Consider the following 224,612-nt stretch of genomic DNA (forward strand, 5'->3'; position numbering starts at 1 on the left):
GCTAGCCGAGGGCGGGATCGCCCCGCAGCTCTTGCCAGATAACATTACGGTCATTATCGTAATCGATATGGGGTGCGACCATCGCTCCCACTCGCACCGCATTGCTGTGGAGGCCGCATGACCGCGACACGACGCTCACCCGGGCGCCCGCCGAACCCCGAGCTGGACGCCGCCCTCATCGAAGCAGCCGCAAACCTGCTCGCGGAGGTGGGCTACGACGCGCTCTCGCTCGCCGAGGTCGCGCGCCGCGCCGGCACCACGATGCCCGCGCTCTACCGCCGGTACAAGAACAAGAACTCGCTCGTCCTCGCCGCGATCGAGCGCGATGTCGAGGCGAACTCCGTGCGCTTCGCACCGCACGGCAGCCTGCGAGACGACCTCATCGGGCTACTCGAGGCGGCTTCAGGCCACATGACGGAGGACAGGCTCAGGGTGCTGGCCGCACTGGTGCTCGCACGCGACACAGAGCCCGAGCTCGTTCAGCGGCTCGTCGGAGGAGTGCTGGTCGACAACCTCCCCGCTCTCACCGAGATCGTCCTGAGCGCGCGTGTGCGCGGTGACGGCACCACCGCTTCGGACGGTCTCGACATGATCGCGATGCTCGTCCCCGCGATCGTCGTCACGCACGGGCTCGTCAACGGGTCGGGACCGGACCGCGCGCTCGTGATCCGCGCCGTCGACGAGATCCTCATGCCGCTGCTCGCTGCCCACGCCCGCGGCTCCGACCACGCGGCGCCCGCCGATCGCCCGGCCCCCTGATTCCCGAACCCCGCTGCACGCAGCCCCGACCCTATTCATCACCCGAGAAGGACAACCATGACCCGCACCACCCTCCTTGCGAACGCCCACACCACGCCTGCGGGGGCAAGTCCCGCGATCGACATCGTCGCGGACCTGCCGATGAAGCGCGGCTACTCCGTGAACTCGTGGTTCGCGATCGGCCACTTCGCGTCGGATGGCCACGTGCTGAACTACCTCGCTCACGTCATCGTGATGTCGGTCAAGGGCATCCCCGTCGCTCTGAACAGCTCATTCAGCGTGACCGATCAGACCACCGGCTGGTACGGATCCGAGGACAAGCTGTTCGCACCGTGGAAGGGCACGTTCGCCGGCGACAGATTCGTGGTCCGCGCACCGAACTGCAGCCTTGAAGGCGACCTGGAGACCATGCGGGTCCGCGCCGAGATGAAGGGCGCCAGCATCGACCTCACCCTTCACGGCACCGGACACCCGCTGTACAACAAGGGCACCGGGCGCTTCGAGATCCTCGGGCTCGATGTGCGCCAGTACTCGCTCCCGACGATGGAGACATCGGGCCGCATCACGGTCGAGGGGCGCACCCACGAAGTCACTGGCACCTCCTGGTTCGATCGGCAGTGGCAGAACCAGAACATCCTCAAGCTCAACGGCCGCTGGACCTGGATGGACCTCAACCTGAGCAACGGCCTGCGACTGAGCCTGTGGGAGGCCGTCGACACGGAGGGACGGACCGATTCCTGGGTGACCTGCATCGACGAGCACGGCGCCCACCGCGTCGCTGCCCTCACCCCGCTGACCGAGGGCGCCAGCGACTACTGGCTCCCGGCGAGCGGAAACCGCTACCCCACGCGGTGGCATCTGACCGCCCCAGAGCTCAGCCTCGACCTGGTGGTGACGCCGTCTCCGCGCGAGCAGGAGCTGCAGGGATTCCTCCCCCACTATGAGGCCGCGAGCGACGTGGCAGGCACCATCGACGGAGAGCAGGTCACCGGGTATTGCTACGTGGAGATGGTCGGCGACTGGAAGGCATCGCGCTGACGGTGTCCGGCACGGCTCGCTCGCGCGGCACACGTCGCCGCGCGAGCGGGCTCCAGCTGCGGATCACGCGCCGACGAGCCTGCTCACGGCCGACGCGACGACGTCGAGCTCGAGCGGTGCCACATCGAGGGCACCATGCAGCGCGAACCCCTCGATCAGGGCGTCCAGCTGACGCGCGACGTCTGGGGCGAACCAGCGTTCAAGCTCGGACCGGCTGCCGGCCATCCAACGACCCGTGATCTCTCGGTAGGCAGGATCTCGGGCGGCGAGCATGTAGAGCTCGTACGCGATGATGTTGTCGCGCATCCCAGCGTCGGCAGAGAGATCTCGGACCAGGGCGACGACGGCAGCGATGGCCTCGTCTCGTGTGCGCGCCTCGGCAAAGTGCGCGGCGTAGGACGCGGCGAAGCGCTCCGCGAAACGAGCGAACGCCGTGCGGAGCAGGTCGTCCATGCCGTCGAAGTGGTAGGTCATGGACCCCAGAGGCACGTCAGCACGGTGAGCGATCCCTCGGTGCGACACCCCGGCCACGCCGACCTCCGCGATCAGGTCGAGCGTGACCTTGACGATGCGGTCGCGCCTTCCGGGATCATGGCGCCGCACTCTCGCCGCCCTCCTCAAGCGTGCGGATCACCTTCGCAGGAACGCCGGCCACGACGACGTTCGCCGGCACGTCCTTGGTCACGACCGCACCGGCGGCGACGACCGAGTTCTCGCCCACGCTCACTCCTGGGCAGATGATGGCGCCGCCGCCGAGCCACACGTTGTCGCCGATGACGATGGGTCGCGCTGCCTCCCACTTGTCGCGCCGGGGCTGCGGTTCCAGGGGATGCGTCGGCGTGAGAAGTTGGACATGAGGACCGATCTGGCAGTCGGCGCCGATCGTGATAGTCGCGACGTCCAGCGCCGTGAGGCCCATGTTGACTAAGGTGCGGGCACCGATGCGGATGTTCGTGCCGTAGTCAACATAGACCGGCGCGCGCACGAATGCGGTGGGGTCCGCTCCAGGCATCAGCTCTCGCGCTGCCTCTTGACCACGCTCGGGATCGCGGTGGTACTCGTCTGCGAAACGCGCCATGCGATGCACGGCGGCACGTTGCGCCTCTGCGATCGCCGGGTCGTCTGCGATGTAGAGATCTCCCGCCATCATCCGTTCGTGGTGGGACCGCGTGTCGCCTGCGCCATCGCCAAGAGAGGCTTGATAGTCATTCATGCGTACGATCGTACATAACCGCGTCGGACACCACCGCGCGGACCCCTCGGGGCCCACAGACCGACCAGAGCCGGTCGCGACGACTGCCGCGGCCGCCTTCGAGAGCCCGGAGCGGAACGCGACCTACGGGCCGCGCCGCAACCAGATGGAGGGCTACAACCGGGCCCGCAAGGACAGCACTGCGGCCGCCATCGCCGCAGCCGACCACCGCCGGCATCGCGGCCCGGGCAAGCAAGACGTCCCGCCGATCTTCAAGGCCGTCGGCGCCAACATCCACGCGATCCTCGAGATCCTGCGCGACATCGCCGACCGCGAGGAGCCCACGCCGAACCCGGGCGGCCGTCCGGTGATCGCCCCGCTCGCCAACCACCGCCGCGAGCCCAACAACCTGCCCATTCGCATCACGGGACGCCCCCCCGGAGGACAAGTCGGGCAGACCCCAGAAGCCCGCGCCGCCGGGCAGACCGGCCAAGGCCGCGTAGCAGCTCTCCCCACCAGAAGCACAACTTCACGCAGGTACGTTCGGAGGCGCGGACCCGCCAACCTTGCCGGGAAACGACTCAGGGCGGTCCGATCACTTGTGAAGAGTGACCGAACCGCCCTGATCTAGGCTCTGCCTTCCGAATCGCGAATTCTTTCGAACCCAACTGAGAAGATGCCTGTGGTACGCCCCCAGGGACTCGAACCCTGAACCCGCTGATTAAGAGTCAGCTGCTCTGCCAGTTGAGCTAGAGGCGCATCGCTCCGCTACCGCGGCGCGAGAGAAAACACTACCTGACTTCTGCGCGAAAGTGAAATCGGCACGGGGACGCCTCCGGCGTCCCGGCTCACCTGAGCTGGCGAAGCCGATCGTAGGCGACGGCGAGCCCGAGCAGCACCGCACCCACCGCCGCGAAGGCGATCCAGCGGGGCAGCTCGGGGTCGGGCACCGCGACCTGGACGAGCGCGAGCGCGACGGCGGTCGCCGCTGCGGCGACCGCGGGCGCGAGCCAGCGGGTGCGCACGCTCACCACGGCTAGCGCCGCCACCGCGAGCGTGAGACCGACGGTGCGCACGAGCGCGCCCGGCTGCACCGCGATGGCGACGAGGCTCGGCACGATCGCCAGCGCGAGCCCGCCGCCCAGCGCGGTGGTGCTCGCCAGCTCAGGATCGCGCCGCATCCATGCGACGCCCTCGGCCAGCGCCCACGCCGCCGGCACGATCGTGTACGCCTCCAGCGCCTCCACCCCGGCGCCGCCGAGGACGAGCCCGACACCGAGCGTCGCGGCGATCGCCGCGCCCACCCGCGCGGGCAACGGCGCCGGCTCGCGCAGCGCGAGCCAGCCCGCGGACACGACCAGCATCGCGAGGCCGGTCGCCGTCGCATCGTCCGCGACGATGCCCGCGGCCAGGACCAGGATCGATGCGGCGCCCCCTGCCCGTGCCACCGCGTCGGACGGGAGCCACCCGAGGCGCGCGAGCGCCACGATGCCCGCGAAAGCGACGCCGGCCAGCGCCGCCGTGGCGACCACCTCCGCGCCGAGCTCGCCGACCGCGAGGCGCGCCGCGATCGCACCTGCCGCTACCGCCACCAGCCCGCCCACCTCGCGCCACGCGACCATGCGTCGCGCGATCAACACGAGCACCGAGGCGACCACCGCGTGCGCCGCGACCTGCGCCCACGGGTGCACGCCCGCCATCAGCACCGCCGCGAGGGCGAGCAGCACGGGATGCCACGGACCGACCGTCCAGCGACCCAGGACCGCGACCCCTGCGACGGCGACAGCCGCGACCACGATCGCCGACCACGGCGTCGGGACGGCCGCCGCGGCGAGGACGCATGCGCCGGCGACGATGGTCGCGGCGTCAGCCCGCAGCCTCCGTGCGGCAAGGAGCCCGACCGCCGCGACCGCGGCGGCCGGCGCGGCGAGCGGGTCGACGGGTGTCCCCGCGCCGGACCCCTCCCACGCATCGGACACGGCCCCCAGCCAGGCGAGCACTGCCGACGCGAAGCCCGGCAGCGCCCACAGCGCGACCGGCACGAGCCCCCACCGGCCCGCGACGGCACGGTGCTCGCCGAGCGCACGCAGCAGCCACGCGGCACCTGCGGCGGATGCCGCCGCAGCGAGCGCGACCGCCACGGGACCACCATCCGCACCGCTCACCCAGGCCGGCGCCACCAGGGTGGCGATCGCGACCGCGGGCGAGGTCGCGAAGCGCGGGACCAGGAGCGCGGCGAGCGCGAGCAGCCCGGCGATCCCCAGCACCACTGTCGCGCCCGTCACGGGCGGGACCAGGCCGACCGCGATGCCCGCGACCCCGCGCAGGGCGAGCGCCGTCACCCACGCGATCGCGCCGATCTGCGCGACCGCCCGGGCCTTCGCATCACGCCACCACCATCCGGTGGCTCCCGCGGCCGCGGACAGCACGAGCGCCGCGCCCATCGTCGCCACCTCGCCCACCCCCGCCGACGCGACCGCCGCCGTCCCGACGCCCGCCGTCGCGACGGCGAGCACGGCCCCGGCAGCCTCGCCGAGCCGTGCAGGGTCTCCGTCGCCGATCGCGCGCCCACGGATCGCCGCCGAGGCCACCACGCCCGCGAGCAGCGTGAGCCCGCACGCCAGCAGCCAACCGCGCGACCCCGCAGCTCCCTCGATGCGGAGCACGTCGATCGCCGCCGCACCACCCCACGCGAGCGCGACCACCAGCAGGACCACCGCAGGCGCGAGGCCCGCAAGCGCCCAGCGCGCACGCTCGGGGGCGACTCCCGCGAGCAACCATGCGAGCGCGGCCGCAGAGGCCACCAGAGCGGCACCCGCCCACGCCTCCCCGCCGCCGAGGCGGAGCACGGTGGCGGCGGGAGCGAGCGTCACCAGCAGCGCGGTGAGAGAGCCGAGCGCCCGGGGCGCACCACGGACCGCCGCCAGGGCTAGGGCGACCGGGACCGCGGCGCCGGCGAGCGCGAGCCACGGCCACCGCTCTCCGGGCGATGCCCACGCGGCCACGCCCACGAGCGCACCGCCGGCACCCGTCGCCACCCCCGCGAGCGCGACGGTGAGGCGCGCCGGCCCCGCGGGCCACGTGCGCGCAGCGCCCGCGAGCACCACCGCCACCAACGTCGCGGCCAGGGCGATGGCGGCTCCGCCTCCCGACGGAGGCGCGACCGCGAGCACGACGGGCACGGTCGCGGCGGCGACCGACGCCGCGCCGGCCATCAGGACTGCGCGCGCGTGCTCCGCATCGTCCCAGCGCCTCGCGACGATGCTCGCGGCGCCGATGCCGACCAGGCCCAGAGGCCACGCCCACGGGGCCGTGGCCGCCGCCCCGCGCGCATCGATCGCGATGCCCAGGCCCGCGATCGCGGCGACGACGGCGGCGATGCCTGCGGGGACGAGCCCCCACGCGACGGCCCGCTGCAGCGCGGGCTCGCTGGCGCCGGCCGCGAGCGCCAGCGCGCCGATCGCCGCGATCACGAGCAGCGCGAGCGCCGGCTCGTCGAGCAGCGGCGCCATGGCCGCGCCCGCCCCCGTCGCCGCGGCCACCGCGGAGGCGACGCCGATGCCGCGCCAACGGACCGCCGCGCCGACCGCCGCGATCGCCGGAGCCCACACCCACCCGATCTCGCCCGGGTCGAGGTCGGCCAGGGCGTAGGTCGCCACCACGGCGAGCGGCCCGAGCGCCGCGACCGCATAGCGCTGGATGCGGGCACCCATGCCGTCGAACCACCGCTCGCCCGCCGCCATGAGCAGGCCCACGGCCACCGCGGCGGACAGCGCGAGGCCCGCGGCCCCCGACTCGGCGCCGGCGCCCGCCACCGCGATGAGGGCCGCGACAGGGACGGTCGCGGCCGCGGCGAGCGACAGCCACGGCACGTCGCGCCGGGCGAGCAGCGATGCGGTCGCGGCTGCGACCAGGAGCGCGACCGGCGTGGTGAAGACCCCGAGCACGTCCGCGGTGCGCTCGAGCGCGACCACGGCGGTCCCCGCGAAGGCCGCCGAGACCACGCCGATGGCACCGGCAGGCTCGGACATGCCGCGGCGGAGGACCCAGCGCGCGAGCACGCCCACCGCCGCCGCGATCGCCAGCAGGATGACGGCCTGCAGCGCCGGAAGGATGGTCTCCCACGTCACCGCGACGAACACGATCGCGGAGGCGATGAGCAGCGCGGCGCCCGCCATCCCCAGCAGCACCGGGGCCGTGAGCGCGGTCCGCAGGCGTGCCGTGCGAGCCCGAGGGGCGCGTGGCGCCCGGGGCCGGTACGGTCCCGGGACCGCGAAGACGTCGCGCGGCGCGGAGACGGCGGGCGGCGCGACGGGCGCATCCTCGCGGGGCGCATCGTCCTCCGGACCCAGGCGCAGCATCCTGAACCTGGTCGCGCCGAGTTCGACCCGGGCGCGCTCGCGCGCCGCGAGGTCGCGATCCAGCCGGACCCGCGCGGCGTCGTACGCCGCTTGCGAGAGCGCCACCTCGGCCACGGCCTCGCGCAGCTGTTGCGCCGCCGGGTCGCCCAGATCGGCACCGCAGCCCGGGCACGCACCTCCGGGCTGGTCAGACGCGGGATCCCCGCACAACGGACACGCCGAATCCCCTGCTACGACCATGATCGCCCCCTTGGGCGCGAGTGTAGCGACGCCATACGCGCTTCGGCAGGCACCGGCGCACGGCGGTGGAATCGTGTCCCCCGCGCTAGCGTTGGACGCATCATGAACGACACCCGACTCGCCGTGGGCGACATCGCGCCCGACTTCACCGCATCGACCGACTCCGGCACCTTCCGCCTCGCGGACCTGCGCGGCCGCAAGGTCATCCTGTACTTCTACCCCGCCGCCATGACGCCGGGCTGCACCACGCAGGCGTGCGACTTCCGCGACTCGCTCGACCGCCTCCACGCCGAGGGCTACGAGGTGGTCGGCATCTCGAAGGACTCGCCGGAGAAGCTGGCGAAGTTCCGCGAGGCCGAGGGCCTGACGTTCACGCTCGTGTCCGACGAGGACCTCGCGGTCCAGAACCTCTACGGCGCGTGGGGCCTCAAGAAGCTCTACGGCAAGGAGGTCGAGGGCGCGATCCGCTCGACCGTGGTGATCGGCGAGGACGGCGCCGTCGCGCTCGCGCAGTACAACGTCAAGGCCACGGGCCACGTCGCCAAGCTGCGTCGCGACCTCAAGATCGACTGACACCTCCGCACGCGTGGTCCAGGCGCGGTCGAGCGCCCGTATCCTGGACCCCGCGCGCGAGTGGCGGAATTGGCAGACGCGCTGGATTTAGGTTCCAGTGCCCTCGGGCGTGGGGGTTCAAGTCCCCCCTCGCGCACCCCGTGATCCCGCACCGGCCCACCGGTGCGGGATCTGTCGTCTCACGCCACGTACATGCCACGATGGCGCCGTGACCCACGACCTCCTCACGCTCGCCGCGGCGGGGTTCGTCGCGGGCCTCGCGGTCGCGATGCCGCTCGGGGCGATCGGCGTGCTGATCCTGCGCGAGTCCATGGTCGGCGGGCTGCGTACGGGCCTGGCCGCCGCCGCCGGCGTCGCGACGGTCGACCTCGCCTACTGCGCGGTGGCTGTCGGGTTCGGCGCCGCGGCTGCGGAGGTGCTCGCCCCGTGGAGCCGGACCATCGCGGTGGCCTCCGGGGTGGTGATCATCGGGATCGGCCTCCTGCTGCTGCGCGGCGCCCTCGGGCCGCCGGCGCCCGCCGGGGAGGTTGTCCCGGGTCGCCCGCTGCGCGTCTACGGGCGGTTCGTGGCGCTCACCTCGCTCAACCCGGCGACGGTCGTGTACTTCCTCGCGCTCGCGGGCGTGGTGACGTCCGTCACCACGGCGTCGGCGGGCCCGGTCGTCTTCGTCGTGGCGGCCGGGATCGGCTCGTTGCTGTGGCAGGCGGGGCTCGCGATCGTCGGCACGGCGATCGGTGCGCGCGTGCCCCCTCGCGCGGTCCGGGTCCTCGGCGTCGTCGCGGCGGCGGCCGTCATCGCGCTGGGCATCGTCGCCCTCGCGGCGGCACGCAGCCTCTGATCGCTGCCGACCCCCGTCGCCGGGCATGCAGAAGGCCCGGCCCTCCCTGCGGGAGGACCGGGCCCCGTGAAGCCGTCTCAGCCCTGCGCGGACTCGTGCTCGGCGATCTTGGTGCGGACCTCGTCCATGTCGAGACCCTCGACAGCGCCGATCAGCTGCTCGAGCGCCGGGCCCGGCAGCGCGCCGGCCTGGTTGAAGACCATGATGCCGTCGCGGAACGCCATGAGCGTGGGGATCGCGGTGATCCCGTACTTCACGCTGAGCTCCTGGTGCGCCTCGGTGTCGACCTTGGCGTGCACGATCTCGGGCTTGACGTCCGAGGACTGCTCGAAGATGGGCGCGAAGCGCTTGCACGGGCCGCACCATTCGGCCCAGAAGTCCACGAGGACGATGCCGTCCTTGCTCACGGTCTCATCGAAGGTGTCGGTGGTCAGCTCGACAGTTGCCATTGCTTCCTCTCTTCGGCAGTAATACCCCGGGGGGTATCCTACCACTTCCCTGCGTGCGGGCTTTCGGTATCCAGGTTGTCACGTCACGGCGCGGTTGACGGGCCACGCGCAGACTCAAGGTAGAAAAGACTCATGACCGATATGGCCGAGCTCCCTGACGAACCCACCGGCTGGCTGTCCGACCGCGAGCTGCAGCACGTCCGTTCCGAGCTCCCGTTGGTATACGTCAACGTGATCCCCGTGCGGATTAATCCCATGGGCGAGATCACCGAGGTGGGACTGCTCCTCAGGGCCATCGACGGCGCGATGTCCCGCGCGATCGTCGCCGGGCGCGTGCTGCTGCACGAGCGGATTCGCGACGCCATCGTGCGCAACCTCGAGAAGGACCTGGGGCTCGCGGCGATGCCGCAGGTGCCGCTGTCGCCCGTGCCGCTCGCGGTCGCCGAGTACTTCCCCACCAAGGGCGTCACGCCCTTCCACGACTCCCGCCAGCACGCCGTCGCCCTGGTCTACGTGGTGCCCGTCGAGGGGCACTGCGAGCCGCAGCAGGGAGCGCTCGACCTCACGTGGCTCACGCCCGAGGAGGCGGCGAGCGAGGACGTGGCCGCAGAGATGGCCGGCGGCCAGCACGTGCTGGTCCGTCAGGCGCTCGCGCACTGCGGCGCCGCGACCTAGGGCTCGCGCTCGAGGGCGCTCGCCAGCTCCTCCCACCAGGCGAGGCGGCCGGGGCGCCCGTCGTAGTGCGCCCGCCCCTGGTTGCGCCCGCTCGGGCTCGGCAGCACGAACACGCGCGCCCCGGCGAACAGCCACTCCTGGATCCCGAGCCCGGGTCGGGGGTGCCCGAGCCAGCGGGAGGCCTGCGCGCCTGCCTCCTTGGAGGTGAAGGCGATCCACCGGGGACGATGCGCGGCGACCTTCGCGGCGAGCGCCGGGACGTCGTAGGGCAGGCCGCGGTCGTGGCTCTGCGCCATGGTCTTGACCAGGTCGGTGAGGCCTACGCCGAATCCCGTGACGCGCGCATCGTCCTCCGGGCCCAGCGGCTCGGGGACGATGCGCGCCGCACCCAGGTACTCCCAGAACCGGTTGCCTGGGCCCGCGTAGTAGTGCCCGCGTGCCGCCGAGGCGAGCCCCGGCGAGGTGCCGCAGAAGACGACGCGCAGGCCGGGCGCCAGTCGATCCGGGAGCACGGGCGGACCGAGCGTCGCGGGAGGTCCCTCCGCGTCCGATCCCGAGGACCGAGCGTCCCGGACCGGGCGGGGGCGGGGCACCTCAGGCCCGGAGAGCCTCGGCCACGTGGGGCGCGAGCGCACGGAACGCCTTGCCGCGGTGGCTGATCTGGTTCTTGCGCTCCGCGGTGAGCTCGGCGTTGGAGACCGCCTCTCCCTGCGCGCGGAAGATCGGGTCGTAGCCGAAGCCGCCCTCCCCTGCGGGCGCTCGGAGGAGCTCGCCGCGCAGGATCGAGCGGCACACGTGCTCCCGCCCGTCCGGCATCACCAGCACGGCGGCGCACACGAACTCCGCGCCGCGGTGCTGGTCCGGGATGTCCGCCATCTGCGCGAGGAGCAGGTCGAGGTTCTCCTGGTCCTGCCCGTGCGCGCCGGACCACAGCGCGGAGAAGATGCCGGGCGCGCCACCCATGATGTCGACCGCGATGCCCGAGTCGTCGGCGATGGCCGGCAGCCCGGTCGCGGCGGCGAGCGCGTGGGCCTTGATGAGCGCGTTCTCCGCGAAGGTGGTGCCGTCCTCGACGGGGCTCGGGGCACCGAGCTCCTTGGCCGACGCCACGTCCTCGCGAGCGAGCCCCGGCACCAGCGGCGCGAGGATCGCCCAGATCTCGCCCACCTTGTGGGCGTTGTGCGTCGCGATCGCGAGGCGGGGCATGGTCAGCCCTCCAGCGCGGCTGCCTGGAGCACGGCGAGCTCGGCGTTGCCGGCGGTCGCGAGCGCGAGGAGCGCGTCGAGCTCGGCCCGGTCGAACGGAGCGCCTTCGGCGGTCCCCTGCACCTCGACGAAGCCGCCGGTGCCGGTCATCACCACGTTCATGTCCGTCTCGGCGCGGACGTCCTCGACGTACGGCAGGTCGAGCATCGGGACACCGTCGATGATGCCCACGCTCACGGCGGAGACCGAACCGCTGAGGGGCTGGGCGCCGGGCTTGATGGCGCCGTGCTTGCGTCCCCACTCGATCGCGTCCGCGAGCGCGACGTACGCGCCGGTGATCGCCGCGGTGCGGGTGCCGCCGTCCGCGTCGAGCACGTCGCAGTCGAGCACGATGGTGTTCTCGCCGAGCGCCTTGACGTCGATGATCGCGCGCAGCGAGCGGCCGATGAGACGGCTGATCTCCATGGTCCGGCCGCCGATCTTGCCGCGCACCGACTCGCGGTCGTTGCGCGTGTTGGTGGCGCGCGGGAGCATCGCGTACTCGGCGGTGACCCAGCCCTCGCCGGAGCCCTTCTTCCAGCGCGGCACGCCCTCGGTGAAGGACGCGGAGCACAGCACGCGCGTCCCGCCGAACGTCACCAGGCACGAGCCCTCGGCGTTGCGCTGGAATCCCCGCTCGAAGGAGATGGGGCGGAGCTGGTCGGGGGTACGGCCGTCGGCACGGGTGATCGTCATGGTGACGAGCCTATCCGTCCCGTGACAGCGGCAACGGAGCTGGTCCCGACCCGCCGTCGGTGGGATCGGTCACGGGCCGCGACACGCCGCACCACCGGGACTCGCTCCGTTGCGGCTGTCGGACAGGCGCGGGTCAGAGCACGTGCGTCTCGCCCGGGACCGCGTGGGTGACGGGCGCGCCGTAGGCCACGGTCGCAAGCTCGAGCGTGCCGGCGGGGTCCACCCACGACGCGATGTGGGTGACGATGAGCTCGCCCACCCCCGCGTCGCGCGCGAGCGTGCCCGCCTGCGTGCCGTTCATGTGGATGCCTTCGGGGTTGACGCGCGAATGCGCCCACCCGGCCTCCGCGAGCAGCGCGTCGGCGCCGCGCGCGAGGCCCAGGACCTCGTCGCAGCGGTCCGTGTCACCCGTGAAGACCAGCGAGGTCGGGCCGTCCGCGAGCGCCGAGGGCCCGGCGACGCGCACCGCGACCGCGGGGACGGGGTGCCACGCGCGCGCGAACGTGAACGAGAAGGGCCCGACGGTCGCGGTGTCGCCGTCGCCCACGGCCGTGAAGTCGAAGGTCGCGAGCGCGGTGAGGTCCTCGGAGCCGGCGATCTGGACGATGCGCTGGTCGAGCCCCTCGGGGCCGAGCAGCGTCAGCGGTGCCAGGTCGTCGTCCGCCGCAGGTCCGTAGCGGCGCAGGACGGACAGCGCGGCGAGGTCCGCGCAGTGGTCGGGATGCCCGTGCGAGACCACGACCGCGTCGACGCGGGCGGGATCGCAGTAGCGCTGGAGCGGTCCGATCGCGCCCGACCCGAGGTCGAGGACGATGCGCCACGTGCGGCCGTCCGCATCGTCCGCCTCCACGAGGTAGCAGGAGGCGGGCGCATCCGGGCCCGCGGTCGAGCCGGCGGAGCCGACGATGGTGAGCCTCACTGGGCTGCCTCCACTTCGGGGAGAGGTTCCACCTGCGTCACCACGGGACCGAGGAAGCGCTGCGCGAGCGCCTCGAAGCGGTCGCGCGGACCTGTCGCGTAGAAGCGGTGGCTGGGTGCGCTGTGCGCCTCGCGCTCGAGCCCGTTGGCCGCGAGCACACGGTAGACGTCGCGCGCGGTCTCCGACGCGGAGTCGACCAGGGTGACATCCGGCCCCATCACGTACGCGATCGCGCCCGCGAGGAGCGGATAGTGAGTGCAGCCGAGGATCAGCGTGTCCACCCCGGCCTCCTGCAGCGGCGCGAGGTACTCGCGCGCCACGCGGATCACCTCGGGACCCGTGGTCTCCCCCGCCTCGACCAGGTCGACGAAGCGCGGGCACGCCTGGCTGGTGATGGTGAGGTCGGGTGCGCCGGCAAGAGCGTCCTCGTACGCCCCCGACGTCACGGTCGCGACCGTGCCGATCACGCCCACGTGCCGCGAGCGCGACAGCGACGCGGCGCGGCGCGCGGCCGGCAGGATGACCTCGACCACCGGGATGCCGCGCTCGCGCGAGAACCTCTCGCGCGCATCGCGAAGCACCGCGGCGGAGGCCGTGTTGCACGCGATCACCAGGGTCTTGACCCCGTCGGCGACCAGCGCGTCCATGATGTCGAGCGCGTGCTGGCGCACCTCGGCGATGCCGAGCGGGCCGTAGGGACCGTGCGCGGTGTCGCCGACGTAGTGCACCGACTCGTGCGGCATCGTGTCCATGATCGCGCGGGCGACGGTGAGACCGCCCACGCCCGAGTCGAACACGCCGATGGGCGCGTCGTTCATGCCTGTCCTCCTAGAGACACGGACACCAGCGATTCCTGGAGCCACGTGAGGGCGTCGTAGAGCATCCCGAGCCATACCCGCTCGGGGTCGATGGTCGGCTCGTGCGGGGCGTCCGACTCCATGGCCTCGCCCGCGCGTGCGATGTCCGCGTGCAGCGCCTCGGCGTCCGCATCGCTCTCCAGCCCGAGCCGGGACGCGAGGACCAGCCGCACGTCGGTCAGCGCCGCCGCGGTGGGCATGACGTGCTCGGCGGGGACCACCCACTCGTCCACGTCCTGGCTCAGCTCCTCCCACATGCGGCGCAGCCGTGCGAGCTTGGTCGCGCGAAGGTCGTCCTCGGTGAGGCGGCGGAACTCGTCCGCGACCTCGCGCTCGCGTGGCGCGGCGTTGGGAAGGAGCCTCAGGAGCGCCGGGTCGTCCGGCTCCGCCGGAGCGTCGGCGAGCTCGTCGAGGAAGCGCAGGCTCTCCGCGAGATCCTCGCGGTGCGGGAGCGTCGAGTGAGGCGCGCTGCCGAACGACTCGCCGCCCAGGAGGAGGCCCACGTCGGCGACGATGCGCGCGATGACCAGGCGCTCGTCCTCGTCGAGCGCCGCGACGGCCGCGCCGTCACGGGCGGCGAAGGCCCTCACGCGTCCGCCCGCTCGAGCGTGGCCCACAGCCCGTACGAGTGCATCGCCTGGACGTGCACCTCCATCTGCTCGCGGCTTCCGCTGCTCAGCACCGACCGGCCCTTCTCATGCACCTCGCGCATGCGTGCCTCGGCCTCCTGGCGCGGCAGCCCGAAGTACTCCTGGAACACGCGCGTGACGTAGCTCATGAGGTTGACCGGGTCGTTCCAGACCACCGTGACCCAGGGCTCGCGCACGCGCGTGCGGACGCCCGCGTCCGGCTCGAGTCGCTCCTGGGTACCCACGCGCTCAGCGTAAGGCCGCGGGGCGCGCTTGCGCCGCTACTCGTCGCCGTCGGAACCGAATGCCGCGTCGATGATCTCCTTGCACGCAGGGCACACGGGGAAGCGGTTCGGGTCGCGCCCGGGGACCCACACCTTGCCGCAGAGGGCGATCACGGGCTCGCCGCTCATGGCGGACTCGAGGATCTTCTCCTTCTTGACGTAGTGCGCGAACCGCTCGGCATCGCCGGGCTCGACCAGCTCCTGGGTGCCGGTGCGCTCGATGGTGGCGGTGCCGCCCTGCGGCTGGGTCATCGGCTCAAGGGTCTCGCTCATGCGCACCATGGTACGCGCGGGCCACCCCTACGCCACGGCCGCCAGCAGCCGTCCGGAACGCGCGTTGTACACCGCGCCTGCGGCGCGCACCCCGCCGGCGTACGCGCCGATCCCAGTGATGATCCCGAGCACGCACGCGGCGGCGCCCCACCCCGGCGCCTCGGCCACGAGCGCGACCACGAACGGCACCACCACGAACGGCACGAGCAGCACGAGGACGAGCGTCGAGACCAGCTGCGCGACCAGGCCGGCGCCGACCGCCCCGACCTCCGAGCCGAACGGGCTCGCACCCGGCGCGGGCGCGCGGTAAGGCACCAGCACCGCGCTCAGCGCCGCGACGCCCAGGCTCACCCCGAGCACTCCGACGCAGGTTCCCAGCAGCCCGGGCGCGTCGGCCCAGCGTCCGCCCCACGCGACCGTCGCGAGCGCGACGACCACGATGAGCGGCAGCGCCCATGATGCGGTCGCCGCGAGCCTCCCGCGCAGCACCGCCTGGCCCAGCCGGCCCGAGACCACGTCGAGCCACAGCGCGGTCGAGTCGAAGGCGACGTCGTTGTGGCGGCCCCACCCGATGGTGACCGCGAGCACGATCGGCACCAGGTACGCCCATCGCGGGTCGAGGTCGAACACGGGCATCACGAGCGCGAAGAACGTGACGGGCAGGAGCATCACGCCGACCAGGGACGACAGGTAGCGGGGATCGCTCACCCACGCGCGCACCAGGCGGGCGTGCACCGCCGCCGTCGCGCCGTCGCGCGGGCGCACAAGCCCCCTGACCGGATCGAGGATGCGGTCGTGGCGGCGGCGCGCCCCGCCTCCGCGGCCCAGCGGCGCCACGAGCTGGTGGGCGACGTTGACCCGCCACACCGCGTGCACCAGCAGCAGCCACGCGGCCTGCATCGCGATCCGCCACCCGGCGCCGAGCCAGTCGCCCTCCGCCGCGAGCGCGGGTGCCGCGACGCCCGCGCCGAGCGGCGTGGTCCCGAGCCGGTCGAGCAGGACCTCGACGTCCGCGCCGATCACCGCGGTGAGACCGTCGCGGAACAGCACCAGCGCCACAGGCGCCGCGGCGGCGAGCGCGAGCCCCAGCACGGCGAACGTCGCGAGCTTGGCCCGCCTGGAGGACAGCACGCGCGCGGCCCACGCGGCGCTCACCCGCGCGCCGAGCACCATGGAGCCGTAGGCGAGCGCGAGGCCCAGCGCGGCCACCGCCAGCGCCTCCGGGCCGCTCACGCGCCAGGACAGCCCGAGCAGCCCGAGCGCGAGCGCGAAGAACAGCGCGGGCAGGGTGAGGAACGCCGCGACGGTGAGGCCGGGCATGATGGTGCGCGCGGACACGCCGAGGGTGCGGAAGCGCGCGGGCTCCAGCGTGTCGTCGAGCCCCGCCACCATGAGCGGCACCACGGCCCAGCCGATCGACAGCACGGCGACCAGACCCACGAGGAGGTCGGCACGGACCTCGTCGCTCTGGCGCGCGAGCGCAGCGCCGCCCCAGACGAGCCACGGGAGCATCGTCAGCATCCACGTCACGCCCAGGCCGGCGATCAGCAGGCGCCACCACTCCCGCCGCGCGAGGTGCCACGCGGCGCGCAGGCGGATCGCTACGACTGTCGCAACCACGTGAGGTCCCGCCGCTCGCGCTCGTCGCCCACGAGCGCCACGAACCGCTCCTCGAGGTCGAGGGCGCCGTCGCGGACCTCCGCGAGGCTGCCGGAGGCGAGGACCCTCCCGCGCCCGACGACCGCGACGTGGTCGCAGAGCCGCTCGACCAACGCCATCACATGCGAGGACAGCACCACCGTGCCACCCGTCGCCACGTACTCCTCGAGGATGCGGCGGATCGCGCCCGCGGACACCGGGTCCACGGCCTCGAAGGGCTCGTCGAGCACCAGCAGCCGCGGCGCGTGCACGAGCGCGCAGGCGAGGCCGATCTTCTTGGCCATGCCCGCCGAGTAGTCCATCACCAACGTGCGGCCGGCGTCCTCGAGATCGAGCGCCGCGAGCAGGTCGTCGCGCCGGGCGCGCACCACGTCCCTGTCGAGACCGCGGAGGCGTCCCGCGTAGGAGATCAGCTCCGCACCCGTGAGGCGGTCGAAGGTGTGCAGGCCGTCCGGGAGCACCCCGATGAGGGGCTTGGCGGCCTCCGGCGCGCCCCAGAGATCGATCCCCAGCACGGACACCGTGCCCGCGTCGGGCTGCAGCAGCCCGGTCGCCATCGACAGCGTGGTGGTCTTGCCGGCGCCGTTGGGACCGACCACCCCGTAGAACGAGCCCGCGGGGATGTCGAGGTCGACGCGGTCCACCGCGAGCGTGTGGCCGAAGCGCTTCACAAGCCCACGCAGGGACAGCGCCGGGGCGGGGACCGTGGTCATGGCGCCAGGGTATCGCCGGACTTCCAGGCGCGTTGCGCGACGGGATGGACTCCGTGCCGCAGGTGCGCATATAGTTGCCACGACAACCTAACTGAGGACGAGGGACGCACATGGACGCTTCGCGCACGGACCGCATCGCGGCAGGCACGACGATGGGACCGGTCGAGCTGCACGTCGAGGACCTCGACATGATGCTCGCCTACTACCGCGACGTGCTCGCGCTCGAGCAGATCCGCGTCGAGGGCGACCGCCACGTGCTCGGGCGCGGCGGCGTCGACACCGTGGTGCTCACCCCCACGCGCGGGCTTCCTCGCTTCGACCGCCACGGCGCGGGCCTGTTCCACACCGCGGTGCTGTTCGACTCGCGCGAAGGTCTCGCCGCCGCGGTGCTGCGGGTCGCGCAGGCCGCGCCGGGCTCCTACACCGGCGCCGCCGACCACCTGGTGAGCGAGGCCTTCTACTTCGACGACCCGGAGGGCAACGGCGTCGAGCTGTACTTCGACCGCCCGCGCGAGAGCTGGCGGCGCGACGCCACCGGCCGGCCCCTCATGGGCACGGAGCACATCGACGTCAACGGGTTCCTTACCAGCCACCTCACGGAGGCGGAGGTCGCCGCGCCCTCGGTCGCCGCGAGCGTGGGCCACGTGCACCTCCAGGTGGGAGACATCCCCACCGCGAAGGATTTCTACGTGCGCACGCTCGGCTTCGACGAGGTGCTCGACATGGGCAGCGCGCTGTTCGTGTCCGCCGGCGGCTACCACCACCACATCGGGCTCAACACCTGGAACTCGCGCGGCGCCGGCCCGCGCGCGGCCTCGCTCGGCCTGGGCACCATGGACATCGTGCTGCCGTCGGCGGACGACCTGGGCGCGCTGCGCGAACGGCTCGCCCACCGCGCCGCGGCGGTCGCGGACGACGGGCGCACGGTGACGGTCGCGGACCCGTGGGGCTCGCAGATCCGGGTCACCGTCGCCGGGCGCTGACCGCCCAGGACACGGCGTCATCCCAGGTGGGGGGTGGTTCTGCGCGTGAACCGTGACACCGAACCTACGGCACCGTAGGGTAGGCGCCATCCGTATGACGAGCACTGCCGCTCAGCCCGACTGGGAAGTCACCCGCCACGACCCCGGAGAGGCATGATCCCCGCGCAGCCCCCCGCATCGTCCCTGCCCGTCAACCACGTCACCCGCCGCTTCGCGGCGCTGTCGGCGACCATCCGCGAGACCGGCCTCCTCGAGCGCGCCTACGGCTTCTACGCCGTCTACGGCGCGGTGCTCGCGCTGGCGCTCGGCGGCGTCGTCACGGGCGTGATCCTCCTCGGGGACTCGTGGTTCCAGCTGCTCATGGCGGCCGCGCTCGCCATCGTGCTCACGCAGCTCGCCTTCCTGGGGCATGAGGCGTCGCACCGGACCGTCCTCGCGTCGGGACCCGCGAACGACCGTCTGGGTCGCTTCCTCAGCACGTTGATGGTCGGCATCAGCCACCAGTGGTGGATGCACAAGCACACGCGCCACCACGGCAACCCCAACCGCGTGGGCAAGGACCCCGACATCGACATGGACACCATCGCGTTCCAGGAGGAGGACGCCGCGAACGCCCGCGGGTTCCTGCGGTGGATCAATGCGCGGCAGGGCTGGCTGTTCTTCCCGCTCCTCACGCTCGAGGGCATCAACCTCCACTACCAGTCGATCCGCTCGCTGGTGACCTCTGGGACGCGACGCCAGCGCTGGCAGGAGATCCCCGCGATCGTGGCGCACTTCGCGCTCTACCTGATCCCGCTGTTCTGGTTCCTGCCGCTCGGCATGGCGTTCGCGTTCCTCGGCGTGCAGATGGCCGTGTTCGGCGTCTACATGGGCGCCTCGTTCGCGCCGAACCACAAGGGCATGATGATCGTCCCTGCGGACATGAAGATGGACTTCCTGTCCAAGCAGGTGCTCACCAGCCGCAACATCCGGGGCGGCTGGGCGATGTCCATCCTCATGGGCGGGCTCAACTTCCAGATCGAGCACCACCTGTTCCCCTCGATGGCGCGTCCGCACCTGGGACGCGCCCGGGAGATCGTCCGCGAGCACTGCGCGAACGTCGGTGTGCCCTACACGGAGACCACGCTGCTGCAGTCCTACGCGATCGTGGTGCAGTACCTCAACCGCGTCGGGCTGGCCGCGCGCGACCCGTTCGACTGCCCCGAGCGCGTCGCGATGGGGCGCTAGCTCAGCGGGCCGTCGCGTCCTCGAGGACGGCCTGGGCCTCTTCGACCGGATCCTGCGCCACCGCATCGTCCGCGTCCGGACGCGCCTTTCCTGCGACGAAGGCGTAGGCGAGACCGATCACCACGGCGCCGCCGACGAGGTTGCCCAGGCCCACGCACACCATGTTGGTGCCGAAGTCCGCCCAGGTGACGTCGCCGCCGCTGATGAGGCCGATGCCGAACGTGGTCATGTTCGCGACCACGTGCTCGAAGCCCGACGCGATGAAGGCGAGCACGGCCCAGAAGATGATGACGGCCTTGGCGACCTCGTTCTTGAGACGGGCCGCGGCCCAGATGGCGACGCACACGAGGACGTTGCACATGACGCCGCGCCAGAACAGCTCCGCGGGGGTGTGCGAGATCTTGCCCGCGAGGGTGTCGGCGGCGAACTCGCCTGCCGCGCCGTGACCCAGCACGCCGGTCTGGATCATCACCCACGCGAAGGCGAAGGCGCCGATCATGTTGGAGAAGAAGATCGCGAGGAGCACACCCGCGGCCTGGAACCAGGAGATGGTGCGGCGGATCGCACCGAGCGGGAGGATCATCATCGCGCTGGTCGCGAGCTCCGAGCCGGCGAAGACCACGATGGTGAGCGCGGCGGCGAACACGCTGCCCGCGACGAGCTTCTCCATCGGGTCGCCCGCGACGTGGAACGGCCCCGCGGCCGACCACATGAGGACGTCGCCGACGCCGATCCACATGCCGGCGAGCATCGCCGAGACGAGGAGGCGCAGCGGGGTGCGCGAGAGCTTCACCTTGGCCACGGCGGCCTTGGCATGGACGTCGACTGTTTCGGGGAGGGTCAGCACGTATCGAAGGTAAGGGGCGATACGGCGTGCGAGCAGGTACGGAGGTCCCGAGGCTCAGCCGCTCGCGGTGCCGATGAGGACCGCGGTGTACGCGATCCACGCCGCCAGGAGCGCGCCACCCTCGAGGCGGTTGATGCGTCCGTCCGCTCGGGGCCGGAAGCCCATGACGAGCAGCGCGAGCGTGAAGGCGAGGAGCACCGGGAGGTCCCGCGTCAGCGCCTGGGGCTCGACCGCCGAGGGTGCGATGAGCCCCGCGAGCCCCACCACCGCGAGCGTGTTGAACAGGTTCGAGCCGATGACGTTGCCCAGCACCAGGTCCGTCTCACGCCGGCGCGCGGAGACGACGGCCGCCGCCAGCTCCGGCGCCGAGGTGCCGATGGCGACCACGGTGAGGCCGATCACGAGGTCCGACCATCCGAGCCGCTCCGCGATGCCCACCGCTCCCCACACGAGGACGCGGGAGGCCGCGACCAGCAGCACGATGCCGCCGATGGTCCACGCCCACGCGGCGCGATAGGACATCCCGACCGCGATCTCGCGGGTCTCGACCGCGACGGCGAGCTCGTCCTCCTGCTGGCCCTGCGCGGGACGTCGGGTGCCCGTGCGGACCGCCCAGACCAGCTGCGCCCCGAGGGCGGCGACCAGGATCCCGGCGTCGGCACGGGAGATGCTCCCGTCGAGCAGGACGAGTCCGAGCAGCAGCGTCGCCGCCAGCAGCAGGGGCAGCTCGCGGCGGAGCACGCCGCGGTGGACCAGGACGGGCACGATGATCGCGGTGATGCCGAGGATGAGCCCGATGTTGGCGATGTTCGAGCCGAGGGCGTTGCCGAGCGCGATCTCGGGATCGCCGCCCGCGGCCGCGAAGGCGGACACCACGAGCTCGGGGGCGGACGTCCCGAAGCCGACCACCACCATGCCGATGAGCAGCGGCGCCATGCCCAGGTGCGCCGCGACGGACGAGGCGCCGGAGACGAAGCGGTCGGCGCTCCACGCGAGCGCGGCGAGGCCTGCCAGGGTCGCGAGGATCGCCAGCGTCATGGCCCGAGCCTAGTGACGCCTCTCGCGAGCCCGCTGGCGGGACATGAGGGTCGTATCCGGGCCGGATCCGGCACCCATGTCCCGCGGGGAAGCACGGACGCGGCGGGCGGGCGCGGCGGGCGGGCGCCCGGCGCCGGGCATGCGAAGGCCCCCGCACGCCGGTGGGCGTCGGGGGCCTCGCGAGAGGTGGAGATGCCGGGAATCGAACCCGGGTCCGCATGTCCAAACCGAAGTCTTCTCCGGGCGCAGCCTGAAGAAGGTTTTCTCAGCCCCTCACCCACCATCAGGCAGGTGGTGAGCGGGCTCAGTCATCTAAGAGTCCCGCAGCCCCCGATGACGCAGGGCTGAAGCAAGTTCCCTAGTCGACGCCAGGATCCAGGTCGGGAACACCCCTGGGCTGACGGACTTCATGGCGCTCGCTTAGGCAGCGAGGGCGAAGTCGGTGCGCTTGGAATCGGCACCTATAGGTTGCAGAGGTCGTTTACGAGATAACTCTGCGTTCTCGGCCCGCTTCCCTCCGGAAGTAAACACACGTCGAAACCGATCATCCCCTGTGCAGTTATGACACCAGTCTACCGGGACGACCGACAGCGCCCAAGCACGCCTCCATGGCCCGCCCGGGAGGCGCTCAGGCGCCCTCGCCGAGCACCGGCAGGCCGAGCACGATGCTCCAGATCCAGCCCGCGGCCTCGGCGGCCGGAGGCCGGTCCTCGGTGACCAGCCACTCCCCCACGACCCCGAGCACGAGCCCCGTGAGCCCCGCCGCCACCACGTCGACCGGCAGCTGCTTGCGCGACACCTCCTCGACGTCGGGCGCGAGGTCGACGATCGCCTCGCGGCTGCGGCTGCGGAGCCGCGTCAGCACCGCGCCGTAGCCGGGCTCGGTGAACACCCGCCGGTACAGGTCCGCATGCGCCTCGACATGCTCGAGGAACCGCACGAGCGGCTCGGGCGGCGCGGCGCCGAGGACCAGCCCGGTCATCCCGGCCCCGGCCTCCTCGGCGACGGCGTCGAGCGCATCGGCGAGCAGCGTCTCCTTGTCGGAGTAGTGCTGGTAGAAGGTCGACCGGTTGACGCCGGCGGCGGCCACGATGTCGCTCACCGAGACGTCGTCGAGCCCCCGCTCGCTCGCGAGCGCGACGAGAGCCTCCTGCAGGCGTCTCCGGGTCCTCACGATGCGCGCATCCACGGGGAGATTGTGGCACCGCCTCCGACGGTTCACCAACCGATAACCAACACTTGTCGTGAAACTCGTCGGAGTTGTCCTAGACTTCCCTGAGACGTGCCACCCGGCCCGGGCTCCGCCCGCGCGGCCGGGCATCACGCCAGGGCATCGTCGCCACCCTCCCCGGATCACCCCTGAGAAAGGTTCCCCTGTGGCCCACCTCCTGTACCGCATCGGCCGCGCGTCGGCGATGCGGCCGCTCATCGCGATCGTCGCGTGGCTGCTGGCGCTCGGCGTCGCCGGCGGCAGCTTCGTCGCCTTCGGCGGCACCCTCACCGACAGCTTCTCCATCCCCGGGCTCGAGACCGAGAAGGTCACGGACCAGCTGGTGGAGGAGATCCCCGAGCTCGCGGGCGGATCCTCGCGCGCGGTCTTCCAGACCGAGAGCGGCGAGCCGTTCACCGACGAGCAGAAGCAGCAGGTCAGCGACGCGCTCGCCGCAGCGCAGGACGTCGACGCCGTCACCGGCGTGATCGATCCGTTCGCCACGCAGGCGCAGATCGAGGAGCAGCAGGCGCAGCTCGCGGACGCGCCGCAGCAGATCGAGGACGCGCGCGCCCAGCTCGACGCCGGCCAGGAGCAGCTCGACGCGGGCCAGGCCCAGCTCGACGACGCCCTCGCGCAGCTCGAGGAGGGCCAGGCACAGCTCGACGCGGGCCAGGCCCAGCTCGACGAGGCGATCCAGCAGGCGAAGGACGCCGGCACCTACGAGTTCGCGGTCGCCGAGTTCGAGGCGCAGCAGGCGCAGATCGACGCGCAGCAGGAGCAGCTCGACGCGGGCCTCGCGCAGATCGAGGAGCAGCAGACGCAGCTCGACGACAGCCAGGCGCAGATCGACGACGGCCGCGCGGAGCTCGAGGCCCAGGAGGCGCAGCTCGCCCTCGGCGCCCAGCTCGCGGACGCCGCGTCGGGCATCCGCTCGGTGTCGGAGGACGGCACCACCGCGCTCGGCATCATCCAGTTCGACACCAACGTGTACGAGGTGGTCCAGGAGGACAAGGACGCGGTCATCGCCGACGTCCGCGCCGCCACCCCCGACGGCATCACCGTGAACTTCTCCGCGGACATCGCGACCTCGGTCGAGGGCGTCATGGGCGCCGGCGAGATCATCGGCGTGGCGCTCGCCTTCGTGGTCCTCATGGTGATGATGCGAGCGATCTGGCCCGCGCTCATGCCCATCCTCACGTCGGTGCTCGGCGTCGGCGTGGGCGTCGCCACCACGCTCGCCTTCTCCGGCGTGGTCGAGATGTCCTCCGTGACCCCCGTGCTCGGCGTCATGCTCGCTCTCGCCGTGGGCATCGACTACTCGCTGTTCATCGCCAACCGCCACCGCGAGCAGTACAAGCGCGGCATGGACCTGCACGAGTCCGTCGGCCTCGCGAACGGCACGTCCGGCAACGCGGTGGTGTTCGCGGGCTCGACGGTCATCGTCGCGCTGCTCGCCCTCAACATCACCGGGATCCCCTTCCTCGGCATCATGGGCACCGTCGGCGCGTTCGGCGTCGGCATCGCGGTGCTGGTGTCCGTGACGCTCACGCCCGCCGTGCTGGGCCTCATCGGCCACCGCGTGCTCAGCAAGAAGGCCCGCGCGTCCCGCGGTGCCGCCGAGCACGCCGAGGCACCCGTCGCGCCGATGCGCACCGGTGCTGCGCTGCTGCGCTTCGCGGCGGCCGTGGTCGGCCTGCTCATCCTCGCGATCCCCGCGATGTCGATGCGCCTGGGCCTGCCCGACGGCACGCAGGAGCCCGAGGACTCGACCCAGTACATCGCCTACAAGACCGTCGACCAGAAGTTCGGCGAGGGCGTCAACGGCACCCTGCTGGTGACCGCCGACCTGCCCGAGGCGGTCTCCGACGACGAGCTCCTGGCGGCCCAGGTCGACATCGCGAACGTCCTCATGGACAACCCCGACGTCGCAGCCGTCGCGCCGGCCGGCGCCTCCGAGGACAACGGCTTCCTCGCCTTCCAGGTCATCCCCCAGGAGGGCCCGGGCAGCGAGTCGACCGTGCAGCTGGTCGAGGACCTCCGCGAGCTCTCGCCGCTCGAGGACGGCACCGTCATCGGCGTCGCCGGCGAGGCCTCCGGCAACATCGACGTCTCGCAGAAGCTGGACGACGCGCTGCCGCTCTACCTCGCGATCGTGGTCGGGCTGTCGATCGTCATCCTCATCATCGTGTTCCGCTCGCTGATCGTGCCGCTCATCGCGACGCTCGGCTTCGTGCTGTCGCTTTTCGCGGCCTTCGGCATGGTGACCGCGGTGTTCCAGTGGGGCTGGCTCAGCTCGATCTTCGGCGTCCACGACCCGGGCCCGATCCTGAGCTTCCTGCCGATCATCCTCACCGGCATCCTGTTCGGCCTGGCGATGGACTACCAGCTGTTCCTCACCACGGGCATGCGTGAGGCGTACGTCCACGGCCTCGACGCGCGCCGCTCGGTGGTCGCGGGTCTGCGCCACGGGCGCGCCGTGGTGACCGCCGCCGCGATCATCATGATCTCCGTGTTCGGCGGCTTCGTGTTCTCGCACATCGCGATGATCCGGCCCATGGGCTTCGGGCTCGCGATGGGCGTCCTGTTCGACGCCTTCGTGGTCCGCATGGTCATCGTGCCGTCGCTCATGCACCTCGTGGGCGAGAAGGCGTGGTGGCTGCCGCGCTGGCTCGACAAGATCCTCCCCAACGTGGACGTGGAGGGCGCGGCGCTCGAGCGCGAGCACCCCGTGCCCCACACCGAGGAGCCCGACGAGGAGCAGCCGGCCACGGCCTGACCTCCATCACGCGGAGAGGCCCGCATCCCCGTACGGGGGTGCGGGCCTCTTCGCGTTGGGCCTCCCGGCGGCGCGCCAGGAGGTGCTGGGTGCCCGATCCGGCCCGAGATGGGCACCGAGCACCTCACAGCGTGCGCCGGCGGGTCACCAGCCTCCGCCGCCGCCTCCACCCCCGCCGCCGCCGGAGAAGCCGCCGCCACCCGAGAACCCCGATCCGCCCGATGAGCCCGGCGTGGGCGCGCTGATGGCCGCATCGGCGAGCGCGGTGAACTCGTTCATGCGGTGGCCGAAGCCCGCGGCGTGGGCCCAGAACAGCCCGTAGCCGAAGCCGTAGCCGCGGTACCAGGTCGGCTCGGCCAGACGCGCCCCCTGCGCCGCGAGCTGCTCGAACTTCTTGGTCCACACCTCGGCGTCGCCGAACGCGATCGCGTAGGGCAGGTACCTGCTGAACAGGTCGTGGCCCTCCTCGACGCGCAGCTGCGCCGCCTCGGCGGTGCGCAGGTAGAGCTCGAAGCCCTTGGTCTGCGCGAGGATCCGGCTGCCCTCGGGCGTCCGCGCGGGCGCGATCGCGAAGGTCGCGACCATGACGATGCCCACCACCACGAGCGCGAGCGGGATCAACGCGAGCGAGGACACGTTCGCCAGCCCCACGGTCGCGAGCACGCCGGCGATGAGCACCGCTGCGCCCGTCCCTGCCCACGCGCCGCGCGCATGCGTGGGGTTCGACCGGAACCAGCCGTTGTTGGTGACGTTGCGGTAGAGCTGGGCCTGGACCTTCGCCATGTCCGCGTGGAACGTGGTCTTGAGGTCGTCGAGCGTGACCCGGTCGCGGCCGGTGAAGATCGCGTCGAAGAGCATCTGCTCGTACGGATGCAGCGCGTCGTCGGCATCGCGCTGCTTGACCAGCGTGTACTCGTCCTCAGCCGAGGCCTCGATCACCAGGTAGCCGCGGACAGCGAGATCCACCATCGTCGCGGTGACGTCCCGCACATCGGCCTTCTCGTCGATGAGGGTGCCCAGCTGTCCCGGGCGGAGGCCGTCCGGCGGCGCGAACGCGACCGCGACGGGAGCGCGCGTATCGCGCTTGCGCACCGCGGCGACCTCTCCCCCGGCGGGGCCGACGCCGGGCGTGAAGTCGGCGTACTCGAGGTCCGCGCCCGTGGTGCGGATCCTGCGCACCACCAGCGCGAGGCCGCCGAGCAGCAGCACCAGGAAGCCACCGACGGTCCAGGGCGTGATGCGGAAGGCATGCGCGAGGTCGCTGCTCTCCCGCAGCACCGGCTCCGTCGCGTACGTGCCCGCCGGGTAGGCCATGACGACCGACATCGGCTCCCCGGGCTCGAGCGATGTCTGCGTGAAGGTCGCGCCGACACCGCCGAAGTCCACGCCGTCGCATGCGGTGGTGCCGCCGGCGGGTCCTGCGAAGCAGATCGCGTCGGTGACGTCGGCCTCGCCCGTCACGGTCACCTGGATGTCGGCGATGGGCGTCTCCCACCCGTCGCCGATCACGTTCCAGTAGAACTCGTCGCCCGCATCGGTGGAGTTCATGACGTCATGGACCGTGTAGGTGAGCACGTAGGTCTGCACGCCGGAGACGTCGCCCACGTTCTCGTCGCCCACGCGGACCACCAGCCAGTCGTCGCCCTCCTCGAGGTAGACCTTCGCGGGCGCGCCCGACGGCGACGCAGCGTCCACATCCGTGATGGCGTAGACGCGGTCGTAGTCCGGATCGTCGGTGGCCTGGCGGATCGGCAGGGTCCAGTACGGACCGTGACCGGGGTCGTTGCCGAAGTCGAAGTCGATCTCGACCGTGACGTCCGCGGACCCGTCGCCCTGAAGCGTGTAGGCCGCCTCCCACCTCTCGACGCTCCGGCCGCCGTCGGGCGCGTCGGCGTGCGCGGCGGCCGGCACCAACGCGGCTACCAGGGCTGACAGAACAGACAGGACGATGCGGACCATGGGTCCATCATGCCCACCCCGGCGCGCCCCGATGGACGCGACCCGCGCATCGTCCCGCCGCCGGCAGGTCGGTCAGCGGTTGATGCCGCGCTGCGTGCCGAAGGTGCGCTCGGCCTCGCGCTTGTCCTGCTTCTCGCGAAGCGCCTGGCGCTTGTCGTGCATCTTCTTGCCGCGCGCGACGCCGATCTCGAGCTTCGCGCGCCCGTCGAGGAAGTACAGCCGCAGCGGGACGATCGTGAAGCCCTTCTCACGCGTGCGCTGCTGGAGGTCCTCGATCTCGTGCCCGTGGAGCAGCAGCTTGCGCTTGCGCTTGGGCGCGTGGTTGGTCCACGTGCCCTGCGAGTACTCGGGGATGTGGACGTTCTCCACCCACGCCTCGCCGCCGTCGACGTAGACGTAGCCATCGCCGATCACAGCGCGGCCCTGACGGAGCGACTTCACCTCGGTGCCGGTGAGGACGATGCCGGCCTCGAGGACGTCGTCGATGAAGAAGTCGTGGCGCGCAGCACGGTTGGTCGCGACCACCTTGATGCCGCTCTCAGCCATGTGCCACCTCCTCGGCTCCGTCCTGGGCCGCCTACCGCCGGGTAGGCGCGACGCACCAGTCTAGCGGTGCGCGTGCGGACGCTCAGCCGATGTACTGCATCGGATCGGTGGTGTCGCCGTTGACGTACACCTCGAAGTGGAGGTGGCATGCCGCGGACGTGCCGGTGTTGCCCGAGTAGCCCACCAGCTGCCCCTTGGTCACGTACTGACCCGCGCTCACCACGGAGCGCGTGAGGTGGTTGTAGCTGGTCATGAGCGACTTGCCCTCGATGTAGCCGTGGTCGAGCAGGACCGTGTTGCCGAGCCCTGCGCGCCACATCGCCCACTGCACCTTGCCCGCGCGCGCCGCGTAGATCGGGGTGCCGCAGTACGCGCGGATGTCGGTGCCGGCGTGAAGGCGCCAGTAGTGGAGGATCGGGTGGAAGCGCATGCCGTAGCTCGAGGTCACCACGTGGTACGGCGAGGGCCAGCCCAGCAGGCCCTTGCTCCACGTGCTGGTCGAGCCGCCCGAGCTGGACGAGCCGCCGGAGCTGGACGAGCCGCCGGAGCTCGACGAGCCGCCGTTGCCCTTGGCGGCCTCCTCGGCGGCCTTGCGGGCGGCTTCCTCGGCGGCCTTGCGCGCGGCCTCCTCCTCGGCGAGCTTCTTCTTGACCAGGTCCTTGATGGTGTTGCGGACGGCCTGCTGCTTAGCCTCGAGCGCCTCCTGGCGCGCGAGCTCCTCGGCCTTCTTCGCCTCGAGGTCCGCCTTGAGCTTCTGCTGCTCCGCGACCAGCTCGTCGAGAGAGGCCTTCTTCTCGGCCGCCTTCTTCTGGAGCCGCTCGGTCTCGACCACGAGCGCATCGGCCTCGGCCTTGAGCTCGACGATGTAGTCGCGCACGGCCTCCTGACGCGCACCGCGGTTGCGGTTGACCGCGGCGATCTCCTCGACATCGGCGAGCGCGTTCGACTGCACGCGCGAGGCGTTGTGCTCCGCCGCGAACTTGTCGATGAACTCCTGGGACGTGCTCGCGCCGAACACGAGGCTCAGCGCCTCGTCGTCGCCTACCCCCTGGTACTGCGCGCGGGCGAGCGCGGCGACGATCTCCTCGAGCTCGACGATCCGCGCCTCGTCCTCCGCGATCTGGTCCGCGATCGCCTTGTCCTGCGCCTCGGCCGCCGCGAGCTTGTCCGCGGTGAGCTTCTGCTGGAGCAGCGCCTCGTCGACCTTGTCGTTCGCCTTGTCCAGCGCCTCCTGCGCCGCGGGCAGCTTCGCCTCGGTCGCCTTGAGCTTCTTGGAGGCTGCGATGATCTCCGCGCTCGTGTCCTCGAGGGCACCCTCGAGGTCCTCGAGCTGCTCGTCGTACGAGTCCGACCTGTCCTGCGCCCGCTCGATGTCGTCGTCGTAGCTCGAGTCGTAGCGGATGCCGCCCTCGGCGCCCGCACCCGTCACCAGGGTGCCGGTCAGCACGGCGACGAGCAGCGTCGCCGTCGCGGCGAGCAGGGGCGTGCGGAGGTGGCGGATCATGCGCGCGTGTACCTCCCGAGGGTGACGATGGATGCGACGGCCGCGAGGCCCACCGCGATCACCAGCAGCCACGGCGCGACGTTCCACACATCCGACGTGCCGATGTACTGGACCCACGTCACCGAGCTCTTGAGCCAGTCCTCGATGAGGTAGCGGACCCCGAAGAACAGGCCGCCGATCGCGAGCACCGCTCCGGCGGTCGCGGCGACCGCGCCCTCGAGCATGAACGGCATCTGGATGAGCGACCGCGAGGATCCCACCATGCGCATGATCTGCGTCTCACGCCTGCGGCTGAGCGCGCTGAGCCTGATGGTGGTGGTGATGAGCAGCATCGCGGCGATGAGCATGACGCCGGCCAGCGCCGCGGCGATCACCGTGGCGGCGTTGAGGAAGCGGAACAGCTCGGAGAAGATCTCGCGCTGGTCGCGGACCACGTCGACGCCGGGCAGACCCTCGGTCGCGTCCGCGACCACCTGGTACTGCTCCGGATCGGAGAGCTTGACGCGGAAGCTGGGCTGCATCTGCTCGGGCGTGAGGTACGACCAGATGCCCTCGTCGTCGTTCGCGACGAACTTCCCGTAGGCCTCCTCGCGCGACTCGTAGTAGACCTTCTGGACCAGGTCGCTCAGAGCGCCGTCCTCGAGGACCGCGCGGATGTCGTCCTCCTGCGCCGCCGTGACGGCGCCCTCGGCGCATCGTTCGTTGCGCGAGCTCTCGGGGCACAGGAAGATCGCGATCTCGACCTTGCCGTACCAGTCGTCCTTGAGCTGGTCGATCTGCATCTGCGTGAGCGCGGCGGCACCCACGAACATGAGCGACACGAACGTCACGAGCACCACGGACAGCGCCATGGTCGTGTTGCGGCGGAGGCCGTTGAAGACCTCGCCGAAGATGAACCGGAGCCTCACACGCGCTCCAACCCGTAGACACCGCGGTCCTGGTCGCGGACCAGCTCGCCGCCGCGCAGCTCGATGACGCGCTTGCGCATCTGGTCGACGATCTCGTCGTCGTGCGTGGCCATGAGCACGGTGGTGCCCGTGCGGTTGATGCGGTCGAGCAGGCGCATGATGCCCACCGAGGTGCCGGGGTCGAGGTTTCCCGTCGGCTCGTCGCACAGCAGGATCGGGGGGTGGTTGACGAACGCGCGCGCGATCGCGACGCGCTGCTGCTCACCGCCCGACAGCTCGTGCGGGAAGCGCTTCTCCTTGCCCGACAGGCCCACGAGGTCGAGCATCTCGGGCACGGTCGACTGGATGTGGTGGCGGCTCTTGCCGATCACCTGGAGCGCGAAGGCGACGTTCTGGTACACGGTCTTGTTGGGAAGCAGGCGGAAGTCCTGGAACACCGCGCCGATCTCGCGGCGCAGGTGCGGGACGCGCCAGGCGGAGAGCTTGTTGAGGTGGCGGCCCGCGACGTAGACGTCGCCGCCGGTGGGCCTCTCCTCGCGCAGGATCAGCTTGAGGAACGTCGACTTGCCCGATCCGGACGAGCCCACGAGGAACACGAAGTCGCCGCGCTCGATCTCCACGGAGACGGAGTCGAGCGCGGGACGGGCGCCCCGCTTGTAGACCTTGGTGGCGTTGTCGAGTCGAATCATGAGTGCTGCGCGCGCGAGGGGTAGGACCCGCGCCACCTCAGCATGGTAGGAACGCCCTCACCAGGGTGCGGGGAGGCGCGCCGCACCCGGCGTGTCCTGTTCGTCACATCCCGACAGTTGGCGATGCATCGACCTTCTGACAGCCCCAACGGAATCCACGGCGACACGCCGGGCCGTCCCGGCGCATCGTCCTTCCTCACCGGCGTGTCGCGGCGAGATCCGTTGCTGCTGTCAGGACTGCTGGGCGGCCTTCTGCTCCGCGCGGCGCCAGCGGATGCCCGCGTCGATGAAGCCGTCGAGGTCGCCGTCGAACACGATCTGCGGGTTGCCGACCTCGTAGCCGGTGCGCAGGTCCTTGACCAGCTGCTGGCCGTAGAGGAAGTACGAGCGCATCTGGTCGCCCCACGACGCCTTGATGTCGCCCGCGAGCTCCTTCTTCTGCGCGGCCTCCTGCTCCTTCTTCAACAGCAGCAGGCGCGACTGCAGGACGCGCATGGCGGCGGCGCGGTTCTGGATCTGCGACTTCTCGTCCTGCATCGACACGACGATGCCGGTGGGGAGGTGCGTGAGGCGCACGGCGGAGTCGGTGGTGTTGACCGACTGGCCGCCCGGACCGGAAGAGCGGAAGACGTCGACCTTGATCTCGGACTCGGGGACCTCGATGTGGTCGGTCTGCTCGATCTCGGGGATCACCTCGACCGCGGCGAACGACGTCTGGCGCTTGTCAGCGGACCCGAAGGGGCTGATGCGCGCGAGACGATGCGTGCCGGCCTCGACCGACATGGTCCCGTAGGCGTACGGCGCGTTGAGCTCGAAGGTCGCGGACTTGATGCCGGCGCCCTCCGCGTAGCTGGTGTCGAGCACCTTGGTGCCGTAGCCGTGGCGCTCGGCCCAGCGCAGGTACATGCGCAGCAGCATCTCGGCGAAGTCCGTCGCATCGTCGCCGCCGGCGCCGGAACGGATGGTCACCACGGCGTTGCGCTCGTCCCACTCCCCCGTCATCAGGGTGCGGACCTCCATGGCGGACAGGTCGGACTTGAGCTTCGCGAGGTCGGCGTCGGCCTCGGCGAGCGTGTCCTCGTCCTCGCCCTCGATGCCGAGCTCCACCAGGACCTCGAGGTCGTCGATGCGCGCGCCCATGCGCGTCACGCGGTCGAGCTCGGCGTTCGCCTGGCTCAGCTGGCTGGTGACCTTCTGGGCGTTGTCCTGGTCGTCCCAGAGGTCGGGCGCGGCGGCCGCCTCCTCGAGCTCGGCGATGCGCGCCTTGAGCCGGGTCGGGTCCGTCACCGCCTCGATCTGGGAGAAGGTCGAGCGGAGCTCTTGGATCTCGGTCGCGAAGTCGGTGGCCACGAGCGTCAAGTCTAGTGGCGCGGGTGCGGGACCTCGCGCGCGATGCGCGGGATCAGCCGCCGGTGACCGCGTCGACGGCGTCCTTGACGTCCTCGACCTTCTTCTTGGTCTCGTCGATCGTCGTCTTCGCGTCGTCGACCTTCTGCTGGACCTCGTCCGCCTTCTGCTCGACCTGGTCCTTCACCTCGTTCGCCTTCTCGATCGCGTCCTTCGCGCCGGACGTGGCCTCGGTGAGGGCGTCCTTCGCGTCGCCGCACCCGGCGAGCGAGAGGGCGAGCGCGCCCACGGCGGCGCTGAGGACGATGCGGTGGCGGAGCGAGGCGGTCATGGCGGCCATCGTAGGGGGTTCCTCCCGAAACACGGCGTTCACCTATCGGGCGTTAGGCTCGTGGCGAGAACCGCTTCGGAAGGGAACCATGTCACCCACGCGCCTCCCCGTCACCCCTGTCCGGCAGGGGTCCATCCGCATCGTCGGCGCCACCGTGATCGACGGCACAGGGGCGGAACCCCGTACCGCGGACGTCGAGGTCGTCGACGGCAGGATCGTCGCGATCGGGGTCGGCCCCGCCGCCACGCGCGCGGAGGCCACGGTCGACGCCTCGGGGCTCTTCCTCACCGCGGGCCTCGTCGACACGCACGTCCACCTCACCATGCCGAACGAGTCCAACCCGGAGGCGGACCGGCTCAAGTTCATGGAGGAGCACGCGTTCGCGACCGCTGAGTCGATGCGGCTCACTGTGGAGGCCGGGGTCACCGCGGTACGCGACCTCGCCGGTCTCACGCCGGGATACCGCCGCGCCGTCGAGGCCGGGCTCATCGCGGGCCCGCGCATGCACCTCGCGATCACGATGCTCTCCCCCACCGGCGGCCACGCCGACCCGGTGCGCGCCAACCGCAGCCTTCCGGCCTACAGCGACTTCGAGCCCATCCCCTCGGTGGGCGTCGTCGACTCGGACGACGAGGTCGTCAAGGCGATCCGGACGCTCGTGCGCACCGGCGCCGACGTGGTGAAGATCTGCACCACCGGCGGCATCAGCACCCCCGAGGACAGCCCGGACGACCTGGGGATCCCCGAACGCCAGGTGCGGCTCATGGTGGCCGAGCTCGCGCGCCGCGGCGGGCGTCCCATCGCCGCGCACGCGCAGGGGAACGAGGGCGCGCTCGCCGCGGTGCGCGGCGGCGTCACGAGCCTCGAGCACGGCTACGAGATGTCCGACGAGCTCATCGAGGAGATGCTCGCGCGCGGCACCGTGCTCGTCCCCACGCTCTCCACGCTGTCCCTGTCGCCGGACCCCGCGAAGAAGCCGCCGCAGGTGGTGGCGAAGAAGCTCGAGTGGCAGGTCCGTGGCCGCGACGCTGCGCGCCGCGCGATCGAGGCGGGCGTGCCCGTCGCCATGGGCACCGACGCGGGGATCCACCCGCACGGACGCAACGGCGCGGAGATGGGCCACTTGGTCGATGCCGGGATGACGCCTCTCCAGGCGCTTCACGCCTGCACGATTCAGGGCGCTCGGCTGCTGGGACTCGCCGACCATCTGGGCTCCGTGGAGGTCGGCAAGCTCGCCGACCTGGTGCTGTGGGACGTGGATCCGTTGTCGGCCCCGCACGTGCTGTCCGATGCGTCGCGCGCGAGGACCGTGCTTCAGGCCGGCCGCGCCGCGAAGGACCTCGACGGGCGGATCGGCTGACCGCTCCGCCGTGCGCCGGGGTCGGGTCTCAGGCGCCGGGCGGTGGGACGGACGGCTCGACGTCGGCCGTATGCGCGTCCACCGCGAGGCTCGCGGCGGCCTTGCGGGACGCCAGCCAGGCCACGGCCGCACCCACCGCTGACAGGGCGAACAGCGCCGCGGCCGTGAGCGGCAGGGACGCAAGCCCGCCCCCGTCCACCTGAGCCGCCGCAACGGCGGCACCGAGCGACGACCCGGTGAAGATCACGGACGAGTTCACAGCGACGAGCAGCTTGAGGTGCCTGCCGGCGTGACCGATGATGAGCGCCTGGAGCGGCGGGTTGATCGCCCACGAGCAGAAGCCCCACGCCAGCAGGAACACGGCCGCCTGCCACGCGGCGTCCACGATCATGAGGCCCGCGACCGAGGCCGCCGCGGCCGCCGCGACGAGCACGAGCGCGCGGCCCGGGCCCACACGGTCGGCGATCGCGCCCAGCAGCGCGTTGCCCGCCAGCCCGGCGATCCCGTAGCACAGCAGCAGGAGCGACAGCGGGGTGCCCGTGGCGCCCACCGCGTCCGTGAGGAACGGCGAGACGAAGGTGTTGAGGCCGCTCGTCGCGGCGCCCTCCATGGCCGCCGTGGCGAAGACGGCGCCGAGCGTGATCCACGCCCACATGCCGAGCGCGCCCGACGTGGTCCCTGCCGCGTGGCTCGCCTCCGCGTCGGCGACGAGCCCCGCCTGCCAGCGCGACGCGCGCAGCGCGACGAGCGCGACGACGACGAGCAGCACCGCCACCGCGATGAACGAGGCCCGCGCGCCGATGAGGCCCGCGAGCGTGTTGCCCAGCGGCGCGCCGACGAGCGACGACACGACCATGCCGCCGAAGGAGATCGACAGCGCGCGCGAACGTAGCGAGGGCGCGACGATCGAGCCGGCGTGGACGGTGCACATCGGCACCACCCCTGCGGCCGCGACCGCGTGGGCGATGCGGGCCGCCGCGAGCTGCTCGGTCGACCCTGCCGCCGCGACCCCGACCAGCGTCACCGCCTCGAGCGCGAGCGCGATGATGAGCACGGTGTACGGGCTGACCCTACGCACCAGGATCGCGAGGGTCGGCGCAGCAGCGGCGTACGCGAGGCCGAACACCGCGTTGGAGCGTCCGACGTCCGCGATCGAGATCCCGGTCTCCTCGGAGAAGGTCGGGAGCACGCCCGGCACGAGCATGTTGCCGAGCGTCGCCGCGAACACGGCCGACGCGAGGATCCACAGCGTCGTGTGCACGCGACGGTCGATGCCGCTCACACGCGCTCGACGGACTCGAGCCACTCCATCGTCTCGGCCGAGGTGACGAGCGACCGGCGCTGCATGTACTCGATCATGTCGAGCGCATCGTCGTGGGCCTGCTGCGAGGAGCCGTGCACCACATCGGTCACCACGTTGAGGAACAGGTCGCGCTGGTGGGCGTCGACCGCGGTGTAGAGGATGCAGATGTCAGTGAAGCCCCCGATGAGGATCACGGAGTCCGCCTTGTACGCGCGCAGGACGATGTCGAGCTGCGTGCCGAAGAACCCGGAGTAGCGGCGCTTGCGGATGTGGAACTCGTCGGGGGTCGGCTTGAGCCCGGACGCGAGCTCCGTGTACGGGCTGCCCTCGATGCAGTGCGGGCCCTCGGACCCGTCCATCTCGCGGCCCATGTCGATGAGGTGGGGCTTGTGGACCTCCTGGATCCACACGACGGGGACGCCCTTCTCGCGGGCGAGGTCGACCATCGCGACCGCGCGGTCGCGCTGCGCGCGCACGTCGAAGCCGTCCTGCTGGCCGGGGCTGCCGTCGAGCGGTCCTCCCTGGAAGTCGACGACGACGAGGACGGGGTTGCCGTGGATGTTCATGTGGTGCTCCTGTCCTGTCAGCGCTCGAGGTCCATGGCGTCCGCCCCCGGCATGGGGGCGTCCGTCAGCGAGTCGAGCCACGCGTGCGCGGCGTCGGCGGTCACGAGCGAGTCGCGCTGGAGGTACCTCATGGCGCGCAGCGCCGCATCGTGCGCCTTGTCGGATGACCCGCCCACCAGGTCGCTGATGGTGCGGAACCGGTAGTCGAGCTGATGGGCGTCGACGGCGGTGTAGTGGATGCAGACGTCCGTGAGGCCGCCGATCATGACGATCGTGTCCGTCCCGTAGCCCTTGAGCACGATGTCGAGCTCGGTGCCGTAGAAGCCGGAGTAGCGGCGCTTCTGGACCAGGTACTCGTGGGGAAGCGGCTCGAGCCCCGGGTAGAGCTCGGTGGTCTCCCAACCCTCGACGCAGTGGGCGCCCTCGGCACCATCGAGCTCGCGTCCGATGTCGATGAGCGACGGCTTGTGGACCTCCTGGAGGAAGACCACCGGCCGCCCCTTGGCGCGGAACGCATTCACGAGGTCGATCGCGCGCTGGCGTCGCGCCTGCTGCCCGGTCATGCCGCCGAGCGTCGACACGTGCGGAGCCGCGCCTCCGCCCTGGATGTCGACGACGAGAAGGGTGACGTTGCCGACGGGGTTCAGCTCGTCGTGGGGGGACCAGTCGGTCACCTGGAGCGGCATGGGGGGTCCTTTCGGTTCAGGAGAGACGGACGCGGGGGTCGACCGCGGCGAGCGCGACGTCGACGAGGGTGTTGAGGACCACGTAGACCGCGCCGAGGATGAGGCACACGGCCGCGATCGCGGGGAAGTCGCCGACGCCGATCGCGGAGGACAGGTACGAGCCGAGCCCGTTCCACGAGAACACCTGCTCCACCACCACCAGGCTCGACACCATGAACCCCGCCTGCACCGCGAGGAGCGACAGCGCGGGCGACGAGGCGTTGCGCAGCGCATGCCGCCGGACGATGGTGCCCTCGCGCTCGCCGAGCGCGCGCGCGGTCCTCGCCCACGGCGACGACAGGGACGAGGAGATGCCGTCGGCGAGCACGCGGGCGAGCGCCACCCCCGCACCGACCGAGGCCGCGAGCGCCGGGAGGAGCAGGTGCTGGATCGCGTCCCACGTGTAGGTGGGGCTCGCGTGCAGGATGCCGTCGATCACGTAGAAGCCGGTCCCGTCGTCGTAGGGGCCGTACGAGGAGCGGCCCGCTGCCGGCAGCATGCCGCCGAGCCACTTGTAGAACACGAGCACCGAGAGCATCGCGATGAGGAACGACGGCGCGGAGGCGGCGGAGAAGAACACGAACCTCAGCACCGCGCCGATGCGGCCGGGCCGCGAGTAGAGGGATGCGAGCGACACCCCGATGAGCACCGTGAGGGTGAGCGCCCAGCCCGCGAGCTCGAGGGTGGCCGGCAGCCGGGTCGACAGCTCGTCGGAGATGGGGCGCTTGGATGCGAGCGAGACGCCGAAGTCCCCCTGCACGGCTCCGCCCACGAAGCTCGCGAACTGGACTGGGATCGGATCGTCGAGGCCGAGCTCCTCACGCGCGGCCTCGACCGCCTCGACGCTGGCGTTGACGCCCACGTACGTGCGCACCGGATCGGAGTCGGCGACCTTGCCGAGCGTGAAGACCAGCAGCGTGAGGAAGAACAGCACCACCACGAGCGAGCCGAGGCGCTTGCCGACGAAGCTCAGCATGGTCACACACCCGTCCGCCGGAGCACCACGCGCAGGGCGTCGCCGGCATAGTTGAAGACGAAGGCCAGCAGGCCGATCGTGACGCTGGGCAGCACCGCGATCCACCATGCGTTGAGGAAGTACTTCATGCCGTCCGAGGCCATGCGGCCCAGCTCCGGGGCGGGGGCGGGGGTGCCGAGCCCGATGAACGACAGCGCGGCGAGCGTCATGACGACCGCACCGATGTCGAGGCTCGCGGTCACCACCACGGTCGGCATGACCGCCGGCACCACGTGGCGCCACAGCAGCCTCCACCCACGGACCCCCGACACCCGGGCGGCCTGGACGTGCGGAAGGGCGACGACGCGGCGCACCTCGCCGCGCACCAGGCGTGCGTAGAGCGGCCACCACACCACGATGATGCCGATCATCGCGGACCCGAGCGACTGGCCGATCGCGGCCGCGACCGCCATTGCGATGATCATCGCGGGAAACGCCAGGAACAGGTCGGTGAAGCGCATGAGCGCGCTGTCGAGCCAGCCTCCCCGGAAGCCGGCGAGCACCCCGATGAGCGTGCCGAGCGCCGCGGACACGGCGGTGACGACCACGGCGGCGAGGAGGCTTCGCTGCATCCCGGCGACGAGCCGGGTCGCCATGTCCATCCCGAGCACGTCGGTGCCGAGCACATGACCGGACGAGAGCGGCGGCGCGAGCTGGGGCCCCGACGGGATGATCGGGCTGTACGGCATGAGCGTGGGGCCGATGAGCGCGAGGAGGACGATGGCGGCCATCGCGATGAGCGAGGCCTTCTCCCCCGTGCCGAGGGCGGACCATGCACTGTCGCGACGCGACGCCTGCGCCGCCTCGACACGCTCGAGCGTGCCTCTACGCGAGAACAGCATCGACGAGCCTCCGTCCGTAATCCGTGGTGATGTCCTGAGCGAGCCGCTCGGCGGGCACCGTCTCGACGATCTCGCCGCCGGTCATCACCAGCACGCGGTCTGCGATGAGCCGCGCCGCGGCGAGGTCGTGGGTGACGAACATGATCGAGATGCCCAGCGAGTGACGCAGCAGGTTGATGAGGTTGAGGACCGAGCAGGCGACGGACACGTCGAGCGCGCTCGTCGGCTCGTCGCACAGGAGCACCGACGGCGGCACCACCACGGCGCGGGCGATCGCGACGCGCTGCTGCTGACCGCCGGAGAGCTGGGTGGGCCGCGCGGCCAGCACCGACGCGTCGAGACCGACGAGCTCGAGCGTGCTCAGCGCCATCGCGCGCATCTGCGCGCGGGACAGCCCGCGACCGGTGATCGTGTGCTCGATGCGCTCGCGCAGGAGCTCCTCGACGGTGCGCCACGGGGTCAGCGAGGCTCCCGCATCCTGGAAGACCACCTGGGTGCCCTCGCCCGCCACGCCCTGGGCGTCGACCGTGCCGGTGTCGGCGGTCTCGATGCCGCCTGCGATCCTCAGGAGCGTGGACTTGCCCGAGCCGGACTCCCCGACGAGCGCGACCGCCTCGCGGTAGCCGATCTCGAATGAGACATCCTTGAGGACGTGGTTGTCGACCCTGCGGCCGCGGGCGCGGGTCGAGTACGTCTTGTTCACCTCGTTGACCGCGAGCGACGCGCGCGTGACATGCTCCACCAGCCGCACCTCGGGGTGCCCGCTCGCGGCACCGACCGCGGCGGTGGGCCCGGTGAACGCCTCCCAGGTGAGCGCGCCATCCGACCAGGCGCCGGTGACGTCGAGCGCGGGACGGTCGAGACCGCGCAGCACGTCCTCCATCGAGGCCACGACCGCGCGCTCGGGCGCTCCCACCGGACGCGACCGATCCGTCTCGAGGGTGATCCGGGAGGCCATGAGGCGCTGCGTGTAGGGGTCGCTGGGCCGTCCGATGACATCCTCGGCGGGACCCGCCTCGACCACGACGCCGTCCTTCATCACCGCGATGTCGTCGCACATGTGGCGCGCGACGCCGAGGTCGTGGGTCACGAAGAGCACGGCGCAGCCCGCGTCCTCGATGGACTCGCGCAGGACGCCGAGGACCTCGGCCTGCACCGAGACGTCGAGCGCGGTGGTGGGCTCGTCCGCGATGAGCAGGCGGGGCCCAGGAGCGAGGGCGAGCGCGATCATCACGCGCTGGCGCATCCCGCCCGACAGCTGATGGGGGTACTTCTTGAGGACCTCGCCCGCGCGACGGATCTGCACGCGCTCGAGCGCGGCGACGGACGCCTCGGCGGATCCGGTGTACCGGTTGAGCATCCGCCCGATGGTCATGGTCGGGTCGAGCGAGCGCATGGGGTCCTGGAACACGGACGTCACGTCGCTGCCCCGGACCTGGGTCCACGCCGGGTCGGTGATGGGCGCGAGCTCGCGCCCGGCGATCACGATGCTCCCGGTCGCCTCCGCGACGCCGTCCGCGGGGATGATGCCCTGGACGGCGGCGCCGATGGTCGACTTCCCCGATCCCGACTCGCCGACCAGGCCCAGGCATCGGCCGGCGTCGATCGTGAGGCTGACGTCGGACACCGCCGTGACCACGCGTCCGCGACCGCGGTACGTGACGGTGAGATCGGAGACCGTGAGGACGGTCGTGTCGGCCATGAGGCCTCTCCTTCTCCGGGGCGGGCCTCGTGGCGGCGGCGGGGGGAGAGCCGCCGCCACGAGGGACCGCGTAGGGGGATGGGCCTTACTGGCCCGGGGACAGCTGCGTGAAGTCGAACGTGATGCCCAGCAGCGGGTAGCTGGCCGACTCCGCGCCCGTGATCGAGGCCTGGAAAGCGGCCGAGACCTTGAGATCGGCGACCGTGTAGTAGTCGCCGGAGCCCGCGACCAGCGAGGTCACATCGCCGTACAGGTCGTGGTCGCCCGTCTCGACCGCCTCGTCGAGCACCGCGTCGAGGCCGTCGATCTCGGGGTAGAACAGGTTGAGCCCGCCCTCCGACGAGTACAGGAGGCGCGCCCAGGTGTCGGGGTGGGCGGCATCCGGGAAGATGCTCATGAGCGTGATGTCGGGAGCCTTCTCAGGGTCGAACACCGAGGACCAGTACGCGCTCGACTCGAGCCCGACCGACTCCGCCTTGATGCCCACCGTGTTGAGCTGGGCTGCGAGGTTGTCCGCGATGTCCTGGCCGCCGGGGACGTACGACGGGTAGCTGATGGTGATCGACTCGCCGGCGAGACCGCCCTCGGCGAGCGCGGCGAGAGCGTCGGCGTCGTACGTGATGCCGGCCTGGTTGAGGGACGAGTCGACCATGGTCGACGGGAACACGCCTGCCGACGTGGTGCCCAGGTCGCCGTAGACCGACTGGACGATGCCGTCCCAGTCGACGCCGCTCAGCAGCGCCAGCCGCGTCTCCGCGTCGGCAAGGATGTCGTGGCTCGGGTTGAGGTAGACCACGGGCGCCATCATCGACGGGTAGGTGTAGGCGTTGAGCGCCTCGTTCGCGCTGAGCGCGTCGAACAGCGGCTTGTTCGCGGAGCCGATGTAGCCGTCGAGCTCCCCGCTCTCGAGCTGCAGCTGGATGGTGTTGGTCGAGTCGAGGATGTGGAACTCGATCGACTCGTAGCCCCCGGTGTCGCCCCAGTACGACTCGTTGGCGGTCAGCTCGTAGCTCACGCCCTCGTCGAACTTGGCGTACTGGAACGGTCCGGTGCCGGCCGAGTTGGCGGCGAACCACTCCGCATCGTCGCCGTGAGCGGCGAGCGCGTCGGGCGAGATCATCTTGAGCCCGAACGGCGAGGCGAGGTAGTCGAGGAACGCGTCGTTCGGCGCCTCGAGCGTGAAGACCACCTCGGTGTCGGACGGGGTGTCGATGGACGCGATGCCGCCCACCATGTAGCCCGGCCCCGAGGCACCCTCCGCGAGCATGCGGTCGACGGACGGCTGGACGGCCGCCGAGGTGAACGGGGTACCGTCCGCGAAGGTCACGCCGTCGCGCAGCGTGAACGTATAGGTGAGGCCGTCCTCCGAGACGGTCCAGTCGGTGGCGAGCGACGGCACGATCTCCGCGTCCTCGGTCCCGTTCGCGTACTTGAGGAGCCCCTCGTAGGCGGCGAGCACGAGGTTCATCTCGGAGCCCGAGTAGGCCGAGCTCGGGTCGGGCGCGGAGATGTCGGAGGACAGGCCCATGTCGAGCGTCGTGTCGAGGTCGGCGGCATCCGAGGAGCCGGCGGACTGCCCGGGAAGGGTCTCCTCGGCGCTCGAGCACGCGGACAGGCCGAGCGCGAGAGCGGCGGCTCCGGCGAGGGCGAAGGTGGTGCGGCGGTTCACTGCTGGCTCCTTCGAAGAGGGTTCGGGGGGCCGTTCCGTGGAACGGTACCGCGAACCTATCGGTCAATAGTTACATTGGATCGCGGGCAGTGTTACGGGTGCGTTTCGCCCGACTGGGAACGCAGCCAGGCGAGCCAGTCGCCCGAGGCCGTGATGTCGACCGCGCCGTCGGTCGCGTGCGCCTCGCACACGAATCCGTTGACGACGCGTCCGTCCTCGAGGGCGACGTTGCCGATGGCCATCGGGGCGGGGATCTCGTCCACGAAGGCACCGAACCCCGCGGCGGGGAGCCGCCATACCTCGCCGAGGATCGCACCTCCATCGGAGGCGCTCCTCAGCAGTCCTGGCTTGGGGGGAACCGTGGCCAAAGCGTACATCTGGTACACGGGCGCCGTGCGTACCCGCCCGACAAGACGTGCGCCCCGGCCCGCGAGCTGATGATGGAGGGGCTGCCCCTCACGGTGGGCACCCACCACGAACACGTCGAGCTCATCCGCCTCCGCGGGATCCTCGTGCGGCGCCGCAGCGGACACCGCCCGCTCCCCCGGCTCGACCGCGTTCGCGATGCGGCGCGCGAGCGCGAGCAGGCGACCGTCGCTGAACGCGTGCCCGGTGAGCATCGCGCCGAAAGCGTCCTCGCCCGCACGGCCCGCCGGCAGGGCGACCGCCGCCATGTCGAGAAGGTTGGCGAAGTTGGTGAAGCGACCCATGCGCGAGTTCGCGCCGACCGGATCGGCCGCCACCTGGGCGAGCGTCGGATGCCAGGTGGTGGTCGGCGTGAGGACCGCGGCGGCGTCCGCAAGGAGCTCGGCGGCGGCGGCGCGGTACGCCTCGAGCGCGCGCTGATCCGCGAAGAGCTCGGGGGCCGTGCGGCCGCCGCCCGCGAGGATGATCCCCGCGACCGTGGGATCGAGGGACTCCCCGATCTCGTCACGATGCACCTCGATATGGGCCCCGACCGCGGCGTACCGCTCAGCCACGAAGGACGACTCGTAGAGCATGCGGGCGGCGTCGAGCAGCGGCGCGATCGAGCGCTCGACCACGTCGATGCCCGCAGCACCCGCCGCCACGACCACACGGTCGAACGCCTCGGCCCAGCCCGGTGCGAGGTCGCCCAGGTCCACGGCGGTCGGCACGATGAGGCGACGTCGCGCGGAAGACGCGAGCGGCACGCCCGCGCGCGGGCGGCGCGAGAGCGGGTCGCCGAGGTCCGGACCGGACATCACGGCGATGGCCGTCGCCGCGAGCTCGGGGTCGGCGGAGAACACCGTGACGCAGTCGAGCGACGCGCACGCGGGGACCACGCCGGTGGTCGGCACGAGGCCGCGCGTGGGCTTGAGGCCCCAGAGCCCGTGGAGCGCCGCCGGCACCCGCCCCGAGCCAGCGGTGTCGGTCCCGAGCGAGAGGTCCACGAGGCCGAGCGCCACGGCGACCGCGGAGCCCGAGCTCGAGCCGCCGCTGATGCGCGTCGCGTCGGTCGCGTGGCGCACGGCTCCGTGCGGGGAGCGCGTGCCCACGAGCCCGGTGGCGAACTGGTCGAGGTTGGTCTTGCCGACGACGATCGCACCGGCGGCGCGCAGGCGCGCGACCGCGGGGGCATCGCCGACGGGGACGAAGGAGTACGTGGGCGCGGCTGCGGTGGTCGAACAGCCGGCGACATCGATGTTGTCCTTCACCGCGACCAGCCGGCCCGCGAGCGGCAGGTCCGCCCCCGCGGCGACGGCCGCGTCGACCTCCGCCGCCTCGGCGACGAGCTCCGCGGCGGGGACCACATGGATCCACGCCTCGGGACGCTCGGTCACCTCGACGGTGGAGAGGAACCTCGCGACCGCATCGGCCGCGCTCACGCCCGACCCTCCGGGTCCGTCACGATCGCACGCAGCGGGGTGGGGTTGAAGTCGTTGCACGGATTGTTGACCTGCGGGCAGTTCGAGATGATCACCAGGACGTCACGCTCGGCGCGCAGCGCGACACGCTTGCCGGGCGCCGACATGCCGTCGACGATGCCCAGGGTGCCGTCGGCCTCCACGGGCACGTTCATGAACCAGTTGATGTTCGACACCAGGTCCCGCGGCCCGAGCCCGTGCCGCGCTCCCTCGAGCAGGAAGTTCTCCCGGCATGCGTGGTGGAACATCGTGTGATGCCCGTAGCGGAGCGTGTTCGACTCCTTCGAGCACGCGCCGCCGATGGTGTCCTGGCGTTCGACCTCGTTGCCGACGACGGTCATGAGCGCCCGACCCTCGTCCGACAGCAGCACCGAGCCCTCGACCAGGTAGGCGTTGCGCTGCGCCGCGATCGTGGCCTGCGCGCTGTAGCGCTCCTCGTGGTCGACCGCGTCGTAGATGAGGCAGTCGCCCGACTGGTTGCCGCCCACGTCGACCAGCGTCAGCACATGCCCGGCCCGCACCACGGCGGACCAGCCCGCGCGCGGCGCGATCTCGTGGTCGAGCACCGCGGCGCCGGCGACGTACGCCTCGCTGCGGTCGAAGTAGCCGGCCTCGTAGGTGGCCCACGTGACGGTCATCGGATCCCCCTCGCGAGAAGGTGCTGCTGGGTGTTGAGGTAGGCGCGGGCGCGCTCGGGCGTCGCGGTCCACCACGGGTCCGCGGGTGACGATGCGGCGGCAGCCCACGCGTGGACGCGCAGCGGGCCCGTCCGGTAGCGGTCGTCGGGATCGAGCGGATGCGCCGCGTTGGCGATCAGGACCGTGAGGGGCACCTCGGCGACGAGCTCGACGGCGGCCCCGGCACCGGCGCCGCCGGTCCACTCGAGCGCGCCGTCGGCCCCCACGCGGACGCCCTTGAAGAAGGAGACGCTCGGCGGGATGTCGCGCGGCGCGAGACCCTCCTTCGCCGCGGCGAGCCGCAGGAGCTCGCGACCCGCCGGCGTGGCCGAGTGCGCCTCGCCTGCGCCGTAGCGCGCGTGGTTGCTCGCGAGCGTGGTGACGCCGCAGAACGCGTCGTGCCGGCCGTCGGCGGCGTCCGCCACGACCGTCGCCAGGACACGCCCGTCGCCGGACAGGAGCGGGTGCCCGGCGCCCAGGTAGGCCTGCCACGGGATCTTCTGGGTATCCGCGACGTTAAGGCGCTCGGACCGCTGGAGGGCGCTCACGAGCACCACATGCGCGCACGCATCGCCGGTGACGTCCTCGAGTCGGATGCGGGAGCCCCGCGCCAGGGTCGCGTGGGCGTAGCCCGGCCCCGCGACGGTCTCGGCCCAGACCAGATCCCCCGGGTCGACCCCGTCGGGCACATGCGGCGAGGACGACGGCGGGAGGTAGGGCATCGCCTCGACAGCGGTGCCTGCGCGCCCGCGCGCATCGTCACGCGCCTGTGCGGGCGTCGCGGTGCTCGCGCGCCGTCCGGCCCCCAGATCGTTGCTCATCTCGCCACCTTTCGGTCGATAGGTACAGCGCGAGTGTAGAACGCCTTTGTTTCGGCTCGATTTCGCGTGCGAGGCGCCGCTGGCGCCGCGTGCGGCAGGCGCTACTGTGGGGGTCGATCAGCCATGAACCGCACCGATTCCGCACCAGCGAGCACCGACGCGCCGCGTCGGTCGCGCCCGCACGGCAAGGACCCGGTGGGGCGCGACCGGATCCTCGAGGCGGCCGCCCGGCTCTTCGTCGAGCAGGGCTACGCCGCGACCACCACGCGGCAGATCTCCGCGGCGGTCGACATCAAGCAGCCGTCGCTGTATTACCACTTCCCCAACAAGGCCGCGATGCTCAACGAGCTGCTCATCGACACCGCGCGGCCCTCGACGGAGAAGGCGCGCGAGCTGCTCGCCGACACGGACTCGGATCCGCTCGCGCAGCTGCTCACGCTCATCCGGTTCGACGTGCACCTGCTCGCCTCCGGGCCGTCGAACATCGGAGCGCTCTACCTGCTTCCAGAGACCAGCGAGCCGCTGTTCGGCTCCTTCCAGGCGATGCGCCAGGAGCTGGTCGGCGCGTACGGCGCGCTGCTGCGGCGCGCGCTCGCAGCCGGCCAGGCCGCCGTGGACGACCCCGCCGAGACGGCCGCGCTGCTGTTCTCGCTCGTCGAGGGCGTGATCCTCAGGCGAGCCGACGATCCCCGGCTCGACGCGGACGCCGTCGCGACCGGCATCGAGAAGGCCACGCTGCGCATCCTCGCCGCCGATCGCTGAGCGGGTCTCAGTCGACCCGCACCGCCTCACCCCGCATCGCCGCGGCCCACGGCCACCAGTGCGGGTCGTGCCCGGGCCACACCTCGAGACCCTCGCGGCGCCACCGCGCGAGCGTCTCGACCGCCTCCTGCGCCGCCCGCTCCGCGCCGGGGACAGGCACCACGGAGCAGCGGCGCTGGGTCTCGAGGTTCTCGATGAGGTCGGCGGCGTCGCACGCGAGCACGATCGACCGGCCCGAGACCAGGTCCACCCGGAACGACTGGTGACCGGGCGTGTGGCCATGGGTGTCGAGCGCCGTGAGCCCGGGGGCGAGGACGGTCTCGCCATCGATCGCACGGAGGTCCTCCCCCGCGTCGAGCACGTCTGAGGGGAGCACCACATCGCGGATCCCCGCGCCGGAGGCGAGCCACTCGAGCTCACGCCTCTGCAGGATCACCGGCACCCCGTCCGGGACGTGCGCGATGCCTCCCGTGTGGTCGAGGTGCGCATGGCTGATCGCGCAGGCCGCCAGGTCCGACCACTCGAAGCCCGCTCCGGCGACCGCGTCGAGGAGCGGGTCCCCCAGGGGCACCACAGCCGTGTAGCTGTCGTAGTTGAACACCTCGCGACGACGCTCGGGATCGCGCACGACGGCGACGTTGAAGCCCGTGTCGAGCAGCACCCACCCGTCCGTGTACTCGACGGCCACCGCCGTCACCGGCTCGAGCAGATGCCTCAGGGGGTCGCCGCCGTCGATCGACATCGACTCGCGCATCGGCTCGTAGCCCACGACGAACGCGTGGAGGGCGAGCGGCTTCCCGCCCAGGGCGAGCGGCCCTTCGAATGTCGCCGCCATGTCAGACCCCAGTCCTGAGCGACACGATCGCGTCGCCCGGGGCGACGGTCGCGCCCGCCGGCGCGAGCACCGCGTCGACGGTTCCGGAATGCGCCGCGATCACCTTGGTCTCCATCTTCATCGCCTCCACCACCGCGACCGTATGACCGGCCTCGATCCTCTGCCCCTCCTCGACCAGGACCTTCCAGACGTTGGCGGCGAAAGGAGCCTCGACGCCCACGCAGCCGTCGGCGAGCGCCGCGGGGGCCACGGGGTCCGCGGGCTCGATCGCGCGATCGAACTCGCCGCTCGCCTCCCATCGGTCGCGCTCCGCGGCGAACGCGGCACGCTGGCGCCCCCGGAACTCCGCGATGGACGCGGCGTTGTCGTCGAGGAAGCGCACGTGGTCGGCCAGGGAGAGCGTGCCGTCCTCGATCTCGGGGCGCCAGAGCCCGGCCGCGAAGTCGGCACGCAGCCGCAGGAGCTCCTCCGCGGAGACCTCGTACCAGGAGATCCGGTCGAACCAGTCGAGCAGCCACGGCCGTGAGCCGTCGACGGCGCGGTCCTCGCCGGCGAAGGACGCCCAGCGGTCCCAGACCTGCGTCGTGCGTCCCACGAACTGGTAGCCGCCCGGGCCCTCCATCCCGTAGATGCACAGGTAGGCGCCCCCGATGCCCACGGAATTCTCCGCCGTCCACGTGCGCGCCGGGTTGTACTTGGTGGTGACCAGCCGGTGGCGGGGATCGAGCGGCGTCGCGACGGGCGCGCCCAGATAGACGTCGCCGAGCCCGAGCACAAGGTACTCGGCGTCGAACAGGGTCGCGTAGACGTCCTCGACGCCGTCGAGCCCGTTGACCCGGCGGATGAACTCGATGTTCCACGGGTTCCACGGGGCGTCGTCGCGCACGCCCGCCTCGTAGCGCGCGATCGCCTCGCGCGTGGCCGGGTCGTCCCACGACAACGGAAGGCGCACACGCCGGCTCGGGACCACCAGGTCGGACGCCTCCGCGGTGTCCGCCGCCAGGGCGACGATGCGCTCGAGCACCTCGGGCGTGATGCGCGACGGGTCGTCGAAGGTCACCTGGAGGGAGCGGATCCCCGGCGTGAGATCGCGGATCCCGGCCGGCGCATCGTCCCGCAGCCGGCCCTGCAGGACGTGCACGCGCGCACGGAGCAGCAGGTCGAGCTCCTGCGGGCCGAGCTCGACCAGCAGGCTGTCGTCGCTCTGGCGGCGGACCACCACGCCGTCGCGGTCGGCCAGCACCCCACGCGGGGCACCCGCCGGCTCGGGGATCGCGGGGGCGAGCCGCACGAAGCGGACCTGGTCGCCGGGCGCGAGCTGGCCGAGCTTCCAGCGCTCGGCCTTCGCCACGGTGACCGGGGTGACGAAGCCGCCGAGGCTCGGGCCGTCCGGGCCGAGCAGGACCGGGGTGTCGCCCGTGAAGTCCATCCCGCCCACGGAGTAGGGCGTGTCGTGGATATTCGACGGGTGCAGCCCCGCCTCGCCGCCGTCGGTGCGCGCCCACTCCGGCTTGGGCCCCACGAGCCGCACGCCGGTCCGGTCCGAGTTGAAGTGCACCGTGTAGCTCGCCTCGAGGATGTCCGCGACGTCCTCCTCGGTGAAGAAGTCGGGCGCGCTGTGCGGGCCGTCGAGGACGCCGATCTCCCACGCGGAGCCGATCACGGGTCGGGCGGGAGGCTCCGCGTCGTCTGCCTGGGCCGCGGACGCCGTGCCGATGGGGAGCTCGTCACCCGCGAGGAGCGCGCGACCCGCGTGACCTCCGAAGCGTCCCAGCGTGAAGGTGGCACGCGAGCCGAGGTGCTCGGGCACATCCACCCCGCCCGCGACGAGGACGTAGACGCGCAGCCCCGACGCGACGCGGCCGATCTCCAGCGTCGACCCGGCGGGCACCTCGACGCGCCGCCACTGCTCGACGGCGGCACCGTCGAGCGTGACCTGCGCGGGCGCCCCGGTCACGCACACCTGGGTCGCGGCGCCGAAGGTGAGCGCGGGCCCGGTGACCGTGCACTCGAGCCCGGCCGTCCCCGGAGCGTTGCCCAGCACGCGGTTGCCCAGCGCGAAGCTGCGGTCGTCCATCGGACCCGACGGCGGGACGCCGATGTGCCACAGACCCGTCCGGCCCGGCCCCTCCTGGACGGTGGTGAGGAAGCCGGGATGCTCGACTCGGATCCCGCCGGGCTCGGGGACGATCTGCGAGCCGAGGCTTGCGGTCGTGTGCGCACCGCCTGCCACGACGTCGGAGGCCGCGATCGCGCGCAGCAGCGGAAGGTTGGTGTGGACGCCGTCGATTCGCGTGTGCGAGAGCGCGTCGGCGTGGCGGGCCCACGCCTCCTCGCGAGTCGCGCCGTCGGTGACGACCTTGGCGAGCATCGGATCGAAGCGCATCCCCACCTCGGTGCCGGCCTGGATCCAGTGGTCGACGCGGACGTCGGCCGGCAGATGGACGGCGGTCACCGTGCCAGGGCTCGGGCGGAAGCCCGCGGCCGCGTCCTCGGCGTAGATGCGGCTCTCCACCGCCGCGCCCGTGACGGGGACCGCGCCGGACGCCGCGTAGGGAGCGAGGAACGCCGGGTCGCCGGCGGCAAGGCGCAGCATCCATCCCACCAGGTCGACGCCCGTGACCGCCTCCGTGACAGGGTGCTCGACCTGCAGCCGCGTGTTGATCTCCAAGAAGGACGCATCTCCCGTGACGGCGTCCACGACGAACTCGACCGTGCCGGCGCTGCGGTAGGCCGCGCTCGCGCCGAGCGCGCGCGCCGTCGTGTGCAGGCGGGCACGCAGCTCGGGTGCGAGGTCGAACGCGGGCGCCTCCTCCACCACCTTCTGATTGCGGCGCTGCAGCGTGCAGTCGCGATCACCGAGCGTCACCACGAGCCCGTCGCCGTCGCCGAAGATCTGGACCTCGACGTGCCGCGCGTGCTCGATATAGCGCTCGGCGAAGACGCCGCCGCCCACGGTGGACGCGACACGCGCCACGGAGGCGTAGGCCGCCTCGACCTCGTCGAGGGCACGCACCACGAGCATGCCCTTGCCGCCGCCGCCGGCCGCCGCCTTGACGATGACGGGCAGGCCGATGCGCGCGATCTCCTCGCGGGCGTGGTCCGCATCGCGCAGCTCCGCGGTCGCCTCCGAGGTCGGCACACCCGCGGCGATGGCCCTCTCGCGGGCCGCCTGCTTGTCGCCGAACAGCGCGATCTGGTCCGGGCGCGGCCCGACGAACACGAGCCCGGCCTCCTCGACCGCGCGGGCGAAGCCGGCATTCTCCGACAGGTAGCCGTAGCCGGGGTGGATCGCCCATGCGCCGCGGTCGCGCGCGATCGCGATCAGCTGCTCGATGTCGAGGTAGGGGTCGAGCTCGCCGCGGCGCTCGAGGCGGACCACCTCGTCGGCGGCCTCGATGTGGAGGCTGCCGCGGTCGTCGTCGGTGTACACGCCGATGGTGCGGCCACCCCACGCCTTGACTGAGCGGAAGATCCGGGTCGCGATCTCCGCACGGTTGGCCACCAGCACCGCGGGCGGGGTGTTCTGCGTCGTCATGGCGCGACTCTATCGAACGATAGGTAAACGCGGTGTTACATCTTCCCGGCAGCGTGCCCGCGCCCGGAGCAAGCACAGGGCCCCGACACCGGAGGGGTGTCGGGGCCCTGAGGGAGGGTCTCACGGGGTCACGGGGACCCCGGGAGCCAGCTTGGTCAGGCCTTCTTCGCAGCGGCCTTCTTGGCGGGGGCCTTCTTCGCGTCGGCGACGATGGCCTCGGCCTTGCGGTTCGCCTTCACCTCGTCCCAGGTGATGCCGTAGTACGCGGCCTCCATCATCACCTTCATGTCCTCGAGGATGGGCAGACGCGGGTTGGCCGGCGCGCACTGGTCGGCGTACGCGTTCATCGCCAGCGTGTCGAGCGAGGCCATGAACTCCGCCTCGTCCACACCGAGCTCCTTGAAGGAACGCTCGACGCCGCACGCGGTGCGCAGGTCCTCGACGGCCTTCGCGTAGGACTCGACGCCCTCCTCGGGGGTCGAGGCCGGGAGACCGAGGTGCTTCGCGATCTCCTGGTAGCGCTCCGGCGCGACGTAGGACTCCGCCTTGGGCCACGAGGCCGGCTTGGTCGGGACCTTGCCGTTGTAGCGGATCACGTGGGGCAGGTACACCGAGTTGGTGCGGCCGTGCGCGATGTGGAAGGTCGAGCCGGTCACGTGCGACATGGCGTGCACCAGGCCGAGGAACGCGTTGGCGAAGGCCATACCGGCGATCGTCGCGGCGTTGTGCATCTTCTCGCGGGCCTTGACCGCCTGGCCGCCCTCCTGCACCGACTGGGGCAGGTACTCGAAGACCATCTTGATGGCCTGGAGGCACAGGCCGTCGGTGTAGTCGTTCGCGTAGACCGAGACGAAGGCCTCGGTGGCGTGGGTCAGGGCGTCGAGACCGGAGTCCGCGGCGACGCGCGACGGGAGGTTCGCGGTGAGGACCGGGTCCACGATCGCGACGGTCGGCGTGAGCGCGTAGTCGGCGAGCGGGTACTTGCGGCCGCTCTCCGGGTCGGAGATCACGGCGAACGGGGTCACCTCGGAGCCGGTGCCCGACGTGGTCGGGATGCAGACCAGCTTGGCGAGCTCGCCCAGCTTCGGGAACTGGAAGGCGCGCTTGCGGACGTCGAAGAACTTCTCCTTCAGGTCGGCGAAGTCGATGTCCGGGTGCTCGTACAGCAGCCACATGACCTTCGCCGCGTCCATCGGCGAGCCGCCGCCGACCGCGATGATCGTGTCGGGCTTGAAGGCGCGGAGGGTCTCGGCGCCCTTGCGGACGGTCGCGACGCTCGGCTCGGGCTCGACGTTGTCGATGATCTGCACGGAGACGGGGTTCTCGCGACGGTTGAGGACGTCGAGGACCTTGTCGACGATGCCGATGCGGGTCATGGTGGCGTCGGTCACGATGGTGACGCGGTTCACGCCGTTCATGTCGTGCAGGTACTGGATCGCGTTGGGCTCGAAGTAGGTCTTGGCCGGAACCTTGAACCACTGCATGTTGTTGTTCCTCCGGCCGATGCGCTTCACGTTGATGAGGTTGACCGCGGTGACGTTGTTCGAGACCGAGTTGTGGCCGTAGGAGCCGCAGCCCAGGGTCAGCGACGGCATGAACGCGTTGTAGATGTCGCCGATGCCGCCGTGGCTCGAGGGCGAGTTCACGATGATGCGGATGGCCTTGCAGCGCTTGCCGAAGTCCTTGATCAGCGCGTCGTCGGTCGCGTGGATCGCGGCCGAGTGGCCCAGGCCGTGGAACTCGACCATGCGCTCGGCGTAGTCGAGGCCCTGCTCGGTGGACTCCGCCTTGAGGACGGCGAGGACCGGGCACAGCTTCTCGCGGGTCAGGGGCTCGCTCTCGCCGACGGTCGAGACCTCGGCGAGGATGATCGAGGTCTCCTCCGGGACGGAGAAGCCGGCCTGCTCGGCGATCCACTGCGGCGACTTGCCCACCACGTTCGGGTTGAGCTTCGCGCCGGCGCAGTTCTGGCCGTCGGCGGTGACGCCGAAGATGAACTCCTCGAGCATCTTCTTCTCAGCCGGGGTGACCTTGTAGGCGTGGAGGCGGTCGAACAGCTCGAGAGCCTTGTCGTAGATCTCGGCGTCGAGGATGACGGCCTGCTCCGAGGCGCACACCATGCCGTTGTCGAAGGCCTTGGAGATCACGAGGTCGTTGATCGAGCGCTCGAGCACGGCCGACTTGTGCACGTAGGCGGGGACGTTGCCCGCGCCGACGCCGAGGGCCGGCTTGCCGCACGAGTACGCGGCCTTGACCATCGCGTTGCCGCCGGTCGCGAGGATCAGCGCGACGCCGTCGTGGTTCATGAGGAGGTTGGTCGCCTCGAGCGACGGGGTCTCGACCCACTGGATGCAGTGCTCGGGGGCGCCGGCCTTGATCGCGGCGTCGCGCACGATCTTGGCGGCGGCGACGGACGACTGCTGCGCGCTCGGGTGGAACGCGAAGATGATCGGGTTGCGGGTCTTGAGCGCGATGAGCGACTTGAAGATCGCGGTCGAGGTGGGGTTGGTGACCGGGGTCACGCCGGCGACGACGCCGACGGGCTCCGCGATCTCGGTGATGCCCTTGATCGGGTCCTCGTTGATGATGCCGACGGTCTTCATCGGGCCCATCGAGTGGGTCACGTGCTCGCACGCGAAGATGTTCTTGACGGCCTTGTCCTCGAACACGCCGCGGCCGGTCTCCTGGACCGCGAGGACGGCGAGCTCGCCGTGCTGGTTGAGGGCGGCCACAGAGGCCTTCTTGACGAGGAGGTTGACGTCGTCCTGCGTGAACACGCTGTACGCGTCGAGCGCCTCCTGGGCGTTGGCGACGAGCTTGTCGATGGCGGTCGCGACGTCGGTGGTCGCGCTCTCCGGGACAGTGGTAGTCATCTTTGTCTGGCTCCTAGTGACGGGTGCCGGCCCCCTCCGGGCCTCGATCCCCATGACCCTCACGGTAGGCGCGGACCGGCGGCATCTCGCGGGGCAGAGGTCCCGGGGACCATAGGCCCAATACCAGGCGTTTTATACCCTGCGGGGTATAGTTGCCAGGGGTTTTCGGGCGCATTCGCGGGGACGATGCGGCGCGGCGGGGCGCTTGGAACGGCCCCATCCCCCGCCTTGACGAGCGTCCCGAGGCATGCGCGCGGCGCGGGCCCGGGACCATGGGCCCCGTCCGCGACCCCCGCGGTCGATGCCAGACTGAGGACATACGCCATGGGGTATCCCCGACCGCCGAGGAGGCAGCCATGTCCACCGACCCCGCCGCCGCATCGTCCACCGTGCCGCCGCCCAGCCTCGCCCACCTGCCCGTGGGCGTCTTCGCGGTCGCGATGGGGGTGGGCGGCACCGCGGTCGCGTGGTACCGCCTCGAGGAGGCCTTCGGGCTCGCGCTGCCGGTGAACGACATCCTCGCGGGCGTGGGCCTCGCGGTGGCCGCCGTCGCCGTCGTCGCGTACGCCGCGAAGGTGGTCCGGCACCCCGGCGCGGCTCGCGCCGAGTGGCAGCACCCCGTCAAGTCGGCGTTCGTGGGCACGCTCCCCGTGTCCCTCATGGTCCTCGCCGCCGCGTTCGCGCCGATCGCGGAGGGCGTCTCCGCGGCGCTCTGGTGGCCCGGGGCGGTGCTCCAGCTCCTCGCGACGGTGCTCATCATGCGCACCTGGATCGCCGATGCGCGCGTCCAGGCGGTGCACGTGCATCCCGCGTGGTTCATCCCGATCGTCGGCAACCTGGTGGCACCGCTCGCCGGCGTCGCGCACGCGCCCGCGGAGATCAGCTGGTACTTCTTCGGGGTTGGCGCGCTGTTCTGGCTCGGGCTGCTGCCGATCGTGCTGGGACGGCTGTTCCTCGAGGGCACCATGCCGTGGCGCCTCGCCCCCACGCTCGCGATCCTCGCCGCGCCTCCGGCCGTCGCATCGCTCGCCTGGGTGAGGCTGGGAGGGTCGTGGACGGACCCGGTCGCGATGATGCTGCTCGGCGTGGTGATCTTCCAGCTCGCGCTGCTCGCGTCGCAGGCCACCTACCTGCGCAAGGTGCCGTTCGCGGTGAGCGCATGGGCGTACACGTTCCCCCTCGCCGCGGCCGCGTCGGCGCTCCTCGCGGCCTACGAGAGCGGGGCGACCGCGTTCGCGGCCTGGGTCGGGGTGGCCGCGGTCGCAGTTGCGAGCCTGCTGGTCCTCGGGCTCGGATGGCGGACCGCCGTGGCGGTCGTCCGCGGCGAGCTGCTCACCGCGGAGGGCTGAACCGCCCCACCCCCGTGCAAGCGCCGATCCCGACGGAAGGTGCCCGCCATGAGCCCATGGCGGGCACCTTCGGTCGGCCTTGAGCCGGGGGCGTCGGTCAGCCGGCGACGACCTCGCCGCTCCAGGCGCCGATGCCGCCGTCGAGGCCCACGGTGTGCTCGACGCCGCCCGCGGCCATCTGGTCGATCGCGACGGCCGAGCGGTTGCCGGAGCGGCAGTAGACGGCGTACTCGCCCTCGGGGTCGAGCGCGGCGACCTCCGAGTCGAACGTCGCGGCCGAGACGTCGATGTTGACCGCGTCGGGCAGGTGGCCCTCGGCGTACTCCTCGGGCGTGCGGACGTCGACCACCACGACGCCGTCGGTGGCGACGGCCTCGGCGAAGCGGTCGGCGGAGACGTGCTCGCCGTCGAACGCGACGGGGCCGGACTCCGTGGGCGCGCAGGCGGCGAGCGTCGCCGCGAGGACAAGGGCGGTGGCGGCGAGGGCGCCGCGGCGGATGCTGATCATGACGGACAGCATACCCCAGGGGGTATGCGAGCGCGCCGAGCCCTCACCCCGGTGACACATGGGTGCCCGCACAGCACCGTGTGCGTGCACCCATGTGTCAGCAGCGCGCGCCTGCCGGGCGCAGGGGTCACGCGATGCGGATGAGCTTCTTGTTGACGAACTCGTCAGCCGCCAGGAGGCCCATCTCGCGCGAGGTGCCGGAGCGCTTCACGCCGCCGAACGGCAGCTCGGGGCTGTCCGCCAGCACACAGTTGACGTAGACCATGCCGGCCTCGATCGCGTCCGCGATGCGCTCGGCCTGCTCCGGGTCCGTCGTGTAGACGTACGAGCCGAGACCGAAGGCCGTGTCGTTCGCGAGCGCGACCGCCTCCTCCTCCGAGGCCACCTTGTACACGGCCGCCGCGGGTCCGAAGAGCTCCTCGCGGTACACGTCCATGTCCTGGGTGACGCCCGTGAGCACCGTCGGCTCGTAGAACGCGCCGTCGCGCGTGCCCCCGGCCACCAGGGTCGCGCCCTGCTCGACGGCCTTCGAGACCTGGGCATCGAGGCGCTCCGCCGCGGCGAGCGAGGACAGCGGCCCGATGACGCTCTCCTCCGCGAACGGGTCGCCCGCGGTGCACGCCACCATCGCGGCGGTGAACTTCTCGAGGAACTCGTCGTAGAGCGAGTCGATGATGATGAAGCGCTTGGGCGCGTTGCACGACTGGCCCGAGTTGTCCATGCGCGCCTCGACGGCGCCGGCGACCACGGAGTCCATGTCATCCGTGGAGAGCACGATGAACGGGTCCGAGCCGCCGAGCTCGAGCGCGACCTTCTTGAGGTGCTGGCCGGCGAGGGACGCGACGGCGGAACCCGCGCGCTCCGAGCCCGTCACCGAGACGCCCGCGATGCGAGGGTCGGCGATCATGGTCGCGGCCTGCTCGTTCGAGGCGTACACGTTGACGTAGACGCCCTCGGGGAAGCCCGCGTCGCGGTACATCTGCTCGATCGCCGCGGCGGACTCGGGGCACTGCGGCGCGTGCTTGAGCACGATCGCGTTGCCCACCACGATGTTCGGTGCCGCGAAGCGTGCGACCTGGTAGTAGGGGAAGTTCCACGGCATGATGCCGAGCAGCGCGCCGAGCGGGCTGCGACGGATCACGGCGGTGCCCTCGCCGAGGATGTCGATCGGGGTGTCGCCCGTGACCTTCTCCGCATTGTCCGCGTAGTACTCGGTGATGTCCGCGGCGAAGTCCACCTCGCCCAGCGCATGCGAGAGCGGCTTGCCCATCTCGCGCACGATGATCGCGGCGAGCTCCTCGCGGCGCTCACGGTGCAGCTCGGCGACGCGACGCACCAGCGCGGCACGCTCCGCAACCGTGGACGAGCGCAACCACCCCCGGTACGCGCCGTCGGCGGCCGCGAGAGCGGTCTCGACGTCGCCTTCGGACATCGTCGGGTAGTCGGCCAGGCGCTCGCCGGTGGCCGGGTTCACTACTGCGTAGCCGGACATGTGTCTCCTTGCGTTGCTGGTGGTGGGTGGACGATGCGGCGGGTCAGTCCGCCGGGATCAGGGTGTACTTGGTCGAGAGGTACTCGTGGATGCCCTCGAGCCCGCCCTCGCGGCCGATGCCGGACTGCTTGACCCCGCCGAACGGGGCGGCGGCGTTGGACACCACGCCCGCGTTGAGGCCCATCATCCCGGTGTCGAGCCGGTCGATGAGCCGGTGGCCCCGGGCGAGGTCCTGCGTGAAGGCGTAGGAGACCAGGCCGTACTCGGTGGCGTTCGCGAGCGCGATCGCCTCCTCCTCCGTCTCGAACGTCGCGATCGCGAGCACCGGGCCGAAGATCTCGGTGGTGAGGATCTCGGAGCCCGGCTGGACGCCCGTGAGCACGGTCGGCTCGACGAACGAGCCCGCACCCTCGAGGGCCTTGCCGCCGGTCGCGAGCGTGGCGCCCTTCGCCACCGCATCGTCCACGAGCGCGAGCGAGGTCGCGACGGCCCGGTCGTCGATCAGCGGGCCGATGGTGACGCCGTCCTCGGTGCCGCGGCCCACCCGCATCGCGGTGACGCGCTCCGTCACCCGCCGCGCGAACTCGTCGGCGACCGACGCATGCACGATGAACCTGTTGGCCGCGGTGCACGCCTGACCGATGTTGCGGAACTTCGCCATCAGCGCACCCTCGACCGCCTTGTCCAGGTCCGCGTCCTCGAACACCAGGAACGGTGCGTTGCCTCCCAGCTCCATCGAGACCCGCAGCACGCCGTCGGCGGCCTGCTTGATGAGCGCGCGACCCACCTCGGTCGAGCCGGTGAAGGACAGCTTGCGCAGGCGCGGGTCCGAGATGATGGGCTCCGAGACGGCTCCCGAGCGCGACGTGGTGATGACGTTCACCACCCCCGCGGGCACGCCAGCCTCCTCGAGCACCGAGGCGAGCAGCAGCGTGGTGAGCGGCGTCAGCGCGGCGGGCTTGACCACCACGGTGCAGCCGGCCGCGAGCGCGGGCGCGATCTTCCGCGTCGCCATCGCGAGCGGGAAGTTCCAGGGCGTGATCAGGTACGACGGCCCCACCGGGCGCTGCGAGACGACCATGCGGCCGGTGCCCTCGGGGTTGGTGCCGTAGCGACCCGTGATCCGCACGGCCTCCTCGGAGAACCAGCGCAGGAACTCGTTGCCGTACGCGACCTCGCCGCGCGCCTCCGCGAGCGGCTTGCCCATCTCGAGGGTCATGAGCAGCGCGAAGTCCTCGGCGCGCTCGCGCACCAGCTCGAAGGCCTTGCGGAGGATCTCGCCGCGCACGCGCGGCGCCGTGGCGGCCCATGCCTCCTGGGCGTCGACGGCCGCGTCCAGGGCGCGTCGTGCATCGTCCGGCGTCGCATCGGCGATGCGGGCGAGCGCCTCGCCCGTCGACGGGTCCGTCACCTCGAGGGTCGCGCCGGACGAGGAGCCGGTCCACTCCCCCGCGATGTAGAGGCCGGTGGGGACGGAGTCGAGGAGCACGCGCTCCGCCGCCGCGGTCACGCCGCGACCTCCGCCGCGAGCGCGGCCGCGACCACGTCGAGGCCCTCGGACAGCAGCGCGTCGCCGATGGTGAGCGGTGGCAGGAAGCGCAGCACGTTGCCGTACGTGCCGCACGTGAGGACGATCACGCCCTCCGCGATGCAGCGCTTGGCGACGGCGCCGGCGAGCGCGGCGGCGGGCGCCTTGGTCGCGGGATCCACGAGCTCGATCGCGATCATCGCGCCGAGCCCGCGGATGTCCCCGATCCGCGGGTCCGCGGCCTGCATCGTCTCGAGACGGGACAGCATCAGCGCCTCGATCTCGCGAGCGCGGTCGGACAGGTCCTCGGTCTCGAAGACCTCGATGGTCGCGAGCGCGGCGGCGCATGCGATCGGGTTGCCGCCGTAGGTGCCGCCCAGGCCGCCGACGTGGGCGGCGTCCATGATCTCGGCGCGGCCGGTGACCGCGGCGAGCGGCAGCCCGCCCGCGATGCCCTTGGCGGTGGTGACCATGTCGGGCACGATGCCGAAGTGCTCGGAGGCGAACATCGCTCCCGTGCGCGCGAAGCCGCTCTGCACCTCGTCCGCGATGAGGACCACGCCGTTGGCGGTGCACCACTGCGAGATCGCCGGCAGGAAGCCCTCGGCGGGCACGATGAACCCGCCCTCGCCCTGGATCGGCTCGATGATGACGGCCGCGAGGTTGTCGGCGCCCACCTGCTTCTCGATCACCGAGATCGCCTTGGCCGCGGCCTCGGGACCGCTCAGGCCGTCGCGGTACGGGTAGGACATAGGCGCGCGGTAGACCTCGGAGGCGAAGGGTCCGAAGCCGCTCTTGTACGGCATCGCCTTCGCGGTGAGGGCCATGGTGAGGTTGGTGCGGCCGTGGTACGCGTGGTCGAAGGCCACGACGGCCTGCCGGCCGGTGGCCTTGCGGGCGATCTTGACGGCGTTCTCGACCGCCTCCGCACCGGAGTTGAACAGCGCGGACTTCTTGGGGAAGTCGCCCGGCGTGAGGCGGTTCAGCGCCTCGGCGACCGCCACGTAGCCCTCGTACGGCGAGACCATGAAGCACGTGTGGGTGAACTGGGCGGCCTGACGCTGGACGGCCTCGACCACCTTCGGGTGGGCGTTGCCCACCGAGGTCACGGCGATGCCGGAGCCGAGGTCGATGAGCGAGTTGCCGTCCGCGTCCACGACCACGCCTCCGCCGGCGGCGACGGCTGCGATCGGGGCGGTGTGGCCCACGCCGGCGGCGACAGCAGCGGACTTGCGGGCGAGCAGCTCCTGCGAGCGCGGGCCGGGGATCGCGGTGACGAGCCGGCGCTCCTGCGTGAGGGCCGGTCCGCCGGTGGTCGCGGCGGAGGTGTCGATGAGGGTCATGAGGGCGACGCTAGGCCCGCCGCCCCGGCCGCCGCACTCGCCGCCGCGTACAGCCTCTTGCCCCGAACTGTCCACGGTGGCAGGCTCGGCTCATGGCTTCGCCCACCATCCGCGCGCTGCTCGCGCGACCCGAGCTGCATCTCCGGCTCGCGACCCCGGAGACCGCGATCCCGGAGGGCGCGCTCGACGCGACCGTGCGTTGGATCCACAGCTCGGACCTCGCCGACCCCACGCCCTTCCTCGCGGGAGGCATGGTGCTGCTCACCACGGGCACCCAGTTCCGCGATGCGGGCGACGATCCCAAGCCGTACGCCGCCTATGTGCGTCGCCTCGCGCGCTCGGGGATGATCGGGCTGGGCTTCGGCACCGAGGTCGAGCGGGAGGGCATCCCCGAGCCCCTGGTGAAGGCCTGCCGCGAGGCGCGCCTGCCGCTGTGGGAGGTCCCGTACGACACCCCGTTCATCGCGCTCGCACGCGCCAACGCCGAGGCGCTCGCCGCCGTCGCGTACGAGCGCCGGACGTGGGCGCTCGAGGCGCAGCGCGCCGTCGCGCTCGCGGCGCTGCGTCCGGACGGGCTTCGCTCGATGCTCGCGGAGCTCGCTCGCCGCCTCGGCGCGTGGGTGGGGCTCGTCGACGGCGACGCGCTCATGCACGAGCATCCGGGCGGCGGGGTGGACGCCGCAAGCGTGGCGGAGCTGCGTCGGCACGCGGCGGCGATGCTGGTGCGCGGCGTCCAGGCGACCTCGGGCGTCACCGTGGCGGGGCAGGGCTTCCAGCTCCAGACGCTCGGCCAGCGGGGCCGCCTGCGCGCCGTGCTCGCGATCGCAGCGGAGGACCTCGACGAGCAGCACCGTGCGGTGGTGACCACCGTGGTCGCGATGGCCGCGCTCGCGCTCGAGCAGCGTCAGGACCTCGAGCAGGCGCGCGAGGCGCTCGCCGAGGGGGTGCTCGCGGCGCTCCTGCGCGGAGACGTCGCGCTCGCGGCCGGCGTCGCACGCGCGTCGGGATCGCCGTTGCCCGACCCTCCCGTGGTGGTCGCGGTCGCCGACCAGCGGCTCGCCGAGGCCGGCGGGACCGGCCGCTGGCTCGACACCCGCGGCGTCGCGATGCTCCACGCGGTGGACCATGGCGACCTGGTCATGGTGCTCGCGGACGAGGACGCGTCGCTTGTCGACGAGCTGGTGCTGCGGCACGGCGGCACGGTGGGCGTCTCTGCGCCGGTGCGCCTGGATGCGGTGCCGGAGGCGCTCGGGCAGGCACGCACCGCGCGCGACCGGCGGCTCGCCCCCGTCACCCGCTTCGCGGACCTGCCCGGCGCCGGGGTGCTGGCGCTGCTCGAGACCGGCGAGGCGCGCATCGTCGCGCAGGCCGCGCTCGAGCCTCTGACCGCGCACGACGAGCGGCAGGGCTCGGCGCTGGTCGCCACGCTCGCGGCGTGGTTCGCCGCGGATTGCGCGCACGATGCGGCGGCACGCGCGCTGGGCGTGCACCGGCATACGGTGCGGGCACGGCTCGCGGCGGCCCAGGAGCTGCTCGGGCAGGACCTGGGGTCCGTCGCGGGCCGCTCGCAGGTGTGGGCCGCGATGCGCGCGGCGGGGCTGCTCGACTGACGCGACCTGCGGGAAGCGCGCTGCGAGGTGCTCGGTGCTCGGTGCTCGGTGCTCGATATCGAGCGGATCGGGCACCGAGCACCTCGCAGCGCGGAGGATCACGCGATGAGCGCGTCGACCTCGCTCAGCGCAGCGTCGATCACGCGCAGCCCCCTCCGGAGCTCGTCCTCCGTGATGACGAGCGGCGGCGCGAGGTGCGTGCGGTTGAAGTGCACGAAGGGCCACAGCCCTGCGTCCTTGCACGCCTTGGCGAACACCCCCATGGGCGCGGCGTCCGCGCCTGCGGCGTTGAACGGCACCAGCGGCTCGCGCGTCTCCTTGTCCCGCACCAGCTCGATCGCCCAGAACAGGCCCGTGCCGCGGACCTCGCCCACGCACGGGTGCGACTCCACCCAGGACTCGAGCACCGGTCGGATCACGCGCTCCCCCAGGTCGCGCACGCGCTCGAGGATGCCGTCGCGGCGGAAGACCTCGAACGTCGCGACGCCCGGCGCGCAAGCGAGCGGGTGGCCCGAGTACGTCAGACCTCCCGGGAAGGCCTTCTGCTCGAAGGCCGCCGCGATCTCGCGCGAGATCACCACGCCGCCCAGCGGGACGTAGCCGGAGTTGACGCCCTTGGCGAACGTGATGAGGTCGGGCTCGACGCCGTGGCCCTGGAACGCGAACCACTCGCCCGTGCGCCCGAAGCCGACCATGACCTCGTCGGCGATGTAGACGATGCCGTACTTGTCGCACAGCTCGCGCACACCCGCGAGGTAGCCCGGCGGCGGGACCAGCACGCCGTTGGTGCCCACGATGGTCTCGAGCACGATCGCGCCGATGGTCGAGGCGCCCTCGAGCACGATGGTCTGCTCGAGGTGCTCGAGCGCGCGCTGCGTCTCCTGCTCCTCGGTGTCCGAGTGGAACGCCGAGCGGTAGAGGTACGGCCCGAAGAAGTGCACCACCGAGCCGTCGGCGGGCTCGTTGGGCCAGCGGCGCGGGTCGCCCGTGAGCGAGATCGCGGTGGTCGTGTTGCCGTGGTAGCTGCGGTACATCGCGAGCACCTTGCGCTTGCCCGTGAACAGGCGCGCCATGCGCACGGCGTTCTCGTTCGCGTCGGCGCCGCCGTTGGTGAAGAACACGCTCGAGAAGCGCTCGCCCGCGACCTCGGTGATGAGGCGCGCGAGCTCGCCCCGCACATCGTTCGCGAAGGACGGCTGGATGGTCGCGAGCGTGCGGGCCTGCTTCTCGATCGCCTCGATGAGGTCCGGGTGCTGGTGACCCAGGTTGAGGTTCACCAGCTGCGCGCCGAAGTCGAGGTAGCGGTTGCCCGCGTAGTCCCAGAACTCGGAGCCCTCGCCGCCCGCGACGGGCAGCGGGTCGATGAGCGCCTGCGCGCTCCACGAGTGGAAGACGTGGTTGCGGTCGTCGGCGCGCACGCGCGCCTCGGCGCCGGTCATGGCGTCCTGCTCGGTGGTCATCTCTCCCCCTTAGTGGTTGCTCGGGAAGCCCAGGTCGATCTGCGACTCGCTGGGCTCGGGCCACCGCGTGGTGACCACCTTGGACCGCGTGTAGAAGTGGACCGACTCGGGGCCGTAGATGTGCGAGTCGCCGAACAGCGAGTTCTTCCAGCCACCGAACGAGTACGCGCCGATCGGCACCGGGAGCGGGACGTTGACGCCCACCATGCCCACCTCGATGTCGATCTCGAAGGCGCGGGCCGTGCCGCCGTCGCGAGTGAAGATCGCGGTGCCGTTCGCGAACGCGTTGGCGTTGACCAGCGCGACGGCCTCGTCGTAGGACGCTGCGCGCACCACCGAGAGCACGGGGCCGAAGATCTCGTCGTCGTAGACCTTGGTGCCGGGCGTGACGTGGTCCACGAGCGACGTGCCGATGAAGAAGCCGTCGCCCTCGAACTCCTGCGCCGTGCCGTCGACCACCACGGTGGCACCCTCCGCCGCGGCGCCGGTCACGTAGGAGGCGACGCGGTCGCGGTGCTCGCGCGTGATGAGCGGGCCCATCTCCGAGGCCGGGTCCGTACCGTCGCCGATGGTGAGGCCGGCCATGCGCTCGGCCACCTTGGCGACCAGCGCATCGGCCGTCTCCTCGCCCACGGGCACCAGGACGGAGATGGCCATGCAGCGCTCGCCCGCGGAGCCGTAGGCCGCCGAGACGGCGGCGTCGGCAGCGGCATCGAGGTCCGCGTCGGGCATGACGATCATGTGGTTCTTCGCGCCGCCGAGCGCCTGGACGCGCTTGCCGGCGGCGGTGCCGCGCTCGTAGATCGCGCGGGCGACGGGCGTCGACCCCACGAAGCTCACCGCCTTCACCTCAGGCGACTCGAGCAGCGTGTCGACGGCCACCTTGTCGCCGTGGACCACGTTGAGCACGCCGGCGGGCAGCCCCGCCTCCTCGAACAGGCGCGCGAGGAAGATCGACGCCGAGGGGTCCTTCTCGCTCGGCTTGAGCACCACGGTGTTCCCGCACGCGATCGCCGAGGCGGCCATCCACAGCGGCACCATCACCGGGAAGTTGAAGGGGGTGATCGCGGCCACGACACCCACGGGCTGCTTGACCGAGTGGACGTCGACGCCGCGCGCGACCTGCTGCGAGTGCTCGCCCTTGAGGTGGTGCACCAGCCCCGCCGCGAACTCGACGTTCTCGATCCCGCGGCTGATCTCGCCCTTCGCGTCGCCGAGCACCTTGCCGTGCTCGCGCGTGATGATCGCGGCGAGCTCGTCCTGGCGCTCGACCAGCAGGTGGCGCAGGCGGAAGAACACGTCCGCGCGCTTGATGAGCCCGCTCGCGCGCCAGGCCGGCAGCGCTGCCGCGGCCGCCGCGATGGCGTCCTCGACCTCGGCGACCGTCGCGAACGCGACCTCGCCGGCGATCTCCCCGGTAGCGGGGTTGAAGACGCTTCCGGTGCGCTCGCCGGCGCCCGCCTCGGCGCCCGCGATGTGATGACGGATCAGGCTCACAGCTCTCCCTTCGCGCACGCGCCGGACACTCTGCCCGGAGCGCACGTGTGCGCTAGGCGGCCAGATTCACACATACGATGGCCGGATGGAGGCCTCCGACCGTCGCGAATTGCCTGGAACCCTGACACATCGTCCGAGCCGGGCGGCGCTCGCCGCGCTTCCCTCCGTGATCGAGCTGCTCGAGGACCCCGCGTTCCGTGCCGGGCGACCCGAGGTGCTCGTGGGCGGGGACCTGCTCGACGCGCCGGTGCGGTGGATCCACACCTCCGAGCGTGCCGACATCGCCCGCATGCTCGACGGTCGCGAGCTGCTGCTGTCGATGGGAACGGCTTGGCCCGAGGACGATGCCGGTCTCACCGCGCTCGTCGAGAGCCTCGCGGAGGCGGGCATCGCCGCGCTCGTGCTCGAGCTGGGCACGCGTTATCCCACGCCCCCGGCCGTGGTGGTCGAGACGGCGCGACGCCACGGGATCGCGTTCATCGTCCTGCACCGCGAGGTGCGGTTCGTGACCCTCACGGAGGCGGGCCACTCCCGGATCATCGCGGGGCAGATGACGGCGCTGCGCGCACGCGACGAGGTCCGCGAGGTGTTCACGTCGCTCGCGCTGCGAGGCGCGCCTGCCGACCACGTGGTGCGCGAGCTCGCACGTGCACTCGGCGCGCCGGTGGTCCTCGAGAGCCTCGCGCATGAGGCGCTCATCGCGGAGGTGCCCGTCGGCAACGAGGCGAACGTGCTCACGGATTGGGAACGGCGCTCGCGTTCCGCGCATCGCGACGGCGACCGCTGGCTCGTGGTGCCCGTCGACGCCCGCGGCAAGCGCTGGGGCTTCCTGGTCGCGCTGCCCGGGCCCGACCACCCCGCCGGGCGCCGCAACGTGCTGCTGCAGGGCGCGATCGCGCTCGCGCTCGGTAGGCTCGCGGACGGAGGGCGCGACGAGTGGGCCACGCTCGCGCGTCGGCATGTGCTCGACCCCCTGCTCGCGGGCCGCTTCGCGACGTCCGAGGCCATGGCCGCACGCCTCGAGGCAGCGGGCGTGCCCGTGACGGATCGGCTGCTGTACGGGATCGCGCTGCGCGGCGGCGAGCCGACCGCGGCGCAGATCGAGTCCTGGGCGCTCGGCGTCGGGGCACGCGCGCGAGCCCTCGCCGTGCCCGGCCGCTCGGGTACCCCGGTCATCGTGGTGCTGCTGTCCGTGCCCGCGCATCGTCCCCTCGACGACCTCGCGATCGCCTCGCTCCCCCGAGCGCTGAGCGACGGCGCGCGCGTCGCGATCACCGTGGGCCGCGAGGCACGCGAGGTGGACGCCGCGACGCTGTCGCTTCACGAGGCCCTGGACAACGCGCGCGAGCCCGCCCCGGGCGAGGTGCTGTGGGTCGAGCGCCGGCCGCTGTCACGACTGCTGAGCAGCCTGCGCGACGACCACCGCCTGCTCGACCACGGGGAGCGGGTGCTCGCGCCGATCGTCGAGCACGACCAGCGCACGGACGGCGACCTCCAGCGTGTGCTCAAGGCCGCGCTCTCGCACCCGGGCAACCGCACCGCAGCGGCGCGCGCCGCGCACCTGTCGCGTTCCGTGTTCTACCAGCGCCTCGAGCTCATCCAGTCCCTGCTGGGCGTGGACCTCGAGGACGGCGAGACCCAGACCGCGCTGCACATCGCGCTGCTGTCGCGCCACCAGTAGGGGCAGGCTCAGCCCGCGACGTAGACCTTCCGCAGCGTCTCCGTGACGGTCCAGCGCGTGCTCATGCCAGCCTGGAGCCATACGAGCGAGCCGGGGCCTACCTCGGCCGTCGGCAGCGCCGGGTCCAGGTACTCGATGCGCGCGCGCCCCGAGAGCACCACGAACACCTCGTCGGCCTCGATGTCGGTCGCGACGCCGGGCGTCATCTCCCACACGCCCACCTCGATCTCCCCGACCTCGGCAAGCGCCACGGCGCCCGCGACGGGCGCACCCGCCTCGACGGCCGCGGCCTCGATCGGCTCGGTCTCGAGGGAGAGGGCGTGGAGGTCGACGGGGATGCCAGGCTCGAGGTTCATGCCTCGAACCCTAGCCCGAGCGGCTCGGTGCGCTCGCGGCGGGCATCCCGGGCGCGCTGCGCGATCGCGCGCCAGCAGCGCGGGACGTTCGAGGCGATCGCGAGCGCGCCGAACGCCAGGTAGCTCGGGACCACCACGGTGCCCGTCCACCCCATGCCGACCACCACGTAGATGACGCCCTCGACCGCGCTCACCGCGGTGGCGGTGATCGAGATGCCGCTCACATCCGCGGCGCGCAGGCCCGACCACAGCGCGGGGATCGAGTACGCCGCGGTCACGGCGACGAGCGCGAGGCCCACCGACATCCGCAGCGCCCCGATCGACTCGCCCACCACGCCGATGAGCGCGAGGCCGGCAAGGGTCGCGCCCGCGGCGCGCGGCATGACGGAGCGGAAGGTCGCGTCCAGCAGCGAGGCCTCGCGGCATAGGCGCGCGTGGAAGACCGCCCACACCAGGGTCGCGACCAACACGCCCCACGCCTGCGCGAGCACCGCGACCGCGAGCCACGCGGGCACGGAACCGAGCAGGACCCCGAGAGAGACGGCGGAGAGCCCGTCGACCCGGTGCGAGCGCCGCACCCTCAGCCAGGCCGGGACGGAGCGCGCGACCTCGACGGCGATGAGGCCCGCACCGGAGGCGAGGACCAGGCCCGTGTCAGCGGACAGCACGGGCAGAGCCGCTGCTCACGAGTCGAACCCCAGTCCCACCGCGTCGAGCCCGCGCAGCAGCAGGTTGCGGCGCCCCTCGCGGTGATCGGCGCGGTCGAGGCTCCAGCGCGTCGCGTTGATCCCGAGGCTCGCGAGCGGCTCGGGCGGGAACGGCAGGGGCCGCTCGCGCACCATGGTGAGGCGGGTCCGCTCCGTCTCCTCGCCCGCGAGCAGGTCGAGCATGACGTTCGCGCCGAAGCGCGTGGCCCCGACCCCCAGCCCGGTGAAGCCCAGAGAGTAGGCGACGTCGCCGTCGCGCGCCGTGCCCCAGAAGGCGCAGAAGCGCGTGCTCGTGTCGATCGCACCGGCCCAGCGGTGGGTCGCCCGGATCCCGTCGAGCTGCGGGAACGTGGTCAGGAGGTGGCTCGCGAGCTTCTCGTAGGACTCGCGTCGGTCCTGGTACCTGGCCCGCACGCGGCCGCCCGCATGGTAGATCGCGTCATAGCCGCCGAACAGCAGCCGGTTGTCCGCCGTGAGCCGGTAGTAGTGGAACTGGTTCGCCATGTCCGCGACGCCCTGGCGGCCCTCCCAGCCGATCTCCGCCAGCTGGGCGTCCGTGAGCGGCTCCGTCATGAGCGAGTAGTCGTAGACCGGCACCGTCATGAGCCGGTTGCGCTTGAGCAGCGACGGGAAGACGTTGGTCGCGAGCGCGACCTTGCCCGCGCGCACCACGCCGTCCCGCGTCCGCACCAGCGGGCCGTCCTCGAGCGCCGTGACCGGCGAGGCCTCGAAGATCTGCACGCCCAGCTCCTCCGCGACCCGCGCGAGCTCGCGCGCGAGCTTCGCGGGGTGCACCAGCGCGGTGTCGTCCGCGCTCAGGGCGCCGCCCAGGTAGGTGGGCGAGTTCACCAGGGCACGCGTCGCCTCCGCGTCGAGGGCGCCCTCCCCCAGCCACGCGACCTGGTGCGGCTCGACCGCGACGGCGAGCGCACCCGTGCGCTGCCAGTCGACGTCCATGCCGTAGCGCGCGACCGTCTCACCGATCTGGTCGAGGTTCTCCATCCCCAGGCGGTCGAGCTCGTCGATCTCCTCGGGCCACCGGCTCTCGCCGTTCTCGCGGCCGTGCGTGAGGCTCGCCTCGCAGAAGCCGCCGTTGCGTCCCGAGGCCGCCCAGCCCACGCGACGCCCCTCGAGCACGGTGACCGACAGCCCCGGATCGCGCTCCTTCGCCATGATCGCGGTCCACAGGCCGCTGTAGCCGCCGCCCACGATCACCAGGTCGGCGCGATGGCTGCCCGCGAGCGCGGGGCGCTCGGGGCCGGGCGCATCGTCCGTCCAGAAGGGGCTGAGGGCCGAGCCCTCGAGCATGGTGGCGATGGACGATGCGGCGGCCGGGTGGCGCTCGAAGACCGTGGTCCCCACGGATATCACTCCTGACGGTGGCGGGTGCGATCCGCATGCAACCGCATCGTCCCCTCCCGCGGCAAGGGCCGAGGTCCCGGGACCCGCCCTTCCGGACACGGCGGCCGGGCCGCGCCCGGCCCCCGACGCATCGTCCGACGCCGCGTCATGGACCCGAAACACGGCATCGGCTAGCGTCGGAGATGCACTCCCCGGGTGTGCGACCCCAGCGCCAGGCCGGCGGTGGTCGCGAACCGAACCTCACAGTTGCCCGTCGCCAGGCCGGTCGGGTGGAGGAGTCATGCCCGTCACGCTCGACCGCGCTCGTATCGCCCAGCTCATCGAGGAGCAGACCGCGCTGCTCAACGAGCGCACCCCCAAGTCCAAGGCCATGTACGGCCACGCCTCGGAGCACCTCTCCGGCGGCGTCGCGTCCAGCTACCAGGGCCGCGACCCGTGGCCCATCTACATCGAGTCGGGTGCGGGCGACCGCATCACCGACGTCGACGGCAACGAGTACTACGACTTCCACAACGGCTTCGGCTCGATGGTCCAGGGACACGCGCACCCCGCGATCGGCGAGGCGCTCGCGAAGCGCTACCCGCTCGGCACCCACTTCGCGGCCGCCACCGAGGACGTCATCGACGTCGCCGACGAGCTCGCGCGCCGCTGGGGCCTTCCCAAGTGGCGCTTCACCAACTCGGGCTCCGAGTCCACGATGGACGCGATCCGCATCGCCCGTGCCTACACCGGCCGCGACACCGTGATGAAGATCTTCGGCTCCTACCACGGCCACCACGACACGGTCATGGTGTCGATCGGCGTCGAGTACGACAAGATCGGCGACCGCGAGAACTATGCGTCGCTCGCCTACGGCGCCGGCATCCCGCAGGCGACGGTCGACATGACCGTCGCGGTGCCGTTCAACGATGCGGGTGCTATGGAGCGCCGCATCGAGCGCCTCGCGGAGGAGGGCCGCCTCCCCGCGTGCGTGATCATGGAGGCCGCCATGATGAACCTCGGCGTGGTCCTGCCCGAGCCCGGCTACCTCGAGGCCGTGCGCGAGATCACGTCCAAGCACGGCATCGTGCTGATCTTCGACGAGGTCAAGACCGGCCTCGCGATCGCGCCCGGCGGCGCGACCGAGAAGTTCGGCGTGAAGCCGGACCTGGTGACGCTCGCCAAGGTACTGGGCGGAGGCCTGCCGTCGGGCGCGATCGGCGGCTCGGAGGAGGTCATGTCGGTGGTCGAGAGCGGCAAGGTCTACCAGGTGGGCACGTACAACGGGAACCCGCTGTCGATGGCCGCCGCGAAGGCCTCGCTGCTCGAGGTGCTCACGCCGGCCGCGTACGAGCGGCTCGGCGAGCTCAACGACCGCATCGTCGCCGGCTGCCAGGGCGTCATCGAGAAGTACGACCTCCCCGGCTACGCCGTGGGCATCGGCTCCAAGGGCTGCGTGACGTTCTCCACCGAGAAGATCACGGACTACGAGGGCTTCAAGAACGCCCAGGACGCCGAGCTGTGCGACCTCGCATGGCTGTGGAACATGAACCACGGCATCTTCATGACGCCCGGCCGCGAGGAGGAGTGGACGCTGTCGGTGGTCCACTCGGACGCGTCGGTCGACGCCTACGTCGCGGCCTTCGACGCTCTCGCGGCAGCGCTCACCGCCTGATCCTGCTGCTGTCCGGAAGGCCGGGGCCCTCAGGGGTCCCGGCCTTCCGTGTGCGCGCTCCAGCGCACCCGCGCGCGCCGCGCGTCACGAGCCGATCCGGAGCAGCTTGAGGTTGACGAACTCGTGCGCGCCGACCGCGCCCCCGATCCGCCCCGACCCCGAGTCCTTGACTCCGCCGAACGGGACGCCCGGACCGCCGCCCATATCCGCGTTGATCGCGACCATGCCAGCCTCGAGCAGGTCCGCGACCCGCTCGCCCTGCGCGGCGTCCGTGGTGAAGACCCGTGCCCCGAGCCCGTACGGGGTGTCGTTGGCCAGCGCGACCGCGGCCGCTTCATCGGCAACGCGATGCACCACCGCGACCGGCCCGAAGAGCTCCTCCTCGTAGGCATCCGTGCCGGGCGCGACGTCGACCAGCACCGTCGGCTCGAAGAAGGACCCGTCGCGGGTGCCGCCGCACAGCACCCGCGCGCCTTGTTCGACGGCGCGGTCGACCTGCGCCTCCAACCGCTCCGCCGCGACCAGGGAGGACAGCCCGCACACCTCGACGCCCTCCGCGTCGGGTGGCCCGGTGACGCAGCCGCTCATCCTGCTCACGAACGCCTCGATGAACTCGTCGTACAGGTCGTCCATCACGATGAACCTCTTGGCCGCGCAGCACACCTGGCCGGAGTTGAACGACCGCATCCAGAATGCCGACTCAGCGACGGCGTCCATGTTGTCCGTCGACAGCAGGACGAACGGGTCCGAGCCACCCAGCTCGAGGGACACGCGGGTGAGATGTCGGCCGGCGGTCTCCGCGACGGACCTGCCCGCGCGCGGCGAGCCGGTGATCGACACCCCGACCACCCGCCTGTCCGCGATCACGGCCGGGATCTGGTCGACCTCCGCGTACAGCGTGGTGCAGGCACCATCGGGCAGACCGGCACTGCGCAGGAGCCTCTCCACGGCGGCGGCCGACTCGGGACATTGGGGCGCGGGCTTGACCATGACCGTGTTCCCGACGGCGATGTTGGGGGCGACGATCCGGGCGATGTTCATGATCGGGAAGTTCCACGGGACGATCACGAGCACCGCGCCGAGCGGCGCGGGGCGGAGCACCTCGCGCAGGCCCGGCTCCGAGTACAGCGGGATGTCGGCCGTGAGCATCTCGACGTTCTCGGCAGCCCACGCGAAGAAGTCGGCGGATGCGTCGATCTCCCAGCCTGCCTCGTTGCGGCTCTTCCCCATCTCCCGGACGATGATGTCGGCGAGCTCCGCGCGTCGCTCGCGCAGCAGCTCCGCCGCACGCGCGAGAGGAACCGCCCGTTCACCGGGCGATGCGCCACGCGACCAGTCCCGGAACGCGCGATCCGCGCCGTCGACCACTGCGGCGACCTGGTCCGCCGTCATCGTCGGATACTCCGCCAGCCGGGTCCCCGCGACCGGGTCCACCACTGTGAAGGCCATCGTCGGCTCCCCCCGTCGGGCGCCGCCCCGTCACGGCCGCGCGCGATCGTCCCACCCTAGGCACACCCTCCCCGCGTCGCGCAAGGGCGTGCAGACCGCACGGGCGCCCGCTACATCACGTTGATGCCGCGCAGCGCGAACTGCTCCTTGACCCGCTCGATGAGCTCCTTGTCCGGCGGCTGCGTGTCCGCGAGCAGGTAGGGCTCGCCGGAGAGCTCCCACTTGTCGCGCCCCAGCTGGTGGAACGGCAGCACCTCGAGGCGCTCGACGCCGTCGAGCGTGGTGACGAAGTCCGCGATCGCGTCGACGTTCTCGGGAGCGTCGGTCAGCCCGGGGACCAGCACGAACCTGATCCACATCTTCTTGCCCAGGCGCGACAGGCGCTCCGCGAAGTCGAGCGTGGGCTGGAGCGGACGTCCGGTGACGCGCTTGTAGGTCTCGGGCAGACCCGACTTGATGTCGAGCAGCACCAGGTCGACGTAGTTGAGGTCGTCGTCGGTGAGGCGAGCGCCCAGCAGGCCCGCCGTGTCGAGCGCCGTGTCGATGTCGAGGTCCTTGCAGCGGCGGAAGATGTTCATCACGAACTTCGACTGCAGCAGCGGCTCGCCGCCGGAGATGGTGAGCCCTCCCCCGGTGACCTTCATGATCCGGGCGTAGCGGGTGACGCGCTCCATCACCTCGTCCACGGTGTGGCGCTTGCCGTCGCGCATGCGCCACGTGTCCGGGTTCTGGCAGAACTGGCAGCGCATGCCGCAGCCGGCCAGGAAGAGCGTCATGCGGGTGCCGGGGCCGTCGGCGCCGGTGACCAGGTCCCACGAGTGGACCGAGCCCTCCTGGTGGTCGCGGATCAGCTCGGCCGCGGCCATCTCCTCGTCCGCGACCTCCATCGGGGGCTCGGCGAGCAGCGGCACGGGTACGGCGTTGTCGGACATGGGGACCTCCTGGTACCGAGCATAGGAGCGCGGGAGAAAGGAGCGGCGCCCCGCCCCGGGAGGGGCGAGGCGCCGCTGGGTGTCCAGTCTGTGGAGAGGGGCTACAGCCCGGCGTGGAAGGTGCGGGAGAGCACGTCGAGCTGCTGCTCACGGGTCAGACGGACAAAGTTCACGGCGTATCCGGAGACGCGGATCGTGAGCTGGGGGTAGTTCTCGGGGTGCTCCATGGCGTCCTCGAGGACCTCGCGGTTGAGGACGTTCACGTTGACGTGGAAGCCCTGCGACACGTTGTACGCGTCGAGGATGCCCACCAGGTTCTTGACCTGGTCGTCGCGGTTGCGGCCCAGGCCCGAGGGCACGATGGACGTGGTCAGCGAGATGCCGTCCTGCGCGTCCGAGTAGGGCAGCTTCGCCACGGAGAGGGCCGAGGCCATCACGCCGTGCACGTCGCGGCCGTTCATCGGGTTGGCGCCGGGCGCGAAGGGCTCGCCGGTACGGCGGCCGTCCGGGGTGTTGCCCGTGTGCTTGCCGTAGACCACGTTCGAGGTGATCGTCAGGACCGACTGCGTGTGCTGCGCGTTGCGGTAGGTCGGCTGCTTGCGGATCTTCTCCATGAAGCGGCCCACCAGGTCCACCGCGATGTCGTCGGCACGGTCGTCGTCGTTGCCGTAGGTCGGGTACTCGCCCTCGACCTCGTAGTCGACCGCGAGGCCGGACTCGTCACGGACGGGACGGACCTTGCCGTACTTGATCGCGGAGAGCGAGTCGGTCGCGACCGACAGGCCGGCGATGCCGCACGCCATGGTGCGCAGGATGGTGCGGTCGTGCAGCGCCATCTCGATGCGCTCGTACGCGTACTTGTCGTGCATGTAGTGGATGCAGTTGAGCGCGTCCACGTAGGTCTCGGCGAGCCAGTCGAGCAGCTTGTCGTAGGCCTCCATCACCTGGTCGAAGTCGAGGACCTCGTCCGTGAGCGGGGCGGAGACGGGAGCGATCTGCTTGCCCGAGATCTCGTCACGGCCGCCGTTGATCGCGTACAGGAGCGACTTGGCGAGGTTGACGCGGGCACCGAAGAACTGCATCTGCTTGCCCACGGCCATGGCGGACACGCAGCACGCGATCGCGGTGTCGTCGCCGTAGCAGGGGCGGATGAGCTCGTCGGACTCGTACTGGATGGCCGACGTGTCGATCGACACCTTGGCGCAGTAGTCCTTGAAGCCCTGCGGGAGCTTGTCCGACCAGAACACCGTCAGGTTCGGCTCGGGGGCCGGGCCGAGGTTGTACAGCGTCTGCAGGTAGCGGAACGACGTACGGGTCACCAGCGGGCGGCCGTCCTCACCCATGCCGCCGATGGTCTCGGTGACCCACGTCGGGTCGCCGGAGAACAGGGCGTCGTACTCGGGGGTGCGCAGGAAGCGGACGATGCGCAGCTTGATGACGAAGTCGTCGATGATCTCCTGCGCGGACTCCTCGGTGAGGACGCCGGCGGCGATGTCGCGCTCGATGAACACGTCGATGAAGGTCGAGGTGCGGCCCAGCGACATGGCGGCGCCGTTCTGCTCCTTCACCGCGGCGAGGTACGCGAAGTACAGCCACTGGACGGCCTCGCGGGCGTTCTGGGCCGGGCCCGAGATGTCGTAGCCGTACTTGGCCGCCATCTGCTTGAGCTCGTTGAGCGCCTTGATCTGCTCGGAGTTCTCCTCGCGGTCACGGATGACGTCCTCGGTCGAGCGCTCCATGTCGAGCTCGATGCGCTCGAGCTTCTTGCCCTGGATGAGGGCGTCGACGCCGTAGAGGGCCACGCGGCGGTAGTCGCCGATGATGCGGCCGCGGCCGTAGGCGTCGGGCAGGCCGGTGACGATGTGCGAGGAACGGGCCGCGCGGACGTTCGGGGGGTACGCGTCGAAGACGCCGTCGTTGTGGGTCTTGCGGTACTTGGTGAAGGTCTCCTCGAGCTCCGGCTTCACGGGGTAGCCGTAGGTTTCGAGCTCCTTCACCACCATGCGCCAGCCGCCGAACGGCATGATCGCGCGCTTGAGGGGGGCATCGGTCTGGAGGCCGACGATGACCTCGTTGTCCTTGTCGATGTAGCCCGCGTCGTGCGCGGTGATCGAGGCCGGGGTCTCCCAGTCGACGTCGTAGACGCCCTTCTCGCGCTCCTCCGGGAACATCGCGGAGAGCTTGTCCCACACGCCGGTGGTGCGGGCCGTCGGGCCGGCGAGGAAGCTGTCGTCGCCCTCGTAGGGGGTGTAGTTCAGCTGGATGAAGTCACGGACGTCGATGCCATCGCACCAGGCGCCGGAGGTGAAGCCACGCCACGCGTGGGCGCGGGGGTCGCCCGCGTCGTCCTGGATCGTGTCGTTGTTGACGGCTTCAGTGGTCATAGCGGGGTACTCCCTCTCCCTGAGGTGAACGCCCTTGTGGGGCCTATGGATGAGCTCCGCTGCCGTCTCCCGGCGGCCGGCGGGCCATGTGTTTCACGGTATGCCCGGATGGCTGCGGGTGCTTGGGACCAAGTGCCCCGGGCCGTTCGGCCTGATCAGGGCAGGGCGCGTGCGGAGGCCGTCGCGGTGAGGTCCGCGCGCCCCGGAAGCCAGCTCGCACCGAACAGCACCGGCACCCTCAGCGCGAGCGTCACCTCTGCCGTGAACCCATCGGGGGACGATGCGTCCACCAGCACCGCGGCTTCGAGCCCGTCGCGCCCAGCGGAGTCCGCGAGCTGCGCCGCGGCGGCTCCACGCAGCAGATCCGGGTCGAGCACCACCTCGCCGGTGCGGAGATAGCGGTCGAGGTCGACGCTGTCGGCGGCGGCGAGCGCGACCTCGTCGGCGGCGTGCGCGAGGCGCGAACGCTGCAGCTGCACCTGGGTCACCGCCATCACCGTGACGAGCGCCGCCAGCAGCACGGCGAGGAGCCCGATCGTGAGGACGCTCACCGAGCCCGCATCGTCCCGCGCCCTCACGGCGCGTACCCGTCGACGGGGCTCGACGCGACCGCGTCGACGGTGAGGGTCGCGGGCACCATCGACCGCACGAACGACGGCACGCCCGGCAGCGGCACCTCGACTGCGGCGCGCGCGGAGACGCGCGTGCCCGGCGCAAGGCACGCGCCGTCGCACGTGAGCACCACGTCGAGGCTCGGGCCCCACCCGAAGTCCTCGGCCACCAAGGCGGCGGCCAGGCGTCCGTCCTCGCGAGCGCGGGCGAGCGCATCGGCGTCGCTCGACCCGTCCGCGAGCGCCTCGAGACCCGAGACCACGGCCGCACGGGACGCGGCCGATGCTGCGGCCTCTGCGGCATAGGCCGCGGACTGGACCCGCGTCACCATGACCACCAGCGCGAGGAGCGGCACCAGCAGCACGAGCGTAAGCGCCACGAACTCGATGCTCGCGGAGCCGCCGTCCGCTCGGGGCTCACGGCGCATCGTCACCCTCCACGAGCGCCCGGCCGTCCGCCTCGATCAGGCCCCCGGCCCAGAAGGACAGCGCGGGAGCCTGCCCCGTCAGCGTGACGCGCACCGTGTCGCGACCGCCGACCGCGACGTGCGCGACATCGACCTCGACGTCCCTTCCGAGCGACGATGCGGCGCACCCGAGGGCGCGATCTGCACCAGCATCGTCCCCGAGGCGTGCCACGGCGGCCGTGCGCGCGCCCTCCGCGGCGCACGCCGTGAAGGTGCTGCGGACGTGCGCCGCGAGCACGATCTGCAGCACCACCAATCCGACCGCGACCACGAGCGCGGCCACGAGCACGAACTCGACCACCGCGCTGCCGTGGTCAGGGCCCGGTGACCGACTCAAGAGCCGAGTTGAACAGGTCGCCGAGCGCGGGCCCCGCGAGCGCCCAGATGGTGGCCACCAAACCTGCCGTCATGAGCGTCACCAGCACCCAGCCCGGCACGTCCCCGCGGTCGTCGCGGAGCGCCTCCGTGATCCTCGTCATGAGTTCCCCCTCGTTCCTCTTCGTGTCATCCACCCAGCCGCAGCGCCACCAGCCCCGGGTACAGCGCGAACAGCACCGTGACCGGCAGGATCAGCAACACCACCGGCACGAGCATCGCGATCTCGCGCCGCCCTCCCTCGGCGAGCAGGGCCTGCCGCTCGCGATCGCGGACATCCGCCGCCTGCGCGTGCAGCACCTCGGCGAGCGGGCTGCCGCGCTCCATCGCCGTCACCAGCGCATCGCAGAACGATGCGAGCGCCGGCTCCCCCGCACGCGCACCCATGCGGTCGAGCGCATCCGTCGCGGTGCGGCCGGATCGCACCTCCGCGAGCGCCGCCGCAAGCTCCTCCGCGAGCGGGCCCGACGAGGTGCGCGACACACGATCGAGCGCCCCGGGCACCGACTCCCCCGCGACGACCGCGAGCGCGAGCATGTCGGCTGTCGGTGGCAGGTCCGCGCGGATCCGGGCGGCGCGCGCACGCGCGCGGTGGGTGAGCAGCAGGTCGGGCGCCACGGCGCCCGCAGCCGCACAGGCCCCGGCAAGGAGGAGCGCCGGCACCGGCCCCGTACCGCGGGCACTCGCGAGACCCAGCCCGAGCAGGAGCCCTGCGGCGAGCCCCGCCACGGCCGTTGCGGCGACGCGGACACGATGCCCGGTGGGGGTGGTCGCGGCACCCGCGCGGGCGAGCCGCTGCTCGAGCTCCGCGGTGGGCGCACCCCAGCGCTCGACCACGCGAAGCGCATCGCCGAGGAGGGGCGCCGCGAACCGGCCCGCTCCTCCGCGGGCGCGCGCGGCGCGGCCTCCCACCAGGCGCGGCGCGATCCGCCGCTCGAGCGAGAAGCGACGGGCGTGCGCCCACGACCACACGAGCGCGAGGCCCGCCGCGAGCGCGAGCGCCGTCGCCGCGATCACCGCAGCACCCGCCTGTCGCTGGGCAGGCGCCCGAGCACCCGCATGAGCCGGTACGCACCGGCACACGCGGCCGCGCCTGCGACCAGGACCATGGCGCCCTGCGCGGAGTCGAAGGCGGCGAGACCGTCGGGCCGCGTCGCGAGAAGCGCAAGCAGGAGCCACGGCGCGGCGACGGCGAGCCTCGCGGCGCTCACCGTCCACCCCTGCCGAGCCTCGAGCTCGCCACGGATCCGCGCATCGTCCCGGAGGAACTGGCCGAGCGAGCGCAGCACGGCACCCACCTCGGTACCACCGACATCGCGTGCAAGGCGCACCGCCTCGACGATGCGATCGGCGACGGGGTCGGCGAGCGAGGCCTTGAGGCTGTCGAGGCTCGCGGAGAAGGCGCCGGTCGCGCGGTGCTCCTCGGCGAAGGCGGAGAAGGCGGGGCGGAGCGGCTCGGGACCGCGATCAGCGAGCGACGCGAGCGCCTCGGGCAACGCGAGGCCCGCCCGGATGCCGGAGAGGAGGATGTCGACCGCCTCGGGCCATGACCGGCGAAGGCGCGCTCGCCGGGCGCGGGCGCGGCTCGAGACGAAGGCGACGGGTGCGTAGGCGGCCGCGAACCCGCCGATCACGCCGACGACCGCGGACCCCGTTCCCGTCCACGCGATCAGCGACGCAGCCAGCCCGATCCCGAGCGAGGACGCCGCGAAGGCGCCCAGCCTCACCCCCGGCAGCCCCGCCTGGACCAGCAGGTCCTCGAACGCCTCGCGACGTGGCCGGGCCCGCGGCGCACGTGGCGGCTCCTCCCACCACGACCACCACACGAGCAACAGCCCCAGACCGAGCAGCAGCCCCAGGACGGCATCCATGTCAGGCCGCCAGAAGCTCGTGCAGCGGGGCACCGACGCGCGCGAAGCGGTCCGCATGCGGCGGGAAGCCGGTGCCGCGGGCGAGTCCGCCGCCACGCGAGGCGAAGATCTCGGACGTCTCGATCACGCCCGACTCGACGCGGCCCGTCACGGCGACGATCTCGCGTACGCGGCGGCGGCCGTCCGCGTCGAGACCCAGATGGACCACCAGGTCGATCGCGGCGGCCACCGCGGGCACCACGAAGCGGTCGGACACGTTGTCGCCGGCAAGCAGAGGAAGGGTGCACATCTTCGCGAGGGCATCGCGTGCGGAGTTGGCATGCACGGTCGACAGGCCTGGCAATCCGGCGTTGAGAGCGATGAGCAGGTCGAGCGCCTCGGACTCCCGCACCTCCCCGACCACGATGCGGTCGGGCCGCATCCGCAGCGCCTCCTTCACCAGCCGGCGGAGCGTGATCTCGCCGGTGCCCTCGAGCGACGGCTGACGGCACTGCAGGGCCACCACGTCACGCAGCGGCAACGAGAGCTCGAAGACCTCCTCGCACGTGATGACGCGCTCGCGCGCGGGAATCGCTCCTGCGAGCGCTCCAAGCGTGGTGGTCTTGCCGGCCTGGGTGCCGCCCGAGACCAGCACGGTGAGACCCGCCCGCACGGCAGCCGCGAGGAACCGTGCGGCGGGCGGGGTCAGGGTCCCAAGCGCGACCAGGTCGTCGACGTCCGAGGCGCGCGCGATGTACTTGCGGATGTTGACGGCCCAGTGGCGCCGGGTGACGTCGGGGATCGCGACATGGAGCCGCTCCCCTCCTGGAAGCGCCGCGTCCACGAACGGCGAGCTGAGGTCGAGGCGCCTGCCCGCGAGCGCGAGCATGCGTTCGACGAGCGCACGGACCTCCTCCGCTGAGAGGAGCACGCTGGTGAGCTCGCTCACCCCGCCGCGGGCGACGTAGACCTCGTGGGGCGAGTTGATCCAGACCTCCTCGACCGTGGGGTCATCGAGGAGCGGCTGCAGCGGACCGAGGCCCGCGACGGCATCGGTCACGGCGCGCGCGAGCGTCGAGCGGTCGGGCACGGGCGCGCGTCCGCCGAGCAGCGCGCGCTCGTCCCACGCGTCGATCGCCTGGGCGACGAGCGCCTCCACCGCGCGCGGGTCACGGGCCGGGTCGACCCCGGTGGCTCGGATGCGCGCGCGGACCTCGTCCTCGATGTGCGCGTGCGCCTCGCCCCCCATGGCGGCGACGCTATCCCTATCCGGACATTTGGGACAAGGGGTGTGGAGAACAAAGGTGCTGGCAGGATGCCCTGCGACCGATCGCCGCGGGCCGTTCTCCCCTCAGGCGCCGTCGTCGACCGGCACGAGCCAGTAGCCGCCGTGCCGCCGGAGCTCCCAGTGGAAGCGATCGGAGCGTGCGCCACGTTCGCTGTTGACGCCTTCGTCGATGTACATCGCCACCATGGACAGGGGATCCTCGGTGGGCCCGGCCCCGCTGACGACCCATTCGATGATGGCGCGCAGCTGCCCCGGCGAGAACTGCACCGTCGCCCACGGCTCGACGCCGGGGTCGACCAGATCGCGCTCGCGCGCCACCGCCAGCCCGTCGTCGACGCGCTCGATCGGCTGAGTGCGGTGGCGCCTCCAGAACTCGACCAGGTCCTCGAGCCCGAGCCGATGCTCGCCGTCACCCGCTGCCATCAGCACGCGCTCCTGCTCGGGAAGGCCGTGAGGATCTTGCGCTGCACCAGGTCGACCACCACGCGGAAGGTCTGCCTGCGGATCACGTTGCCGGTGCGCGCATCGCGCAGCGCAAGCTGGTGTGAGCAGCAATACTTGTTGGCACCCTGGTAGACGCTCGCCGACGGGCTGATCGGCACGTTCCGGATCGCATAGTCGGCCATGTACCGCCAGTTGCCGGCGAGATTCGTCCCCGCGGCGACCGTCGCGAACTGGGACGCATGGCCCGCCTGGATATGCCGGAAGCCCCACCTCTCGGTTCCGCGCCAGAGGTACGCCTTGGCGACCCCGTAGCGGACGAAGGTCGCCACCGTCTTGGAGGACGAGCTTGAGATCCCGCAGGCACCCCAGGTCTGCCGTGTCTGCTCCGAGGCGATCCTGACCTCTCCGAGGCTCGGCGTCGCGCTCGCGGGTGCAGCAGCACCCGACGCGACCGTCAGCCCCAGCACCAGCGCGACATGCGTCCTGAACCCGGACACCCGGTCCCCCGTTTCCGCGAGCGTTCGCACGCGCCCGCGAATTGCCTGCTAGATATACCTCTCAAAGCAGGCGGCATGCAAGCGCTCAACCTCCCGAAGGTCGCGCCTGCAACGGGCTCCAGCTCGCGCCGCAGCGCTCATGCCTAGGCTGGAGGCATGTGCGGCCGCTACGCCAACTTCCTCACCGAGCAGGAGCTCGTCGACGCGTTCGAGATCGCGGTGATCGCGGACGATGCGCGCCTCGCCCCGCGCTACAACATCGGGCCGATGCAGGACACCAGCATCATCGTCGCGCGCAAGGAGGCCGGCCGCTCGCTCGAGCTCGCCAGGTGGGGCCTGGTGCCCTCGTGGGCCAAGGACCCGTCCATCGGCTCCAAGATGTTCAACGCGCGCTCCGAGACCGTTGCGGAGAAGCCGTCCTTCCGCTCGGCCTTCGCCAAGCGACGCTGCATCGTCCCGGCGTCCGGGTACTACGAGTGGAGGACCGTCGACGGGGTCAAGCATCCCTACTTCATCCACACCGAGGACGGCGCTCCCCTGGCGCTCGCCGGGCTGTTCGAGTTCTGGCGCGACAAGGCGCTCGGCGACGAGGCGCCGTGGCTCGCGACCTGCTCGATCGTCACCACCGCGGCGCGCGACGAGATGCAAGAGATCCACGACCGCCAGCCGGTGATGCTCCTGCACGACGAGGCGGCCGCCTGGCTCGACGCGGGTACCGGCAAGGACGACCTCTTCGCCGTGATCGCCGCGCCCGCGCCCGCGCTGACCTGGCATGAGGTCGGGCGCGACGTGGGCAACATCAGGAACCAGGGCGAGCAGCTCGTGCTGCCCCTCTGAAGCGACACTCACCCACCACTGCCGCGCGGAGATCCGCGAGAAGCGACAGTGATCTACCACTTCCGGAGGGGGAGTGATCTACCACTTCCGGAGGGGGAGAGGGCGGGGTGGCTACGGCGCGAGCGTGTTGTCCACCAGCGACAGCGCCGAGGCGATCGCCATGTGCATGTCCAGGTACTGGTACGTGCCCAACCGTCCACCGAAGTGGACGCCCGCCTCGCGCGCCGCGAGCGCGCGGTATGCCTCGACCTTGGTGCGGTCGGCGGGGGTGTTGATCGGGTAGTACGGCTCGTCGCCGTGCTCCGCGAAGCGCGAGAACTCGCGGGCGACGATGCTGCGGTCCGCCGGGTACCGGTCCGCGCGCTCGGGATGGAAGTGGCGGAACTCGATGGTGCGCGTGTGCGGCACGTCTGCGTCCGCATAGTTCATCACCGGGCAGCCCTGGAAGTCTCCGGTGGGCATGACCTCCCACTCGAAGTCGATGGTGCGCCACCCGAGCGCGCCCTCGATGTCCGCGAAGTAGCGGTCGAGCGGACCCGTGTAGACCACCGGAACGCGCCCCACGGTCGTATCCTTCGACACCTCCGAGGCCGGGTCCAGGAAGTCGACCCCGAGCTGCACCCGGATGCGAGGGTGGTCGAGCATGCGCTCGAACCACGCGGTGTAGCCGTCGACGGGCAGGCCCTCGTAGCGGTCGTTGAAGTAGCGGTTGTCGTACGAGTACCGCACCGGCAGGCGCGAGATGATCGACGCGGGCAGCTCCCGCGGATCGGTCTGCCACTGCTTGGCCGTGTACTCGCGGATGAAGGCCTCGTAGAGGGGCCGCCCGATGAGCCGGACGCCCTGCTCGTCCAGGTTGGCGGGCTCCCGCTCCCCCAGCTCCGCGGCCTGCTCGCGGATGACCGCGCGCGCCTGCTCGGGGCCGTAGGCGGAACGGAAGAACTGGTTGATGGTGCCCAGGTTGATGGGCATGGGGAACACCTCGCCGCGATGCGTCGTGTAGACGCGGTGCACGTACGGCGTGAAGCCCGTGAAGCGGTTGACGTACTCCCACACGCGCTCGTTGGAGGTGTGGAACAGGTGGGCGCCGTAGCGGTGGACCTCGATCCCGGTCTCGGGGTCCGCGTAGGAGTACGCGTTGCCGCCGATGTGGTCGCGCCGGTCGATCACCAGGACCTGGCGCCCGAGCTCCGCCATGCGCTCGGCGACGGTCAGCCCGAACAGGCCGGCGCCGACCACGATGAGATCGGTCATGCCATGAATCCTAGAGCGCGGCGGCAGGACGCAAGGGCGGGCCGGACAGGTGTGACGTCGTTTTACACTGGGACGGCCGAGGGGCAGCTGAAGGAGTGATGTGTTCAGGATCGGGATCGTCGAGGACGACGCCACGTACCGAGACACGCTCATGCAGCACCTCGCGCGCTACGCCGAGGAGAACACGCTCGAGTTCGACATCCGCGCGTACCCCGACGGGCGCGAGGCGGTGGCGAACTACCGTCCGCAGTTCGACATCCTGTTCCTCGACGTCGAGATGCCCCACATGGACGGCTTCGACGCCGCGCACCGCATCCGCGAGGTCGACACGGACGTCCTCATCATCTTCGTCACCAACATGGGCCAGTACGCGATCCGCGGCTACGAGGTCGACGCGATGACGTACCTCCTCAAGCCCGTGCCGTACTTCGCGTTCGCCCAGGAGCTCACGCGCTCGCTCGCCCGCCTGCGCAAGCGCGAGACGCGAGCCGTGACCCTCACCATCAACAACTCGGTGGTGCGGCTCGACCCGGCAGAGATCGTCTACGTCGAGTCCGTCAAGCACCGCATCACGGTGCACGGGCTGGACCGCAGCTACTCGTTCTCGGGCACCCTCAAGGCGCTCGACGAGGAGCTCGCGGACATGGGCTTCTTCCGCTCCAACAACTGCTACCTGGTCAACCTGCGTCACGTGAAGCGCGTCGACCAGAACGTGAGCGTCATGGTGGGCGGGGCCGAGCTCCAGGTGAGCCGGCCGCGCAAGAAGGCGTTCATGGACGCGCTCGCGGAGTACGTCGACGGGCAGCGCGCGTGATCGAGGACGCCCTCCAGGACATCCCGCGCGCGCTCACGGCCCTGGCCGAGTGGGGCGCGTGCCTGCTCTACATCACGCTCGTGCCCAAGCGGCTGTCGAGGCTCCCGCTCATCGGCGCGCTGCTCGTGGGCCTGGGCGTGCTGTGGGGCGTCCAGAAGTTCGCGGGCACCCTGCCGCTGGGCCTGTGGTCGCTCGGCATGGTGCTCGCCGTGGGCGCGATGTACGCGCTCATCCGTGTGTGCGTCGACACGGATTCCAAGGGAGCGGGCGACCTGCTCGCGCGCGCCTTCGTGCTCGGCGAGCTGGTCGCGTCGCTCGAGTGGCAGCTGGATCAGCACTTCTTCGGCGGCGACACGTGGGGCTGGGGGCGCTTCGCGCTGATCGTCATCCTCTACGGCACGGGGTTCACGGCCGCGTGGTTCGCCGAGCGGCGCAACTTCCCGCCCAACGAGATGATCCCGATCGACGGCCGCATCCTGGCCTCGACCCTGTCGATCGCGCTCGTCACGTTCCTCATGTCGAACCTCAGCTTCGTCACGGGCGACACCCCGTTCAGCGGCCGCGACGGACCCGAGATCTACTACATCCGCACGCTCGTGGACTTCGCGGGCTTCATCGCGCTCTACGCGATGCGCAGCCAGCGCCTCCAGCTCCAGCGCGCCGTCGAGGTGCAGTCGATGAACTCGCTGCTGCGCCACCAGCATCAGCAGTACCTGCGCTCCCGTCAGGAGCGCGAGGCGGTGAACGCGCGCTACCACGACATGAAGCACTACATCACGGCCATCCGCAACGAGACGGACGCGGCGCTGCGCTCGGAGATGGTCGACCAGCTCGAGCGCTCGGTCCGCGGCTACTCCGCGATGGCGGTCGACACCGGCAACGCCGTGGTCGACACGATGCTCTCGAGCAAGACCGAGCAGGCGGAGCTCGAGGGCATCACCGTGACCAGCGTGGTCGACGGCGCCGTGGTCGACTTCATGGAGGTCATGGACGTCGTCACGGTCTTCGGCAACGCGCTCGACAACGCGATCGAGGCGACGTCCCGCGTCAAGGACCCCGAGCAGCGCCTCATCCGCGTCGCGGTCTACCGCCAGGGGCACTTCGCGCTCGCGCGCTTCGAGAACTGGTTCGGCGGCTCGCTCACGCTGGTCGACGGCCTCCCCGCGACCACCAAGGACGATGCGCACCACCACGGCTACGGCCTCAAGAACATCCGCCAGGTCGCCGAGCGCTACGACGGCAGCCTCACGGTGAGCACCGAGGACGGCTGGTTCATCCTTCGCCTCATGGTCCCCATCCCCGACTGATGCGCAGGCTCACCCTCCTCGCGGCCGGCACCGCCGCGACGCTCGCCCTCACGGCCTGCGGCGCGTCCCCACCCTCCCCGACCGCGCCCCTCACGAGCCCGGAGGTGGTGGCGAGCGCATCGTCCCCCACGGGCTACGAGGTGACGTTCCGCTTCGACGCGCCCGAGGCGGAGGCCGTATGGCTCGCGGGCGACCTGTACTTCACGGAGCCCGACGCCGTGGGCCTCGCCGGCGCGAGCTGGTCCTGGCTGGGCGACGAGTGGTCCGAGGGTGACGTCAGCGCGCCCCCGCTCGCCGAGGACCTCGCGGAGATGACGCGCGGCGAGGACGGGGTGTGGGAGCTCACCACGGCGGTCCCGGCGGGGCTGTGGAACTACGGCTTCGTCACGCGCGAGTGCTCGGTCATCCTGCTGTGCACGGTCGCGGCGGACCCGGCCAACCCGCCGCCCCTCGAGGCCCAGCCCGGGGCGACGCAGGCCTGGTCACAGCTGTTCGTGCCCGTGGACCAGGCGCACCCCACGTACGATGCGGCCGGCCAGCTGCCCACCGCCGCGGCCGAGCAGGGCACCGTCGAGGTCCGGACGTACCCCTCGGACCTCTCGATCGATCCCGCGGGCGAGCACCGGATGGGCGTGTACCTGCCGGCGGGCTACGACCCCGACCGCACAGAGCCCTATCCCCTGCTGGTGCTGTCGCACGGCGCGGGCGGCGACGAGGCCTCGTGGTGGGTCGAGGGAGGCGCGGCCCAGCTGCTCGACCACGCGATCGCGGACGGCGTGATCCCGCCCGTGGTCGCCGTCACCACGGCCTTCGAGGGCCTGTCCGAGGACGGCATGGCGGACCCGGACTTCTGGGACCTCTACACCGCGGAGCTGATCGACAGCGTGCTGCCCTACGCCGAGGCAGAGCTCGACGCGACCGCGGATCCCGCGCTGCGCGCCTTCGGGGGCCTGTCGATGGGCGCGCGGCTCAGCGAGCACCTGCTGCTCACGCAGCCCGACCTGTTCGGCGCTTACGGCATCTGGTCGATGCCGGAGGCGGTCGCGAGCCCGGCCGCCGCCGAGCTGGGCGACGCGGACCTGGCGGTCGCTGCGACCGCACGCGCCGTGCACCTGGGCACCGGCGCCGAGGACGCGCTCGCGCCCGCGCCGGAGGACTTCGAGGAGCTCGCGGCGCGCTACCGCGAGGCCGGCCTCGACGCCGCGACGTACGCGACGCACGGCGGCCACACGTGGTGGGTGTGGCGGCAGATGCTCGGCGACTTCCTCGCCACCACGGCCTTCGCCGGGTGACGCATCGTCCCTCGCGAGATCAGTTGAGCTGCAGGGCCCAGGACGCGCCGCGGTAGGCCGCGACCGTCGCCTTGCGGCCAGGCTTGCCCGGCAGGTGCACGATGCGTCCGAGAGCGCCGCGCTTGAGCTGCCGGTAGACCTCCGGGTCGTCGAAGTGGAGGTCCTGCCACAGCGCCACCTTGCGCGCGAAGTCCTCGTCACGCCCCGAGCGCAGCAGCATCGTCGACGAGATCACGCACACCACCTGAAGGTGGTGGAGCAGGTACTTGTACAGCGCCGGGGCGACCTCGTACGGGCTGACCTCGACGTCCATGAGCAGACGGTTCACCTTGAGCTGCTGGTCGATCCGGCGGATCATCACGGCCTCGTTGACCGACTGGTCGGGGCGCCCGATGAAGTACCGGTAGAGGTCCACGTCGAGGTAGTACATCGACGTCACGTGCAGCAGCGGCTGGTAGACGTACAGGTTGTCCACGTAGAAGGTGTGCTCCGGCAGGCGGAGCCCCGACTCGCGCAGCAGGCCCGTGCGGTACACGAGCGAGTGCATCATCAGGAACTGACCGGTGCGGAAGCGCCCCACCTCGTCCCAGCCGAACACCCTGCCCTGCGGCAGCACGTTGCGGTAGCGGACGGCGCGCTTGCGGCGCCGGCCCACCTTCTCGTACACGAAGTTGCTCAGCACCAGGTCGAGCTCCTGGTCCCCGGAGAAGCCTCGCAGCGTCGCGAGCAGCGTCGCGAACGCCTCACCGTCCACCCAGTCGTCCGCGTCGACCACCTTGAGGTAGCGGCCGCGGGCGACGTCGATGCCGACGTTGATGGTCGAGCCGTGGCCCCCGTTGGGCTTGTGGATCGCCCGCACGATGCCGGGGTGGGCCGCCTCGTAGCGGTCCGCCATGTCCCCCGTGCCGTCGGTCGAGCCGTCGTTCACGATGAGGATCTCGATGTCGGTCTCGCCGATCAGCAGCGAGTCGACGCAGCGCTCCAGCCATCCCTCAGCGTTGTACGAGGGGACGACCACCGTCAGGGTGGGGTGCATGGTGGGGTCCTCTACGCGTCCTTGTGCTCGTCCCGCGTCGCGTCGGCGCTGTCGCGCTCGATGACCGCGGCGGGGACCGGCGCAGAGCCGGCCGTGCCTTCTTCGGTGGAAACGATAGCCGCCGCGGGCTGGGACCCCTGACCGTCCTGGTCCTGCTCGGGCACCTGACGGAAGATGAGCTTGAAGATGGGGAAGAACACCCAGAAGGAGATCGCGGAGTTGATCACCATGGTGGTGACGTCCGCCACCGTCTCGCCGGTGGTGCCCCATCCGAGCGTGTTGATGAAGAAGTCGTACAGCGGCGCCTTGTAGAAGCCCTGGGCCGCGGCCGCCACGAAGGTGATGGCGACGTAGGCGATGAAGTACCACATGGCCGCGATCCACGGCGAGGTGTTGGACTTGAAGGTGATGTTGCGCTGCAGGAAGAAGTTGATGATCTGCGCGATCGCCAGCGTGATCTGCACCGACAGGAAGTAGGACAGGCCGCCGCCGCCACCGTCGCCGATCGCGCCCGCCGGGTAGTCGAACATGAAGTACTGCGAGCCGTCGACGTTCGAGCCGACCGGGAACACCTGGAAGGTCGTGTTGAGCAGCTCGGTGCCGTCGAGCCACGAGCGCAGGATCGGCATGAGCGCCAGCTGGAGCGCCGTGACCGCGTTCGAGAAGACGAAGAACATGAGGAACTGGGCCGTGTTGGGGCGGCGCTCCTCGAAGCGGCGCCACGCGCGGATCAGGGGCTGGAACATCGTTGCTCTCTCTCGAAGGTCGATCAGGCGCCGGTGCGCACGGAGTCGGTGGAAGGGGTGGGGCGCCGGCCGGACTCGGCGAGCTCGGCGGCGAGCCGCTTGCCGGTGCGCGCACCGCGGAAGAAGCCGCTGATGATGCCGCCGAGGCCGGCGAGGTGGCGACCGTTGACCATGGTGACGATCGAGTCGACCATCTCCATGGACACGGCGCCGTTGGTCATCTTCCCGATGGCACGGAACGGCATGTTGTAGAGGAAGTACAGGTTGAGGTCGGGCTTGCCCTTGCGCTCGGAGCGCGCGATGAGCGAGCGCAGCACCTTCGCCGCGAGGCGGGCCAGCGGGCTGCGGGCCTGGTGCATCGCGAGCAGCGGCGAGTTCGCCTCGAGCATGCGCCGGCCGCCCTCGAGCTCGGGAAGCCGACGCCCCAGGAGGGTCGCGAACTCGGCATCGGTGATCGAGCCGACGGCACCCGTGGCATACGGCTCCGGGGCGGGATCCGCGTCCGCGTCGGCGGCACGGCCCGCGACCTCGAGATGGGCGAAGGCGCGGATGTCCTCGACGGAGGCGCCGATCCCGATCCAGTACTCGCCCGCCTCGACGGCCCACGAGTCGTTGGCGACGGAGAAGTGGCGGAACGTGTACTCGTCGAACGGGATGGTGAGCGTCGCGCTCTCCCCCGGCGCGAGGCGCACCTTGTGGAAGCCCTTGAGCTCGCGCGACGGGCGGTGCACCCCCGCGGACACGCGGCCCACGTACAGCTGCGCGACCTCGGACCCCTCGACGCTGCCGGTGTTGGTCACCGTGAACGTCGCGCCCTGGGCATCCACCGTCACCTCGCCGTACGCGAAGGTGGTGTAGCTCAGCCCGAAGCCGAACGGGAACAGCACGGGGACCTCGGCGGTCGAGTAGTAGCGGTAGCCCACGTACAGGCCCTCGCGGTACTCGGCGCTGGACTCCTTTCCCGGGTAGTACGGGTGCGACGGGTTGTCCTCGAGACGCAGCGGGTAGGTCTCCGCGAGGCGGCCCGACGGGTTCACGGCGCCGGTGATGACGTTGACGGTCGCCTCGGCACCCGCCTGGCCGCCCAGGTAGCCGTGCACGATCGCGCGGGCGTCGTCGATCCACGGCATCTCGACCGCGGAGCCGGCGGACAGGACCACGACGATCCGGTCGGTGGACTGGCGCAGGCGGTTGAGCAGCTCGACCTGGTTGAGCGGCAGCTCCATGTGCGTGCGGTCGTTGCCCTCGGACTCGCTGGTCTCGTCGAGGCCCAGGTACAGCAGCACCACATCGGCCTCACGCGCGGCGTCGACCGCCTCGGAGGCGAGCGCCTCGTCAGCGCCGCCCGTGCGGCGGAAGCCCTGCGCGTAGCGCACCACGTCGAGCGGCGAGCCGTCGAGGACCGTGCGCGCCGTGGACAGCTGCGTCGGGTTCACCAGCGAGGAGCCGGCGCCCTGGTAGCGGGGGGTCTCGGCGAAGTCGCCGATGACCGCGACGCGGGTGCCGGCCGCGAGGGGCAGCAGCGCATCGTCGTTCTTGAGGAGCACCTGGCTCGCCTCGGCGACGCGGCGTGCGAGCTCGTGCTGCGCCTGCGCGTCGACCTTGCGGGCGAGCGACGGGTCGATCCGGTCCACGAGCGTGCGCATCTCCGCGACGCGCACGTCGAGCTCGGCCTCGGTGAGCGTGCCGGCCTCGACGGCCGCGAGCAGCTGACGGGCCGAGTCGAGCCCGGGCGACGGCATCTCGAGCGTCCCGCCGGCCTTGACCGCCGCCTCGGCGTCGTTGGACCCGCCCCAGTCGGAGATCACCGCGCCGTCGAAGCCCCACTCGTCGCGCAGCACGTCCTGCAGCAGGTGCGGGTTCTCGTGCGCGTAGACGCCGTTGACCATGTTGTAGGAGGACATGATCGCCTTGGGCGCCGCCTCCCGCACCACGATCTCGAAGGCGGTGAGGTAGATCTCGCGAAGCGTGCGCTCGTCGACCACGGAGTCGCTCGCCATGCGGCGGTGCTCCTGGCTGTTGGCCGCGAAGTGCTTGGGGCACGCGGAGGCGCCCTGCGACTGGATGCCGCGCACGTAGCCGGCGGCGAGCTTGCCCGACAGGTACGGGTCCTCGGAGAAGTACTCGAAGTTGCGGCCGCACAGCGGCGAACGCTTGATGTTGAGGCCGGGGCCCAGCACCACGTCGACGTCGAGCTCCGCGGCCTCGGCGCCCAGCGCCTCGCCGATCTGCTCGGCGAGCGACACGTCCCAGGAGTTGGCGACGGTCGCGGCGGTCGGGAAGCACGTGGCCGGCGCGGAGCCGTTGATCCCCAGGTGGTCGCCCGAGCCGAGCTGCTTGCGGATGCCGTGGGGGCCGTCCGAGAGGTTCAGCGCGCGCAGACCCACGCGCGGCACGCTGCGGGTCTCCCAGACGCTCTCGCCGCTCAGCAGGGCGGCCTTCTCGAGCAGGGTGAGCTCGTCGGTCATGGTGGCGGTTCCTTCCTTGACGGCGGCGTGGCCCACCGGGGCGGTGAGACCGCCTCGCGTGCGGGCGGACGATGCAGCCGCGGCCTCGGTACGGGCGTCGGCCCGGTGGCTCTCTCGGCTTGTCATCGCAACTCCGTTGTTCTCGTCGACGGCCCGCGAGGTCCGCGGGTCGATGCCGTCAGTCAATTAAGCCGTGTGCTGCGAGCGTTCACAGGCGGTCCTGCACAACCTGCCCGATGGGCCGCACGTTCTGTCGCGGACATGCCGCCGGACGCGCATCGTCCCAGGTCGCCGCCCCGGTGCGGGCGCATGGGAAAGGCCCGAGGCGCTGAGGCGCCTCGGGCCTGAGGTGGTGCCGGGCCCGCCATCGCGGGGCCCGGCACCGTGGGTCTCTCAGCCGATGTCAGGCATCGGTCGGGGTCGCCGGGACCGCACGGTGACGACGCACGCGGCGCACCACCATGAAGATCCCGCCGAGGACCAGCAGGCCCACGACCACGGTCGAGACGATCTGGATGACCACCCAGGTCGGCGGCGTGTAGTCCACCGTCGCGCCCGGGGCCAGGCCGTCCATGGCGTTCGAGTTCGCGACCGTGAACAGGATGTTGTGGGTCGCGTTGCGGATGTCCGTGACCGCCTTCGCCGACGACGTGTCGCCGAACGACTTCGACGGCTGGAAGGTCAGCGTGAGGTCCGTGCCCGCCGAGATGCCCTGGTTGGGGTTCATGTACGGGTACAGGTTGAAGTCGGTGATCGCGAAGCCCTCGAAGCCCCACTCCTCACGCAGCACGTTGGTCATGAGCGCCTCGGAGCCGCCGGTCCAGGTGGCGCCGATGCGGTTGAACGAGCTCATGATGCCGCCGATGCCGATGGTGGTCTCGGCGGTGGTGCCCTGGTCGTCAGCGAGGTACTCGACGTCCATCGTGACGTCCTTGACGGCCATCTCGAAGGGCTTGAGGTAGATCTCGCGGATGGTCTGCTCGGTCGCCCAGGTGGCCGGGCCGTTGTCGACGCGGTTGGTCTCCTGGTCGTTCATCGCGAAGTGCTTGAGCGTGACGTACACGCCCTTGCTCGCGACGCCGTTGGCCACCGAGGTCGCCATCGCGCCCGACAGGAACGGGTCCTCCGAGTAGTACTCGAAGTTGCGGCCCGCGAAGGGCGAGCGGTGCAGGTTCACCGCGGGTGCGTACCAGCCGTTGATGCCCTTCTGGAGCGCCTCGTTGCCGAGCATCTCGCCCATCGCGGCGCCGAGCTCGACGTCCCAGGTCTGGGCGATGAGGAACTCGGACGGGTAGGCCGTGCCGTTGATCGACGAGTTGATGAACGACGAGAAGCCGGCGGGGCCGTCGGGCTCGAGCGTGGTCGGCTTGGCGATCGAGCCGATCGCGGCCGTCTGGTACGCGCCGTTGAGCAGCATGTCCGTCATCTCGCCCACGGTCAGCGAGTCGAGGAGCTCGTCCCACAGCGGGTCGTCCTTCGCGAGGCCGCGCAGGTCGATCAGCTGGAGGTCCGACTTGGCGTTCGTGGTGGGCTTGTCGCCCTCGAAGGCCTCCGCGGCCGCGTCGTAGTCCCAGGCCTCGAAGCCCTCGACGGTCGCGTCGGAGGCGATCATCTGCTCGGCGGTCGGGGCGGTCGGGAACGTGCCGGCGAAGTCCGCACGCGACATGATCTGGACCGTGCCGTCGGCGCCGTCGGCGGAGAAGTTCGCCGAGACGTCGTCGAACTGGTTGGTGACCTCGGCGAGGTCCGACGCGCGGTGGTTCTCGCCCGAGTAGACGATGTCGGAGCCGACCGTGTAGGTGAAGGGCTCGGTGCCCTCGGCGACGTGGTGCGAGTCGGTGCGCAGCGACAGGACGTAGTCGCCCGCCTCGAGCACGTACGCGGCCGCATCCTGGTAGTCGTAGGACGCCATGTCCTCGACCGCGAGCTCGATGGTCACCGTCTCCGAGGCGCCGGGCTCGATCACACCGGTCTTGTCGAAGCCGCCGAGGACCACCTCGGACTTCTCGATGCCGCCGGGCGTGTACGGGGCGGTGTAGTAGAGCTCGACCACGTCGCGGCCGGCGACGTCACCGGTGTTGGTGACCTCGACGGTGACCGCGATGGTGCCGTCCACGTCGCCCGCCTCGGTGCCCGTGATCTCCCACGCGAAGTCGGTGTAGCTCAGGCCGTAGCCGAACGGGTACACCACGGCGTCGTCGTAGTCGATGAACCCCTCGGCCGCGGCGGTCTCGTAGTAGCGGTAGCCGACGTAGATGCCCTCGGCGTAGTTGACGAACGGCGCGTTGGTGGTGACCGACGCGTTGGAGGTCGCGGACTCGGTCGCGGAGACCGGGTAGTGCGCCTCGATGTTCTCGTAGAAGTAGCTGCCGAAGTTGACGAACGTGGGGTCTGCCGTGAAGTCCGCGGCCCACGTGTCGGTGGTGCGGCCCGAGGGGTTGACGTCACCCGAGAGGATGCCGCCGAGCGCGTTGAAGCCGGTCGCACCGGGCGAGCCGGCGAGGATGATGGCGTCGACGCCGTCGTCCTGCTGGAGGTCGCCGAGCTCCATGGTCGTCGAGGCGTTGACCACGACGACCACGGTCTCGAAGCTCTCCTCGGCCAGCGCGATCATGTCGCGCTCGTCCTGGTTCAGCTCGAGCTGGTGCTGGCCCTCGACCGCGTTGGCGTCCACACCGGTCATGTCGGTGGTGAGGTCGCCGCCCTCGCCGCCCGGACGGGCGATGAAGACCACGGCGGCGTCGTCGTAGTCCGCGAAGGTCGAGACCTGCGACTCGTACTGGTCGACCGGAAGCTCGCCGATGTCGTAGGTCGAGATGTCGGGGCGGTCCATCTCGATGTGGCCGCGCTTGGTGTCCTCGGTGTACGCGTCGATGGTCTGGTACATCGCGTCGTTGATCGAGAAGCCGGCGTTCTCGAGGCCCACGCGAGGCGTGATGGCCGAGTTGGTGTCGACCGAGCCGGAGCCCGAGCCGCCGAACACCGGGTCCGCGGCAGCGCGGCCCAGCATCGTGACGGCCGCACCGGAGTCGAGCGGCAGCGCGTCGTCCTGGTTCTTCGCGAGGACCATGCCGCCTGCGGCGATCTCCTCGACCAGGGCCTGGGCCGCGGCGTCGACCTCGTCGATGTCCGCGTAGTCGGACTCGTAGTACGAGGTGTCCCACCCGGCGGACTCCTCCGCGTTGGTGAACTCGTAGGTGCCGTTGCCGAACTGCGAGGCGACCCAGCCGCCCGCGATGATCAGGGCCATGTTCGCGACGATGGTCAGCGCGACCACGAACGACAGAACAGGGATCCAGATCGACAGGTATGCCTTGTTGGACATCCGCTTCTTGGCAGCGGCGTCCTTCCTCGGGCGTGCGTTCACTACAGGGTCTCCTTCACAGCTTCATGGGGTGCGGCGGCGCTGATGGAGCCGGCGGCCTGCCGCGGCGGCGACAGGGGGACGACGCGTGCGCATCGTCCCCCTGTCGCTCCCGGTGCGTGGAGCAGGCTTGCGCCTACTCGGTCACCTCGGTGATGTTGCCGTCCTGGTCGATCTGCCAGGTCTGGCCGGTGGCGGCCGAGTCGGCCTCGATGACGAACTTGTCGCCGTCGTTGATGGTGACGGTGCCGGTGACGCGCTCCGAGGCGTCGCTCGCCACGAACGGCATCACCATGAGGCCGTACTTCACGGTCGGCGCGTCGACGTCGCTGGCCAGCATGACCTGCGCCCATGCGTCGTCCTCGAGCGCGTCGAGCACGGCCTGACGCGCGTTCTGGAGGTCCTCCGCGACGTCCACCGTGGTGGTCTCCTCCACGGCGGCATCGCCCGATGCGGCGGCGTCGCCCGAGTCGCTCGAGCACCCGGCGAGCCCGAAGGCTCCGGTGGCGGCGAGCAGGATCGCGAGGCCGGTGGCCTGAACCTTCTTGTTCATTCTGTTGCTCCTCACTGGTGTCGAGCCGCGGAACCTTCCCGCGGTCGGGTCGCCCACCGTAACCCGGGTCACGCGCCTGCGTGACAGGACCTCTGGGGGCGGGATGTGGCCGACGGCGTCGCCGCCGGCCACATCCCAGGTACTGCGTTCCTACTTAGGAGATGGCTCCCGAGTAGTTGAGGCCGAAGCCGTAGTCGTACGCGTTGCCGTTGGCGTCCGTGTACGGGGTCATGTCCTTCGCGACGTCCTCCTGCTGCGCCTCGACCGTGTCCATGTTCGCCGGGAACTGGATCGGCAGACGGCCCGAGGGCTCGTAGTTGCCGACAGCCACGTCGACCAGGGCCTGGTCGGAGGTGCCGAAGCTCACGAGGATCGCGTCGGCGTCGGCCTCGAACTCGGCCGGGATGACCGCGTTGGTGGCCTTGAGGGTGGCGACGACCGGGATGTCCTTGCCCGATGCCTCGACCGCGGCGACCGCACGCTCGAAGGCGTCGAGGTCGGCCTCGTTGGAGGCGGTCACGGAGTTGCCGAAGTACGAGCGGTTCTCCTTGGTGCCGTCCTCGAGGATGTCACCCGAGATCGAGACCTTGCGGACGTTGTCGCCGTCGGCGGTGTACTCGCGGTACTGGAGCGACAGCGGGTAGTACTCGCCGGTCTCCATGTCGTAGCCGGAGTTGCCGAACACGGCACCCGTGGTGGGGCTCTTCATGCCCACGAGGACCAGGTCCACGTCGGACAGGTCGGGCGTGGTGTAGCTGACGACCTTGCCGTCGGCGTCCAGCTCGACCTCGTCGGTCACCACGGTGCCGAAGAACTGAGCCGCGACGTCGAGGTCGAGGCCCGGGCCCTGGCTGTAGGTCGCCTCGCCGAACAGGCTCGGCAGGCCGTTGTCGCTGGTCTGCGGGATGTAGACCGTCTTGTCGGACCAGTCGGTGCCGTCACCGATCACGCCGTTGTTCTTCAGCATGACGATCGACGCGAGCTGCGCGTTGTAGCCGGCCTCGACCTTGTCGGCCGACGCGAGCACCTCTGCCGACTCCTCGGGGTCGAGGAAGGCGGACTCGTACAGGCCGGGCGCGAAGAACATGTTGAGGATGCGCGCACCCGACTCCTGGAAGCGGGTCTCCGCGTCCACGTCGAGCTCGCCGGCCTCGAACTTCTCCTGCCACAGGTCGGCACCCTCGAGGAGGAAGGTCGCGTCGTTGACGCCGCCGAACATGTCGTGGCCGGTGCTCAGCACCTGGACGTAGCGCTCGGCCGGGGTCAGGTCCTCGGCGCCCCACGCGGTCGCGATGAACGCGCCCTCGTCGTTGGCACCGGTCATGACGCCCCAGTCGGTGACGACGACGCCCTCGTAGGAGTTGTCCTCACGCAGGATCGACATGAGGCCCGAGTCGTACGCGGTGCCCATGCGGTCCTCGAACAGCGCGTTGCCGTCGGCGTCGAGCGAGATCGAGTAGGAGGTCATCACGGCCGCCGAGTCGAGCGCGCCCTGGAACACCGAGACGTGCTCGGCCAGGTTGTCCCCCGGGTAGACGCCGTACTTGCCCGCCGCGGTGTGCGACTCGCGGCCGCCCTCGCCCGGACCGTCGCCGGCCCAGTGCTTGATCATCGCGTTGACCGAGTCGGCGCCCCACACGGACTCGCCGTCGGTGCCCTGGAAGCCGCTCGTGTAGGCGGCGGCGAGCTCGGCCGACTGCGCGGCGTCCTCACCGAAGGTGCCGCCCACGCGGAGCCAGCGGGGCTCGGTGGCGAGGTCGATCTGCGGGGACAGCGCGGTGGTGATGCCCAGCGCGCGGTACTCCGCGGAGGCCATCTCACCGAACTGCTGCGTCCACGAGGCGTCGAACGTCGCCGCGAGGCCCAGGTTCGAGGGCCAGCGCGAGATGTCCGCGCCGTCGGCGTTGTAGACACCGCCGGTGGCGGCCTCGGAACGCGGGTCGGACGCGAAGTTCACCGGCACGTAGACCGCGTCGTCGGTCGCGAGCGTCTCGACGAAGGCCTGCATCTCGTTGACCCACGGCACCGTGACGGCGGCGTCGGAACCGGCGGCGTTGAGCACCGCGCGGAGGTGCGAGCCCTCGAGGTACTCCTTCTGCGCGTCGGTCAGGCCGTCGGCAGGCGAGCGCTCGTGCGAGCTGAAGAGCATCAGACCGGCGATCTGCTCGATCGTCATCTGCGAGGCGAGGTCCGCCGCGCGCTCGGTCGAGTCGACGCGCCAGTCCTCCCAGGTGTCGAGCGTGCCGTTGGCGTTCATGTCCTTGAACGCGTACGTGGCGCCGTCGATCTCCTCGTCGATGAGGGTGACGCCGCTGTCGACGCCGTAGGTCAGGTCGGGGCCGTCACCCGGGTTGTCGACCTTGACGAACGTCGTCGTGCCGTCGGTGATCTCGGTGGTCGTGTACTTGCCGGTCGCCGTCTCAGCGGACGGGCTGGCGTCGTCGTCGGACGAGCTTCCCGTGCATCCGGCGAGCGTGATCGCGATACCCAGGCCCGCGAAAGCCGCGACACCCTTGATCTGCGTGGGCCTCATGCGTGTGCCCCCTTCGTCATCGTTGACTCCATCGGTTTCTCCTCATCGACCGGCGGCGCCGGTCGACTCCGCGCCATGCGCGGTGGTGCTGCGCGCCCTCGACGCCGCATGAGGCGCCTCGGGTGCTGAACGTGAGTCAATCAGCGGGCCGGAGCGGCCCGGCGCTGGCCTGCATAACCTGTCGGTTGGCGTGCACAACCTGTGACGGAACGGGCTCTCCGTGACCGTTCCGTTACCGGCCCGCGACCGTGGCGCGACCTCCCGACGGCGCGCTCGAGGCACGGGATCCTGCCTGGCATGAGGCGCTCGACGGCCAAGCCGGGCGCTGCCGCACCGGCGGCGGCGTCAGCCCCGCCGCACCCTGACGTCGCCCGCGAGGACGATGCGCTCGTCACCCGAGGCGGTGCGCACCACGAGCGCCCCCTCGGAGGTCAGCGCCGTCGCACGGCCCGCGACCGGCACCCCGCCCGGGACGTCGACGGCGACGTCCCAGCCGAGGGTCGCGGTCACGCGCTCGACCTCGGCCCGAGGATGCGCACCCGCGTCCCACATCGCGACCGCACCGTTGAGCTCCGCCGCGAGCGCGCGCATCAGGGCCACGCGGTCGAGCGCGGTGGCGCCCAGCGTCGCGAGCGAGGCGGCGTGTGGCACCGGGAGCTCGCCCGGCGCCTGGGAGATGTTGATGCCGATCCCGGCGACGATCGCATCGTCCGGTGTGGTCTCGCACAGGATGCCCACGGCCTTGCGCCAACGCCCCCACCCAGGGATGTCCCGCGCTCCTGCCTCGACCACCACGTCGTTGGGCCACTTGAGCCAGGCCCCCACGCCCAGTCCTCGCAGCGCGCGGACCGCCGCGAGACCCACCACGAGCGGCGCCCAGCCGAAGTCCTCCCGCGCGATGTGGCGGGGACGCAGCACGAACGACACGGTGAGCGCCGCGCCCTGAGGCGTCACCCACGAGCGCCCGACCCGGCCGCGGCCCGCGGTCTGGTGGTCGGCGAGGAGCGCCGACATGTGCGGCCAGTCCTCGGGAGCGCGCGTCGCGGCCTCGAGCACGCGGGAGCTCGTCGACGGGGACGCGGGCACCACCACCAGGCGCGACAGCGTGCCGGGGACCAGCGAGGCGAGCGCCGCCTCGGTCAGCGGGCGGCGCGACGCGGCGACCGCATCGGCTCCGGGGGTGCTCACCGGGCTAGGCTAGCGGCCAGTCCTACCCCCAAGGAGAACAGTGTCACCGATGAGGCCCGGCAAGACGACCGCGTCCGCGCTCGCGGACCTGCGCAAGAAGGTCGACGCCGCCGTCACCGCTCCCGAGGCCACGGCGCAGGAGAAGCAGCACGCGCGCGGGAAGAAGACCGCCCGCGAGCGCATCGAGCTGCTCCTCGACGCGGGCTCGTTCACCGAGCTCGACCGCCTTGCGCGGCACCGCAGCCGCAACTTCGGTCTCGACAGGAACCGCCCCTACGGCGACGGCGTGGTCACCGGCTACGGCACCATCGACGGACGCCAGGTCGCGGTGTACTCCCAGGACTTCACGGTCTTCGGCGGATCGCTGGGCGAGGTCCACGGCCAGAAGATCGCCAAGATCCAGGACTTCGCGCTGCGCACCGGCGTGCCGCTCATCGGCATCTCGGACGGCGGCGGCGCGCGCATCCAGGAGGGCGTCGCGGCGCTCACGCAGTTCGCGGAGATCTTCCGGCGCAACGTCGCCGCCTCGGGGGTCATCCCGCAGATCTCGATCATCCTCGGGCCGTCCGCGGGCGGTGCCGTGTACTCCCCCGCGCTCACCGACTTCATCGTGATGGCCGACGGCACGTCGCAGATGTTCATCACGGGTCCCGACGTCATCAAGTCCGTCACGGGCGAGAACGTGTCGTTCGAGGACCTGGGCGGTGGCCAGGCGCACAACGTCAAGTCCGGCGTCGCACATTACCTCGCGCAGGACGAGGACGACGCGATCGAGTACGTCCAGCATCTGCTCCAGTTCCTGCCGCAGAACAACCTCACCGACGCGCCGTCGTGGGAGTCGGAGGCGGACCTCGAGCCGGCGGAGACCGACCTCGCGCTCGACACGCTGGTCCCTGACAGCGACAACCAGCCGTACGACATGAACACGCTGATCGAGGCGATCGTCGACGACGGCGAGTTCCTCGAGATCCAGCCGCTGTTCGCCCCCAACGTGGTGGTGGGCTTCGGCCATGTCGAGGGCCACTCCGTGGGCATCGTCGCGAACCAGCCGATGCAGATGGCCGGCACGCTCGACATCAACGCCTCGGAGAAGGCCGCGCGCTTCGTGCGCACGTGCGACGCCTTCAACATCCCGATCATCACGCTCGTCGACGTGCCGGGCTTCCTGCCCGGCGTGAGCCAGGAGCACCAGGGCATCATCCGCCGTGGCGCGAAGCTCATCTACGCGTACGCCGAGGCGACCGTCCCGCTGGTCACCGTCATCACGCGCAAGGCCTACGGCGGCGCCTACATCGTCATGGCGTCGAAGCAGCTGGGCGCCGACGTCAACCTCGCGTGGCCCACGGCGCAGATCGCCGTGATGGGCGCGGGCGGCGCCGTGAACATCCTCCACCGCCGGACGCTCGCCGACGTCGAGGCCAAGGGCGGCGACGTCGAGGGCGAGCGCCAGGCGCTCGTCGAGGACTACGAGGACCGCATCGTCAACCCCTACGACGCCGCCGACCGCGGCTACGTCGACGCGGTGATCGAGCCCTCGGAGACCCGCGCGGAGATCGTCAAGGCCCTGCGCGCCCTGCGCACCAAGCGCGCCGCGCTCCCGCCCAAGAAGCACGGGAACATCCCGCTGTGACCGCGGACGATGCCGGGGTGGGCCAGGCCGCAGGGCTGAGGGTGGTGCGCGGCACCCCGGACGAGGCCGAGCTCGCCGCGCTCGTCGCCGCCGCCGCGGCGATGGCGTCGAGCGCCGAGGACCTGGAGGACCCGGCGAGCCCCCGCTCGGCGTGGATGGACCGGTCCCGCACGCTCCGCGGGCACCACGGGCCGCTCCCCCTGGGCCGCGGCGACGGCGCCTGGCGCCACTCGCTGCGCTGACATGGCGCGCACCCGGATCGATGCGCGGCATCGCTGGAAGGTCGCGGCGCTGGTCGCGATCCCGAGCCTGCTCGCCCTTCCCTGGGTGATCGTGACCGCGGAGACGTCGGCGGCGGTGCGACCGGCCGCGGCCGAGGGGTTCGCGCACGCCGACGCGGCGCTCGTGCTCGGGGCGCGCGTGTACGCCGACGGCTCCCCCTCGCCGTTCCTGCTCGACCGGGTGACGGTGGGCGTCGAGCTGTACCGGGCGGGGCTGGTCGACGGCCTGCTCATGAGCGGCGACGGCGACGACTCGTCCGGCCACGGAGAGACCACGGTGATGCGGGCGCTCGCCGAGTCCATGGGGGTGCCCTCCGACGCGATCGTCGAGGATCCCCTGGGGCTCGACACCTACTCGTCGTGCATGCGTGCGCGCGAGAGCTTCGACGTCGGCTCCGTGATCGTCGCGACGCAGCAGTTCCATCAGGCCCGCGCGGTGTGGCTGTGCGAGCAGGCCGGGCTCGACGCGCAGGGCGCCTATCCCGACCCGACGCCCACGCGCCACACGCTCATGGGGCATGTCCGCGAGGTTCCCGCGATCGCGAAGTCGGTGCTGGACCTGGCGCGCGGGCGGGTGCCGGAGGGGTGAGCGCATCGTGACACGTCTTCTCTCTCTTGCCGGGGCGGGCCTCGCGGCACTCGCCGCGCCTCAGGCCTATGCGCGCGCCGCCGCGGCGAGCACGATGCACCCGGCCGCGTCGGCGGCCTTCGGTCCCGCCGACGCCGCGCTCGTGCTCGGGGCGCGCGTCCTCCCCGACGGACGCCCGTCGCGCGCGCTGCGCCAGCGCGTGGAGGTCGGCGCCGCGCTCTACCACCGCGGCGTGGTGCCGCTCCTGGTGCTCACGGGCGCCGCCGACAACCGCGAGGGGCTCGACGAGACCGAGGCGATGGAGCGCACGGCGCTCGAGCTCGGCGTGCCGGCGGACGCGCTCGTCCGGGACGGCTCGGGGCATGACACACGCGCCTCGGCGCGCAACGCGCGCGACCGGCTGGGGCTCGCCAGCGTGGTCGTGTGCACCCAGGAGTTCCACGTGCCGCGCGCCATGTGGCTGTGCCGCAGCGTCGGCCTCGACACCCAGGGCGCGTTCCCCCCGGTGCTCGCCCACCGCGACACCGCGCTCGGCTATGCGCGCGAGCTGCCCGCGACGTGGAAGGCGGCGCTCGAGATCGCGCGCGACACGATCGCTCCCGGGGACGCGCCGCGCTGAGCATGCCGCTCGAGGCGGGATCCGGGACCTAGGGACTTAGGGAAGCCTCACCTTGCGGAATTAGCATCGTGGGGTGCTGCTCACCATGCTCGAGCCCGGTGCCGTCGCCCGGATCCGCGCGATCAGCGCTGACGCCGCCGTCGCGCTGCGCCTGCGCGAGATGGGCCTGCGCCCGGGCACCCGGGTGCGCCTTGCGGGCCGCGGCGCGGCGGGCGCGAGGGTGATCGCGATCGGCGGGGCACGCATCGCGATCGACCGTGGCACGTCCGCCCTGATCGAGGTGGAGCCCGCATGAACGCCGCGCTCGGCACCGCGACCGTCCTCCTGGTCGGCAACCCCAACGTGGGCAAGTCGACGCTGTTCAACCACATCACGGGCGCGCGGCAACGGGTGGTGAACGCGCCCGGCACCACGGTCGCGCTCACCGAGGGATCGTGGCGCGTCGAGGGCGTCGACGTCACGCTCGTCGACCTGCCCGGCACGTACTCGCTCATCGCGCGCTCGCCGGACGAGCAGGTCGCGGCCGATGCCGTGGCGGACCCCCGCCGGGGCCTGGCCGTGGTGGTGCTCGACGCGACCGCGCTCAGCCGCTCGCTCTACCTGCTGGGCCAGGTCGCTCGTGCCGGCCGGCCCGTGGTCGCCGCGCTCACCATGACCGACCTCGCACGGGCGCGCGGGCTCGGCCCCGACACCGCCGCGCTCGCGGGCGCGCTCGGGGTGCCCGTGGTCGAGGTCGACGGCCGCACGGGCGCCGGCACGCGCGCGCTCGCGGATGCGATCGCCTCCGCGCTCTCGACGCCTCCGCGCGTGTCCGGGATCGAGCCCCAGGCCGCCGACCACGAGCTCGGGGACGAGCTCACGCACGCCCAGCAGCTCTTCGACTGGGTCGAGGGGATCGCGGATGCCGCGCTCCCCGTCGGCGAGGCGCGCGAGTCGTGGTCGGATCGCGTCGACAAGGTGCTGCTCAACCCGTGGGCGGGGATCCCGGCGTTCCTCGCGGTCGTGTGGGCCGTGTTCCAGCTGACCACCGGCGTCGCGGCACCGCTCATGGATGGCGCGGCCGCGCTGGTCGACGGTCCCGTCACGGCGGCGGCCACGTGGCTGCTGGGCACGCTGCACGCGCCGGCCTGGCTCGAGTCGTTCGCGGTCGGCGGGCTCGTCGCGGGTGTGGGCGCGGTGGCGTCGTTCATCCCCCTCATGGCGATCATGTTCGCGTCGGTCACGGTGCTCGAGTCCAGCGGGTACCTCGCGCGCGTCGCGGTGGTGGCGGACCGGGCGATGCGTGCGGTCGGCCTCGACGGCCGCGCGATGCTCCCGCTGATCGTCGGGTTCGGGTGCAACGTGCCGGCGCTGTCCGCGACCGCGGTGCTCCCCCACGCGCGACAGCGCCTGCTCACCGGTCTCCTGGTGCCGCTCACCAGCTGCACCGCGCGGCTGACGGTCTACCTGCTGCTGGCGGAGACCTTCTTCCCCCGGCACGCCGGCACCGTGGTGTTCGGCATCTACGTGGTGTCGATCGTGCTGGTCGTGCTGTTCGGGCTCGTGGCACGGCGCACCGTGCTGCGCGACGCACGCCCCGAGCCGCTCATCATCGTGCTTCCCGACTACCAGCGGCCGCACCTGCGCACCCTCGCGCTGGGCGTACGTGCCCGCACGGTCTCGTTCGTCCGCAAGGCCGGCAGCGTCATCATGGTCGCGATCGCGGCGCTGTGGGTGCTCCAGGCCATCCCGGTGCGCGGCGGGCACGACCTCGCCGACGTCCCCCTCGAGGACTCCGTGTACGGCGCGACCGCGATGGCGGTCGCCCCCGTGCTCGCGCCCCTGGGGCTCGACGACTGGCACATCGCGGCATCGTTGGTGTCCGGCGTCGCCGCCAAGGAGGTCACCGTCGGCGCGCTCGCCCAGTCGTATGCGCTCGAGGACCCGGCCGGCGGCTCGGCGGTGGCGCTCGAGGATCAGGTCCGTGCCACGGTCGAGGCCTCATCAGGAGGATCCCCCGGCGCGGCGGGCCTCGCGTTCATGGTCTTCGTGCTCGCCTACCTGCCCTGCATGGCGACGCTCGCGGAGCAACGGCGGCTGTTCGGCTGGAGGTGGACCGCCGGTGCGGCCCTGTCCCAGCTCGCGATGGCGTACCTCCTCGCCGCCGCCGTCTTCCAGGTCGGGAGGCTCCTGTGAGCGGCGTCCTAGGCGCGGTCGTCGAGCGCCTCGCGGGAGGCGAGACGCCGCGCGCGGCTGCGCGTGCCCTGGGCATCCCCGTCGACCTGGCCGAGGCGGCGGCAGCCGAGTGCGAGCGCCTGGGCCTCGTGATGCGAGCAGGGGCGGCGTGCGGCACCTGCGCGCCGGGACGCACGGTCGCGTGCGCGGGCTGCCCCTTCGCCGGCTGAGCGCCGGTCAGACGGCGGAGCGGGTCGCGGCGAGCCCCGCGGTCATCGTCTCGAGCGCGCCGCGGATCTGCGCCAGCTGCTCATCGTCGAGCGCGGCGAGCTGCGCACGGCGCTGGACCCGCGCGGTGCCCACCACCTCCTGCGCGAGCTCGCGACCCTCCGCGGTGAGCGACAGCCGTCGGATGCGGCGGTCGTCGGGGTCCTCGTGGCGATCGAAGATCCCGCGCTGCACCATGCGCTGGACGATGCCGGTCGCGACCGACGGATGGACCCCCACCGCGTCGGCGAGGTCCGTGGTGGTGCACCCGTCCTCGGCGTAGAGGATCACGAGCGCACGGAACTGGTGGAGCGTGAGGCCCATGTGCGACACGGTCCCCGCGAGCGACGGCACGGATCTGCGCAGGAACACCACCAGCGCCTCGCAGGCCTCTTCGAGAAGCTCCTCGCGATCGCTCATGCCCCACCCCCAGACGCCGCATCCCCTCGGCGAATCCCACTATAGACGCGCTGGCCAGGCCGTTTGCGCATCCGTACCTGTCTGCACGCCTATTTCAGACTGCTTGATCATATGCAGGGTCAGGAGGATCCTGCCGGAGCACGCGCGGGTTCCGGACCGCGCGACGTCAGGCGTCCCCGCGGTCGGCGAGCGCTCCTCCGTCCGCGACGATGGTCGCGAGGATCTCCCGCAGCTGACCGATCTGCGCGTCGCTCAGCGCCGCGAGGTGCGCGACGAAGCCGCGCTCCGCCTCCCGGGTCGCCTCGTCCACGAGCGCGACCCCGGCAGCGGTGAGCGAGAGCAGACGGACCCGCGCGTCGTCGGGGGACGCGGTGCGCTCGATCCAGCCGCGGTCCACGAGCCGCTGCACCACCCCCGTCGCGATGTTGGGCCTCACTCCGAGGACCTCGGCGGCCTCCGCCGTCGGCACCCCCGGGGCGCCGTGGAGGAACACCAGAAGGTGGAACTGGATAGGGGTCAGCGCCTCCGCGACCAGGGTGCGGGAGTGGTCGCGCATCGACCGTCGCACCAGGCGATGCTGGAGCTCGAGGATCTCTGCGATCGCGTCGTCCCGCCCCATCGCCCCTCCTCGACACCCGCGGCATTAGTTCACGTGAGGCGAACTTGATAGTTCGCGTCACGTGAACTAGCGTAGCCGACGTCCCGACGCCGGGACGTCCCCACCCTCCTCCACCCCCAGGAGACCTCTGTGTCCAAGCCACCCGCCGCACCCGCGTCGAGCCTCGCGGACGCCCTCGCCGAGGGCATCGCCGAGTCCACCTACCGCCGCCGCTGGGCCATCCTCGCCACGCTCTGCTTCGCGCTCATGACAGCCATGATCGCGAACATGAGCCTCAACCTGGCGCTGCCGGAGCTCGCGGTCGAGTTCCAGCTCACCCAGCTCCAGATGACGTGGGTGGTCGAGGCGTTCGCGCTGGTGTTCGCGTCGCTGCTGTTCGTCGCCGCGGCGATCGCGGACCGCTACGGCCGCAAGCGCGTGATGATGGCGGGCCTCGCGATCTTCGTGGTCGCGTCCGCCTACGCCCCCTTCTTCGCGCAGACCGGCGGCGAGCTCATCGCGTCGCGGGCGCTCATGGGGATCGGCGGCGCGCTCGTCATGCCCACCACGCTGTCGCTGGTCAACGTGGTGTTCCCGTCGAAGGAGCGCCCCAAGGCGATCGCCATCTGGTCGGCCGTCGCGGGCGTGGGCATGATGTTCGGCTCGGTGCTCACCGGCGTCCTGCTCCACTTCTTCGACTGGCACGCGGCGTTCCTGCTGGGCGCCGTCTTCGGCCTGATCGCGCTGCCCCTCACCGGCCGCATCGTGCCCGAGTCGGTCGACGAGAAGCGCACGCCGGTCGACTGGCTGGGCGGCGCCCTCATCACGGTGGCGCTCGCCGGCATCGTCTACACGATCATGGAGGCCCCGTCCCACGGCTTCGAGGATGCCCTCACGGTGGTCGCCGCGGTCGCCGGAGCGGCCTCGCTCCTGCTCTTCATCGCCTGGGAGCTGCGCGTGGCGCACCCCATGATCGACCTGGGCCTGTTCCGCCGCTCGCGGTTCTCGCTGTCCGTCATCTCCGTGACGCTGACGTTCTTCGCGATGATGGGCGCGTTCTTCGGGATGACCCAGATCTTCCAGCTGGTGATGGGCTACGACGAGATCACCACCTCGGTCGCGTTCATCCCGTCGATGCTGCCCATGATGGTCGTGGGCCCGCTGGTCCCCAAGCTCGTGGAGAAGGTCGGCACCCGCTGGACCGTGGTGCCCGGGCTCGTGGTGATCGCGGGCGGCTTCCTGCTCATGACCACCTGGCCCACGGTGCCCTCGTACTGGGACTTCCTCCTCGCGATGAGCACCGTCACGCTCGGCATGGCGCTCGTCATGACGCCCGCGACCAACATGCTGATGTCCTCGGTGCCGCGCAACCGCTCCGGCATGGGCTCCGCGATGAACGACACGACCCGCGAGCTGGGCGCGTCGCTCGGCATCGCGGTGCTGGGCTCGATGATCGCGAACGCCTACACGTCCAACATCGCGCCCGTCGCGGAGCAGCTCCCCGCAGAGGTCTCGGGGATCGTCGAGGACTCGCTCGCGGGCGCGATGGCGGTGAGCGCAGAGATGGGCGACGCCGGAGCGCAGATCGCCCACGCCGCGCAGGCCGCGTTCATGGAAGCGAACCAGCACTCGATGCTGATCTCCGCGATCATCGCGGGCATCACGGCGCTCATCATGCTGATCGCGCTCCCGCGCGGCGAGAAGTCGCTGAGCGCGGAGCCGCAGGAGGACGCCGACGCGGCCCTCGAGCCCGCCTCGGCCTAGCCCCCTCCCCCGCGCCCTGGCGGGACATGGGTGCAGGATCCCCTGCTGATCCGGCACCCATGTCCCGCCAGTGCGCGCAGCAACTACGCTCGACCGCATGCCCGTCCCCCTGCTGCTCGCCTCGCAGTCCCCCGCACGCCTGTCCACCCTCCGCTCCGCCGGCGTCGAGCCCGACGTCATCGTGAGCGACGTCGACGAGGACGCGGCGCTCGACGCGGCACGCGCCTCCGCGGCGGCCGCCGGCGAGACGCTCTCCCCGGCCGATGCGGTCCTCGCACTCGCCCGCGCGAAGGCCGAGCACGTGGCCGCCGAGTACGAGACCGCGTCGATCGTTCTCGGCTGCGACTCGATGCTCGAGCTCGACGGCGAGATCCTCGGCAAGCCCGCGGACGCTCCGACCGCGATCGAGCGGTGGCGCGCGATGCGCGGCCGCACCGGCGTGCTCCACACCGGCCACTGGCTCGTCGACGACCGCGAGAGCGGCACCGGCGGCACGCTCGGCGCGACCTCCTCCACGGCGGTGCGCTTCGCGAACCTCACCGATGCCGAGATCGAGGCGTACGTCGCGACCGGCGAACCCCTCAAGGTCGCGGGCGCCTTCACCGTCGACGGCCTCGGCGGCCCCTACGTCGAGGCGATCGAGGGCGACTACCACGGCGTCGTGGGCGTGAGCCTGCCGCTGCTCCGCCACCTCCTCGGCGACCTCGGGGTGGCGTTCCACGAGCTGCGGGCCTGACGCCACACCCCCCTGGGTTTGTAGGCCCGGCACAACCTACGGGGCCGTAGGGGCGCATCGTTCCGCGAGTCGTTGTGGGGATCCCACAAACGGCAGGGCATGCACTTAGAGCCGTGCACAGACTTAGGTCCCGGTGCCGCCGCGTGCACGGGAGGTCGAGCGACCCCGCGCTACGGTTTCGGGGTGACAGCCTTCTCCTCCGTGCTCATCGCGAACCGCGGCGAGATCGCCGTCCGCATCATCCGCGCGTGTGCGGACGCCGGACTGCGCTCCATCGCCGTGTACGCGGACCCCGACCGCACCGCGCCGCATGTGTCGCTCGCCGACGAGGCCTACGCGCTCGGCGGGTCGACCGCACGCGAGACGTACCTCGACATCGCGAAGATCGTCGACGCCGCGCGCCGTTCCGGCGCCGAGGCCGTCCACCCCGGCTACGGCTTCCTCGCGGAGAACTCCGACTTCGCCCGCGCGGTGATCGATGCGGGCCTCACCTGGATCGGCCCCTCCCCGGAGGCGATCGACGGGCTCGGCGACAAGGTCAGCGCGCGCCATATCGCGCAGCGCGCCGGCGCACCCCTGGTGCCCGGCACCCCCGACCCTGTCGAGACCGCCGACGAGGTGGTCGCGTTCGCACAGGAGCATGGGCTCCCCGTCGCGATCAAGGCAGCGTTCGGCGGCGGCGGCCGCGGCCTCAAGGTCGCCCGCACCCTCGAGGAGATCCCGGAGCTGTTCGACTCCGCGACGCGCGAGGCCGTCGCCGCGTTCGGACGCGGCGAGTGCTTCGTCGAGCGCTTCCTCGACCGGCCGCGCCACGTGGAGACGCAGTGCCTCGCCGATGCGCACGGCAACGTCCGCGTCGTCTCGACGCGCGACTGCTCGCTCCAGCGACGCCACCAGAAGCTCGTGGAGGAGGCTCCCGCGCCGTTCCTCACCGACGAGCAGAACGCCCGCCTCGTCGAGGCCTCCGAGGCGATCCTCAAGGAGGCCGGCTACCAGGGCGCGGGCACCTGCGAGTTCCTGGTGGGCATCGACGGCACCATCAGCTTCCTCGAGGTCAACACGCGCCTCCAGGTCGAGCACCCCGTGACCGAGGAGGTCACCGGCGTGGACCTGGTGCTCGAGCAGTTCCGCATCGCCGCGGGAGGGTCCATCGCGGACCTCCACCCCGAGACCCGCGGGCACTCGCTCGAGTTCAGGATCAACGGCGAGGACCCGTTCGCGGGCTTCATGCCGGCCCCCGGCCGCATCTCGACCCTGCGCTTCCCCTCCGGCCCGGGCGTGCGCATCGACGCCGGCGTGGTCGAGGGCGACACCGTCTCCGGCAACTTCGACTCGATGATCGCCAAGGTGATCGTCACCGGCGCCACGCGTGACCAGGCGCTCGCGCGTGCCCGGCGCGCGCTCGCGGAGATGACCGTCGAGGGCATCCCGACCGTGCTCCCGTTCCACCGCGCCGTGCTCGACTCCCCCGCGTACGCGGCCACCGAGGGCTTCGGCGTCTACACCACGTGGATCGAGTCGGAGTTCGCGTCGACCCTCGCCGCGCTCGCGCCGGAGGCGCCCGCCCCGTCGGTCAACGGCGAGGACGAGGAGCCCGAGGCGACCGAGCGCGTGGTGGTCGAGGTCGGCGGCAAGCGGCTCGAGGTGGTGCTCCCGGCGAACCTCGCGCGAGCCGGGCGCGCGAGCGCGCGAGCCGCGGGGCGGCGGCCGATGCGCAGGTCCGGCAACGGCGGCGCGCGCGGCACGAGCAACGGCACCACGCTGAGCTCGCCCATGCAGGGCACCATCGTCAAGGTCGCGGTCGAGGACGGCGCCGAGGTGGCCGAGGGCGACCTCGTGGTGGTCCTCGAGGCGATGAAGATGGAGCAGCCGCTCACCGCGCACCGGGCCGGCATCGTCCGCTCGCTCGCGGCGACGGTCGGCGCGGGAGTCTCCGCGGGTACCGCGATCTGCGACATCGTCGACGCCGAGGCCTGACCGCCCCTTCTTTTTTCACGGCGACCGGGGGACGCATCACGGCCCGGACCAGGCATCTTGTGACGCGCCTAGGCATTTACGCAACTGTGCTGTTCCGTATATTTGACACTGCCGCCGCAGGGACCTTAGTCTCACGTCAGCACGGGTAAGGGCCGCCTTACCGTCCCCGACCGGAAGGCGCGTCCATGCTCGCCAACTACCTCATCGGCCTGCGCGAGGGCCTCGAGGCGGCGCTCGTCGTCAGCATCCTCGTGGCCTACCTGGTCCGGACCGACCGTCGCGCGCTGCTGCGCCAGGTGTGGTTCGGCGTCGGGATCGCCGCTGGCGTCTCGATCGGGCTCGGCGCGATCCTCACGCTCGGCCCCCAGGGGCTGAGCTTCGAGGCGCAGGAGGCGATCGGCGGCGCGCTCAGCATCGTCGCCGTCGGCCTCATCACGTGGATGATCTTCTGGATGGGCCGCAACGCCCGTCACCTCAAGGGCCACCTCGAGGGTGCGCTCGAGAACGCGATCGCGGTGGGCAAGGGCGCCATCATCGCGATGGCCCTGCTGGCCGTCGGGCGCGAGGGCCTCGAGACCGCGCTGTTCCTGTGGGCCGGCATCACGTCCGCCGGCTCGACCTGGGCACCCATCCTCGGCGCCTCGCTCGGCATCGCCACGGCGGTCGGGCTCGGCTTCCTCATGTACCGCGGCGCCGTGCGGGTGAACCTCCGCGTGTTCTTCCAGTGGACCGGGGTGTTCCTCATCGTCGTCGCGGGCGGCGTGCTCGCGTACGGAGTGCACGACCTCCAGGAGGCCGGCATCCTGCCCGGCCTGAACACCCTGGCCTTCGACATCTCCGGCGCGGTGCCGGCCACCTCGATCCACGGCACGCTGCTCAAGGGCATCTTCAACATCTCGCCGCAGACGACCGTGCTCGAGGCCGTCGCGTGGATCGCCTACGTGGTGCCGGTGATGTGGCTGTTCGTGCGCATGGCGTTCCGCTCCGGCCCGCCGCGCACCCAGGCCACCCCGGCGACCCCGCGCGACCTCGCCGCCGCCGGCGCCTGACATCCGTCCCAGCTCGACCCTCTTCCCGACCCGACGAAGGATCATCCATGCCCCGCCCTGCCCTCGCACGCCCCCTCGCCGCCTCCGGAGCCGTCCTGTCGGCGCTCGCGCTGACCGCGTGCGTCCCCAACGCCTCCGCCGATGACGAGGCGATCGCGGTCGAGTCCACCGCCGACGACTGCAAGGTCGCGTCGACCGAGGTGCCCTCCGGCACCGTCGTCTTCGACGTCACCAACAGCGGCGACGACGTCACGGAGTTCTACCTGCTCGCCTCGGACGGCCTGCGCATCATCTCCGAGGTCGAGAACGTCGGCCCCGGCATCACCCGCCAGCTGGTGGTGCAGGTGCCCGCAGGCGACTACATCACGCAGTGCAAGCCCGGCATGACCGGCGACGGCATCCAGGCCGCGTTCACCGTGACCGACTCGGGCGAGGACATCTTCTCGGGCGACAACGCCGAGCGCCTCGCCGCGGCAGGCGACCAGTACCTGCTCTACGTGCGCGACCAGATCCAGACCCTCGAGGACAAGACCGAGGCCTTCCTCGCGGCGTACACCGCCGGCGACGACGACGAGGCGCGTGCCCTGTACGCCGACGCCCGCGTCCACTGGGAGCGCATCGAGCCCGTCGCGGAGTCCTTCGGCGACCTCGACCCGATGATGGATGCGCGCGAGGCCGACCTCGCGGAGGGCGAGTCGTGGACCGGCTGGCACCGCATCGAGAAGAACCTGTGGCCGCCGGCCGAGGGCTACGACCTTACCGACGCAGAGAAGCAGGAGCTCGCCGACAAGCTGGCGGCGGACACCGCCGAGCTCGCCGCGCGCGTGAACGCCGAGGACTTCGCGATCGACGCGTTCCAGGTGGGCAACGGCGCCAAGGAGCTCCTCGACGAGGTCGCCGCCGGCAAGATCACCGGCGAGGAGGAGATCTGGTCGCACACCGACCTGTGGGACTTCCAGGCCAACGTCGACGGCGCCTCCGTCGCCTACGGCGTGCTGCACGACATCGTCGCCGAGACCGACGCGGACCTGGTCGAGGAGCTCGACTCCCGGTTCGCCGAGCTGGACGACCTGCTCGCGCAGTACGGCAGCATCGAGGACGGCTTCGCGCTCTACACCGAGCTGACCGAGGAGCAGATCGTGGAGCTCGCACGCGCCGTCGACGCGCTCGGCGAGCCGCTGTCGCGCCTCACCGCTGCGGCCGTCGCCTAAGGTTCACCGCATGACGCAGGACCGCACGGACGTACCGTCCGCCCAGGACGCCCCCGCCCCCTCTCCCGAGGAGGGCGGGGGCGCTCCCGCGTCCCAGGCATCGTCGACGGACGATGCGCAGGCGCGGTCGGGATTGTCGCGTCGCGCCGCGCTGGGAGCGGCAGGAGCGGTGGCGGGTGCCGCCGCGCTCACGGCCGGCGGCTTCGCCGCGGGCCGCGCCACCGCATCGTCCCTGCAGACCCACGCCTACGACTTCTACGGTGCGCACCAGAGCGGCATCGTCACGCCGCAGCAGGACCGCCTGCACTTCGCGGCCTTCGACATCACCACGGACTCGCGCGCCCGCGTGATCTCGCTCCTGCGACGGTGGTCGGAGGCGGCCGCGCGGCTCATGACCGGCTCGGAGCTCGGCTCGGGCGCCGCGGGTGGCGCGTACGCCGCTCCCCCGGACGACACTGGCGAGGCCCTGGGCCTGCCGGCGTCCGGCCTCACCATCACCTTCGGATTCGGCCCCGGGCTGTTCGACGAGCGCTTCGGGCTCGCGTCGAAGCGCCCTGACCAGCTGATCGACCTGCCCAAGTTCTCCGGGGACACGCTCGACGAGCAGTTCGTGGGCGGCGACCTGTGCATCCAGGCGTGCGCCGACGATCCCCAGGTGGCCGTCCACGCGATCCGCAACCTGTCCCGCCTCGCGTTCGGCGACGCGGCGATCCGGTGGGCGCAGCTGGGCTTCGGGCGCACCTCCTCCACCACGCGCGCGCAGGACACGCCGCGCAACTTCATGGGCTTCAAGGACGGCACCGCGAACCTCCGCGCCGAGGACACCGACCTGGTGGACCGATGGGTGTGGGCCGACGCCGCCGACGGCCAGTCCTGGATGGCAGGCGGCTCGTACCTGGTCGCGCGACGCATCCGCATCCTCGCCGAGATCTGGGACCGCACGTCGCTCCAGGAGCAGGAGGCGACCGTGGGCCGCACCAAGGGCTCCGGCGCGCCGCTCTCCGGCGGCTCGGAGTTCACCGAGCCCGACTTCACGGTCACGGGCCGCGACGATGTGCCGCTGATCCGCCCCGACTCGCACGTCGCGCTCGCGCACCCGTCGGCCAACGGCGGCGCCATGATGCTTCGTCGCGGCTACAACTTCACCGATGGCGCGGACGCGCTCGGCCGCCTCGACGCGGGGCTGTTCTTCCTCGCGTACGTGCGCGACCCGCGCGAGCAGTTCGTGCCCATCCAGAACGCGCTGTCGAGCCACGACGTCATGACCGTCGAGTACCTCCGCACCACGGGCTCCGCACTGTTCGCGGTGCCGCCGGGCCTCCCCGCGGGGTCCGTGCTCGGATCCGAGGGCGCGTACGTGGGCCAGGAGCTCTTCGCCTAGCTCCCTCCCGGACAGTCGCAACGGATCGAGTCCCGGGTCGGCGGCGTGTCGCGGCGCGACGGGTGCCCTCCGTCGGCGTGGCGTGCCGAGATCCGTTGGCAGTGTCGGGCGTTGTCCACAGGTTCCACGGCCCCCGTTGAGCCCCTCCACCACCCCGGGTTAGCGTCGCCGCAACGGATCATCCAGGGGGGATCATGCGGCTTCTACCTCGTCTTTCGGGCGCCTTGATGGCACTCGTGGCGCTCGCGGCAGGAGGCGGCGAGCTTTCTCCGGCGGCCGCCGCCGATGGCCACGGGCGCGATCCAGCGGCGCATGCGCCCGCTTCACGCGACCGGTTCGCCGGCATGTCCGGGGAGGCGATCGTCGAGCAGGGCCTCGCCGACGAGGGCTTCGACACGGAGGCGGTCCACATCGGTCTCGACGGCATCGAGGTCGTCGCCGCGTCCGAGGACCACGGCGACTTCACGATGCGGCTCGACCTGGCACCCGGGTCGAGCAGCGGGACGCTCACGGTGTCCGACACCGGCGACGGAGGCATCCGCGCCGTCGACATCTACGAGGTCGAGATCGAGGAGTCGACCGAGGACCGTGCCGTGTTCGACCTCACCGACCTCGGGACGGGCGAGGCGCTCCACTACGACTCGGCCGCCGCGAGCCCGTCGATCGCGTTCGCGATCCCGATCGCGTTCGCGGCGATCTCGCTCGGCACGGCCCTCTACTACCTCGCTGTCGGCGCGGCGATCGTCATCTCGGGCGTGCTGGCGCTCGAGACGGCCAAGGCGGTGGCGAAGATCCTCGAGGAGAACGCACAGCGGTCGAGCGCGCAGCGTCGCTACTACTACCCAGCCGTGCGCAGGAACGGCAAGGTGTACATCAGCGGGAGGGGCCTCACGACCTCGCAGGCGCTCGCACGGGGACGGAAGGGCTGGGACGTATGGGCGACGTCGCGGGGCTTCGCGAGGAGCCTGGCGAAGAAGCTGAATCCGTCGAACCTCCCGGAGTGGCACCGCGCTCACCACGACGGGTATCTGCGCCACTATCATCCGTACGGCCACCGCCCGAACATGCACGCGTTCTACGGCTTGCCCGCCTAGCGCGAAGCAGGGGCACCTCATGATCAGGGAGAGCCATGACTGAGAACACCATCGGTGCGGCGGCAGCGGAGCACCGGGCGCTGCACGGCATCGCCTATGCACCGACAGTGGCCGAGGCCTCGGCGCTGCTCGAGTCCCGAGGTGCCGCGCCTTTCGACTTCGCGAAGCACACGGGACGCCTGCGCGACGAGTGGGTCGATCCCGCACTCATCGCAACCGTCTACTCGTTCGCCGACCCCGACATGCTCCGTTCCTACGCCTCGGAGGAAGAGCTCGAGGATGCCCTCGAGAGCACCCAGTTCCCCTACGACCCTCTCGAGTACGGGCCCGACATGGTCGAGGACACCGTGCTCGCGCACGAGCTCGAGTGCCTCGAGCGCATCGTCGTCGCCCTGGAGCACAAGCCCGACGACCCCGACGCCGTCGGAGGCTTCCGCGTCTGGGGTTGCGGCCAGTGGCTTCGCGAGCTGCTGTGGGCAGCCACGGGCGTGGTGCCGCGGGAGCCTGGATCCCCCACGCCGACGGGGACCCTCTACGAGCGCGCGTTCCAGGAGCTCGGCTTCGAGTCGTTCGAGGCGCGCCCCCTCGACTGGCCATGACCGCGGCGCGCCGCGCAAGCGTCGCCGGTGCCCTGGCGGGAACGGCGACGCTCCTGACCTCCTGCGCGTCCGCCCCGCAGGGCCCAACCTTGGTCGGCCTCGTCGACACCGGGGTGAACGTCGACGCCCCGCAGCTCGCCGGCTACGCGATCGACCAGGAGGTAGCCCACGCGTCCGGCGAGCACGGCACGCTCGTGCTCTCGGTGCTCCTCGGCGTCGCGGAGGACCGTACGGCGCTGCCTCCTCAGGACGTGGAGGTGGTCAGCATCGATGTCGGTCGGGAGGCGACCGCCGACGACCTCGCGGCAGGCATCGAGTCCGCGCTTGATGCGGACGTCGATGTGGTCTCCATCAGCATGGGATGCCGCCGCGGGAGCGCGGCGCTCGAGGCCGCGGTCGAGAGGGCCGATGCGCTCGGCACACCCATCGTCGCGGCGGCCGGGAACGTGCGCTTCCTGGCCCCCGACTACCCCGCACGCTACGCGTCGGTCATCGGTATCGGCGCCGTCGATGCCGACGGACAGCCGTGGAGCGAGTCGGCGTCCGAGGGTGTCGACGCTACGGCGCTCGGCGTCGACGTGCACGCGATGGATGCGCATGGCGAGCCGCGCACCGTGTCCGGCACCTCGTTCGCGACGGCCCTCGCGACCCACGCCCTGGTCCTCGACCTGACCTAGCCACGCGCCCTGCGAGGTGCTCAGCGCCCGGATCGACCGTTATCGAGCACTGGGCACCTCGCAGGGTGCACGTCGCCGGCTCCCAGCCGCAGCACGGCCATGTCACATCGAGTACTTGATCTGTTACAGTACTTGATGTGACCCAGACAGATGCGTTCGCGGCCGACCTCCTGCGCGGCAACACCGAGACCATCGTGCTCGGCGTGCTGCGCCGCGGCGACAGCTACGGCTTCGAGATCCATAAGGCCATCCGCGACGCCACGGGTGGGGACCACGAGATCAAGGAGGCGACGCTCTACGCCGCCTACCGCCGTCTCGAGAAGGACGGCCTGGTCGAGTCGTACTGGGGCGACGAGTCCCAGGGCGGCCGCCGCAAGTACTACCGCATCACCGATGCCGGGCGCGCCGTGTACCGCGGTCGCGTCGACGCGTGGATCGCCACGCGCCGCATCATCGACACCCTCCTCGACGTCAAGGACCAGCCATGAACACCGACATCCACCGTCTGCTCGACGAGGCCTTCGCGGACGTCGCGATGACCTCCGACGCGCGCGACCTGAAGGAGGAGATCCGCGCCAACCTCATGGCTCGGACCGTGGAGCTCGAGTCCACCGGGCTCGCGCCTTCCGCCGCGGCCCGCCGCGCGATCGAGGAGCTCGGCCCGCTCGAGGAGCTGCTCGGCACGTCTCCCGCGGCGCCCTCCCCGGAGCCCATGGCGGCGCAGCACGCGCGCCACAAGGTGCGGCCTCGCCCGGGCTTCGTGGTCCGGACCACGCTGCTGTCGGTCGTCGCAAGCGCTGCCGCGGTGCTCGCGATCGCGGCGGCGGCGGGCGGGATCGACGGCGGCGCAGGTGCGGTGATCAGCCTCGGCCTGATCTCCGCCGTGGCCCTGGGCATCGTCACCGGGGACGCGCTCGCGCAGGAGACTACCGTCAACCACCCGATGCCGCGAGCGCGGGCGACCGGCTGGGGCGTCGCGACGTTCGCTGCGATCGCGGCGGTCGCCGCGGGCGGCGCCTTCGCCCTCGACACCGGCCTCGTCGCTTCGGCCATCGCCGGCGGTGTGCTCGCCCTGGCATCGATCGGGCTGTTCGCGTGGCTCGGCGCGACGCAGACGAACCGTGGCAAGGCATGGGTCCGCGCCGCGGCGCCCGCGGGCGAGGACCACGGCTTCGCCGACGACAACGCGGCGGCCAGGTTCGGCCTCTACACCGCGGTGCTCTGGACCGTCGGCATCGCCGTGGCGATCGCGCTGGCCGTCGCCGTCGCGTGGTGGTGGTGCCTCGTCATCCTTGCCGCGTGCGTCGCGGTCATGATGCTCATGATCGCGCGGATGCTGTTCGCGCGCGGCGCCGACGAGTAGCCGCCGCGCTACGCCTCGCCCTCGATGCGATGCAGGCGCCGCGCCGCCTCCGAGATGGTGCCGGACAGCGAGGGGTAGACGGTGAAGGCAGCCGCGACATCGTCGACCGTGAGGTGCTGGGCGACCGCGAGCGACAACGGGTAGATGTGCTCGCTCGCGCGCGGCCCGACCACCACCGCGCCGAAGACCTGCCCGGTGACGGTGTGGCCGAAGATCTTCACGAAACCCTCGTCGATCCCGAGCATCTTCGCGCGAGGGTTGCCCGCGAGGTCCAGGCGCGAGACCTCGTAGAACAGGCCGCGCTCCTCGAGCTCGGCCTCGGACGCCCCCACGGAGGCGATCTCGGGCACGGTGAACACGTTGGACGCGACCGTCCGCAGGTCGATGGGCGTCACCGCATCGCCGAGCGCGTGCGCCATCGCGATGCGGCCCTGCGTCGCCGCGACGCTCGCGAGCGGCAGCACGCCCGTGCAGTCGCCCGCCGCGTACACGCCGCGCGCGGTGGTGCGCGAGACCCGATCCACGCGGATCAGCCCGCGCTCGTCGAGCTCGACCCCCGCCTCCTCGAGGCCCATCCCCGCGGTGTTCGGGACGGAGCCGACCGCCATGAGCGCGTGGCTGCCCTCGAGCACCCGGCCGTCCTCGAGCGTGACCCGGACCCCCGCATCGTCCCGCGACACGGCGGCGGCACGGCCGCCGACCAGGGCCATGCCGCGCTCGCGGAACACCTCGGTGAGATGGGCGGAGGCGTCCGGGTCCTCGCGCGAGAGCACCCGGTCGCCCGACGCGACCAGCGTGACACGGCTGCCGAGCAGGTTGTAGGCGCCCGCGAACTCCGCGCCGGTGACGCCGGAGCCCACCACGATGAGGTGCTCGGGAAGCTCGGTGAGGTCGTAGAGCTGCGTCCAGGTGAGGATCCGCTCTCCGTCGGGCTCGCACCCGGGGACGATGCGCGGGCGGGCTCCCACGGCGAGCAGGACGGCGTCGGCCTCGAGGACCGACCCCCCGACCGCGACGCGGTGCGGCCCATCGAGCCGGGCCTCGCCCTCGATGACACGCACACCGCTCGCCTCGAGCCGCGCCGCGATGTCGCCCGACTGCTTGCGCACCAGGCCCTTGATGCGCGAGTTGACCTGAGCCATGTCGACCGTGAGCGACGAGGCGAGGTCCGCGCCGTCGCTGCGGCGGATCCCCAGCTCCGGCGCGCGATGCGCGATGGTCAGCCACTCCGCTGTGGCGATGACGGTCTTGGACGGGACGACGTCGGTGAGGACGGCGTTGCCGCCGAGGCCCTGACGCTCCACGAGCGTCACATCAGCCCCGGCCTTGGCGGCCACCAGGGCCGCCTCGTAGCCGCCCGGACCGCCGCCGACGATGACGACGCGTGAGGACATGTCCCCATCTAACCGCACGGCGGACGATGCGCCGCGATCCGCATCGTTCCCGGTCCGGCCCTCGTCGAGGGCGCTGCGCGACTAGGCTCGACGCATGACTTCTGCCACCGAGCTCGCCGCCGAGGCGGCCGCCATCCTCGCCACCGCCACCGGCGTCGAGAAGCACGACATCGCCCTGGTCCTGGGCTCCGGATGGGGCGGCGCCGCCGACCTCATCGGCGAGGAGGTGGCGCGCGTCGACGCCACCGACATCCCTGGCTTCGACGCCCACGTGGTGCCGGGCCACCACCCCGTCTTCCGCTCGCTTGTCGCTCCCACGGGCAAGCACGTCCTGGTGCTCGGCGCGCGCCAGCACTACTACCAGGTGCGCGACGCCGCGAAGGTCGCGCACGCGATCCGCATGGCGGCGGCAGCGGGCTGCACGCAGCTGGTGCTGACCAACGGCTGCGGCTCGACGCGACCCGAGGTGGGCCCGGGCTCCGTGGTGGTTCTCGAGGACCACATCAACCTCACGGGACAGACCCCGCTCGAGGGCGCGACGTTCGTCGACATGAGCCAGGTGTACTCCCCCCGCCTGCGGGATCTCGCGCGCAGCATCGACCCCGAGCTGCCCGACGGCATCTACGCCCAGTTCACCGGCCCGCAGTACGAGACGCCTGCCGAGGTCCGCATGGCCGCGATCCTGGGCGCGAACCTGGTGGGCATGTCGACCGTGCTCGAGGCGATCGCGGCCCGCGAGGCGGGCCTCGAGATGCTGGGCCTGTCGCTCGTCACCAACCTCGCGGCGGGCATCGGCGGCGACACGCTCGACCACCAGGAGGTGCTCGACGCGGGCGCCGCAGCCGGGCCGCGCATCTCCGCGCTGCTCGCCTCGATCGTCAGGGAGATGTGATGGAGGATCTGCTCGCCAAGGCCGAGGCGTGGATCGAGGACGACCCTGACGCCATCACCCGCGAGGAGCTCGCCGGCGTGCTCGAGGCCGCGGTCGGCGGCGACGCCGCGGCCGTCGCGGACCTCGAGGACCGTTTCCGGGGCTTCCTCGAGTTCGGCACCGCCGGACTGCGCGGACGCATCGGCGCCGGCCCCCACCGCATGAACCGGGCGGTGGTGATCCGCGCCGCCGCCGGGCTCGCGCGCTACATGACCGATGCGCTCGCGGAGCTCGGCGTCGATGGACCCGGTCGCGTGGTCATCGGCTACGACGCGCGCCACGGCAGCCACGACTTCGCGCTCGACACCGCGGCGGTCATGACCGCCGCGGGCCATGAGGCACTGCTGCTGCCCCGCACGCTCCCCACGCCGGTGCTCGCGTTCGCGACGCGGCTGCTGGATGCCGACGCGGGCGTCATGGTGACCGCCTCGCACAACCCGCCGCAGGACAACGGGTACAAGGTCTACCTGGGTGGACGCATCGTCACCGACGAGGGCCAGGGCGCGCAGATCGTCCCGCCCTACGACGCGGAGATCGCCGCCCGGATCGCGGCCGTCCCCTCCGTCGAATCGGTGCCCCGTGCCGCCGAGGGCTGGCAGCTGCTGGGCGAGGGCGTGGTCGACGACTACGTCTCCCGGGTGGTCGGGCTCGTCGAGCCGGCCGAGGCGGCCACGGAGCGCCGCGCGGCGACGCGCATCGTCCTCACCCCGCTGCACGGCGTGGGCGGCGACACCATGGAGCGTGTGCTGCGGGCCGCCGGCTTCGAGCACGTCGACACGGTGCTCGAGCAGGCGCAGCCCGACCCCGACTTCCCCACCGTCGACTTCCCCAACCCGGAGGAGAAGGGCGCGATCGACCTCGCCCTCGCCCTCGCGGAGAAGGTCGACGCCACCCTGGTGATCGCGAACGACCCCGATGCCGACCGCTGCGCGGTCGCGACGAGGATCGACGGCCAGTGGACGATGCTCCACGGCGACGTGGTCGGGTCGCTGCTGGGCGAGCGGGTCGCATCCCAGACCCCCACGGGCTCGCACGTGCTCGCGAACTCGATCGTCTCCTCCCAGCAGCTCGGGGCCATCGCCGCGGCGCATGGGCTGGCCCATACGAACACGCTCACCGGCTTCAAGTGGATCGGCCGGACCCCGCGCATGGTCTTCGGCTACGAGGAGGCGCTGGGCTACTGCGTCGCTCCCGACCTGGTGCGGGACAAGGACGGCATCTCCGCGGCGCTGCTCATGGCCGACTTCGTGGCGGACCTCCTCGCCGAGGGGCGCACGTTGGCCGACGCGATCGACGACCTCGCACGGCGCTACGGCGTGTACCTGACGTCGCAGGTCTCGGCACGCTACGCGGACCTCGCGGAGATCCCCGCGACCATGGCGCGGCTCATGGGCGCTCCGCCCGCGACGCTCGCGGGCTCCCCCGTGATCGCGACCGACGACATGTCGACGGGCTTCCGCGGCCTGCGGGGGACCACGGGCCTGCACCTTGCGGCGGAGTCGGGCGCGCGCGTGATCGTGCGGCCCTCCGGCACCGAGCCGAAGGTCAAGGCGTACCTCGAGGTGGTCGTGCCGGTGTCCGGCGACGACGTGGCGGCAGCCAAGGCCGACGCCGCGGCGACCATGGACGCGCTCCGTGCGGATGTGACGGCGGCGCTAGGGATCTGAGAGCCCCGCCCCCGCCCCCGCCCCCGCCCCCGCGGAAGTGGAAGTGGAAGTGGAAGTGGAAGTGGTAGACCTTGGTCGGTTCTTACAGGTCGCAGCATCACAGTGGTGACTGAGTGTCGCGTCGCACGCAGGCGCGGCGCCGCCGAGCCGGCTGGTGGATCACCAGCCGGCTGAGCGACAACAGTCGACCACTGCGGAGCAGCGATCTGCTGAACCCGACACTCACCTACCACTTCGGGAGGTCAGGGGGAGGGGGTGAAGCCGCTCAGTACGAGCCGGCGGCCTCGCCGCCGTCGAGCACGGCGGCCGTGCCGGACAGGCCCAGACGGGTGGCGCCGGCCTCGATCATGGCGACCGCGTCGTCCCACGTGCGGATGCCGCCCGAGGCCTTGATCCCGAGGCGGCCCCCGACCGTCTCCGCCATGAGCGTCACGGCGTGCACGGAGGCGCCGCCCGCGGGGTGGAAGCCGGTCGAGGTCTTCACGAAGTCGGCACCCGCCGCCTCGGATGCGAGGCACGCACCCACGATCGCCTCATCGGTCAGCGCCGCCGACTCGATGATCACCTTGAGGATCTTGCCCGCGGGCACCGCGGCGCGCACGGCCGCGATGTCGTCCTCCACGGCGGCGAAGTCGCCCGCGAGCGCGGCGGCGACGTCGATCACCATGTCGACCTCGTCGGCGCCCTGCTCGATGCTGAGCGCCGCCTCGGCAGCCTTGATGGCGGAGTGGTGCTTGCCCGAAGGGAAGCCGCACACCGTGGCGACGGCGAGCCCGTCGGGGGTGGCCACGGGCAGCATCGACGGCGAGACGCACACCGAGAAGACCCCGAGCGAGGCCCCCTCCGCGATGAGCGCCTCGACGTCCGCCTGGGTGGACTCGGGCTTGAGAAGCGTGTGGTCGACGTACTGGGCCAGCTCGGCACGGGTGAGAGTCATGGGACCAGCCTAGGCCGCGCGCGGGTTTGCCACCCGCCCGGGCATGTGCGACCCTCGGGCACAGCGCCCTGCGAAGGGGAGCCCGGACGAGGTGACGTACCCGGCGCCGCGACAAGACGTCTCGATGGAGAGCACGTCATGCCCTGGTTCATCCTCGTCCTGTCCGGTGTCCTCGAGGCCGTGTGGGCGACCGCGCTCGGTCGCAGCGACGGCCTCACCCGGCCGCTTCCCACGACCGTCTTCGCCCTCGCGCTGCTCGCGAGCATGGGCGGCCTGGCATCGGCGATGCGCGTGCTCCCGACCGGTACCGCCTACGCGGTGTGGGTCGGCATCGGCGCGACGCTCACGGTGGGCTACGCGATGGCGACGGGCGCGGAGCCCACCAGCCTGGTGCGGATCGGGCTCATCCTCGGGATCGTGGCGTGCGTCGTGGGCCTCAAGCTCGTGCACTGAGCACGGCCGGGCCCACGGCGCGTCACAGCTCGATGCCGTAGCCCTCGATCACGAGCTCGGCGAGGTCCGCCTTCTCGTCGTACGGCAGGAACGCGCCCCACGCGGCGGCGAGGGTCGCCTCGAACAGGTCCTCCTTGTCCCAGCCCACCTCGACGAGCGCGGCGAACTCGGAGGACATGGAGACGCCCGAGACCAGGCGGTTGTCGGTGTTCACCGTGACGGCGAAGCCGAGGTTGCGCAGCTCGTGCATGGGGTGGTCCGCGATGGACGATGCGGCGGCCGTCTGCACGTTCGAGGTCGGGCACACCTCGAGAGGGATCTGCAGGTCCAGCGCGTGCTGCGCGATGACGCCGAGCACCAGCTCCTCGCCCCCGAAGCCCTCGATGTCCTCATGGATCCGGACGCCGTGGCCGATGCGGCGCGCGGAGCCCAGGCCCAGCGCCTCGCCCACGGACTCGGCACCGTCCGCCTCTCCCGCGTGGATGGTGACGGGCATGTGGTGCTCGCGCAGCAGCGCGAACGCCTCGCGGTGGCGCGACGCAGGGAAGCCCAGCTCGGGCCCGGCGATGTCGAAGGCCACGCAGCAGCGACCGCGGTTCGCGAGCGCGAGCTCGGCGATCTCGACGGAGCGGTCGAGGTGGCGCATCGCGTCGAGGATCGCCGCGGCACGGATCGCGAAGCCCGCCTCGAGCGCCTCGGACACGCCCTCCTCGATGCCTGACTGGACGGCCTCGACGACCTCCTGGAGCGAGAGCCCGCCGGACACGTGCTGCTCGGGCGCGTAGCGCAGCTCGGCGTAGATGACCCCGTCGGCGGCGAGGTCGAGCACGGCCTCCCTGGCCACCCGGCGAAGGTTGGACGCGGACTGCATCACTGCCGTCGTGTGGGCGAAGGCCTCGAGGTAGCGCACCAGGTCGCCGGAGCCGGCGTTGTCCTTGAACAGGCGCGCGAGCTCCTCGGGGTCGGTCGAGGGCAGCTCGTGGCCGATCTCCGCGGCGAGCTCGATGAGGGTCGACGGGCGCAGGCCGCCGTCGAGGTGGTCGTGGAGCACGACCTTGGGAAGGGCGAGGATCTCGTCGGCGGTGAGGGTCATGTGCCCAGGCTAGTCATGGCGCACCCGCGCCGGCATCACGAGCGGCGGCTCACGCGCGGCGCGGCACCGGCAGCACCACCCACGAGGCGCGCGACCAGCTCCCGAGCGCCGCCTGCCTGCCGGCGCCGGGTCGCATGTCCGCGTCCGCGAGCGGCAGCACGCGCGCCGTGCCCGGCTCGTAGACCAGGAACCCGTCGCCCGTGTCGCCGACCAGCAGGACCACGTGGCGGGGGATGACCGAGTCGAGACCCAGCGACGAGTCCCCCGAGGCGTACAGCGGTACCGGGATCCCGTCCGCGAGCGCGCGACGCGCATGCGAGAGCACGGGCGCGAGCGTCTCCGGGGACGAGTCGTCGACGATCGCGCCGCGGAACCTCAGCCCCGCGAACCGGGTGTGGTCGTCCACCTTCCACGGCGGCGTGCCGAGCGAACGCGGCCACGCCACGGGGCCGATGGCCGACGTGGTGGTCTGCGCATGGAGCACGCGCTGCAGCGCGTTCCAGCGCTCGTCCAGCCCGCGCACGGGGGCGTCCTCCGCCATCACGGCGAGCACCTCCGGCGGGATGTAGTCCGCGAGGGTGCGTCCCGTGACCACCCACAACGCGACGAACGGGTCGCCCTGCATGAGCATCGCAGCCATGGTCGCCGCCCCGCACGTGGTCTGGTCGACCTGACGCGCCTCCACATGGACCCAGCGCAGGTGGCTCTGCGGCCGCATCACCGGGTTCCCGACGGCCTCGCGTGCCTCCGGGTCGAGCGTCTCCCACGCGGCGGCGAGCGCCGCGATCGCGGAGACGGGCGCCCCTGACGCCACCGCGCGGAACAGGACGGGCGCATCGTCCCCCATCTGGTCCCGCGCGACGCCGAGCGCCTTGGCATCGGCGGCCGATGCGCGGTCCACCGCGCGCTGGAAGGCGCGCACGAACAGGGGGTCGGTCGTGGCCGGCTCCTCCGCGGGACGTCGCTCCGACACCCCCACGAGGCCCGCGATGCGGGCCACGGCGGAGGTGAGCGTCCAGGCCATCAGACCGTCTTCGCTCCCACGGAGTCCAGGATGATCTCGCGCGTCGCGGAGCCGCCCGGCGTGATGTCGAGCGTGCCGGCGCCGTCGCACGCCTCGGCCAGCGCCGCGATGCCGCGCGGCATCCGGTCCTCGGTCTCGGTGTGCAGCGTCATGATGACGTCGCCCTCCTTGACCGTGTCGCCGACCACCTTGTGCAGGTAGACGCCCGCGGACACCTGGACCGGGTCCTCCTTGCGTGCACGACCGGCGCCCAGGCGCCACGCCGCGACGCCCACGCCGAGCGCGTCCATGCGCGTGATGACGCCGTCGCGGTCCGCGCGGACCTCCTCGACATGCGGGGCCTCCGGCATGACGGCATCCACATCGCCGCCCTGTGCCGCGATCATGCGCCGCCACGCGTCCATGGCCCGTCCGTCGCGGAGCGCGTCGGCCGGGTCGATGTCGGTGACGCCCGCACCCGCGAGCATCTCCCGCGCCAGCGCGACGGTGAGCTCGACTACGTCCGCGGGCCCGCCACCGGCGAGCACCTCGAGCGACTCCGTCACCTCGAGCCCGTTGCCGATGCCGCGGCCCAGCGGGGTCGACATGTCCGTGAGCAGCGCAGACGTCACCACGCCCGCGTCGGTGCCCAGGTCGACCATGGTCCGCGCGAGCTCGCGCGCCTGGTCGATGTCCTTCATGAAGGCGCCCGTGCCGACCTTGACGTCGAGCACCAGCACGCCGGTGCCCTCCGCGATCTTCTTGGACATGATGGACGATGCGATGAGCGGGATGGCCTCGACCGTCCCGGTGACGTCGCGCAGCGCGTACAGCTTCTTGTCGGCGGGCGCGAGACCCGACCCGGCCGCGCAGATCACGGCGCCCACATCCTCGAGCTGGCGCAGCATCTCCTCGTTGGAGACGTCCGCGCGCCACCCGGGGATGGACTCGAGCTTGTCGAGCGTGCCTCCCGTGTGGCCCAGGCCACGCCCGGACAGCTGGGGCACCGCGACACCGCATGCGGCGACCAGCGGCGCGAGCGGGAGCGTGATCTTGTCCCCCACGCCGCCCGTCGAGTGCTTGTCGGCCGTGGGACGCGACAGGCCTGAGAAGTCGAGCCGCTCGCCGGTCGCGATCATCGCCGCGGTCCAGCGCGCGATCTCCTCGCGCGACATGCCGCGCTGGAGGATCGCCATCGCGAGCGAGCTCATCTGCTCGTCGGCGACCACGCCGCGCGTGTAGGCGTCGACCACCCAGTCGATCTGGTCGTGGGACAGGGTGCCGCCGTCCCGCTTGACGCGGATGACGTCGACGGCGTCGTGGCGCTCGGCCATTCAGCCCTCCTCGAGGTGCTGGGGCCCGAAGGCCCACGGAAGAAGATCGTCCAGGGTCAGGGTGCGGTCGGGGCCGTCGATGAGCAGCCCCGGTCCCCCGAACTCGTACAGCAGCTGGCGGCATCGGCCGCACGGCTGCAGCGGCGCACCCGCCGCGTCGACGCACGCGAACGCCACCAGGCGGCTTCCGAGCGCGTCCGTGTGGAGCTTCGACACCAGCGCGCACTCGGCGCACAGCGTCAGGCCGTAGCTCGCGTTCTCGACGTTCGCGCCGGTGACCACCTCGCCGGTGTCCGTCAGCGCGGCGGCGCCCACCCGGTACTTGGAGTACGGCACGTACGCGCGCTCGCTCGCCTGCCTCGCGCGTGCGCGGAGCATGTCCCAGTCGACGTCCATGGTCCTACTTCTTGTACGGGATGCCCTCGGCGGCCGGCGGGCGCGCGTGCCCCACCAGGCCGGCGACGGCGAAGATGGTCGCGATGTACGGGAACATCGCCAGGAACTGCGACGGGATGGGCGAGCCGATCGCGCCGAGCTGCGCGCGCAGCGCGTCCGCGAAGCCGAAGAGCAGCGCGGCGGCAAGGGCGCCGCGCGGGCTCCACCGGCCGAGGATCATCGCGGCGAGCGCGATGTAGCCCTTGCCCGACGTCATCTCCTTGCCGAACGCCAGGCCCGAGGCGACGGTGAAGAACGCGCCGCCCAGGCCCGCGATCGCGCCGCCGAGCACCGTGTTGCGCACGCGCGTGCGGTTGACGTTGATGCCCACCGTGTCGGCGGCCTTCGGGTGCTCGCCGACGGCGCGGACGCGCAGGCCCCAGCGCGACTTGAACAGCATCACCTGCAGGACCGCGACGGTCACGTACAGGATGTAGACCAGCAGGTTCTGGTTGAACAGCACCGGGCCCAGGACGGGGATGGACGACAGCAGCGGGATGGGCAGCTTGGCCATGCCGAGCGCCTGGTTGAGGTCGCCGTTCTCCGTCATCACGGTGGAGAAGAAGAAGCTGGTGAGTCCCACGACCAGCATGTTGAGCACCACGCCCACGACGATCTGGTTGACCCAGTACTTGGTCGCGAAGATCGCGAGCAGCAGGCCCACCAGCGCACCCGCGATGGGCGCCGCGATGAGGCCCACATAGGCGTTGCCGACCATCGACGCCACCAGCGCCGCGAGGAACGCGCCGGCCAGCAGCTGACCCTCGATCGCGATGTTGATGATGCCCGAGCGCTCGCACAGGGTGCCGGCGAGGGCGCCGAAGACGAGCGGCACCGCCAGGAACAGCGAGCTGGTGAGGAGGCCCGTGATCTGGATGCTGGTGGCATCGCGCCCGGCCCCGGCCCACGTGAGCAGCGCGCCCATGATCGCCATGCCGTAGACCACCGGCAGCCAGATCCCGACCTTGCGGTGCTGGTTCGCACGGTACGCGGCCCAGCCGGCGAGACCGAGGCCCACCAGCGAGAGCAGGATCGCGGCGAGCCGCGACGGCGCGGTGTACGTGGGGAGGTGGACGAAGTCGGTGCTGCGCGCCACCACGAAGGTGGTCGAGGCGCCGGACGCCGTCCCGAGCCCGAAGATCACCAGGGACAGCAGCGCGATCACGCCCAGCGCGATCGACGGTCCGAACTTCTTGGGCGGGATCAGCACGCTCGGGGCCGGTGCGGCGGGGGCGTCGGCGACGGTCGCGGTCATGCCGCCACCTCCTTCTCGTGAGCGGGAGCGGGCAGTCGGAACATCGCACGCACCAGCGGGGGTGCGGCGATGAACAGCACGATGAGCGCCTGGATGACGACGACGATGTCCACCGGCAGGCCGGCGTTGACCTGCAGCGACGGGCCGGAGGCCTGGAGGCCGCCGAACAGGATCGCCGCGAGCACGATGCCGAGCGGTCGCGAGCGTCCGAGCAGCGCCACGGTGATGGCGTCGAAGCCGAGCGACCCGGCGACGGAGTCGGTGAGGAACTTCTGCGTGCCGAGCACCGGCGCGGAGCCGGCGAGACCGGCGAGGGCACCCGCGATCACCATGGTGATGATGGTCGCGGCGCCGATGCTCATGCCGGCCGTGCGCGCGGCGCTGGGGTTCGCGCCCACGGCACGCAGGCGGAATCCGAGCGTCGAGCGCTCCATGAGCCACCACACGCCGGCGGCGCAGAGCAGCGCGACCACGAAGCCGAGGTGGAGGTTGAACTGCACGCCCAGGATCTTGGGGTACTGCGCGGTCTCCGCGACCACCGGCGAGATCGGGTTGTCGCTGCCCTCGCGCTGGAACGCGTCGAGCGAAAGCAGCCACGCGACCAGGTAGAGCGCGACGTAGTTGAGCATGATCGTCACGATCACCTCGTGCGCGCCTCGCTTCGCCTTGAGCACGCCGGGGATGAAGCCCCACAGCGCGCCGCCGAGCGCGCATCCGAGGACCGCGAGCAGCAGGTGGAGCCCCACCGGGAGGTCCCACGCGAATCCGATGTACCCGCCCACCGTCGCGCCCATGAGGATCTGGCCCTGGGCACCGATGTTGAACAGGCCCGCCCGGAAGCCGAGCCCGAGGCCCAGTCCCGCGAAGATCAGCGGCGTCGCCATGGTGAGCGTCTGCGTGAACGGCTTGATGGTCGCCGCGAAGGACTCCGCCTCGAGGTTGAGCACCGCGCCGTTGAACATCGCGGAGTACGCCGAACCGAGCGCGTCGCCGATCGCGGAGAAGGTGTCGGACGGCCGCGAGAAGAAGTACCCCGCCGAGTCGCGCACCGCCTCATCGGCGAAGATGATGAGCACGCCGCCGATGAGCATCGACGCCACGATCGCCATGAAGACGACCATGCTGGAGCTCTCGGCGATCTCCCTCAGGACCTGCCGCGACCGGCTCTCCTGGGGCGCCTCCTCCTCGGGTGCCGCCTCGGTGGTCTGGCCCTGCTCGCTCACGCGACCTCCTCCTGGTGCGCGCCGGCCATCATGAGGCCCAGCGTGTCGCGGTCGGTCTCGGGCGGCACGATGCCGACGATCCTCCCGTGGTACATGACGGCGATCCTGTCCGCGAGCGCGACCACCTCGTCGAGCTCGGCGCTGACGATGATCACGGCGGCGCCGGCGTCGCGCTCGGCGACGATGCGCTTGTGGACGAACTCGATCGAGCCCACGTCGAGTCCGCGGGTCGGGTTCGAGGCGATGAGCAGCTTGAGCGGGCGCGACAGCTCGCGCGCGAGCACCACCTTCTGCTGGTTGCCGCCCGAGAGCGAGCCCGCGGTCTGCTCGATGGACGTCGCGCGGACGTCGAACTGCTCCACGTGCTTGCGCGCCTCATCCGCGATCACCTTCGGCTGGAGCGCGAGGCCCTTGGCGTACGGCTCCTTGTCGTGCACGTCGAGGATGAGGTTGTTCGCGATCGTCATGGTCGCGACGATGCCGTCCTCGGTGCGGTCCTCGGGGACGAAGCCGATGCCGCTGTGGAGCACGTCCTTGATGGACTTGCCCGTGATGACCTCGCCGTCGAGCACCGCCCGGCCCGCATCGGCGTTCACCACCCCGATCAGCGCCTCGGTGAGCTCGGTCTGGCCGTTGCCCTGGACGCCCGCGATCGCGAGGATCTCGCCTGCCCTGACCTCGAATGAGACGCCGTCGAGCTGGACGATCTCCGCCTCGTCGACCACCGTGAGGCCCTCGACCGTGAGCATCGTCGCGCCCGGCTCGGCGGGCGCCTTGTCGACGAGCATCGACACGGCGCGACCGACCATGAGGGAGGCGAGCTCCTCCTGAGAAGCGGTGGGCTCGGCGCTGCCGACCACCTTGCCGCGTCGGATCACCGTGATGGTGTCGGCGACGGCCTGGACCTCGCGGAGCTTGTGGGTGATGAGCACCACCGAGGTGCCGGCGGCGCTGAGGTCCTTGACGATGCCGAGCAGCTCGTCGGTCTCCTGCGGCGTGAGCACGGCGGTGGGCTCGTCGAGGATGAGGATGGAGGCGTCGCGCGAGAGCGCCTTGATGATCTCGACGCGCTGCTGGGCGCCGACCGGGAGGTCCTCGATGACCGCGTCCGGGTCGACGTTGAAGTTGAACCGGTCCGAGATCTCGCGGACCTTGGCACGGGCGGCGTCCAGGTCGAGCAGCTTCGCGGGGCCGCGCACGTCCTCGTGCCCGAGCATCACGTTCTCGGCCACGGTGAAGGGGTGCACCAGCATGAAGTGCTGGTGCACCATGCCGATGCCTGCGTTCATCGCATCGCCTGGGCCGGCGAAGACCACGGGCGCGTCATCGAGCAGCACCTCGCCCTCGTCGGCGTCGTACAACCCGAACAGCACGTTCATGAGCGTCGACTTGCCTGCGCCGTTCTCCCCGAGCAGGGCGTGAACCGTGCCCGGCTCGACGAGCAGGTCGATGCGGTCGTTCGCGGTGAAGTCTCCGAAGCGCTTGGTGATGCCGCGAAGCTCGAGTTTCACTGGGGTCCTCCCACGTCTTTGCCCGGACTTCACCGAGCCTACTAGCGGAGACAGCGAGGGGCGCGCCGCAGGCAAGGCCCACGGCGCGCCCCCGAATGATGCGCTGTCTTAGGAGACGTCGACCGAGATCGAGCCGTCGATGATGCCGGCCTTGATCGTGTCGAGGTTCGCGAGGACCTCCTCGGGCACGACGCCCTCGGCGAAGTCCGCGACGCCCACGCCCTCGTTCTCGAGCGTGCCCAGGTACGGGGTCGCCGAGAAGCCGGAGTCGACGGTCTCGGCGATGGTGTCGAACACCGAGTTGCCGATGTTCTTGAGCACCGAGGTGAGGACGATGTCCGCGTAGTCGGTGGTGACGGTCCAGTCGGAGTCCACACCGATCAGCCACGCGTCGCCGGCCGACTTCACGGCGGCGGCGGCACCGAGGCCCACGGGGCCCGCGACGGGCATGACCACGTCGGCGCCCTGGCTCAGGAACTCCTCCGTGACGTTCTGACCCTTCGACTGGTCGGAGAAGTCACCGGTGAACTGACCGTCGGTGCCGTCCCAGCCGAGGACCTTGACGTCGCCGCCCATCTCCTCGTTGTAGTACTCGGCGCCCGCGAGGAAGCCGTCCATGAAGATGGTGACCGACGGGATGTTCATGCCACCGAAGGTCGACAGCGTGCCCGACGCCGAGGCGCCCGCGGCCGCGTAGCCCGCGAGGAACGAGGCCTCGTCGGTGTCGAACGTGATCGGCTTGATGTTCGGGGCGTCGGTCTCACCGTTGTAGTCGTTGTCGGCGAGGTCGTCGATGATCGCGAAGTTGACGTCGGGGTTCGCGATCGCGGCCTCGACGGTCGCGCCCGAGAGCAGGAAGCCGACGGTGATGATCAGGTCGCAGCCCGCGGCGACCTGCGCCTCGATGTTGGGCAGGAAGTCGGCCTCGGTGGTCGACTCGGCGGAGGCGATCTCGATGCCGAGCTCGGACTCCGCGCGGGTCAGGCCCTCGTAGCCGGACTGGTTGAAGGACTTGTCGTCGAAGCCGCCCGAGTCCGAGACCATGCAGGCCTTGAAGTCGACGGTCTCGGCCGGCGCCTCGGCGGTGGCGGTCGCGGTGGAGTCCGCGGTCGCGCCCGGCGTGGTCGTCTCGTCCTCGGGCGCCGAGGCGCACGCGGCAAGGGTCAGCGCCGACACGGCGGCGACCGCACCCACACGGATGATGTTCTTCATCAGGTGATTCCCTCTGTTCGATATCCGCCCGGCTGCCACCGGGCTGGCGTACGGGTCATCGTACGGCCGCAATGTTACGGAAAGTGAAGGCTTCATTGCGCCGCGGCTACGATTCCGCAACGTTCAGGCCTCAGACAGGGCCCCCGCCGCATCCTTCACGCGCTGCGCCGCTGAGCGCACGGTGACCAGGATCGCCTCGTCCGACTCGACGACCACGGCATCGTCCACCCCCACGACGACCACGGGCTTGGTGCCGCCGACGACGAGCGGCGCGCTCGCGCCGACCATCGCGACCGGGGCGTCGCGGCCGATGGCGACGGCGCCGGAGAGCTCGGCGAGCGAGTCGAAGTCGCCGACGTCGTGCCACTCGAAGGAGGCGGGCACCACGGCCACCCCGCCCTCCGCGGCGACGGGCTCCGCGATCGCGTGGTCGATCGCGATCCTGGTGAGCGTGGGCCACACGCGCGCGAGCACCTCGGTGCGCTCGGGCCCGTCCCAGGCAGCAGCGATCTCGCGCACGCCGTCGGCCAGCGCGGGCTGCAGCCTGTCGAGGTGGCCCAGGAGCACGTCGGTACGCATGACGAACATGCCGGCGTTCCACGCGAAGCCGCCGCGGGCGAGCATGCCGGCGGCGGTCTCCGCGTCGGGCTTCTCGGTGAACGCGACCACGTGGCGCGCGTCACCGTCGAGCACCTCTCCCATCTCGATGTAGCCGAACGCCGTCGAGGGCTCGGTGGGCGTGATGCCGATGACCACCACCTTGCCGGTCGCGGCGACGCGCGCGGCCTCGCGGACGGTCGCCCGGAACATCTCGGCGTCAGGGATCACGTGGTCGGCCGCGAACGAGCCCATGACGCGCGGCCCCCACCGCTGCTCGATGAGCGCGGCCGCGAGCGCGATGGCCGCCATCGAGTCGCGCGGGCTGGGCTCCGTCACCAGGTTCGCGGCGGGCACCTGCGGCACCTGCGCCGCGACCGCAGGCGCGTGCCGCTCACCGGTGACGATGACCACGCGCTCGGAAAGCGGGCTCACGCGGGCGACCGTGTCCTGGATCAGCGTGGCGCCGGTGCCCAGGAGGTCGAGCAGGAACTTGGGACGATGCGGCTGGGACAGGGGCCACAGCCGCGAGCCCACCCCTCCGGCCGGGATGACGGTGATGAAATCATGCACGATGTCCGACACGATCAGGCCCCCCATGGTCGATTCATTCATGGCGACCACACTAGGATGCGAGGCAAGCCCGGAGAAGTGCTGTGAGGAGTCCTGTGTCACCGACGACGTTGTACCGAGGCCATGAAGGCATGTGGATGTGGGTGGTCCACCGTGTCACCGGAGTGGCCATCTTCTTCTTCCTGCTCATCCACGTCCTGGACACCACCCTGGTGCGCGTCTCCCCCGAGGCCTACAACGACGTGATCGGCAGCTACAAGACCCCGATCTACGGCCTGGTCGAGGCCGGACTGGTCGCGGCGATCATCCTCCACGCCTTCAACGGCCTGCGGATCATCGCGGTCGACCACTCCACGTGGGCGCTGCGCCACCAGAAGCAGCTCGTGTGGGCCGTGTGGATCATCTTCGTGGTGCTCATGGCCGGCTTCCTGCCCCGCCACCTCGGCCACGTCTTCGGAGGTGCCTGGTGACCGCATCGTCCCCCGAGTTCGTCCCCGGGCCCAAGATCAAGGAGCCCCGGATCCGGTCGGGCCGCGTGCGGCCCGGAGCCGAGCAGTGGTCGTGGCGCTTCATGCGCATCTCCGGCCCGATCCTGGTGGTCCTCATCCTCACGCACCTGTTCGTGAACCTCATGACGGGCGACGGCATCAGCCAGATCGACTTCGCGTTCGTGGCGGGCAAGTGGGCCGCGCCGCTGTGGCAGTGGTGGGACTTCCTCATGCTCGCGCTCGCGATGCTGCACGGCGGCAACGGCATGCGCCTGCTCATCAACGACTACGCGCACCGGGCGTGGCTGAAGAAGCTCCTGCACGGCGCGCTCGGCGTCGCCGTGATCGGCATCATCGTCCTGGGCTCGCTGGTGATCTGGACCTTCGACCCGTGCCCCGTGGATGCCGATCTGTCCCTGCTCCCCAGCTTCTGTGAGGATGTCCGATGACCCACCACGAGTACGACGTCGTCATCGTCGGCGCCGGCGGCGCCGGCATGCGTGCCGCCCTCGAGAGCTCGCAGCGCGCCCGCACGGCCGTGCTGACCAAGCTGTACCCCACCCGCTCGCACACGGGCGCGGCGCAGGGCGGCATGGCCGCGGCGCTCGCCAACGTCGAGGACGACAACGCCGAGTGGCACGTCTTCGACACCATCAAGGGCGGCGACTACCTGGTGGACCAGGACGCGGCGGAGATCCTGTGCAACGAGGCGATCGACGCGGTGCTCGACCTCGAGAAGATGGGCCTGCCGTTCAACCGCACGCCCGACGGCAAGGTGGACCAGCGCCGCTTCGGTGGCCACACGCGCAACCACGGCGAGGCCGCGGTGCGTCGCGCCTGCTACTCCGCGGACCGCACCGGTCACATGATCCTCCAGACGCTGTACCAGCAGTGCATCAAGCAGGAGGTCGAGTTCTTCAACGAGTACTACGTGCTCGACCTGATCCTCGACAAGGACCCGCAGGCCGCGGCGCCGGGCGAGGACGTCTCGGTCGCGGGCGTGGTCGCGCTCGAGCTGTCGACGGGCGAGATCCACACGTTCCGTGCCAAGTCGGTGATCTTCGCGACCGGCGGCGCGGGCAAGGTGTTCAAGACCACCTCCAACGCGCACACGCTCACGGGCGACGGCATGGGCATCGCGCTGGGCGCCGGCCTGCCGCTCGAGGACATGGAGTTCTTCCAGTTCCACCCGACGGGCCTCGCGGGGCTCGGGATCCTGCTGTCCGAGGCCGCGCGCGGCGAGGGCGGCATCCTGCGCAACTCCGAGGGCGAGCGGTTCATGGAGCGCTACGCCCCCACCATCAAGGACCTCGCCCCTCGCGACATGGTCGCCCGCGCGATGGCCAACGAGGTGCGCGAGGGCCGCGGCGCCGGGCCTCACAAGGACTACGTCCTCCTGGACCTCACGCACCTCGAGCCGGCGCATATCGACGAGAAGCTCCCGGACATCACCGAGTTCGCGCGCACCTACCTGGGCGTCGAGCCGTACACCGAGCCCGTACCGGTCTACCCGACCGCCCACTACGCGATGGGCGGCATCCCCACCACGGTGCAAGGCGAGGTGCTGCGCAACAACACCGACACCGTCAAGGGCCTCTATGCCGCCGGCGAGTGCGCATGCGTCTCCGTGCACGGCGCCAACCGCCTGGGCACCAACTCGCTGCTCGACATCAACGTCTTCGGCCGCCGCGCCGGCATCGCCGCCGCGGAGCACGCCGTCGCGACCGCGGAGGCCGCGGCCTTCCCGGACGATGCGGCGGCCCGGGTCGAGGGCATCGTCACCCGCCTGCTGGCGACCGTGGGCGGTTCCGGCACGGAGCGCGTCGCGGAGGTCCGCAAGGCGCTCCAGGAGACGATGGACCGCAACGTGCAGGTGTTCCGCGACGCCGCCTCCCTCGAGGAGGCGACCCGCGTGGTCGCCGAGCTCAAGGAGCGCTACAAGGACGTCGCCATCCACGACCGTGGCCAGCGCTTCAACACGGATCTCCTCGAGGCGATCGAGCTGGGCTTCCTGCTCGAGATCGCCGAGGTGGTGGTCGCGGGAGCGCTCGCCCGTCAGGAGTCGCGCGGCGGCCACTACCGCGAGGACTTCCCCACGCGCGACGATGAGAAGTTCATGCACCACACCATGGCGTACGCGACGGGTGAGGGGGTCCGCCTGGACACCAAGCCTGTGGTGGTGACCAAGTACCAGCCGATGGAGAGGAAGTACTGATGACGGCGACCGCCGAGTCCCCCGCTGTCGGCGAGGTCAAGGCCATGCAGGTCACGCTGCGCATCCTGCGCTCCAAGCCCGAGGGCTCGGATGAGCACGCGCCGGGCGAGCAGTACTGGCAGGAGTTCCAGGTCGAGGCGCACGCGACCGACCGCGTGCTCGACGCGCTCCACAAGATCAAGTGGGAGCAGGACGGCTCGCTCGCGTTCCGCCGCTCGTGCGCGCACGGCGTGTGCGGCTCGGACGCGATGCGGATCAACGCGCGCAACCGCCTCGCGTGCAAGACGCTGCTCAAGGACCTCAACCCGGCCAAGCCGATCATCGTCGAGCCCATCAAGGGCCTTCCGGTCGAGAAGGACCTCATCGTGGACATGGAGCCGTTCTTCGCCTCCTACCGCGAGATCATGCCGTTCCTCATGACCACGGGGAGCGCGCCCACGCGCGAGCGGCTGCAGTCGCCCGAGGAGCGCCAGCGCTTCGACGACACGACCAAGTGCATCATGTGCGCCGCGTGCACCACGTCCTGCCCGGTGTTCTGGACCGACGGCCAGTACTTCGGCCCCCAGGCCATCGTGGGCGCGCATCGGTTCATCTTCGACTCGCGCGACGAGGGCCAGTGGGACCGCCTCGAGATCCTCAACGACAAGGCGGGCGTCTGGAAGTGCCGCACCGCCTTCAACTGCACCGAGGCCTGCCCGCGCGGCATCGAGGTCACCAAGGCGATCTCCGAGGTCAAGCACGCGCTCACCACGGGAGAGATCTAGAGCCTCCCGCCCGCTGCGTCGCCGGCTCCACCGCACGGTGAGGCGGCGCAGCGGGCGATCCGTGGCCCGTGGCGCGACTCGCCGACGACACGCCGGGGAGCATGCGGCGGAACCGCGGATCGGTGCGGCCGAGCCGCGCAGATCGCGCGGACCCGGCCTAGAGTCGAACGGTGGACACCTGGGACGCGGGTGAGCTCTACGAGCGGTACATGGGCCGCTGGAGCCGTCGGCTCGCGCCCCCGTTCCTGGCCTGGCTCGACGCGGCCCCCGGCGCCCGGTGGCTCGACGTCGGCTGCGGGACCGGCGCGCTCGCCTCGGCGGTGCTCGATGCGTGCCATCCCGCGCTCGTGGTCGGCATCGATCCGTCCGAGGCGTTCGTCGCGGCGGCGCGCCACGGGATCCCGTCCGCCACGTTCGAGGTGGGCGACGCCGAGCTGCTGCCCTACCGGGACCGCTCCTTCGACGTGTGCGTGAGCGCGATCGCGCTCAACTTCGTCCCCGATCCCGCCCGGGCGCTCGCCGAGATGCGTCGGGTGACCGCGACCGGCGGCCGGATCGCCGCCTACGTGTGGGACTACGCGGGCGGGATGGAGCTGCTGCGTGCGTTCTGGGATGCCGCGGTCGCGCTTGACCCTGCGGCGGCGGAGCTCGACGAGGCGCGGCGGTTCCCCTTGTGCGCGCCGGGCGCGCTCGCATCCGCCTTCCGGGACGCGGGCCTGGTCGAGGTCGAGGGCCACGCGCTGCGGATGGAGACAGGGTTCGCCTCGTTCGACGAGTACTGGGCGCCGTTCCTCGGGGGTCAGGGGCCCGCGCCGTCCTACGTCGCGGGCCTTCCGCCGGCACGCCGTGCCGATCTGGAGGCGCGCCTCCGCGAGCGCATCGTTGCCCGGGCCGGAGGCGAGATCGTGATGACCGCAACCGCGTGGGCCGCCCAGGGCCGTGTGCCCGCCTGACCGGCGGGAAGCGACTGCGATCGACCACTGCGGCGCCAAGACCCGCGAGAACCGACCACCATCCACCACTTCCGGTGGGGGCCGCCCGGGCGAGGCTCAGTCGTCCGGCGCGTCCGGGTTGCGCACGGTCGCGCGCGCGGTGGTCACCGGGGTCCCGTGCCGCCGCGGCCCCTCGACCACCACCGTCGCCGGCTCGACGCTGTCGGCGTGGAACTGGCCCTCGTGGTGCTCGGCGTCATGCGCGCCGAGCCATGCGGCGCACATGAGGATGATGCGGTTGACGTAGTCGACGAACACCATGAGCGTGATCACTGCCGCCGAGGCGCCGAGCGCCGCGTTCTTGCTCGAGCCTCCCACGATGAACGACACCCCGAGCCGCAGCACCCCGATCGCGAGCGCGGCGAGCACGATCACCCACAGCACCCGCCACGACAGGCGCGCGCCGCCCAGCAGCATGAGCACCAGGGCGACGTACAGCATGTCCGCGATCACGCCCGCGCCGTATCCGATGAGCCTGATCTCCCAGGCGGGCACCGTGATGCCGACGGCATCCGCGATGGTCCTCGCCGCGCTGGACGCGACCACCTGGATGGTGACGCCCACCAGCGCGATGACGACGAGCGCGAACAGCCCGCCGACGTCGCGCAGCTTCCCGAGCACCGGCGAGGCCATCTCCTTGCCGAGCATGGTGCGCGTCGAGGTCCGCAGCCCGCGGATGAACTTGGTCGCGGTGTTGATCAGGATCAGGAAGGAGATGACGCCGACGATGCCGGCGATCGAGGTCGCGGAGCCCGAGCCGAGGTCGTCCGGCTTGATGATGCCGCTCTGGCCGTCCTCGGAGATGAGCCCGGGGACCGCATTCGCGAGGTAGTCCACCAGCTCCGCGCGGAGCTCGTCGTTGTTGGCGAGGAACACCGTCGCGAGCGTCGTCGCGACCACCAGGCCGGCCGTCACCGACGCCAGCGTGAAGTACGCGATCCCGGCGGACAGCACGGGCCCGTTCTGGATGGAGAAGCGCTTGAGCCCCCGCCCCCAGGACGAGCCGTCCCACCACTCCTTGTAGCCCTTGCCACGCTTCACGACCTCGGTGGCCTTGGCCTTGACGTCGGTGGTGGTCATCGGGCTCCTCGGCGTGTCAGCGGTGCAACGGGGGCAGCAGTCCCAGTCTGTCGTAAATGCGGTCCAGCGTCGTCTGGGCGAGGGCGGATGCCTTGGCCGCGCCGTCCGCGAGCACCGCATCGAGCTTCTCCGGCGACTCGATCCAGTCCATCGCGGCGTCGTGGAACGGGGTCAGGTACTCCACCACCACCTCGGCGAGGTCAACCTTGAGGTGGCCGTACATCTTCCCCTCGTAGTCCGCCACGAGCGAGGCGACCGACTGGCCGGTGAGCGCCGAGTAGATGGTGAGGAGGTTCGACACGCCGGCCTTCGCCTCGCGATCGAACGCGATCACGGTGTCGGAGTCCGTGGTCGCCGCCTTGATGTTCTTCGCGACCTTCTTCGGGTCGTCGAGCATCTCGATGACGCCCTTGGGGTTGCCGTTCGACTTCGACATCTTCCTGGTCGGCTCGACCAGGTCGTAGATCTTCGCGGTCTCCTTGACGATGTGGGGCTCCGGGACCACCACGGTCCCCTCCCCCAGGCGCGTGTTGAGGCGCTCCGCCAGGTTGCGCGAGAGCTCGAGGTGCTGGCGCTGGTCCTCGCCCACGGGGACCACATCCGCGTCGTACAGCAGGATGTCCGCGGCCATGAGGATGGGATACGTGAACAGGCCCACGTTCGCGCCGGACTCGCCCGTCTTCTGGGCCTTGTCCTTGAACTGCGTCATGCGGGACGCCTCGCCCATGCCGGTGAAGGTCGACAGCACCCACGCGAGCTCCGCGTGCTGCGGCACGTGCGACTGCACGAAGCACAGCGAGCGCTCGGGGTCGACGCCCGCCGCGAGGTACTGCGCCGCGGTGCGGCGCGTCCGCGCCCGCAGGAGCTCCGGGTCCGGCCCGGTGGTGAGCGCGTGGAGGTCCACCACGGAGTAGATCGCGTGGTGGGTGTCCTGGAGCTTCACCCACTCGACCAGCGCGCCCAGGTAGTTGCCGAGGTGCAGGGAGTCGGAGGTGGGCTGCATGCCCGAGAACACACGTGTCATGGGGTCATTGTTCCAAACAATGCGCGCATCGCCGCACCCCCACCCTCCGACGGTGCGAACGGATCTCCGCGCGCCACGCGGGGCCGACGGCCCGCATCGTGCTCCCTCATCGGCATGTCGCGGCGAACTCCGTTGCGGCTGTCAGGGGGGAGGGAGACGAGGCGTCAGGTGGCCTCGGTGTCGAAGGGCGCCTCCCCGGGAGGGGCGTCGGGAAGACGACGAGCCGTCGCCGTCCTGATGGACGGCGACGGCTCGTTGAGCGCCTCGCGGACGATGCGCCGCGGGTCGTACTGGCGGGGGTCGAGCTGCGACCAGTCGACGTCGTTCCCGACCTCGGCCTTGAGCGTCGCCTTGCTCGACTGGAACATGTCCCTGCCGCGCACCACGAGGCCGCGCAGCTGCTTCGCGTACTCCGGCATCCTCTCGGGTCCGATCACCACGATGGCGACCAGCACGAGGATGAGGAGCTCCCCGCCGTTGATATCGAGCATGCGCCTATTCTGACGGCTCCGGGAAGAGACGGCCGCCAAGCCCGCCGTCCTCCTGGTCCTGGTTCTGCTGCGTGTCCTCCTCCGAGCTGTCCTCGAAGGTCACCTCGGTGTTGGCCACGAGCGTCACCGACACCTCGCGCTCGTCGTCCCCGGTCGTGACCGTGAGGCTGACCGTGTCGCCGGGTGCCTTGGCACGGATCGCGACGATGAGCTCGTCGGAACGGGTGATGGGACGGCCGTCGATCGCGGTGATGATGTCGCCGGGCTCGATGCCCGCCTCGTCGGCGGGGCCGCCCGCGACCACGCCGCCGGTGACGTCCGCCACCTTGATGCCCTCGCCGGTGTACGTGCTGTCGAGGCTCACACCGATCATCGGGTACGTGGCCTCGCCGGTCGCGATGATCTCCTCGGCGGTGCGACGCGCCTGGTTCGACGTGATCGCGAAGCCCAGGCCCACGGAGCCGGCCGTCTCGGAGGAGGTGCCGAGCGACGCGATGGCCGAGTTGATGCCGATCACCTCGCCGGACGAGTTGATGAGCGGACCGCCGGAGTTCCCCGGGTTGATGGCCGCGTCGGTCTGGATCGCGTCGATGAACGCGGTCGAGCCGGTGTCGCCGGCCGTCACGGGACGGTGGAGCGCGGAGACGATGCCGGTGGTGACGGTGGACTCGAGGCCCAGCGGCGAGCCGACCGCGATGACGTCGTCGCCGACCACGAGCTCGTCGGAGTCGCCGAGGACGAGCGGCGTGAGGCCGTCCTTGTCGATCTTCACCACGGCGAGGTCGTAGTCCGCGGTCGCGCCGACGACGCTGCCGTCGTACTCGGTCCCGTCGCTCATGACGACCGTCACGGTGTCGTTGTCCGAGCCCTCGACCACGTGGTTGTTGGTGAGGATGTAGCCGTCCTCACGGATGATGAAGCCCGAGCCCTCCGCGGCCTCCTGGCCGTTCTGGATGTTCTCGATCGAGACCACGGACGGCATCACCGCGGACGCGATCGCCGCGACGGTGTTCTCATCCGTGCTCGAGATGGTCGAGCTGCTCGAGGTCGGCAGGGTCGAGCCGGTCGACGTCGACGCCGTGCCGGTCGAGGACGAGGAGTCGGCGACGAACGAGTCGTACGCCCACGCTCCGCCGAAGCCGGCACCCGCGGCGAGCACGAGCGAGCCGACGACGAGGGCGGCGATGGCGCCGCCGCCGAGGCCGCGGCGCCTCTCGGGCGCGGCGCCTGCCTCCGAGGGGGCGTCGGTCGGCGGCTCATGCGGGGGCGCGAAGACCGGGTCGATCGTCGGAGCCGGCGGCGCGGCCGGCTGCGCGGGGGCGGCGACGGTCGCCGCGGGGACGTAGGCCGGCGTGAGCTCGACGGTGTCGTTGATGGCAGGCGCGTCGTGCGCCGACGCGGGCTCGGAGTCCTCCACACGCACGGTGGCGGCCTGGTCCTGGTTGGCAGTCGGCTCGGAGGACGAGCCGGAGTCGTCGCGCGGGGGCGCGAACGGGTTGTCGGTCATGCGGGTGTCTCCCCTATCGGGCTAGCGACCGGTGAGGGCGTCGCCGAAGACGCCCAGACCGGCGATGATCTGGTCGACGAAGCCGGGCTCGTCGTCCTCCGGGAACGCGGTGGCGACCTCCTCGAGGGTCTCCTCGGCGCACTCGCACGAGAGGAGCACCACGACGTCGCCCGTCTGCCAGACGATGCGAGTCGGGTCGGTGCCGACCACATAACCGTCGAGGCCCTCGGTGGTGGTGCGCGGCAGATCGGCCACACGCTCCTCCGCAAGCCTTCCCTGCTGCTCGAGGACGAGCACAGGCTCGATGTCCGAGAGCAGGGTGTAGGCGAGCACGCGAGCGCCCTGGGGCGTCTCCCGTACCGAGGCCTCCACGGGTTCGAATCCACTCGACTGCCAATCCGGGTGGATCCAGCCGTCCGTCGGGACCCAGCCACGCATGGTGCTGGAGTCCATCCGGGCGACGCTGAGCATTCCGGTCTCGGATGAGGCCGTGATGCCAGGATCGATGTCGTCAGGCTCGCCCGCGACGTACGCGGCGCCGAGCACGGCGACCAGGAGCAGGGTGACCGACAGCGACAGCACCACGGGGCGCCGGTCGCGGCCGCGCGCGGCGCGAGCGTCGCGGCGCGTCTCGTGGGACGCGACCTGGGCCATGTGCTCGCGGTCCAGCAGACGGCGAGCGAAGGTCATGTCGATGCCGGCCTCGGACGAGTGCAGCGCCTCGCGCGCGGCGCGCAGCTCGCTCCAGCGCTGCGTGCACTCGTCGCACGCGTCGAGGTGACGCATCGCATCGGCGGCCGCCTCGCGGGGCAGCCGGTTGTCCAGGAGGTCGTGGATCCGCTCGCCCAGGTGCCGTCCTGTCACGCGCCACCTCGCATGGGAGCGCGGTGGGCGAGCGACTGGCGCAGGCGCGCACGGGCCCGGGACAGGCGCGAGCGGACCGTGCCCATCTTAATGCCGAGCGTCGCGGCGATCTCCTCGTAGGACAGGCCCTCGATGTCGCTCAGGACCACGGCCGCGCGGTACTCCGGCGGGAGGTCGGCAAGCGCCTCGATAATGTCGTCGCCCAGGTTCGCCATGTCGAAGGCGTCCTCGGGCTGACCCGAGCGCTCGTGGCGGTCGAAGCTGTCGGACGTCGCCACGGCCGCGTCGTCGTCCGCCATGAAGTCGAAGCGGATGCGCTTCTTGCGACGCATGCGGTCGAGGAACAGGTTGGTGGTGATGCGGTGCAGCCAGCCCTCGAAGGTGCCGGGCTTGTACTGCGACAGCGAGTTGAAGACGCGGACGAAGACGTCCTGCGTGAGGTCCTCGGCATCGTGCTGGTTGCCGGTGAGGTGGTACGCGAGCCGGTACACGCGGGCCGAGTGCTGGGCGACGATGCTCTCCCAGGTGAGCTCGGGCGCGGCGGCAGGGGTGATCGTCTCGGCCGGGACGGCGGTCTCGGTCATCGTGCTCCCCTCATGGCTTCCCTTGCTACAACGGGTCCTGATACGTCCATGTTCCCACGCGCACCTGAGAGTTCGCTGGGACCGTGCGGCTAGGCTGACCCCGTGAGGGAGGCGTCATGAGCATCGAGGCAGCGAACTGGGCGTATGCCGAGGACTTCGTCGAGGAGGATCGCGTGGTCCTCGAGGCGCGCGACGTCGCCGACGAGCTGGGCTGCGTGCCCGTCCTCCCCGGAGCCTCGCGCGCGATCCAGGTGCTCGCGAAGGCGATGAAGGCCACCACGGCCGTGGAGATCGGCACGGGTGCGGGGGTCTCGCTCACGTACCTGCTGCGCGGCATGGCGCCCGGCGGCGTGGTCACCACGATCGACGTCGAGCCGGAGCACCACAAGGCGGCGCGGCGCACCATCGCCGCGGCCGGCTTCGCGCCGGAACGGGCCCGCATGATCACGGGCCGTGCGCTCGACGTGCTCCCGCGGCTCACGGACGGCGGGTACGACATCGTCCTCATCGACGCACGGAAGTCCGAGTACCCCGCATACCTCGAGCACGCGATGCGGCTGCTGCGCTCGGGCGGCCTGCTGCTCATCGACAACGCCCTGTGGCACGGGCGCGTCCCGGACCCGGCGCAGCGCGACAAGGACACGACCGCGGTGCGCGAGACGCTCAAGGCCGTCCGCGAGGACGAGCGCCTCACCATCGCGCTGCTCGACGCGGGCGACGGCCTGCTGGCCGCCGTCAAGGAATGACACGACCCCGGCGCCGTCGAAGGACGATGCCGGGGTCGCGGAAGCGTGAAGCTGCGGCGGTTGCCTACTGGATCGCCGCGTGGAGCGCGTCGCCGAGCGCCTTGACCTCGTCGGCGGTGATCTCGACCACGAGGCGGCCGCCGCCCTCGAGCGGGACCCGCATGACGTAGCTGCGACCCTCCTTCACGACCTCCATAGGGCCGTCACCGGTGCGGGGCTTCATTGCAGCCATCGTCTTGTTCTCCTCAGATGCGTCGCACGCCGTCCGTCGCGGCGTTGCCCCTGATTCTACTGCGGGCCTCAGACCGTTCCCAAATCCCTCCCCCGTGTCGCACCCCGGCTCAGACCTCGCGATGCGGCGCGGTGGCGAGCCTTACGGCCTCCTCGGGCGAGTCGGTGATGCGGAGCAGGTCCAGGTCGTGGGGCGCGACCTTGCCCTCATGCGCGACGGAGCGACGCAGCCAGGTGACGAGCCCGCCCCAGTAGTCGCTGCCGAGCAGGACGATGGGGAACCGCCTCACGGTGCGGGTCTGGACCAGCGTCAGGCACTCGAACAGCTCGTCGAGCGTGCCGAACCCTCCCGGCAGCGCGATGAAGCCCTGGGAGTACTTCACGAACATGGTCTTGCGCACGAAGAAGTAGCGGAAGTGGATGCCGAGGTTGATGTACTCGTTCATGCCCTGCTCGTGAGGGAGCTCGATGCCGAGGCCCACGGAGACGCCGCCCGCCTCGGACGCGCCCTTGTTCGCCGCCTCCATGCAACCCGGGCCGCCGCCCGTGATGACCGCGTGACCCGACTCGACCAGCAGCCGCCCCACCTCGACGCCGGCCACGTACTCCGGCGAGTCGGGCGCCGAGCGCGCCGAGCCGTAGACGGTGATCGCGGGGCCCAGCTCGGCGAGGGCGCCGAAGCCCTCGACGAACTCGGACTGGATGCGGAGCACGCGCCATGGGTCGCCATGGACCCAGTCCGCGCGGTTGCGCTCGTCGAGCAGACGCTCCGAGGTCGACGTCGTCGGCACGTTGCGTCCCCTCAGCACGACGGGACCCTTGCGGTACTCCTTCATCTGTCCTCCTCAGGACGTCAGCCATGCCTCCAGACCCGCACGGCAGTTGCGGATGTCGGACACGGGGCAGCGCTCGTCGTCTGCGTGCGCGAGCTCGGGGTCGCCGGGGCCGTAGTTCACCGCGGGGATCCCCAGCTCGCCGAAGCGGGCGACATCCGTCCAGCCCTGCTTCGCGCGCGGCGCCTCGACCCCCGTCGCCGCCACCGAAGCCGCGAACGATGCGGCGAGCGGGGCGTCCAGGCCGGGACGGGCGGCGCCGGACAGGTCGGTGTAGGTCAGCGCGTAGCGGTCGAGCCCCGCGGATGCGACCAGGCCCTCGAGCCGCTCCTGCGCCTGCTTGAGCGTCCAGCTCGGCGCGAAGCGGTAGTTGATGGTGACGATGCACTCGTCCGGGATCACGTTGCCCGCGATGCCGCCAGCGATGCCGACGGCGTTGATGCCCTCGCGGTACTCGAGCCCGTCCACCAGGATCGTCTCCGCCTCGTAGGCGGCGAGCGCGGCGAGCAGCGGTGCCGCGCGATGGATCGCGTTCTCGCCCTTCCACGCCCGTGCGCTGTGCGCGGCGCGTCCCGGGATGCGGACCTCGGCGCGCATCGTCCCGTTGCACCCGCCCTCGATGACGCCGGACGTGGGCTCGCACAGCACCGCGAAGTCGCCCGCGACCAGGTCGGGGCGCTCCCGTGCGACGCGGCCGAGCCCGTTGCGCACCGCCTCGACCTCCTCCTGGTCGTAGAACACCCAGGTGATGTCCCGCGTGGGCGCATCGAGCGCGGCGGCCAGCGAGAGCTGGACCGCGACGCCCGCCTTCATGTCGACGGAGCCGCGTCCCACGAGCTCCCCGTCCACGGACCACTCCCCCGGGACGTTGCCCTTGATGGGCACGGTGTCGAGGTGCCCGGCGATCACCACGCGCTCGGCGCGGCCCAGGTCCGTGCGGGCGACGATCGCGTTGCCCAGGCGGATCACGTCGAGGTGCGCGAGCGGCGCGAGGGCGGCCTCGACGGCATCCGCGATGCGGTCTTCGTTGCCGGAGACCGACGGGATGTCCACCAGGGCCTTCGCGAGCTCTTCCACGGGGGCGGTCAGGTCGAGGTGCGTCATGGCGTCAGCCTATCCGCGCGCCGCACGCCCCCTGGCGGGACATGCAGGCGCGTTCTGGCCCGGATCCGGCCCTCATGTCCCGCCGGGACCCTCGGAGGCCCGACGGCGCGCGAGAGGCGCGGCGCGCCTGAACTACCCTGGATCCATGACTCGACCCGCCTTCGGATTCGGCCTCGCGACCATCGACAACAACGGCACCGTGCTCGACGCCTGGTACCCCTCGCCGGCGCTCGGGGAGCCGAAGGCCCGCGACGACGCCCCGGCGCAGCTCAAGGCCGCCGAGCGCACGGACGACCTCCGCGACGTGGTGGTCAAGGTGGTCCGGACCGTGATCGACCTCGACGAGGCCCCCGCGTCGGTCGAGGACGCCTACCTGCGCCTCCACCTGCTCAGCCACCGCCTGGTGCAGCCCCACGGGCTCAACCTGGACGGCATCTTCGGTGCGCTCACCAACGCCGTGTGGACGTCCGACGGCCCCTGCGCGATCGAGGGCTTCGAGCAGGTCCGCCTCCGGTACCGCGCGTTCGGCAAGCAGCTCACCGTGTACGGCATCGACCGCTTCCCGCGCATGGTCGACTACGTGGTCCCCACGGGCGTCCGCATCGCCGACGCGGACCGCGTCCGGCTGGGCGCCCACCTCGCGGAGGGCACCACCGTGATGCACGAGGGCTTCGTGAACTTCAACGCCGGTACGCTCGGCCACTCGATGGTCGAGGGCCGCATCTCGGCGGGCGTGGTGGTCCACGACGGCGCCGACATCGGTGGCGGCGCGTCGATCATGGGCACGCTGTCGGGAGGCGGCAAGGAGGTCGTCTCGATCGGCGCACGCTCGCTCCTGGGCGCCAACGCCGGCGTGGGCATCGCGCTCGGCGAGGACTGCGTGGTCGAGGCCGGCCTCTACATCACGGCCGGCACCAAGGTCACGCTCAAGGGCCGCACGGACGAGGACGGCAACCCCGTCGTCGTGAAGGCGCGCGAGCTCTCCGGGCAGGACGGCATCATGTTCTGGCGCAACTCGGTCACGGGCGTGATCGAGGCCGTCGCGCGCGAGGGCAAGGGCATCGAGCTCAACTCCGCCCTCCACGCGAACTGAGATGAGCACGCGGCGCTCGCTCGCCGCGCTCACGGTGCTCTCCGTGGCGGGCGGCGCGGCGGTGTACGGCATGTACACGCTCGCGGTGCACCCTGACCGGGGGGAGCCGAGCGGCTCCTGCACCGTGGCGCTCGACGGCGCGACGGCGACCCTCTCGGCAGAGCAGGCGGGCAACGCCGCGCTCATCTCCGCGGCCTCCGCACGCCTGGGCCTGCCCGCGCGCGGCGCGACCATCGGCATCGCCACCGCGATGCAGGAGTCGAGCCTGGTGAACATCGACTACGGGGACCGCGACTCGATCGGGCTGTTCCAGCAGCGGCCGTCGCAGGGCTGGGGCAGCGTCGAGCAGATCATGGACCCTTACTACTCGGCGGACACCTTCTACGCGGCGCTCGTGAAGGTGCGCGGGTGGCAGGACATGGAGGTGACGGTCGCGGCGCAGACCGTGCAGCGCTCTGCCTTCCCCGACGCCTACGCGACCCGTGAGGCGGGCGCACGGCTCTGGGCGTCCGCGCTGCGCGGCCACTCCGGCGCGGTGGCGGTCGACTGCGACGTGGCCGCCGGACCGGGGACCACCACGGCGGCATTCGTCGAGCGGCTCGAGCGCGACTTCGGCGACGGCGCGTACGCCGTGCGGCCGCTCACCTCCGACGAGGACGCGATCTGGATCGACGTGGTACCCGCCGACGGCACGCAGGCAGCGAGGGATGCGGTGGCCGCGTGGGCGGTCGCGGTGGCGGGGACGGAGTCGGTCGAGGCCGTCGCGAACCGCGCCGACGGGTGGGAGCGCGGCACCGGCCTCACGCCTGTGGCCGCGCCCGCATCGTCCCTGGGCGTCGCGGTGCGGCTGCTGCCGCTCACCGCCCCTCAGGGCTGACCCGGCCCCGCCTGGCCCTTGAGCTTGCGGTACTCGCGCTCGATCCTGTCCTCGCTGGGCCGGCCCGCGCCGGGCAGGAACGCCGCGGCGGCGGTGAACACGAGCGCGATCCCCATGCCGAGCATCGCCCACGCGGGCCAGAAGTAGCCCCCGCCGCTCATCCACCAGACGAAGGTGAGGATGCCCCAGACCACCAGGCAGACCACCAGGTACCAGTAGAAGCCGTTGCGCGCCTCGACGCGCCTCTTCGCCTCGCGCCGTAGCGCCTCGTCATCGATGGGCATGGGATCCCCCTCCCGGTTCTCCACCGGATGGTTCTCCCTGCGTCATATCACGGGGTGTCGCGCTCCCGCATGGGCACATAGTCCCGCTCGACCTCGCCCGTGTAGATCTGGCGCGGACGGCCGATCTTGGTGCGCGGGTCCGCGAGCATCTCGCGGTAGTGCGCGATCCAGCCCGGCATGCGACCCAGGGCGAACAGCGGGGTGAACATGGTCGTGGGGAAGCCCATGGCCGAGTACAGCAGCCCCGTGTAGAAGTCGACGTTGGGATAGAGCTTGCGCTCGATGAAGTACTCGTCCGACAGCGCGATCTCCTCGAGGCGCTGCGCCATCTGGAACGTCTCGTCTGAGCCTCCGAGCGAGGTCAGGAGCTCGTCCGCGAGCTTCTTCACCACCGCGCCGCGGGGGTCGTAGGACTTGTAGACGCGGTGGCCGAAGCCCATGAGCCGCGCGCCCTCGGCCTTGTCCTTGACCTTGGCGACGAACTGCTCAACCGTGTCGCCCGACTCCTTGATCTGGTCGAACATGCGCAGCGCGGCCTCGTTCGCGCCGCCGTGGAGAGGCCCGGAGAGGGCGCCGACACCGGCCGCGACGGATGCGTAGATGTTCGCGTGCGAGGAGCCCACGATGCGCACGGTCGAGGTCGAGCAGTTCTGCTCGTGGTCCGCGTGCAGGATGAGCAGGACGTCCACCGCGCGGCGCACGGCGGGATCCATGTCGATGTCGCCGGAGGCGGGCGAGAAGGCGATGCGCAGGAACTCGTCGACGTAGTGGCCGCCGCGGCGCGGCTCGATGAGGTCGCCGCCGCCGGCGCGTCGCTGGAGGTACGAGATGACGGTCGCCGACTTCGCGAGGAGCAGCACGGTCGCGAGCTCGATCTCCTCGGGAGAGCGGCCGATCGACTCGGGGTAGAACGTGCTGAGCGCGCTGATCGCGCCGGACAGCACGGCCATGGGGTGGGCATCGCGCGGGAAGGCCCCGAGGAACGACTTGATGCCCTCGTGCACGTGCATGTGACGGGACACGCGGTTGTTGAGCGCCGCGAGCTGGTCCTCGCTGGGAAGCTCGCCGTGGATGAGCAGGTACGCGACCTCGAGGAACGTCGAGTGCTCGGCGAGCTGCTCGATCGGGTAGCCGCGGTAGCGGAGGATGCCGTTGTCACCGTCGATGTACGTGATCGCGCTCTCGCACGAGGCGGTGTTCATGAAGCCCGGGTCGACGGTCACCAGCCCGGTGTCGCGCAGCAGCGTCGCGACGGACATGCCGTCGTTGCCGATGGTCGCGCGCTCGAGCGGGAGCTCCCGCGTGCCTCCATCGACCGTCAGCCTTGCGTCCACCACATGCGCCATGTTCTCCCCTTCGAAAACCCCTGCCACCGGAGCCCATTGTTTGAGAGCCGGTTTACTCGCGTTTTGCGAGCCTACTAGATGCAGAAGACACTCCGGTATCGCTCGCCGTGAGCGCGATACGCACGTGCCGGCGTGCCGCCTCACCGTAGAACGCGCCCGGAGCCGCGAGGATCCCGAGCCCGGAGAGGAGCTCCAACGTGTCCCAGCAGTCCTCGTCGCGAGTGGCCCAGAGGTACAGGCCCGCGTCGGAGTGGTCGATGCGGAAGCCCGCCTCCTGGACCGCCGGCAGCAGCATGTCACGGCGGGCGCGGTAGCGCTCCTTCTGCTCCGCCACGTGGGCGTCGTCCCCCAGCGCGACGGTCATGGCGGCCTGCACCGGCGCGGGCACGATGAGCCCGGCGTGCTTGCGGACCTCGAGGAGGGCCGCGATGACAGCCGGATCACCCGCCACGAACGCCGCGCGGTATCCGGCCAGGTTGGACTGCTTCGAGAGCGAGTAGACCGCGAGCACGCCCTCGTGGCTGCCACCGCAGACCCGCGGGTCGAGGATCGACGGCACGGGCTCATCGGTCCACGACAGCTCGGCGTAGCACTCGTCCGACGCCACGAGCGCACCGATCTCGCGCGCCGCGGCGACCACGGCGGCGAGCTCCTCGACGCTCGCGACGCGCCCGGTGGGGTTCGACGGCGAGTTGACCCACACGAGCTTCACCGCGGGGTTGCCGCGCCACGCGTCGACATCGTCCGTCGCGAGCGCCGTGGCGCCCACCAGCCGCGCGCCGACGTCGTACGTGGGGTACGCGGCGGCGGGATGCACCACCACGTCGCCCGCGCCGAGGCCCAGGTACGCCGCGAGCGTCGCGACGAGCTCCTTGGATCCCACGGTCGGCAGCACTGCCGCCGGGTCGACGCCGGGGGCGCCGCGCCGACGGTCGAACCATCCGGCGACCGCCTCGCGCAGCGCGGCGGTGCCGTGCGTCGTCGGGTAGCCCGGCGCATCGGCCGCTGCCGCGAGCGCGTCGCGGATCACGGCCGGCGTCGGGTCCACCGGCGTGCCGACCGAGAGGTCCACCAGCCCGTCAGGGTGCGCGACGGCCCGCGCCTTGTAGGGCGCGAGCGAGTCCCACGGGAAGTCGGGCAGGGAGCGAGGGCTGAGGCCCATGCGCCCGGGTCAGCCGTTCTGGGGTGCCAGCGACTTGATGAGGTCGTGGTCGTGCTCGATCAGACCCATCTTCGCGGCACCGCCCGGAGAGCCGATCTCCGAGAAGAACTCGACGTTGGCGTTGTAGTACTCGGCCCACTTGTCCGGGACGTCGTCCTCGTAGTAGATGGCCTCCACGGGGCACACCGGCTCGCAGGCGCCGCAGTCGACGCACTCGTCCGGGTGGATGTAGAGCATGCGCTCACCCTCGTAGATGCAGTCCACCGGACACTCATCGATGCATGCCTTGTCCTTGACGTCGACACACGGCAGAGCGATGACGTAGGTCACTGCGCCTCCTCCAAGCTGGTTTCTACGGGGGTCGCGGCCATCATACCGCCGGGGACGGGCATGCCCGCCAGGGGTCGGAGAGGACCCGGACCAGGGGCGTCGTGCAGGTCAGCTCGACGTGCAGGTGACGCCGTTGTCCGGCACGTACGTCCACGTGTACGAGGACTTGTCCACCTGCTCGCCGTCGAGGAAGACCTCGCGCGTGTTGGTGATGGTGAAGCCCGGGTTGCCGTTGACGGTCGAGATGCACCCCGAGCGGTCCGACTCGATCTGCTCGGGCTGCACGAAGTTGGTCTTCTCCGACGCGTAGGTCTTCACCGTGTAGTACGGCGTGGACCAGATGTCGACGTACAGGCGGTTGTTCTCGACGTACGAGTTCAGCACGAGCGCGTACGGCGTGTTGTTCTTGAACCGCATGTCGAGCTGACCGACGTAGATGGTCGCCTCGCGGCCCGCCGGGTAGCGGTCGAACCACTTGGTGTGCGGACGATGCTCGACGTCCTCGAGCCCCGCGAAGTACGCGGCGTTGTAGGACGTGGTGGCCATCTGGGACAGACCGCCGCCGATGCCGTTGATGAGCACGCCGCCCGAGATGATGTGCGCCGGATAGTAGCCGTTGGCCTCGGTGATGGGGCTGAGCGCCTCGATCAGCGAGAACGTCTCGTCCGGCTTCACGACCGTGCCCGTGACCATCTCCGCGCCACGCACCAGGTTCTTGGTGCGGATGGGCTCGGCGGTGAGCGGGGTGTCGAACGACGACACCTTCTTCTTGAAGTCGGCCACACCCAGGTCGTCGCTCGTGACGGTGGCCTCGGTGTCGGCGTACGGCAGCTCCCCGGAGCGCTCCGGGGTGTACGCGGCCGCGACGACGGCCTCGCCGAGCGCGGTGCGGTCGATCGCCCGGCCAGGCGTCGACTTCTTGATCTTGATCTTGTGGTCCGCGGTGAAGGAGAACGATGCGGAGGTGGGCTCGCTCACCAGGCCCGGGTCCACGGCCTCGAGCTCGCTCGCGAGGGTCGACCCGTCGACCACGTACGTGAACGTGCCGTCGCCCGACTCGATCGACCCGAGGCGCGTGAGCTGCTCGGCCGTCACCGTGGCGTCGCCGTTCGGCCCCGTCAGGGCGATGTCGCCCACCAGCACCTCGGAGTTGAGCTCGTCGACGAACTCGTCCGCCGTCTCGGTGCTGACGGCGGCCGGCTTGGCGACCGTCACGGCCGCGTACGTCTCCACCGGCCAGGCATCGCCGAGGCCCTCGGCCGTCGCCTCGGGATCGATCCCGAGGCCATCCACGGACGGCGTGGAGCTCGCCCCGGTCTGGGAGATCTCGACCGAGGCGTCCTGACCGTCGATCTCCAGCGCGTCGCGCGTGCCGTCGATCGCGTCGACGAGCGCGTCCTCGTGGACCACCGTGACGATGTCGACCTCGACCCCGCGACCGGTGAACGAGCGCAGGATGTCGTAGGGCGACAGGCTGAACCCGATGAGGTCGTCGACCGTCGCACCGGCGCTCGCCACCAGGCCGGAGTCCTTGGGGTCGATGCTGGCCTCACGGTCCTCGGCGGTCACCACCACGGGGGTGGAGTTGAGCTCGTCGACCGTGGGCTTGAGCGCGGCGACCGCCTGCTCGCGATCGAGGCCGCCGACGTCGATGCCGAGCACCGTGGTGCCCGCCGGGATGCGGTCCGCCGCGTAGTACGCAGCGGCCGTGTAGCCGCCCGCGAGCAGCACCACCAGGAGCAGCACGGTCCAGCGGCCCCAGTGCGCGCGGCGGCGCGGAGCGTCCTCATGCACGTCGACGGCGGCAGCGGCGGCGGCGGGCTCATCGGTGACGGGCGCGACGATGGCGGTCTCCTCGACGTGATCGACGGGTGCCTCCTCCGCAGCGGGCACCGCAGGAAGGACCACGGTGGGCTGGTCGTCGGGATCCGGCTCGACCGGGGCCTCGGCGAGGAATGCGGGGACGGTCTCAGGCTCGGGCTCGACGGCCTCGGCCTCTGCGGGCTCGTCGCCGTCGAGATCGGCGTCGATCTCCGCCTGCGCCTCGTCGAGCTCGGGCTCGTCATCCTCGAGCTCAGCCTCGGGCTCGGGCTCGGGCTCGGGCTCGACGTCCTCGACGTCGGCATCGTCCTCGGGCTCGGCGTCAGGCTCGCGCTCGTCGGTGCCGACGTCATCGGCCTCGACGTCGTCGCCGAGGTCCATCTGCTCCTGCTCGACCTCGTCGACCGGCTCGTCGTCGTAGCGGTCGCTCATGCGGCCGCCTCCTCGACGCCGACGAGCAGCCGCCGCGGCAGCAGCCCCACCACCACGATCACCGCGGCGCCGCCGTACACCCACGTGAGGCCGTGGGCGTCGGCGACGATCAGCGGCGCGGACCCGCCGGGCCCCGCGGTCGACAGGAGGGTGGTCAGCGCCACCCACGGGAACGCGAAGACGCCCAGGCCCAGGAAGCCGCGCCACGCGCGCGAGAACATGCTCGCCGCTGCGACGAGCAGCAGGCACGCCGCCGCCCCGAACCAGCCGTAGGCGCGGTGCGATCCGGCGCCGACGAGCGCGACGAGCGCGCCCATGAGCGCGATCGCCAGACAGGACGAGACGATGCGAGCCATGCCGCCCATCGTAGGGCGAAGGCTCAGGCGTTCTGGCGCTTGAGACGCGACGCGGCGCGTGCGCGCTCGGTCGCGTCGAGGATCACCTTGCGGATGCGCACCTTCTCCGGGGTCACCTCGACGCACTCGTCCTCGCGCGCGAACTCGAGGGACTCCTCGAGGGTGAGGCGGCGCGGCGGGGCCAGACGCTCGAGCTCCTCCGCCGTCGACGAGCGGATGTTGTTGAGCTTCTTCTCCTTGGTGATGTTGACGTCCATGTCCTCGTTGCGCGAGTTCTCGCCGATCACCATGCCCTCGTAGGTGTCCTCGGTGGGACCCACGAAGAAGGTGCCGCGGTCCTGGAGCGCCATGAGCGCGTTCGAGGTGACCGCGCCCGCGCGGTCCGCGACCAGCGAGCCGTTGGTGCGGTACTCGATGGCGCCGGCCCACGGCTCGTAGCCGTGCGCGATGGAGGAGGCGATGCCGGTGCCGCGCGTGTCGGTCAGGAACTGGCTGCGGAAGCCGATGAGGCCGCGCGCCGGGACGATGAACTCCATGCGGACCCAGCCGGTGCCGTGGTTGGACATCGACTCCATGCGGCCCTTGCGCGAGGCGAGGAGCTGCGTGACGGCGCCGAGGTGCTCCTCGGGCACGTCGATGGTCATGTGCTCCATCGGCTCGTTGAGCTTGCCGTCGATCTCCTTGGTGACCACCTGCGGCTTGCCGACGGTGAGCTCGTAGCCCTCGCGGCGCATCTGCTCGACCAGGATCGCGAGCGCGAGCTCGCCACGGCCCTGGACCTCCCACGAGTCGGGGCGGTCGGTGGGGAGCACGCGGATCGACACGTTGCCGATGAGCTCCTTGTCGAGGCGGTCCTTGACCTGGCGCGCGGTGACCTTCGCACCCTTGACGCGACCGGCGAGCGGCGACGTGTTGATGCCGATGGTCATCGAGATGGCCGGGTCGTCGACCGAGATGAGCGGCAGCGGACGGGGGTCCTCGAGGTCGGTGAGGGTCTCGCCGATGGTGATGTCCTCGATGCCCGCGACGGCGACGATGTCGCCGGCCTTGGCGGACTCGGCCGGGACGCGCTCGAGGCCCTTGGTCTCGAGCAGCTCGGTGATCTTCACCTGCTTGGTGGTGCCGTCCTTGCGGGCCCACGCGACCTGCTGGCCCTTGCGGATCTCGCCGTTGAAGACGCGCAGGAGCGCGAGGCGGCCGAGGAACGGCGACGCGTCGAGGTTGGTCACGTGCGCCTGGAGCGGGTGGCCCTCCTCGTACGAGGGCGCGGGGATGCGCTCCATGATGACCTTGAACAGCGGCTCCACGGAGTCGCCCTCGGGGAGCGTGCCGTCGGCAGGCTGGGTCAGCGACGCGATGCCGGCCTTGGCCGACGCGTAGATGACGGGCACCTCGAGCAGCGCGTCGACGTCGAGGTCCGGGACCTCGTCCTCGAGGTCGGACGCGAGGCCGAGCAGCAGGTCGTGGGTCTCCTCGACGACCTCCTCGATGCGGGAGTCGGGGCGGTCGACCTTGTTGACAACGATGATCACGGGGAGCTTCGCCGCGAGCGCCTTGCGGAGCACGAAGCGGGTCTGCGGGAGCGGGCCCTCGGACGCGTCGACGAGCAGCACGACGCCGTCGACCATCGAAAGGCCGCGCTCGACCTCGCCGCCGAAGTCGGCGTGGCCCGGGGTGTCGATGACGTTGATGGTCGCGCCGCCCTCGGGAGCCGCCTCACCCGTGTAACGGATGGCGGTGTTCTTCGCGAGGATCGTGATGCCCTTCTCACGCTCGAGGTCGCCGGAGTCCATCGCGCGGTCCTCGACGTGGGCGTGGTCGCCGTAGGCGCCGCCCTGGACGAGCATGGCGTCGACGAGGGTGGTCTTGCCGTGGTCGACGTGGGCGACGATGGCGACGTTGCGCAGATCGGAGCGCAAAGGCATGCGGGAACTCGATTCCGTGTGGAGGGGGGAGAACGGTCCGACATGGACCGCCGGGCCATTCTACCGGTGCACGGGGCTCACGCGCGCTCGGCGGCCTCCGACGTCGCGGGCTCCTCCTCCGAGGACGATGCGCGGGCGACCTCGTCGACGATGCCGGCGGGGACCGTGTCCGGGACCACATCGGCTCCGGGGAGCGCGGCCTCGGGCGCCACGGCCAGGCCCTCGTCGGGCTCGCCGAGCTTGACCAGCACCACGCCCGCGAGGACGAGCGCCGCGCCGGCGATCTGGATCGGGGCGGGGGCCTGGCCCACGAGCGCCCACGCGAAGAGCGCGGCCGCGAGCACCTCGGTGAGGGCGATGAAGGATCCCAGACGCGCGCCCAGGCGGCGCGTGGCCGCGATGCCCACCACGTACGCGACGGCGGAGGTGATGATGCCGAGCAGCAGCACCGCGACCCACCACGGCATGTCACCCGGGACCAGGTGCACGGTCCGCGTGGCGAACACCACGGGGAGCACGCCGGTGGCGGCGGCGATGCCGAGGATCGCGGCGGCCACCATGAGGCCGCCCCAGGCGAGGGTCACGGGAGGCAGGCCGGTCGACGTCGAGCCGGAGATGACAAAGTAGACGGACGCGCCGACCATCGCGCCGAGCGCCCAGCCGATGCCCACCAGGCTGACCTCGGCCGCGCCGCCGATGAGATCGAGCAGCAGCACCAGACCGGACATGGCGACGACGGCGCCGAGCAGGGTGAGGCGCCCGGGCTTGTGCCCGCGGGTCGCCCACAGGTAGCCGACCACCACGATGGGCGAGAGGTACTCGATGAGGAGGGCGACACCCACGTCGAGGTGCCCGACCGCGAAGAAGTAGAACAACTGCGCTCCCGCGACCGCGAACGCGCCGTACGCGATGACGGTGCCCGCGGCGCGGCGCAGCAGCGACCAGCGGCCGCGCAGGGCGATCAGCGCAGGGACGGTCAGCACGACCGCGGCGATCGCGACGCGGACGAGCGTGGCGGCACCGGCGGTCCACCCCGCGTCCATGAGGCCGCGGGCGAGGCTGCCCGAGAGTCCGAAGGAGGCGGCGGAGAGCAGCGCGAAGCCCAGGCCCTGCGCGCGGTTGACGCGCGCAGCGTCATGAGTCAAAGCGGTCATGGCTCATGACTCTAATCCGGCGTTTGGTAATGTGTCAAAATGACGTTCGCACATGACACGGCCGAGGCCCTCGAGTCGGGCGTCTTCCTGTCCAACTCCGAGCTCGAGCCCGACACGCTCACGTCGCTCGACGAGCTCGTCGAGTTCTTCGACCGGTTCGGCTACACGGGCCGGCGCCCCACATCAGACGACCTCGAGCCCGTGCGCGCGATCCGCACACCGCTGCGTCACCTGTTCCTCGCAAGCAGGGACGATGCGGTGCCGCAGATCAACGCGATCCTGGCCGAGCAGCACGCGCTCCCCCAGCTGGTCCGCCACGGCGAGGTCGACTGGCACATCCACGCGACCTCCGACGACCAGCCGCTGCATGTGAGGATCCTGGTGGAGACGGCCATGGCGATGATCGACGTGATCCGCAGCCACGAGCTCCAGCGCTTCTCGCGCTGCGCGATGGACGACTGCGAGGGCGTGGTGCTGGACCTCAGCCGCAACCGCTCGCGCAAGTACTGCACGGTCACCTGCACCAACCGCGCGGCGCAGGCCGCGTTCCGCGCGCGGCAGTCCGAGGACTGACCACCCGGCGCCGCGGCCTCCCCGTGGGACGATGAACGCATGCAGACCTTCCGCGCGCGCTCGTCCGTGATCTGGGGCTGGGGCGCCGTGGCGCTCGGCGTCGCTGTCGCGACCATCCACGTGGCCACCGTCGGGTTCGGCTACGCCACCGGCGGCCTGGGGCTCGGCACGGGCGCCGCGCTGTTCGGCTACGCGGCCTTCCTCCGCCCCCGTGTCACCACCCGTGGGGACCACGTCGAGGTCCGCAACATGCTGCAGATCGCGACCGTGGACTACGCGCGCCTCGCAGACCTCGAGACCCGCTGGTCGCTCGAGCTGGTCGGCGACGACGGGCTCAAGATCGGCGCGTTCGCGGCGCCGGCGCCCAACACCGCCCAGGTGCGGGCAGCGCAGCGCGGGGCGCAGCACGCGCGCGGCGACGAGAAGGCGCAGTACGGTCGCGCGGGCGACCGCCTGGGCACGCCCTCCGGCGACGCGGCGGCGATGGTCCACGCCGCATCGTCCGCATGGAAGGCCGACCACCCGGACGCACCGATCGGCGACGGCCCGTCGGTGGTGCGACGGCCCGACTGGATCGGGATCGCCGTGGTCGCGGTCGCGACCGCGGCCGCCGCGTGGGGCCTGTTCGGCTGAACGCTAGCGGGGCTCGCCCGCGTGCGACTCGAGGAACTCGTACAGCTCGCGGTCGTCGACCCCGGGGTAGGTCCCCTGCGGCAGCGGCGAGAAGATGTGGGCGTGCACGCGCGCGCTCGCCCACGCACGGCCGCCCCAGCGCTCGGCGCTCTCCGCGTCGGGGCGGCGGCAGCAGCTGAGGTCGGGGCACCGTGACGCCGCGCGGTTCTGGGTCTCCCTGCCGCGGAACCACCGCGACTCCTCGAAGGGGACGCCGAGGGTGATCGAGAACTCCTCCGCCTCGGTGGTGCCCGTCTGGGTCGCCTCGAAGAACGTGCCGACCGGGGTGTCCGTGTACTGGAAGTACTCCGTGGTGCGCGTGGTGCGGGCGAAGGCGCGACGTGCGCTCCAGTAGCGGCACAGGATCTGCCCCTCCGCGGCGCCGGTGACGTCGACGGGAAGCGGCAGCCCGTCGTTCTCGTAGGCGCGCACGAGCGCGCCGTCTCCGCCCGCGCGCAGGAAGTGCAGGCGGATGCCCAGGTGCACGGTCGCGAGGTTGGAGAAGCGCAGCGCCGCGGCCTCATGGGTCACCCCGAAGGCGTCGCGGAAGTCCTCGATCGCGATGTCGCGCGCGCGCTTGGCGCTCTCGAGGAACGCGACCGCGGCGGTCTCGGGCATGAGGCAGGCCGCGGCGTAGTAGCTCGCGTCCTGGCGCTGGCGCAGGAAGTCCGCGTAGTCCTGCGGCTCCCCATGCCCCAGCCGGATGTGCGCCATGGCCTGGAGCGCGAGCGAGCGCAGCCCGTGCCCGCCCGGGATGGATGCCGGCGGGATGTAGATGCGGCCGCTCTCGAGGTCCAGGACGCAGCGCGCCGAGTGCGGGAGGTCGTCCGCGTGGACGATGCTCAGACCCAGCCGCTCCGCCATGAGGCTCACGGAGCGGTGCGTGAGCGCGCCACCCGCGTGCCCGACGGCCGCCACGTCCTCGGAGGCGAGCGCCTCGATCTCGGGCACGTGGTTGTCGACCGCCTCCATGCGCAGGCGCTGGCGCGTGTTCGCACGCCGCGCCTCCTCGGGCGTCGCGATCGCCTGGCGCGCCCGGCGGTCGAGCTCGCGATGAAGGCCCACCAACGTGCGCAGCACATCGTCGGGCATGGAGCGCGTGGGGCGCAGCTCCGGCAGCCCGAGCTCGCGGTACGCGGAGCCCCCCTGCGCGCGCTCGAGGGCGATCTCGAGAGCGGCACGCGGGCTCGGAGGCGCCTCATCGAGCAGGTCCCCCACCGTGACGCCCAGCCGCGTCGCGATCGCGGTGAGGAGGGTGATGCGCGGCTCGCGGCGGCCGTTCTCGATGAGCGAGAGCTGGCTGGGAGCGACATCGACGTCGCGCCCGAGCCGGTCGAGCGTGAGCCCCGCCTGGGTGCGGAAGTGGCGCACGCGGCGCCCCAGGGTGGAGAGATCCGGCATGGAATTCACGTTAGCGAAAGAATCGCCAATCTTCACGCGCAATCTGCCGCCAAGACCCGATCACAGCCCCATAGTGTCGAGAGCAGGCACCAAGTTTCACGCCGGTCCCCATCCCCGAGTTCCAAGGAAGAACCATGGCGATCATCGACCAGCCGCTCCGCGAGAACACCGCCCCCGTCACCGTCACGTCCCCCGACGGCGCAGACTCCCGCATCGTCGCGTGGGTCGAGCGCCTCGCCCTCCACGCGACCCCGGACGAGGTGGTCTGGTGCGACGGATCGCAGCCCGAGCGGGCGCGGCTGATCCGCGACATGGTCGATGCCGGCACGCTGGTCGCGCTGGACCAGGACAAGCGCCCCGGCAGCTACCTCGCGCGCTCGAACCCCGAGGACGTCGCTCGCGTCGAGTCGCGCACGTTCATCTGCTCCGAGAAGGAGGAGGACGCCGGGCCCACCAACAACTGGGTGCCGCCGGCCGCGATGCGCGAGACCCTGCACGGCCTGTTCCGCGGCGCGATGACGGGCCGCACCATGTACGTGATGCCGTTCGCGATGGGACCCATCGGCGGCCCGCTCACGCGCTACGGCGTGCAGGTGACGGACTCGCCGTACGTGGTGGTGTCGATGGGCACGATGACGCGCATGGGCCACGCGGCCCTCGCTGAGATCGGCCCCGACACCGAGTGGGTCAAGTGCGCGCACACGGTCGGGGCCCCCCTCCCGCCCGGCAAGGCCGACGTCCCGTGGCCGTGCAACCCCATCAAGTACATCTCGCACTTCCCCGAGTCCCGCGAGGTCTGGTCCCACGGAAGCGCGTACGGCGGCAACGCGATCCTCGCGAAGAAGGCCTTCGCCCTCCGTATCGCGAGCGCGATCGGTCAGGACGAGGGCTGGCTCGCCGCCCACATGCTGCTGCTCAAGGTCACCAACCCGCGCGGGCGGGTCTTCCACGTGGCCGCCGCATTCCCGAGCGCATGCGGCAAGACCAACTTCGCCATGCTGCAGCCCACGCTCCCGGGCTGGAAGGTCGAGACCCTGGGCGACGACATCGCGTGGATCGCACCCGGGCCCGACGGACGGCTGCGCGCGATCAACCCCGAGGCCGGGTTCTTCGGGGTCGCCCCCGGCACCGGCCGCGGCACCAACCCGGTCGCGATGGACACCCTGACGCACGACGTGGTGTTCACCAACGTCGCGCTCACCGACGACGGCGACGTGTGGTGGGAAGGCATGACTGAGGAGACCCCCGCGCACCTCACGGACTGGCTGGGCCAGGACTGGACCCCGGACGCGGGACGACCGGCGGCGCACCCGAACTCGCGCTTCACCGTCTCCGCGGCGCAGTGCCCCACCATCTCCGACGACTGGGACGACCCGGCAGGCGTGACGCTCGACGCGATCATCTTCGGCGGACGTCGCGCCACCAACGTGCCGCTCGTGTCGCAGGCGTCCTCCTGGGAGCACGGCGTGTTCATGGGCGCGACCCTCGCGTCCGAGCGCACCGCCGCCGCGGAGGGCACGGTCGGCGAGCTCCGCCGCGACCCCTTCGCGATGCTGCCCTTCTGCGGCGTCCACATGACCGACCACTGGCAGCACTGGCTCGAGGTCGGCAAGAAGGCGCAGGCGGCGGGCGGGGCCCCGGCGATCTTCCAGGTCAACTGGTTCCGCAAGGACGCGGACGGCACGTTCCTCTGGCCCGGCTTCGGCGAGAACATCCACGCGCTGGCCTGGATGCTCGACCGCATCGAGGGCCGCACGGGCGCCGCCACCAGCCCGTTCGGCCTGGTCCCCGAGGACGGCGCGATCGACCACGCCGCGGCCGGGGTCTCCGACGAGCAGTGGTCCGCGCTGTTCGGCCTCGACAAGGCCGCGCTCACCGCCGAGGCGGACGATGCCGCGGCCTTCCTGGACTCCTACGGCGCCAAGGTCCCCGTCGAGGTGCGCGAGCAGCTCACGGTGATGCGCGGCGCCATCGACTCGCTCGACTGAGGGGGATCGGGCAGAGGCGGGGTCCCGGCCGGAGCGCTACCTCCGGCCGGGACCCTTCGCGCTAGAGGCGCGGGGTACGCGGAGGCTCCTCCCTCCGCCGCCCCGCGCCTTCGCCTTGCGTGGCCTCGAAGCCGGCGGCCAGGCGCAGCAGCCGCAGGTCGTCCCAGCCGCGCCCCGCGAAGGTGAGCCCGACGGGCATCCCGATGTCGCGCATCGTCCCCATGGGGACCGTCACCGTGGGCACGCCCAGGTGGCGGATCGCCAGGTTGCCGTTCGCGACCCAGACGCCGTTGCGCCAGCCGGCGTCCGCGCTCTCGGGGTCCGCGTCCATGTCGGCCGCGCCGACGTCCGCGACCGCGGGGAACACGATCGCGTCGAGCCCGAGCCCGTCCATCCACTCCTCGAGGTCGAGGCGGCGGGTCTCCTCGAGCCCGCGCAGGCCTCCCTCGAGCTCGGGGATGTCCTCGAACCTCTCCGGCAGGCCCGCGCGGACCACATCGGGGTAGACGGCGATGTCGTCGTCGAAGCCCGTGTAGCGGTCCGGAAGCGCGCCCTCGGGATGCGGGAAGATCGCCGCGCCGTCGACGTGCGCGAGATCGGGGAGCTCCGGGTCGCCGTTGGCTCGCAGGAAGTCGTCCCACGCCCACGCCGAGAGGTCGACGATCTCGCGTCGGAGGTACTCCGGGGACACCAGCCCCCGGGTCGCGATGGTCGGAGCACCGGGACGGTCGCCCTCGTAGTTGCTGATCATCGGGAGGTCGACCTCGACCACGGTCGCGCCCGCGGCCTCGAGGTCGCGCCGCGCGGCCTCCCACAGCTCGAGCTCGGAAGGACGCGGGACGATGCGCGTGCCGGTAGGGCCGCCGATGCCGCCCTCGGGGTGGGTCCCCGCCTCCGGGTCCGCGCCGAGGTACATGAGGGGCACGCCGATGCGGGCGCCCGCGAGCGAGTCGCGCGCGCCCTCCGCGAGCGCCGGGTAGGAGGGGGCACGATGCGCGGACGCGGCGGGGATCGCGATCCACGGCTGGGCGCGCCACAGGTCGCCGCGCACGTCCGGGTCGTCCGCGACGATGACGTCGAGCACCTCCAGCAGATCCGCCATGGTGCGCGTGTGGGGCACCACCACGTCCATCGTGGGCACGAGCGGCCAGTTCCCGCGCACCGAGATCACGCCCCGGCTGGGGGTGTACGCGCACAGGGCGTTGTTCGAGGCGGGCCCACGGCCCGACGACCACGTCTCCTCCCCCAGCCCGAAGGCCGCGAGGCTCGCGGCGGTCGCGGTGCCGGAGCCGTTCGAGGATCCTGAGCCGAACGGCGCCGTGAGGTACGCCGCGTTGTAGGGGCTCTCGGCGCGGCCGTAGACGCCGCGCTGCATGCCTCCGTTGGCCATGGGCGGCATGTTCGTGAGCCCCAGGCAGATCGCACCGGCCGCGCGCAGCCGCTCGATGGTGAAGGCGTCGCGCTGTGCGACCAGGTCCGCGAAGGCAGGGCTACCGGCCGCCGCCGTGAGGCCCTCGACCAGGTAGGAGTCCTTCGCGGTGTAGGGGATGCCCTCGAGCGGACCCCGGGCCTCTCCCCTGGCGCGGCGTGCATCGGACTCGCGCGCCTCGGCGCGCGCCTCGGGGTTCTCGACCACGATCGCGTTGAGCGCGGTGGCGGTGCCGGGGCGGTCGTAGGCCTCGATACGCGCCTGGTACGCGATCACCAGCTCCTCGCTGGTGGCCCGGCCCTCCTCGAGCGCGGAGCGGAGCTCCGCGATGCCCGCCTCGACGACGTCGATCATGCTGTCTCCTCCGACTGCGCTGGGAAGCCGAGACTAGCGCGGCGCACGACTCAGCCCCGGTATGCCGTGACCTCGATCTCGATCCTCATGGCCGGGTCGATCAGGCCGCCCTGCTGCATCGTCGCGGCGGGCCGCACCTCTCCGAACCAACGGCGCAGCACCGGCCAGCACTCCTCGAAGTCGGCGGCATCGGGAAGGAGGTACCGGACGCGCACCACGTCTGCCATGGAGAAGCCGCCCTCCTCGAGGGCGGCAGAGATGGTCGCGAGCGCCGCATCGGCCTGCGCGGCAGGAGCGGGGCTCGCGGTGCTGGTGGTGCCGGACACGAAGCACCAGTCTCCCTGGACCACGGCGCGGGAGTAGGCGACCTGGTCCTCCCAGGGGCCGCCGGAGGAGATGAGCTCTCGCGTCACGCGCCTTGCTCCGCGATGCGCGCGCGGAACGAATGCGTGACGTACGGCATCCGGTACTCGCCTCCATCGGCGAGCTCGGGCGTGCGGGCGATGAGGTGCTCGAGCGCGACGTCGAGGTCGGTGCGGAAGGCGTCCGACGCCGTGATGTAGCTGCTGCGCGAGTGCACGAGCGCGCGAAGGCCCTCGGCGGTGACGGGCCGCTTCCACGTGAGCTCGTTGATCTCCAAGGGGCCGAACGGCGCGGGGACCCGCGGAGGTCCCGCCGCGATCATCGTCTCCGCGGACGAGTGCCCGATCACGCGCGTGAGCGCCGACACCCAGTCGCTGCGCTCGTTGCGGATGTTCCAGATGAGGCCGAGCACGCCTCCGGGGGCGAGGACGCGGGCGATCTCCTTCGCCGCAGCCTCCGGCTCGACCCAATGCCAGGCCTGCCCCATGACCACGGCGTCGACGCTCGCGTCGTCGAGCGGGATCTCCTCCGCGGTGCCCCGGAAGGTCGGGACGCGCGGCACGTGGGCCTCGAGCGTGGCGAGCATGACGGGGTCGGGGTCCACCGCGACCACCTCGGCGTGGCGGCAACGGAGGATGGACTCGGTGAGCTTGCCCGTGCCGGCGCCCAGGTCGAGGACCCTGCCGCTCACGCCCTCGAGCAGCCAGTCGACGGACTGGAGCGGGTACCCGGGACGGCCCTTCGCGTAGTCGGACGCGGCCTTGCCGAAGCTGAGCGATCTCTCGGTCACGGGTCCAAGGTAGCGGCTCAGGCCTTCTTCACCACCGAGGACTTCAGCTGCATGGGACCGAACCCGGGGACCGTGCAGTCGATGTCGTGGTCGCCCACGCCGTCGACCAGACGGATGCCGCGCACCTTGGTCCCTACCTTGATCGGCTGGGCGGAGCCCTTGACCTTGAGGTCCTTGATCACCGTCACCGTGTCGCCGTCCGCGAGGACGTTGCCCACCGCATCCTTGATGACGCGGACCGCGTCTCCCGGCGCATCGTCGCCCGCGACCGGCGACCACTCGTGGCCGCACATGGGGCAGACGAGGAGCGCACCGTCCTCATATGCGAACTCGCTGGCGCATTCGGGGCACGGGGGCAGGGTGTCGCTCATGGCTCGAGCCTAGGACGGCGCGCGTCGTGTCGGGCGCCGGGCCGGCGCGGCCGCCCGCTACGGTGACGACCATGAACGGGATCGAGGCGCTTTCCAGGGGTGATCTTGCAGGCTTCGCCGCCGCCAACGGATGGCAGCACCTGGAGACGGCCACGATGCCCGCCAGCACCGGCGGCGAGCAGCTGTTCCAGGGAGCACCCCACGACGTGATCCGTGGAGCGGGATGGGAGGTGGGCCGTCTGCGCGGCGGCACGACCAGCTCGAGCCGCTCGGGGCGGTTCCTCGGCATCCCCTACGCGTCGTACAGTACCCAGACGATCCCGCTCGACGCCATCGACGTCGGATACCTCGCGGTGCGCCTTGCAAGGCGGCTTCCGCACATCGTGCTCGACGCCCCAGGGAACGAGGACCTGCTGAACCGGCTGTTCCGCGGCCGCTGGCGAGGCGACCGAGCGTTCGACCTGGGCGGCGAGTTCGCCGACCGCTTCCGCCTCTACGTGCCGGAAGGATACGAGCGTGACGCCCTCTACGTGCTCTCCCCCGCGCTCATGGCGCTGCTGATCGACGAGGCGGGGGACCTCGACGTCGAGATCCGTGACGATCACCTGTTCATCTACCAGCCTCGGGGATGGGATCTCAGCGACGTCGCGGTGTGGGACCGGATCGGCCGCCTGTACGCCACTGTCGGCACCCTCACGTGGGACCAGACGGACGGCTACTACGACGACCGCCTGGACGCCCGGGTGCGGGAGCTGGTGCCGCTCGGCGACGTCGCCGAACCCGGGCGACGCGTCGGACCGCGGATGCGGTCGCCGCTCGCGCTCAAGCTCACGATCGCGCTCGGGGTCGGATTCTTGCTGATCGCCCTCCTGGGGGAGCGCCTGATGCGGATGCTGATCGGCATCTGAGGCCGTCGCGGCTCGCTAGCGTACGAGCCGCACCAGCGCCACCGGCCAACGGCCACCGGGCTTCTTGAGCCCGTCGAGCTCGAATCCGTTCCGCCGGTAGAAGGCATGCGCCCTCGGATTGGTCTCGAGCGCCCATAGGTATGCCGGGCGATCGCCGATCGCCGCATCGAGGAGCGCCTGCCCGACGCCGGTGCCGTGGACCTCGGCCAACGCGTACAGGCCCTCGAGCTCGATGCCGCGCGGCGGTTCCAGGTCACGGCCGGCGCTCGTGCTCGCCCAGCCGACCACCCGACCCGCGACCTCGGCCACGTGGATCGCCATGCGAGGCAGCCCGTCGGCGGGCGCGAGCGCACCCTCGGCGACCGCGAGGTTGGTGGCCCATCTGATGGTGCGGTCCGCCAGAGTCCATCCCTCGACGAGGTCGCCGCTCACGAGCCCGGGCTCGACGTACGCCTCCCGGTGGCTGACCAGGTGCACGCGAGCGATCGCGGGCGCATCGGCCCTGGTCGCCGAGCGGACGGTGATGGGCATGGAGGGACCCTACCGGGGCTCCGGTGCTGCCGGGCTCGCCGGCGGCCGCTCGTCCCCGCGGGACACCGACGGGGTCGGACGGTGGAACGGAGCTCGACCGCACGCCGCAGCCGAGCAGCGACTGCGGCTCGCCGCGCCACCGTCCGCACAGGTCAGCGCACCCGCACACCCAGGAGCAGCGCGTCCAGGAAGCGATCGGCCAGCCCCGCATCGTGCGGATCGGCGGCCAGCCCGAGCCGTGCCGCATAGGCCACGCCGCACATCAGGGGGAACAGGTCGGCGCCCTCCAGCCCTTCAACCAGGTATCCCTCCGCCTTCACGCGAGCGACGAGCCGCATCGCGATCGAGTTGAGGGACGCGACCAGCTCCACGGTGCGCGCGTCCGCATGCTCGGGCGCGGCGAGCACGGCAGCCAGCGCCGGATCGGCGAGCTGCGCCTGGAGCCCCAGCCGCAGGAAGCCCTCGAGCCCCCGCCAGAGGTCGCCCGACTCGAGCGCAACGAGTCCCGCGGCCTCGAGCTCCTCCATCCTCGGGCGAGCGAGGTGCTCGAGCAGCGCCTCGGGCGTCGGGAAGTGCCGGTAGACGGTCGCGACACCGACGCCGGCCTCGCGTGCGATGTCGTTGAGCTGCAGCTGACGACCGCTCTCGAGGTAGGTCTCGGCAACCTCCACGATCCGCGCACGGTTGAGCGCGGCGTCCTTCCTCAGCTTCGTCGATGCGGCCATGCGCTCCACTTTAGTGGATGAATCATCCGTTTACGTGCTAGCGTCTTAGCGGATAGAGAATCCGCTTATGCCTTCTGAAGGAGCCAGGGAATGAAGAAGCACACGATCGAGGCAGGCGGCCGTCGCCGGACCTACCACCATGTCGCACCGTCGTCGCCGCGCCCCGGCACGCCGCTCATCGTCGCGCTCCACGGCACCGGCCAGCAGGGACCGACGATGCGCAGGTTCAGCGGGCGCAGCCTCGACCGCCTCGCCGAGAAGGTCGGCGCGGACCTCGTCTATCTCGACGGCTACCGCCGGTCATGGAACGACTCCCCCACGCGACGGTCGAACGGCGCCGGCAAGGCAGACGTGGACGACGCGGCCTTCATCGCCGCGGTGGTCGAGGGCTTCGGTCGCCCGGCCCTTGTTGTCGGGTTCTCCAACGGCGGCTGGATGGCGCAGCGGTTCGCACGCGAGCACAGCCGGCTCGTCTCGGGCCTCGTCGTCATCGCCGCGGGGATGCAGGTCGACGAGGGGCCCCTCGAGCGCCGGCACGCGACGGCCCCGCTCCGCACGCTCGTCCTTCACGGCGATGCCGACCCGATCGTCCCGGTCGGCGGCGGCGAGGCACGGCTTCTCGGCACCAGCCACGGCATCGTCCGCTCGGCCCGCGAGACCGCGGAGGCCCTCGCCGGAGGCGGCGCGCCGCGGGAGACCGTACGGGACGGCGTCACCCAGCACGACTGGAACGACGTCCGGCTGGTGATCCAGCGCGACGCGGGTCACGTCATCCCCAACCGGACCCATGCGCCGATGCGGTTCCCGATCGGGCGCTCGCAGCGCACCATGGACACCGGCGAGGAGATCCTGAGCCACTTCCCCCTGGTCGCGCCTGCGGCTCTGGGCAGCGCTCCACGCTGGGCCTGAAGGGACCGCGGTCCGAAGCCAGGCAGGCCTTGAGCGGCCGACCGGAGCGGAACGGCTCCGCGCAGGGCGCGCTGCATGGCGGACCCTCGAGACGTCCGCCAGGATCTGCGCTCGGCAGCGTGCGAGGCGCTGGCGAGCGGCCGCACTCGGGTCCGGCGGCTCGATCTCGCCTGAGCCGCCTGACCCCATCCGGGCGGACCCTGCTGACACATGGATGCCCGCACACGTGCGTGTGCCGGCACTCATGTGTCAGCCGGAGGGCCCTGCCGCAGCCGAAGGCCGTGCTCAGGTCGGCTCTAGACGTTGAACCTGAACTCGACCGCGTTCCGTAGCCGACCACCCTGTGACGCCTCGCGAACGAAGGAAGCGGGCACCTCGAACGTCGCACCGCTCGAGGTACCCGCCCGTCACGTCGGAGCCAGGATCAGCGTCCCGCGACCACTCCTCCGTCGGGTGCAATCTCAGCGATGCGCGCGAGGTCAGCGTCGGTCAGGACGATGCTTGCGGAGGCGATGTTCTGCGCGACGCGTGCAGGGTTGCGCGAGCCGGGGATGGGGACGATGTAGTCCCGCTGCGCGAGCAGCCAGGCGATGGCGAGCTGCGCGAGGGTCGCACCCTTGTCTTCGGCGAGCGCGGTGAGCGCCTCGACGATGGCGACGTTGGCGTCGTAGTGCTCGGGGGCCCAGTACGGGATGCGCTGGCGGAAGTCGGTCGCGTCGTAGGCGGAGCGGGGCTGGACCGCGCCGGAGAGGAAGCCGCGCGCGAGCGGCGAGTAGGCGACGAGGCCGATGCCGAGCTCCTCGAGCACGGGCAGGAAAGCCTCGGACTGGCGGGCGAAGATCGAGTACTCGGTCTGGAGCACCGAGATCGGGTGGACGGTGTGTGCGCGCCGCACGTTGTCGGGCGTCGTGTTGGACAGGCCGAGGTACCTCACCTTGCCGGCGTCGACGTACTCCTTCATCACGCCCACGACGTCCTCGACGGGCACGGCCGGGTCGTGGACGTGCTGGTAGAGCACGTCGATGTGGTCGACACCGAGGTTGCGCAGGCTGTTGTCGACCACGTTGCGGACGTGGTCGGGCTGCGAGTTGGGGGCATACGTGGGCGTGAAGCCGAACTTGGTGGCAATGGTGACCTGCTCGCGGATGGGCGCGAGGGCCGCACCGAGGAGCTGCTCGCCGACGCCCCACCCGTACATCTCGGCGGTGTCGAAGTGCGTGACGCCGAGGTCGTGCGCGCCGCGGATCGCAGCGATGGACTCGGTGTCGTCGCTCGGGCCGTAGCCGACTGCGGTACCCATCGCGCCATAGCCGATAGCTGAGACGGTGAGGCCCTGACGGCCGAGGATGCGCTGTTCCATGGGGTGTCCCTTCTCGTGTGACTTTACGACAGAATACGCCTGATCTGTCTGTCTCTGACACTTGTGGCGCGCTATGATGGATCTATGAGCGAGGTCACCAAGCCCGGAGGCATGCGCGCGATCGCGCGCGACGCCGTGCGTGCACGCATCTCCGAGGTCGCGGTGGACCTCTTCGATGAGCAGGGGTTCGACAACGTCACCGTCGAGCAGATCGCCGCCGCGGTCGGCGTCTCGCCACGTAGCGTGCACCGATACTTCCCCGCGAAAGAAGACACTGTGATCGGCGATCCTGCCGGCTGGGGCGAGCACGTTCGAGATCAGCTCGCGTCCCGCCCCTCCGAGGAACCCATCTGGGATGCGCTCCTCGCGTCCTACGAGGCGCTGCTCCTGAGCCCGAGCCGGAACGAGGCACAGGGCAGGAAGGCGATGCGGGTCCTCGGCAGCACCCCGGCGCTGCGAGCCAGGAACCTAGAGAAGCACCTGCTGTGGGCCCGCCTGCTCACACCCATCGTCGCCGAACGCCTCGAAGGCAACTACCGGGAACTGCGCGCCGAGGCCATCGTCCAGGCCTCCCTCGCCTGCTTCGACATCGCCCTCACCGCGTGGGCGGAGGCCGATGCCGTCGAGAGCTCCGTGGAACTCCTCCGCCGAAGCTTCGGCGCGCTCCAACCCACCGCGTAGAGGCCCATCGCAGAGCCCCACTCTGCATCTGGGTGTCGCGCGAAACCAGCGCGCTCGGCGACTGCCCGGAGAGTCGACCCGAGCACCTGCCTCGGATCAGCGGCCAGAGGTTGAACGGGAACTAGACGTTGAACCTGAACTCCACCACGTCGCCGTCCTGCATGACGTAGTCCTTGCCCTCGATGCGGACCTTGCCCTTGGCCTTCGCCTCGGACATCGAGCCGGTCTCGAGCAGGTCGTGGAAGTGGACCACCTCAGCCTTGATGAAGCCGCGCTCGAAGTCGGTGTGGATCACGCCGGCCGCCTGCGGGGCGGTCCAACCCTTGTGGATGGTCCACGCGCGGGCCTCCTTGGGGCCGGCGGTGAGGTAGGTCTGCAGGCCGAGCGTGTCGAAGCCGACGCGCGCGAGCTGGTCCAGACCGGACTCGTCCTGGCCGTTCTCCGCGAGCATCTCGCGGGCCTCCTCCTCGGTGAGCTCCACGAGCTCGGCCTCGAACTTCGCGTCGAGGAAGATCGCCTCGGCCGGCGCGACCTGCGCCGCGAGGGCGGCCTTCTTGGAGTCGTCGGCGAGGACCGCATCGTCCACGTTGAAGACGTAGATGAACGGCTTGGCGGTGAGGAGGTTGAGCTCCTTCACGTCCGCGAGGTCCAGCTTGGCGGCGGGGGCGCCGGCGCTGAGCGCCTTGCCGGACTCGAGGATCTCCTTGGCGGCCTGGACGGCGGCGAGGAAGTTCGGGTCCGCCTTCTTGGCGCGCACCTCCTTCTCGAGGCGCGGGATGGCCTTCTCGACCGTCTGGAGGTCCGCGAGGATCAGCTCGGTGTTGATGGTCTCGATGTCGGACGCCGCGTCGACCTTGCCGTCGACGTGGATGACGTCGGGGTCCTCGAAGCCGCGGGTCATCTGGCAGATCGCGTCCGCCTCGCGGATGTTCGCGAGGAACGCGTTGCCCAGGCCCTCGCCCTCGGATGCGCCCTTGACGATGCCCGCGATGTCCACGAACGAGACCGTCGCGGGAACCTCGCGCTCGGAGCCGAAGACCTCGGCGAGCTGGCCGAGGCGCGCGTCCGGCAGCGGGACCACGCCGACGTTGGGCTCGATCGTCGCGAACGGGTAGTTCGCGGCGAGGACCTCTGCGCGGGTGAGGGCGTTGAAGAGCGTCGACTTGCCGACGTTGGGGAGACCGACGATTCCGATAGTGAGTGCCACGGGCGACAAGTCTACCGGCGGCAGGTCCCGCCGCCTGTCGGGACGATGCGTGACCCGCCTAGGCTGGGCACGTGAGCTTCGAGGAGCTGTTCAACCAGGGCGCCGCGCACCTGCGCGAGCAGAAGGACCTGGACAAGATCCGTCCCGCCACCGAGGTGGTCGGCGAGGCACCGCCCTTCGACGATGACGATCCGTTGGCGGAGCTCGACATCCCCGCGCCCGAGTAGCGGTCGCCAGTCGCGCCGCCGCCGGAGCGACTAGGCGCTACCACTGCGAGGCGTAGATCCGCCAGAAGCGACAGTGAGGCACCACTTTCGCACGCGACGCTGACCCGCCGCACGCACAGGGCCCCGGCCTCCCTTGCGGGAGAGCCGGGGCCCTGTGCTGTCTCGGTGCTTACGCGCCGAGCGGGATGTTCGCGCCGGGGATGGCGTCGAGCAGCTTCTGCGTGTACTCGGTCTTCGCGTTGGCGAAGATCTCCTCCACGCTGCCCTTCTCGACGATCTTGCCCCGCTCCATCACCGCCACGTCGTCAGCGACGACGCGCACGACCGCGAGGTCGTGGGTGATGAAGAGGTACGTGAGGCCCAGCTCCTCCTGCAGGTCGGCGAGGAGCTGCAGCACCTGCGCCTGGACCAGCACATCGAGGGCGGAGACCGCCTCGTCGAGGATGACCACGTCGGGCTTGAGCGCGAGGGCACGGGCGATCGCCACGCGCTGGCGCTGGCCGCCCGAGAGCTCGTTCGGGTAGCGCGACGCGATCATGCGCGGCAGCGCGACCTCGTCGAGCACCTCGTTGACGCGCTGCTGGCGGGACTTCTTGTCGCCCACCTTGTGCACGTCGAGCGGCTCACGGATGATCGCACCGATCGAGCGCATCGGGTCCAGGGAGCCGTACGGATCCTGGAACACCGGCTGCATCCGGCGGCGGTGCTCGAGCATCTCCGCACGGTCGAGCGCGGTCGCGTCCTTGCCCGCGATGAGGATCTCGCCCTCGGTCGCGGTCTCGAGCCCGAGCACCATCTTGGCCACGGTGGACTTGCCCGAGCCGGACTCGCCCACCAGCGCCATCGTGGTGCCGCGCGGCACCTGGAAGCTGACCTTGTCGACGGCCGTGAACGGCTCCGAGCGGAAGCCGCCCTTGCGGATCGAGAAGACCTTTGTCAGGTCCTTCACCTCGATCGCCGGCGCGCCGGCGTGATCGGCCTTGTCGACCACCGCGTGGCGGTGCGCCGAGGCGGCGACCAGGTCGATCTCCTCGCCCTGCGGGGCCTCCGCCACCGACACCTTGGTCGACTTGAGGCGCTGCGACGCGAGGCTCGGGGCCGCCGCGATGAGGCGCTTCGTGTACGGGTGCTGCGGGTTCTGGAGGATCTCGAGGCTCGGGCCGGCCTCGGCGATCTTGCCCTGGTACATCACGATGACCTTGGACGCGCGCTCGGCGGCGAGGCCCAGATCGTGCGTGATGAGCAGCAGCGCCGTGTTCTTCTCACGGGTGAGCGACTCGAGGTGGTCGAGGATCACGCGCTGCACCGTCACGTCGAGCGCCGAGGTGGGCTCGTCCGCGATGAGCAGCTTCGGGTCCGCGGCCAGACCGATGCCGATGAGCACGCGCTGGCGCATACCGCCCGAGAACTGGTGCGGGAACTGCTTCATGCGGCGCTCGGCGTCGGCCAGACCGGCCTCCTGGAGCACCTCGATCGCACGCTTGTCCGCGTCCTTCTTGTTCTTCGCCATGTTGTTGGCGAGAACGGCCTCACGGACCTGGAAGCCGACGTTCCAGACCGGGTTGAGGTTGGACATCGGGTCCTGCGGGACGTAGCCGATCTCGCGTCCACGAACCTCGACGATCTCCTTCTTGGAGGCCTTGGTGAGGTCCTTGCCACCGAACATGACGGAGCCGCCGGTGATGCGGCCGTTGCTCGGGAGCAGGTCGATGATGCCGGTCGCGGTGGTCGACTTGCCGGAGCCCGACTCGCCGACGATCGCGACGGTCTCGCCCGGGAAGATGTCGAACGAGACGCCCTTCACCGCCTGGACGAAGCCGTTTCCGGTCTGGAAGCCGATCTCGAGGTCCTTGATGGAGACGAGGGGCTCGGTGCTGTCGGTCACGGGGGTGGTCTCCTGGGTCATCCGCGGGCCCTCGCCTTCGGGTCGAGGGCGTCGCGCACGAGCTCGCCGAGCGTGATGAAGGCGAGGACGGTCACGGTGAGGAAGATCGACGGCCAGATCAGGGTCATCGGAGCGGTACGGATGCTGGTCTGCGCCGCGCTGATGTCGTTACCCCAGGACATGACGTCCGGGCCGAGGCCCACACCGAGGAAGCTCAGGGTGGCCTCCGCGACGATCGCACCGCCGAGCGAGAGCGTGAGGTACACGATGACAGGCGTGATCGAGTTGGGCAGCACGTGCGAGATGAGCGTGCCGAACTTGGTCCGCCCCGTCGCCGTGGACGCCATCACGAAGTCCCCGGACTTCACACGCAGGATCTCGGACCGCAGGATGCGGGCCAGCGAGGCCCACGCGAATCCACCGATCGCGAAGGCGAGCGTGAGGACGTTGCGGTAGTCCGAGAAGGTCGTCATGATCACGACGGCCGCGAGGATGTAGGGGATCGAGAAGAAGATGTCGCCGAGGCGGGACAGGACCGAGTCGACCCAGCCGCCGTAGAAGCCGGCGAGCGCGCCCATGACGACTCCGAGGACACCGGAGATCAGGGTGGCGAGCAGACCGACGGCGAGCGAGGTGCGCGCACCCCACACGACGCGGGAGTAGACGTCGCAGCCCAGACGCGTGAAGCCCATCGGGTGGCCCTCGGTCGGGCCGCCGTTCGAGTCGACCAGGAGGCAGCCCTTGTCGGGCGACACGTCCGTGAACAGCGAGGGGAACAGCGCCATCAGGAGGATGACGAACACCGCGGCGAGCGAGATGTAGAACAGCGGGCGACGGCGGAGCGAACGCCATGCGTCGCGCCACAGGTTCGAGGGCTTCTCGTCGAGCTTGACCTTGTCGACCTCGGCCATCTCGTTCTCGTCGAACGGTGCGACGTAGTGCTCGGGCTTAGGCATAACGGATCCTCGGGTCAAGAACGGCGTACAGCAGGTCGACCAGGATGTTGATGGCCACGTAGGCCAGCACCATCACGGTCACGAAGCTCACGACCGTGGGCCCCTCGCCTCGGATGATCGCCTGGTACAGCGTGTTGCCGACGCCGGGCACGTTGAAGATTCCCTCGGTCACCGTCGCGCCCACCATCAGCACGCCGAAGTTGGCGGCCGAGTTGGTGACGACGGGGATGAGCGAGTTGCGCAGCACGTGCACGGGGATCACGCGGCGCGCGGGAAGGCCCTTCGCGTACGCGGTGCGGACCCAGTCGCGGCTGCGCGTGTCGATCACGGTGCCGCGCATCAGGCGCATCGACGTGGTGAACAGGCTCAGCGCGAGCACGATGGCGGGGAGGAGCATGTTCGCGAAGCTCGTATCCGCGCCGACTGTCGGCGAGGCCCAGCCCCACTTGATCGCCACGAAGTACTGGGCGATGAAGCAGAGCACGAAGATCGGCACCGACATCAGGATGAGGCCGATCACGAGCGTGATGTTGTCGAACAGCTTGCCCTTGCGGAGGCCGGCGAACAGACCGAGCACCACCGCGGTGATGAACTCGAAGGCGATCGCCATGGCTGCGAGCTTCAGCGTGACCGGGAAGGTGCGCGCGAGCACGGTGCCCACGTCCTCACCCGAGAAGGTCGTGCCCAGGTTTCCCGTGAACAGATCCTTCATGTAGAGCCCGTACTGCACGATGAACGGCTGGTCCAGGTGGTACTGGGCCGCCAGCGCGTCGTACACCGCGGGGCTCGGCGTCTTGTCGCCGAACATCGCGAGGATCGGGTCTCCCGGCATGGAGAAGACCATGAAATAGATCAGGAAGGTGGTGCCGATCACGACCGGGACCGCCTGGAGGAGGCGGCGGACCACATACATCAGCATGGGCGCGCTCCTCGGATGTGCTTCGTCTGGAACATATGGTGGCCGATTCTACTCTGAGTGCCGAGTGCATCCGTCCCCACGGTGAGGATAGCCGCGCTCGAGGCCCCGTCCGGCGTGAGCAAGGTCACGCCCGACGGGGCCTCGAGGACAGACGCACTTCGCCCGCCTCGCGGTCGCGAGGCGGGCAAAGGCGGTGCTTACTTCTTGGTGATCTCGTAGAACAGCGGGACCGAGTGCCAGTCGAACTGGACGTTGTCGACGGTCTCGGCGTAGCCACCGGTCACGTTGGAGTACCAGAGCGGGATGGCCGGCAGGTCCGTGAACAGGACCTCCTGCGCCTCCTGGAACTTCGCGATGGCGTCCTCAGGCGTCGAGGCGGTCTTGCCCTCGTCGATCAGGGTGTCGAACTCCTCCGACGAGTAGTCGCCGTCGTTCGAGCCGGCGCCCGTGTAGTAGATCGGGCCGAGGAAGTTCTCGAGCGACGGGTAGTCCGCCTGCCAGCCGGTACGGAACGCGCCCGCGATGGTGCGGTTCGTCACGTCGGTGCGGAAGTCGGCGAAGGTCGCGTAGGGCAGGCCCGACGCGTCGATGCCGAGGGTGTTCTCGATCGAGTTGGTGACAGCCTCGACCCAGGTCTGGTGACCACCGTCGGAGTTGTAACCGATCGAGAAGGTGCCCGACCAGGGCGAGATCGCGTCGGCCTCGGCCCACAGCTCGACCGCCTTCTCGGGGTCGTAGGCGAGGACCTCGGAGCCGGGGATCGAGTCCGACCAGCCGTCGATGACCGGCGACGTGAAGTCGGAGGCCGGCGTACGGGTGTCCTGGAAGATCACGTTCGTGATCTCCTCGCGGTTGATCGCCATCGAGATCGCCTGGCGGCGGAGGTTGCCCTCCTCGCCCGAGAAGTGCTCGAGGTTCTGCGGGATGGTGAAGGACTGGAAGATCGCGGCGGGCTGGTTGACCGCGCGGTCGCCGAGGTCGTCGCCGAAGGTCGCGAGGTTCGCGTCCGGGATGCCGTCGATCACGTCGACGTTGTTGGCGAGGAGGTCCGCGTAGGCGGCGTCCTGCGACGCGTAGAAGATGATCGAGAGGCCGTCGTTCATGACCTCGCGCTCACCGGAGTACGAGTCGTTCACCGAGAGGTCGATCTGGACGTCGTGCTTCCAGTCGTCCGCCGAGGCGAGCGTGTAGATGCCGTTGCCGATGGGGGCCTTGCCGAAGGCCTCCGGGTCCGCGAAGAAGGACTCGGGCAGCGGGTAGAAGGCCGAGTAGCCGAGCGCGAGCGGGAACTCCGAGTTCGGCGCGTTCAGCGTGATCGTGAAGGTCGAGTCGTCGATGACCTTGAGGCCGGACATCTCGGGGTTGGAGGCGCCCTCCTCGGCGTTGTAGCCGTCGAAGCCCTCGATCTGCTCGAAGAAGTAGCTGTTGAGCGCGGTGGCCGAGTTCGCCGGGTCGGCGCCCCAGTTCCAGGCGTCCACGAAGGAGCTCGCGGTGACGGGCGTGCCGTCGGTGAAGGTCCAGCCGTCCTTGAGCGTGACGGTGAAGGTCTGGGAGTCGTCGGTCTCGATGGACTCGGCGACCTCGTTGTGCGCGGCGCCGGTGGCGTCGTAGTACACGAGGCCCGCGAACAGGGCGTCGATGATCTTGCCGCCGCCGGTCTCGTTGGTCGCGACCGGGATGAGCGGGTTCATCGGCTCGGAGCCGTTGGTCTTGATGATGGCGGCGCCGGTCGAGGCCGAGTCGCCCGCCGTCGCGGTCGAGTCGGACTCGGAGCCCTCAGGCGAGCAGCCGACCAGGACGAGCGCGGACGCCGAGGCGAGGGCCGCACCGCCGATCACGGACTTGCTGAACTTCACTTTTCCTCCTACGTGCGCCCGCCGAGCGGCGGGCTTGGATAGGCGCCGGACCGGGGTGTCGGAGCGGCGACTCGGATGCACGCTGATGACGTGCAACCCGGACAGGCTAAACAATCTCTGATTACCGGAGTGTTTCTCCGGCTGAATTGCCCCCCTTTCGTGACCAAACAGTAACCACCTGTCTCACCATGCGAGACATGTGTCGGGTCCATCACATGACATTCGGGATGATTCGGTCAAGCAGTCTCACCCCTCGATGTCAGAGGCCCCTGCGATGCTTGCGCCATGACCGAGATCCTCATCGCTGTCCTGTCACTCGCCGTCGGCGTCGCGCTGGGGGCCGCGCTCATGGTCGCCAAGAGCGGCGGGCTCCGCGCCGAGCTCGCGGAGGCTCGCGCGGGCCTGCGCGCAGCGGAGGCCCGCGAGGCACGGGCTGCCGCCGACCAGGAGACGATGCGTGATCAGTTCCGGGTGCTGGCGGCCGATGCCGCCCGCACCCTCGCGGAGACGCAGGAGCGTCGGCTCGCGGCCGAGCGCAACGCGCAGAGCGCGGAGGCGCAGAGGCGCGAGGAGACGATGCGGCGCCTGGTCGACCCGATGGCGCGCGCGCTCGACGAGGTGAAGCGGTCCACCGGGGAGGCGGACAAGGCGCGCCTCGCGACCGAGGCTCGGCTCACCGAGCAGGTGCGGGCCCTCATGGCCGCGTCCGACAAGGTGGGCCGCGAGACGGCGGGCCTGCGGACCGCGCTTCGCCGGCCCGAGGTGCGCGGCCGCTGGGGCGAGCTCCACCTGAGGCGCGTGGTCGAGGTCGCCGGGCTGGTGCACCACGTCGACTTCGTGGAGCAGGCGACCGACACCGATGAGGAGGGACGGAGGCTGCGTCCCGACATGCTCGTCCACCTCGCGGGCGGGAGGACCGTGGTGGTCGACGCCAAGACCCCCTTCGACGCGATCCTCGACCTCGACGACGAGTCGATCGACAGGGACGTGACGCTCGACCGCCATGTCGACGCCGTGCGCAAGCGTGTCCAGGAGCTCAAGGGCAAGGCGTACACCAGCCAGGTCGACTCGCGCCTCGAGTTCGTGGTGCTGTTCATGCCCGCGGAGTCGTTCCTCCAGCTCGCCCTCGAAAGGGATCCGCGCCTGCAGGAGTGGGCATGGGAGCAGGGCGTGGTGATCGCGACCCCGACCACGCTCGTCGCGCTGCTGCGCACCATCGCGCACGCGTGGCGCGAGACGGCGCTGGCGGAGAACGCGCAGCAGGTGCTGACCACCGGACGCGAGCTCTACGAGCGCCTCACCACCATGGGCGGGCACCTCGGGAGGCTCGGCAAGCAGCTCGACTCGGCGAGCAAGGCCTACAACGACACCATCGGCGCGTTCGAGCGGCGCGTGCTGCCCTCCGCCCGCCGCATGGGCTCGCTCCAGCAGCTCGACGGTGAGTTCGCGGCCACGCAGATCGACACCGAGGTGCGCGAGATCACCGCGGCCGACGTCCCGCTCGAGGAGCAGGGCGAGCTGCTCGACCGCCGCTGACCCGGATCGAGGTCACGCCCGGACGGCGCGCTCGGCCTCCTTGGCCTTGAGGTCGGCGCGGATCTCGCGCGGCAGGGAGAACATGAGGTCCTCCGTGGCGGTGCGGACCTCCTCGACGGTCTCGTAGCCCCGGTGCGCGAGGTCCTCCAGCACGTCGCGCACGAGGATCTCAGGCACCGACGCCCCGGAGGTCACACCCACGGTCGTGACGCCGTCGAACCACTCGTCGCGGATCTCGGTCGCACGGTCGACGCGGAACGAGGCGCGCGCCCCCGACTGGAGCGCCACCTCGACCAGACGGACCGAGTTGGACGAGTTCGCGGACCCGACCACGACCACCAGATCGCACTCGGGGGCCAACTTCTTGACCGCCACCTGGCGGTTCTGGGTGGCGTAGCAGATGTCGTCGCTCGGCGGGTCCTGGAGCGCAGGGAAGCGCTCACGCAGGCGGCGCACCGTCTCCATCGTCTCGTCGACCGACAGGGTGGTCTGCGACAGCCACACCACGTTCTCGGGGTCCGGGACCTCGAGCCCGTCGACGTCGTCGGGCGAGTTGACCACGATCGTGTGATCGGGGGCCTCGCCGGCGGTCCCCTCGACCTCCTCGTGCCCGGTGTGGCCGATGAGCAGGATGGTCCGTTCATCGCGAGCGAAGCGGATGGCCTCCTTGTGCACCTTGGTCACCAACGGGCACGTCGCGTCGATGGTCAGCAGGTTGCGCGCATCGGCGGCCTCGCGCACCGCGGGCGAGACCCCGTGCGCGGAGAACACGACGCGCGCGCCCTCGGGCACGTCGTCGGTCTCGTCGACGAAGATCGCGCCCCGCTCGGAGAGCGTCTCCACCACGTACTTGTTGTGGACGATCTCCTTGCGCACATAGATAGGTGCGCCGTGCAGCTCGAGCGCCTTCTCGACCGCGATGACCGCGCGGTCCACGCCCGCGCAGTAGCCTCGCGGCGCAGCCAGCAGGACGCGCTTGGTGGGGGTGTCAGGCATGCGCTCCATCCTACGTGGCAGGCTGAGGCCCGTGACCGAGAGCCCCGCGCCCCACAGCCTGCCCGCCACCGCCGGCGAGACGTCGGCCGAACGGCCGTGGCCCGTCCGTCACCTCTCCCCCAAGATCGGCGACTTCATCTCGCGCCTGCCCGCCGTGTGGGTCGAGGGACAGGTGCTCAACGTCAAGCGCTGGCGACACCTGGTGTTCCTCACGCTGCGCGACACGGACGAGAACATGTCGATCAGCGCGACGCTGCCCGCACGCGAGGCCGAGGCTCTCGGCATCGACCTGGTGGACGGCACCCGCGTGGTCATCCACGCCAAGCCCGAGTGGTGGACGCGCTCCGGCTCCCTGCAGCTCGCGGGGCGCGAGGTGCGGCAGGTGGGGCTCGGCGACCTGCTCGCGCGCCTCGAGGCGCTCAAGGAGGCGCTCGCCCGCGAGGGCCTGTTCGACCTCGACCGCAAGGTCCCGCTCCCGTTCATCCCGAGGACGGTCGGCCTGGTGTGCGCGACGCAGGGCGACGCGGAGCACGACGTGGTGGAGAACGCGACCCGGCGGTGGCCCGGCGTGCACTTCGAGATCCGCCGCGTCACCGTCCAGGGACCCCGCGCGGTCCCGGAGACCACTGCGGCGATCCGCGAGCTCGACTCGGTGCCCGACATCGACGTCATCGTGGTCGCGCGCGGCGGCGGGTCCTTCGAGGACCTCCTGCCGTTCAGCGACGAGGCGCTGGTCCGTGCCGCCGCGGCCTGCGAGACGCCCCTGGTGAGCGCGATCGGGCATGAGAAGGACTCGCCGCTGCTCGACCTGGTCGCGGACTACCGCGCCTCGACGCCCACCGATGCCGGCAAGCGCATCGTCCCCGATGCCGCCGCGGAGGCCCAGGGCCTCGCACGCGCGCGGCGGACGATGGCCGCGGCGGTCGAGCGTCACGTGGCGCGCGAGATGCTCGGCCTGCGCACCATGCGCTCGCGCCCGGTCCTCGCGCGTCCCGAGGCGATGCTCGCGCCCTACGCAGAGGCGGTCGCGCGGGGCCGCGAGCGCTCGACCCGTGCGATGACGGGCGTGCTCGACCGCGCCGGCGCGTCCACGCGCGAGCTCACGGCGTCGTTGCGCGCGCTCAGCCCGCTCAGCACCCTGGAGCGCGGCTTCGCCGTGGTGCGCACGCCCGAGGGCGGCGTGATCCGCGACGCCGCACAGGTGAGCGCGGGCGACGCGCTGCGCATCCGTGTCGCGCGTGGCGATATCGAGGCCACCGCGCGCTGACCGGCGGGGTCCTCTCAGCGCTTGTTGTTGCCGAGCAGAACGTCGAGCGCGTCGGCCCGGGAGGCGTTGTTGTGCGGCGCGGTGGTCTCCGTGCGGCGCGGCGCCTGGACCGTGGGCGGGAACGCGGGGATCTGCGCTGCCGAGGCTGCGGCGGCGGCCGGTGCCGCGGGCGCCGGGACGGCGGCCTCGGGAGCCTTCCACGTGCCTGCCTTGACGGCGGCGCTGCGGGAGCGCGCGGCCTTGGCGTACTCCTTGTGCAGCTGGCGGCCGAGCTTCGCGATGAGCGACTCCGGCACGGCGGGGTTCTCGATGAGCGCGTAGATGACGTCGACGTTCTTGTCCTTCGCGAGGTCCTCGCGGACCTCGAGCGGGATCGACTCGCGACGGTTGCGCGCGAGGCCGATGCGGACATCCGCTGCCGAGTCCTCGGCGAGCTTGAGCAGCGTCATGAGGGGCGTGCCCGCGTGCGCGGCGACGGCAGCACGGACCTTGACCTCGGGCGAGCGGGCGAGCGAGGCGAGCTCGCCGTCGGTGACCCCGTCGGGGATCGCCTTGAGCGCGCTCTGTCGGGCCGTCTGCTGTGCGTTGGAGTCGCTGAACATGTCCACCTCATCGTGTTGTTCCGGGAACGTACCCCATGAGAGGGCCGTATGTCCCGGGTATGACGACGTTCTCGGCACCAACCGCGAAGTTCTTGAGAGGCCGCCCGGTAGCGTGGTCGGCATGAGCAACGCCGCCGCACCTTCCGAGCGCCCTGTCGAGTCGCTGTCGTACGAGGAGGCGAGGGACGAGCTCATCTCGATCGTCGCCCGCCTCGAGGGCGGCAGCGCGACCCTCGAGGACTCCCTGGGCCTCTGGGAGCGGGGCGAGGCGCTCGCCGCGCGCTGCCAGGCGCTGCTCGACGGCGCCTACGCCCGCATCGCTGAGGCGGGGGACGACGGCGAGGCGTCCGACGCGGGCATCGTCGGCATCGTGCCCGCGGAGGAGGACGAGGAGGCCGACCGATGACCGACCACGTCCTGGTGATCGGCGAGGCCCTGGTCGATGTGGTCGTCCGCCCGGAAGGGACCGAGACCCACCCCGGAGGCTCCCCGGCCAACGTCGCGCTCGGCCTCGCGAAGCTGGGCCGCGCGGCGGACCTCCTCACGCACCTCGGGCTCGACCCCCATGGCGTGCTGGTCGCCGACCACCTGCAGGACGCCGGCGTCCGTCTGACCCCCGGCTCCGCGGGTCCGGGCGCGACCTCGGTCGCGACGGCCAGCATCGGCGCGGACGGCTCCGCGACCTACGACTTCGCGATCGACTGGCACCTCTCCCCCGGCGTGCGCCTGCGCAACGCGCCGCTCGCGGTCCACACCGGCTCGATCGCCGCGGTCCTCGAGCCCGGGGCGAGCGACGTGCTGAAGGTGGTGCGGGCCCTGCGCCACGGCGCGACGTTCACGTACGACCCGAACGCCCGTCCGACGCTCATGGGAGAGCCCTCCGCGGCTCGCGCGGCGACCGAGAGGTTCGTGAGGATCGCCGACGTCGTCAAGGCCTCCGACGAGGACCTCGCGTGGCTCACCGGCGGCGACGTGGACGATGCGGCACGCGCCTGGGCCCGGATGGGCCCCGCCGTGGTCGTGGTCACCCGCGGCGCGGACGGGGCGAGCGCATACCTCCACGACGGTCGCGAGATCCATGCGCCCGGCGTCCCCGTATCCGTCGCGGACACGGTCGGCGCGGGCGACTCGTTCATGTCCGGGCTGATCGACGGGCTGTGGACCGCGGGTCTCCTGGGAGGCGCGCAGCGTGCGGCGTTGCGGGAGGTCGACGACGCGACGGTGACCGCGATCCTCGAGCGCTGCGTGCGCATCGGCGCCCTCACCTGCTCGCGTCCCGGGGCGAACCCTCCCACCGCCGACGAGCTCGGCTTCTGAGGCGGCGCGCACGGTCCCTCAAGGATCGTGTGCGATCCGCGGCGAGGTGGGACCGAGGTCCCGTGGCGTCGTGCCACACTGGGCGCCATGACAACGGAGTTCCGCATCGAGCACGACACCATGGGCGAGGTCCGGGTCCCCGCCGACGCCCTCTACCGCGCGCAGACGCAGCGCGCCGTCGAGAACTTCCCCATCTCGGGGACCACGCTCGAGCGCCGCCACATCGAGGCGCTCGCCCGCGTGAAGAAGGCCGCCGCCCGCGCCAACGCGGAGCTCGGGGTGCTCGACCAGGACATCGCCGACGCGATCGTCGGCGCGGCCGACGCCGTCGCCTCCGGTCAGCACGACGAGCACTTCCCGGTCGACGTCTTCCAGACGGGCTCCGGCACGTCCTCGAACATGAACACCAACGAGGTCATCGCGACGCTCGCGACCCGCGCGCTGGGCCGCGACGTCCACCCGAACGACCACGTCAACGCGTCGCAGTCCTCGAACGACGTGTTCCCCACCTCGGTGCACGTCGCGGCGACGGCCTCGCTCGTGGGCGACCTCATCCCCGCGCTCGAGCACCTGGCCACGTCCCTCGAGACGAAGGCCGACGAGTTCGCCGACGTCTACAAGTCGGGTCGCACGCACCTCATGGACGCGACGCCCGTGACGCTGGGCCAGGAGTTCTCCGGCTACGCCGCCGCGATCCGCTACGGCGTCGAGCGCCTGCTGGTCGCGCTTCCGCGGGTGGCCGAGGTGCCGCTGGGCGGCACCGCGGTCGGCACCGGCATCAACACGCCCGAGGGCTTCCCGCAGCGGGTGATCGCGCTGCTCGCCGAGGACACCGGGCTGCCCATCACGGAGGCGCGCAACCACTTCGAGGCGCAATCCGCTCGCGACGGCCTGGTCGAGGTCTCCGGCGCGCTGCGCACCATCGCGGTGTCGCTGACCAAGATCTGCAACGACCTGCGATGGATGGGCTCCGGACCGAACACCGGCCTGGGCGAGATCCAGCTCCCCGACCTCCAGCCGGGCTCCTCGATCATGCCCGGCAAGGTCAACCCCGTGGTTCCCGAGGCCGTCCTCATGGTCTGCGCCCGCGTGGTGGGCAACGACGCGACGGTCGCGTGGGCCGGTGCGTCGGGCGCGTTCGAGCTCAACGTGCAGATCCCGGTGATGGCCCTCGGCACGCTCGAGTCCACGCGCCTGCTCGCGAACGCGAGCCGGGTGCTCGCGGACCGCACGGTGGTGGGGATCGTCGCGAACGTCGACAAGGCGCGCCGCCTCGCGGAGGCCAGCCCCAGCATCGTGACCCCTCTCAACCGGGTGATCGGCTACGAGAACGCCGCGAAGATCGCCAAGCACTCCGTGAAGGCCGGCCTAACGGTGCGCGAGGCCACCATCGACCTCGGCTTCGTCGAGCGCGGCGAGATCACCGAGGCGCAGCTCGACGAGCTGCTCGACGTCACCACCATGGTGGGCCGCTGACCTCACGCGCGTGACCTCACGCGCGTCGCGTAAACTCGTGGCGTTCTGATCGCACGGCCGCGGGACGGCCGATGCGGGAACAGCGCACCGGCGCCCGTGGTTCCCCTCGCTGGAGGTGTCACCATGTCACGCACTCGTGTCCTCATCCTGGGCGGAGGCTACGTCGGCCTCTACACCGCCCTCACCCTGATGCGGAAGGCGTCCGACCGCGTCGAGGTCACCGTCCTCGACCGCCGTCCGTACATGACCTATGCGCCCTTCCTGCCCGAGGTCGGCGCCGGCTCGATCGAGCCGCGTCACGCTGTGGTGCCGCTGCGTCGCGAGCTCGCCGGCGCGCGCATCCTGCAGGGCAAGGTCGAGGGCATCGACCATGCCTCGCGGCGCGTCACCGCGACCACGGACCTCGGCGAGGTCATGGAGCTCGACTACGACGAGATCGTGATCGCGCTCGGCGCCGTGTCCCGCACCCTGCCCATCCCCGGCCTGGCCGAGTTCGGCATCGGCTTCAAGTACGTCGAGGAGGCCATCAGCCTGCGCAACCGCGTCCTCGGCCGCATCGCGCGCGCCGCGACCACCGATGACGAGGATCTGCGCCGCAAGCTCCTCACCTTCGTGTTCGTCGGCGGCGGCTTTGCGGGCGTCGAGGCCTTCGCGGAGACCGAGGACATGGCGAAGGCCGCCCTGCGGTACTACCCCGAGCTCTCGCGCGACGACCTCAACTTCGTCATGGTCGAGGCCGCGCCGCGCATCCTCCCCGAGATGGGCCCCGAGATGGGCGGCTACACCGTCGAGGAGCTCGAGCGCCGCGGCATGCGGGTGCTGCTCGAGACCCGCCTCGACAGCTGCATCGACGGGCACATCGTGCTCTCCAACGGCGAGTCGTTCGAGGCGGACACGCTCGTGTGGACCGCAGGCGTGAAGCCGTCGCCGGTGCTCGCGACCTCGGACCTGCCGCTCGGCCCGCGCGGTCATGTCAACACGGCCGCGACCCTCCAGGTGATCGACGACTCCGGCGAGCCGATCGGCGGCGCATGGGCCGCAGGCGACTGCGCGCAGGTCCCCAACCTGGTCGAGGACGAGGGCGACTGGTGCGCCCCGTCCGCGCAGCACGCGGTGCGCCAGGCGAAGCACCTCGGCGCCAACATCGCGCGGTCGCTCAAGGGCGAGACGCTCACGCAGTACAAGCACAAGCACCTGGGCGTGGTGGCCTCGCTGGGCCTCAACAAGGGCGTCGCGACCACCATGGGCTTCAAGCTCCGCGGCTGGCCGGCCTGGTTCATGCACCGCACGTACCACCTCATGGCGATCCCCACGTTCAACCGCAAGGCACGCGTGGCGATCGACTGGGCGACGGCCGTGTTCTTCCGCCGCGACCTGGTGTCGATGGGCCGGATCCACGAGCCCCGCCGCGCGTTCGAGGAGGCTGCGCGCTCCTAGCCGCCCCCTCCTGACAGCCACAACGGAGTTCGGCGCGACACGCCGGGTCCACGGGGACGATGCGCCGGTTCCGCCGGCGTGTCGCCTCGAGATCCGTGGGGAGTGTCGGGGTGGGGCAGGCATGACGAAGGGCCCCGGGGTCTCCCCCGGGGCCCTTCGCGTGCCCTCCCCGACCGTCCCAGTGCCGGGAGGACGTCTACGCCGCGGACACCTCGCGGCACAGCTCCTCGACCAGGCACGCGGCCTGGGCCTCGCGCGCGGCCTCCTCGAGCGTGACGTCGTCGAGCTCCGCGGAGAGCACCTGGACCACGCTCACATCGAGCAGCAGGTCCTCGCGCACCACCGCATGCGCCTCCTCCGGCCAGTCCCCGCGCTGGCGCAGGCAGTCCGCGGTCTCCTGCGCGCTCAGGCGCGTCGCGAAGTAGTGCATGCCGCCGCACGAGAGCAGCCCACCCGTGTACGTCGCGCCGACGAAGTCGACGGACTCGACGTGGGGCTCGTAGCCCTCGACCCACGCGGCCATGAGACGGCGGAACCCGTCCACGCACATCGCGCCCGCAGGGTGCTCGCCGATCACCACGGAGTTGCCGTGCGTGGTCGCGAGCCGCATCTGCGACAACGGAGCGGCGCCGGCGATCGCGGCGACGTCGGTGAGTGCCTCGCGGGTCATCGTCATGGCGGCTCCAGGGCGTCAGGCGCGGCGGGCGCCGCGGTCTGCGCCCACTGTAGAGGCCATCGAGCGATTAATGCAACAACACCGTTGCGTTATCCGATCCGCCCGGATCGCGACGGAGCATGACAGCAGGAACGGAATCGGGCACGACACGCCGGGGTCACCCGCGCATCGTGCCCGTGCCCGCGGCGTGTCGCCGCGAGATCCGTTCCCAGTGTCGGGACGGTGTCGGGTGTCAGGCGCTCGCGATGGTGTCCTTCTTCAGGCGGCTCACGCAGCAGTCCGTGGGGCACACGTCCTGCCACGGGCCGAGGTCGGTGAGCGCCTCGCGCTCGCGCGGGGTCCCGCCCGGCGCGACGTGCCGCTCCTCGATGAGGTCCACGAGCCCCGCGACGAACGCCGGGTCGACGCCCACGGTCGGCACGCGCACGGGCACGATGCCGCGTCCCTGGCACGTCTCGACCGCCTCGTTGTCGAGGTCCCACACGACCTCCATGTGGTCGGACACGAACCCGATGGGCGAGATCACCAGCCCCTTGACGGACTCGGGCAGCGCCTCGATCGCATCGTTGATGTCGGGCTCGAGCCACGGGATCTCGGGCGAGCCGGAGCGCGACTGGAACACCAGGCTCCACGGCATGCCGGGGAACTCCTCGGCGACACGGTCCATGACGAGCGTCGCGACGGCACGCTGCTGGGCGACGTACCAGCCGCCGCCGGCGAACCACTCCTCGCCGCCGCCCGTCGGGACATCGTCGCCCGACGGGAGCGCCTCGCGCGGGCCGGAGGCGTCCGCCGCCGCGCTCGGGATCGAGTGGGTCGCGAACATCACGTGGGCGCCCTCGAGCAGGCCCTGCTCGCGCAGCGACGCGAGGCCCGCGCGCACCGCCTCGACGTTGGGGTTCACGAACCCGGGGTGGTCGAAGTACTGGCGCACCTTGTCGAGCTCGAGCTCGCCCTCGAGGCCCGTCTGCTGAAGCGCCTCCGCGAGGTCCTCGCGGTACGCGCGGCAACCCGAGTAGCTGGAGAACGCGGTGGTGACCAGCACCAGCACCTTGCGGTGGCCGTCGGCGTGGATCTCCTGGAGCGCGTCACCGAGGTACGGCGCCCAGAAGCGGTTGCCCCAGTAGATCGGGAGCCCGAGCCCGCGCTTCGCGATCTCGGCCTCGAGCGCGGCCTTGAGGTCGCGGTTCTGCTGGTTGATCGGGCTGATGCCGCCGAAGTGCCGGTAGTGGTGCGAGACCTCCTCGAGGCGCTCGTCCGGGATGCCGCGGCCGCGCGTGACGTTGCGCAGGTACGGGATGACGTCCTCCTGGCCCTCGGGCCCGCCGAAGCCGGCGAGCAGGATCGCGTCGTACGTGGTCGCGTCGAGGACGCGGGACGATGCGGCGAGCGGCTGGGTCATGACGCGAGCACCTCCACGGCCTCGGCGGTCGTCACACGGCGACCGGTGTAGAACGGGAGCTCCTCGCGCACGTGGCGGCGGGCCTCGGTGTAGCGCAGCTCGCGCATCATGTCGACCAGGTCCGTGACCTCGTCGGCCTCCATGGGCAGCAGCCACTCGTAGTCGCCCAGCGCGAAGGCGGCGACGGTGTTGGCGACCACGCCCTTGAATGCGGCGCCCTTCATGCCGTGGTCGCGCAGCATCGCGGAGCGCTCCTCCTCGGGCAGCAGGTACCACTCGTAGGACCGCACGAACGGGTAGACGGTCAGCCAGTTGCGGGGGTGCTCGCCGCGCAGGAAGCCGGGCACGTGGCGCTTGTTGAACTCGGCGTCGCGGTGGACCCCGGCGGCCGACCACGTGAGGGTCGTCTCCGCCAGCAGCTCGGTGGCGCGCAGCTCGCGCAGCGCCAGCTGGAGGTCCTCGAGCCGAGGACCGTGCAGCCACAGCATCACGGTGCCGTCGGCACGCAGGCCTGAGACGTCGTAGATGCCGCGCAGGACCACCTCCTGGTCGGCCATGTCGGCCACCGCGGCGTCGAAGTGCTCGACCACCTCGGCAAGGTCCTCGTCCGGGGCGTCGAGGAGCCCGTCGAGGACGGCGAACAGCGTGAATCCATCGTGAGTCTCGGTCATGCGCACCATCTTCCGATGGATCCGCGCACGTGGGAAATCGCTGGGACCTAGGTCCCGGGTGTCTCCGCGCCCGCGATCGAGGCCAGACCGGAGAGCCCCGCGGCTGCGCCGACCAGCTCGAGGCCGGGCAGCGGGCGTCGGTCGCGCACCGCACCGGGCGACGCGTCGGGCCACTCCACCAGGGTGGACGCCAGCACGCGGTCCGGGGGGAGGTCGACCCCCAGCAGCCGGTTCGCGTCCGCGAGCGCGCACGCGAGCAGGTCCTCGTCGGGGTCGGTCACCGCATACGACAACCGGACCACGTGCCTGCCGTCCGCACGCCGACGCAGCCATCGCCACTTCGCCGTCGCATGCGTGAGCGCCTTCGCGCGCGTCACCCCGCCGAGCGCCAGCACGCCTGTGCCGCGCGGCGCGCCGTCGAGCTCGGGCGCACGCAGCACCAGGGTCGCGAGCGCGACGGTGCGGCCCGCGGGGGGCACGAGAAGCTCCGGGACCAGCCGCTGCGCCTCGGGCTGGGGCACCGCGAGCACGAGCGTGTCCGCGACGAGCGTGCCGCCACCGGCATGCACGTGCCACGCCCCGTCGCGCCGCTGCGCCGAATCCGCCGACGTCGCGACCACGAGCCGGACGCCGGCCTCGCGAGCGGAGTCCGCGAGCGCCGCGGTGATCCTCCACACGCCTCCCTCGAGCCCGAGCACCGCGGAACCAGCCGGTGCGAGGCGCCGCCGCCGCTCCGCGAGCGCGAGCAGGCTCCCCGCGTCCCGCAGCTGCTGCGGCAGCGTGGGGTCGATCGCTGCGAGCGGGAGCTCGTCGAGCGGTCGCGAGTACACACCCTGGAGGACCGGAGCGACCAGGAGGTCCGCGACACGCACGCCCAGACGCGCCCGCACGAGCGACCCGACCGTCGCATCGTCCGCGACCTCGCCGAGCGGGCGCGAGCGCTCGAGCGCGGCCTCGGCCGCGGCTCCCCAGCCGATGATGCGGCGCACCTCGTGGTGCAGCGGCCGGGTGGGGATGCCGAGCCAGCCCGTGGTGGGCAGCGGATAGGAGCGGTCGGGCGTCACCACCCAGGCGGGCGCTCGCGTGGGCGCCACGAGCGAACCGCCCAACCCGAGCTCGCGGACAAGAGCCTCCACGGCGGGCGTCCGTGTCGCGAACGACTCCGCACCCGCATCGAGGGTGAGCCCCGCGACGCGCACCGGGCTCACGCGTCCACCCCAGCCGGGGCCGGACTCGAGCACCGTGACCACGGCGCCGCGACGCGCGTGGCGCCGCGCGGCGAGAAGCCCCGCGATGCCCCCGCCGACGACGAGGACGCGTTCAGCCACGCGCGTGGACCAGGTCGACGATGCGGTGGAGCACGTCGGGGTCCGTCTCGGGCGGCACGCCGTGGCCCAGGTTGACCACGTGGCCGGGCGCCTCGGCACCGCGCGCGAGGACGTCGAGCACATGCGCCTCGAGCACGTCGGCGGGCGCGGTCAGGCGTGCGGGGTCGATGTTGCCCTGGAGCGGGTAGGCACCCCCGAGGATGCGGTTGGCCTCGTCGAGCGGCAGGCGGTAGTCGACGCCCATGGCGGTCGCGCCGGCATCGGCCATGGGGCGCAGCAGGTGCGAGCCGTGGGCCGCGAAGTGGATGCGCGGGACCGGGAGGTCCGCGACCGCGGAGAGCGCCGCGGCCGATCCGGCCTGGCAGTGCGCGACGTAGTCCGCGGGTGCGAGCGAGCCCGCCCATGAGTCGAACAGCTGCACGGCGGAGGCGCCCGCGAGGACCTGCGCGCGCAGGAACAGCCCCGCGGCCTTCGAGGTCCAGGCGGTGAGCGCCTCCCAGACCTCGGGGGCCTCGATCATGAGGCGGCGCGCGCCCAGGTGGTCGCGCGACGGACGTCCCTCGACCATGTAGGCGGCGAGGGTGAACGGCGCACCCGCGAAGCCGATGAGGGGCGTCCCGCCCAGCTGGTCCACCGTGAGCCGCACGGCCTCGCGGATGGCGTCGAGCCCGGCGTCGAACGTGCCGCGGTCGCCCTCCTCACCGAGCGACGGGAGCGCCTCGACGTCCTCCATCGCGCGGATCGGGCGCGCGAACACGGGGCCCACGCCGGGGGCGATCTCGACGCCCACGCCAGCGACCTTCATGGGCACCACGATGTCCGAGAAGAAGATGCCGGCGTCGACGCCGTAGCGCCGCACGGGCTGCAGCGTGATCTCCGCCGCGAGCGCGGGGTCGAGGCACGACTCGAGCATGGTGGTGCCCTTGCGGACCTCCAGGTACTCGGGCAGCGAGCGGCCCGCCTGACGCATGAACCAGACGGGACGATGCGCGGGCGTCTCGCCGCGGAGCGCGGCGAGGAGGGGCGCGTCGGCGACGGCGCCGGTGGCGAGCGGATGGGCGGCGGGCAGCGAAGACATGACCTCGATTCTGCCTTGTCGGGGTCCCGTGTCAGAATTGAGGCCGTGTCCTTCCTGTCCCTTGTCGCCTCGCACCGCAACCGTGAGCTCGCCGTGCTCGAGCAGCTGCAGGTCGGTGCGGACACGCTCGCCTCGGAGCTGATCGACGCTCACGGCGCCGTCGCCGGCGCGGTGGTGCTCCCCACGTGCAACCGCTTCGAGGTCTACATCGAGACGGACGACACCGAGGCCGCGCGGGACGCCGTGGTCGACGCGATCGCGCGCGCGAGCGCGCTGGACCGCGAGACCGTCGAGCAGGCGCTGGTCCCCTACGAGGACGACGACGCGATCCAGCACCTCCTTTCCGTCACCTCCGGCCTCGAGTCGATGGTCGTAGGCGAGCGCGAGATCAGCGGCCAGGTTCGCCGCGCGCACATCGAGGCGCAGAAGCGCCAGCAGATCACCCCGCGTCTGGACCGTCTGTTCCAGTCCGCGCTGCGGACGTCTCGCGTGGTCGCGGCCTCGACGGGGCTCGGCACGTCCGGCCGCTCCGTCGTGTCCGTCGCGCTCGACCTGGCCGACGCGACCGTCGACTGGAACGGTGCGCGCGTGCTCATGATCGGCACCGGCGCGCTCGCGGAGACCGCGGTGGGGACGCTCCACGGCCGCGGCGCGCGCGTGGACGGCGTGTTCTCCCCCTCGGGGCGCGCGCAGGAGTTCGCGCTGCGCCACCGGATCGAGGCCGTCGAGCTCGACGGGCTCGAGCTGGCGATCCGCGAGGCCGATGTGGTGTTCGCCTGCTCCGGCGGCGAGTCCGTGGTGGTGACCCCGGCGCTCGTCGCGGCGGCGAGGCACGGCCTCGACGCCCCGCTCACGCTGATCGACCTCGCGCTCCACCGCGACATCGCGCCCGGCGTCGGCGAGCTGCGCGGCGTGACCGTCATCGGCCTCGACGATGTCGGCTCCTCGGCCCCCGGCGAGTCCGTGGGCGCGATCGACGCCGCCCGCTCCATCGTCGCGCACGCCGTCGCGCGCTTCGGCGACGGCGAGACGGCGCGCTCGCTCGACCCGGCGGTGGTGGCGCTGCGCGAGCACGTGTTCGGGCTGCTCGAGCGCGAGGTCGCGCGCATCCGCCCTGGCGCAGGAGCGCCGCAGGAGGCCGTCGACCGCGCCGACGAGACCGAGGCCGCGCTGCGCCGCTTCGCCAAGACGCTCCTCCACACCCCGACGGTGCGCGCGCGTGAGCACGCGCAGGCGGGCGAGGCCTCGCAGTACCTCGAGGCGATCCGCGCGCTGTACGGCATCGACGTCGCCGTCCCGGATGACGCGTGCCCGGTCGCGGAGATCGACTCCGAGGCCTCTCAGGGCTGATCACCTCCTCCCACACCGGCCATTTAGGGAACGAGGCCGTTCCGAAATAGCCCCGGGATGCGCTAGGTTAGGTGGGCCTTACCCGCGCACACGCCTGCGCACCACCCGAGCCTGAGGAGCCCGATGCGCACGCGCGCCCTGATCGCGATCACCGCAGCAGCGGTGCTGGTCGTCGCGATCGCGCTGTCGCTCGCGATCGGCGCGCGCGCGATCGACCTGGGCACCGTATGGCAGGCCCTCACCGATCTCGACCCGAACGACCCGGAGCAGCTCATCGTCAGCGACCTGCGGGTCTCGCGCACGGTCATCGGGATCCTCGCGGGCGCGGCGCTGGGAGTGGCCGGTGCGCTCATGCAGGCGCTCACGCGCAACCCCTTCGCGGATCCCGGCCTGCTGGGCATCAACGCGGGCGCGTCGCTCGCGGTGGTGATCGCGCTGAGCACCGGTGTGGCGACCGGCTTCGCGGCACAGGTGCCCGTCGCCTTCGTGGGCGCGGGCGTGGCCGCGATCGTGGTCTACGCGATCGGCGCGCGCGGCGCGGCTGCGGGCGCCCCCGTCAGGCTCGCGCTCGCCGGCGTCGCCTTCACGGCGCTGGTGTCCTCCGTGACGTACGCGATCCTGCTGCTCAACGACCAGACCATGGAGCAGTACCGCCTGTGGGTCGCAGGGTCGCTGACCGGACGCCAGGACTACGACGTGACCGCGCTCGCATGGATCGTCGCCGTCGCGATCGCCGCGGGGCTGCTCGCGTCGCGTCAGCTGCAGGCGATCGAGCTCGGCGAGGATGCCGCCCGCGCGCTCGGGGTGCGCATCGGCGCCATCCGTACGGTGATCATCGTCATCGTCACCCTGCTCGCGGGGGCGGCGACCGCCGCCGCGGGACCCATCGTCTTCGTCGGGCTCGCCGTCCCGCACCTCGCGCGCGCGCTCGTCGGCGCCTCGCTGCCGTGGCTGCTCGCGGTGAGCGCGCTCGGCGGCGCGGCGCTCGTGCTCGTGTGCGACGTCATCGGCCGCGTGGTCGCGCCCCCGGGCGAGATCGGCGTGGGCATCAGCACCGCCTTCATCGGAGGCCTCATCTTCGCGCTCATGGCACGCCGCATGAAGGTGGTGGAGCTGTGAGGATCCTCCGCATCGGACCGCTCGGCATCTCCACCCACCGGCGGACGTTCGCCGTGGGCCTGGTCATGCTCGTCGCGCTCGTCGCGCTCGTGATCTTCGCGCTCTCGAACGGGCAGTCGAGCATCACCATCCTCGACTCGCTCAAGGCCGCCGTCGGGATCCCCGTCGGCGCACCGGCCGACTTCATCGTGGGCCAGGTCCGCGCGCCGCGCGCCCTGACCGCCGTCCTTGTCGGGGCGATGCTCGGGCTGTCGGGCGCGATCCTGCAGTCGCTCACGCGCAACCCGCTCGCCTCGCCCGACTTCATCGGCATCTCCATGGGCGCCGGCACCGGTGCGGTCGTCACGCTGTGGCTCATCGGCGCGAGCTCGCTGTGGGTCACAGCGGCCGGCGCCGCCGCGGGCGCGCTCGTGACAGCGGGGCTGATCCTGCTGCTCTCGTGGCGCCACGGCATCGTCCCGCTGCGGCTGATCCTCGCGGGTATCGGCATGGGCTTCGTGGCCAACGCGACCACGCAGTACGTGCTCACCCGGATGGACATGCACGAGGCCGGCAACGCCCTGGGCTGGCTCGTGGGCTCCGTCACCGGTCGCACGTGGACCCACGTGAGCGTGGCCGCGATCTGCCTCGCCGTGCTCCTCCCCGTGGTCCTATGGAACGCGCGTTCGCTCCGCACCATGGAGATGGGCGACGATGCGGCGCGCGCGCTCGGGATCGCGGTCGGGCCTGCGCGCATGGCGCTCGCGCTGAGCTCCGTGCTGCTCGCCGCCGCCTCGGTCGCGATCACGGGTCCCATCGGCTTCATCGCCCTGGTCGCCCCCGCGATCGCGCTGCGCCTCACCCGCAACGCGGGCGTCACCCTGATCCCGTCCGCCCTCATGGGCGCGCTGCTGCTGCTCGCCGCCGACCAGGTCGCGCAGCTCATGCCCACCACCATCCAGCTCCCTGTCGGCGTCTTCACCGCCGCCGTGGGCGCGCCGTACCTGCTGTGGCTCGTGTGGCGCGCGTCCCGAGGAGGTCCCGCATGACCAGGCTCCAGACCCGGAAGGCCGTGATCGGCTACGGGGGCACGCCCATCGTCCACGGCGTCGACGTCGAGGTGCCCGACGGCAGGATCACCGCGATCGTGGGCCCCAACGGCTGCGGCAAGTCGACCCTGCTGCGCGCGTTGGTGAGGCTCCTGCCTGCGTCCGAGGGCACCGTGCTGCTCGACGGCGAGGACATCCACCGCATCCCCACGCGCGAGGTGGCGCGACGCGTGGGCCTGCTCCCGCAGTCGCCCATCGCGCCCGCCGGCATCACCGTCAAGGAGCTCGTGGCGCGCGGGCGCACCCCGCACCAGAAGGTGCTGCGCCCGTGGAGCGCCACGGATGAGATGGCGGTGACCTCGGCGCTGCACTCGACGCAGCTCACGAGCATCCAGGACGCCGTGGTCGACGAGCTCTCCGGCGGCCAGCGTCAGCGCGCCTGGATCGCGATGACGCTCGCGCAGGACACGCCGCTCATGATCCTCGACGAGCCCACCACATACCTCGACATCGCGCACCAGTACGACGTCATGGACCTGCTCCACCACCTCAACACGCGCCAGGAGCGCACCATCGTCATGGTGGTCCACGACCTCCACCAGGCCGCGCGCTACGCGCATCACGTCATCGCGATGCGCGACGGCGTGGTGGCAGCCGCGGGCACGCCGCGCGAGGTCTTCACCGAGGAGCTCATCCGCGACGTGTTCGCGCTCGAGGCGCGCGTGCTCGAGGACCCCGTCACCGGCACCCCCATGGTGGTGCCCGCGCACGGACCAGGCGGCGCGCGATGAGCCGCGCGCCGCACCCCCGATCGTCCCAACCGGTCGCGCACCCCGCGACGACCACCAGCCCCGACACTGATCCCCACGAAAGGACCAGCATGTTCACCACCTCCACCCAGCGCCGCGCCGGCGCGCTCGGCATGGCGGCCGCCGCCGCCCTCGCGCTCGCCGCGTGCTCGCCGTCCGAGACCGAGGACGAGGCCACCACCGGCGCCTCCGCGGAGCCCACCGCCGCGGAGACCACCGACGCGCCCGCGGCAGCCTTCCCGGTCACGCTCGACACCGTCATGGGCGAGGTCACGGTCGAGTCCGAGCCGCAGCGCGTGGTCACGCTCGGCTCGCACGAGCACGAGTACCTCTACGCTCTCGGCGTCGCGCCCGTCGCGGTGCCCGAGTCGTGGCAGGGCTATGCCAACGGCACCGGCCCGTGGGCCGAGGAGGACCGCCTCGCCGCGGGCGCGGAGCCCGAGCTGTTCGTGCCCGGCTCGACCACGTACGATGCCGAGCTGATCGCCTCGTTCGAGCCCGACCTCATCGTGGCGACCTACCCGAACCACACCATGACGCAGGAGGAGTACGACCTCCTCTCGGGCATCGCCCCCGTGGTGACCCGCCCGGCCACCGACGCCGACGGCGCCGAGACCGCCGAGTGGAACGTCTCGCTCGCGGACGAGCTCACGCTCCTCGCCCAGGCCACCGGCACCACCGACGAGGCCGAGGCGATCATCGCCGAGATCGATGCGGCGTTCGCCGAGGTCCGCGACGCGCACCCCGAGTGGGCCGGCATGACGTCGCAGGTGGGCGGCTTCTACGAGGGCCAGGCCTTCGTCTACAGCGCCAACGACACCCGCAACCAGTTCCTCGCGAACGTGGGCCTCGACGTCGCGTCGATCGAGGGCACCGACGAGGCCTGGATGCAGATCAGCGCCGAGCAGCTCGACGTCCTGGGCGACCTCGACTCGATCGTGTGGCAGGTCGCGACCACGCCCGAGGCGCGCGACTCGCTCCAGTCGCTGCCGCTGTTCGACTCGCTGAACATCTCGCAGGTGGGCGGCAGCATCTGGCTGTCCGACCCGGTGCTCGAGGGCGCGTTCTTCGCGAACTCCCCCTCGTCGGTCTTCTACTCGATCGAGGCCTTCGTGCCGATGCTCGAGGCCGCTCTCGACGGCGACCCCGCCACCGAGGTCGTGGAGTTCTCCTCGGAGGGCTGATCACCGTAGCGCCGAGCGAGGCCCCGCTCACCTTCTCCGGTGAGCGGGGCCTTGTCACGTCGCCGAGCAGCCCCGGACGTGGACGGCGGACGATGCTCGCGCATCGTCCGCCGTCCAGGTTCAGGACGCGGGGGCCGGGTCAGAGGTCGAGCCGCTCCAGCATGTCCGTCACCAGCGCCGCGACCGCGGAGCGCTCGGAACGCTCGAGCGTCACGTGCGCGAAGAGCGGGTGGCCCTTGAGCGCCTCGATCACCGCGGCGATGCCGTCGTGGCGACCCACACGCAGGTTGTCGCGCTGCGCGACGTCGTGCGTGAGCACCACACGCGAGTCCTGCCCGATGCGGCTGAGCATGGTGAGCAGCACGTTGCGCTCGAGCGACTGGGCCTCGTCGACGATCACGAACGCGTCGTGGAGGCTGCGGCCGCGGATGTGCGTGAGCGGGAGCACCTCGAGCATCCCGCGCGCCATGACCTCCTCGACCACCTCGGAGGAGACCATCGCGCCGAGCGTGTCGAAGACCGCCTGCGCCCAGGGGTTCATCTTCTCGCCCGCGTCGCCAGGCAGGTAGCCGAGGTCCTGCCCGCCCACCGCGTAGAGCGGACGGAACACCATGATCTTCTTGTGGAGGCGGCGCTCCATGACGGCCTCGAGGCCCGCGCAGAGCGCGAGGGCGCTCTTGCCGGTACCGGCGCGGCCACCCATGGAAACGATGCCGATCGACTCGTCCAGCAGGAGGTCGATCGCGATCCGCTGCTCGGCGCTGCGGCCGTGGACGCCGAACACCTCCTGATCGCCGCGCACCAGCCGTACCGAGCCCTGCTCGGTGACGCGGCCGAGAGCGCTTCCGCGCGCGCCGTGGATGACCAGGCCCGTGTGCACGGGGAGGTCGGCCAGGTTCTCACCGGACAGCGCCGGATCGGGCGCGGGGAGCGACTCGTGCTCCCACAGCGAGGACATCTGCTCGTCGCTGATCTGGATCTCGCGCATGCCGGTCCAGCCCGACTCGACCGCGAGCTCCGCACGGTACTCCTCCGCCTCGATGCCCAGCGCCGAGGCCTTGACGCGCATCGGCAGGTCCTTCGAGACGACCACCACGGACTCGCCCTCGGCGGCCAGGTTGGCCGCGACCGCGAGGATCCTGGTGTCGTTGTCGCCCAGCCGGAAGCCCGACGGCAGCACCTCCTGGTCCGTGTGGTTGAGCTCGACACACAGCGTGCCGCCCACCTCGTTGACCGTGACGGGCTCGTCGAGCTTCCCGTGGAGGACGCGGAGGTCGTCGAGCATGCGCAGCGCGGATCGCGCGAAGTAGCCGAGCTCCGGGTGGTGCCGTTTCGCCTCGAGCTCCGTGATGACGACCACGGGCAGGACCACCGCGTGCTCGGCGAAGCGCTTCATGGCGCGCGGATCCGAGAGCAGGACCGAGGTGTCGAGGACGAACGTGCGCACGTCCGTGGACTCGGCGTTCTCGATCGCGGTGGCGGGGACGGAGCGAGGCATGGTGGTCAACAGGGCTCCCAGCGGTCTGGCCGCAGGGCGCCGATCGCCCTACGGCGTTCGGTTACGTCGACATCGGTCCGATGTGACGGCGTTGTGCTACCACGGTCCCGACGCTACGCCCGTTCCCCTTCCTCGCGGGAGACACGCCGCGGAAAGTTCACATAGATGTAACTCGCATCCCGCGCTCGGGCGTGTCCGTTTCGGGTTCCCCGGGCGGCCGACCAGCGACGATGCACGGAGCAGCGCTGCGCGCTCTCGCGAGACCGCTTCCCGCGGCCTGCGGCGTGTCGCGCGCGACACGCCGCGCACCGAAGGTCCGGCCGTCAGCGTCCGAGCCGGCGCTCGCGCTGCGAGAAGTCGCGCAGCGCGCGCAGGAAGTCGATGCGCCGGAAGTCGGGCCAGTACGCCTCGCAGAAGTAGAACTCCGAGTGCGCGCTCTGCCACAGCAGGAACCCGCCCAGGCGCTGCTCGCCTGAGGTGCGGATCACCAGCTCCGGGTCCGGCTGGCCCTTGGTGTAGAGGTGGTCCGCGATGTGCTCGACCGAGAAGCTCTCCGCGACCTCCTCGAGCGAGTGCCCGGCCTCGACACCGGCCTTGAGGAAGCTGCGGACCGCCTCCGCGATCTCGTGGCGACCGCCGTACCCGACCGCGACGTTGACGTGCAGCCCGTCGGCGGACGCGGAGCGGTCCACCGCCGCCGCGATCCGTGCCGCCGTGCCCTGAGGGAGCAGCGACGAGTCGCCCACGTGGCGCAGGCGCCACCGGCCGTCGTCCGCGAGCCGCTCGATCGCGGTGGCGATGATCTCGAGGAGCGGCGCGAGCTCCTGCGGATCGCGCGCGAGGTTGTCGGTGGAGAGCATCCACAGCGTCACCACCTCGACGCCGGCGTCCTGCGACCACTCGAGCACCTCGGTGATCTTGTCGGCGCCGCGCTGGTGGCCATGCGAGGCCGGGTTGCCGCTCTGCTTGGCCCACCGGCGGTTGCCGTCGAGGATCACCCCGATGTGCCGCGGCGAGGATCCGGTCCGCTTGAGCTCGCGCGCGAGGCGCTTCTCATACGTCCCGTACAGGAGCGCGCTCAGGCCCATCGACATCCTTCTGACTTTGCGGCAACGGCTGCGACAACCGTACCTTGGCGCCATAACCTACGGTATCGTAGGTTCATGGTCGAGAATCTCCCCGTACCTGGTAAGCCGCTCATGCGCGGGTGGCTTCATCTGGGTGCGGCGCCGCTCGCGCTCATCGCAGGGCTGGTGCTCACCGCCATCGCGCCCACGCTCGCCGGGAGGGTGTCCTTCGCGATCTTCACCCTCACGGCGGTGATGCTGTTCGGGACGTCCGCGGTCTACCACCGCGGCAACTGGTCGGACAGGACCCGCGCGGTGCTGCGTCGCATGGACCACGCGAACATCTTCCTCATCATCGCGGGCACCTACACACCGCTGACCGTGCTGCTGCTCGAGCCGCCGACCAGCGTATGGGTGCTGGGGGTGGTGTGGGGCGGCGCGGTGCTCGGCCTGCTGTTCCGCGTGCTGTGGCTCGGCGCGCCCCGATGGATGTACGTCCCCATCTACATCGCGCTCGGCTGGGTCGCGATCGGCTTCATCAAGCCGTTCTACGAGGCCGGCGGGATGGCGGTGGTGGTCCTCATCATCGTCGGCGGGCTCTGCTACACCATCGGCGCGATCATCTACGGCACCAAGTGGCCTCGCGGATCCCAGAAGTACTTCGGGTTCCACGAGATCTTCCACGCGCTAACGATCGCCGGCTTCGCCTGCCACTTCGTCGCCGCTTCCCTCGCCGCCTTCGCCGTCGCCTGACGCACCCGCCTCCGGGGTCTCCGCCGCCGCATCGTCCACGCGCGCCTCGGCCTCCGCGCGAGCCTGCTGGACGCGCATCTTGCGCAGGTGCTTGCTGAGCGAGCGCATGAGCAGGATGGTCGCGCCCACGAGCGCGAACGTGGCGACGAAGGCGAGGAAGCCCGGGCCACCGGTGAAGTTGGAATCCATATCCGCCTCTCTGACCGGACTATCCTGCCTCATCATGACGACTGCCGAACCCAGCGAGCGCGACGGCGCCCTCCCCCATCTCAGCAGGCGCTCGTGGGCGCTCGTCATCGGCAGCCTCGCCCTGCTCGTGGGAGCGACCGCGTGGTACGCCTTCGTCGCCTCGCATGAGGAGGTGCGGTGGAAGGACGTGGGGTTCTCCGTGGCGTCCCCGACGGAGATCACCGTGACGTACGACGTCTATCTCTACGACGACGTCGACGTCGACTGCACGCTGCGCGCCCTGAACCCGCGCTTCACGGAGATCGGCGTCACCACCCAGCGCATCGCGTTCGCCGACGGTCGTCAGCAGCGCCTCGAGGCCACCATCACCACCACCGAGGAGGCCACCACGGCGCAGGTCCAGTACTGCGTCCCCGTGGAGTGATCCCCCCGGCACGATGCCGTGCCGGCTTGGGGAGGCTTGCACGGGCTTGGTAAGGTGGCGCACCTTGTCACATGAGGAGGTAGCACCGTGACCGAGACCACTGGAACCTGGCTGACCCAGGAGGCGTTCGACCGGCTTCAGGCCGAGTACGACCACCTGGTCAACGTCGGCCGTGTCGAGATCGCCAAGGAGATCGACGAGCGCCGCCAGGAGGGCGACCTCAAGGAGAACGGAGGCTACCACGCGGCCCGCGACGAGCAGGCCAAGATGGAGGCCCGCATCCAGGAGCTGCGCCGCAAGCTCGAGACCGCCCAGGTGGGCGAGGTCGAGTTCTCGGGCACCATCGCCGCAGGCACCGTGGTGACGGCCGAAGTCATGGGCCGCGAGATGAAGTTCCTGGTGGGCTCGCGCGAGATCGCCGAGGGCACGGACCTCGACGTCTTCAGCGCCGAGTCCCCCCTGGGCGCCGCCCTGCTCGGCCACGTCGCCGGCGACGAGACGTCCTACGTCGCGCCCAACGGCAAGGAGATCTCCGTCAAGGTGGTCGCCGCGGAGCCGTTCAACGGCTGACGCTCGCACACGCTTCGACGATGCCCTCGGGGAGAACCCCGGGGGCATCGTGGCGTCTCGGGGCTCAGACCCGCTTGAGCAGCACCACGGCCTCGTAGTGCGAGGTGTGGGGGAACATGTCGAGCAGCCGGCCGCGCACCGGGACCAGCGACGGCATCGCTGCGAGGTCCTTCGCGAGGGTGACGGCGTTGCAGCTCGAGTACACGACCGTGCCGGCCCCTGACTCCTCGAGCCACCCCGCGAGCTCCGCCCCGATCCCCCGCCGCGGCGGGTTGACGATCACCGCGTCGGGCACCAGCTCCTGCTCGCGCGCCCAGGCGGTCGCGTCCGCGGCCACGAAGACCGCATCGTCCGCACCGGCGGCGCCCGCGCGAGCCAGCTCCTCGGCGCTGAGCCGCGCGCTCTCGATGGCCTGCTCGCTCACCTCGACGCCCACCACCGCGCGACCGGGACCGAGGCAATGCAGCGCGAAGCCTCCCACGCCGCAGTACAGGTCCCAGACGGTGGCGGGCGACGCATCGTCCACCCAGGCCGCGACATCGGCGTAGAGCTCGCGAGCGATGGCGGTGTTGGTCTGGAAGAAGCTCTGCGGGCGCAGGTGCAGCACCACGTCGCCCATCTCCATCGCGAGCGACTCGCGCTCGGTCAGCACCAGCTCGCGCTCGCCCTCGACCACCGCCTTGTGCTCGGGAAGGATGTTCGCGGTCACCACGGCGAGCGACGGCAGCTCCGCAAGCAGCCACGGCAGGTGCTTCTGGATGCGCGCGAGCGCCTCGGTCGAGCGCAGGACCAGGCGGGCCATGAGCTCGCCGTCGGGCGCGAGGGTCACGATGACGTTCTTGAGCTCGCCGCGGCGCGCAGGGACGTCGTAGGGCTCGAGCCGCGCGACGTGCACGAAGCGTGCCAGGACGGGGAACGATGCGGCGAGCGGCTCCGGGTAGAGGGGGCACTCGCGCAGGTCCACCCCGGCCCCGTGCTCGTCGAGGATGCCGATGGTCGGCGCGTCCATGGTGCCGCCCACCACCATCTTCGCCTTGGTGCGGAAGCCCTGCTCGGCGCTCACCAGCGGCGCCTCCCAGGCGATGCCGCGCGCGCTCTCGCCGAGCGCCGCGCTCACCAGCGACTCCAGGTGCGCCTGCTTGTCCGCGACCTGCACGTCATGCGGGGTCTCGATGAGCGTGCACGAGCGGCACACCCCCGAGTCGTAGTAGGCGCAGCGCACCTCAGGAGTGTAGGCGCGCCGGACGCTCAGGTGTGCGGCGCATCGTCCCCGCTGTCGTCGTGGCCCTCGGGGTGACGGCGGCGCACGCGGATCTCGCCGGTCTTGGCGATCGCCTCGCGCGCCCGCTTGATCGCCTCGCGTGGATGCTCGGTGAGAACGGCACCCGTGTCCGGAGGCACCTCCGCCTCCGCCGTGATCTGGGCGTGGAGCGAGCGCCCGAACGCGTACACGAAGGACACGATCGGGACCGCGATGACCGCGCCGATGAGGCCCAGCAGCAGCGTGCCCATCGAGACCGTGAGCAGGATCACCAGCGGGTGGAGCGACGCCGCCTTGCCGAACAGCCACGGGTACAGCACATTGCCCTCGATCTGCTGGACCAGCAGCACGATCGCGAGCATCCACAGCGCCGTGGGCCAGCCGCCGTCGAACAGGCCCACGAGGACAGCGATGGCGCCGGACAGCGTGGCACCGAACAGCGGGATGAAGGACAGCAGGAACACGAAGATCGCGATGGGGAACGCGAGCGGCAGCCCCAGGATCCACGCGCCGGTGCCGATGCCGACCGCGTCGATGAACGCCACGAACACGCTCGTCTCGGTGTAGCGACGGAGCGTGAGCCACGCCGTCATGCCGGCGTTGTCGACGCGCTCGCCACGGGACCGGGGCACCAGCCCGACGAACCACAGCCACAGCTTGCGTCCGTCCTTCATGAAGAAGAACAGCGAGAACAGCGCGACGATCGAGCCGGCGAACAGCGAGCCGATGGTCCCCGTGACGGAGAAGGCGCCGGTCGCCACGCCCCACGCGTTGTCCTGGACCGTCTTGGTGACGTTGCCCAGCATGTCGTCGATCTGCTCGCGCGACAGGTGCACGGGCCCGTCCACCAGCCAGTCGAGGAACTGGTCGAAGCCCTTGACGGCGGCCTCCTGGAGGTCGCCGAAGCCCGCGACGATCGAGCTGCCGGCCGCGACGGCGAGGCCCAGCACCACGGTGACGAGCGCGATGATCGCGAGCGCGGCGCCCAGCGCGCGCGGCACATGCCACTTCTCGAGCCGGCTCACGGCCTGCTCGAGCGGCGCAGCGATGAGCATCGCGATCGCGAGGGGCAGGATGATCGACGCGAAGTTGGTGAAGCCCGCGAACATCACGTACGCGATGATGCCGACGATGATGAGGCGCCACGACCACGCGGCGGTGACGCGCAGCCACAGCGGCACGTACTCGGTCGCGACGTCGACGGGCGCCTCGTCGGTGTCGGGGGTACCGGGCTGATCTGCCATGCTTCGGAGCCTAGCCGTCGGCGCGCCCGGCCTCGGGGACGCGAGGAACACGGCGGGGCGTATCGGCGTTCGTCTGAGCGGAAGGGAGCAACGGATGCTCGGAATCGACAAGACCGTGATGATCAAGCCGGACCAGGCCCTCTCGGGCCGGGACGCGGAGATGCAGATCGCGGACAAGCACGTGGTGCTCGGCACGGACCTCAAGGGTCCCTGGCCCGAGGGCTACGAGGTCCTCTACGTCGGGATGGGCTGCTTCTGGGGTGCGGAGCGCATCTTCTGGCAGATCCCCGGCGTGCACGTCACCGCTGCCGGCTACATGGGCGGCTGGACCAGGAACCCCAACTACCAGGAGACGTGCACCTCGCTCACGGGCCACACCGAGGCCGTGCAGGTGGTCTACGACCCCTCCGCCGTCTCGCTCGAGACCCTGCTGGCCGCGTTCTGGGAGAACCATGACCCGACCACGGCCAACCGCCAGGGCGGGGACATCGGCACGCAGTACCGCAGCGCGATCTTCGCCACGACCGAGGCGCAGCTCGAGGCCGCCGAAGCCTCGCGCGAGCGCTACCAGGCGCGCCTGACGGAGCAGGGCTACGGCGCCATCACCACGCAGATCGCGCGTGCGGATCAGGCGGGCGACGGCACGTTCTACTACGCCGAGGACTACCACCAGGGCTACCTGCACAAGAACCCGGGCGGCTACTGCAACCACGGCTTCTGCCAGGTGAGCTTCGCGTAGAGAGCCCCACGACGACGAAGGCCCCGACCAACCGGTCGGGGCCTTCGTGCGTGAGGCGTCAGTCGCGACCGGAGAAGATCGCGATGAGGCGCAGGAACTCGATGTAGAGCCACACGAGGGTGACGATGAGGCCGAAGGCCGCCGTCCACTCGAGCTTGGCGGGCGCACCGCGCTTGACGCCGTTCTCGATGAAGTCGAAGTCGCCGATGAGCGAGATGCAGCCGAGCAGGATCGCGAAGGCGCCGATGAGCGCGCCCCACGGCAGGTTGGTGCCGGCGATCTCCATCGAGTAGAAGCCGAAGCCGGTCGCCCCGTCGGCGAAGATCATGTAGCCGACGTTGACGAGGCTGAAGATGAGGTACGAGATCATCCCGATCATCAGCACCTTGCGCAGCTTGCTCGTGTAGCGCACCTTGCCGGAGCGGTACAGCCACATGCAGACCATGAAGGTGATCGCCGTCGCGACGAGCGCCTGCAGACCAGCGCCCGGGGCGTCGAAGCTGGTCTCGATGGCCACGGTGATCGCACCGAGGAAGAAGCCCTCGGCGATCGCGTAGATGCCCACGAGCACCGGGTTCGCACCGTTGCGCTGGAACGTGGCGATGAGGCCCACGACGAACGCGACGAGGCCCGCACCGAGCGCGAGCATGTACGCCGTCGCCGACTGACCGGCGACCACGTAGCCCGCGGCGCCCGTGGCGATCGTGAGGGCGCCGAGCACCACGGACTTGTTGATGACGCCCTGGTAGCTCATGCGCTCGGTCGTCACATAGCCGGGCGCCGCGGACGGGGCCTGGAACTGCTGCTTCAGGTCCTGCGCGGTCGGCTGCGCGAGCAGCGGGTCGGCCTTGAACTCCTTGGCGTTGCTGAACACCGGACTTGCCACGTTTCCTCCTCAGTGGGCGACCGCCCCAGTCTAGACACGCGCCATCGCGTGGCGGCGGGACCGTCGTCAGGACAACGCGCCAGGCATCAGCCGTGCTCCCACGCGCCTCACCCCTCCTGACAGCCGCAACGGAATCGGATCCGCCACGCCGTCCGCAGGCGCACGATGCGCCGTCCGCCACGGCGTGTCGCCGCGAGATCCGTCCGGAGTGTCGGAGGGGAGGGGAGCCCGTTTTTCTTCGTTCCTGTTGCTTTGGTTTTGTTTCTGTGTTTCTATGTGGATATCCGGACAAAGGAGTCACCCATGTACGCGACGGAGCGACAGCAGCGCATCCTTGCGGAGGCGCGCGCCGCAGGCCGTGTCGAGGTCGCCTCGCTCGCCGAGGCGCTCGCCGTGACCACCGAGACCGTCCGCCGCGACCTCACCGCCCTCGAGCGGCGCGGATCGCTGCGCCGGGTCCACGGTGGTGCGATCCCCGTCGAGCGGCTCGAGCTCGAGCCCACGCTCGCGTCACGCTCGACCCAGCGCCCCGACGTCAAGCGCCGGATCGCGTCGCGGGTCCTCCAGGAGCTCCCCGCGGGCGGCACCGTCATCCTCGACGCCGGCTCCACCACGCAGGCGCTGGTCGACGCGTTGCCCATCGACCTGGTCCTCACCGTCATCACCGACTCCCTGCCCGCCGCGACCACCCTGTCGACCCGGCCCGGCATCTCGCTCTACCTGCTGGGAGGCCGCGTCCGCGGCGTGACCGCCGCCGCCGTGGGCGACTGGGCCACCGATGCGCTCGCCGGCATCGTCGCCGATGTCGCGGTGGTGGGCACCAACGGGTTCTCCGCGGAGCGCGGCCTCACCACCCCGGACCAGGACGAGGCGCGGGTCAAGCGCGCGATGGTCAAGGCGGCCCGGCGCGTCGTGGTCGCGGCCGACTCGTCCAAGGCAGGCGACGACCATCTCCACCGCTTCGCGGCGCTCGACGAGGTCGACCTCATCGTCACCGACGCCGACCTCGCGGACGACGCGGCGGACGAGCTCCGGGCGGCCGGCACGGAGGTGGCAGCGGCATGATCGTCACCCTCACCCCCAACCCCAGCGTCGACCGGGCCATCACGCTCACGTCGCTCGAGCGCGGCGAGGTCAACCGCGCCGTGGCCGTCCAGGTCGACGCGGGCGGCAAGGGCGTCAACGTCGCACGGGCCATCACCGCGCAGGGCGGCGACGCCGTCGCGGTCCTCCCGGTCGGCGGCCCCGAGGGCCATCTCCTCGAGGAGCTGCTCACCGCGGCGGGAGTGGCCCACCGCTCGGTCCCCATCACGGGCCCCGCACGCATGAACATCTCGGTGCTCGAGCCCGACGGCACCACCACCAAGCTCAACGAGCCCGGCCCCGAGCTCGCACCCCTCGAGGTCGACGCGCTCCTCGACGCGACGACCGCGAGCGCGCGCGGAGCGGCATGGGTGGTCGGATGCGGAAGCCTTCCCCCCGGCGCTCCAGACTCGCTCTACAGCGACCTGATCGCGCATGCCCGTGCCAGGGACGCACGGGTCGCCATCGACAGCTCCGGAGCGCCGCTCGCCGCCGCGGTGGACGCCCGCCCGGACCTCATCAAGCCCAACCACGAGGAGCTGTGCGAGCTGGTCGGCCGCCCGCTGCGCACGCTCGGCGATGTCCAGGTCGCCGCGGGCGACCTGGTCGCCGTGGGCGTGAGGACCGTGGTGGTGAGCCTCGGCGGCGATGGCGCCCTTCTTGTCGATGCGAACCACGCCATCCACGCGCGCGCGTCCATCCCCGCGCCCGTCTCGACCGTCGGAGCCGGTGACTGCATGCTCGCCGGCCTCCTCCACGGCCTCACCCGAGGCCTGCCCCCCGCCGACGCCCTCGCCGAGGGCGTCCTCTGGGGCTCGGCTGCCGTGACCCTTCCCGGCAGCCGGGTCCCCTCGCCCGCGGACCTCCGCGGCATCACCGTGCAGCTCTCGCACACCCCCCCTGCAGGACTGACCCTCGGTCAGCGCTGACCCCGAAAGGAACACCCCCATGTCACTGATCACCGCCGATCAGGTCATCCTCGACCTCGCCGCGGAGGACCGCCACGCGGCCACCCGCGCGCTGGCCGACACGCTTGTCGCGTCGGGGCGCTGCACGGATGTCGAGGCCTTCGTCGCGGATGTCCGCAAGCGCGAGGAGACCATGGCCACCGGGCTCCCGGGCGGCATCGCCATCCCCCACGCACGCAGCTCCGCCATCACCGAGCCCACGCTCGCCTTCGCCCGCACCGACGGGATCGACTGGGGAGCGAAGGACGGCCCCGCCTCGCTCGTGTTCCTCATCGCGGCGCCCGAGGGCGCCGGGGAGGCGCACATGAAGGTGCTTCCCAGGCTGGCCAAGGCGCTCATGAAGAAGGAGTTCACGGGCGCGCTGCGCTCCGCCACCACCGCGGAGGAGGTCGTCGCGATCGTCGAGGCGGAGGTGGGCGACGTCGTCGTCTCGCCGCCGCCGCCGACCCCGACCCCGGCCCCGGCCGCCGAGGCGCCCGCGCCCGCCCCGGCTCCTGCCGCATCGGCCGGGCTCACGCTCGTGGGCGTCACGTCCTGCCCGACAGGCATCGCCCACACGTACATGGCGGCCGAGGCGCTCGAGCGCGCCGCCAAGGATGCGGGCCACACCATGAAGGTCGAGACGCAGGGCTCCGCCGGCGCGACGCCGCTCACGGCGGAGGAGATCGCCGCGGCCGATGCGGTGATCTTCGCCCACGACGTCGAGGTGAGGAGCGCCGAGCGCTTCTCCGGCAAGCCCATCGTCGACGTCGGCGTGAAGAAGGCCATCTCCGATGGGCCCGCGCTCATCGCCCAGGCGGTCGCGATGTCCTCCGAGTGGAAGACCAACCCGCACGCCGAGGCCGCGGCACCCGCCGCATCGTCCGGGCTCGCGACCAAGGTCGACAAGGAGGCCGGGCTCGGCACGCGCCTGCGCCAGTGGCTGATGACGGGCGTGAGCTACATGATCCCGTTCGTCGCGGCAGGCGGCATCCTCATCGCGCTGTCCTTCATGCTCGCGCAGTTCGCGTTGGGCGAGAACGGCGCGATCGAGATCGTGAACTACAACCTCACGTCGGACGACGCCTACAACATCGCCCAGAACTTCGACATCCTGAGCCTCACCTCGTGGGCGGCCCTGCTGTTCGTCATCGGAGGCGCGGCCTTCGGCTTCCTGGTCCCGATCCTCTCGGGCTTCATCGCCTTCGCGATCGCGGACCGACCCGGCCTGGTGCCCGGCATCGTGGGCGGCTCGATCGCCGCAACCATGGGCGCCGGCTTCCTGGGCGGCATCGTCACCGGTCTGCTCGGCGGCCTGGTCGCCAAGTGGATCGCCTCGTGGAAGGTCCACAAGGGCGTCCGCGGAGTCATGCCGGTGGTGGTGATCCCGCTGCTGTCGAGCCTCATCAGCGTCGGTCTGTTCATCACGCTGCTCGGGCGCCCCATCACCGCGCTCTCCGACGGCCTCAACGAGTGGCTCACCGGCCTCCAGGGCGGCAGCGCCTTCATCCTGGGAGTGGTGCTCGGCGCGATGATGGGCTTCGACCTGGGCGGTCCGGTGAACAAGGTCGCCTACTTCTTCGGCACCGCCGGGCTGGCCGCGGCCGGCACCGCCACGGACGCTCCCGCGCTCACCATCATGGCGGCCGTCATGGGCGCCGGCATGGTCGCCCCGCTCGCGATGGCCCTCGCCACCACCGTCCGCCCGAAGCTGTTCTCGGAGCCCGAGCGTGAGAACGGCAAGGCGGCCTGGCTGCTGGGCGCCTCGTTCATCTCCGAGGGCGCCATCCCGTTCGCTGCGGCCGACCCCGTCCGCGTGATCGTCTCCTCCGTGATCGGCTCCGCCCTCACGGGCGGCCTGATCATGGTGTTCGGCGTGACCCTGCGCGCCCCGCACGGCGGCATCTGGGTCCTGCCCCTCATGGGCGGGTTCCTGTGGTTCCTGGTCGCCCTCGCGGCCGGCGTCCTGCTCATGACCGCGATCGTGGTCACCCTCAAGTCCCGCGACAAGAAGCTCGAGACCGTCGACGCGGTCGCGACCGTCTGACCCACCCTTCGAAGGAGGACCCTCATGTCCCAGCGCACCGTCACCATCGCATCGTCCGTCGGGCTGCACGCCCGCCCCGCCGCCCTCTTCGTGGAGGCGGCCCAGGAGACGGGGCTCGATGTGGAGATCGGCCGAGCCGGCGAGGACGCCGTCGACGCCACCAGCATCCTGGGCGTCATGGCCCTGGGCGCCAAGCACGGCGAGGAGGTGATCCTCACCGCCGAGGGCGACGGCGCGGACGCCGCCCTCGAGTCCCTGGTCGCGCTCCTCTCGCGCGACCTGGATGCCGAGGAGGGCTGACATGTCCGGCGACACCCGTCACGGCGTCGGCGTCAGCCCCGGCACGGCGGTCGGGCCGGTGGTGCAGGTCGCACCGCCGGTCCGGCCCCCGGCCGACGAGCCCGCGCCGGACGATGCGGACGCAGCCACCTCGCGGGTGCTGGAGTCGCTCGCGGCGGTCGCCGTCGACCTCGACGCCCGGGCCGCCGCGGCCGACGAGCACGCCAAGCCGATCCTCAAGGCCACCGCGATGATCGCCCGGGACAAGGGCCTCGCGAAGGCCGCGGGCAAGCACATCGCCGCCGGGCTCGGACCCGCGCACGCGATCGAGGCCGCGGTCGCCGAGTATGCCGCGCAGTTCGAGGCGCTCGGCGGCTACTTCGCCGAGCGCGTCGCCGACCTCAAGGACGTGGGCGACCGCGCGATCGCCCACGTCCTCGGGGTTCCCTCCCCCGGCGTGCCGCCGCTCACCGGGCCGTCCGTCATCGTGGCCGTGGACCTCGCGCCGGCGGAGACCGCGACGCTCGACCGCGCGCACGTGGTGGGCATCGTCACCGCCGCGGGCGGGCGCACGTCGCACACCGCGATCCTCGCGGCGCAGATGGGCATCCCCGCGGTGGTCCAGGTGCACGGCGCCACGGACATCCCGGCCGGCACCACGGTCGCCGTCGACGGCGACGCGGGAGCCGTCACGCTGGATCCCGACATGGATCTGCTCGAGGCGCAGCGGGTGCGCCGCGAGCGCCGCGCCGCCGCGCTCGCCGGGGTGTCCGGCCCCGGCGCCACCAGCGACGGCCACGCCGTCGCGCTGCTCGCCAACATCGGCGGGGTGGACGATGCGGTCGCGGCGGGCGCGCAGGACGTCGAGGGCGTCGGGCTGTTCCGCACCGAGTTCCTGTACCTGTCCGCCAACGCGCTGCCCAGCGTGGAGGAGCAGGCGGACGTGTACCGCAAGGTGCTCGAACCGTTCGGCAGCCGCCGCGTGGTGGTGCGCACCCTGGACGCGGGCGCGGACAAGCCCCTCGCCTTCGCGAACCTGGGCGAGGAGGAGAACCCGGCGCTCGGTCGCCGCGGCCTGCGCCTGTGCCAGGCCAAGCCCGAGCTCATCGACTCGCAGCTGTCCGCGCTGGCCCTCGCCGCGCGCGAGACCGGCGCGGACGTCCGCGTGATGGCACCCATGGTCGCGACGGCGGAGGAGGCGGCGTGGTTCGCGTCCCGCGTACGCGCCGCGGGGCTTCCGAAGGCCGGCGTGATGATCGAGGTCCCCGCGGCTGCGCTGCGCTCCCGCCACGTGCTGGCGGAGGTCGACTTCGGCTCGCTGGGCACCAACGACCTCGCGCAGTACACGATGGCCGCGGACCGCATGGAGGGCGAGTTGTCGGATCTGCTGGACCCGTGGCAGCCCGCCGTCCTCGACGTGGTCGCGGCGGCGTGCGAGGGCGGAGCCGAGACCGGCAAGCCGGTGGGCGTGTGCGGCGAGTCCGCGGGCGACCCGCTGCTGGCGCTCGTGCTCGCGGGTCTGGGCGTGTCGAGCCTGTCGATGGCGCCCAAGAAGGTGCCCGCGGTCCGCTTCGCGCTGTCGCTGCACTCGCTGGACAAGTGCCGGGAGCTCGCGGCGCTCGCGCGGGACGCGAGGTCCGCAGCCGACGCGCGCGAGGCCGTGCGCGCCGCGGCCGGCGAGGAGCTCACGGCGATCCTCTGAACCGTGGCCGGGCACCGGCCGTAGAATGGTCCCGCTCTTCTGCTTCAACGGACCGAAGGGGGCCCGTCGTTGCACCGGACCACCGCACTGCTCCATGACCTCTCCGTGGAGGTCACCGCACGCGACCGCGCCGCGATCGCCCGTGCGGGCCTCGCCGCGGGCACGCGGGTGAGCATCACTCATCTGGGCACGGAGACCATGCAGGACCGGCTCGACGCCGCCGCCGCGGTCCGGGCGGCGGGGCTGGTGCCCGTGCCGCACGTGTCCGCACGTCGCCTCGATGACGAACAGGCCCTGCGCGGAGCGCTCACCGGGCTGCGCGAGCACGGTGCCCATGAGCGCGTGTTCGTGGTCGGCGGCGACCCGCGCACGCCTGCGGGTCCGTACGGCTCGGCGCTCGACGTGATCCGCTCGGGGCTGCTCGCCGAGCACGGCGTGCGCGAGGTCGGCCTCGCCGGCTACCCCGAGGGCCACCCCGCGATCGGCGATGCCGAGCTGTGGGAGTCGCTCGCCGCCAAGGTCGCGGCGGTCGAGGAGCAGGGAATGACCGCGACCGTCACGTCGCAGTTCTCCTTCGATGCCGATGCCGTGGTCGCCTGGATCACGCGTGTGCGGGAGGCCGGGGTGACCGCTCCCGTCCGCGTCGGGGTGCCAGGACCCGCGGGCATCGGCCGCCTGCTCGCGTTCGCACGACGATGCGGGGTCGGCTCGAGCGCGGGCATCGTACGCAAGTACGGCTTCTCGCTCACCAACCTCATGGGCACGGCCACGCCGGACCGGTTCGTCGCGGACCTGGCCGGGCGGCTCGACCTCGCCCATCATGGCGAGGTCCACCTGCACGTCTACGCATTCGGCGACGTGGCCGCGACCGCCGGCTGGATCGCGGCCGCCGCGACACGGACGCTGCCCATCGACGCCGCGGAGCCGGCCTAGCCGATACGCCTGCGGTACGCCGCCTTCGCGAGCACGTAGGCCACGGCGAGGATGCCGGCGATCCACGCGAGCGCCGCACCCAGGTCCGTCCCGACCGGCTCGCCGGCCAGCAGCGCGCGGACCGAGTCGACGACGGCCGTGACGGGCTGGTTCTCCGCGAACCACCGCACCGGGCCCGGCATCGTGTCCGTCGGCACGAACGCCGAGCTGACGAACGGGAGCAGGATCAGCGGGTAGGCGAACGCGCTCGCGCCCTCCACCGACGTCGCCGTGAGGCCCGGAAGGATCGCGAGCCACGTCAGCGCGAGGGTGAGGAACGCGAGGACGCCCGCGACCGCGAGCCACGCGACCGGTCCCGCGCTCGAACGGAAGCCCATCGCGAGCGCTGCGAGGACCACCACGGCGAGCGAGACCAGGGTCGCCACCAACGACGTGAGCACGTGCGCCCAGAGCACCGCCGGCCGCGCGATGGGCATCGAGTGGAAGCGCTCGAAGATCCCGCCCTGGAGATCCATGAAGAGGCGGAAGGCCGTGTAGGACACGCTCGAGGCGATGGTGATCACGAGGATGCCCGGCAGCAGGTAGGTCGCGTAGGGCTCGGCGCCCGCGTCGATCGCACCGCCCAGCACGTAGACGAACAGCAGCAGGAACGCGATCGGCATGAGGACGGTGGTGATGATGGTGTCCGGGCTGCGCGGGATGTGACGCAGCGAGCGACCGGTGAGGATCGCGGTGTCGGCGACGGCGGTCATGGGTGCTCCTTCCGGGGCCTCGCGCCGACCACCGCGAGGAAGACCTCCTCGAGCGACGGCTGCTTCTCGATGAGCTCGACGGTGGGCGCCGGGATGAGCGCCTTGAGCTCCGCGAGGGTGCCATCGACGATGATGCGGCCCTGGTGGAGGATCGCGATGCGATCCGCGAGGTGCTCGGCCTCGTCGAGGGTCTGCGTGGTGAGGAGCACCGTGGTGCCCGCGTCGGCGAGCGCGCGCACGGCCGCCCAGACCTCGCGGCGGGCCTCCGGATCGAGCCCCGTGGTGGGCTCGTCGAGGAAGACCACCGAGGGGGCGCCGATGAGGCTCATCGCGACGTCGAGGCGGCGGCGCATGCCGCCCGAGTACGTGCCGACGCGACGCGACGCCGCCTCGGCGAGGCCGAACCGCGAGAGCAGCGCATCGGCCACGCCGCCGGGATCCGGGTGCCGCCGGAGGCGGGCGACCAGCCCAAGGTTCTCGCGCCCGGTGAGGATCTCGTCCACCGCCGCGAACTGGCCCGTGAGGCTGATCGCCTGCCGGACGGCCATCGGCGCCGTCGCGACATCGTGGCCCTCCACGGTGACGCTCCCCGCATCGGCCGTCAGGAGGGTGCTGAGGATCCGGACGAGCGTGGTCTTGCCGGCGCCGTTCGAGCCCAGCAGGGCGACGATGCTGCCGCGTGCGACCTCGAGGTCGACGCCCATGAGCACGTCGAGTTCCCCGTAGCGGTGGCGCAGGCCACGGACCTCGATCGCCGGCGCGCTCATGTCGCGTCGCCCGCGGCGCGGTCCATGGCCTCGACCAGCCGCGCGCGCTCCTTGTCGATCCACCGCCGGCCGGTGTAGGCCTCGGCGAACGTCTCGGCGAAGTCCACCGGGTCCGCCCCGACGATGTCGCGCACGGGGGTCCCGTCCGCGGCCGCGCGCTCCCAGAGGTCGGCGAGGTCGCCGACCATCGTGATCATCGTGTCGCCGTCGGTGACCCCGCCGTAGTACATGAAGTACCGCAGCAGGGCGGTCGCCGCGTCCGAGTAGGGCGAGGGCAGCGCCTCGATGCGGCGCCGGTCGGCCTTGAACTGCTTCTTCTGCTCCAGCGAGCCCGTGAGCTTCTCGATCCAGGACATGGCTACTCTCCTTCTTCCTTGAGGTGAGCGAGCCGGTCGGCGAGGAAGCCCCAGCTGCTCCAGAACTCGTCCAGCGCCTCGCGGCCCTGGGCGTTGAGGGTGAACACCTTGCGCGGCGGGCCCTTCTCGGACGGCACCTTCTCGACGTCGACCAGGCCGCGCTGCTCGACGCGGACCAGGAGCGCGTACACGGTCCCCTCCGCGATGTCGGCGAAGCCCTGGTCGCGCAGCCGTGCGGTGATCTCGTACCCGTAGGCGGGACCGAGCGCGAGGAGCGCCAGGACGATGCCCTCCAGCGTGCCCTTGAGCATCTCCGTCATCTGCTTGCCCATCGGGACCTCTCCAACTACTCAGTGTTGCTGACTACTGCTAGATAGTATCACTGAGTAGCGAGGACGCAAGAGGTGGGGAGGCGCCGTCGGCACGACGAACCCGACCCGCCGTGCCTCAGCAACATGTGCCGATCGTGTCGATGACGGGGCGCGCAAGGGCTCAACGCGTGCTGATCGTGTGGTTGACGGGCGCACGGGGGCTTCGCGCATGCCGAGGTGTCGGCGCCGTGCGCCAGGTCGCGGGCGACACGAATCGCACGCGTTGACGGCGCAGGGGGCCGCGCCACCGCACGATCCGCACATCATGCGCGAGGGATGCGTGTGCGGAGGCGTGGGTCAGCCGAGAGGCACCGAGTGGATCGCGGAGTCCACCGAGCTCCCGTTGAGCTCGAGGTAGAGATGCCGCTCCGTCACGGAGACGGTCATGGCGTTGCGGCGCTCGATGAGCGCGGCAGCGGACTCGATGAAGCCCGCGTCGAAGCTGTGGAGCATGATCCGCTCCCGCTGATGGATCTTCTTGCCCTCCCAGCGGGCGAGCACCTTCGCGGGATCGTGCTGCGTGTACACGGCGGTGCGGTCCGCGAGCCTGGAGCCCCGGTGCAGGCGCTCGGCCTCGGGCTGACCCACCTCGATCCACGCGGTGATGAGCCCCGTGAGGTCGCGCACCAGCACGGCGGGCTCCTCGGCGGTGGAGATGCCCTCGGAGAAGGTGATGCCCTCCTCGTGCTCGAGGCAGAACGCGAGCACGCGCGTGATCATGAACAGGCCCGTCTCGGAGGGGTGACGGGCGACGCGGAGCGACAGGTCCTCGTAGACGCCGCGGTCCACATCCGCGAGCGTGAGGTCGAAGGTGTGAACAGTCGCGCCGGCAGCCATGACGCACCAGCGTACGTGCCCCCGGCGGGGTTCGAACCCGCACTGGGCCGGGTTTAAGCCGGCTGCCTCTGCCAGTTGGGCTACGGGGGCGGCGGGACGATGCGCCCGCTCAGCCCCGCTCGGCCGCCGAGAAGGCGATGCCGTCGAGGATGTCGTGCTCGCTCGTCACCACGTGCGGTAACGCTCCCCCGGCCGCGACCACCGCGGAGCGCACGCGCGTCATCACGGTGCGCCACACGAGCGCGCCCGCACCGATCACGTCGACGCGTCCGGGGTGCATGAAGCCCAGCGCGGACCGCTCCGCCCGCGAGGACGCGAGGAGCTCGTCGCACGCGCGGATCGCGTCGTCGATGTCGACGATCGCGCCGTTGATCGCGTCGCGGTCGTACTCCGGGAGCCCCAGCGCGTGCGCGGTCACGGTGGTGATGGTCCCCGCGAGCCCCACGAGCGTGGCGGTGCGCTCGACCGGGACGCCCGCGAAGGCGAGGTCGATCGCATCGTGCACATCGGACTCGGCCGCGGTGACCTGCTCCTCGGACGGCGGGTCGCCCGCGAGGTGGCGCTCGGTCATGCGCACGCAGCCCACGTCCATCGAGTGCGCGAACTCGGGGCGGTCCACCCCCAGCACCACCTCGGTGGAGCCGCCGCCCAGGTCGACCACCAGGAACGGGGCGTCGTGCGCCGCGTCGAGCGCGCCGGTCGCTCCGCGGAAGGACAGCGCGGCCTCCTCGGCGCCGGAGATCACCTCGGGGACCACCCCGAGGCGCGACTCGATGCCGGCCAGGAAGGTGTCGCGGTTGCGGGCGTCGCGCGTCGCGGAGGTCGCGACGAAGCGGATCGCCTCGACCCCGTGCTCACGGCAGGCGGCCGCGTACTCGTCGGTCGCGGCGAACGTCCGGTCGAGCGCCTCCGCGGCGAACTCGCCGGTCCGGTCCACGCCCTGGCCCAGGCGGACCACGGTCATGGTGCGCACCACGTCGGTCAGCGTCCCGGAGGCGAGGTCGACGTCGGCGATGAGCAGGCGGATCGAGTTGGTCCCACAGTCGATGGCGGCTACACGCATGGCTCGAGACTATCCGTCGATCTCGACTGCGCACGTGCAGCGGTCCGGGCTGAACGAGCCGGAGATCAGCGCGAGCGCCTCATCTCCCAGCGGGTTCACCCCGGGGCCGGCGGCGAGGGCGTGGCCCACGAGCACGTGGAGGCACTTCACGCGGTCGGGCATGCCGCCCGCGGAGATGCCGTGGATCTCGGGGACGTCGCCGAGCGCGTAGCGCTCCTCGAGGTAGCGCTCATGCGCCGCGCGGTACGCGGCGGCCAGCTCGGGCTCCTCGCCGGACTGCAGCCGCTCCTGCATCGTCTTCATCACGCCGTTGGCCTCGAGCGTCGAGACGGCCGCGACCGCATCGGGATGCGTGAGGTAGTACTGCGTGGGGAAGGGCGTGCCGTCCGGGAGGCGCGGCGCGGTGTGCACCACGGTCGGGTTGCCGCAGACGCAGCGGGCGGCGATGGCCACGATGCCTCGCGGCTCGCGTCCCAGCTGGGCCGCGAGGACGGCGACGTCGCGCTCGGTGGCGGGGGTGTCGTTCACCCCGCGAGTCTAGTCGGCGTCGTTCGCGGACGATGCGGGAGCACCGGCCTCGGCATCGGCGTCGGCGTCGACCGGCGCGTCCCCGGCCTCCTCGACCGAGCCCCAGAGGCGCGTGTACCAGGTGCCGTCGTCCTCGAGCGTGCTGCCGGTCTCGGCGGCCTGCGAGCCCTCGACGGAGTCCTCGACCGTCTCGGGGTCGATCACGCGGTAGGCGGTCTCCCCGGGGTAGACGTACGCGAGGCGCTCGCGCGCCTGGGCCTCGACGTAGGCGGGGTCGTCCCAGCGCTTGAGCTCCGCGGAGAGGTCGTCGACCGATTCCTGGGCCGCGACCGCGTCGGCCCTCAGATCGGCGAGCTCCTCCTGCTGACGGAAGTACGCGCGGAGCGAGGGCAGCACCACGGCTGCCGCGAGCACCACCACGCCGACCAGCACGAAGGCGCGGACCGAGACCGCCGTGAGCCAGGATCCGCGGATCTGCACGGGCTCGATCCGGTTGCGGGCGGGCGCCGACCGGGCCGTGCGGCTCGCGCCGCCGGGACGGCTCGCGGCGCGTGCCTTCGGGATCCGCACGCCACCGGTCGACGGCGCGGTGCGGGAGGAGGTCGAGCGGGGCCGCGCCGAACCGCGCACGCCGGGAGCGTGCGGGCGGCGGGTCGGGTCGGTCACGCCGCTATTGTCCCCGGTCGCGAGGCATCCCCCGGACCGTGCCGCCCGCGAGTCGCGGAGATCGTCCGGAGAAAGCGGAACGGGCGCGCCTCCCGAGGGAGACGCGCCCGTCCAGTCCTGCGCGGACGCTTACTTGAAGCTGCGCGGGAAGGCCGACTTGCCGGCGTACTTGGCGGCGTCGTCCAGCTCCTCCTCGATGCGGAGCAGCTGGTTGTACTTGTTGATGCGCTCGCCGCGGGCGGGGGCGCCGGTCTTGATCTGGCCGGCGTTGTAGGCCACCGAGAGGTCCGCGATGGTGACGTCCTCGGTCTCGCCGGAGCGGTGCGACACCATGGCCGCGAAGCCCGCGCGCTGCGCCATCTGCACGGCGTCCGAGGTCTCGGACAGCGTGCCGATCTGGTTGAGCTTCACCAGGAGGGCGTTCGCCGCGGCCTCGTCGATGCCGCGCTTGAGGCGGACCGGGTTGGTCACGAAGAGGTCGTCGCCGACGATCTGGGTCTTGGTGCCGACCTTCGAGACGAGCTCGGTCCAGGACGACCACTCGTCCTCCGACAGCGGGTCCTCGATCGAGACGAGCGGGTAGTCGTTGACCAGGCCCTCGTAGAAGGCGATCATCTCCTCGGGCGTCTTGACGCCGCCCTCCCACTGGTAGCCGCCGTCCTTGAAGAACTCGGTCGCGGCCACGTCGAGCGCGAGCGCGACGTCCTCGCCGGGCTTGAAGCCGGCCTTCTCGATCGCGACCAGGATCAGGTCGAGCGCCTCGCGGTTCGAGCCGAGGTTCGGGGCGAAGCCGCCCTCGTCACCCAGGCCGGTGGCCAGGCCGCGCTCCTTGAGCACGGACTTGAGCGAGTGGTAGACCTCGGCACCGGTGCGGAGCGCCTCACGGAACGTGGGGGCGCCGACGGGGGCGATCATGAACTCCTGGATGTCGACGTTGGAGTCGGCGTGCGACCCACCGTTGAGGATGTTCATCATCGGGACGGGCAGGACGTGCGCGTTCGGGCCGCCGACGTAGCGGAACAGCGCGATGTCGGCCGAGTCCGCCGCCGCCTTCGCGACCGCGAGCGAGACGCCGAGGATCGCGTTCGCGCCCAGCTTGCCCTTGTTGTCGGTGCCGTCGAGGTCGAGCATGATCTGGTCGATGATGCGCTGCTCGGTCGCGTCGAGGCCGACGACCTCGGGGGCGATCTCGTCGATGACCGCGTCCACGGCCTGCTCGACGCCCTTGCCCAGGTAACGGCCCTTGTCGCCGTCGCGGCGCTCGACTGCCTCGAACGCACCGGTCGATGCGCCCGACGGGACGGCTGCACGCGCGAACGTGCCGTCCTCGAGGGCGACCTCGACCTCGACGGTGGGGTTGCCGCGCGAGTCAAGGATCTCGCGGGCTCCGACGGCCTCAATGCTGGCCATGATGCTCCTTCGCTTGGATGGATGAACCTCTTGGGAGTCTAACGATGCGCACGGGGGTGCGCTGAGCGACGTACGTCCTACGCCGGTGAACCTTCGGTGTCCGCGCGTCGTGCCTGCTCCGCCTCGCGCGCGGCCTGCTCGACGCGGCGGACCGCGGCCCGCAGCTCGGTCTCCGCGTCCACGCCCTCGGCCCGCGCCCGGGCGACGAGCGCGAGCAGCTGCTCGCCGACGCCCGTGGACGATGCGGGGGCCTCGGCCACGTCCGCGGCGAGCCCCGCGCGCTCGGCTCGGCCCAGCACCTTCTGCGCCCTCGCGAGCGCCGACAGCGTCGCGGGGATGCCGTCGAACGCGCTCTCGCGGTTCGAGGTCTCCGCCTTGATGCGGTCCCACCGTCGCAGGTGGTCGTCCATGTCCCCCGCGGCCTCGTCGCCGAACACATGCGGATGGCGCGCGACGAGCTTGTCCGCGCAGGCCTGCGCGACATCGTCGAAGCCGAACGGCTCGGTCGGGTGCTCCTGCGCGACGCGCGCGTGGAACACCACCTGGAGGAGGACGTCGCCCAGCTCCTCGCGCAGGTGCGTGCGGTCGCCGGACTCGATCGCCTCGACCAGCTCGTGCGCCTCCTCGAGCGCGTACGGCGCGAGCGACTCATGGGTCTGCTCCGCGTCCCACGCGCAGCCACCGGGCGAGCGGAGGCGATCCATCACCTCCACCAGACGGTCGGAGCCGTCAGTCACGCGCCGCCCAGGAGCCGGTCGCGGCGGTGAAGCCGTTGACGTCGATGAAGGCGGTGAACGAGTAGTTGCCCAGGCCCATGACCTCAGCGTCGCCCACGGCGCCCTGCGCCGAGGTCACGAGCGTGTCGGCGTCCAGCTCCCCCAGGCGGGGCGAGATCACCGTCGAGTCGGGGAGCTCGGCCACGGCGGCCTCGAGGATGGTGCCGTTGGTGTCGGCGTAGGTCGCGACGTAGAGCGCGAGCACGTTCTCGGTGGAGGCGATCACGGTGTCGCTGGGCTCGGGGTCCTCGATCCCGACGTAGCGCAGCCACTCGGTCGCGAACGTGCGGGCCACGCCCTCGTTGATCACGGCGCCGTTCTCGGCCGCGGCCGCGAGGAGGCCGGGACCGAGCAGCTCGGCCGTCGCGAGCGCCTGGCGGTCGGGGACCACCGCGCCGTCGCTGTCCTCCTCCCACGCCGCGGCGATCGCGTCGAGGTCGGCGGAGGTGAGGGTCGCATCGTCCGTCTTCAGGGCGACGCCCGGGGCGCCGTCCTGACCCGGCACGGCGCAGCCGGCGAGCAGGAGGGACGATGCGGCGAGGACGGCGAGGCGAGACGAACGCATGGGCGCCATCCTAGTGTCGGATCGCGGCGAGCAGATCGCGCACCCAGTCCAGCACCGGGAGGCCCTCGACGGGCTTGCCGCCCAGGCGCGCCGTCATGGGCGCGGGCACCAGGATCTGCCTCACGGCGGGCTTGATCAGCGTGCCCGGGTAGAGGCGGTTCACCCGCATCGCGGCGGAGTCCGGGAGCTCGACCGGGCTGAAGCGGATGTACTTGCCCTGGGCCACCACGTCGTGGACGCCCGCGGCCCGCAGCTCGAGCCTCAGGCGCGCCACCGCGAGGAGGTTCGCGACGGGTTCCGGCAGGGTGCCGTAGCGGTCGTCGAGCTCCTCCTCGACCTGGTCGAGCACGTCCGCGGTGTCCGCATCCGCGACCTTGCGGTAGGCCTCGAGGCGCAGCCGCTCGTGCTCGATGTAGGACGTGGGGATGTGCGCGTCGATGGGGAGGTCGACCGTCATGGGCGCGCGGTCCTCGACCTCCTCGCCGCGGAAGCCCGCGACGGCCTCCCCCACCATCCGGATGTACAGGTCGAAGCCCACGCCCTCGATGTGGCCGGACTGCTCCGCCCCCAGGAGGTTGCCGGCGCCGCGGATCTCGAGGTCCTTCATGGCGACCGCCATGCCGGAGCCCAGGTCCGTGTTCGCGGCGATGGTCTGCAGGCGGTCGTGCGCGGTCTCGGTGAGCGTGCGCTCCGGCGGGTAGAGGAAGTAGGCGTACGCCCGCTCGCGGCCGCGGCCGACGCGCCCGCGCAGCTGGTGGAGCTGGGACAGGCCGAACGTGTCGGCGCGCTCGACGATGAGCGTGTTGGCGTTCGAGATGTCGAGGCCCGTCTCGACGATGGTGGTGCACACCAGGACGTCGTACTTCTTGTCGTAGTAGTCGACGATCACCTGCTCGAGCTGCTTCTCGCTCATCTGGCCGTGCGCGACCGCGACGCGCGCCTCGGGGACCAGCTCACCGATCTTGAGCGCGGCACGCGTGATGGTCTTGACCGAGTTGTGGATGTAGAACACCTGGCCGTCGCGCAGCAGCTCGCGGCGGATCGCCGCGATCACCTGGGCGTCCTCGTGCGGGCCCACGTACGTGAGGATCGGGTGGCGCTCCTCGGGCGGCGTCGCGAGCGTCGACATCTCGCGGATGCCGGTGACCGCCATCTCGAGCGTGCGAGGGATCGGGGTCGCGGACATCGCGAGGACGTCGACGTCCGTGCGCATCGCCTTGAGGGTCTCCTTGTGCTCGACGCCGAAGCGCTGCTCCTCGTCGATGATGATGAGGCCCAGGCTCTTGAAGCGCACCGAGCCCGTGATGAGCCGGTGCGTGCCCACCACCAGGTCGATCTCACCGTTGCCGAGCTGCTCGATGATCTCCTTCGCCTCCTTGTCCGTCTGGAAGCGCGACAGGGCCGCGACCTTGACGGGGAACTGGGCGAAGCGCTCGGAGAACGTGTCGACGTGCTGCTTCACCAGCAGCGTGGTCGGGCACAGGATCGCGACCTGCGTGCCGTCCTGGATGGCCTTGAAGGCGGCGCGCACGGCGATCTCGGTCTTGCCGAAGCCGACATCGCCGCACACCAGGCGGTCCATGGGGACCGCCTTCTCCATGTCGGCCTTGACCTCGTCGATGGTGGAGAGCTGATCGGGGGTCTCGACGTACGCGAAGGACTCCTCGAGCTCCCGCTGCCACGGGGTGTCCGGGCCGAACTCGCGGCCCTTGGTCGCCATGCGCGCGCTGTAGAGCCGGATGAGCTCCGCCGCGATCTCCTTGACCGCCTTGCGCGCGCGGCCCTTGGTCTTGGACCAGTCGGCGCCGCCCATCTTGTTGACGCTCGGCGCCTCTCCGCCCACGTACTTGGTGATGAGGTCCAGCTGGTCCGTCGGGACGGAGAGCCTGTCCGCGGGGCCCCCGCGCTTGGACGCGGCGTACTCGATCACCAGGTACTCGCGCTCGATGCCGCGCACGGTGCGCTTGGTGAGCTCGACGAAGCGCCCGACGCCGTGGGTCTCATGGACCACGAAGTCGCCGGGGCGCAGCTGCAGCGGGTCCACCGCGGTACGGCGCCGGCTGGGCACCTTGACCTTGGGCCCGGCGGCGCTTGCGGAACGACCGGTGAGGTCGCTCTCGTGCAGCACCAGGAGCCTGGCGTCGGGCACCTGGAAGCCGCGCGCGTCGACGCCCGCGAGGACCGCGACGACCCCGGCGTCCGCATCGTCGCCATGCGACGCGACCCGCGCCGGGATCGAACGCTCGGAGCACTGCTCGACGATCCGGTGGGCGGAGCCCGTGCCCGCCGCGGCGATGACCACGCGCCAGCCCTCGGCGAGGCGCGCGTTGATGAGGTCGAGCACCGCCGCGAGCCGGCCGCGGAAGTCCTCGATCTCCGCGATGCCGGGCACCTCGGCGGCCGCGGACCCGAACGGCCCGATCGCGGTCCAGCCGAGGCCGCGCTCGGCGGCGGAGACCTCGACGTCCTCGAGCGACAGGAAGCCGCCGTGGCTCTCAGAACCGTGCGCCTCGATGGGCGAGTCGGCGCCCGCGGCCGCGCTCACCCACGCGGCCTGGAGGAACTCCTGCGCGGTGTGCTGGAGGTCCTCGGCGCGGCGTGCGAGGCGCTCGGGCTCGAGGGCGACGATGCGCGTCCCGACGGGGAGGACGTCGGTCACCGGGGTGAGGCGCGTGAGCAGCACGGGGATGAGCGACTCCATGCCCTCGACCGCGTGCCCGTCGGCGATGCGGGCGAGCATGTCCCCGGCAGCCGGGATCTGCTCCGCGAGCTGCGACGCGCGTGCCCGCACATCCTCGGTGAGCAGCAGCTCGCGGCACGGCGGCGCCCACAGGCGGCCCACGGAGTCCAGCGACCGCTGGTCCGCGACCGAGAAGAACCGCAGGCTCTCGACCTCGTCGCCGAAGAACTCGACACGGATGGGATGCGGGTCGGTGGGCGGGAACACGTCGACGATCCCGCCTCGGACGGCGAACTCGCCGCGGCGCTCGACCATGTCGACGCGCGTGTACGCGGCCGCCGCGAGCGCCTCGGTGAGGTCGGTGAGGTCGCGTTCGTCGCCCTTGCGCAGGAGCACCGGCTCGAGGTCCGCGAGCCCGGGCACCAGCGGCTGCAGCATCGCGCGCAGCGGCGCGACCACCACGCGGGGGACGGGAAGGCCCGACTCCGCCGCGGCCTGGGCGGGGTGGACCACGCGCCGCAGCGTCGCGAGGCGCCGCGCGACCGTGTCCGAGCGCGGGCTGAGGCGCTCATGCGGCAGCGTCTCCCAGCTGGGGAAGGTGGTGACCTCCGCCGGGTCGAGGTACGCCGTGAGCGCACGTGCGAGCTGCTCGGCGTCGCCGGACGTCGCCGCGACGGCCACGATCGGGGCGTCGTCGGTCAGCGCCGCACGAGCGATGAGCGGCGCCGCGGCGGCGCCGGGCGCCTGGATGCTCGTGACGTCACCGAGGCGCGAGTCCGCCCAGTCTCCGAGCACGGGGGCGAGCGGCTGAGCGGTCACGAATGTCCTCCAGGGCACGACGAAGAACCGGGAAATCCGGCACAGACATCCTAGGCACGCCCGCGACCCCGGACAGAGCCAACGGATCTCGAGCCGACACGCGGGGCGCCGGCGACGCGAACACCCCGACACGCCGCGGAACCGGGACCGGCTCCGTTGAGACTGTCAGGGGCGGTGGGGCTCAGCCCGCGGCGGGCGCGGCCTCCGAGGCGACGCGGGCCAGCAGATCCAGCGTCGCCTTCGCGGACCTGGCGGCGGCATCGTCCAGGTGCTCGTCGAACTCGACGCCGCCGTCGCCCTGGCACATGTCGGACACGCACCGCAGGGACAGGAACGGGATGCCGGTCGCCGCGGCGACCTGGGACACGGCGGCGGACTCCATGTCCGTCGCGATCACCTTGGGGAACCGCTCGCGGATGAGGTCGACGGTCTCCGCGACCGCGAACGCGTTCGCGGAGGCGAGGTAGCCCTTCTTGGCGCCCATCTCGACGGCGAGGTCGACCAGCGCCTCGTCCGACTCGTGGAACTCCGCGTGGCCAGGCACCTGGCCGTACTCGTAGCCGATCGAGGTCGAGTCCGCGGACCAGTCGAGCGAGCAGCACGGCGCGACCAGGTCGCCCACGTTCACGTGGCCGGGGATGCCGCCGCATGTCCCGGCGGACACGATCGCGGTGGGGCGGACCCCGCCGATGACCCCGTGCGACACCAGGGTCGCCGCGCGCGCGGCGGAGACCATGCCGATGCCGGTCACCAGCAGCAGGTACTCGACGCCCTGCGCGTGGGCCACGTACGCCTCGTCGGCGAAGTCGACGCGCTCGGAGGAGTCGGAGAGGTCGAGGAAGCCCTGCGCCTCCTCCGCCATCGCGACGAGCACCGCGGGCATCGGGCCGGGCATCAGCGCATCACCGTCAGCAGCTCGTCCGAGTGCGAGGCGAACTCCTGGACCGCCTCGCGCATCGCCTCGAGGGAGTGGTGCGCGCCCCAGCCGCACTGCACCTCGTTGGCGGCGGGGACCTCGGTGAGCTCGAGCATCTGGGCCATGGTGGCGAGCACCAGGTCCTTGATCTCGGCGGTGCTGTGGTCGCCCGACATGATGAGGTAGAAGCCGGTCTGGCAGCCCATGGGACCGAAGTCGATCACCTGGGCGCTGTGGTCGCGGACGCACTCCGCGAACGAGTGCTCGATCGAGTGCACCGCGTCCATCTCGAGGTGCGCGACGTTCGGCTGCGTGAAGCGCACGTCGAACTTGGTGAGCACGTCGCCGTGCGGCAGCTCCTTGCGGTCCGCGAGGCGGATGAACGGCGCGGCCACGGCGGTGTGGTCGAGGTTGAACGACTCGACGTTCATCTTGCGGGGCTCGGTCACGTGGGTTCCTTCGGCTCGTCGACGGCTTCACAAGGGTAATGCGGTCGACGGCACGCTTCTAGACTTCTGCCCATGACCGACCCGCACGCGACGGCCGAGCGGATCCTCCGCCGCTTCGCCCGCGACACCAACCTCCTCATCGCAGGACGGCCCATCCGCGTCTCCGCCGAGACCGAGGACACCGCCACCGCGCTGGCCGTCGCCGGCATGGCCCGCGCGCTCGGCGCGCGGCTCGTCGAGGACGATGCGACCGGGCCCGATGTGCTCGACATCGAGATCGACGGCGACGACGCCGCGCTGTCGCTGGGCGGCACGCCCCTGGCGCCGCGTGGCGACGCGGTGGGCCGGCTCGACTTCGCCCGCGCGCACATGCCCGTGTCCACGGCGCTCGCCGCGGAGCTGCGAGAGGCCGGGACGGTGCGCGGGCTGCGCATCGGCGTCTCCATGACGCTCGAGCCCAAGACCGCCAACCTCGCCCTGCTGCTCACGGACGCCGGGGCGGACGTGGCCGTCTACGCGCATCCGGACGAGACGGACCCGGAGGTCGCGGCCGCGCTGCGTGCGCGCGGCGTGCCGGTCGATGCCGACCCCGACCTGTCGGGCGCGGCCGAGCGCGAGGCCGCCCTCGCGTGGCTGCGCCGCGGCTTCGACGTGGTGGTCGACGACGGCTCGCACCTGGTGCGCCTTGCGCACGAGGCGGCGCCGGAGCTGATCGAGGGCTGGATCGGGGTCACCGAGGAGACCACCTCGGGGCTCACCCCCGTGCGGACGATGCACGCGGCGGGCCTGTTGCGCACGCCCGTGGTCGCGGTGAACGACGCCGCGACCAAGACCGGATTCGACAACCGCTACGGCACGGGCCAGAGCTGCGTGCTCGCGATCGCGGACCTCATCGAGCACGTGGACGCCACGGTGCGCGACCTGCCCGTGCTCGTGATCGGTTACGGCCCGGTCGGTGTCGGGGTCGCGGCACACCTCACGGCGCTCGGTGCGCATGTGAGCGTCGCGGAGATCGACCCGCTGCGCGCCCTGCTCGCGGTGCACGACGGCTACGAGGTCGGTCACGCCGAGGACCTCGCGCAGGGCGCGCTCGTGGTCTCCTGCACCGGCGTCGAAGGGACCGTGACGCGAGAGCTCCTCGAGCTCGCCGCGATCGTCGCCGTCGCGGGCGGCGTGCCCGGCGAGGTCGACCTCGACGAGTCCTCGCTCGAGCCCGTCGCGGTCGCCGGCGCGCCGGTCCCGCACCTCGAGGTCGACGTCGAGCGCGGCACGCTCGTGCTGGACCGCGGCGGCTGCATCAACGTGACCGCAGCCGAGGGCAACCCGATCGAGATCATGGACCTCAGC

The 224,612-nt window shown here is 71.4% G+C and carries 213 protein-coding genes, 3 tRNA genes, 1 other RNA gene and 1 riboswitch (1 of these 218 running past the window's edge); of the genes, 78 read left to right on the forward strand and 139 right to left on the reverse strand.

Translation table 11 applies throughout. From position 1 onward, the window contains the following. Positions 1-117 precede the first annotated feature (117 nt). Both AOM00_RS03855 and AOM00_RS03860 read left to right on the forward strand, forming a co-directional pair. Positions 118-759, forward strand: a complete 642-nt coding sequence (locus AOM00_RS03855; RefSeq protein WP_062516531.1) for a TetR/AcrR family transcriptional regulator — start codon at positions 118-120, stop codon at positions 757-759. A 57-nt stretch (positions 760-816) separates the two neighbouring features. After that, complete coding sequence (locus AOM00_RS03860; RefSeq protein WP_062516532.1) at positions 817-1,797, forward strand: lipocalin-like domain-containing protein; 981 nt, start codon at positions 817-819, stop codon at positions 1,795-1,797. Positions 1,798-1,860: 63 nt separating this feature from the next. Here AOM00_RS03860 and AOM00_RS03865 read toward each other — a convergent pair whose 3' ends face one another. Both AOM00_RS03865 and AOM00_RS03870 read right to left on the reverse strand, forming a co-directional pair. Next, the gene (locus AOM00_RS03865) at positions 1,861-2,400 is read right to left on the reverse strand and encodes a TetR/AcrR family transcriptional regulator (RefSeq protein WP_062516533.1); all 540 of its coding nucleotides are present in this window, start codon (positions 2,398-2,400) and stop codon (positions 1,861-1,863) included. Further along, a complete protein-coding gene (locus tag AOM00_RS03870) occupies positions 2,387-3,010 on the reverse strand; it encodes a sugar O-acetyltransferase (RefSeq protein ID WP_062516534.1) in 624 nt (207 codons plus the stop codon). The genes AOM00_RS03865 and AOM00_RS03870 overlap by 14 nt, the downstream gene beginning before the upstream one ends. Between AOM00_RS03870 and AOM00_RS15360 the strand changes: the two genes are divergently transcribed. Beyond that, positions 3,009-3,620, forward strand: a complete 612-nt coding sequence (locus AOM00_RS15360) for a hypothetical protein (protein WP_156159024.1) — start codon at positions 3,009-3,011, stop codon at positions 3,618-3,620. The genes AOM00_RS03870 and AOM00_RS15360 overlap by 2 nt on opposite strands. Before the next feature lie 52 nt (positions 3,621-3,672). Here the strand turns inward: AOM00_RS15360 and AOM00_RS03880 are convergent. Both AOM00_RS03880 and AOM00_RS03885 read right to left on the reverse strand, forming a co-directional pair. Next, positions 3,673-3,748: transfer RNA gene (locus AOM00_RS03880), tRNA-Lys, on the reverse strand. An 89-nt stretch (positions 3,749-3,837) separates the two neighbouring features. Beyond that, on the reverse strand, positions 3,838-7,455 hold the full coding sequence (locus AOM00_RS03885; protein WP_156159025.1) for an SCO7613 C-terminal domain-containing membrane protein: 3,618 nt from the start codon (positions 7,453-7,455) through the stop codon (positions 3,838-3,840). Between the two features lie 237 nt (positions 7,456-7,692). Between AOM00_RS03885 and bcp the strand changes: the two genes are divergently transcribed. The 3 genes from bcp to AOM00_RS03900 all read left to right on the forward strand — a co-directional run bounded on the left by bcp (position 7,693) and on the right by AOM00_RS03900 (position 9,001). Next, complete coding sequence (bcp, locus tag AOM00_RS03890) at positions 7,693-8,163, forward strand: thioredoxin-dependent thiol peroxidase (RefSeq protein WP_062516537.1); 471 nt, start codon at positions 7,693-7,695, stop codon at positions 8,161-8,163. A 54-nt stretch (positions 8,164-8,217) separates the two neighbouring features. After that, positions 8,218-8,299 (forward strand) — tRNA-Leu (locus tag AOM00_RS03895). 72 nt (positions 8,300-8,371) lie between these two features. Next, positions 8,372-9,001 carry a LysE family transporter gene (locus AOM00_RS03900; RefSeq protein WP_062516538.1) on the forward strand — a complete coding sequence of 210 codons (630 nt, stop codon included), beginning with the start codon at positions 8,372-8,374 and terminating at the stop codon, positions 8,999-9,001. A 77-nt stretch (positions 9,002-9,078) separates the two neighbouring features. Here AOM00_RS03900 and trxA read toward each other — a convergent pair whose 3' ends face one another. Further along, positions 9,079-9,450, reverse strand: a complete 372-nt coding sequence (gene trxA / locus AOM00_RS03905; RefSeq protein ID WP_062307540.1) for a thioredoxin — start codon at positions 9,448-9,450, stop codon at positions 9,079-9,081. Between the two features lie 132 nt (positions 9,451-9,582). Between trxA and AOM00_RS03910 the strand changes: the two genes are divergently transcribed. Beyond that, positions 9,583-10,125: a DUF4916 domain-containing protein gene (locus tag AOM00_RS03910; RefSeq protein ID WP_156159026.1), complete on the forward strand. Its 543-nt coding sequence runs from the start codon at positions 9,583-9,585 to the stop codon at positions 10,123-10,125. Here AOM00_RS03910 and AOM00_RS03915 read toward each other — a convergent pair. The 10 genes from AOM00_RS03915 to AOM00_RS03960 all read right to left on the reverse strand — a co-directional run bounded on the left by AOM00_RS03915 (position 10,122) and on the right by AOM00_RS03960 (position 17,399). After that, complete coding sequence (locus tag AOM00_RS03915) at positions 10,122-10,637, reverse strand: mismatch-specific DNA-glycosylase (RefSeq protein WP_174442329.1); 516 nt, start codon at positions 10,635-10,637, stop codon at positions 10,122-10,124. The genes AOM00_RS03910 and AOM00_RS03915 overlap by 4 nt on opposite strands. 82 nt (positions 10,638-10,719) lie before the next feature. Next, positions 10,720-11,331 carry an RdgB/HAM1 family non-canonical purine NTP pyrophosphatase gene (rdgB, locus tag AOM00_RS03920; protein WP_062516541.1) on the reverse strand — a complete coding sequence of 204 codons (612 nt, stop codon included), beginning with the start codon at positions 11,329-11,331 and terminating at the stop codon, positions 10,720-10,722. Positions 11,332-11,333: 2 nt separating this feature from the next. After that, positions 11,334-12,065, reverse strand: a complete 732-nt coding sequence (gene rph, locus AOM00_RS03925; protein WP_062516542.1) for a ribonuclease PH — start codon at positions 12,063-12,065, stop codon at positions 11,334-11,336. A gap of 133 nt (positions 12,066-12,198) precedes the next feature. Then, complete coding sequence (locus AOM00_RS03930; RefSeq protein WP_062516543.1) at positions 12,199-12,984, reverse strand: MBL fold metallo-hydrolase; 786 nt, start codon at positions 12,982-12,984, stop codon at positions 12,199-12,201. Further along, positions 12,981-13,802, reverse strand: a complete 822-nt coding sequence (gene murI, locus AOM00_RS03935; protein WP_062516544.1) for a glutamate racemase — start codon at positions 13,800-13,802, stop codon at positions 12,981-12,983. Before murI ends, AOM00_RS03930 begins: the two co-directional genes overlap by 4 nt. Next, complete coding sequence (locus AOM00_RS03940) at positions 13,799-14,431, reverse strand: DUF2017 family protein (protein WP_082096614.1); 633 nt, start codon at positions 14,429-14,431, stop codon at positions 13,799-13,801. The genes murI and AOM00_RS03940 overlap by 4 nt, the downstream gene beginning before the upstream one ends. Continuing rightward, entirely contained in the window at positions 14,428-14,715 is a 288-nt protein-coding gene (gene clpS / locus AOM00_RS03945) for an ATP-dependent Clp protease adapter ClpS (RefSeq protein WP_062516546.1), read from the reverse strand. Before clpS ends, AOM00_RS03940 begins: the two co-directional genes overlap by 4 nt. 36 nt (positions 14,716-14,751) lie before the next feature. Then, complete coding sequence (locus tag AOM00_RS03950) at positions 14,752-15,027, reverse strand: DUF3039 domain-containing protein (RefSeq protein WP_082096616.1); 276 nt, start codon at positions 15,025-15,027, stop codon at positions 14,752-14,754. A 27-nt stretch (positions 15,028-15,054) separates the two neighbouring features. Further along, positions 15,055-16,647: a hypothetical protein gene (locus tag AOM00_RS03955; RefSeq protein WP_062516548.1), complete on the reverse strand. Its 1,593-nt coding sequence runs from the start codon at positions 16,645-16,647 to the stop codon at positions 15,055-15,057. After that, positions 16,629-17,399 (reverse strand): ABC transporter ATP-binding protein, encoded by a 771-nt coding sequence (locus tag AOM00_RS03960; protein ID WP_062516549.1) that lies wholly within the window; start codon positions 17,397-17,399, stop codon positions 16,629-16,631. The genes AOM00_RS03955 and AOM00_RS03960 overlap by 19 nt, the downstream gene beginning before the upstream one ends. A 110-nt stretch (positions 17,400-17,509) precedes the next feature. Here AOM00_RS03960 and AOM00_RS03965 point away from each other — a divergent pair, with 110 nt between their 5' ends. Together AOM00_RS03965 and AOM00_RS03970 are read left to right on the forward strand one after the other, a co-directional pair. Beyond that, a complete protein-coding gene (locus tag AOM00_RS03965) occupies positions 17,510-18,382 on the forward strand; it encodes a VOC family protein (protein WP_062516550.1) in 873 nt (290 codons plus the stop codon). Between the two features lie 153 nt (positions 18,383-18,535). Then, positions 18,536-19,609 (forward strand): fatty acid desaturase family protein, encoded by a 1,074-nt coding sequence (locus AOM00_RS03970; RefSeq protein WP_062516551.1) that lies wholly within the window; start codon positions 18,536-18,538, stop codon positions 19,607-19,609. 1 nt (position 19,610) lies between these two features. Here the strand turns inward: AOM00_RS03970 and AOM00_RS03975 are convergent, their stop codons facing one another. From AOM00_RS03975 to AOM00_RS15365, 4 genes are all read right to left on the reverse strand, one after another. Next, entirely contained in the window at positions 19,611-20,456 is an 846-nt protein-coding gene (locus AOM00_RS03975) for a formate/nitrite transporter family protein (RefSeq protein ID WP_082096556.1), read from the reverse strand. Positions 20,457-20,510: 54 nt separating this feature from the next. Then, positions 20,511-21,494: a calcium/sodium antiporter gene (locus AOM00_RS03980; RefSeq protein ID WP_062516552.1), complete on the reverse strand. Its 984-nt coding sequence runs from the start codon at positions 21,492-21,494 to the stop codon at positions 20,511-20,513. Between the two features lie 184 nt (positions 21,495-21,678). Continuing rightward, positions 21,679-22,046: a transfer-messenger RNA gene (ssrA, locus tag AOM00_RS03985) on the reverse strand. Between the two features lie 76 nt (positions 22,047-22,122). Continuing rightward, positions 22,123-22,683, reverse strand: a complete 561-nt coding sequence (locus tag AOM00_RS15365) for a TetR/AcrR family transcriptional regulator (protein WP_062516553.1) — start codon at positions 22,681-22,683, stop codon at positions 22,123-22,125. A gap of 187 nt (positions 22,684-22,870) precedes the next feature. Between AOM00_RS15365 and AOM00_RS03995 the strand changes: the two genes are divergently transcribed. Then, positions 22,871-25,483, forward strand: a complete 2,613-nt coding sequence (locus tag AOM00_RS03995) for an MMPL family transporter (RefSeq protein WP_062516554.1) — start codon at positions 22,871-22,873, stop codon at positions 25,481-25,483. Between the two features lie 144 nt (positions 25,484-25,627). On the opposite strand, the gene AOM00_RS04000 is transcribed toward AOM00_RS03995, so the two are convergent. The 7 genes from AOM00_RS04000 to AOM00_RS04030 form a co-directional block, all read right to left on the reverse strand. Next, on the reverse strand, positions 25,628-27,442 hold the full coding sequence (locus AOM00_RS04000) for a DUF2207 domain-containing protein (RefSeq protein ID WP_082096562.1): 1,815 nt from the start codon (positions 27,440-27,442) through the stop codon (positions 25,628-25,630). 72 nt (positions 27,443-27,514) lie between these two features. Further along, entirely contained in the window at positions 27,515-27,988 is a 474-nt protein-coding gene (smpB, locus tag AOM00_RS04005; RefSeq protein ID WP_062516556.1) for an SsrA-binding protein SmpB, read from the reverse strand. Positions 27,989-28,070: 82 nt separating this feature from the next. Then, entirely contained in the window at positions 28,071-29,492 is a 1,422-nt protein-coding gene (locus tag AOM00_RS04010; RefSeq protein ID WP_062516557.1) for a M23 family metallopeptidase, read from the reverse strand. Then, positions 29,489-30,400 carry a permease-like cell division protein FtsX gene (gene ftsX, locus AOM00_RS04015; protein WP_062516558.1) on the reverse strand — a complete coding sequence of 304 codons (912 nt, stop codon included), beginning with the start codon at positions 30,398-30,400 and terminating at the stop codon, positions 29,489-29,491. The genes AOM00_RS04010 and ftsX overlap by 4 nt, the downstream gene beginning before the upstream one ends. Beyond that, the gene (gene ftsE / locus AOM00_RS04020) at positions 30,397-31,089 is read right to left on the reverse strand and encodes a cell division ATP-binding protein FtsE (protein ID WP_062307444.1); all 693 of its coding nucleotides are present in this window, start codon (positions 31,087-31,089) and stop codon (positions 30,397-30,399) included. The genes ftsX and ftsE overlap by 4 nt, the downstream gene beginning before the upstream one ends. A 231-nt stretch (positions 31,090-31,320) precedes the next feature. Further along, a complete protein-coding gene (prfB, locus tag AOM00_RS04025; protein ID WP_062516737.1) occupies positions 31,321-32,439 on the reverse strand; it encodes a peptide chain release factor 2 in 1,119 nt (372 codons plus the stop codon). A gap of 52 nt (positions 32,440-32,491) precedes the next feature. Next, on the reverse strand, positions 32,492-32,767 hold the full coding sequence (locus AOM00_RS04030; RefSeq protein WP_082096565.1) for a hypothetical protein: 276 nt from the start codon (positions 32,765-32,767) through the stop codon (positions 32,492-32,494). An 88-nt stretch (positions 32,768-32,855) separates the two neighbouring features. On the opposite strand from AOM00_RS04030, the gene AOM00_RS04035 reads away from it, so the two are divergent. Continuing rightward, positions 32,856-34,127 carry a metal-dependent hydrolase family protein gene (locus tag AOM00_RS04035; RefSeq protein WP_062516560.1) on the forward strand — a complete coding sequence of 424 codons (1,272 nt, stop codon included), beginning with the start codon at positions 32,856-32,858 and terminating at the stop codon, positions 34,125-34,127. A 28-nt stretch (positions 34,128-34,155) separates the two neighbouring features. On the opposite strand, the gene AOM00_RS04040 is transcribed toward AOM00_RS04035, so the two are convergent. From AOM00_RS04040 to AOM00_RS04085, 10 genes are all read right to left on the reverse strand, one after another. Continuing rightward, the gene (locus AOM00_RS04040; protein WP_062516561.1) at positions 34,156-35,409 is read right to left on the reverse strand and encodes an MFS transporter; all 1,254 of its coding nucleotides are present in this window, start codon (positions 35,407-35,409) and stop codon (positions 34,156-34,158) included. After that, a complete protein-coding gene (locus AOM00_RS04045) occupies positions 35,406-35,996 on the reverse strand; it encodes a cysteine hydrolase family protein (RefSeq protein ID WP_062516562.1) in 591 nt (196 codons plus the stop codon). The genes AOM00_RS04040 and AOM00_RS04045 overlap by 4 nt, the downstream gene beginning before the upstream one ends. A gap of 17 nt (positions 35,997-36,013) precedes the next feature. After that, positions 36,014-36,682 carry a cysteine hydrolase family protein gene (locus AOM00_RS04050; protein WP_062516563.1) on the reverse strand — a complete coding sequence of 223 codons (669 nt, stop codon included), beginning with the start codon at positions 36,680-36,682 and terminating at the stop codon, positions 36,014-36,016. 16 nt (positions 36,683-36,698) lie between these two features. Further along, a complete protein-coding gene (locus AOM00_RS04055; RefSeq protein WP_062516564.1) occupies positions 36,699-37,697 on the reverse strand; it encodes an ABC transporter permease in 999 nt (332 codons plus the stop codon). A gap of 2 nt (positions 37,698-37,699) precedes the next feature. After that, complete coding sequence (locus AOM00_RS04060) at positions 37,700-38,578, reverse strand: ABC transporter permease (RefSeq protein WP_062516565.1); 879 nt, start codon at positions 38,576-38,578, stop codon at positions 37,700-37,702. After that, a complete protein-coding gene (locus AOM00_RS04065; protein WP_062516566.1) occupies positions 38,562-40,280 on the reverse strand; it encodes an ATP-binding cassette domain-containing protein in 1,719 nt (572 codons plus the stop codon). Before AOM00_RS04065 ends, AOM00_RS04060 begins: the two co-directional genes overlap by 17 nt. 85 nt (positions 40,281-40,365) lie before the next feature. After that, on the reverse strand, positions 40,366-41,949 hold the full coding sequence (locus tag AOM00_RS04070) for an ABC transporter substrate-binding protein (RefSeq protein ID WP_062516567.1): 1,584 nt from the start codon (positions 41,947-41,949) through the stop codon (positions 40,366-40,368). Positions 41,950-42,041: 92 nt separating this feature from the next. Beyond that, the gene (atzF, locus tag AOM00_RS04075) at positions 42,042-43,796 is read right to left on the reverse strand and encodes an allophanate hydrolase (protein WP_062516568.1); all 1,755 of its coding nucleotides are present in this window, start codon (positions 43,794-43,796) and stop codon (positions 42,042-42,044) included. After that, positions 43,793-44,473 carry an urea amidolyase associated protein UAAP2 gene (locus tag AOM00_RS04080; protein ID WP_062516569.1) on the reverse strand — a complete coding sequence of 227 codons (681 nt, stop codon included), beginning with the start codon at positions 44,471-44,473 and terminating at the stop codon, positions 43,793-43,795. Before AOM00_RS04080 ends, atzF begins: the two co-directional genes overlap by 4 nt. Then, positions 44,470-45,333: an urea amidolyase associated protein UAAP1 gene (locus tag AOM00_RS04085; RefSeq protein ID WP_062516570.1), complete on the reverse strand. Its 864-nt coding sequence runs from the start codon at positions 45,331-45,333 to the stop codon at positions 44,470-44,472. Before AOM00_RS04085 ends, AOM00_RS04080 begins: the two co-directional genes overlap by 4 nt. A gap of 123 nt (positions 45,334-45,456) precedes the next feature. On the opposite strand from AOM00_RS04085, the gene AOM00_RS04090 reads away from it, so the two are divergent. Beyond that, on the forward strand, positions 45,457-46,095 hold the full coding sequence (locus AOM00_RS04090) for a TetR/AcrR family transcriptional regulator (RefSeq protein ID WP_062516571.1): 639 nt from the start codon (positions 45,457-45,459) through the stop codon (positions 46,093-46,095). Positions 46,096-46,102: 7 nt separating this feature from the next. Here the strand turns inward: AOM00_RS04090 and AOM00_RS04095 are convergent, their stop codons facing one another. The 3 genes from AOM00_RS04095 to adhE form a co-directional block, all read right to left on the reverse strand. Next, positions 46,103-46,930, reverse strand: a complete 828-nt coding sequence (locus tag AOM00_RS04095; RefSeq protein ID WP_062516572.1) for an N-acyl homoserine lactonase family protein — start codon at positions 46,928-46,930, stop codon at positions 46,103-46,105. 1 nt (position 46,931) lies between these two features. Further along, a complete protein-coding gene (locus tag AOM00_RS04100; RefSeq protein ID WP_062516573.1) occupies positions 46,932-50,468 on the reverse strand; it encodes a 5-oxoprolinase/urea amidolyase family protein in 3,537 nt (1,178 codons plus the stop codon). A gap of 155 nt (positions 50,469-50,623) precedes the next feature. Then, positions 50,624-53,341 carry a bifunctional acetaldehyde-CoA/alcohol dehydrogenase gene (gene adhE, locus AOM00_RS04105; RefSeq protein WP_062516574.1) on the reverse strand — a complete coding sequence of 906 codons (2,718 nt, stop codon included), beginning with the start codon at positions 53,339-53,341 and terminating at the stop codon, positions 50,624-50,626. 356 nt (positions 53,342-53,697) lie between these two features. On the opposite strand from adhE, the gene AOM00_RS04110 reads away from it, so the two are divergent. Beyond that, positions 53,698-54,690 carry an SLAC1 anion channel family protein gene (locus AOM00_RS04110; RefSeq protein WP_062516575.1) on the forward strand — a complete coding sequence of 331 codons (993 nt, stop codon included), beginning with the start codon at positions 53,698-53,700 and terminating at the stop codon, positions 54,688-54,690. A 97-nt stretch (positions 54,691-54,787) separates the two neighbouring features. Here AOM00_RS04110 and AOM00_RS04115 read toward each other — a convergent pair whose 3' ends face one another. The 4 genes from AOM00_RS04115 to gabT form a co-directional block, all read right to left on the reverse strand. Further along, positions 54,788-55,198 (reverse strand): rhodanese-like domain-containing protein, encoded by a 411-nt coding sequence (locus tag AOM00_RS04115; RefSeq protein ID WP_082096618.1) that lies wholly within the window; start codon positions 55,196-55,198, stop codon positions 54,788-54,790. A gap of 127 nt (positions 55,199-55,325) precedes the next feature. After that, positions 55,326-56,690 carry an NAD-dependent succinate-semialdehyde dehydrogenase gene (locus tag AOM00_RS04120; RefSeq protein ID WP_062516577.1) on the reverse strand — a complete coding sequence of 455 codons (1,365 nt, stop codon included), beginning with the start codon at positions 56,688-56,690 and terminating at the stop codon, positions 55,326-55,328. Positions 56,691-56,733: 43 nt separating this feature from the next. Further along, on the reverse strand, positions 56,734-58,200 hold the full coding sequence (locus AOM00_RS04125; protein WP_062516578.1) for an NAD-dependent succinate-semialdehyde dehydrogenase: 1,467 nt from the start codon (positions 58,198-58,200) through the stop codon (positions 56,734-56,736). Then, positions 58,197-59,561, reverse strand: a complete 1,365-nt coding sequence (gene gabT, locus AOM00_RS04130) for a 4-aminobutyrate--2-oxoglutarate transaminase (protein WP_062516579.1) — start codon at positions 59,559-59,561, stop codon at positions 58,197-58,199. Before gabT ends, AOM00_RS04125 begins: the two co-directional genes overlap by 4 nt. Positions 59,562-59,653: 92 nt before the next feature. On the opposite strand from gabT, the gene AOM00_RS04135 reads away from it, so the two are divergent. Further along, entirely contained in the window at positions 59,654-61,171 is a 1,518-nt protein-coding gene (locus AOM00_RS04135) for a PucR family transcriptional regulator (RefSeq protein WP_062516580.1), read from the forward strand. Positions 61,172-61,269: 98 nt separating this feature from the next. On the opposite strand, the gene AOM00_RS04140 is transcribed toward AOM00_RS04135, so the two are convergent. Together AOM00_RS04140 and AOM00_RS04145 are read right to left on the reverse strand one after the other, a co-directional pair. Then, a complete protein-coding gene (locus AOM00_RS04140; protein ID WP_062516581.1) occupies positions 61,270-62,631 on the reverse strand; it encodes an aspartate aminotransferase family protein in 1,362 nt (453 codons plus the stop codon). Positions 62,632-62,640: 9 nt separating this feature from the next. Continuing rightward, positions 62,641-64,128 (reverse strand): CoA-acylating methylmalonate-semialdehyde dehydrogenase, encoded by a 1,488-nt coding sequence (locus AOM00_RS04145; protein ID WP_062516582.1) that lies wholly within the window; start codon positions 64,126-64,128, stop codon positions 62,641-62,643. 85 nt (positions 64,129-64,213) lie between these two features. Here AOM00_RS04145 and AOM00_RS04150 point away from each other — a divergent pair, with 85 nt between their 5' ends. Continuing rightward, positions 64,214-65,809: a PucR family transcriptional regulator gene (locus tag AOM00_RS04150; RefSeq protein WP_156159028.1), complete on the forward strand. Its 1,596-nt coding sequence runs from the start codon at positions 64,214-64,216 to the stop codon at positions 65,807-65,809. A gap of 8 nt (positions 65,810-65,817) precedes the next feature. Here AOM00_RS04150 and AOM00_RS04155 read toward each other — a convergent pair whose 3' ends face one another. Genes AOM00_RS04155 through AOM00_RS04165 form a run of 3 tightly spaced genes read right to left on the reverse strand, consistent with a single transcriptional unit; the run spans position 65,818 to position 68,234 of the window. Further along, positions 65,818-66,165 carry a cupin domain-containing protein gene (locus tag AOM00_RS04155; protein ID WP_062516584.1) on the reverse strand — a complete coding sequence of 116 codons (348 nt, stop codon included), beginning with the start codon at positions 66,163-66,165 and terminating at the stop codon, positions 65,818-65,820. Further along, the gene (locus AOM00_RS04160) at positions 66,162-66,833 is read right to left on the reverse strand and encodes a hypothetical protein (protein ID WP_062516585.1); all 672 of its coding nucleotides are present in this window, start codon (positions 66,831-66,833) and stop codon (positions 66,162-66,164) included. Before AOM00_RS04160 ends, AOM00_RS04155 begins: the two co-directional genes overlap by 4 nt. Positions 66,834-66,848: 15 nt before the next feature. After that, positions 66,849-68,234: an NAD(P)/FAD-dependent oxidoreductase gene (locus tag AOM00_RS04165; RefSeq protein ID WP_062516586.1), complete on the reverse strand. Its 1,386-nt coding sequence runs from the start codon at positions 68,232-68,234 to the stop codon at positions 66,849-66,851. A gap of 280 nt (positions 68,235-68,514) precedes the next feature. On the opposite strand from AOM00_RS04165, the gene AOM00_RS04170 reads away from it, so the two are divergent. Next, entirely contained in the window at positions 68,515-69,888 is a 1,374-nt protein-coding gene (locus AOM00_RS04170) for an aspartate aminotransferase family protein (RefSeq protein ID WP_062516587.1), read from the forward strand. 84 nt (positions 69,889-69,972) lie between these two features. On the opposite strand, the gene AOM00_RS04175 is transcribed toward AOM00_RS04170, so the two are convergent. The 12 genes from AOM00_RS04175 to AOM00_RS04225 all read right to left on the reverse strand — a co-directional run bounded on the left by AOM00_RS04175 (position 69,973) and on the right by AOM00_RS04225 (position 80,185). Next, positions 69,973-71,337, reverse strand: coding sequence for an aldehyde dehydrogenase family protein (locus AOM00_RS04175; RefSeq protein WP_062516588.1), 1,365 nt, complete (start codon positions 71,335-71,337; stop codon positions 69,973-69,975). Between the two features lie 110 nt (positions 71,338-71,447). Next, on the reverse strand, positions 71,448-72,269 hold the full coding sequence (gene pflA / locus AOM00_RS04180; protein WP_062516589.1) for a pyruvate formate-lyase-activating protein: 822 nt from the start codon (positions 72,267-72,269) through the stop codon (positions 71,448-71,450). Positions 72,270-72,370: 101 nt separating this feature from the next. Next, positions 72,371-74,653: a formate C-acetyltransferase gene (gene pflB, locus AOM00_RS04185; protein WP_062516590.1), complete on the reverse strand. Its 2,283-nt coding sequence runs from the start codon at positions 74,651-74,653 to the stop codon at positions 72,371-72,373. Between the two features lie 155 nt (positions 74,654-74,808). Beyond that, entirely contained in the window at positions 74,809-75,231 is a 423-nt protein-coding gene (locus tag AOM00_RS04190; RefSeq protein ID WP_062516591.1) for a pilus assembly protein TadG-related protein, read from the reverse strand. Further along, positions 75,228-75,692 carry a hypothetical protein gene (locus tag AOM00_RS15575; RefSeq protein WP_062516592.1) on the reverse strand — a complete coding sequence of 155 codons (465 nt, stop codon included), beginning with the start codon at positions 75,690-75,692 and terminating at the stop codon, positions 75,228-75,230. The genes AOM00_RS04190 and AOM00_RS15575 overlap by 4 nt, the downstream gene beginning before the upstream one ends. Then, a complete protein-coding gene (locus tag AOM00_RS04200; RefSeq protein ID WP_082096577.1) occupies positions 75,682-76,068 on the reverse strand; it encodes a TadE/TadG family type IV pilus assembly protein in 387 nt (128 codons plus the stop codon). The genes AOM00_RS15575 and AOM00_RS04200 overlap by 11 nt, the downstream gene beginning before the upstream one ends. After that, positions 76,046-76,210 (reverse strand): hypothetical protein, encoded by a 165-nt coding sequence (locus AOM00_RS15580; RefSeq protein WP_169746806.1) that lies wholly within the window; start codon positions 76,208-76,210, stop codon positions 76,046-76,048. Before AOM00_RS15580 ends, AOM00_RS04200 begins: the two co-directional genes overlap by 23 nt. 25 nt (positions 76,211-76,235) lie before the next feature. Then, positions 76,236-77,123, reverse strand: a complete 888-nt coding sequence (locus AOM00_RS04205; RefSeq protein WP_062516594.1) for a type II secretion system F family protein — start codon at positions 77,121-77,123, stop codon at positions 76,236-76,238. Further along, positions 77,120-77,977 (reverse strand): type II secretion system F family protein, encoded by an 858-nt coding sequence (locus tag AOM00_RS04210; protein WP_062516595.1) that lies wholly within the window; start codon positions 77,975-77,977, stop codon positions 77,120-77,122. The genes AOM00_RS04205 and AOM00_RS04210 overlap by 4 nt, the downstream gene beginning before the upstream one ends. A gap of 1 nt (position 77,978) precedes the next feature. Beyond that, a complete protein-coding gene (locus AOM00_RS04215) occupies positions 77,979-79,205 on the reverse strand; it encodes a TadA family conjugal transfer-associated ATPase (protein ID WP_062516596.1) in 1,227 nt (408 codons plus the stop codon). A gap of 102 nt (positions 79,206-79,307) precedes the next feature. Next, complete coding sequence (locus AOM00_RS04220; RefSeq protein WP_062516597.1) at positions 79,308-79,667, reverse strand: hypothetical protein; 360 nt, start codon at positions 79,665-79,667, stop codon at positions 79,308-79,310. Further along, positions 79,667-80,185, reverse strand: coding sequence for a hypothetical protein (locus tag AOM00_RS04225; protein ID WP_062516598.1), 519 nt, complete (start codon positions 80,183-80,185; stop codon positions 79,667-79,669). Before AOM00_RS04225 ends, AOM00_RS04220 begins: the two co-directional genes overlap by 1 nt. 156 nt (positions 80,186-80,341) lie before the next feature. Here AOM00_RS04225 and AOM00_RS04230 point away from each other — a divergent pair, with 156 nt between their 5' ends. Then, positions 80,342-81,022, forward strand: coding sequence for an SOS response-associated peptidase (locus tag AOM00_RS04230; RefSeq protein ID WP_062516599.1), 681 nt, complete (start codon positions 80,342-80,344; stop codon positions 81,020-81,022). Positions 81,023-81,133: 111 nt separating this feature from the next. Here the strand turns inward: AOM00_RS04230 and glf are convergent, their stop codons facing one another. Further along, positions 81,134-82,276, reverse strand: coding sequence for a UDP-galactopyranose mutase (gene glf / locus AOM00_RS04235; RefSeq protein ID WP_062516600.1), 1,143 nt, complete (start codon positions 82,274-82,276; stop codon positions 81,134-81,136). Positions 82,277-82,376: 100 nt separating this feature from the next. On the opposite strand from glf, the gene AOM00_RS04240 reads away from it, so the two are divergent. From AOM00_RS04240 to AOM00_RS04250, 3 genes are read left to right on the forward strand one after another with little or no spacing between them, the layout of a single operon-like run. Further along, the gene (locus tag AOM00_RS04240) at positions 82,377-83,090 is read left to right on the forward strand and encodes a LytR/AlgR family response regulator transcription factor (RefSeq protein ID WP_082096579.1); all 714 of its coding nucleotides are present in this window, start codon (positions 82,377-82,379) and stop codon (positions 83,088-83,090) included. Next, positions 83,087-84,397, forward strand: a complete 1,311-nt coding sequence (locus AOM00_RS04245) for an ATP-binding protein (protein ID WP_062516601.1) — start codon at positions 83,087-83,089, stop codon at positions 84,395-84,397. Before AOM00_RS04240 ends, AOM00_RS04245 begins: the two co-directional genes overlap by 4 nt. After that, complete coding sequence (locus AOM00_RS04250; RefSeq protein WP_062516602.1) at positions 84,397-85,689, forward strand: alpha/beta hydrolase-fold protein; 1,293 nt, start codon at positions 84,397-84,399, stop codon at positions 85,687-85,689. Before AOM00_RS04245 ends, AOM00_RS04250 begins: the two co-directional genes overlap by 1 nt. A gap of 19 nt (positions 85,690-85,708) precedes the next feature. On the opposite strand, the gene AOM00_RS04255 is transcribed toward AOM00_RS04250, so the two are convergent. The 7 genes from AOM00_RS04255 to AOM00_RS04285 all read right to left on the reverse strand — a co-directional run bounded on the left by AOM00_RS04255 (position 85,709) and on the right by AOM00_RS04285 (position 97,577). Beyond that, positions 85,709-86,725: a glycosyltransferase family 2 protein gene (locus AOM00_RS04255; RefSeq protein WP_062516603.1), complete on the reverse strand. Its 1,017-nt coding sequence runs from the start codon at positions 86,723-86,725 to the stop codon at positions 85,709-85,711. Between the two features lie 11 nt (positions 86,726-86,736). Beyond that, complete coding sequence (locus AOM00_RS04260; protein WP_228373397.1) at positions 86,737-87,471, reverse strand: GtrA domain-containing protein; 735 nt, start codon at positions 87,469-87,471, stop codon at positions 86,737-86,739. A 23-nt stretch (positions 87,472-87,494) separates the two neighbouring features. Further along, complete coding sequence (locus tag AOM00_RS04265; RefSeq protein WP_228373398.1) at positions 87,495-90,065, reverse strand: glycoside hydrolase family 3 C-terminal domain-containing protein; 2,571 nt, start codon at positions 90,063-90,065, stop codon at positions 87,495-87,497. Positions 90,066-90,342: 277 nt separating this feature from the next. Further along, positions 90,343-93,306 (reverse strand): glycoside hydrolase family 3 C-terminal domain-containing protein, encoded by a 2,964-nt coding sequence (locus AOM00_RS04270; protein WP_228373399.1) that lies wholly within the window; start codon positions 93,304-93,306, stop codon positions 90,343-90,345. A gap of 133 nt (positions 93,307-93,439) precedes the next feature. Beyond that, a complete protein-coding gene (locus AOM00_RS04275) occupies positions 93,440-93,856 on the reverse strand; it encodes a hypothetical protein (RefSeq protein ID WP_062516605.1) in 417 nt (138 codons plus the stop codon). Between the two features lie 154 nt (positions 93,857-94,010). Then, entirely contained in the window at positions 94,011-96,389 is a 2,379-nt protein-coding gene (locus AOM00_RS04280) for a glycoside hydrolase family 3 N-terminal domain-containing protein (protein WP_062516606.1), read from the reverse strand. Positions 96,390-96,734: 345 nt separating this feature from the next. Then, complete coding sequence (locus AOM00_RS04285; protein ID WP_082096580.1) at positions 96,735-97,577, reverse strand: biotin--[acetyl-CoA-carboxylase] ligase; 843 nt, start codon at positions 97,575-97,577, stop codon at positions 96,735-96,737. Positions 97,578-97,626: 49 nt separating this feature from the next. Here AOM00_RS04285 and AOM00_RS04290 point away from each other — a divergent pair, with 49 nt between their 5' ends. The 7 genes from AOM00_RS04290 to AOM00_RS04320 all read left to right on the forward strand — a co-directional run bounded on the left by AOM00_RS04290 (position 97,627) and on the right by AOM00_RS04320 (position 103,080). Continuing rightward, positions 97,627-99,207: an acyl-CoA carboxylase subunit beta gene (locus AOM00_RS04290; RefSeq protein ID WP_062516607.1), complete on the forward strand. Its 1,581-nt coding sequence runs from the start codon at positions 97,627-97,629 to the stop codon at positions 99,205-99,207. Next, positions 99,204-99,449: an acyl-CoA carboxylase epsilon subunit gene (locus AOM00_RS04295; protein WP_228373400.1), complete on the forward strand. Its 246-nt coding sequence runs from the start codon at positions 99,204-99,206 to the stop codon at positions 99,447-99,449. The genes AOM00_RS04290 and AOM00_RS04295 overlap by 4 nt, the downstream gene beginning before the upstream one ends. 1 nt (position 99,450) lies before the next feature. Next, positions 99,451-100,077: a SanA/YdcF family protein gene (locus AOM00_RS04300; protein WP_062516608.1), complete on the forward strand. Its 627-nt coding sequence runs from the start codon at positions 99,451-99,453 to the stop codon at positions 100,075-100,077. Positions 100,078-100,084: 7 nt separating this feature from the next. Further along, complete coding sequence (locus AOM00_RS04305) at positions 100,085-100,696, forward strand: SanA/YdcF family protein (RefSeq protein WP_169746807.1); 612 nt, start codon at positions 100,085-100,087, stop codon at positions 100,694-100,696. A 73-nt stretch (positions 100,697-100,769) separates the two neighbouring features. Further along, a complete protein-coding gene (locus AOM00_RS04310; protein WP_062516610.1) occupies positions 100,770-100,991 on the forward strand; it encodes a FeoA family protein in 222 nt (73 codons plus the stop codon). Further along, positions 100,988-102,871: a ferrous iron transporter B gene (gene feoB, locus AOM00_RS04315; protein WP_062516611.1), complete on the forward strand. Its 1,884-nt coding sequence runs from the start codon at positions 100,988-100,990 to the stop codon at positions 102,869-102,871. The genes AOM00_RS04310 and feoB overlap by 4 nt, the downstream gene beginning before the upstream one ends. Next, complete coding sequence (locus tag AOM00_RS04320; protein WP_062516612.1) at positions 102,868-103,080, forward strand: hypothetical protein; 213 nt, start codon at positions 102,868-102,870, stop codon at positions 103,078-103,080. Before feoB ends, AOM00_RS04320 begins: the two co-directional genes overlap by 4 nt. A 7-nt stretch (positions 103,081-103,087) precedes the next feature. Here AOM00_RS04320 and AOM00_RS04325 read toward each other — a convergent pair whose 3' ends face one another. Both AOM00_RS04325 and AOM00_RS04330 read right to left on the reverse strand, forming a co-directional pair. Beyond that, positions 103,088-103,537, reverse strand: a complete 450-nt coding sequence (locus AOM00_RS04325) for a MarR family winged helix-turn-helix transcriptional regulator (RefSeq protein WP_062516613.1) — start codon at positions 103,535-103,537, stop codon at positions 103,088-103,090. Between the two features lie 166 nt (positions 103,538-103,703). Continuing rightward, positions 103,704-104,156 (reverse strand): MarR family winged helix-turn-helix transcriptional regulator, encoded by a 453-nt coding sequence (locus AOM00_RS04330; protein ID WP_062516614.1) that lies wholly within the window; start codon positions 104,154-104,156, stop codon positions 103,704-103,706. A 129-nt stretch (positions 104,157-104,285) separates the two neighbouring features. Here AOM00_RS04330 and AOM00_RS04335 point away from each other — a divergent pair, with 129 nt between their 5' ends. The 11 genes from AOM00_RS04335 to AOM00_RS04385 all read left to right on the forward strand — a co-directional run bounded on the left by AOM00_RS04335 (position 104,286) and on the right by AOM00_RS04385 (position 115,986). Further along, positions 104,286-105,899 carry an MFS transporter gene (locus AOM00_RS04335; RefSeq protein ID WP_062516615.1) on the forward strand — a complete coding sequence of 538 codons (1,614 nt, stop codon included), beginning with the start codon at positions 104,286-104,288 and terminating at the stop codon, positions 105,897-105,899. Between the two features lie 97 nt (positions 105,900-105,996). After that, the gene (locus AOM00_RS04340; RefSeq protein WP_062516616.1) at positions 105,997-106,635 is read left to right on the forward strand and encodes a Maf family protein; all 639 of its coding nucleotides are present in this window, start codon (positions 105,997-105,999) and stop codon (positions 106,633-106,635) included. Positions 106,636-106,818: 183 nt separating this feature from the next. After that, the gene (locus AOM00_RS04345; RefSeq protein ID WP_228373401.1) at positions 106,819-108,612 is read left to right on the forward strand and encodes an acetyl/propionyl/methylcrotonyl-CoA carboxylase subunit alpha; all 1,794 of its coding nucleotides are present in this window, start codon (positions 106,819-106,821) and stop codon (positions 108,610-108,612) included. A gap of 185 nt (positions 108,613-108,797) precedes the next feature. Further along, a complete protein-coding gene (efeU, locus tag AOM00_RS04350) occupies positions 108,798-109,661 on the forward strand; it encodes an iron uptake transporter permease EfeU (RefSeq protein ID WP_062516617.1) in 864 nt (287 codons plus the stop codon). Positions 109,662-109,708: 47 nt separating this feature from the next. Then, positions 109,709-110,872, forward strand: coding sequence for an iron uptake system protein EfeO (gene efeO, locus AOM00_RS04355; RefSeq protein WP_062516618.1), 1,164 nt, complete (start codon positions 109,709-109,711; stop codon positions 110,870-110,872). 10 nt (positions 110,873-110,882) lie between these two features. Then, positions 110,883-112,253 (forward strand): iron uptake transporter deferrochelatase/peroxidase subunit, encoded by a 1,371-nt coding sequence (efeB, locus tag AOM00_RS04360; protein WP_082096583.1) that lies wholly within the window; start codon positions 110,883-110,885, stop codon positions 112,251-112,253. A 227-nt stretch (positions 112,254-112,480) separates the two neighbouring features. Further along, a complete protein-coding gene (locus tag AOM00_RS04365) occupies positions 112,481-113,347 on the forward strand; it encodes a hypothetical protein (protein ID WP_156159029.1) in 867 nt (288 codons plus the stop codon). Between the two features lie 35 nt (positions 113,348-113,382). After that, the gene (locus tag AOM00_RS04370) at positions 113,383-113,946 is read left to right on the forward strand and encodes a hypothetical protein (RefSeq protein WP_062516620.1); all 564 of its coding nucleotides are present in this window, start codon (positions 113,383-113,385) and stop codon (positions 113,944-113,946) included. A gap of 89 nt (positions 113,947-114,035) precedes the next feature. After that, on the forward strand, positions 114,036-114,623 hold the full coding sequence (locus AOM00_RS04375) for a S8 family serine peptidase (protein WP_169746808.1): 588 nt from the start codon (positions 114,036-114,038) through the stop codon (positions 114,621-114,623). A gap of 137 nt (positions 114,624-114,760) precedes the next feature. Beyond that, positions 114,761-115,111 carry a PadR family transcriptional regulator gene (locus AOM00_RS04380; RefSeq protein WP_062516622.1) on the forward strand — a complete coding sequence of 117 codons (351 nt, stop codon included), beginning with the start codon at positions 114,761-114,763 and terminating at the stop codon, positions 115,109-115,111. Further along, the gene (locus AOM00_RS04385) at positions 115,108-115,986 is read left to right on the forward strand and encodes a permease prefix domain 1-containing protein (RefSeq protein ID WP_062516623.1); all 879 of its coding nucleotides are present in this window, start codon (positions 115,108-115,110) and stop codon (positions 115,984-115,986) included. The genes AOM00_RS04380 and AOM00_RS04385 overlap by 4 nt, the downstream gene beginning before the upstream one ends. Positions 115,987-115,994: 8 nt before the next feature. Here the strand turns inward: AOM00_RS04385 and AOM00_RS04390 are convergent, their stop codons facing one another. Further along, on the reverse strand, positions 115,995-117,380 hold the full coding sequence (locus AOM00_RS04390) for an NAD(P)H-quinone dehydrogenase (RefSeq protein WP_062516624.1): 1,386 nt from the start codon (positions 117,378-117,380) through the stop codon (positions 115,995-115,997). A 94-nt stretch (positions 117,381-117,474) separates the two neighbouring features. On the opposite strand from AOM00_RS04390, the gene AOM00_RS04395 reads away from it, so the two are divergent. Together AOM00_RS04395 and AOM00_RS04400 are read left to right on the forward strand one after the other, a co-directional pair. Then, positions 117,475-118,272, forward strand: coding sequence for a purine-nucleoside phosphorylase (locus AOM00_RS04395; RefSeq protein WP_062516625.1), 798 nt, complete (start codon positions 117,475-117,477; stop codon positions 118,270-118,272). After that, on the forward strand, positions 118,272-119,978 hold the full coding sequence (locus AOM00_RS04400; protein WP_062516626.1) for a phospho-sugar mutase: 1,707 nt from the start codon (positions 118,272-118,274) through the stop codon (positions 119,976-119,978). The genes AOM00_RS04395 and AOM00_RS04400 overlap by 1 nt, the downstream gene beginning before the upstream one ends. A gap of 265 nt (positions 119,979-120,243) precedes the next feature. Here the strand turns inward: AOM00_RS04400 and deoC are convergent, their stop codons facing one another. Next, positions 120,244-120,915: a deoxyribose-phosphate aldolase gene (deoC, locus tag AOM00_RS04405; protein WP_062516627.1), complete on the reverse strand. Its 672-nt coding sequence runs from the start codon at positions 120,913-120,915 to the stop codon at positions 120,244-120,246. Positions 120,916-120,975: 60 nt separating this feature from the next. Further along, positions 120,976-121,041, forward strand: a riboswitch (guanidine-III (ykkC-III) riboswitch). A 12-nt stretch (positions 121,042-121,053) separates the two neighbouring features. On the opposite strand from deoC, the gene AOM00_RS04410 reads away from it, so the two are divergent. Continuing rightward, positions 121,054-121,368 carry a DMT family transporter gene (locus AOM00_RS04410; RefSeq protein ID WP_062516628.1) on the forward strand — a complete coding sequence of 105 codons (315 nt, stop codon included), beginning with the start codon at positions 121,054-121,056 and terminating at the stop codon, positions 121,366-121,368. A 22-nt stretch (positions 121,369-121,390) separates the two neighbouring features. On the opposite strand, the gene AOM00_RS04415 is transcribed toward AOM00_RS04410, so the two are convergent. The 9 genes from AOM00_RS04415 to AOM00_RS04455 all read right to left on the reverse strand — a co-directional run bounded on the left by AOM00_RS04415 (position 121,391) and on the right by AOM00_RS04455 (position 131,646). Next, positions 121,391-122,461 carry an adenosine deaminase gene (locus AOM00_RS04415; RefSeq protein ID WP_062516629.1) on the reverse strand — a complete coding sequence of 357 codons (1,071 nt, stop codon included), beginning with the start codon at positions 122,459-122,461 and terminating at the stop codon, positions 121,391-121,393. 49 nt (positions 122,462-122,510) lie between these two features. Beyond that, complete coding sequence (locus AOM00_RS04420) at positions 122,511-123,485, reverse strand: hypothetical protein (RefSeq protein ID WP_062516630.1); 975 nt, start codon at positions 123,483-123,485, stop codon at positions 122,511-122,513. Continuing rightward, positions 123,485-124,798 carry a thymidine phosphorylase gene (locus AOM00_RS04425; protein WP_062516631.1) on the reverse strand — a complete coding sequence of 438 codons (1,314 nt, stop codon included), beginning with the start codon at positions 124,796-124,798 and terminating at the stop codon, positions 123,485-123,487. Before AOM00_RS04425 ends, AOM00_RS04420 begins: the two co-directional genes overlap by 1 nt. Next, positions 124,799-125,194 carry a cytidine deaminase gene (locus AOM00_RS04430; RefSeq protein ID WP_062516632.1) on the reverse strand — a complete coding sequence of 132 codons (396 nt, stop codon included), beginning with the start codon at positions 125,192-125,194 and terminating at the stop codon, positions 124,799-124,801. A 4-nt stretch (positions 125,195-125,198) separates the two neighbouring features. Further along, positions 125,199-126,488, reverse strand: coding sequence for an ABC transporter permease (locus AOM00_RS04435; protein ID WP_062516633.1), 1,290 nt, complete (start codon positions 126,486-126,488; stop codon positions 125,199-125,201). Next, positions 126,485-127,711 (reverse strand): ABC transporter permease, encoded by a 1,227-nt coding sequence (locus AOM00_RS04440; protein ID WP_062516634.1) that lies wholly within the window; start codon positions 127,709-127,711, stop codon positions 126,485-126,487. Before AOM00_RS04440 ends, AOM00_RS04435 begins: the two co-directional genes overlap by 4 nt. Then, positions 127,708-129,222, reverse strand: a complete 1,515-nt coding sequence (locus tag AOM00_RS04445; protein ID WP_062516635.1) for an ABC transporter ATP-binding protein — start codon at positions 129,220-129,222, stop codon at positions 127,708-127,710. Before AOM00_RS04445 ends, AOM00_RS04440 begins: the two co-directional genes overlap by 4 nt. Positions 129,223-129,330: 108 nt before the next feature. Next, the gene (locus AOM00_RS04450) at positions 129,331-130,434 is read right to left on the reverse strand and encodes a BMP family lipoprotein (protein ID WP_062516636.1); all 1,104 of its coding nucleotides are present in this window, start codon (positions 130,432-130,434) and stop codon (positions 129,331-129,333) included. 123 nt (positions 130,435-130,557) lie between these two features. Further along, positions 130,558-131,646, reverse strand: a complete 1,089-nt coding sequence (locus AOM00_RS04455; RefSeq protein ID WP_062516637.1) for a mannose-1-phosphate guanylyltransferase — start codon at positions 131,644-131,646, stop codon at positions 130,558-130,560. A gap of 89 nt (positions 131,647-131,735) precedes the next feature. Here AOM00_RS04455 and sdhC point away from each other — a divergent pair, with 89 nt between their 5' ends. From sdhC to AOM00_RS04480, 5 genes are all read left to right on the forward strand, one after another. Then, positions 131,736-132,074, forward strand: coding sequence for a succinate dehydrogenase, cytochrome b556 subunit (sdhC, locus tag AOM00_RS04460; protein WP_062516638.1), 339 nt, complete (start codon positions 131,736-131,738; stop codon positions 132,072-132,074). Next, complete coding sequence (locus AOM00_RS04465; protein WP_228373403.1) at positions 132,071-132,541, forward strand: succinate dehydrogenase hydrophobic membrane anchor subunit; 471 nt, start codon at positions 132,071-132,073, stop codon at positions 132,539-132,541. Before sdhC ends, AOM00_RS04465 begins: the two co-directional genes overlap by 4 nt. Beyond that, positions 132,538-134,307 (forward strand): succinate dehydrogenase flavoprotein subunit, encoded by a 1,770-nt coding sequence (sdhA, locus tag AOM00_RS04470; RefSeq protein WP_062516639.1) that lies wholly within the window; start codon positions 132,538-132,540, stop codon positions 134,305-134,307. Before AOM00_RS04465 ends, sdhA begins: the two co-directional genes overlap by 4 nt. After that, positions 134,307-135,071: a succinate dehydrogenase iron-sulfur subunit gene (locus AOM00_RS04475; protein WP_062516640.1), complete on the forward strand. Its 765-nt coding sequence runs from the start codon at positions 134,307-134,309 to the stop codon at positions 135,069-135,071. The genes sdhA and AOM00_RS04475 overlap by 1 nt, the downstream gene beginning before the upstream one ends. 170 nt (positions 135,072-135,241) lie before the next feature. Then, positions 135,242-136,024 carry a class I SAM-dependent methyltransferase gene (locus tag AOM00_RS04480; protein WP_228373404.1) on the forward strand — a complete coding sequence of 261 codons (783 nt, stop codon included), beginning with the start codon at positions 135,242-135,244 and terminating at the stop codon, positions 136,022-136,024. A 96-nt stretch (positions 136,025-136,120) separates the two neighbouring features. Here AOM00_RS04480 and AOM00_RS04485 read toward each other — a convergent pair whose 3' ends face one another. From AOM00_RS04485 to sigE, 6 genes are all read right to left on the reverse strand, one after another. Beyond that, the gene (locus tag AOM00_RS04485) at positions 136,121-137,143 is read right to left on the reverse strand and encodes a YihY/virulence factor BrkB family protein (RefSeq protein ID WP_062516641.1); all 1,023 of its coding nucleotides are present in this window, start codon (positions 137,141-137,143) and stop codon (positions 136,121-136,123) included. Positions 137,144-137,159: 16 nt separating this feature from the next. Then, positions 137,160-138,167 (reverse strand): tryptophan--tRNA ligase, encoded by a 1,008-nt coding sequence (gene trpS / locus AOM00_RS04490; RefSeq protein WP_062516642.1) that lies wholly within the window; start codon positions 138,165-138,167, stop codon positions 137,160-137,162. Between the two features lie 164 nt (positions 138,168-138,331). Then, complete coding sequence (locus AOM00_RS04495; protein WP_062516643.1) at positions 138,332-138,658, reverse strand: twin-arginine translocase TatA/TatE family subunit; 327 nt, start codon at positions 138,656-138,658, stop codon at positions 138,332-138,334. A 4-nt stretch (positions 138,659-138,662) separates the two neighbouring features. Next, on the reverse strand, positions 138,663-140,165 hold the full coding sequence (locus tag AOM00_RS04500) for a S1C family serine protease (protein WP_082096585.1): 1,503 nt from the start codon (positions 140,163-140,165) through the stop codon (positions 138,663-138,665). A 21-nt stretch (positions 140,166-140,186) separates the two neighbouring features. Beyond that, a complete protein-coding gene (locus tag AOM00_RS04505) occupies positions 140,187-141,029 on the reverse strand; it encodes an anti-sigma factor family protein (RefSeq protein WP_062516644.1) in 843 nt (280 codons plus the stop codon). Further along, positions 141,026-141,613, reverse strand: a complete 588-nt coding sequence (gene sigE, locus AOM00_RS04510) for an RNA polymerase sigma factor SigE (RefSeq protein WP_062516645.1) — start codon at positions 141,611-141,613, stop codon at positions 141,026-141,028. Before sigE ends, AOM00_RS04505 begins: the two co-directional genes overlap by 4 nt. A gap of 116 nt (positions 141,614-141,729) precedes the next feature. On the opposite strand from sigE, the gene AOM00_RS04515 reads away from it, so the two are divergent. Then, on the forward strand, positions 141,730-142,359 hold the full coding sequence (locus AOM00_RS04515; RefSeq protein WP_062516646.1) for an O-methyltransferase: 630 nt from the start codon (positions 141,730-141,732) through the stop codon (positions 142,357-142,359). Positions 142,360-142,423: 64 nt separating this feature from the next. On the opposite strand, the gene AOM00_RS15165 is transcribed toward AOM00_RS04515, so the two are convergent. The 3 genes from AOM00_RS15165 to dapE form a co-directional block, all read right to left on the reverse strand. Then, on the reverse strand, positions 142,424-142,591 hold the full coding sequence (locus AOM00_RS15165; protein ID WP_082096586.1) for a DUF3117 domain-containing protein: 168 nt from the start codon (positions 142,589-142,591) through the stop codon (positions 142,424-142,426). 109 nt (positions 142,592-142,700) lie between these two features. Continuing rightward, positions 142,701-143,426 carry an LOG family protein gene (locus tag AOM00_RS04520; protein ID WP_062516647.1) on the reverse strand — a complete coding sequence of 242 codons (726 nt, stop codon included), beginning with the start codon at positions 143,424-143,426 and terminating at the stop codon, positions 142,701-142,703. A gap of 9 nt (positions 143,427-143,435) precedes the next feature. Next, entirely contained in the window at positions 143,436-144,527 is a 1,092-nt protein-coding gene (gene dapE, locus AOM00_RS04525; protein ID WP_062516648.1) for a succinyl-diaminopimelate desuccinylase, read from the reverse strand. 145 nt (positions 144,528-144,672) lie between these two features. Between dapE and dapD the strand changes: the two genes are divergently transcribed. After that, complete coding sequence (gene dapD, locus AOM00_RS04530; protein ID WP_062516649.1) at positions 144,673-145,620, forward strand: 2,3,4,5-tetrahydropyridine-2,6-dicarboxylate N-succinyltransferase; 948 nt, start codon at positions 144,673-144,675, stop codon at positions 145,618-145,620. Between the two features lies 1 nt (position 145,621). Further along, positions 145,622-146,497 carry a hypothetical protein gene (locus AOM00_RS04535; RefSeq protein WP_062516650.1) on the forward strand — a complete coding sequence of 292 codons (876 nt, stop codon included), beginning with the start codon at positions 145,622-145,624 and terminating at the stop codon, positions 146,495-146,497. Here AOM00_RS04535 and AOM00_RS04540 read toward each other — a convergent pair. From AOM00_RS04540 to AOM00_RS04575, 8 genes are all read right to left on the reverse strand, one after another. Continuing rightward, complete coding sequence (locus tag AOM00_RS04540; RefSeq protein ID WP_062516651.1) at positions 146,488-146,781, reverse strand: 2TM domain-containing protein; 294 nt, start codon at positions 146,779-146,781, stop codon at positions 146,488-146,490. The two genes, AOM00_RS04535 and AOM00_RS04540, sit on opposite strands and share 10 nt — an antisense overlap. A 47-nt stretch (positions 146,782-146,828) precedes the next feature. Next, positions 146,829-148,127 carry a citrate synthase gene (locus AOM00_RS04545; RefSeq protein ID WP_062516652.1) on the reverse strand — a complete coding sequence of 433 codons (1,299 nt, stop codon included), beginning with the start codon at positions 148,125-148,127 and terminating at the stop codon, positions 146,829-146,831. Positions 148,128-148,179: 52 nt separating this feature from the next. Then, positions 148,180-149,289, reverse strand: a complete 1,110-nt coding sequence (gene dapC / locus AOM00_RS04550; RefSeq protein ID WP_062516653.1) for a succinyldiaminopimelate transaminase — start codon at positions 149,287-149,289, stop codon at positions 148,180-148,182. A 9-nt stretch (positions 149,290-149,298) separates the two neighbouring features. Further along, complete coding sequence (fdxA, locus tag AOM00_RS04555; protein WP_042215085.1) at positions 149,299-149,619, reverse strand: ferredoxin; 321 nt, start codon at positions 149,617-149,619, stop codon at positions 149,299-149,301. 108 nt (positions 149,620-149,727) lie between these two features. Beyond that, positions 149,728-151,872: a VanW family protein gene (locus AOM00_RS04560; RefSeq protein WP_062516654.1), complete on the reverse strand. Its 2,145-nt coding sequence runs from the start codon at positions 151,870-151,872 to the stop codon at positions 149,728-149,730. Continuing rightward, positions 151,869-152,228: a hypothetical protein gene (locus AOM00_RS04565; protein ID WP_062516655.1), complete on the reverse strand. Its 360-nt coding sequence runs from the start codon at positions 152,226-152,228 to the stop codon at positions 151,869-151,871. Before AOM00_RS04565 ends, AOM00_RS04560 begins: the two co-directional genes overlap by 4 nt. A 23-nt stretch (positions 152,229-152,251) precedes the next feature. Then, positions 152,252-154,153, reverse strand: coding sequence for a translational GTPase TypA (typA, locus tag AOM00_RS04570; RefSeq protein ID WP_062516656.1), 1,902 nt, complete (start codon positions 154,151-154,153; stop codon positions 152,252-152,254). 77 nt (positions 154,154-154,230) lie between these two features. Next, positions 154,231-155,307, reverse strand: a complete 1,077-nt coding sequence (locus tag AOM00_RS04575) for an EamA family transporter (protein ID WP_062516657.1) — start codon at positions 155,305-155,307, stop codon at positions 154,231-154,233. Positions 155,308-155,346: 39 nt separating this feature from the next. Between AOM00_RS04575 and AOM00_RS04580 the strand changes: the two genes are divergently transcribed. Continuing rightward, the gene (locus AOM00_RS04580) at positions 155,347-155,880 is read left to right on the forward strand and encodes a CGNR zinc finger domain-containing protein (RefSeq protein WP_062516658.1); all 534 of its coding nucleotides are present in this window, start codon (positions 155,347-155,349) and stop codon (positions 155,878-155,880) included. Positions 155,881-155,919: 39 nt separating this feature from the next. Then, a complete protein-coding gene (locus tag AOM00_RS04585) occupies positions 155,920-156,513 on the forward strand; it encodes a hypothetical protein (RefSeq protein ID WP_062516659.1) in 594 nt (197 codons plus the stop codon). A 3-nt stretch (positions 156,514-156,516) separates the two neighbouring features. Here the strand turns inward: AOM00_RS04585 and AOM00_RS04590 are convergent, their stop codons facing one another. Continuing rightward, positions 156,517-157,953, reverse strand: coding sequence for a helix-turn-helix domain-containing protein (locus tag AOM00_RS04590; protein WP_062516660.1), 1,437 nt, complete (start codon positions 157,951-157,953; stop codon positions 156,517-156,519). A gap of 134 nt (positions 157,954-158,087) precedes the next feature. On the opposite strand from AOM00_RS04590, the gene AOM00_RS04595 reads away from it, so the two are divergent. Further along, positions 158,088-159,941 (forward strand): phosphoenolpyruvate carboxykinase (GTP), encoded by a 1,854-nt coding sequence (locus AOM00_RS04595; RefSeq protein WP_062516661.1) that lies wholly within the window; start codon positions 158,088-158,090, stop codon positions 159,939-159,941. A gap of 61 nt (positions 159,942-160,002) precedes the next feature. Here the strand turns inward: AOM00_RS04595 and AOM00_RS04600 are convergent, their stop codons facing one another. The 4 genes from AOM00_RS04600 to AOM00_RS04615 are packed head-to-tail and all read right to left on the reverse strand — an operon-like array spanning position 160,003 to position 163,248. Continuing rightward, complete coding sequence (locus tag AOM00_RS04600) at positions 160,003-161,724, reverse strand: amidase (protein WP_062516662.1); 1,722 nt, start codon at positions 161,722-161,724, stop codon at positions 160,003-160,005. Between the two features lie 50 nt (positions 161,725-161,774). Further along, positions 161,775-162,137 (reverse strand): RidA family protein, encoded by a 363-nt coding sequence (locus AOM00_RS04605; protein ID WP_062516663.1) that lies wholly within the window; start codon positions 162,135-162,137, stop codon positions 161,775-161,777. Beyond that, the gene (locus AOM00_RS04610; protein WP_062516664.1) at positions 162,134-162,877 is read right to left on the reverse strand and encodes a class I SAM-dependent methyltransferase; all 744 of its coding nucleotides are present in this window, start codon (positions 162,875-162,877) and stop codon (positions 162,134-162,136) included. Before AOM00_RS04610 ends, AOM00_RS04605 begins: the two co-directional genes overlap by 4 nt. A gap of 17 nt (positions 162,878-162,894) precedes the next feature. Continuing rightward, positions 162,895-163,248 (reverse strand): zinc ribbon domain-containing protein YjdM, encoded by a 354-nt coding sequence (locus AOM00_RS04615; protein ID WP_062516665.1) that lies wholly within the window; start codon positions 163,246-163,248, stop codon positions 162,895-162,897. A 71-nt stretch (positions 163,249-163,319) separates the two neighbouring features. On the opposite strand from AOM00_RS04615, the gene AOM00_RS04620 reads away from it, so the two are divergent. Continuing rightward, a complete protein-coding gene (locus tag AOM00_RS04620; protein WP_062516666.1) occupies positions 163,320-164,156 on the forward strand; it encodes a hypothetical protein in 837 nt (278 codons plus the stop codon). A 15-nt stretch (positions 164,157-164,171) separates the two neighbouring features. Here the strand turns inward: AOM00_RS04620 and AOM00_RS04625 are convergent, their stop codons facing one another. Together AOM00_RS04625 and AOM00_RS04630 are read right to left on the reverse strand one after the other, a co-directional pair. Next, positions 164,172-164,687, reverse strand: a complete 516-nt coding sequence (locus AOM00_RS04625; RefSeq protein WP_062516667.1) for a GNAT family N-acetyltransferase — start codon at positions 164,685-164,687, stop codon at positions 164,172-164,174. Between the two features lie 152 nt (positions 164,688-164,839). Further along, on the reverse strand, positions 164,840-165,412 hold the full coding sequence (locus tag AOM00_RS04630) for a TetR/AcrR family transcriptional regulator (RefSeq protein ID WP_062516668.1): 573 nt from the start codon (positions 165,410-165,412) through the stop codon (positions 164,840-164,842). Positions 165,413-165,502: 90 nt separating this feature from the next. Between AOM00_RS04630 and AOM00_RS04635 the strand changes: the two genes are divergently transcribed. Then, positions 165,503-166,321 carry a CE1 family esterase gene (locus tag AOM00_RS04635; RefSeq protein WP_062516669.1) on the forward strand — a complete coding sequence of 273 codons (819 nt, stop codon included), beginning with the start codon at positions 165,503-165,505 and terminating at the stop codon, positions 166,319-166,321. A 424-nt stretch (positions 166,322-166,745) separates the two neighbouring features. Here AOM00_RS04635 and AOM00_RS04640 read toward each other — a convergent pair whose 3' ends face one another. Continuing rightward, positions 166,746-167,681 (reverse strand): aldo/keto reductase, encoded by a 936-nt coding sequence (locus tag AOM00_RS04640; protein ID WP_062516670.1) that lies wholly within the window; start codon positions 167,679-167,681, stop codon positions 166,746-166,748. 84 nt (positions 167,682-167,765) lie between these two features. On the opposite strand from AOM00_RS04640, the gene AOM00_RS04645 reads away from it, so the two are divergent. Further along, the gene (locus tag AOM00_RS04645; RefSeq protein ID WP_062516671.1) at positions 167,766-168,362 is read left to right on the forward strand and encodes a TetR family transcriptional regulator; all 597 of its coding nucleotides are present in this window, start codon (positions 167,766-167,768) and stop codon (positions 168,360-168,362) included. Positions 168,363-168,483: 121 nt separating this feature from the next. Here AOM00_RS04645 and ychF read toward each other — a convergent pair whose 3' ends face one another. Continuing rightward, positions 168,484-169,569: a redox-regulated ATPase YchF gene (gene ychF / locus AOM00_RS04650; RefSeq protein WP_062516672.1), complete on the reverse strand. Its 1,086-nt coding sequence runs from the start codon at positions 169,567-169,569 to the stop codon at positions 168,484-168,486. A 71-nt stretch (positions 169,570-169,640) separates the two neighbouring features. On the opposite strand from ychF, the gene AOM00_RS15370 reads away from it, so the two are divergent. Next, positions 169,641-169,796, forward strand: coding sequence for a hypothetical protein (locus AOM00_RS15370; RefSeq protein ID WP_156159030.1), 156 nt, complete (start codon positions 169,641-169,643; stop codon positions 169,794-169,796). A gap of 169 nt (positions 169,797-169,965) precedes the next feature. Here the strand turns inward: AOM00_RS15370 and AOM00_RS04655 are convergent, their stop codons facing one another. The 4 genes from AOM00_RS04655 to AOM00_RS04670 all read right to left on the reverse strand — a co-directional run bounded on the left by AOM00_RS04655 (position 169,966) and on the right by AOM00_RS04670 (position 175,412). Next, complete coding sequence (locus tag AOM00_RS04655; RefSeq protein ID WP_062516673.1) at positions 169,966-171,702, reverse strand: dipeptide ABC transporter ATP-binding protein; 1,737 nt, start codon at positions 171,700-171,702, stop codon at positions 169,966-169,968. Continuing rightward, the gene (locus AOM00_RS04660) at positions 171,699-172,637 is read right to left on the reverse strand and encodes an ABC transporter permease (protein ID WP_062516674.1); all 939 of its coding nucleotides are present in this window, start codon (positions 172,635-172,637) and stop codon (positions 171,699-171,701) included. Before AOM00_RS04660 ends, AOM00_RS04655 begins: the two co-directional genes overlap by 4 nt. Continuing rightward, entirely contained in the window at positions 172,630-173,556 is a 927-nt protein-coding gene (locus AOM00_RS04665) for an ABC transporter permease (protein ID WP_062516675.1), read from the reverse strand. Before AOM00_RS04665 ends, AOM00_RS04660 begins: the two co-directional genes overlap by 8 nt. A 197-nt stretch (positions 173,557-173,753) precedes the next feature. Then, positions 173,754-175,412 carry a peptide ABC transporter substrate-binding protein gene (locus tag AOM00_RS04670; RefSeq protein WP_082096587.1) on the reverse strand — a complete coding sequence of 553 codons (1,659 nt, stop codon included), beginning with the start codon at positions 175,410-175,412 and terminating at the stop codon, positions 173,754-173,756. 285 nt (positions 175,413-175,697) lie between these two features. On the opposite strand from AOM00_RS04670, the gene AOM00_RS04675 reads away from it, so the two are divergent. Next, a complete protein-coding gene (locus AOM00_RS04675; RefSeq protein WP_062516676.1) occupies positions 175,698-176,948 on the forward strand; it encodes a DNA recombination protein RmuC in 1,251 nt (416 codons plus the stop codon). Positions 176,949-176,960: 12 nt separating this feature from the next. On the opposite strand, the gene AOM00_RS04680 is transcribed toward AOM00_RS04675, so the two are convergent. Next, positions 176,961-177,944: a 4-hydroxy-3-methylbut-2-enyl diphosphate reductase gene (locus AOM00_RS04680; protein WP_228373405.1), complete on the reverse strand. Its 984-nt coding sequence runs from the start codon at positions 177,942-177,944 to the stop codon at positions 176,961-176,963. Between the two features lie 31 nt (positions 177,945-177,975). Here AOM00_RS04680 and xseA point away from each other — a divergent pair, with 31 nt between their 5' ends. Beyond that, positions 177,976-179,211: an exodeoxyribonuclease VII large subunit gene (gene xseA, locus AOM00_RS04685; RefSeq protein ID WP_228373406.1), complete on the forward strand. Its 1,236-nt coding sequence runs from the start codon at positions 177,976-177,978 to the stop codon at positions 179,209-179,211. A gap of 14 nt (positions 179,212-179,225) precedes the next feature. On the opposite strand, the gene AOM00_RS04690 is transcribed toward xseA, so the two are convergent. Beyond that, complete coding sequence (locus AOM00_RS04690; protein ID WP_062516679.1) at positions 179,226-179,813, reverse strand: hypothetical protein; 588 nt, start codon at positions 179,811-179,813, stop codon at positions 179,226-179,228. Positions 179,814-179,934: 121 nt separating this feature from the next. On the opposite strand from AOM00_RS04690, the gene AOM00_RS04695 reads away from it, so the two are divergent. The 4 genes from AOM00_RS04695 to AOM00_RS04710 all read left to right on the forward strand — a co-directional run bounded on the left by AOM00_RS04695 (position 179,935) and on the right by AOM00_RS04710 (position 184,043). Next, the gene (locus AOM00_RS04695; protein WP_062516680.1) at positions 179,935-180,219 is read left to right on the forward strand and encodes an exodeoxyribonuclease VII small subunit; all 285 of its coding nucleotides are present in this window, start codon (positions 179,935-179,937) and stop codon (positions 180,217-180,219) included. Further along, positions 180,216-181,130, forward strand: coding sequence for a carbohydrate kinase family protein (locus AOM00_RS04700; RefSeq protein ID WP_062516681.1), 915 nt, complete (start codon positions 180,216-180,218; stop codon positions 181,128-181,130). The genes AOM00_RS04695 and AOM00_RS04700 overlap by 4 nt, the downstream gene beginning before the upstream one ends. Before the next feature lie 87 nt (positions 181,131-181,217). After that, positions 181,218-182,606, forward strand: a complete 1,389-nt coding sequence (locus tag AOM00_RS04705) for a class II fumarate hydratase (protein WP_062516682.1) — start codon at positions 181,218-181,220, stop codon at positions 182,604-182,606. Positions 182,607-182,729: 123 nt separating this feature from the next. Further along, positions 182,730-184,043 carry an NAD(P)/FAD-dependent oxidoreductase gene (locus AOM00_RS04710; protein ID WP_062516683.1) on the forward strand — a complete coding sequence of 438 codons (1,314 nt, stop codon included), beginning with the start codon at positions 182,730-182,732 and terminating at the stop codon, positions 184,041-184,043. A 196-nt stretch (positions 184,044-184,239) separates the two neighbouring features. Here AOM00_RS04710 and AOM00_RS04715 read toward each other — a convergent pair whose 3' ends face one another. The 5 genes from AOM00_RS04715 to hemE all read right to left on the reverse strand — a co-directional run bounded on the left by AOM00_RS04715 (position 184,240) and on the right by hemE (position 189,198). Continuing rightward, positions 184,240-184,719 carry a hypothetical protein gene (locus tag AOM00_RS04715; protein WP_062516684.1) on the reverse strand — a complete coding sequence of 160 codons (480 nt, stop codon included), beginning with the start codon at positions 184,717-184,719 and terminating at the stop codon, positions 184,240-184,242. 232 nt (positions 184,720-184,951) lie between these two features. Continuing rightward, positions 184,952-186,121 (reverse strand): ferrochelatase, encoded by a 1,170-nt coding sequence (locus AOM00_RS04720; protein WP_062516685.1) that lies wholly within the window; start codon positions 186,119-186,121, stop codon positions 184,952-184,954. After that, positions 186,118-186,792: a hydrogen peroxide-dependent heme synthase gene (gene hemQ, locus AOM00_RS04725; RefSeq protein ID WP_174442330.1), complete on the reverse strand. Its 675-nt coding sequence runs from the start codon at positions 186,790-186,792 to the stop codon at positions 186,118-186,120. Before hemQ ends, AOM00_RS04720 begins: the two co-directional genes overlap by 4 nt. 47 nt (positions 186,793-186,839) lie before the next feature. Then, positions 186,840-188,120, reverse strand: coding sequence for a protoporphyrinogen/coproporphyrinogen oxidase (locus AOM00_RS04730; protein WP_062516687.1), 1,281 nt, complete (start codon positions 188,118-188,120; stop codon positions 186,840-186,842). Next, positions 188,113-189,198, reverse strand: a complete 1,086-nt coding sequence (gene hemE / locus AOM00_RS04735) for a uroporphyrinogen decarboxylase (protein WP_062516688.1) — start codon at positions 189,196-189,198, stop codon at positions 188,113-188,115. The genes AOM00_RS04730 and hemE overlap by 8 nt, the downstream gene beginning before the upstream one ends. 45 nt (positions 189,199-189,243) lie before the next feature. Between hemE and AOM00_RS04740 the strand changes: the two genes are divergently transcribed. The 5 genes from AOM00_RS04740 (at position 189,244) to AOM00_RS04760 (ending at position 194,688) form a co-directional block, all read left to right on the forward strand. After that, positions 189,244-190,548, forward strand: a complete 1,305-nt coding sequence (locus AOM00_RS04740; RefSeq protein ID WP_062516689.1) for a glutamyl-tRNA reductase — start codon at positions 189,244-189,246, stop codon at positions 190,546-190,548. 123 nt (positions 190,549-190,671) lie between these two features. Further along, positions 190,672-191,667, forward strand: coding sequence for a FecCD family ABC transporter permease (locus tag AOM00_RS04745; protein ID WP_062516690.1), 996 nt, complete (start codon positions 190,672-190,674; stop codon positions 191,665-191,667). Further along, complete coding sequence (locus AOM00_RS04750; protein WP_062516691.1) at positions 191,664-192,695, forward strand: FecCD family ABC transporter permease; 1,032 nt, start codon at positions 191,664-191,666, stop codon at positions 192,693-192,695. The genes AOM00_RS04745 and AOM00_RS04750 overlap by 4 nt, the downstream gene beginning before the upstream one ends. Further along, the gene (locus tag AOM00_RS04755) at positions 192,692-193,486 is read left to right on the forward strand and encodes an ABC transporter ATP-binding protein (RefSeq protein ID WP_062516692.1); all 795 of its coding nucleotides are present in this window, start codon (positions 192,692-192,694) and stop codon (positions 193,484-193,486) included. The genes AOM00_RS04750 and AOM00_RS04755 overlap by 4 nt, the downstream gene beginning before the upstream one ends. 89 nt (positions 193,487-193,575) lie before the next feature. Further along, on the forward strand, positions 193,576-194,688 hold the full coding sequence (locus tag AOM00_RS04760; protein WP_062516693.1) for an ABC transporter substrate-binding protein: 1,113 nt from the start codon (positions 193,576-193,578) through the stop codon (positions 194,686-194,688). A gap of 139 nt (positions 194,689-194,827) precedes the next feature. Here AOM00_RS04760 and phoH2 read toward each other — a convergent pair whose 3' ends face one another. Both phoH2 and AOM00_RS04770 read right to left on the reverse strand, forming a co-directional pair. Then, entirely contained in the window at positions 194,828-196,186 is a 1,359-nt protein-coding gene (gene phoH2 / locus AOM00_RS04765) for an RNA 5'-3' helicase PhoH2 (protein WP_062516694.1), read from the reverse strand. Between the two features lie 323 nt (positions 196,187-196,509). Beyond that, entirely contained in the window at positions 196,510-197,274 is a 765-nt protein-coding gene (locus AOM00_RS04770) for an isoprenyl transferase (protein WP_062516695.1), read from the reverse strand. 75 nt (positions 197,275-197,349) lie between these two features. On the opposite strand from AOM00_RS04770, the gene trhA reads away from it, so the two are divergent. Further along, complete coding sequence (gene trhA, locus AOM00_RS04775) at positions 197,350-198,006, forward strand: PAQR family membrane homeostasis protein TrhA (protein WP_062516696.1); 657 nt, start codon at positions 197,350-197,352, stop codon at positions 198,004-198,006. Here the strand turns inward: trhA and AOM00_RS15585 are convergent. After that, the gene (locus AOM00_RS15585; protein WP_062516697.1) at positions 197,941-198,195 is read right to left on the reverse strand and encodes a hypothetical protein; all 255 of its coding nucleotides are present in this window, start codon (positions 198,193-198,195) and stop codon (positions 197,941-197,943) included. The genes trhA and AOM00_RS15585 overlap by 66 nt on opposite strands. A gap of 34 nt (positions 198,196-198,229) precedes the next feature. Here AOM00_RS15585 and AOM00_RS04785 point away from each other — a divergent pair, with 34 nt between their 5' ends. Together AOM00_RS04785 and greA are read left to right on the forward strand one after the other, a co-directional pair. Next, on the forward strand, positions 198,230-198,619 hold the full coding sequence (locus tag AOM00_RS04785; protein ID WP_062516698.1) for a DUF4307 domain-containing protein: 390 nt from the start codon (positions 198,230-198,232) through the stop codon (positions 198,617-198,619). Positions 198,620-198,706: 87 nt separating this feature from the next. After that, positions 198,707-199,189: a transcription elongation factor GreA gene (greA, locus tag AOM00_RS04790; protein ID WP_062516699.1), complete on the forward strand. Its 483-nt coding sequence runs from the start codon at positions 198,707-198,709 to the stop codon at positions 199,187-199,189. 64 nt (positions 199,190-199,253) lie between these two features. Here the strand turns inward: greA and rlmC are convergent, their stop codons facing one another. Both rlmC and AOM00_RS04800 read right to left on the reverse strand, forming a co-directional pair. Then, entirely contained in the window at positions 199,254-200,411 is a 1,158-nt protein-coding gene (rlmC, locus tag AOM00_RS04795) for a 23S rRNA (uracil(747)-C(5))-methyltransferase RlmC (RefSeq protein ID WP_062516700.1), read from the reverse strand. A gap of 26 nt (positions 200,412-200,437) precedes the next feature. Further along, positions 200,438-201,694, reverse strand: a complete 1,257-nt coding sequence (locus tag AOM00_RS04800; protein WP_062516701.1) for an AI-2E family transporter — start codon at positions 201,692-201,694, stop codon at positions 200,438-200,440. Between the two features lie 94 nt (positions 201,695-201,788). Between AOM00_RS04800 and msrA the strand changes: the two genes are divergently transcribed. After that, the gene (msrA, locus tag AOM00_RS04805) at positions 201,789-202,433 is read left to right on the forward strand and encodes a peptide-methionine (S)-S-oxide reductase MsrA (RefSeq protein ID WP_062516702.1); all 645 of its coding nucleotides are present in this window, start codon (positions 201,789-201,791) and stop codon (positions 202,431-202,433) included. Positions 202,434-202,491: 58 nt separating this feature from the next. Here msrA and AOM00_RS04810 read toward each other — a convergent pair whose 3' ends face one another. Further along, complete coding sequence (locus AOM00_RS04810; RefSeq protein ID WP_082096598.1) at positions 202,492-203,319, reverse strand: Bax inhibitor-1/YccA family protein; 828 nt, start codon at positions 203,317-203,319, stop codon at positions 202,492-202,494. Between the two features lie 303 nt (positions 203,320-203,622). Here AOM00_RS04810 and AOM00_RS04815 point away from each other — a divergent pair, with 303 nt between their 5' ends. The 6 genes from AOM00_RS04815 to AOM00_RS04840 all read left to right on the forward strand — a co-directional run bounded on the left by AOM00_RS04815 (position 203,623) and on the right by AOM00_RS04840 (position 210,310). Further along, a complete protein-coding gene (locus AOM00_RS04815; RefSeq protein WP_062516704.1) occupies positions 203,623-204,384 on the forward strand; it encodes a DeoR/GlpR family DNA-binding transcription regulator in 762 nt (253 codons plus the stop codon). Beyond that, positions 204,381-205,331, forward strand: a complete 951-nt coding sequence (gene pfkB / locus AOM00_RS04820) for a 1-phosphofructokinase (RefSeq protein WP_062516705.1) — start codon at positions 204,381-204,383, stop codon at positions 205,329-205,331. The genes AOM00_RS04815 and pfkB overlap by 4 nt, the downstream gene beginning before the upstream one ends. A 19-nt stretch (positions 205,332-205,350) precedes the next feature. Further along, the gene (locus AOM00_RS04825) at positions 205,351-207,396 is read left to right on the forward strand and encodes a PTS fructose transporter subunit IIABC (RefSeq protein ID WP_062516706.1); all 2,046 of its coding nucleotides are present in this window, start codon (positions 205,351-205,353) and stop codon (positions 207,394-207,396) included. Between the two features lie 24 nt (positions 207,397-207,420). After that, on the forward strand, positions 207,421-207,696 hold the full coding sequence (locus tag AOM00_RS04830; RefSeq protein ID WP_062301844.1) for an HPr family phosphocarrier protein: 276 nt from the start codon (positions 207,421-207,423) through the stop codon (positions 207,694-207,696). 1 nt (position 207,697) lies between these two features. Then, positions 207,698-209,377 carry a phosphoenolpyruvate--protein phosphotransferase gene (gene ptsP / locus AOM00_RS04835; protein ID WP_062516707.1) on the forward strand — a complete coding sequence of 560 codons (1,680 nt, stop codon included), beginning with the start codon at positions 207,698-207,700 and terminating at the stop codon, positions 209,375-209,377. Positions 209,378-209,446: 69 nt separating this feature from the next. Further along, the gene (locus AOM00_RS04840; protein ID WP_062516708.1) at positions 209,447-210,310 is read left to right on the forward strand and encodes a methylenetetrahydrofolate reductase; all 864 of its coding nucleotides are present in this window, start codon (positions 209,447-209,449) and stop codon (positions 210,308-210,310) included. On the opposite strand, the gene AOM00_RS04845 is transcribed toward AOM00_RS04840, so the two are convergent. The 15 genes from AOM00_RS04845 to AOM00_RS04915 all read right to left on the reverse strand — a co-directional run bounded on the left by AOM00_RS04845 (position 210,307) and on the right by AOM00_RS04915 (position 223,265). Further along, positions 210,307-211,062, reverse strand: a complete 756-nt coding sequence (locus tag AOM00_RS04845) for an ABC transporter permease (protein WP_062516709.1) — start codon at positions 211,060-211,062, stop codon at positions 210,307-210,309. The genes AOM00_RS04840 and AOM00_RS04845 overlap by 4 nt on opposite strands. Continuing rightward, a complete protein-coding gene (locus AOM00_RS04850; RefSeq protein WP_062516710.1) occupies positions 211,059-211,829 on the reverse strand; it encodes an ABC transporter ATP-binding protein in 771 nt (256 codons plus the stop codon). The genes AOM00_RS04845 and AOM00_RS04850 overlap by 4 nt, the downstream gene beginning before the upstream one ends. After that, the gene (locus AOM00_RS04855; RefSeq protein WP_062516711.1) at positions 211,826-212,185 is read right to left on the reverse strand and encodes a DUF1048 domain-containing protein; all 360 of its coding nucleotides are present in this window, start codon (positions 212,183-212,185) and stop codon (positions 211,826-211,828) included. Before AOM00_RS04855 ends, AOM00_RS04850 begins: the two co-directional genes overlap by 4 nt. A gap of 2 nt (positions 212,186-212,187) precedes the next feature. Continuing rightward, the gene (locus AOM00_RS04860) at positions 212,188-212,517 is read right to left on the reverse strand and encodes a PadR family transcriptional regulator (protein WP_062516712.1); all 330 of its coding nucleotides are present in this window, start codon (positions 212,515-212,517) and stop codon (positions 212,188-212,190) included. A 336-nt stretch (positions 212,518-212,853) separates the two neighbouring features. Then, positions 212,854-213,393 (reverse strand): YaeQ family protein, encoded by a 540-nt coding sequence (locus AOM00_RS04865; protein WP_062516713.1) that lies wholly within the window; start codon positions 213,391-213,393, stop codon positions 212,854-212,856. A gap of 16 nt (positions 213,394-213,409) precedes the next feature. Beyond that, a tRNA-Leu gene (locus AOM00_RS04870) sits at positions 213,410-213,483 on the reverse strand. Positions 213,484-213,502: 19 nt separating this feature from the next. Beyond that, a complete protein-coding gene (locus AOM00_RS04875; RefSeq protein WP_062516714.1) occupies positions 213,503-214,456 on the reverse strand; it encodes a Ppx/GppA phosphatase family protein in 954 nt (317 codons plus the stop codon). Between the two features lie 9 nt (positions 214,457-214,465). Continuing rightward, positions 214,466-214,984, reverse strand: a complete 519-nt coding sequence (locus AOM00_RS04880; RefSeq protein WP_062516715.1) for a DUF501 domain-containing protein — start codon at positions 214,982-214,984, stop codon at positions 214,466-214,468. A 9-nt stretch (positions 214,985-214,993) separates the two neighbouring features. Further along, entirely contained in the window at positions 214,994-215,650 is a 657-nt protein-coding gene (locus AOM00_RS04885; protein WP_228373407.1) for an FtsB family cell division protein, read from the reverse strand. Positions 215,651-215,779: 129 nt separating this feature from the next. Next, positions 215,780-217,060 carry a phosphopyruvate hydratase gene (gene eno / locus AOM00_RS04890; RefSeq protein WP_062516716.1) on the reverse strand — a complete coding sequence of 427 codons (1,281 nt, stop codon included), beginning with the start codon at positions 217,058-217,060 and terminating at the stop codon, positions 215,780-215,782. Between the two features lie 77 nt (positions 217,061-217,137). Continuing rightward, positions 217,138-217,797, reverse strand: coding sequence for a nucleoside triphosphate pyrophosphohydrolase (locus tag AOM00_RS04895; RefSeq protein WP_228373408.1), 660 nt, complete (start codon positions 217,795-217,797; stop codon positions 217,138-217,140). Further along, the gene (locus AOM00_RS04900; RefSeq protein ID WP_062516718.1) at positions 217,790-218,401 is read right to left on the reverse strand and encodes a hypothetical protein; all 612 of its coding nucleotides are present in this window, start codon (positions 218,399-218,401) and stop codon (positions 217,790-217,792) included. The genes AOM00_RS04895 and AOM00_RS04900 overlap by 8 nt, the downstream gene beginning before the upstream one ends. 10 nt (positions 218,402-218,411) lie before the next feature. After that, a complete protein-coding gene (gene mfd / locus AOM00_RS04905) occupies positions 218,412-221,900 on the reverse strand; it encodes a transcription-repair coupling factor (RefSeq protein ID WP_062516719.1) in 3,489 nt (1,162 codons plus the stop codon). A gap of 181 nt (positions 221,901-222,081) precedes the next feature. Then, on the reverse strand, positions 222,082-222,795 hold the full coding sequence (gene mtnN, locus AOM00_RS04910) for a 5'-methylthioadenosine/S-adenosylhomocysteine nucleosidase (protein ID WP_062516720.1): 714 nt from the start codon (positions 222,793-222,795) through the stop codon (positions 222,082-222,084). After that, complete coding sequence (locus tag AOM00_RS04915; RefSeq protein ID WP_439644915.1) at positions 222,795-223,265, reverse strand: S-ribosylhomocysteine lyase; 471 nt, start codon at positions 223,263-223,265, stop codon at positions 222,795-222,797. Before AOM00_RS04915 ends, mtnN begins: the two co-directional genes overlap by 1 nt. A 72-nt stretch (positions 223,266-223,337) precedes the next feature. On the opposite strand from AOM00_RS04915, the gene AOM00_RS04920 reads away from it, so the two are divergent. Further along, on the forward strand, positions 223,338-224,612 hold the 5' portion of the coding sequence (locus AOM00_RS04920; protein ID WP_062516721.1) for an adenosylhomocysteinase. Its footprint extends 201 nt past the window's final position; the window shows 1,275 of its 1,476 coding nt (coding positions 1-1,275); it begins with the start codon at positions 223,338-223,340; its stop codon lies beyond the right edge, outside the window.

The sequence above is a fragment of the Demequina gelatinilytica genome, from assembly GCF_000971115.1.
GTDB lineage: Bacteria > Actinomycetota > Actinomycetes > Actinomycetales > Demequinaceae > Demequina > Demequina gelatinilytica.

What these genes read in the sequence shown, in the direction of transcription:
- AOM00_RS04800 (WP_062516701.1), bottom strand. Translation starts at nt 201,694, where the DNA reads ATGGCAGATCAGCCCGGTACCCCCGACACCGACGAGGCGCCCGTCGAC.
- AOM00_RS04400 (WP_062516626.1), top strand. Translation starts at nt 118,272, where the DNA reads ATGGAGGATCTGCTCGCCAAGGCCGAGGCGTGGATCGAGGACGACCCT.
- AOM00_RS03855 (WP_062516531.1), top strand. Translation starts at nt 118, where the DNA reads ATGACCGCGACACGACGCTCACCCGGGCGCCCGCCGAACCCCGAGCTG.
- AOM00_RS04090 (WP_062516571.1), top strand. Translation starts at nt 45,457, where the DNA reads ATGAACCGCACCGATTCCGCACCAGCGAGCACCGACGCGCCGCGTCGG.
- gabT (WP_062516579.1), bottom strand. Translation starts at nt 59,561, where the DNA reads ATGACCCTCATCGACACCTCCGCCGCGACCACCGGCGGACCGGCCCTC.
- AOM00_RS03870 (WP_062516534.1), bottom strand. Translation starts at nt 3,010, where the DNA reads ATGAATGACTATCAAGCCTCTCTTGGCGATGGCGCAGGCGACACGCGG.
- AOM00_RS04450 (WP_062516636.1), bottom strand. Translation starts at nt 130,434, where the DNA reads ATGAAGAACATCATCCGTGTGGGTGCGGTCGCCGCCGTGTCGGCGCTG.
- AOM00_RS04110 (WP_062516575.1), top strand. Translation starts at nt 53,698, where the DNA reads ATGTCCACCGACCCCGCCGCCGCATCGTCCACCGTGCCGCCGCCCAGC.
- AOM00_RS04435 (WP_062516633.1), bottom strand. Translation starts at nt 126,488, where the DNA reads ATGACCGCGACCGTCGCCGACGCCCCCGCCGCACCGGCCCCGAGCGTG.
- AOM00_RS15165 (WP_082096586.1), bottom strand. Translation starts at nt 142,591, where the DNA reads ATGGCTGCAATGAAGCCCCGCACCGGTGACGGCCCTATGGAGGTCGTG.
- AOM00_RS04845 (WP_062516709.1), bottom strand. Translation starts at nt 211,062, where the DNA reads ATGACCGCCGTCGCCGACACCGCGATCCTCACCGGTCGCTCGCTGCGT.
- ftsE (WP_062307444.1), bottom strand. Translation starts at nt 31,089, where the DNA reads ATGATTCGACTCGACAACGCCACCAAGGTCTACAAGCGGGGCGCCCGT.
- AOM00_RS04410 (WP_062516628.1), top strand. Translation starts at nt 121,054, where the DNA reads ATGCCCTGGTTCATCCTCGTCCTGTCCGGTGTCCTCGAGGCCGTGTGG.
- AOM00_RS04060 (WP_062516565.1), bottom strand. Translation starts at nt 38,578, where the DNA reads ATGCTGTTCTCGCGTAGAGGCACGCTCGAGCGTGTCGAGGCGGCGCAG.
- AOM00_RS04265 (WP_228373398.1), bottom strand. Translation starts at nt 90,065, where the DNA reads ATGACAAGCCGAGAGAGCCACCGGGCCGACGCCCGTACCGAGGCCGCG.
- AOM00_RS04250 (WP_062516602.1), top strand. Translation starts at nt 84,397, where the DNA reads ATGCGCAGGCTCACCCTCCTCGCGGCCGGCACCGCCGCGACGCTCGCC.
- ptsP (WP_062516707.1), top strand. Translation starts at nt 207,698, where the DNA reads ATGTCCGGCGACACCCGTCACGGCGTCGGCGTCAGCCCCGGCACGGCG.
- AOM00_RS04710 (WP_062516683.1), top strand. Translation starts at nt 182,730, where the DNA reads ATGTCACGCACTCGTGTCCTCATCCTGGGCGGAGGCTACGTCGGCCTC.
- AOM00_RS04055 (WP_062516564.1), bottom strand. Translation starts at nt 37,697, where the DNA reads ATGCTGAGCTTCGTCGGCAAGCGCCTCGGCTCGCTCGTGGTGGTGCTG.
- AOM00_RS04280 (WP_062516606.1), bottom strand. Translation starts at nt 96,389, where the DNA reads ATGAGGCCCACGCAGATCAAGGGTGTCGCGGCTTTCGCGGGCCTGGGT.
- AOM00_RS04370 (WP_062516620.1), top strand. Translation starts at nt 113,383, where the DNA reads ATGACTGAGAACACCATCGGTGCGGCGGCAGCGGAGCACCGGGCGCTG.
- AOM00_RS04580 (WP_062516658.1), top strand. Translation starts at nt 155,347, where the DNA reads ATGACGTTCGCACATGACACGGCCGAGGCCCTCGAGTCGGGCGTCTTC.
- AOM00_RS04565 (WP_062516655.1), bottom strand. Translation starts at nt 152,228, where the DNA reads ATGGCTCGCATCGTCTCGTCCTGTCTGGCGATCGCGCTCATGGGCGCG.
- AOM00_RS04540 (WP_062516651.1), bottom strand. Translation starts at nt 146,781, where the DNA reads ATGCCCATCGATGACGAGGCGCTACGGCGCGAGGCGAAGAGGCGCGTC.
- AOM00_RS03950 (WP_082096616.1), bottom strand. Translation starts at nt 15,027, where the DNA reads ATGAGCGAGACCCTTGAGCCGATGACCCAGCCGCAGGGCGGCACCGCC.
- efeB (WP_082096583.1), top strand. Translation starts at nt 110,883, where the DNA reads ATGACGCAGGACCGCACGGACGTACCGTCCGCCCAGGACGCCCCCGCC.
- pflB (WP_062516590.1), bottom strand. Translation starts at nt 74,653, where the DNA reads ATGACCACTGAAGCCGTCAACAACGACACGATCCAGGACGACGCGGGC.
- efeU (WP_062516617.1), top strand. Translation starts at nt 108,798, where the DNA reads ATGCTCGCCAACTACCTCATCGGCCTGCGCGAGGGCCTCGAGGCGGCG.
- AOM00_RS04150 (WP_156159028.1), top strand. Translation starts at nt 64,214, where the DNA reads ATGGAGGCCTCCGACCGTCGCGAATTGCCTGGAACCCTGACACATCGT.
- AOM00_RS04630 (WP_062516668.1), bottom strand. Translation starts at nt 165,412, where the DNA reads ATGGCCGCATCGACGAAGCTGAGGAAGGACGCCGCGCTCAACCGTGCG.
- AOM00_RS04600 (WP_062516662.1), bottom strand. Translation starts at nt 161,724, where the DNA reads ATGATCGACGTCGTCGAGGCGGGCATCGCGGAGCTCCGCTCCGCGCTC.
- AOM00_RS04815 (WP_062516704.1), top strand. Translation starts at nt 203,623, where the DNA reads ATGTACGCGACGGAGCGACAGCAGCGCATCCTTGCGGAGGCGCGCGCC.
- trxA (WP_062307540.1), bottom strand. Translation starts at nt 9,450, where the DNA reads ATGGCAACTGTCGAGCTGACCACCGACACCTTCGATGAGACCGTGAGC.
- sigE (WP_062516645.1), bottom strand. Translation starts at nt 141,613, where the DNA reads ATGACCGAGACCGCCGTCCCGGCCGAGACGATCACCCCTGCCGCCGCG.
- AOM00_RS04825 (WP_062516706.1), top strand. Translation starts at nt 205,351, where the DNA reads ATGTCACTGATCACCGCCGATCAGGTCATCCTCGACCTCGCCGCGGAG.
- AOM00_RS04120 (WP_062516577.1), bottom strand. Translation starts at nt 56,690, where the DNA reads ATGTCCGGCTACGCAGTAGTGAACCCGGCCACCGGCGAGCGCCTGGCC.
- AOM00_RS04675 (WP_062516676.1), top strand. Translation starts at nt 175,698, where the DNA reads ATGACCGAGATCCTCATCGCTGTCCTGTCACTCGCCGTCGGCGTCGCG.
- pflA (WP_062516589.1), bottom strand. Translation starts at nt 72,269, where the DNA reads ATGTCCGACAACGCCGTACCCGTGCCGCTGCTCGCCGAGCCCCCGATG.
- AOM00_RS04425 (WP_062516631.1), bottom strand. Translation starts at nt 124,798, where the DNA reads ATGGCCGAGCGCCACGACGCCGTCGACGTCATCCGCGTCAAGCGGGAC.
- AOM00_RS04500 (WP_082096585.1), bottom strand. Translation starts at nt 140,165, where the DNA reads ATGACCGACAACCCGTTCGCGCCCCCGCGCGACGACTCCGGCTCGTCC.
- pfkB (WP_062516705.1), top strand. Translation starts at nt 204,381, where the DNA reads ATGATCGTCACCCTCACCCCCAACCCCAGCGTCGACCGGGCCATCACG.
- AOM00_RS04340 (WP_062516616.1), top strand. Translation starts at nt 105,997, where the DNA reads ATGCCCGTCCCCCTGCTGCTCGCCTCGCAGTCCCCCGCACGCCTGTCC.
- AOM00_RS04575 (WP_062516657.1), bottom strand. Translation starts at nt 155,307, where the DNA reads ATGACCGCTTTGACTCATGACGCTGCGCGCGTCAACCGCGCGCAGGGC.
- AOM00_RS04065 (WP_062516566.1), bottom strand. Translation starts at nt 40,280, where the DNA reads ATGGCCGACACGACCGTCCTCACGGTCTCCGATCTCACCGTCACGTAC.
- feoB (WP_062516611.1), top strand. Translation starts at nt 100,988, where the DNA reads ATGAACGCCGCGCTCGGCACCGCGACCGTCCTCCTGGTCGGCAACCCC.
- AOM00_RS04615 (WP_062516665.1), bottom strand. Translation starts at nt 163,248, where the DNA reads ATGAGCGACACCCTGCCCCCGTGCCCCGAATGCGCCAGCGAGTTCGCA.
- AOM00_RS04545 (WP_062516652.1), bottom strand. Translation starts at nt 148,127, where the DNA reads ATGGCGCATGTGGTGGACGCAAGGCTGACGGTCGATGGAGGCACGCGG.
- AOM00_RS04585 (WP_062516659.1), top strand. Translation starts at nt 155,920, where the DNA reads ATGCAGACCTTCCGCGCGCGCTCGTCCGTGATCTGGGGCTGGGGCGCC.
- AOM00_RS04170 (WP_062516587.1), top strand. Translation starts at nt 68,515, where the DNA reads ATGCCCGTCACGCTCGACCGCGCTCGTATCGCCCAGCTCATCGAGGAG.
- AOM00_RS04325 (WP_062516613.1), bottom strand. Translation starts at nt 103,537, where the DNA reads ATGAGCGATCGCGAGGAGCTTCTCGAAGAGGCCTGCGAGGCGCTGGTG.
- sdhC (WP_062516638.1), top strand. Translation starts at nt 131,736, where the DNA reads ATGTGGATGTGGGTGGTCCACCGTGTCACCGGAGTGGCCATCTTCTTC.
- AOM00_RS03980 (WP_062516552.1), bottom strand. Translation starts at nt 21,494, where the DNA reads ATGACGCTGGCGATCCTCGCGACCCTGGCAGGCCTCGCCGCGCTCGCG.
- AOM00_RS04095 (WP_062516572.1), bottom strand. Translation starts at nt 46,930, where the DNA reads ATGGCGGCGACATTCGAAGGGCCGCTCGCCCTGGGCGGGAAGCCGCTC.
- AOM00_RS04010 (WP_062516557.1), bottom strand. Translation starts at nt 29,492, where the DNA reads ATGATCCGCCACCTCCGCACGCCCCTGCTCGCCGCGACGGCGACGCTG.
- rdgB (WP_062516541.1), bottom strand. Translation starts at nt 11,331, where the DNA reads ATGCCCCGCCTCGCGATCGCGACGCACAACGCCCACAAGGTGGGCGAG.
- glf (WP_062516600.1), bottom strand. Translation starts at nt 82,276, where the DNA reads ATGACCGATCTCATCGTGGTCGGCGCCGGCCTGTTCGGGCTGACCGTC.
- AOM00_RS04230 (WP_062516599.1), top strand. Translation starts at nt 80,342, where the DNA reads ATGTGCGGCCGCTACGCCAACTTCCTCACCGAGCAGGAGCTCGTCGAC.
- AOM00_RS04415 (WP_062516629.1), bottom strand. Translation starts at nt 122,461, where the DNA reads ATGACCCTCACCGCCGACGAGATCCTCGCCCTTCCCAAGGTCGTGCTC.
- AOM00_RS04000 (WP_082096562.1), bottom strand. Translation starts at nt 27,442, where the DNA reads ATGGTCCGCATCGTCCTGTCTGTTCTGTCAGCCCTGGTAGCCGCGTTG.
- AOM00_RS04715 (WP_062516684.1), bottom strand. Translation starts at nt 184,719, where the DNA reads ATGACGATGACCCGCGAGGCACTCACCGACGTCGCCGCGATCGCCGGC.
- AOM00_RS04755 (WP_062516692.1), top strand. Translation starts at nt 192,692, where the DNA reads ATGACCAGGCTCCAGACCCGGAAGGCCGTGATCGGCTACGGGGGCACG.
- AOM00_RS15585 (WP_062516697.1), bottom strand. Translation starts at nt 198,195, where the DNA reads ATGGATTCCAACTTCACCGGTGGCCCGGGCTTCCTCGCCTTCGTCGCC.
- hemE (WP_062516688.1), bottom strand. Translation starts at nt 189,198, where the DNA reads ATGTCTTCGCTGCCCGCCGCCCATCCGCTCGCCACCGGCGCCGTCGCC.
- AOM00_RS04640 (WP_062516670.1), bottom strand. Translation starts at nt 167,681, where the DNA reads ATGGAACAGCGCATCCTCGGCCGTCAGGGCCTCACCGTCTCAGCTATC.
- AOM00_RS04620 (WP_062516666.1), top strand. Translation starts at nt 163,320, where the DNA reads ATGAACGGGATCGAGGCGCTTTCCAGGGGTGATCTTGCAGGCTTCGCC.
- AOM00_RS04085 (WP_062516570.1), bottom strand. Translation starts at nt 45,333, where the DNA reads ATGAGCAACGATCTGGGGGCCGGACGGCGCGCGAGCACCGCGACGCCC.
- AOM00_RS04140 (WP_062516581.1), bottom strand. Translation starts at nt 62,631, where the DNA reads ATGACCACCGAGCAGGACGCCATGACCGGCGCCGAGGCGCGCGTGCGC.
- AOM00_RS15360 (WP_156159024.1), top strand. Translation starts at nt 3,009, where the DNA reads ATGCGTACGATCGTACATAACCGCGTCGGACACCACCGCGCGGACCCC.
- AOM00_RS04785 (WP_062516698.1), top strand. Translation starts at nt 198,230, where the DNA reads ATGACGACTGCCGAACCCAGCGAGCGCGACGGCGCCCTCCCCCATCTC.
- AOM00_RS04390 (WP_062516624.1), bottom strand. Translation starts at nt 117,380, where the DNA reads ATGTCCTCACGCGTCGTCATCGTCGGCGGCGGTCCGGGCGGCTACGAG.
- eno (WP_062516716.1), bottom strand. Translation starts at nt 217,060, where the DNA reads ATGGCCAGCATTGAGGCCGTCGGAGCCCGCGAGATCCTTGACTCGCGC.
- AOM00_RS04215 (WP_062516596.1), bottom strand. Translation starts at nt 79,205, where the DNA reads ATGGGGGGCGAGGCGCACGCGCACATCGAGGACGAGGTCCGCGCGCGC.
- AOM00_RS04860 (WP_062516712.1), bottom strand. Translation starts at nt 212,517, where the DNA reads ATGGGCAAGCAGATGACGGAGATGCTCAAGGGCACGCTGGAGGGCATC.
- AOM00_RS04720 (WP_062516685.1), bottom strand. Translation starts at nt 186,121, where the DNA reads ATGACCCAGCCGCTCGCCGCATCGTCCCGCGTCCTCGACGCGACCACG.
- dapE (WP_062516648.1), bottom strand. Translation starts at nt 144,527, where the DNA reads ATGACGCACCTCGACCTGACCGCCCCCGTGGAAGAGCTCGCGAAGGCC.
- AOM00_RS04830 (WP_062301844.1), top strand. Translation starts at nt 207,421, where the DNA reads ATGTCCCAGCGCACCGTCACCATCGCATCGTCCGTCGGGCTGCACGCC.
- mtnN (WP_062516720.1), bottom strand. Translation starts at nt 222,795, where the DNA reads ATGCCCGGCCCGATGCCCGCGGTGCTCGTCGCGATGGCGGAGGAGGCG.
- AOM00_RS04385 (WP_062516623.1), top strand. Translation starts at nt 115,108, where the DNA reads ATGAACACCGACATCCACCGTCTGCTCGACGAGGCCTTCGCGGACGTC.
- AOM00_RS04520 (WP_062516647.1), bottom strand. Translation starts at nt 143,426, where the DNA reads ATGAAGGAGTACCGCAAGGGTCCCGTCGTGCTGAGGGGACGCAACGTG.
- AOM00_RS04475 (WP_062516640.1), top strand. Translation starts at nt 134,307, where the DNA reads ATGACGGCGACCGCCGAGTCCCCCGCTGTCGGCGAGGTCAAGGCCATG.
- AOM00_RS04260 (WP_228373397.1), bottom strand. Translation starts at nt 87,471, where the DNA reads ATGTTCCAGCCCCTGATCCGCGCGTGGCGCCGCTTCGAGGAGCGCCGC.
- AOM00_RS04495 (WP_062516643.1), bottom strand. Translation starts at nt 138,658, where the DNA reads ATGCTCGATATCAACGGCGGGGAGCTCCTCATCCTCGTGCTGGTCGCC.
- AOM00_RS04760 (WP_062516693.1), top strand. Translation starts at nt 193,576, where the DNA reads ATGTTCACCACCTCCACCCAGCGCCGCGCCGGCGCGCTCGGCATGGCG.
- AOM00_RS04680 (WP_228373405.1), bottom strand. Translation starts at nt 177,944, where the DNA reads ATGCCTGACACCCCCACCAAGCGCGTCCTGCTGGCTGCGCCGCGAGGC.
- AOM00_RS03960 (WP_062516549.1), bottom strand. Translation starts at nt 17,399, where the DNA reads ATGACCACGGTCCCCGCCCCGGCGCTGTCCCTGCGTGGGCTTGTGAAG.
- AOM00_RS03860 (WP_062516532.1), top strand. Translation starts at nt 817, where the DNA reads ATGACCCGCACCACCCTCCTTGCGAACGCCCACACCACGCCTGCGGGG.
- AOM00_RS04875 (WP_062516714.1), bottom strand. Translation starts at nt 214,456, where the DNA reads ATGCGTGTAGCCGCCATCGACTGTGGGACCAACTCGATCCGCCTGCTC.
- phoH2 (WP_062516694.1), bottom strand. Translation starts at nt 196,186, where the DNA reads ATGCCTCGCTCCGTCCCCGCCACCGCGATCGAGAACGCCGAGTCCACG.
- deoC (WP_062516627.1), bottom strand. Translation starts at nt 120,915, where the DNA reads ATGACTCTCACCCGTGCCGAGCTGGCCCAGTACGTCGACCACACGCTT.
- AOM00_RS03965 (WP_062516550.1), top strand. Translation starts at nt 17,510, where the DNA reads ATGGACGCTTCGCGCACGGACCGCATCGCGGCAGGCACGACGATGGGA.
- murI (WP_062516544.1), bottom strand. Translation starts at nt 13,802, where the DNA reads ATGAACGACGCGCCCATCGGCGTGTTCGACTCGGGCGTGGGCGGTCTC.
- AOM00_RS04485 (WP_062516641.1), bottom strand. Translation starts at nt 137,143, where the DNA reads ATGACCACCACCGACGTCAAGGCCAAGGCCACCGAGGTCGTGAAGCGT.
- AOM00_RS04030 (WP_082096565.1), bottom strand. Translation starts at nt 32,767, where the DNA reads ATGACCGCCTCGCTCCGCCACCGCATCGTCCTCAGCGCCGCCGTGGGC.
- AOM00_RS04155 (WP_062516584.1), bottom strand. Translation starts at nt 66,165, where the DNA reads ATGAACCTCGAGCCTGGCATCCCCGTCGACCTCCACGCCCTCTCCCTC.
- hemQ (WP_174442330.1), bottom strand. Translation starts at nt 186,792, where the DNA reads ATGACCGAGACTCACGATGGATTCACGCTGTTCGCCGTCCTCGACGGG.
- AOM00_RS04135 (WP_062516580.1), top strand. Translation starts at nt 59,654, where the DNA reads ATGGCTTCGCCCACCATCCGCGCGCTGCTCGCGCGACCCGAGCTGCAT.
- AOM00_RS15580 (WP_169746806.1), bottom strand. Translation starts at nt 76,210, where the DNA reads ATGACGAGGATCACGGAGGCGCTCCGCGACGACCGCGGGGACGTGCCG.
- AOM00_RS04430 (WP_062516632.1), bottom strand. Translation starts at nt 125,194, where the DNA reads ATGGACGTCGACTGGGACATGCTCCGCGCACGCGCGAGGCAGGCGAGC.
- AOM00_RS04035 (WP_062516560.1), top strand. Translation starts at nt 32,856, where the DNA reads ATGTCACCCACGCGCCTCCCCGTCACCCCTGTCCGGCAGGGGTCCATC.
- AOM00_RS04300 (WP_062516608.1), top strand. Translation starts at nt 99,451, where the DNA reads ATGGCGCGCACCCGGATCGATGCGCGGCATCGCTGGAAGGTCGCGGCG.
- efeO (WP_062516618.1), top strand. Translation starts at nt 109,709, where the DNA reads ATGCCCCGCCCTGCCCTCGCACGCCCCCTCGCCGCCTCCGGAGCCGTC.
- adhE (WP_062516574.1), bottom strand. Translation starts at nt 53,341, where the DNA reads ATGACTACCACTGTCCCGGAGAGCGCGACCACCGACGTCGCGACCGCC.
- AOM00_RS04275 (WP_062516605.1), bottom strand. Translation starts at nt 93,856, where the DNA reads ATGAACAAGAAGGTTCAGGCCACCGGCCTCGCGATCCTGCTCGCCGCC.
- AOM00_RS04865 (WP_062516713.1), bottom strand. Translation starts at nt 213,393, where the DNA reads ATGGCTGCCGGCGCGACTGTTCACACCTTCGACCTCACGCTCGCGGAT.
- AOM00_RS04900 (WP_062516718.1), bottom strand. Translation starts at nt 218,401, where the DNA reads ATGCGTTCGTCTCGCCTCGCCGTCCTCGCCGCATCGTCCCTCCTGCTC.
- smpB (WP_062516556.1), bottom strand. Translation starts at nt 27,988, where the DNA reads ATGGCTGAGAGCGGCATCAAGGTGGTCGCGACCAACCGTGCTGCGCGC.
- AOM00_RS04655 (WP_062516673.1), bottom strand. Translation starts at nt 171,702, where the DNA reads ATGACCCAGGAGACCACCCCCGTGACCGACAGCACCGAGCCCCTCGTC.
- AOM00_RS03910 (WP_156159026.1), top strand. Translation starts at nt 9,583, where the DNA reads ATGACCGATATGGCCGAGCTCCCTGACGAACCCACCGGCTGGCTGTCC.
- AOM00_RS04665 (WP_062516675.1), bottom strand. Translation starts at nt 173,556, where the DNA reads ATGCTGATGTATGTGGTCCGCCGCCTCCTCCAGGCGGTCCCGGTCGTG.
- AOM00_RS04695 (WP_062516680.1), top strand. Translation starts at nt 179,935, where the DNA reads ATGAGCAACGCCGCCGCACCTTCCGAGCGCCCTGTCGAGTCGCTGTCG.
- AOM00_RS04175 (WP_062516588.1), bottom strand. Translation starts at nt 71,337, where the DNA reads ATGGCCTTCACAGTGGTGGACCCGGTCGCGGGGACCCGGCTGGCGGAG.
- AOM00_RS04255 (WP_062516603.1), bottom strand. Translation starts at nt 86,725, where the DNA reads ATGCACCCCACCCTGACGGTGGTCGTCCCCTCGTACAACGCTGAGGGA.
- AOM00_RS04290 (WP_062516607.1), top strand. Translation starts at nt 97,627, where the DNA reads ATGAGGCCCGGCAAGACGACCGCGTCCGCGCTCGCGGACCTGCGCAAG.
- bcp (WP_062516537.1), top strand. Translation starts at nt 7,693, where the DNA reads ATGAACGACACCCGACTCGCCGTGGGCGACATCGCGCCCGACTTCACC.
- AOM00_RS04045 (WP_062516562.1), bottom strand. Translation starts at nt 35,996, where the DNA reads ATGAACATCCACGGCAACCCCGTCCTCGTCGTCGTCGACTTCCAGGGA.
- AOM00_RS04420 (WP_062516630.1), bottom strand. Translation starts at nt 123,485, where the DNA reads ATGGCCTGGACGCTCACCTCCGCCGTGGCCCGCATCGCGGGCCTCGTG.
- AOM00_RS04050 (WP_062516563.1), bottom strand. Translation starts at nt 36,682, where the DNA reads ATGCCGCTCCAGGTGACCGACTGGTCCCCCCACGACGAGCTGAACCCC.
- trhA (WP_062516696.1), top strand. Translation starts at nt 197,350, where the DNA reads ATGGTCGAGAATCTCCCCGTACCTGGTAAGCCGCTCATGCGCGGGTGG.
- sdhA (WP_062516639.1), top strand. Translation starts at nt 132,538, where the DNA reads ATGACCCACCACGAGTACGACGTCGTCATCGTCGGCGCCGGCGGCGCC.
- AOM00_RS04705 (WP_062516682.1), top strand. Translation starts at nt 181,218, where the DNA reads ATGACAACGGAGTTCCGCATCGAGCACGACACCATGGGCGAGGTCCGG.
- typA (WP_062516656.1), bottom strand. Translation starts at nt 154,153, where the DNA reads ATGCCTTTGCGCTCCGATCTGCGCAACGTCGCCATCGTCGCCCACGTC.
- AOM00_RS04850 (WP_062516710.1), bottom strand. Translation starts at nt 211,829, where the DNA reads ATGAGCGCGCCGGCGATCGAGGTCCGTGGCCTGCGCCACCGCTACGGG.
- dapC (WP_062516653.1), bottom strand. Translation starts at nt 149,289, where the DNA reads ATGGGCCTCAGCCCTCGCTCCCTGCCCGACTTCCCGTGGGACTCGCTC.
- AOM00_RS04515 (WP_062516646.1), top strand. Translation starts at nt 141,730, where the DNA reads ATGAGCATCGAGGCAGCGAACTGGGCGTATGCCGAGGACTTCGTCGAG.
- AOM00_RS04330 (WP_062516614.1), bottom strand. Translation starts at nt 104,156, where the DNA reads ATGGGGCGGGACGACGCGATCGCAGAGATCCTCGAGCTCCAGCATCGC.
- AOM00_RS04690 (WP_062516679.1), bottom strand. Translation starts at nt 179,813, where the DNA reads ATGTTCAGCGACTCCAACGCACAGCAGACGGCCCGACAGAGCGCGCTC.
- trpS (WP_062516642.1), bottom strand. Translation starts at nt 138,167, where the DNA reads ATGACACGTGTGTTCTCGGGCATGCAGCCCACCTCCGACTCCCTGCAC.
- AOM00_RS04220 (WP_062516597.1), bottom strand. Translation starts at nt 79,667, where the DNA reads ATGGCAGCGGGTGACGGCGAGCATCGGCTCGGGCTCGAGGACCTGGTC.
- AOM00_RS04770 (WP_062516695.1), bottom strand. Translation starts at nt 197,274, where the DNA reads ATGGGCCTGAGCGCGCTCCTGTACGGGACGTATGAGAAGCGCCTCGCG.
- AOM00_RS04080 (WP_062516569.1), bottom strand. Translation starts at nt 44,473, where the DNA reads ATGACCGTCACGTGGGCCACCTACGAGGCCGGCTACTTCGACCGCAGC.
- AOM00_RS04395 (WP_062516625.1), top strand. Translation starts at nt 117,475, where the DNA reads ATGACTTCTGCCACCGAGCTCGCCGCCGAGGCGGCCGCCATCCTCGCC.
- dapD (WP_062516649.1), top strand. Translation starts at nt 144,673, where the DNA reads ATGACTCGACCCGCCTTCGGATTCGGCCTCGCGACCATCGACAACAAC.
- AOM00_RS04745 (WP_062516690.1), top strand. Translation starts at nt 190,672, where the DNA reads ATGCGCACGCGCGCCCTGATCGCGATCACCGCAGCAGCGGTGCTGGTC.
- AOM00_RS04115 (WP_082096618.1), bottom strand. Translation starts at nt 55,198, where the DNA reads ATGATCAGCATCCGCCGCGGCGCCCTCGCCGCCACCGCCCTTGTCCTC.
- rph (WP_062516542.1), bottom strand. Translation starts at nt 12,065, where the DNA reads ATGACGATCACCCGTGCCGACGGCCGTACCCCCGACCAGCTCCGCCCC.
- AOM00_RS04535 (WP_062516650.1), top strand. Translation starts at nt 145,622, where the DNA reads ATGAGCACGCGGCGCTCGCTCGCCGCGCTCACGGTGCTCTCCGTGGCG.
- AOM00_RS04595 (WP_062516661.1), top strand. Translation starts at nt 158,088, where the DNA reads ATGGCGATCATCGACCAGCCGCTCCGCGAGAACACCGCCCCCGTCACC.
- AOM00_RS15575 (WP_062516592.1), bottom strand. Translation starts at nt 75,692, where the DNA reads ATGCGCCGTGAGCCCCGAGCGGACGGCGGCTCCGCGAGCATCGAGTTC.
- AOM00_RS04210 (WP_062516595.1), bottom strand. Translation starts at nt 77,977, where the DNA reads ATGGATGCCGTCCTGGGGCTGCTGCTCGGTCTGGGGCTGTTGCTCGTG.
- AOM00_RS04635 (WP_062516669.1), top strand. Translation starts at nt 165,503, where the DNA reads ATGAAGAAGCACACGATCGAGGCAGGCGGCCGTCGCCGGACCTACCAC.
- AOM00_RS04660 (WP_062516674.1), bottom strand. Translation starts at nt 172,637, where the DNA reads ATGCCTAAGCCCGAGCACTACGTCGCACCGTTCGACGAGAACGAGATG.
- AOM00_RS04365 (WP_156159029.1), top strand. Translation starts at nt 112,481, where the DNA reads ATGGCACTCGTGGCGCTCGCGGCAGGAGGCGGCGAGCTTTCTCCGGCG.
- AOM00_RS04625 (WP_062516667.1), bottom strand. Translation starts at nt 164,687, where the DNA reads ATGCCCATCACCGTCCGCTCGGCGACCAGGGCCGATGCGCCCGCGATC.
- msrA (WP_062516702.1), top strand. Translation starts at nt 201,789, where the DNA reads ATGCTCGGAATCGACAAGACCGTGATGATCAAGCCGGACCAGGCCCTC.
- AOM00_RS04560 (WP_062516654.1), bottom strand. Translation starts at nt 151,872, where the DNA reads ATGAGCGACCGCTACGACGACGAGCCGGTCGACGAGGTCGAGCAGGAG.
- AOM00_RS04855 (WP_062516711.1), bottom strand. Translation starts at nt 212,185, where the DNA reads ATGTCCTGGATCGAGAAGCTCACGGGCTCGCTGGAGCAGAAGAAGCAG.
- AOM00_RS04455 (WP_062516637.1), bottom strand. Translation starts at nt 131,646, where the DNA reads ATGAATGAATCGACCATGGGGGGCCTGATCGTGTCGGACATCGTGCAT.
- AOM00_RS04590 (WP_062516660.1), bottom strand. Translation starts at nt 157,953, where the DNA reads ATGCCGGATCTCTCCACCCTGGGGCGCCGCGTGCGCCACTTCCGCACC.
- AOM00_RS03970 (WP_062516551.1), top strand. Translation starts at nt 18,536, where the DNA reads ATGATCCCCGCGCAGCCCCCCGCATCGTCCCTGCCCGTCAACCACGTC.
- AOM00_RS04100 (WP_062516573.1), bottom strand. Translation starts at nt 50,468, where the DNA reads ATGACGACGCAGAACACCCCGCCCGCGGTGCTGGTGGCCAACCGTGCG.
- AOM00_RS04700 (WP_062516681.1), top strand. Translation starts at nt 180,216, where the DNA reads ATGACCGACCACGTCCTGGTGATCGGCGAGGCCCTGGTCGATGTGGTC.
- AOM00_RS04645 (WP_062516671.1), top strand. Translation starts at nt 167,766, where the DNA reads ATGAGCGAGGTCACCAAGCCCGGAGGCATGCGCGCGATCGCGCGCGAC.